We start from the raw sequence: 228274 nt of genomic DNA, 5'->3' as shown, positions 1-228274 counted from the left end.
CGACCGAACGTCATTACAGCGGCCCGACCAATTTGCACACGGCCCTGACCCAGCAAGCGGCCCTCAGCCCCAACGCCCCGGCGCTGGTGTTCGAAGGCCAGCGCCTGAGTTATGCCGAACTGGATCAACGCGCACAAACCGTCGCCAAAGCCTTGCGTGCGGCCGGTATTGGCAGCGGCGCCATCGTGCCGGTGTGCATGGAGCGCTCCGTGGAAATGGTCGTGGCCTTGCTCGGCATCGTGCATGCTGGCGCGGCGTGGTTGCCGCTGGATCCGGAATTGCCGGCTACGCGGTTGGCGTTTCTCATTGAAGACGCTGACGCTCAAGTTACGTTGACTCAAGCGCAGTGGCTGTCGCGTCTGCCGGTCGGGCACAACGCCTGGACGCTGGATGCTTTACCACAGACCGAAATCGGTGACCCGATCAGCGTCAGCCCGAGCGATCTGGCCTACGTGCTCTACACCTCCGGTTCCACCGGTCAACCGAAAGGCGTGATGAACGAACACGGCGCCTTGATGAACCGTCTGCACTGGATGCAGGACGCCTTCCCGATTGGCCCGAACGACCGCGTGTTGCAGAAAACCCCGTACAGCTTCGACGTGTCGGTGTGGGAATTCTTCTGGCCGTTGATCACCGGCGCCACGCTGGTGGTCGCTCGCCCGGACGGCCATCGTGACCCGGCGTACCTCAGCCAATTGATCCAGCAAGAGCAGGTCACCACCCTGCACTTCGTGCCGTCGATGCTGCGAGCCTTTGTCGAAGAACCGAGCCTGGTCAACTGCCACAGCCTGCGTCAGGTGTTCGCCAGCGGCGAAGCGCTGCCGGTGGATCTGGTGCGGCGCTTCATGAGCCAACACCCGGCGGCACTGGTCAACCTCTATGGCCCGACCGAAGCGGCCATCGACGTCTCGGTATGGCACTGTTCGGTGGACGACGTGATCGTGCCGATTGGCAAACCGATCGCCAACCTGCGTTTGTACATCCTCGACGAGGCGCAACAACCTCTGCCAATAGGCAGTATCGGCGAGCTGTACATCGGCGGGGTCGGCGTGGCTCGCGGTTACCTGAAACGTGCGGACCTGACCGAGGAACGTTTCCTCGCCAGCCCGTTCATCGACGGTGATCGCCTGTACCGCACCGGTGACCGTTGCCGTTTCCTCGCCGATGGCAACATCGAGTACCTCGGCCGTCTCGACCATCAGGTGAAGCTGCGCGGTCAGCGGATCGAACTGGGGGAAATCGATGCAGCGCTGTTGAACCAGCCTGGTATCACCGGAGCCTGCACCCTGGTGATCGACAACCGCTTGGTGGCGTTCTACAGCAGCAGCGCCGCGCAATCGGAGCTGAGCGCGCTGCTCACCGCCCAACTCAAAAACCAGCTGCCGGCGTACATGGTGCCGGCGGTGTGGGTCGAAGTGTCGGCCCTGCCCCTGACCACCAACGGCAAGATCGACCGCAAGGCCTTGGCCAACCGGCCACTGTCGCAGACTCAGGAAGACCACGTCGCACCGCGCAACGAACTGGAAGCCCTGCTCTGCCAGTTGTTCGGTGAACTGCTTGGCGAAGCCTTGACCGGTGGCCGTGAAGTCGGGACTTCGGACAGCTTCTTCGCCCTGGGCGGTGACTCGATTCTCGGTCTGAAACTGATCTCGCGACTGCGTGAACAGGGTTATTCGCTCACGCCAAAAGACCTGTTCCGCTCGCCGACCCCGGCGGCATTGGCTCAAGTGGCCAGTCCGTTGCTGACGCTGGCCGAACAAGGCGATGTGACCGGTGCGATGCCGCTGATGCCGTTGCATCAATGGTTCTTCGACCAACAACAACCGCAGGCCGCGCACTGGAACCAATCGGTGCTGGCCGACAGCGACCGGCGTCTACAGCCGGCCCTGGTGCAAGCAACGCTGGACCGAATGGTCGCCCACCACGACGCCTTGCGCCTGCGCTTCACCGAGGTTGACGGGCAATGGCAGGCGCACATCGCACAGGTATCGCCCGCTCAATTGAGCTGCTGCGAACACCCTGAGCAACTGCAGCAAGTCGCGCAAAGCCTGGATCTGCAACACGGTCCGCTGTTCGCCGCTGCGTTGCTCGAAGGCGAGCCGCAACGTTTGTATCTGGTCGCGCATCACTTGGTCGTCGACGCAGTGTCCTGGACGCCGCTACTGGAAGATTTCCAGCAGCTGTATCAAGGGCTGGAGCGTGGCGATAACCCGAGTCTGCCGGCGAAAACCACGTCCTACCGTCAATGGGCCGAGCATATGCAAGCTCATGGCGGCAAGGTCAGCACCGAACAGCGCTACTGGAGCGCCCAGACCACTGCGAACAGTGCGCCGGTGGCCACGGTTGCCGAGCGGCAGACGCTGTCCGCCCGTTGGGACACCGCACGCACTCATCAATGGCTGACCGAGTCCCACGCCGCCTACCGCACACAGCCGGAAGAACTGCTGATCGCCGCCCTCGCCGCCACCTTGGCGGAAGCCGAAAGCCGCGCCGACATCGTGGTCGATCTGGAGCGTCATGGTCGTGATGCGCCGTTCGAAGGCCTGGATGTCAGCCGCACCGTCGGTTGGTTCACCACCCTGTTCCCGCTGCGAGTGAACGCAAGCGGCCCCCCCGGCGATCGGGTGCGCAACGCCAAGGAAGCCTTGCGCGCCGTGCCGGGTCAGGGCCTCGGCCATGGGTTGCTGCGTCAGCGCGGCGAGTTGCCGTCGGGCCGTGGCGATGTGTTGTTCAACTACCTGGGGCATGAGCAAACGCCACAGGGCTGGTTGCGCGCCAGCACCTTGACCCCACCGCCGGAAGTGGCGTTGGCCAACCGGGTGACCCACGGCCGTGAAGTGGTGGCCTGGCTGGAAGACGGTGTGCTGCGTGTCGAATGGCACAGCGTCACCCCGGTCGCCGACAGCCGCTTGCCCGCTCGCCTGTTGGAACACCTGCAAGCACTGGTCGGGCATTGCCTCGACCCGCAGGCCGGGACGCTGATGCCGTCGGACTTCCCGCTGGCCAAAGGCATGAACCAGGCGACCCTCGACACCCTGCTCAAACGCCTGGGGCCGAAGAAGTGAGCCCCGACCTCGACCTGAATTTGACTTCGGAGTGCGCCGCTCACGGCGCACGTGCCTCTACGATTTTCTGGATTGAACACTGCTGCCATGCATGACCAAATCGAAAACATCTATTCGCTGACGCCGCTGCAAAAAGGCCTGCTGTACCACGAAGCCTATGCACCGGAATCCCGGGTTTATTACCAGCAAATGAACATCGGTCTGGCCGGTGAGCTCGACCTCGACGCATTCCGCCATGCCTGGATTGCGCTGATGCAGCGTCACGCGGTGTTGCGCACGGCGTTTCTCTGGGAAGAGCTGGACGACGCTTATCAGGTCATCCTCAAGGAAGTCGATCTGCCGTTGCGCGAAGTCGACTTGCGCGGCAACCCGCAAGGGCTGGCGGCCCTGGCGGCGGAAGATCACGCACAAGCATTCGAACTCGGGGCCGCGCCGCTGATGCGCTTGACCCTGGCGCGTCTGGACGATGTGAACGGACAAACGCAGTGGTCGCTGGTGTGGACGCACCATCACCTGTTGCTCGACGGCTGGAGCGTCGGTTCGCTGCTGGCGGACTGGCGCGATCTGTATCGCGCGGCCCGTCGCGGACAAAACGCGGCGCTGGAAGCGGTGCGACCGTTCCAGGATTACGTGGCCTACCTCAGCGAACGCCCATCCGCCGATGAGTTCTGGCGTAGTCGCCTGGCGGATTTCGCCAACACCACCCGCGTGCCCGAGTCAGACCCGCGTGGCCTGCTCGCCGACCCCGTGGACGCGCACCTGCCCTGCACCGAACACCAGCGCGTGCTGGATACCGCAACGACTGCGCGCCTGAGTAGCTTCGCCCGTGACAACAACCTGACCGTCAACACCCTGCTGCAAGCGGCATACGCTTATCTGCTGGGGCGCCATAACGGCAGCGACGAAGCCTTGATCGGCGTCACCGTGGCCGGGCGTCCACAGCGCCTGAGCGGTGTCGAGCGCATGGTCGGTTTGTTCATCAACACCTTGCCGTTGCGGGTGCGCTGGGACGAGGCGCCGACCGTTGGCCAATGGCTGGCGGGTATCCAGGACTGGAACGCCGAGATGCGCGAGCATGAACACACGCCGCTCGCCAGTCTGCGGGCCTTGACCGCGCTGCCGCCCGGTGGCGAGTTGTTCGAAGCGATCATGGTGTTCGAAAACTTCCCGTTCCCCCGGGAGCTGAATCAGATCGACGAGGGCCTCGTCGGGCTGCCGGACGCTGAACACACCGCGCCGTTGCGCCACACCGGCGGACGTAACAACTACCCGATGTCACTGATCGCTTCGATGGAAAGCGACAATTTGCACCTGCATTTGGTGCATCAGCGCAAACGCTTGTCCGATGCGGCCGGCACTCGCCTGATAGAGCAGTTGGTAACGCTGCTCGACGAACTGAGCCGCGACGCCAACCGGCCGCTGGCCGAGGTGCCGCTGTGTCCGACGCAGGAACTGAACCTGACTCACACCTGGGGCAATGGCGCGACCCTTGCAGTGCCGGATGCTCCGCTGCATGAACTGATCGCCGCTCAGGCCCGCCGCCATCCCGAGCGTGAAGCCGTGCGCGACACCCATGGCGCATTGAGCTACGGCGAGCTGCTTGAAGCCTCGACCGGACTGGCCAACGCCTTGCGCCAGAGCGGTGTGCAACACGGTGATCGCGTCGCGCTGGCCCTGCCCCGTTGCAACGACGCAGTGATCGCGCTATTGGCGGTAATGCAGGCCGGCGCTTGCTTCCTGCCGCTGGACTTGGGCCAACCGGCCTCGCGCCTGGGTGCGCTGATGGCCAGTGCCGATGTGGATTTCATCATCGGCACGCCGACTTTCGACATCGCCTCTGCGCAGGTGATCGAGGCCTCGGCCCGCGCCACCGGGATCGACCTGCCCGCGGTGGATCAACAGGCCTGCGCCTATGTGATCTACACCTCCGGTTCCACCGGTACACCGAAAGGTGTGCGCCTGTCCCATCGCGCCATCGTCGCTTATGTCAGCGGCATTCTGGCCGAACTGGGTTGTGCCGAGGCTGAACAACCGTGGCGCCATGCGCTGCTATCGACCTTCGCGGCGGACCTCGGTTACACCCAGTTGTTCGGTGCGCTGGTCAGTGGTGGCAGCTTGCTGCTGGTGGACGACGATACCCGCGCTGATCCGAACGCCCTGGCCCAGTGCTTTGCCGACTTCACCCCGGACCTGGTCAAGCTCACGCCCAACCACCTGCACGGTCTGCTCGCCGCGCATCCTGACGTGCGTCTGCTGCCGCGCCGCGCCTTGTTGCTCGGTGGCGAAGCGCTGCACGGCTCGCTGCTGGACACTGTCCGTGCGCTGCGCCCGGAACTCGCGGTCTACAACCACTACGGCCCAACCGAAAGCGCCGTCGGCATTTGCCTGTCGCGCATCGACCAGCCACTGGTCGGCGTACAACCGCTGGGCCATCCGCAACCGAACCGGCTCCTGCGGGTACTCGACAGCCACGGTCACACCGTGCCGGTCGGTGTGCCGGGTGAATTGTGGGTCGGTGGCGAAGGCCTGGCCATCGACTACCTGGGTGATCCGGTGCAAACCGCCGCACGCTTCACCGCCGTTGCCGACCTGCCCCGCGCCTACCGCACCGGCGACCGTGTGCGCTGGCTGGAATCCGGTGAACTGGCGTTCCTCGGGCGCGTCGACAACCAGGTCAAATTGCGCGGTTACCGCATTGAGCTGGGCGAAGTCGAAGCGCAAATCAAACGCCTGTCGAGCAACGTTCAGCAAGTGCTGGTCCGTGTCGTGCAACCGGCCAACGAGACGCCGCGCCTGATTGCCTGGCTGGTGGCCAGCACCTCAATGTCGGCGGACAAACTGCGTTATGACCTGGCCCTGCGCGTACCGGATTACATGGTGCCGGCAGACTTCATCGCCCTCGACGCCATCCCGTTGAACGCTAACGGCAAACCGGACATCGCTCGCCTGCCACTGCCCGATGCCCCTACCAGTCAGGACAATTACGAAGCCCCGCGTGACGCGGTGGAAATCGCCTTCGCCGAGATCTGGCAGGACGTATTGCGGGTCGAGCGCGTGGGGATTCACGACAACTTCTTCGCCTTGGGCGGTGACTCGATTCTCAACCTGCAAATAATTGCCCGCGCCCACCAGCGCGGCATGAAGCTGACGCCCAAGCAGTTGTTCGAAAACCGCACCATCGCTGAAATTTCGGCGGTGATCAGCCAAGGCGCGAACTACAGCCGCGACACCCGTACTGTTGCACTCAATGTTCCGTTGACGGCGGGACAGCACGCTCGTCTTGAAGCCGGCCCGTTAGCGGCAGACTGGCGTTGCGTGGCGCTGAATGCGCCGATCAGCCTCGAAGTGCTGAACCGCGCCGTGCAGGCTCTGCAACAGCAACACCGTGCACTGCAACTGGGCCTGACCCAACAGGCGGACAGAAGCTGGGCGCAAACCCTGCCGAGCACACCGAAACCGGTCAGTGCCAGCCGTCAGCCGTTCGACACTGACAACCTGAGCGCACTGGCCGAAAGCACTCTGGCCACACTGGATCACTCGGCAGGTGAAGGCTGGCACGCGTGCCTGTCGGAACAGGGCGACGCGGTGTTGTTGGTCGCCCATGCACTGCGCCTGGATGCTGCTTCCTGGGCATTGTTGATGACCGACTTGGCGCTGGCCGTGGCTCAAGCGCAATACGATCGTTCGATCGAGTTGCCGCGTCACGGTGGCAATCTGGATGAGTGGGCCGAGCATCAAAACAGCTGCGCCCGTGATGAAGACGAGCTGGAATCGGCCTGGGAATACTGGCTGCAATACGCCGGTGAAACCCTGCCGGCCGTCCCACAACCGGATGGCCTAGCCACTGAAAGCCGCGTACAGATTTCGCCGTCACTCAGCGTTCGTCTGAACCTGTTGCAACGCCGCAGCCACGCGCCTTGGGCATCGCTGGTGGCCACTGCTGTCGCGGCGGAACTGGCGCAGCAAAGTGCCGAACAAAACGTCTGGCTGACCCTGGATCGCGGTCGCTGCGAGCGGGCCCGTTTGCCGCTCAGCAGTGCCCTGAGCCGTACCGACTTCAACCCGGCGACGGTGATCGGTGCGCTGAGCCACGCCGTTCCGCTGCGTCTGAACGTGACACCCGGCGCCAACGCCGCGCAATTGCTTGCACAGGTCGACGCGCAACTGGCTGCCGCCCCGCACACCGGTGACGACTACGGCGTGCTGCGTTACCTGGCCGACAACGACTACTTGCGCGAACCGCTGCTGAGCCTGCCGCAGCCAACCGTGCATATTGTCATGGCCGGCGAATGGCAAGCCCTTGAAGGGCCGTTGGGCGAGGTCATCGCCGCCAGCGCGCCAATCGATGGCGCCGGGCTGACCCTGTCCGTCAGCCTGCAACACGGTCAACTGCAAATCGATTGCCGTGGCCAAGGCGCAGACCACTGGGCCGAGGCGCTGGAGCAGCGTCTGGCCCTGCTGGCTGCCGACGCCGAGCAAGCCATCCCGGGGGCCCACGCGTTCCCGTTGTGCCACGCCGCCGGTCACGACCTCACAGCCCTCGGTGCAAACTTCGACTGGGCCGGCATCGACGACTTGCTGCCCCTGTCGCCGATGCAGGAAGGCATGTTGCTGCACACCCTGCTACGTCCCAACAGCGGCATCTACCTGATGCAGCAACGTTATCGCTGGGACGGCGAACTGGACCGCAGCGCCATCGAATTCGCCTGGGCACAGCAACTGGCCCGGCACCCGATGCTGCGCACCGGTTTCTGGTGGCAGGACGGCAAGGCAGCGCTGCAATGTGTGTACCACGACACCGACCCGGCCTTCGCCTGGTACGACTGGCGGCACCTCGACGAAGCGAGCCGCCAGCGTCAACTGGACGCCGTGCTGGACGCCGAATGTCGGCAGGGTTTCGACATGCGTCGCCCGCCGCTGACCTTCCTTCGGGTATTCCAGGTGGCCGATCAGGAGTTCCTGATCGTGCGCAGCTTCCACCACATCCTGACCGATGCCTGGTGCTTCGGCCTGTTGATGGCCGACCTGTTCGCCCATTACCAGGCTCGCGTACTCGGCCAGCCTGTGGCGCGTCCGTTGCTGCCGTCGTTCAGCAATTACATCCATTGGCTGCAATGCCAGGACACGTCCATCACCGAACAATTCTGGACCCGCGAACTGGCTGGTTTCAACGCACCGACGCCGTTGGTGGTGGATCGTCCGGCCGTGACCGAGCAAGCGGTCGAAGCCGTGGCCAACCTGGACGTCACCCTGTCGATTGCCGACACCCGCGCCTTGACCGCGTTGTGCCAACAGCACCAGCTGACGCCCAACACCTGGATTCAGGGTGCCTGGGCCTTGCTGTTGTCTCGCTATAGCGGCAGCGATGACGTGCTGTTCGGCGTTACGGTGTCGGGACGTCCGACCGATTTGCCGGGCGTGGAAGACATCGTTGGGTTGTTCATTAACAGCCTGCCGCTGCGGGTCAAGGTTGACGACTCGCAAACCGTGGTGCCGTGGCTACAAGCGTTGTTCGCGCACAACTATGAGTTGCGCGCCTACGAACATGCACCGCTGGTGGACATTCAGCGCTGGAGTGAAATCGAGCACGGTCGCTCGCTGTTCGACAGCCTGGTGGTGTTCGAAAACGCGCCGTTCGACGCAGGTCTGTCGGATCGTCAGGTCGACTTCAACGTCGACATCTACGAAGACCGCGTACACACCAACTACCCGATGACCGTGGTGCTCTATCCTGGTGATCGTCTGGGCATTCGCCTGACTTACGACGCCGCGCGTTTCGACACCGACACCGTACAGCGCATGCTCGGCCATTTGCGTCAGTTGCTCACGCAAATGGTTGCCCAGCCTGACGCGCCACTGGCCTCGCTGTCGTTGTTGACGCCGGATGAACGCCAGACCCTGCTGGTGGACTGGAACCGTAGTGAACTGGACTTCCCGCTGGATCAAACCTACGCCGAACTGTTCGCCCGGCAAGTGGCGGAGTATCCGCAGCGCATTGCTGCCGTGTGTGGTGCCAACAGCTTGAGCTACGCCGAGCTGGATCAGCGCTCGAACCGCCTGGCTCGTGCGCTGATCGAAACCGGTGCCGGTCGCGACACGCTGGTGGCGCTGGCCGCTGAACGCGGCCTGCCATTGCTGAGCATGATGATCGCCGTGCTCAAGGCTGGCGCGGCCTACCTGCCGCTGGACATCAAGCATCCGCCTCAGCGCCTGAGCGAAATTCTCGAACTGTCCGGGGCGACGATTCTGTTGACCAGTGACAGTGCCGACTCGGTCATCGACCCGGCACTGGCCGCGAGCACCGCGACCCCGCGCCGCCTGCGCACCGAAGCCCTATGGCTGGCGGGCGATGCAACGCCACTGAACGTCACAGGCAGCCCTGATGATCTGGCCTACGTGATCTTCACCTCAGGCTCCACCGGCACGCCAAAAGGAGCCATGGTCGAGCAACGGGGCATGCTCAACAACATCTTCGGCAAGGTGCCGACCCTGGGTCTGTCGAGCGAAGACCGGATTGCCCAGACCGCCTCCCCGGCGTTCGACATTTCGGTCTGGCAGTTCCTCGCTGCACCGATTCTCGGCGCCACCGTGCACATTCTGCCGGACGTAATCGCCCACGATCCGGAGCGACTGCTGGAAGCGCTGGAGCACCAACAATTGTCAGTGCTCGAAGCCGTGCCGACGATGATCCGTGCCCTGCTCGACCTCGCCAGCACCGACACGCAACTGTCGGCGCTGCGCTGGTTGCTGCCGACCGGCGAAGCCCTGCCTCCAGCGCTGGCCCAGGCCTGGCTGAGCCGCTTTGCCCATGTGCCGCTGATGAACGCCTATGGTCCGGCGGAATGCTCGGACGACGTGGCGTTCCACCCGCTGACCGCTGTGCCTGAAGAAGGCGGCAACGCCATGCCGATTGGCCGGCCGACCGCCAACAATCATCTGTACCTGGTGGATGCCGCGTTGCGGCCAGTGCCAGTGGGTGTACCGGGGGAAATCTGCGTTGGTGGCATCGGCGTCGGTCGTGGTTACCTGAACGATCTGGAGAAAACCCAGGCGGCGTTCGTCGCACATCCATTCGAACCCGGCGCGCGTTTCTACCGCACCGGTGACCTGGGTCGCTGGCGTGCAGACGGAGTGATCGAGTTCCTCGGTCGCCGTGATCAGCAAGTGAAAATCCGCGGTCACCGCATCGAGTTGGGGGAAATCGAAGATCATCTGGGGCGTCATCCCGCCGTGCAAGCCGTGGCCGTGATCGTCAACGCCGACCAGCGTGGCGACTTGCAACTGGTCGCCTACTGGACCGGTGATGACACACCGGTCGCGGTACTGCGCGAATGGCTGAGCCAACGCCTGCCTTCGTACATGGTGCCGGCGCATTGGCAAAAACTGGACGCACTGCCGCAGAACGCCAACGGCAAGGTCGACCGCAAACGGCTGACCGCACGCGCGCTAGACAACAACGACTTGAGCGAGCAACGGCCGCTGCGCAGCGACACCGAACAGCGACTGGGCGCGATATGGGCGCAGATTCTCAACGTGTCGACGATTGGTGCTGACGACAACTTCTTCGCCCTCGGCGGACACTCGTTGCTGGCGACGCTGGTGGTCTCGCGGATTCGCAGCCAACTCGCGGTGGACCTGCCACTGCGTGCAGTCTTCGATCATCCGGTATTGGAAAACCTCGCACGCGCCATCGACAGCGCCCGCTTGCAGGGGGCGCCTTTGGCCCTGCCCGCAATCACTGCGGCAGACCGTTCGCAACCGCTGCCGTTGTCGTTTGCCCAACAGCGGCTGTGGTTCCTTGAGCAACTGAACCCTGGCTCCAGCGGTTTCAACATTCCGTTCGCCTTGACCTTGACCGGGGCACTGAATGTCGAAGCCTTGCGCCTGGCGTTCGAACAATTGATCGCCCGCCATGAAGTATTGCGCACCACCGTGCATAGCGATCACGGTGAACCCTGGCAGCGGATTGAAGCGGCGCAGGTGTTTGCCTTGCCGGTCACCGATCTGCAAGCGGTCTCGGCGCAGGAACAGGAGCCGGCCATCCAGGCGCAATTGGCCGAGGTCTTCGGCCAACCGTTCGACCTGACGCAGGCGCCATTGATTCGCGCGCGGTTGCTGAAACTGGACGCGCAGACTCAAGTGTTGGCCATTGCCATGCATCACATTGCGGTGGACGCCTGGTCCATTGCGCAATTGGTGGACCAACTGGCCAGCGACTACACCGGTTTCGGCACCACGGCTGCCCGAATCGAAACCCCGGCCCTGCAATACGCCGACTTCGCCGTGTGGCAACGCACGCACCTGCCGGGCCCGGTCTGGCAGCAACAGCTGGCCTACTGGCGCCAGCAGTTGCAAGCCAGCCCGGCGCCGCTGTTGTTGCCGGGCGCTCAAACTTGCGATCACGGCAAGTGCGCGCGTCATCGCCGTCGCTTGCCCGCGTCATTGGCTCAGGCCATCGGCGAGTTGGCCACGGCTCGCGAGGCTTCGCCGTTCATGGTGTTGCACAGCGCGCTGAACGTGTTGCTGCATCAGCAGACCGGACGCGAAGACCTGCTGGTCGGCACCGACATCGCCAACCGTCATCAGCAACAAACCGAAGACATGGTCGGCTTCTTCGTCAACCAGTTGGTGCTGCGTTGCCGCGTCGCGCCGCAGCAGACTTTCGATCAATTGCTGAGCGATGCCCGCCGCGTGGCACTGGATGCCTTTGCCCATCAGGATTTGCCGTTCGACGCCTTGGTGGCCGACCTGCTGCCACAGCGGGATGCGCGTTATACGCCGTTCTTCCAGGTCAAACTGGTGGTGCAGAACACCCGCCAGCAGGACCTGCATTTGCCAGGCTTGGCGATCAGCGAACGGGAACTTGAGCCGCAAGCTTCGGATGTCGACTTGCTGATCAACGTCGTGGATGACGGCGAAGGTCTGCTGGTGGTGTACGACTACGACACCGGGCGTTACGCCAGTGCCTACATCGAACTGCTCGACAGCCTGTTTGTCTGCCTGCTGGAGCAACTCGTGCTGAACGCTGACACCAGCATCGCTCAGCTGTTGGTGCCACTCAATCAACTGCAACGGACCCGCCGCGACCAGGCTCAAGCCGCACTGCGTGAAGCTGGCAGCGCGCGTCAGAGCACCCTGGGCCAGGCCCGTCGCCGCAGCGTCGTGAAGGATGCCGAACAATGATGGTCATTGGCCAATCGACGCTCATGTCCCACTTTTTTGCACAGGTCTCAGCATGACTCAGACTCACGAAGACACGCCGTTCGAAGGCTTCGAGCTGTCGCCGCAACAGGCGCACCTGTGGCGCCTGCAACAAACTCATCTGGCTCCGTCAGCGCAGCGGGCCACACTGCGCATTCGCAGCGAACAACCACTGGACAGCGCACGACTGAAAAACAGTTTGCTGGCGTTGATGCAACGCCACGAGATCCTGCGTACCCGTTATCAACAACTGCCGGGGCTGTCGTTGCCGATGCAGGTGATCGACGATTCAACCGCTGATTGGCAGGCGCTGGGAATCGCACTGCACGTGAACACCCAGTCAGCGACCTTGCACCTGCCGGCCTTGCATCTGGACAGCACCAGCCTGGGCTACCTCAGCGAAGAATGGGCGCTGGGTTACTTGGAAGCTGCGCCTCAGGAGCCGCCGCTGCAATACGCCGACTATGCGGCGTGGCGTCTGGAGTCGGTGGACGACCTGGGCCGACAGTTCTGGGATGAGCAGTTCAATGCAATGGTCGCGGATGTGCCTTTGCCTTGGCAGCGGCAGAATCCGGTTACCGGGATTGTCGAAATGGCGCGGATGCAACTGTCGTTCGACGACGCCACCCTGCAACGCCTCGATCAGCAAGCGACAAGCCTCGGCGTCAGCACCGGTACGGTCATGCTCGCCGCCTGGGTCACCTTGTGGCAACGCTACTGCGAAGCCGAACGCCTGACGCTGGCCTACGAAAACCAGACGCGTCCGGACGTGTTGGGTGATGCCCTCGGCCTGTTCTCCGAGCCGTTACCATTGACGCTCGACACCGCGCCCGAGCTGTCGTTTGCCGCGTTGTGCCAGCAACTGACCGAGCGCGTTGGCCTGCTCAACGATGCCCGGGACAGCTACCCGAGCCACTTGAGCAATGTGCCGTCGTTGTCCGGCGTGGGTTATCGCGAACTCGCGGTCTTGCCGCACAGTGCGCTGAACGATGTCGGTTGGCAGATCGAACAGGCTGACAGTGTCAGCGCTGATTGTGCGTTGCTGTTGCAATACCAGCCGCGTTCGGCCAGTGGTTTGTCCCTGCATTTTGATGCCGCGCTCTACTCACCGGCCCATGTCGAGCTCCTCGCCGAGCAGTTGCTGAGCGTGATCGAGCACAGCCTGCGTGAACCGGCCGCCAGCCTGAGCCAACTGACAACTTGCAGCGCCGCCGAGCAACAACGGGTGACCGGCGCATTGGCCACTTCGCCGACTTTGAGCCCGGCGCAAGAACAGCTTTATGCCGCCACTTTTGCCCTGCCGAACCTGGCTGCCTGTTTCGCCCAAGGCTCGGCCTCCAACGCTCAACGCCCGGCGGTCACTGGCTCAAGCGGGACTTTGAGCTATGCCGAGCTGGATCGGCGCGTCACGGCCCTCACCCAGCAATTGCTTGCCCAGGGCCTGGAACCCCGTGCGCGGATCGCGCACTTCCTGCCGCGCGACATCGATGCAGTGGTGGCTCTGGTCGCTATCCTGCGCGCCGGCGCCTGCTACGTACCGATCGACCCGGCCTACCCCACCGAGCGCATCGAGCATATTCTGCGCGACAGCCAGGCACGTCTGGTGCTGACCCATCACGCTCGCGTGCAAGACCTGCCGGCGGACTGGCAACCGAGCGCGATGGCGATTGATCAAGCGATGCCGGCGGTGCCGTTACGGGAGGAGCCGACCGTCTCGCGGGATCAGCCGGCCTACCTGATTTACACCTCTGGCAGTACTGGACAGCCCAAAGGCGTGGTCATCAGCCATGCCAACGCCCTGCATTCGCTGGCGGCGCGGCTGGCGGGGTATCCGCATCCGGTGGAACGATTCCTGCTGCTGTCGTCGTTCGCCTTCGACAGCTCCATCGCCGGACTGTTCTGGAGCCTCGCCCAGGGCGGTTGCCTACACCTGGCCAGCGAAACCGAACAGAAAGATCCGCTGCAACTGGCCCGTCTGATCCGCAGCCACGGCGTGTCGCACCTGCTGGCGCTGCCTTCGCTTTATGCATTACTGCTGGACGAACTAGGCGACAGCCCGAGTCCGTTGAACACCGCGATTGTCGCCGGTGAAAGCTGCCCGCCAGCGTTGGTCGACAGTCACTATCGGCGCCAACCCGACGCGCAGCTGTATAACGAATACGGTCCGACGGAGGCTTCGGTTTGGAGCACCGTCGCCCTCTGCCGGTCCAATCAGCACACGGGTTCCGTACCCATCGGCCGCGCAATTGCCCACACGCAGGTGTACTTGCTCGACAGCGACGGCACCCCCGTGGCCCGAGGGTTCAAAGGTGAAATTCACATTGCCGGACCGGGACTGTCCGAAGGTTATCTGGGCCTGCCGCAGATGACCGCCGAGAAATTCATCCAGGCCCGTCATCCATCCCTCGACGGCCAACGTCTGTATCGCACCGGCGATTTCGCGTGGCAGGACCTGGACGGACAACTACTGTTCCTCGGGCGCACCGACTCACAGATCAAACTGCGCGGTTACCGTATCGAGTTGGGCGAAATCGAAACCGCGCTATGCAACGTCAGCGCCGCCAAACTGGCGGTGGCCTTGTTGGACACCACTCAGACCGAACCGAGCTTGCGTGCGTTCATAGAATCGGCCACTCAACTTCAGGCCAGTGCCGTGCGCGAATCCCTCGGGGCGCTGTTACCGGCGCACATGATTCCCGCCGATATCCAGTGGTTGGCGCAGCTGCCGCGCACTGCCAACGGCAAGGTCGACCATCGTGCCTTGCTGGCCCGTGCGTCAAATCGCAGTCTCGCGGCTTACGCAGCGCCCGAAGGGCATGTCGAGCAAGTGCTCGCAGCGGTGTGGCAAGAGTTACTGGAGGCCGAAGTGATCGGTCGTCACGACGACTTTTTTGCCCTCGGCGGCCATTCGTTGCTGGTGGTGCGCATGACCGCCAGGTTGCGCGCCTCGCTCGGCATTGAGGTGCCGGTCAGTGTGATCTTCCAGCACCCGACGCTGATCGGTCTTGCTGAACAGATTACCCGGCCTCGCGACCATGCGGCGATCATTGCCTTGCAGACCGGCGAAACTGGACAGACACCGTTGTTCTGCCTGCACCAACCATCGGGCGGGGTTCACCATTACATGCCGATGGTCGCCGGGTTGCCGAAGGTGCTGCCGGTGTACGGCGTTCCGCTGCCCGAGTCGCTGCACAGTCAGGACCTCGTTGCATTAGCCCGCGAATACTTGCCGCAGATCCGCCAGATTCAGGCTCAGGGTCCGTATCGCCTGGCCGGTTGGTCGATGGGCGGCTTGCTCGCGCTGGAGTTGACCCGGCAGCTGGAGGCCCAAGGGCAAGCGGTTGAGTGGTTGGGGTTGTTCGACAGCACGTTCCACGCCGAGGATGAAACGCTGACGTGGGATGCGCTGCAGGCCATCGTTCAGCAAGAATTGAGCAGCGACAGCCGCCAGCGACTCACCGCGCAATGTCTGACGGAGCTGCGCACGGCAACTGCCGAACTGGGTCGCGTGGAGCAATTGCGTTTCGCCCTGCTGGAATGGGCCAGCGCCTACGGCCTGGAACTCAATGCGCCGCTGGCCTATGTCGAGCAGACCTTGAATGTGATGGCTGACGCGCGTCGTTGGGTCAGCGGCTATTCGGTGCCCATCGTGCAGGCCACGCTGCAACTCTGGTGGGCCGATCAGACGCTTGTCGAGCACCCGACTCTGCCGGCGCAATGGGACGCGATCAGTCAGCGAACCTGTCATCATCAGGTCGCCGCCGATCACGACACGATCCTCGGGCAGTCCGCCTTCCATGAACAACTCAACAAGTCGCTGGCCATGGCCTCGACGGAAACCGTCGCATGAACCTGATCCTCTATCTTTACCGCCAATCGGCACGCCTGCTGGCACTGGCCTCAATCACTGGCGCACTGGGCGGTCTGGCCAGTGCGGGGCTGGTGATTCTGATCAACCGTGGGTTGGCCAACCCGCAGCAATTGCCGGAACTGGCCCTGGGGTTTTTCGGGCTGTGTATCGGCATGCTGCTGAGCAAACTCTGTTCGGAACTGTCGCTGCTGCACCTGACCCAAAGCGCGATTTTCCAGATGCGTATCGACTTGTCGCGCAAGCTGCTCGCCACCCCGCTCAAACGCCTGCAAGGCATGGGCAAACACCGTTTGCTGGTGATCCTCACCGAAGACGTGCACACGTTTACCGCTGCGTTCGAGTGGGTTCCGTTGCTGTTCGTCAACGCTGTGGTGACCCTGGCATGCTTTGCCTATCTGGCTTGGCTGTCGTGGTCGTTGCTGGCGATTCTGGCCTTGTTTCTGATGGTCGGCCTGGTGGCGTTTCACCTGGCCGAACGTGGGCCGTTGAGCCATCTGGAACGAGTGCGCCAGCAAAAGGATGTGCTGTATCAGCACTTTCGTAGCCTGATCGAAGGCAGCAAGGAATTGCAGCTGAACAACGCCCGCGGTGAAGCCTTTGTCGAACGAGTCATCCGTCCGGGTGCCGACGAGTTTCGCGTGCGTTTCCTGCGCGGTATGGCCGGGTATTCGGTGGTGGCCAACCTCGGCACGTTGTTGTTTTACCTCAACCTCGGCGTGCTGCTGTTCATCGTGCCGTTCTGGCTGCCGCAACCGATTACCGTGCTGACCAGTTTCACCGTGACCTTGTTGTACCTGGTACGGCCGATCTCCGACCTGATGATCGCCCTGCCCTCGCTGCGTCAAGCCAGCATCGCCCTGAACCGCATTCGCCAACTGGACGCGGAGCTGAGCACCGAAGCCCAGATAGCTGCGCCGCTCGGCAATGTGTTCGCCAGTGAAGGCCCGATGCGCCTGTTGCTCAACGGCGTGTGCCACCGCTATCCCGGCGAGCACGAGGATCATCCCTTCATGCTCGGGCCGATAGACCTGACACTGGAACAGGGCGAACTGGTGTTTGTGGTGGGTGGCAATGGCAGTGGCAAGACCACGCTGTCCATGCTGATGCTCGGGCTGTACGCACCGGAAACCGGTTGCGTGGTGCTCAATGGTGTGGAAGTGGACGACGACAACCGCGAGCAATACCGTCAGCACTTTGCAGCGGTGTTCGCTGACTTCCACCTGTTCGAACATTTGTTGGGCGACGACGGACCGGACGCCGAATATCGCACCGCCGAAGCGACGCGTTATGTGAAAGCATTGGGGTTAGGACACAAAGTCAGCATTGTCGACGACCGTTTTTCCACCGTGGAACTGTCCACGGGTCAACGCAAGCGACTGGCGCTGGTGTCGGCGTATCTGGATGACAAACCGTTTTATTTGTTCGATGAATGGGCCGCCGACCAGGATCCGACCTTCAAGCGGGTGTTCTACATGGAGCTGTTGCCGGAACTAAAAGCCCGGGGCAAAACCGTGATCGTGATCACCCACGATGACGCTTACTTCCAGCAGGCCGACCGGGTGCTGAAAGTAGAGAACGGCCGTCTCACCCAGGTGGAAGCGCACGCGGCTTATGCCTGATGAGGTGGTGTGATGTCAGCGCCCGGCACCAGCGGACAGTTGTCGCAGTACGGGCGCGCGTCACCCAGTTGGTGGTGCAGGCAACACACCTTGCGCATCAGCAACGGTGCGCCGCTCGGGCCGGGGGCCAGTTGCAGGAAACCGTACAGCGGATTGCGCGTGCCGTCGGCCCAGTGTCGCTCCCGGAACAGCCGTTCGCGCCATTGCGGCGCGTGCGGCATCTGGAAGTAATCGAGCGCGACATCGATGGCGGCCGCCACGTTGTTCCACAGCAAGCGCTGGGCTACCCGCCCGGCGCTGGCCAGTGCCTGCACCAGCGGCGCCATTTCTTCGGTCAACAGGTGCTGCGCGAAGGCCAGCGGATTGTTCAATGGCAGCACCTCACCGGCAGCAAACACCTGAGCCACGGGCATTCCGTTTTCCAGCGCCACATGGGGATCATGCACGATACAACGCAGATGCTGCGCAGCGGCGGCCAGCGGTAAGGCCAGCGTCACGCAGATCAAGTCCATCGACCATTGCGACACCAGTGCAGCCCGAGGCGCAGCGGGATAATAGTGAGCGTAAAGACTCAACAGGTCAGTGCAGGTTTGCGGATCGCGAAACTCAATCAACCCACGGCCTTCGACGTGGCTGCTCAGTCGGCAGGTGCTGCGCAGAAAGGCGCCATCGAAACGAAACAACTGATCGAGCAGGGTTTCGTCGAGCATTCGGGCGGTGGTTTGAAGAGACGTCATGAGGCTTCGTAACTGAGTTTGAGAACTGTTAACCTACCACGTTTTTTGATTTCCGAAGACTCAACACGGCGGGTCAACCCCCGAGTTTGCCAGGCAGGACGCTCCGATGTTCATCCAAGATATGAAGTTGCTGGCCGCACCTTACTGGTCAGCTCAAGGCCGTCGTCGCGCGTGGCTGACACTCGCCCTGGCCATGCTGGCGGTGGCCGGGATCATTGCGATCCAGGTGCGCTGGAACGAGTGGAGCCTGGGCTTTTACAACTCGTTGCAAAGTCTGGACGCCGCCGCGTTCGGTTATCACGTCGTGGAGTTGCTGGTACTCGACGTCGCCTTCATCGCCTGCACCATGGCCAAGTTCCAAGTGCAGCAACGCTTGCTGATCAGCTGGCGAGAAAAACTCACCCAGGCCTTTCTCGGCAAGTGGCTCGACAGCCAACGCTACTACCGCAGCCGCTTTTACAGCGTGACCTACGACAACCCCGATCAGCGCATTGCCGAGGACTGCAAGATTTTCGTCGAGCAGACCCTGGACCTGGGCTTGAACCTGCTCCAGGCGATCATTCTGGTGGTGCTGTTCAGCATGATCATGTGGCGCATTTCCGGCACGCTGGAATTTGAAGTCGCCGGGCATGCCGTCGCCATCCCCGGCTATATGTTATGGCTCGCCTTGATCTACGCCGTGATCGGCAGCGGCATCGCGCACTGGATCGGTAAACCGCTGATCGGGCTCAATTTCCTGCAACAACGTCGTGAGGCGGATTTTCGTTTCGGCCTGACGCGTCTGCGTGAAGACGCCGAAAACGTCGCCCTTTCCCGTGGTCAGGGCTGGGAAAGCAAGCAGTTACTGGGACAACTGGGACTGCTGCTGAGCAACTACGGCAAGCTGGTTCGCTCGAAAAAACACCTGTTGGGCATTAATGCGGCGTATGAGCGATTTGCCTTTACCTTGCCGCTGCTGCTGGTGTCGCCGCGCTTCTTCTCGCGGGAAATCCAACTGGGGCAACTGACTCAGATCGCTTCGGCTTTCGGCGAAATTCAGGCTTCTCTCTCGTTTCTGATTCGCAGCTACCCGCAAATCGCCGAATGGCGTGCGACCAAGACTCGCTTATGCAGTTTCTGGCGTGAACTTGACGCACTACCTGCACCGGTTGACCCCGTCACCCGTCGTACAGCTGGCCTGCGGTTGCATAACTTTGCACCGCTGAACGAGCACGGTTTACCGCTGTTCGAACCGCTGACGCTGACCTTGGCTCCCGGCGAACGGCTGCTGCTGCGCGGCCCTTCCGGCGTGGGCAAGACCACCCTGCTCCGCTCGCTTGCCGGATTGTGGCCACGGCACCAGGGCAGCGTCGAACTGGACCGCGAGGGTCTACTTATCCTGCCGCAGAGGCCTTATCTGCCCAATGGTTCGTTGCATGAACTGTTGCATCAAACCGGCGAGACCGGTGCTATCGAAATCGATGAAGCACGCCTGGAAGCTGTGCTCAAACTGACAGAGTTGCAGCACTTGCCATTGCACAGCACCGATGACTGGAGCCGGCGATTGAGCCCCGGCGAGCAACAGCGCCTGGCCATGGCCCGCGCCTTGCTGATTCGGCCACCATTGCTGTTCCTCGACGAAGCCACCTCGGGCCTTGACGACAGTGCCGAACGTCGGTTGTACGAAGCGCTGGCGGCAACCGACATTACGCTGGTCAGCATCGGCCATCGCGAAAGCCTCGGTGCGTACCACACCTGCGTGATCGATGTGGTGCCAGTGGCCTTGCCCTCCGCGCCCAAGCCAATCCCCTCCACCACTCTGGAATTTTGAGATTATCGATATCGTTGCCAAAAAAGTGGCTGGCGTTTGCGAGCCTGACTGCATGCCTGCTCTGCGTTCAACACGCTCAGGCGAACGAGCCGCTGCTGTACACCGTCAAGATAATCAGGCTCAGAATCAATTGAAGGCGCACTGAAGCCTGTCCCCTTTCTTAGCTTCGCTTGTCTTTCAAGGTAAGCGAACGAAAATGAACGTTCTCGCTACAGAACGCCTTGACTGACGTCCTCCTGCATTGCCGATAAACCCCAAGTCGTGAAGATGATCAAGGACCAAGGGCTGACCGTTCCGCAGGTGCCGCGATCTGAATATTGGTGAGACTGCGGTCCGTCGCTGGGTTCAACAGTACGAGACTAAGCAATTGGGCCAGGCCGGGATCGGTAAACCGCTACAGGCTTTTGATCTTGATCTGCCTGCGGCCGAGCACAGGCGTTGCGCAGGGGGCTACCGCGGCAAGGGTGCCGCGGTAGCCGCCCCCGGCCATGGATGGCCGATGGCGGCGGGGCCCCGGAGCAATGCCGGAGTGAGGGCATGCCGAGCCTAAGCAAGACACCGAATGGAGGGGCAAAGCCTTTTGCTTACTTTTCGGCGTTTGGAAAAGTGAGTCGCTGCAAGAGCCAGCCCTTTCAAGGTCTTTGATAAAATCCTCAAAACTCCAGTCAGGACGGCGAGACGATGTGGGCAGAGGTTTTAGCGCGGTTCGAGAAAAAAGCACCGGCCAGTGTCATGGCCAAATTGGTTTTGGAGCAGGCCGTTGCGGCAGAGTGGGTTGATCAGGTGTTCGAAGAACATCGTCAGCGCCAGTACCCGCGCGAGCTTTTGTTTTCGACCATTATTGAGCTGATGTCCCTTGTTTCTCTGGGTTTGCGGCCCTCCCTACACGCCGCCGCGCGGCAGATGGAGGATCTTCCCGTCAGCCTGGCGGCGCTTTATGACAAGGTCAGCCGAATCGAACCTGCGCTGTTGCGCGCGTTGGTAACTGGTAGCGCGCAGCGCCTGGCTCCGACGATTCAAGAATTGGGTTGCTCGGCCATTTTGCCTGGCTGGCAATTACGCGTCGTCGACGGCAACCATCTGCCTTCCAGCGAAAAACGTCTGGGCGCTTTGCGCCGCCAACGAGGTGCTGCCCGCCCTGGTTTTTCGGTCGTGGTTTACGACCCTGATCTCGACCAAGTCGTCGACCTTCAGCCCTGTGAAGATGCCTATGCCAGCGAGCGCGTCAGCGTGCTGCCGTTGCTGGAAAAGGCCACGGCGGGCCAGCTATGGATGGCTGATCGGCTCTACTGCACGCTCCCGGTCATGGAGGCCTGCGAAGATGCCGGCGCTTCATTCATCATTCGCGAACAAAGCAAGCATCCACGCCTGCTTAAAGAAAGCGACTGGCAGGAGCCTGTCCCGGTCGCAACCGCCAGCGTGCGCGAGCAAACCATCGAAGTAAAAGGCGGACGCCAGTGGCGGCGTGTCGAACTGAACCTGCAAAACCCCACCGAATCCGGCGACACCACGCTGTCCTTCTGGAGCAACTTGCCCGACACCATCAGCGCAGAGCAGATCGCCGATTTGTACCGACGTCGCTGGAGTATTGAAGGGATGTTCCAGCGTCTGGAATCGGTGCTGGACAGTGAAATCGAAACCTTGGGCAACCCCAAAGCCGCCCTGCTGGGGTTCGCGTCCGCCGTGTTGGCTTACAACGTTTTGTCCGTGCTTAAACGCAGTGTCGAACAGGCTCATTGCCAGACCCAACCCGAGGGCTGGGAAGCGTCGATCTTTCACCTGACGGTACAGGTTCGCAGCGGTTATGAGGGTATGCAAATAGCCTTGCCGCCAGAGCACTTATCCCTCCCCATCCCCGCAGGAGGGCTGGCTCAGTACCTGCTGACGCTAGGCCGAAACGTCCAGCCCAAAGCGGTCGCCAAAAGCAAACGAGGTCCGAAGGTGCTCAAGTCCAAAGAATGGCTGGAGGGTAAGGCAGTGAATGCCCACGTGTCGACGGATCGGGTGCTCAAAGCCGCGAAAGTCAAAAGACCTTGAAAGGGCTGGCTGCAAGAGCGAAACCGTAATCAGCCATCACCGCAGAAACGGATATGTACCCCAACCTTAAGTGAACAGCATTTCGGCAAGTGGGCCGGGCTTTCTCGTTTCGGGGGTAAGCTCAATGGAGCTGGCGTTGTCTCTGTAGCTCTGTCTTCAGCCAGGTGCTCGTCGGTTGGACGCCTGCTGAGCAACGCACTTCGTAGGCGTTGCCATTCATGCTGCTTTTAGTGGCAGCGAGGTCGATGAAGTCTTCTGCGCTGCTCACCAGGTTCTTGCCTTCGAGATAATTCAGCTTCTTTTCGAGATGTGCCCGAGCCTGGGGTCCAGGGTATTCAGTGCCGTTGCGCACGAACTTACACTCACTGCGCTCCACAAAATCCAGTAAGCCCTTTATCTCCTGGTTTGCCTGTGGCGTAGTTTGGGCCTGTGCACCGCCCGCCACTGCAAAAAGACCAATAGAAGCCGTGATCAACCATTGGCGGAAAATGGGTCGAGTCACTGCTACTTTCAAAATCCCCATGATACTTCCTTGTCCTAAAAGGGGTGACTGTAGCGCGGCATCGCCCAAGCAACCAGCGCTGTTAGCCTTCAAGTTTGGGCCAGTCCGCATGCGCTCCCCTGCGCGCAATACCCAACGGCAACCAGCAGAACGCTGGGCGATGTGGTTCGTTCGAAAGGATCAACCTGCGAAAGGGGAAGGGGATCAATGAGCCCAATGCCTCTGTGCGCGAGCAGTTGGCCAAAGTCGCAGTTACTTATCCCTGTATCGGCATCAGACTCATTGATCGTTGCCCAGCTCAATGTTGGGCGATTTCCATCTAACCGAATGGAGATGCATTGGCGCGTCAATAGCAGCCATGCACTATTTTTTTAACAAAACAACTTCGGCACGTCTAATCACCTTTTTCCCCGGCCTTATAGGCTCAGGAAATATCGGCACCACCATTCGTCGCATCAAAAACGTTGCGCGAATTTTTTGACTATTCCTGGCTTAAGGTTTGCAGAAGACGCTCGTAGCAGCCCCAGAACGACGTAATTCTGACGCGGCAGCATTTTAATTAACGCTTAGGACGCCAGCGATGCGCTTGGTCAGTCACCGGGAGATGTAACGTGTCAACTCTCAACGAAATCGCAGCGAACCACGCGAGAATGGCTAAGGCTCTTGTCGAAGAGTCGACCGGGCTGAGTGAGCGCCACACCCAGATTGTGGATAGTTTCGAAGTTCCATCCATGGATGCGCAACACATTCCTCTGCACCTCATCGCAGGAGTGCAGGACAACCATTTCGCGCAAGCAACGGCCTACTTGCTCTGACGGTGTTTGATCTGGGCAGCCTGTCGGGCAGGCGGTAAAGGTCTGCCTGCCGGCGCGGTAAGGTCGAGTACCACTTCTTGGCCTAAACTGAACTGACTAGCCCGTTGGGGAGCAGCCGGAGTGGCATTCCCATGCTCGAAACTTTAGAGATGTCGCGCGTAAAGCGCTTCGCCACAAACGTTGCCGGCCGAGATTTCGCGGTCGGTGACATTCATGGCCATTTCACTCGGTTGCAGGACGCTTTGGATGCAGCCGGGTTCAACCACTTGGTAGATCGCCTGTTCAGTGTTGGCGATCTGATTGACCGTGGGCCCGAGTGCCATGATGCGCTCGATTGGCTGGACAAGGCATGGTTCCACCCGGTGCGAGGCAACCATGACGACTACGTGGTGTACTTCGATACCTGCGACGTCGACAGCTGGATCGACAACGGCGGCTCATGGTTCGTGGGGCTGTCGCTGTTCGAGAAGCAAGCATTCGCGGCGCAGTTCGCCAAGCTCCCTATCGCAATCGAAGTCGAAACAGCCTACGGCCTGATCGGCATCGTGCACGCCGATTGTCCATTTCCATCATGGCAGCAACTGCGAAAGGAACTGGAGTCGCCGGAAACCAACAGGCGTCTGCAGGAGCTGCAGCACTACTGCATGTGGTCACGAAGGCGAATCGATCAGCAAGAGACGCATGGCGTTGAAGGCCTGCGCGCACTGGTGGTAGGGCATACGCCGCTTTATATGCCCGTCAGCCTTGGCAATGTGATTCACATCGATACGGGTGGCTGGAGGCCGGACCGTGGTTACTTCACCCTGCTGGATCTCGAAACGCTCGAAACCATCCCCGCAAGCTGACTCGCCACGGATCGGCCAATGCCATTCACTCAAAAAAAAACCCGGCCTCATCAGCCGGGTTCTTTATTAGCTATTTAGGTGGCATCACTGCCACCCACCCTCAACAGCACTTCGGCCCAGCCTTGCTTCCGTAACGAGCTTCCTGGCGTTCCCGAAAGAACACCTCATAACTCATCACCGGTTTGTCCGGGTGCTTGGTTTGCATGTGCTCGACGTAGGTGTCGTAGTCGGGCATCCCGACCATCAGGCGCGCAGCCTGACCGAGGTATTTACCGAGGCGACTCAGGTCATTGAACATGCTGCAATCCTCGATCAAGCGTCCGGCAGTGCCTGGAATGGCGCTTCTTTATCCGTACGTTCTTTAGTGCCCCAGGCGGCGATACCAACCTTGAGTGCAAAGAACAGGATGCTGAAGACCACCAGCAAGAACAGCGCGGTCAGCGTTGCGTTGGTGTACGCGTTGTAGATCACGTGCTGCATCTGGTCGATGCTCTTCGCCGGGGCGAGGATCTGACCGTTGGCCAGGGCATCGCTGTACTTCTTGGCCAAGGCCAGGAAACCGATCGCCGGGTTGGCATCGAACAGCTTGATGAAGCCTGCGGTGGTGGTGCAGATCAGCAACCACACGGCGGGCAACATGGTGACCCAGACGTAGCGCTGGCGTTTCATTTTGATCAGCACAACGGTCGCCAACATCAGTGCGATACCGGCCAGCATCTGGTTGGAGATACCGAACAACGGCCACAAGGTGTTGATGCCTCCCAACGGATCGATCACGCCCTGGTACAACAGATACCCCCACATCGCCACACAACCGGCGGTTGCGATCAGGTTGGCGGTCCAGGATTCGGTGCGTTTCAGCGCCGGCACGAAGGAACCGAGCAAGTCTTGCAGCATGAAACGCCCGGCACGGGTACCGGCATCGACGGCCGTCAGGATGAACAGCGCTTCGAACAGGATCGCGAAGTGGTACCAGAACGCCATGGTGTTTTCACCCGGCAGAAGGTTGTGCAGGATCTGCGCGATACCGACTGCCAGGGTCGGTGCACCGCCGGCACGGGCCAGGATGGTGGTTTCACCGATGTCCTTGGCCACCGCTTGCAGTGCTTCCGGGGTAATTGCAAAGCCCCAGCTGCTGACGGTCTGAGCAACCGAAACAGCATCAGAGCCGACAAGCGCCGCCGGGCTGTTCATGGCGAAGTACACGCCTGGTTCGATCACCGACGCAGCCACCATCGCCATGATGGCCACGAAGGATTCCATCAGCATGCCGCCGTAACCGATGTAACGGGCATGGCCTTCACTGGCCAGCAACTTCGGCGTAGTGCCGGAAGCAATCAGCGCGTGGAAACCCGAGACCGCGCCACAGGCGATGGTGATAAACAGGAATGGGAACAGACCGCCCTTCCATACCGGCCCGGTGCCGTCGACGAACTGGGTCAGTGCCGGCATTTTCAGGTCGGGCATGGTGATCAGAATGCCGATCGCCAAGGCCACGATGGTGCCGATTTTCAGGAAGGTCGACAGGTAGTCCCGCGGCGCCAGAATCAGCCACACCGGCAATACCGCTGCGACAAAACCGTAGCCGATCAGCATCCAGGTGATCTGGATCCCGGTAAAGGTAAAGGCCTTGGCCCAGACCGGATCAGCGGCAATCTGCCCGCCCAGCCAGATCGAACCCAGCAGCAACGCCACGCCGATCACCGAGATTTCGCCGATGCGGCCCGGACGGATGTAGCGCATGTAAATGCCCATGAACATCGCGATCGGGATGGTCGCCATCACCGTGAACATACCCCACGGGCTTTCGGCCAGGGCCTTGACCACGATCAGCGCCAACACCGCGAGGATGATGACCATGATCAGGAAGCAGCCGAACAGCGCGATGGTCCCGGGGATGCGGCCCATTTCCTCACGAACCATGTCGCCGAGGGAACGACCGTTGCGGCGGGTGGACATGAACAGGACCATGAAGTCCTGAACGGCACCGGCCAGCACCACGCCGGCAATCAGCCACAGCGTACCGGGCAGGTAGCCCATCTGCGCCGCCAGGACCGGACCGACCAGCGGCCCTGCGCCAGCGATGGCGGCGAAGTGGTGACCGAAAAGTACGTGTTTGTTGGTCGGCACGTAGTCCAGACCGTCATTGTTAACGACAGCGGGCGTGGCACGATTGGGGTCGAGTTGCATCACCTTGGTGGCGATGAACAGGCTGTAGTAACGATAAGCGACGAGGTAGATAGCGACTGCTGCGACTACGATCCAGAGTGCGTTGATCGCTTCGCCGCGGCGCAGGGCCACGACACTTAGCGCAAACGCTCCCAGGACAGCCACGGCAAACCAGGCGAGGTGTTTAGCCAGACGGGGCATAGCGTGTCTCCTGCCGACAGCCAGTGGACTGCGGCGGTAATTTTTATAATTGTGTCCGCTGTGCGGAGCTGGCCCAATATCCCCGCATGCCGTCTACAAATAAATCCGCGTTACTACGTACGTCGAGCCTACGTAGTTCTACGTAGATGACGCCGCTCCCACAGGGGAATGAGTAATTGGTCGGCTGTCAGGCCGCCTTCGCGAGCAAGCTCGCTCCCACAGGGAATCGGTGTTCGCCTTTCGCCCCTCACCACTCAACAGGCCGAGCGTTAGCTCGCCTGCAGCTCTTGATCTTGATCCACCCGCCCCTTCGGGAGGCTGAGTGGAGGTGTTCATCCGGGGAGTGGCGCGCAGCGCCGTTCGACGCAGTCGAACACGCTGCATGTAGGTCGTCGCGAAGCAGACCGGAGGGCAGTGTCCCCGGATGGATACCGGAGCGAAGGAACGCCGAGCCTAGGCGAGGGGCCGGACGCTCGGGGCGAGACCTTTTGGTTCCTTTAGGGGCGTTTGCCAAAAGGGACTCGCCGTAAGGGCGAAACCCTAAGTGGCCGTTACCGCAGAAATGGATATGTACTCAGTCAACAACAGCATGGTCGGCCCTAAGGCCGCCATCGCAGCGATGCAGCGACCCGACAAGCCAGCCACAGGTCATTCCGTCCAGCACCGCTACTGGACGCGCGTATCTTTGGCATATGATGCCGGGCCTTCGCCTTCCCTCGATCCGGACAGGAGCAGAGATGCAGCTCAAACACAAAATCGTCGCGCTCGGGATTCTTCCGCTGGTGTTGGCCATCGCCGTCATCTGCGCGCTGGTGATTTCCATGAACCGCCAACTGGGTGAACAACAGGCGCAACTGATCGAAGACAGCATTCTGGCCAGCAAGCGAGCCGAACTTAAGAACTACGTCGAAATGGCGCAAAGCCTGATCGAGCCACTGTACGACGACGGCCACGGTGACGAACACGCACAGCAAAAAGTGCTGGAAGAACTGCGCAAGCTCAGCTTTGGCATCAATGGCTACTTCTTCGTCTACGACCACGAGGGTCGCAGCCTGATGCACGCGCGCCAGTCCGAGCTGGTGGGCAAATACCTGTGGGACATGAAGGACCCTCACGGTTTGCCGGTGATCCAAGCGTTGCTCAAAAGTGCGCAATCGGGCGAAGGCTTTCAACGCTACGCCTGGAACAAGCCCTCTTCCGGCCAGGTGACCGACAAGCTCGCCTATGTGGTGATGCTGGATCGTTGGGGCTGGATGCTCGGCACCGGCATCTACCTTGAAGACGTTGAGCGCGCCACCCAGCAGGCGCGTGACGAAGTGGCCCAGGGCATTCGTAAAACCATGCTGGCGATTGCCGCGGTGGCCCTCGTGGCGGTGCTGTTTGTCTTCGCCAGCGGCATGACACTAAACGTCAGCGAGCATCGTCTGGCCGACAAAAAACTTCAGCGCCTGACTCAGCGTATCGTCAGCTTGCAAGAGGAAGAGCGCTCACGGGTTTCTCGTGAACTGCACGACGGCATCAGTCAGCTACTGGTCTCCATCAAGTTTCAGTTCGAGCTGGCCAGCCATCTGCTCGATAATGGGCCAGCACACGACAAGGGTTTGAGTACGCTGAGAGACGCCACGGAACGCCTGGGGGAAGCGATTGGCGAGGTTCGCAGCCTCTCCCACGACCTGCGCTCCTCGCTGCTCGACACCCTGGGGCTGCCGGCGGCGATCGGTCAACTCGCCGCAGAATTCGAGCAACGCAGCGGCCTGGTGGTGACTTACAACGACAACGAATTCGACTGCCACTTGGTCGATGGGGCAGCGGTTTCGCTGTTTCGCATCGTGCAAGAAGGCCTGACTAATGTTGAACGACATGCCCAGGCTAAAAACGTCTCCATTACCTTGTACGGGTCCGAAGATTCCGTACGGTTGACAGTGGTCGATGACGGTATCGGTTTCAACGTCGCCCAGGTCGAACGTCGTCATACGGGCATTGGCCTGCGTAATATCCGTGAGCGTGTCGAGCATTTTGGTGGACGATTCGACCTGATCTCGATGCCGGGAAGAAGCGAGCTGGACGTTTGGCTGCCAATGAAAATGCCCGGTACAACACGCTGACTCACCCCCTGACAACAAGAGTGAATACCCGCGATGAACCTGCCCTACCCGATCCGCGTCGCCCTGGTCGACGATCACGCCCTGGTCCGCGACGGGATCAAAGCACTACTGGCGGTCATGGCCCCCCTGGAAGTGGTGGGCGAAGCCGAGAGTGGCGCGGATGCCATTGAAATGGTCGGACGCTGCCAGCCGGACCTGTTGCTGGTCGACATCAGCCTGCGGGACATGAACGGGCTCGAGCTGACCCGGGTGTTGCGCAGCCAGTACCCGTCGCTCAAGGTGCTGGTGCTCAGCATGTACGACAATAATGAATACGTGAGTGAGTCCGTTCGCGCGGGGGCCAGCGGCTATGTGCTGAAGAATTCACCGTCGCGGGAAATCATCGCGGCGATCGAAGCCATCGCCAGTGGCGGCACGTTCTACAGTGCCGAGATCGCCCAGCGGCTCATCGCCGATAAAAATACCGACAACGAGCTGACACCGCGCGAGAGCCAGGTGTTGTACAAGATGGCCCAGGGGTTGAACAACAAGGAGATGGCCCGCGAACTGGACATCAGCGTTCGCACGGTAGAAACCCATCGCTTGAGCATCCGTCGCAAACTCAACATCGACAAACCGGCGGCGCTGGTCAAATACGCGATCGATCACGGGATCATCTCGCGGTAGTGGATATGCATCATTTGCCGCTGTGATTGTGGTCTTGATGCACCGGGTCAGATTGTGCGCACCGGTCCGAATTTCAGGCAAAAAAAATCCCAGGCAGCTGATGGACGCCTGGGACTCAAAATGCATAAACCGTGGTGGTGAACGCGGGGCGAATATTACTTAATATTTCTGCCTGCAACAAGATATTTTGATTCACTATCCGGTTACTAAAACGTCTAACTCATTAAATATCCACACAATTTTTATGGGCGAGCGTCGAAAATTCCCCCTTTACAGGTACCAGCGATACTCCCGCGCACTGATGTCCTGCAGGAACGCCAAATGGTCCTGGCGCTTGTTTTCGCAGTAGACATCTACAAACTCTGCCCCCAAACCCTCGCGCAGCTGCACGTTGTTTTGCATCGAACGCACGGCCTCCAGCATCTCCAGCGGGAAGTCGATTCCGCTGCCACGATCTTCGTTGAGGGATGCAATCGGTTCACGCCCCACTTCCAGCCCTTGCTCCAGCCCGACCAGAATCGCCGCCAACACGAGATAAGGATTGGCATCCGCGCCTGCCAGGCGATGTTCGATGCGCAGATTTTTAGCGTCCGACTCAGGCACCCGCAGGCAGGCGTCACGATCTTCAAAGCCCCAACTGGCGCGCGTCGCGACATTCACCGTGCCGCTCAAGCGACGCATTGCATTGTGATTCGGTGCAAAGATCGGCATGCAATGCGGCAACACTTCAAGGCAACCGGCCACTGCATGGCGCAGCGCCTGCTGATCGTTAGCCGCCAACAGGTTGGTTCCCGCCTCGTCGTAAAGGCTCACATGCACATGCATGCCGCTACCGGGATGCTGCAAGTAGGGTTTGGCCATGAAGCTGGCGCGGTGGTTGTGCTTGAGGGCCACGCCCCGTGTGCTGCGGCAGAACAGGGCCGCCCAGTCGGCCGCACGCAGACCGTCGTCAAGGTGACCGAAATTGATCTCGAACTGGCCCGGGCCCAGCTCCGCAGTGATTACCGTGGCATCAATGCCTTGCGCCCGCGCCGTCTCGACCATGTCATCGAGTACCGGTGAAAATCTCGACAGCCGTTCGATGTGCATATTCGGCTGATCATCGGCATCGTCGGTCAGCTGATCGCGAGGGAACTGTGGCAAGCCGTCACGTAGCTGGCGATCGAACAGATAGAACTCCAATTCGAATGCGACCACGGGGAAAATCCCTTTTCGGCCGAGGCGCTCAAGCACCTGCGCCAACACTTCGCGCGGCTCGAAGACGATTGGCTTTTCAGTACCGTTTGAAGTAATCAGCATCTGCCCCAGTGGTTGCTTTTCCCAGCTCACTGGCTTGAGCGTACCGGGCACCAGGCGGCGTGGAGCATCCGGGTCGCCGTCGTTGAAACAGTAGTCGCCGATTTTGAACAGACCGCCCTGCGTACCCAGCAACACACAGTTTTGCGGCAGCTTGAGCACGCTGCCAGCGGCGACCTTCTCGAGCATGTCTATCGGGTAGCGTTTGCCGTAAAAATGCCCGGGAATGTCCAGGGAAATCAGGTCAACGTAACGCACCTGCGGGAAGCGCTGGCGAAACGCGCGAACCTCAGCAACCAGATCAGAGCAGACAGCATCCATCGTTAGTGTTCCTTGTTGTTTTTATCAGGTGTAAACCCAAAGCACCCGGGCGAGCTGATCCGAGAGGTTGCCGTAGCGACAATGCGTATGACTGGCCAGCTGAAAACTGTCGCCGGTGCGCAATGTCACCGGGTTATCGTCATCCAGCCACAGCGTCAGCTCACCCTCGAGGACATAGCCACCCTGCTCCGAGCTGTCGTTCATGTGCCGATCACCACTGCTGGCGCCGGGCTCCAGTTGGCTTTCAAGCATTGAAAAGGACGCCCTCATCTTCGGAGAGACAAGGATGTCGGTAATCCCGTCGGCGTAATACAGCGTGCGTCGCTCATCCGGACGGGTCACCCAAGGCAATGCCATGGGTTTGGGCAAGCTGTAGAAATAAGTGGTCGGCACGCCGAGGGTTTCGCTGATGGCGGTCAAGTCCGCCACCGTGGGACGTGACAACCCCCGTTCTACTTGCGAGAGAAACCCGACCGAACGACCGATTTTGTCCGCCAGCTCTTTCAGCGTGTATTTTTTGTGTTTGCGCAGGTCCTGGATCAGGATCGCCAGCGCCGAGATTTCTTCTTGCATGTCCATCTAGAGGCTTCCAGAAATTGATGCTTCAAAGGCTGTCGCGCAGCCGATACCAGGCCTTGCCGATGGCTTCCAGCGGTGCTGCCAAATACTTTCCACCGGGAAAACTGCCGTTGATCAAACCCTGGTACAACGCCAGCTCATCCGGCCGGCCAAGTATCGCGTCGGACACGGCACGCGCCCCGGCCAATGTCGGCAGCACGCCATGTCCGGAGTAACCCTGCAGCCAGTAGAGATCGCCACGTCGGCCGATGTCAGGCGTGCGTTTGAGGGTCAGATCGATGTGTCCTCCCCAGGCAAAGTCCAGTTCGACGCCCTTGAGCTGGGGAAACACGCGCTCCAGATAGGGTCGTGTCGCCGCGGCGATGTCCGTCGGCATGCCGCCCAAGTAAGTGCAACCACCACCGAACAGCAGGCGGTTGTCCGGCGTACGGCGGAAATAATCGAGAACAAACTGGTTGTCGGTGACGCACACATTGCTGGGTAGCAGCGCGGTCGCCTGTTGCTCTGAAAGTGGCGCGGTGGCCACCTGATAAGTGCCAACCGGTAACACGCAACTCGACAGCTGCGGATCAAGCCGATCAAGGTAGGCATTGCACGCCAGCACCAGCACGTCAGCGCGAATGCGACCGCGTTCAGTGGTGACCACGTAACGATCACCTTCTTCGCGATAATTCAACGCCTTGCTCTGCTCATGAATGCGTCCACCGGCCTGTTCAATCGCAGCGGCCAGACCGAGCGCCAGTTTCAGCGGATTCAAATGCCCACCTTCAGGATCGAACAGGCCCGCCTGGTAGCGCTCACTGGCGACCCAATCAGGCAACGCCTCGCGCGAAATGAACTGCAAACCATCGTGACCCCACTTGTGGCTGGCCTCGTGTTGCCATTCTGTCAGCAGACTCACCCGACGCAGCATCACCGACGTCCAGAGGTGGCCAGGCCGATAGTCACAATCAAAACCATGGCGCGCGGGCAAATCTCGCAACTCCCGGGCAGCCCAGCGCATGCTGTCCCATAACCGGCGCGCGCGCTCATAACCCAGCGCCGACTCCAACGGCGGCATGTCACACGACCAACCGAGAATGGCCTGACCACCATTGCGACCCGAGGCGGCCCAGGCCACCCGACTGGCTTCCAGCAACGTCACGCGCTTGCCGGTCAGGGCCAGACGCAACGCCGTATGCAACCCACTGAAGCCGGCCCCGATGATCAACACCTCAGTGTCCTGCTCGCCCTCCAACGCGGCTCGATCGAACAGACGATCGGCGCAGGTGTGGGCGTAATAGCTGGCGACGTGCTGGGTAGATTGCTGAAACATGCAGGCCTCGTGAATTTTTATACTTATATTTTCATGAAAAACTACACGTTAAATTTCACGGCCGCAACCGTTCAAGGCACAAAAAAAATCCCGCCCAAGAGAACCCAGGCGGGATTTTTTCTAAGCAGGCAGCGTTATCGAAGCAACGCTGCCGACGTTTCAGGCGACAGGGATCATCGGATCCGCTGAAGCCAGCGCAGTGACACGATCAGCCGCGGGCGGGTAGATCCACATCGTGTTGATCTGGGTCTTCAGCGCTTTGGCTTCCTCCTTGATCAACTTCACCTGGCGGTCCCAACCCTCGGTGTAGACCGCGCCCCAGGCGCCCAGATCCAGACAGGTCACGTATTTGGGCTGGCTGTACGGGGTCGGGTCCACGCCCAGAATCTGTGCGGCCACGTTGTTGCCGGCATGACGACCCAGCGAGATAGCGTGCTGGCAGGTCATCAATGCGAAGTTGCCGAAGTCATCGCTGGCGGCGTAGGCCACGTCGCCGGTGGCGAAGATGTCTTCCTGGCCAATGACTTTCAGGTGCGCGTCGACGTGCAGACGGCCCAGGTGATCGCGTTCGGCCGGAATCTGCTCGGTCAACGAACTGGCGCGCACACCGGTGGTCCAGACCACGGTTTTTGCATCGATACGCTGACCATCGGTCAGGGTCACGCCATTTTCATCGACGGCGACGACCGACGATTTCAAGCGCCATTTCACGCCCGTTTCAATACTGGCTTCAGCGATTGATTCGGCGATTTCGGCGCCCATGGACCCGCCAACTTTCTCGCCACGATCAACGATGATCACTTCTATGTCGGCACGATCACCCAGGATGGCGCGCAGCCGCGCAGGCATTTCAGTCGCAGTTTCAATCCCGGTGAAGCCACCGCCGGCCACCACTACGGTGTTGCGGGCGTTGCTTTCTGGCAGGTTGACCAGGGACTTGAGGTGATTTTCCAGGCGTACGGCCTGTTCGATCTGGTCGACGTCGAAGGCGTGTTCCGCCACACCTGGCGTGTTCGGCAGTGCCAGACGGCTGCCGGTCGCCAGAACAAGTTTGTCGTAGCTGCACACTTGCTGGTTGCCCGACGCATCGAGGTAGCCGACACGTTTTTGCGCAACGTCGATGGTCTCGGCAGACCCCTTGATGAAATTGACGCCGACCGCATCGAACAGTTCGCCGATCGGTGCAACCAGTTGGTGAGCATTGGGCTCGTAGAAGCGCGGACGGACTCGCAGCTCGGCCTGAGGGGCCAAAACGGTCACTTCAACGTCGTTGTGGCCATGAATGTCGAACAGACGCGTGGCGCTCAAAGCCGTCCACATGCCACCGAAACCTGCGCCGATAACCAGGATATGCTGTTTCATTTTTAACTCCGGGGAGAAGACCAAGTGATGAATTCGTTAAAGGTCACGCTCTTCGGTAGCGACTGCTTACCACTGCTGACCGGACAACGGCGACTATATTGATCCTAGTTACTTGGCACAAACGAAATTACTGATGGTTAGTATCGAAAGTTCTGACTTGTCCAAAAAAAGGCTGATTAACAGCCAAACACGCTGCACAACGAGTAGTGAATACGCGATCGGATGCGTTGCCACGCTCGCTTTCCGCTGTTAACATTTACGACAACTTTAGTCGGAGATTGACATGTCTCTTTACAGCGCAGGCGTTGAGTACGGCATTCATTGCCTGATTTTTTTGGTGGGCAATTGCGGCGACACCCGTGAGGCGAGCGTGCGTGACCTTGCCGAGCTGCAAGGCGTACCTCAGGACTATCTGGCAAAAATTTTCACCAAACTGGCCAAGGCAAAACTGGTGGTCGCCACTGAAGGCGTGCGCGGCGGGTTTAAGCTGGCCCGGCCTTCTGACGAAATCAGCATTCTGGATATCGTCAATGCCATCGACGGCCAGAAGCTCATCTTCGATTGCCGGGAGATTCGCGGACGTTGCGCCTTGTTCGAAGGTTCCGCGCCCGCGTGGGCGCTGGCGGATCAGTGCTCGGTGCATGCCGCCATGATGGTCGCGCAGAAACGCATGGAAGACGCCCTCGCCCAGCAGACCATTCTTGATCTCGCCAGGAAGGTCGGACGAAAAGCGCCGGCGCAATTCAATGATCAGGTGGACAACTGGATGAACGATCGTCGGGAAAAGAAAATCAGTGCGAGCACTCAGGCAAGCGACGACCCGATCATCCAGGTAACCGATATCACCGACTAAACCTTACAGACAATCACGCACTGCCTGCCGCAACGCCCCGGATTTCGCCCAAGGCGGCCCCTGATAAAGCGATACGTGGCTGCCATCCTTCGATTTCACGATATCCACAATCTCGTCGGCCGTGATGATGCTCGGTGCCGTGACCCTGTAGCCATTGGAAATCGCCGATTGGGTCGCGTTGGGTATCTCCCGCTGCCACGCCGGCAGCACGCACGCGGCATACTCTTTCGGCGCCTTGTCGCTGTACTTGCTGACATTGGGCTCACCTGGCACCAGGGACGCAGGCAACGAACAGCCCGCCAGCAACGCCAACCCTACTCCCCCAATCAATTTGCGCATGACGCTTCCTTTTCCCGAAAAAGGGGAATGTAGCGTGTCGCTGTCCAGACATCCATCCGTGGCACTGAACTCAGCAAGGGGCGTTGTGATCACCGGGATCCGGATACGACCTCTCGTTCAGATAAGTCATCCATCTTTCATACGCTTCATGCTGCCATTGAGTGACCCGCTCCCATTCCGGGCCGCTCAACTGATGTGCAGAAATCAGTTTCATCATTTCCGTGGTGGCCGCGTCCAGATCAACCATCAGCTCATGGGCATGAAATCTAAAGTCATCGGTAGCCGTCATTTGAAGTTGCCTCGCCCTAGCAAAAGTTCACTACCTCACTACGACATCGGATCTGCGGGTTCGCGTTCATTTTCCCGACAAAAGGCTGCACCAACGGTTCAGACGAACAAAACGCCCTGCCCCGGGAAATGGGACTAAAATTTCGTAGCAGAGATTGGCAGGAGATCATCATGTGGCTTAACGAATCTGAAAACGAACTTCGGCGTGACCTGCAAGGCGTTGCGTCGGATTTGAGATGGTCAGCGGTAGAGCTTTTGCGCATCGCAGAGCAGCTACGCCTGGCCGGCAATGATGTGGATGCGCAAGCAACCCTAAAGCTGTGCGAGTTGTTTCAGGGAGATGAAGACCGACTGAAGGGTTATGCCGAGGAAGTGAAAGCCAAGATTATCACTCGAACGAAAGCTCAATAGCAGGAGCACGGCCATGCACAAGCCTCTATGCGCGCTGGTCGTTGTACTGGCCGCGTCGGGTGGCTGCAGCACCGAATCGCGTGTCTATCGGGATCAGCCGTTGGTCGCAAAGGTCGAGACCGGCATGAGCAAGGATCAAGTCCAGCAGATTGGCGGCCAGCCTTTATCCATAAAAGCTTCATGACCTGCGCGGAATGGAGTCACGCGCAGCAAAAAGCCCGAGACCCTTCCCGCAGCACCGGCGGTGGCGGTTATTAGCCCAGGACCTCCGCGCCCAGCAAAGACAAGCCCCGGCGAACCGGGGCTGCAAGTGCGCTATTTATCTGATTTCTGGCTGCGCGCAGGCCGACTTGCTCTGGCCTTGTAGCCGGGAAGAGCGGCCGCAAAGGCCAATGCTTCCTCTCTACTGCCAAAGGCTCCAAGCCGGTCACCTTTGGTGCACACCCGCCATGGGCCGTTGTTCACGCTGAGTACGTCATAACCGTTCATGTGCATTTTGGTCAGCATCGGAACGCTCATAGTCACCTCCATTTCGGCAGTGATGATCCTGGATTCACTTGAATACCTTACACCCGAGCTTCCATGAAGTGCCGACCAGACGTCGCGCCAGGATTCCGACATCCGGTTGCACTTTGAACATCGTCCATCACTCCAAGCATTGAGACAGACACCCCGGCTCGAATATTGCATTTTTATGACTGATTTATGACAAAAGGCAATCAGGTAACACATGAAAGTACGCGCGACCGTCATTTGCGAGCAGGACCGGCATATTCTCCTGGTGCGCAAGCCAAGGAGTCGCTGGATGCTGCCCGGCGGAAAGGTTGAGCGTGGTGAAGCCATTCCCGACGCCGCCACGCGAGAGCTTCAGGAAGAGACAGGGCTTGGGGTCGACGGGTTGCTGTATCTGATGGAATTGCAAACGGCCAGCACCCGACACCATGTGTACGAGGCTTTTGTGACGAGCCCGGGTGAGGCCCGCCCGCAAAACGAAATTTTCGATTGCATCTGGTATCCGCTGGACGCGGTACAGAACCTGAACACCAGCGACGCCACGCTCAGAATCATCAAAGCGTTTCAGCGTCGCCTGTAAGTCCGTCAGCCCTGGTCGCCGCCACCGACCGGCATGATCATGCCGGTGATATAGGACGCTTCGTCGCTGGCCAGAAACAGAATAGCGCTTGCCTGCTCATCCAGCGTGCCATAGCGCTTCATCAAACTGCTGTCGAGCGTCTGGTCGACAATCTGCTGATACCAGACCTTCTCTTGCGCGCTCTGATCGGCGCTGTTGCGCGGAATGACCCGCGGCGGCGCTTCGGTGCCACCGGGCGCGGTTGCATTGACCCGAATCCCGCGACCGGCGGTTTCGAAGGCCAGGCAAGCGGTCAGCGCGTTGACCCCACCCTTCGCCGCACCGTACGGCGCGCGATTGACACTGCGCGTGGCGATGGACGAAACGTTGACGATGGCGCCACTCCCCTGCTCAAGCATGAACGGCAGCGCGGCATGACAGCACCACAGCGTCGGGAACAGCGAACGGCGCACTTCGGCCTCGATCTGCGACGCTTCGTAATGCTCAAAAGGCTTGGTCCAGATCGTCCCGCCCACATTATTGACCAGCACATCCAGACGCCCGAAACGTTCGACGGCGGTTTGCATCACGCGGCTGCATTCGCTGTATTGCTCAAGATCGGCGGTCAGCGCGAGCACCTGGCTGCCCTGCCCCAATTGCTGCTGAACCTCGAACACCAGCTCGGAGCGATCGACCAGAATCAACCGCGCCCCTTCCGCCGCCATGCGCTCGGCAACACGCCGACCGATGCCTTGGGCAGCGCCGGTAATCAGCGCGACTTTCTCTTTGAATCTGTTCATGTGTACCTCGTGACGACGGATGCCCGGTCAATGAAAACCACCGGACGAAACTTTGTCCTGTGGGAGCGAGCCTGCTCGCGAAAGCAACTTCACAGGCGACATCCAGTGTTGAATGTTCCGACGTCTTCGCGAGCAGGCTCGCTCCCACACTGGATTTATGTCTGGCTCGGTATCAGCGCGGGCTCAGGCCGCGCTGGCGGCAAATTTCTCGTAGTAAAAGTTTGTCGGCGCGATGCCTTTCTCACGGATGAACTGGCTGACGGCCTCGACCATCGGCGGCGGGCCGCACAGGTAGACATCGACGTCACCTTCGTTCAAATGCTGCGGCTCGATGTGCTGGGTCACGTAGCCCTTGAGCGGATGCTGACTGTCCGGGTTGGCGACGCAGGCACTGAAGCTGAAGTTCGGGATTCGCGCGGCGAAGGCTTCGAGTCGATCAAGTTCCACCAGATCGAAATCGTTGGTCACGCCGTAGATCAAATGCAGCGGATGCTCACTGCCCTGTTCGACGATTTTTTCCAGCATCGCCGTGAACGGTGCCAGCCCCGTACCGCCGGCCAGCAGCAACAACGGACGGCGAATGTCGCGCAGATAGAAACTGCCCAACGGCCCGGCCAGGCTCATGCTGTCGCCGGCCTTGGCCATGCCGGTAAGGAAGCTGCTCATCAAGCCGCCGGGCACGTTGCGAATCAGGAAGCTGACCTCGCCGTCACGCTGCAACGAGCTGAACGAATAAGCGCGGGTCTGCTCGCTGCCGGCAATGGCGAGGTTCACGTATTGCCCCGGCAGGAACGCCAGTTTGCTCAGGGCTTCGCCCTTGATTGACAGCGCGATGGTGCTGTCGGACAGCTGGCGCACGGCGCTGATGGTGGCGTCATAGCTGGCCTGACGGGTGCGGCAAACCTGAGAGGAGGTCGGCACGCGAATCACGCAATCGCTCTGGGCGCGCATCTGGCAGGTCAGGACGAAACCTTGCTCGGCTTCTTCCGCGCTGAGGGCGTCTTCGATGTACTCGTCGCCCAAATCATAACGGCCGGCCTCGGCGAAGCATTTGCAGGTACCGCAAGCGCCATCGCGGCAGTCCAGCGGAATATTGATGCCCTGGCGGTACGCGGCATCGGCCACGGTTTCGCCGGCGTTGGCGTCGATGAATCGGGTGACGCCGTCTTCGAAATTGAATGCAATGGAATGAGTCATGACGGCCGCCTCAGAGGTGGTAGACATCGATGACCTGACGAACGTAATCGTTCTTCAGGATCACTTTCTTGGCCTTGATCAGCGGGTTCTCACCGCGCACATCGAGGGTGTAGAAACTGCTGCCGAAATAGCTGTCGACGGTCTTGTAGCGAAAGCTCAGGGTGTGCCAGTTGAAGCGCACCTTGCAGAGCCCGTCGGCCTGCTCGAGCAGCTCGATGTTGCTGATGTTGTGCGAGGTGCGGGTGTCCGGAATGCTCGCACTGGAGCGTTCGGTCTTGATGCGGAAGACGCGGTCTTCCAGACCGGTGCGGTTGCCGTACCAGATCAGCGAGATTTCCCGCTGCGGGTCTTCGGTCAACTCGTCGTTGTCGTCCCAGGACGGCATCCAGAACGTCGCGTCCGGGGCGTACAGCTCCAGCCATTCGTCCCATTGCCGGTCATCGAGGTAGCGCGCTTCGCGGTAGAGAAAATCGCGCAGGTTGTCATAAGTGATGGTCATTGCACGGCCTCCACAGCAATCAGTTCGGACTGCTCGGCGGCCAAGGCCTTGAGCATGGTCTGCTGCCAATACTTGTGTTGCAGCACGAACAGGCCTTCGTCTTCGGTGCGCACGCCGCTGAGCAGCGGATGCAGGTCGATTTCCTTGGCCGCCTCATCGGCGCCTTCGATCCAGTGCTCGGCGCCACGGGACATGTCGTTCCAGGCGGTCACGCTGCCCTGATAACTGGTCTGGCAGGAACGAAACTCTTCCAGATCGTCCGGGGTGGCCATGCCGCTGACGTTGAAGAAGTCTTCGTACTGACGAATCCGGCTCGAACGGGCGTGGTCGCTTTCGCCTTTGGGGGCGATGCAGTAAATGGTGATTTCCGTGCGGTCGACCGAGATCGGTCGGGCGATACGAATCTGCGAGCTGAACTGGTCCATCAGGTACACGTTCGGGTACAGGCACAGGTTGCGCGAGTTCTCGATCATCCAGTCGGCGCGGGCCTTGCCGAAGTCCTGGGCCAGTTCATCGCGACGCTCGTACAGCGGACGGTCCTCGGGGTTGGCCCAACGGGTCCAAAGCAACATGTGGCCCTTGTCGAAGGAATAGAAACCACCGCCCTGCTTGGCCCAGCTGCCGGCGCTCATGGTCGGATTGCAATCGCCGGCCTCGCGCTGCTTGCGCTGGTTCTGGGTGGCGGCGTAGTTCCAATGCACGGAGCTGACGTGATAGCCGTCGGCACCGTTTTCGGCGGTGAGCTTCCAGTTGCCTTCGTAGATGTAGCTGGAGGAACCACGCAGCACTTCCAGGCCATCGGCGGACTGGTCGACGATCATGTCGATGATCTTCGCCGACTCGCCCAGGTGTTCGACCAACGGCACGACATCAGCCTTGAGGCTGCCGAACAGGAAGCCGCGATAAGACTCGAAACGCGCGACTTTGGTCAGGTCGTGGGAGCCTTCGCAGTTGAAGCTGGCCGGGTAGCCCGCCTCGGTCGGATCCTTGACCTTGAGCAGTTTGCCGGAGTTGTTGAAGGTCCAGCCGTGGAACGGGCAGGTGTACGAACTCTTGTTGCCAGACTTGTGCCGGCACAGCGTCGCGCCACGATGGCTGCAGGCGTTGAGGAACGCATTGAGCTCACCGTCCTTGTTGCGCGCGATGAAGATCGACTGGCGCCCCATGGTGGCGGTGTAGAAATCGTTTTTGTTGGGGATCTGGCTTTCATGGGCCAGGTACAGCCAGTTGCCTTCGAAGATGTGCTGCATCTCGAGATCGAACAGCCGCGGGTCGGTGAACATCTCGCGCTTACAGCGATAGATGCCCTGTTCTTTGTCATCTTCGAGCAGGGAGTGAAGGTATTCGGGTCGCAGGGACATGGCCGCCGCCTCCATTGTTTTTATTCAGGCAGGGCCATGCTAGGACGGGGGGATGTGGCGGACTATCCGCTGGGTGCAGACCTGTATCCGTTTACTGCAAACGGCCCACTTCCTGTAGCAGCTGTCGAGCCTGCGAGGCTGCGTTCGAGTGCGAAGCGCTCGCGAGTTAACTCACCCCGTGCTTCAGACAGACCACAGTGTTCCGATTGGCGAGCGCTTCGCACTCGAACGCAGCCTCGCAGGCTCGGCAGCTGCTACAGGTGATTTGCGGTGTTTCAGTGGCGGCGTTTGAGGGTGTCGGACGGCAACTCGCCAAACTGTTTGCGATAACTGTCGGAGAACCGTCCCAGGTGCAGAAAGCCGTAATCCATCGCCACTTCCGTGACGTTGCGCACGTTGCAGGTCGGGTCGCTCAGGCAGGCGTAGATGCGCTCAAGGCGTTTTTGCCGGATGTAGTTTTTCGGCGTGGTGCCGGCGTTGCGTTCAAACAATCCGTACAACGAGCGCAGACTCATCCGCGCCTGGCGCGCCAGTTCTTCGCTGTCGATGTCCTGTTTGAGGTGGCCCGCGATGTAGTCGGCAATCACCTCGAACGTAGCCGTCTGTGAGCCGAGACTGATCCGGCTGACATTGGTCTTCATCAGGCTGAGCATCTTGCTGACGATGATCTGTGCGTAGTGCTCCTGCACTTTGGGAATCTGCTCGATGGCCTCGGCTTCCTGGCAAATCATCGCCAGCAGACCGACAAAGCCTTCCAGCTCATCGAGCTGATAACGGTTCTCCAGAAACCGCACGCCCTGCCCCGGATACCGCCAGCGCTGCTGATCGCACACGGACTCCAATAACGGGGTGGGTACTTTGAGGATGAATTTTTCGCAATCGTCGGAATACGTCAGGTCCACCGGATCATCGGGATTGATCAGCAGCAACTCGCCGGGTGCGAAGTAGTGTTCCTGGCCGTGGCCGCGCCACAGGCAGTTGCCGCGCAGCAGCACTTGCAGGTGATAGATGCTTTCCAGCGCACCGGAAGTGACCCGTACGCTGCCGCCATAACTGATGCGGCACAGGTCGAGGCTGGCAAACTTGCGGTGATTGAGGCTGGCCAGCGGTCGCCCGGCCCGGGGCATCAGAATGCAATGGTTACCGACATGCTGATTGACGTAGCCCGACACCGCGTAAGGGTCGGCGTGGTCGAATACGGTGCTGCGCTGACTCAACAGTTGCGCTTGCATCATCGGGTCACTCTCATTGTTGTTATAGGTTGCGTCGGGCCGTTCCAGAAACGCCGAAGGCCACGAGATAAACGGTCGGTAATCTCGTGGCCCGGTTCCGCTGTTCGAGGATATCAGTCCTCGAGTGCGCGGACCCGCTCGTGGCGTTGCTGCTCGTCGGGTTGTGCGGAGGTCTGCAAGGTGAAATCGAAGTCGATTTCGGCAAAGCGACCGTTCACACCATGGGCCGCCGCACGCTGTTGATCATCACTGAAGGTGACTTTCGCGATCAGCTCATCCCGAGTGGCATAGGCGAAATCGTCGTGCAGGTACTGATCGCCATCGAGGTTGATCTGGGTGGTCAGGTGACGATGATCCGGCGCGGAGATGAAGAAGTGAATGTGCGCCGGCCGTTGCCCATGACGGCCCAGTTGATCGAGCAGTAGCTGGGTCGGACCGTCCGGCGGGCAGCCATAGCCCGACGGCACGATACTGCGAAAGCGATAACGACCGTCGGCATCGGTGACGATACGACGACGCAGGTTGAACTCCGATTGAGTGGTATCGAAGTAGGAGTAAGTGCCACCGGTGTTGGCGTGCCAGACATCCACCACCGCGCCGGCCAACGGTTCGCCGGCGGTGTTCTTGACCTGGCCCTGCATGAACAGCACCACACCCGGATCGACGCCGTCATCCAGTCGCGCTTCGCCTTCCGACAGCGGCGCACCCGCCACGTACAGCGGGCCTTCGATGGTCCGCGGTGTGCCTCCGGCCTTGCCCGCCTGTTCGTCTTCAGCATCCATCAGCAGGTCGAGGTAATGCTCCAGACCGAGCCCGGCCACCACCAACCCGGCCTCTTGACGCGCACCCAGCACGTTGAGGTAGTTGACGGCTTTCCAGAACTCTTCCGGGGTCACGGCCAGGTCTTCGATGATGTTCACCGAATCACGAAGGATGCGGTAGACCAGGGCCTTGACCCGCGGGTCGCCGGCGTCGTTGAGCAGACCGCTGGCCTCTTCGAGAAACTTCTGGACACTGGCAGTGTGGGAAATCTTGACGTTCATTTTGGTGGGTTCCTCATCTTGTAATTATTAGCGTAGCGAACTGAACAGGCTGGGTTCAGCGGTCATCCTCGCGGATGGAAGAAGGATGCCGGCACATCGCGTCGACCTCGATCGTCATGTACGGAAACAGCGGCAATTGCATGAGCAAGTCGTGCAGTTCCTGAACGCTGTCGACGTCGAAAACGCTGTAATTGGCATAGTGACCGGCGATGCGCCACAGGTGACGCCACTTGCCTTGCTCTTGCAGGCACTGGGCCAGGGCTTTTTCGTCAGCCTTCAATTTGGCGGCTGCTTGCGGATTCATGTCGACCGGCAGATTCACGGTCATTTTTACGTGGAACAGCATGTTGCTCTCCTCAGGCTTGATGAATGGCAGTCGACGTTTTGTCACGGCGGAAGAACGCCAGACGTTCTTCATCGAGGCTCAGGCCAAGCCCCGGTGTTTTCGGCACGTGCAGCTCAAAATCGCGATAGACCAGCGCCTCGCTGAGAATGTCTTCAGTCAGCAGCAATGGACCGAACAGCTCGGTATCCCACGCCAGCTTGTTCAGCGTGATAAAGGCATGGGCCGAGGCCAGGGTGCCGATGCCACCTTCGAGCATGGTGCCGCCATACAGGCCGATACCGGCGGCTTCGGCGATGGCAGCGGTTCGCAGCACGGCGCGCGGACCGCCGTTCTTGGCGATTTTCAGGGCGAACACCGACGCCGCGCCGTCCCGCGCCAGGTTGAACGCATCTTCCACGCACTCGATGGATTCATCGGCCATGATCGGCGCCGGGCTCATGGTGTTCAAACGCGCCATGCCGGCGCGGTTGTTGCGCGAGATCGGCTGTTCGATCAGGTCGATGCCGTTGGTTCCCAGGATCCGGCAGGCGCGCAGCGCGACCGCTTCATCCCAGGCCTGATTGACATCCACCCGCACGCTGGCGCGGTCTCCCAACGCTTTTTTGATCGCAATGACGTGGGCCAGGTCGCGGTTGACCTCACCCGCCCCGATTTTCAGTTTGAAGATCCGATGGCGGCGCAGGTCGAGCATTTTTTCCGCCTCGGCGATGTCCTTGTCGGTGTCGCCACTGGCCAGGGTCCATGCCACTGGCAGGGCATCGCGAACGCGGCCGCCCAGCAACTCGCTGACCGGCAGCCCAAGGCGTTTGCCCTGAGCGTCGAGCAACGCGGTTTCGATACCTGATTTAGCGAACGTGTTGCCACGGATACTGCGCTCCAGACGCAACATCGCGGCGTTCACGTTGGCGCTGTCCTGGCCCAGCAGCAGCGGCGCGAAGTGTTTGTCGATGTTGGTCTTGATGCTGTCAGGGCTTTCGTTGCCGTAGGCCAGGCCACCGATGGTGGTGGACTCACCAATACCTTCAATGCCGTCGGCGCAGCGCACGCGAATGATCACCAGGGTCTGGTTCTGCATGGTGTGCATCGCCAGCTTGTGCGGGCGGATGGTCGGCAGATCGACGATGATCGTCTCGATCGATTCAATGGCTGTTGCAAGCATGTCGATACCCGTCAGGTTCTTAAAGTTCTGGAACCGATTCTGGTACGGCTTTTTTCGGGAAGCCAATATAGAATTGGTCTGACTTGATACCTTTAAGGTATGCAAACGACTTGTGCTTGGAGGCCCCATGGAACTGCGTCACCTACGGTATTTTCAGGTGTTGGCTCAAACCCTCAATTTCACCCGCGCCGCCGAGCTTTTGCACATTGCCCAACCGCCGCTGAGCCGGCAGATGCAGCAACTGGAGGATGAACTCGGGGTGTTGTTGCTGGAACGCGGGCGACCGCTGAAGCTGACCGATGCCGGGCGGTTTTTCCATGAGCACTCCACCGCCCTGCTCGAGCAACTGAGCAAGGTGTGCGACAACACGCGACGGATCGGTCTGGGCGAAAAGACCTGGCTGGGTATCGGTTTCGCCCCGTCGACGCTTTACGGCGTGCTGCCGGAACTGATTCGCCGTTTGCGCAGCGGCGAGCCCCTGGAGCTTGAACTGGGGCTCTCGGAAATGACCACGTTGCAACAAGTGCAGGCGCTCAAGGCCGGGCGCATCGACATTGGTTTCGGCCGCATTCGCATCGATGACCCGGCGATCATCCAGACTGTGTTGACCGAAGATCGGCTGGTCGCCGCCCTGCCCGCTGGCCACCCATTACTGGCCGGGCCGATCAGCCTTCGCGAACTGGCGAAAGAACCTTTTGTGCTATACCCCGGCAACCCGCGCCCGAGCTACGCCGACCATGTGATCGCATTATTCGAATCCTATGGCGTGAGCATCCACGTGGCGCAATGGACCAACGAGCTGCAAACAGCTATCGGTCTGGTGGGAGCGGGAATCGGCGTCACCCTGGTGCCAGCCTCGGTGCAATTGCTGCACCGCGACGACATTGGCTTCACCCCGCTGCTGGAAGACAACGCGACCTCGCCGATTATTCTCAGCAGGCGCGTGGGCGACGTATCGCCGGGATTGAATCATTGCTTGCAGATGATTGATGAACTGCAGCCGCGGGCCTAGCCGGCAAACGCCCGACGACCGGCGCGCATCTCGATGCGCAACTCGCCAATCAGATTGGAGATATCACGAACGGTGGTCAGCCGTGCTGGCGATACTCTGGTGATCAACAAAAGAATTCGCCCGGTGGCGGGTTCGTAGACTTTGATCCGTAACGTTCCGTCGGGATTCACCGTGCAGGCACAAGAACGCGGTTGAAAACCGGACTCAACAATGCGGCAAAGCTCAGGAACTGAAACCATGACTGGCGCCTCCGTGGCCATTAATCGGATCCAACTTTCTCAGCATAGATGCGCTTTTCCAATTCTGCGCCCGCCAATGCTGAAAATAAGTGTTAGCTGTTTCTCACTTTGGCGACCTTTCAATGAGAATCCGCACCCCAGATCCAGTTCCAGAGCCCCGGTAATTTAACCGGCTGTGAACTGTCGCGAACGGTACGCGCCATGGCGGCCCGTTGCAGCGCTGCCGTGTCGTCGTAAAACGGCTTCTCTGCCAGCTTCACCCCAGTGGCGCGGGCACTGTCGAGGAGGATTTGCAGATATTCGCGAGCATGCCGGGCGGTGTAGCGATTGAGGTCGTGGAACGTCACCACCACCGGAATCACCCCGTCCACCACCGGTAACTCGCCAAGGGCGATGCGCTCGCGCACTTCGGACATTGTGCGCAAGAAGTGGGCCCGCCGCCGGGGGCTGGCGTTGAAACCCCAGATTTTGCCGTCATTGGCGCTCAGATCGGTGAGCAATACGTGCATGCCGTGCTGCTGATAGGCGGCGAAGACCCGTTTGTCATAGTTCCAGAATGGCGGGCGTACCAGGGTCGGCGGCGCGCCGGTGATCGCGGCGATGTCGGCGCTGCCTTTGCCCAGCGACTGCTCCAGTTCTTCCGGACTCAGGGAGCGATGATTGGTGTGCGAGTGGGTCGCCGTGTGGAAACCCAATATCTGCCCTTCTGCGTGTTCACGGCGCATGACCTCGCGACCGATGTCGCTGTTGCCGGCACGTGGTGCACGGGTCTGCACAAAGAACACCGCTTTGAGGTTCGGCTGCACCGGGTTAGTGGCCAAACTGTCGAGCACCGTCATCGTCGGATTCCAGAAACTCGATGCGCTGGGACCGTCGTCAAAGGTCAGCAGAAAACGGATCGGTGGTTGCGCGCTCAGACGCTGTTCGGTCTGAGGCGTCATTTCGATGGGAGAAGCGATACACCCAACCAGCCCTGTGGCGATGATGAGTGCAGAGAGAACCTTGAACAGCTGTTTCATGTTTTGCCTTGGGCCAGACCGTTACGGTCAACACGTCAAAGGGCAAAAATCCTTCGCCCATTTATCCTTCGTCGGCCCGCAGGTCGCAGCAGGCCGAGGTTGGATAAGGGTACACAGTGTTTGGTTCCAGTGCTGCCCGGCATCGTGGGTTACTGGGCAAACGCTTGCTGAAATGAGCTGTCGATAATCGGCGCAGTCGCCAGCGCAGCCGGCAGCGCTTTTACCTTGAACAGGAAGTCCGCCGTGCTTTGCAGATCCTTGGCTGCCTGCGCATCCACCGGGCCGACGGTCATGTGGGCCTGGCGCAACCAATGGCGTGAAACGTTCTGGTCAAGGTTGGCTTTCTTCGCCCAGAGATCGGCGTACTCGTCGGTGTGGTTGTCGACCCAGGCCCGGGCCTTTTTCAGGCGCACCAGAAAGTCGGCAATGGCTTCGCGTTTGCTGTCGATCGACGGCGTCGAGGCGTCGAGGCGGCGATGGCGCTCAGGCCGGGCATCAAGTTCTTGGCGGTGAGGATCGGCCGGGCGCCGGAGAACAGAATCTGCTGGGAGATGTAAGGTTCCCAGACCGGGAATGCGTCGATGCTGCCCTGAGGCAACGCGGCGGCGGCATCGATCGGCATCAGTTTGATGAAGTCGACGTAGTCTTCCGGCAGGTCGGCTTTTTCCAGGGCGCGCAGGGTCAATTGCTGGCTCCAGGCGCCGGGCCAATACGCGACTTTCTTACCCTTCAGATCGGCGATGGTTTTGACCGGCGAATCCTTGGGCACCAGCAAGGCGATGGTGTCGGGGTTCTGCCGCGACACGCCGATCAGTTTCACCGGCGCCTGCTTGGCGGCGAGGAACAGAAAGCCCGAATCGCCGAGAAAACCCAGATCCAGCGCACCGGTGTTCAGCGCTTCGGCCAGTGGCGCGGCGGCCTGAAAGTGCTTCCAGTCGACGGTATACGGCGCATCTTTCAGTACGCCTGACGCCTCCACCGAAGCGCGAACGTTGTAGTAGTTCTGATCACCGACGTGCAGGACGACGGGCTCGGCGGCGTAAGCCTGTGGTGCGGCGAACAGTGCGCTGGTCAGCAGACTGCGCACGAATCGGGGCAGGTTCATCGAGGGCTCCTTGAGGGTTATTGCGATAGACCATAACGCTCTTACAAGAAGCTTTTAAAATTCGATTAATGCATAAGCTCATGACCACCAGCGAACAGTGTTTGCCCAGCAACAGCGACTAAACAGACTGTTTTCCCTTGAACATCTCTCTGTCGCTGCTTCAGCGCCAAGGCCTTGAAAACACTCATCCCGTAAAACATGGCACAGAGCCTGCAATATTCCTTTTATGCAGGAAGCATTTATAAAAAATGATTTTTGGAAATAAGAACCTCGCCGCCTTGCCTGGAGCTGTCCCATGAAAACCACCTTCCGCTTTCCCCACGTCAGGTCTCTGCTCAGCGCCTGCGCCCTGGCACTGAGCCTGCAACCGCTTGCCCAGGCCGCTGAAGCGCCACCAGCCGAAGTGCATCTGGATTACGCCTACTACTCGCCCGTGAGCCTGGTGCTCAAACACTTCGGCTTTCTGGAAAAAGCCCTGCCACAGACCAAGGTCAGCTGGGTACTGAGCCAGGGCAGCAACCGCTCGCTGGAATACCTCAACAGCGGCGGCGTCGACTTCGCCTCCTCCGCCAGCCTCGCCGCCGTGCTGAGCCGCGCCAATGGCAGCCCGATCAAATCGGTTTACGTCTACAGCCGCGCCGAATGGACGGCGCTGGTGGTGCGCAAGGATTCGCCCTACAAGACCGTGGCCGATCTGAAAGGCAAAAAAATCGCCGCCACCAAAGGCACCGATCCGTACCTGTTTACCCTGCGCAGCCTGCAACAGGCAGGCCTCGGCAAAGACGATGTGGAACTGGTGCATTTGCAGCACCCGGACGGTCGCACCGCGCTGGAAAAAGGTGACGTCGACGCCTGGGCCGGACTCGATCCGCACATGGCCGCGAGCCAGGTTCAGGCCGGTTCGCGCCTGCTCTATCGCAACACCCATTTCAACAGCTACGGCGTGGTTAGCGTCACCGACAGCTATGCCAAAGAACACCCAAAAACCATCGACACCGTACTGAATGCCTACGAGCAAGCTCGCGAGTGGGCGGTAAAAAATCCCGAGGAACTGGCGAAGCTACTCGCTGGCGAATCCGGCCTGCCGCTGGAAGTTGCCAAGCTGCAATTGTCGCGCACCGACCTGAGCAGCCCGCAATTGACCGCCAAGGACGTGATCGCCTCCAAGGCTGCCGCACCGATTCTGGTTTCCGAAGAACTGGTTCGTCGTGGGGTGAATGTCGATCAAGTGATCGATCAGCTGATCGACACCGGCTTCAAAGAAACCGTGGCTCGTGTAGGTGCTGTCGAGTGAAACGAGGCTGCGATCTCTTGATCTTGATTCGTCGTGACCGGAGAACCCAATGACCAGCAAAAGCAAACACCTGTCCGCCCCGCTGGCATTGCCCGCACTCCGACGCCTCAACAACGCCTGGAAACTCCGCCTCAAGGCCCTCGCCCTACCGGTGCTGATCCTCCTCGTGCTGGAATTCGTCGTGCGTATCGGCTGGTTGCCGTCCTACCAAATGCCGGCCCCCAGCGAGATCGCGCTGACCTTGAGAGACCTCGCCGAAGGCGCGCTGTGGAAGCACATCAGCGCCAGTCTGTTGCGGGTGCTGCTGGGGTTCGCCATCGGCGCCGGTCTGGCCTTGGTATTTGCCGCGTGGGTCGGTTTGAGCCGCGAAGCCGAAGCCTGGCTGGAGCCGACGTTCGCCGGCCTGCGCTCGATTCCGAGCCTGGCCTGGGTGCCGCTGTTGCTGCTGTGGCTGGGCATCGACGAGACTTCGAAAATCGTCCTGATCGCCATCGGCGCCTTCTTCCCGGTGTACCTCAATGGCGTCGCGGCGATCCGCGACATCGACCGCAAACTGGTGGAAGTCGGGCAGATGTACGGTTTCAGCCGGCCCCGACTGGTGCGCCGCATTCTGCTGCCCGCCGCCCTGCCCGGTCTGTTCACCGGCTTGCGTAGCGGTATGAGCCTGGCCTGGATGTTTTTGGTGGCCGCCGAACTGATCGCCGCGACTAAAGGCCTGGGGTATCTGCTCAGCGACGGTCGCGAGACTTCACGCCCGGACATCGTGCTGGCGGCAATCATCGTGCTGGCGCTGCTGGGCAAACTCAGCGACGGCATTCTCGCCGGCCTGGAGAAACGTTTCCTCGCCTGGCGCGACACCTTCAACGGCCAAAGCGCAGAGGATTGAGCCATGACCGACCACCTGCTGGACATTCGCGTCGAGCGCAAAACCTTCGCCGCCACCACCGTGCTCAAGAACATTCATTTGCAATTGCAACCCCGGGAAGCCATCAGCCTGCTGGGGCCCAGCGGCTGCGGGAAAAGCACGTTGTTGCGGATCATCGCCGGACTGGAAAAGGACTTTGAGGGCGAAGTGCTCAGCAGCGCCGGGGAAGTCGCTTTTGTGTTCCAGGAGCCGCGACTGATGCCATGGCTGACGGTCGAACAGAACATCGGTTTCAGCGCCGACGACCATTACGACAAAGCCTGGGTCGTGCAACTGATCAACGAAGTCGGCCTCGACGGCTTTGCTCAAGCCCTGCCCAAAGCGCTGTCGGGCGGCATGGCGCAGCGGGTGGCGATCGCTCGCGGCCTCTACTCGCGACCGCACGTGCTGTTGCTCGACGAACCCTTCAGCGCGGTGGACGCCTTTACCCGAATGAAACTGCAGGACCTGCTGCTGCAATTGGCCGAACGTCACGCCATCGCCCTGCTGCTGGTGACCCACGACGTGGACGAAGCGCTGTACCTCAGTGATCGGGTGCTGGTAATGGACAATCGCCCCAGCAGCATTCGTCAGGAGCTGGCGGTGCAACTGGCCCATCCCCGTGACCGGCGGGACCCGCTGCTGGCTCGCCTCAAGGCCTTGTCGTTGACCGAGTTGCAGCGCGCCCATGTGATCTAAGCAACTAAGCTGAAATTTCCAGTCAGCGCTCTTCAATCGGAGCTCTTCAATCAGAGAATCAGCCTATGTGCGGACGCCTGTCGCAGTACCGTGGCATTCACGATTTTGTCGCGGCGCTGAGCATCCCCGACGCGTTGATCAACCACGTCGGGGATGAACTGTTGGCCCGCTACAACGCTGCGCCCACCACGCAACTCGCCCTCCTGCATCTGGAAAGCAACGGCCTGCACGCCGATTTTCAGCGCTGGGGATGGCGGCCGCACTGGGCGAAAGATCGGGCGGCACCGATCAACGCACGGGTCGAAAAAGTCGCCCACGGTCCGTTTTTCCGGGCGATCTGGCCGCACCGCGCAATCGTGCCGATCGACAACTGGTTCGAATGGGTCGACGCCGGGGATTCGACGAGGCAACCGTGGCTCATCCGCCGACGGGACCGGGCACCGATTTTATGCGCCGCAATCGGACAGTTTCCCCGCGCGGGTGATGAGCCGCGGGCCGACGACGGCTTTGTGATCATCACCGCCGACAGCGCGGGCGGCATGCTCGACATTCATGACCGGCGCCCCGTGGTGTTGTCTGCGCCGCTGGCGCGGGAATGGCTTGACCCGGCCACCCCCAAAGAACGCGCTGAGCAGATGGCGCTGTTGCAGGGCGAAGTCAGCGAGGTTTTCGAATGGTACAAGGTGGACAAAGCGGTGGGCAATTCAAGAAATCAAGGCGCGACACTGATTGATGAAACACCCTGAACGAATCAATACAGACATAAATGCAGGCATACGTAACGGATATATATACATATTGAACACTTGATCGTTACACATGTCGTTTCATCCAAGAAACACTTGCCTTTTTTTGGCGATTTAACTATTAACCGCCTGTCTGACACTTCGATACATTTAGAACAACTATGGATAGCATGCGCGCCGCATTCCCTCGGCACCCCGCAATTGACCAAAGAGTCAATAAACCAAGGAAATCCCTACAACAACAAGCCTTGCAGAGAATTAAATTGCGCGACGATTTCACAATTAATCAAGTCGATGGTCTGGCGTGTGTTTATCTTTCGAAGACAGAACACTACCCACTCGACTGTTTTATCGGGCAATACATAAAGACCCGCAACCTGGGTTCAACCCCCACTATCCGCAACCTCCTTCATTCAACCCTCGATCGCTATCCGGGCAAACCTCCGGTCATGGTTAACGAGCTAAACGCCTGGATCGACAAGACCTTGGGTTATAGGGCCTCCCACCCCGATTTTCTGCCGTTGGAAGAGGTTTGAGTTGATGGACCGGGTTCATTCAGCCAACGAACCGAACGAACCCGACATCAAACCACTCGGCTTGCGCCCATGCTTATCCCGACTCCGCTCGTCAAATCGCCGCACACGCCAACCTCGAAACTGCGCGCATCAAAGCGCAGCAATTGGGCATTACGCACATTCGCTGGAATGAAGCGATCTGATTTAATCATCGCCCAATGAAAAGCCCCGCTTTGATAGCGGGGCTTTTTTGTATGTGCAGCGCGGTCAAGGCTTCAGCGGAAGTTCCTGGTCGCGATCTGATAGCTCTTTACCGTCGTCGGGGTGCTTCCAGTCCGGCGTCGAACGCCTCTGCCGCTCAATCTCTTCTTCCGTGGGTTCGTCATCCACATCTTCATCCGGGTACGGACGCTTTGGATCATTAGCCATGTTCACCTCTCTTCCTGTAGGGGTCCCCTTTAAGCGTAGAACAGTTTCGACGGGAACGACTTAGAGCCACCAACGCAGCAAAAAGAAAAACCCCATGCTCAACAACATACTGAGCAAGGTATTGCGGGTGTAAAGCACCAGCCCCACCGCCACCAGCGAACTGATCAGGTACGGGTTATCCCACTGCAGATTCAGCTGCTTGTCCGGCATGAACACGATCGGCCCGCAGATCGCCGTCAGCATGCCCGGTACCGCAAAACCCAGGAACTGCCGCGCATTGCTGCTTAAGCGCACGGGCAGCCGCGGCTCCAGAAACACATAGCGGTTGAGGAACACCAATAGCCCCATGCCGACAATCACCGTCCAGACCATCATGTGCGTCCACCGTAAAATTTGTTGCAGATAAAGCCTGCAGTCATCCCCGCCAGCCCCGACAGCACCAGTGCCGAGCCCCATTGCCAGTAGCTGAACAGCACCGAGCAGAACAACGACACCGCCACACACACCACGGTCGGCACGTTCCGCACCACCGGGGTGATCAGGGCGATAAAGGTCGCCGCGATGGAGAAGTCCAGCCCCAGATGTTCCAGCCCCGGAATGCTGCTGCCCAGCACGATGCCGGCCAGGGTGAAGAGGTTCCAGGCGATGTAAAACGTCAGGCCGACACCCAACGCGTACCAACGGTTGAACTGTTGTTTGTCATGCGCACTGGTCAGGGCGAACAGCTCGTCGGTGAGCAAAAAACCGAGCCCCACACGCCAGCGTCCCGGCAATGGCGAAATCACCGAACGCATGCTCATCCCGTAGAGCAAATGCTGGGAGGTCAGCAGCAGCGTGGTCAGCAGAATCGAAAAGATCCCCGCACCGCCCTTGAGCATACCGATCGCCACCAGTTGCGCCGCCCCGGCAAATACGATGCTCGACAAACCCTGGCCTTGCAGGGGCGTGAGATTGGCCTCGATGGCCATGGAACCGGCCAGCAGCCCCCAGGGCGCGGTGGCCAGGGACAACGGCATGATCGCCACAGCGCCGCGAAGAAAGGCACTGCGCGGCATGAGTGAATTGGACATAACGCTCTACAACCAGGGAAAGACCTCAGACTGTGCCAGCAGTCATGGCCGAAGGCTTGAACAATCTTGCGCACTTGGTCCGCGGCCAAGCACAACGGCAGAATGCGTGCGGAGCTCGCTGATTTTCGCGATTGACAAAAATCGCGCTGGCTTTTAAAACTGAGCGCCTCATTCAGGGTGTAAGCAAGTATGTCCGCAACCTTCAATCTCAACACTGTCGTCCTGGGCTTGAATGCCAAGGCGCAAGGTTGCGTTGCGCACGCCCTCAAATCGAAGAAACAGTCGCTCATGTGACCGGGGCGCGCTGTCCCGTCAGATGAGCTGACAGGACATTGAGCGCGACGGACACCCTCCCCTTGCTTACTGCCTTCTACGCTTCTGACGGTGACGAAATCGGTCAACCTTCAGGAGTAAGTGCATGTCATCGTTTCAAGGTATCTGGGTCCCTCTCGTTACACCGTTTCGCAACGGTGCGATCGATTTCGTCGGCTTGCGCCGGCTGGTCAGTCATCTGCTGGAAAAAGGCGTGGATGGCGTTGTGGTCTGCGGCACCACGGCGGAAGCGGCGGCACTGAGCAAACACGAACAGCTGGCGGTGCTCGATGCGGTGCTGGCGCAGGTGCCGGCGGAACGGGTGGTCATGGGCCTGGCCGGCAACAATATGGCCGAGCTGCTGCAATTTCAGAGCGAAATCCTGAAACGTCCGCTGGCCGGCTTACTGGTACCGCCGCCGTATTACATCCGTCCGTCCCAGGCGGGCCTCGAAGCGTTTTACCAAACCGTCGCCGATGCCTCCAGCGTTCCGCTCATTCTTTACGACATCCCTTACCGCACCGGCGTGGCGTTCGAGCAGGCAACCCTGCTCAACATCGTCGCCCATGAGCGAATCGTCGCGGTCAAGGATTGCGGCGGCAATCAGGCCAACACCCTGGCACTGCTAGGCAGTGGCAAGGTCGACGTGCTGTGCGGCGAAGATAACCAGATCTTCAGCGCTTTGTGTCTGGGCGCCAAAGGCGGCATTGCCGCTTCCGCGCATGTTCATCCGGAGCTGTTCGTGGCGCTGTATCAACAGATCCGCGACAACCGGTTAGCGGCGGGTCGAGCGACATTTTTCCAACTGCTGCCGCTGATTCACAGCCTGTTCATCGAGCCCAATCCCGCCCCGGTGAAAACCGCCCTGGCCCTTGAAGGCTTGATCGACGACGAACTGCGCGCGCCGATGCAACGCAGCAGCGAAACCATGGCGGTGCGTCTGAAGGAAGTGCTGGCGGCGTTGAACAGCAACAATCGATAGAGCGCCAGCAACCAGCCCGAGTACCATGGAGCCATTCGCATAACGCGTCAGGGTGTCGACATGCTTTACCGAATCGCCGCCGACGGGCTGGTCTTGTTCCACCTATTGTTCATTCTGTTCGTGCTGTTCGGCGGGCTGCTGGTGCTCAAATGGCGCCCCCTGATCTGGTGGCACCTGCCTGCGGCTGTGTGGGGCGTGTCGGTGGAAGTCTTCCACCTGATCTGCCCGCTGACCGAGTGGGAAAACCTCATGCGCGACGCGGCCGGGCAAACAGGTTATGGCGGCGGTTTCATCGAACATTACGTGTGGCCGGTCATTTACCCGGCGGGCCTGACACCGGCGATTCAACTGGGACTGGGCAGCGTGGTGCTGGCGATCAACGTGCTGGTCTACTTTAGATTGTTCAGGCTGTGGAAGTTACGTCGGGCAACCTGAACCCGGTTCAAGGATTCCACCCATGTTGTCGATTGAAGATCTCACCTTGCTGGAAGCCATCCGGGAAACCGGCAGCCTGTCCCGGGCTGCGGCCCACTTGGGCAAGGCGCCCTCGACGGTGTCCTACGCGGCGCGGCAACTGGAGGAACGCTTTGACGCCTTGCTGTTCGACCGCCGTCGCTACCGCCTGCAACTGACCCCGGCGGGTGAGTTGCTGGTGAACGAGGCGGCGCGACTGATGCAGGACGTCTCGCGGCTGACTCAACGGGTGCAGCAAGTGGCCAATGGCTGGGAGAGCCGGCTATGGATCGTCACCGATGAGTTGCTCGAATTCGAAGCGTTGATCCCGGTGATTCACGAGTTCGATGCGCTGGCGACCGGCGTGCCGTTGCGCATCACTCAGGAAGTCCTCAAAGGTGTCAGGGCAGTGACCGGTTTGTTTGAATTCAGTTGGCAATGACGCTCATGTTCCGACCGCTGGCCTTGGCCACGTAGAGCGCCTTGTCGGCGGCCCCCACCAGGTCGTTGGGCTGAGCTTGTGACGCCGGGTCGTAAGCGGCGACCCCCAGGCTGACCGTCACCGTGCCGTCAGCCCCTTCACTGTGCTCGATGCCGGCCTGCTGAACCGCGCGACGAATTTTTTCCGCCACCAGAAACGCTCCCACGTAGTCGGTCCCGGGCAGTACCACCGCAAACTCTTCGCCGCCATAGCGGGCAGCCAGGTCGCCGGGACGCTTGATGTTGTCCCTGATGATCGTGCTGATGTTGCGTAAACACCCATCACCGGCCACATGGCCGTAAAGATCATTGAAGCTTTTGAAGTGATCGACATCGATCATCAACAGCGCGAGGTGGGTCTGGTTGCGCCTGGCGCGGCCCATTTCGGCGAGGATGAACAGATCGAACTGACGCCGGTTGGACAGCCCGGTCAGTGCATCCTCCAGCGCCAGCAACTCAAGACTGCGGTTAACCTCGATCAGTTTTTCCTGCGCATCCAGCAATACGCCCTGCACGTGGTTCTGCTGCTTCATGAGGCGAATGAGGCGATAACCGAGGACGCCCAGAAACCCCAGGAACAACGAGACGATCCCGGCACTCAGCAGTACTTCCTTACGCCAGGCGGCCAGGACTTCATCTTTATTCAGCGCCGCATAGATGATCAGCGGATACCCGTCGACCCTGCGAAATCCGACCACCCGCTCGACGCCATCCACATAGGACGGGACCATCGCCGTGCCTGAATTGCCCTTGGGCAACAGTTGCGTAAACAGCGGTCCCTTGGCGACGCTGATGCCGATTTCGGTTTCTTTAAATGGCCGGCGAACGATGATGGTGGCGTCGTCGGCGATCAGGTTGATCACGCCGTTATGACCCATGTCGATGCTGTCGTAGAGCTCGAGGAAATGGCTGAGATAAATCGTTGCCAACGCCACGCCGGCAAAACGGCCATCCGGATGATTGACGCGGCGGGACACCGTCATGATCCATTCACCGCTCGAGCGACTCTTGATCGACGGGCCGATGTGGGGTCCACGGTCGGGATGATTGCGATGGAAGATGAAATATTCACGATCGGCGTTGTTGGCATCAGCCACGACGGCGCCGTTGGAATTGGCAATCCAGCGCCCTTCTTCGTCATAAACAAACAATCCATGGAGCTGGCTCAACTCACTGCGCTGGGCGCTGAGCAAACGCTCCAGCCGGGGTACCCGGGCCTGGTCCATGCCGTCGTTTTCGAGACGATCCACCAGGGTCAACAGCAACGTATCGGCCTGCTTGATCGACGCCTGCGCTTGCGAGGCCAGGGTCTGGGCAAGGTTGGACATCGCCACTTCTTTGTCGTGCAGATGGTACTGGCGCGAGTTCCAGGCCTCCCAAATCACGATAGCCGTCATCGACAGGCACACCGCGACCAGCAGAATCACCGCAGAGCGAACCTTGAGTGTGGCCCCGACCTGCTCGGCTACCAAGGGTATGCCGTGGCGGGCCTGTTCAATTCGATCTTTAACGGACGGATGACCCATGACGCTCCCTGAATATTGATCACAGGGCGAATCTTCCCGTTCGCCCTTTTTATGACCCCTGACGGGTATGAGCCGCCTGGTGGCAGGCGACTATGCCTCATAAAACACCCGATAAGGTGATCTACGCGAGAAGTATTCGCACGGTTAAGCAAGAGCAGTCGCACGACCCGCCGCCTTCCACGACCAAAACGTGGGTGCGGATTTGACCCGCACCATTGTTTTTACTTCGAGGCCTGCTTCACGGCCTCGATCCAGGCCGGATTCAATTGCGTCTGATCAGTCTCGATGCCCAGCGCTTCCATCCGCGCCTTGTGCTGATCCATCTCGCGGGTCAGTTGGCTATGATCACTGGAGTTGCCGTCCAACTCGTGCATCTGGCTCAACCCCAGATGGTAGAAACGCAACAGCTTCATGGCCGTCGGATCCTCCTTCTCCACCGCCGCCGTCACCTGATGCATGACGTTGGTGATGCTCATCAGGCTGCGCTTGAGCTGCCAGCCGTAAACCGCCGGAGCCATCCACGGCTGGGTCCAGAACATGCCACGCATCAGCGCGGCCATCAGCAGCACCGACACAAACACGCCGCCGACGTTGAATCGCAGATTGTCGCCGCCGGGCTCACCGAACAGCGCCACCGCCGTGGTGGACAACACCATCGCCAGGGCCAGGAAAATCAAGGCTATGATTATCGTGCTGCGTCGCGTCTGGCTTCGATAGCGTTCGGGGTTCTGCGGCTGGATTTCGAACATCGCGACGGGGTTCCTTGAGGGCATGGGTAAAAAGGCTGCGGGGCATTATCGCCTCTGCAAGGTATTTAGCTATGCTGAGGCTCCTTTTCATCTTTTCATCGTCAAACGGGGAAATGGCGATACAGCGCAGTTCGTGCCATCTTCTTTCATGGATACATACTATTCGGATGCCATTTGCCTGTATGGATGGCATCGTTTTAAGGATCATTGAATGACCCAACGACAAGTAATCAACGCCTCGGTCAGCCCAAAAGGCAGCCTGGAAACCCTTTCACAACGTGAAGTACAGCAACTGAGCGAAGCCGGATCCGGCAGCACCTACACCTTATTCCGCCAGTGCGCCCTGGCCATCCTCAATACCGGCGCCCATGTCGATAACGCAAAAACCATCCTCGAAGCCTACAAGGACTTCGAAATCCGCATTCACCAGCAGGACCGCGGCGTACGCCTGGAACTGCTGAACGCCCCGGCCGACGCCTTCGTTGATGGCGAAATGATCGCCAGCACCCGCGAAATGCTCTTCAGCGCCCTGCGCGACATCGTCTACACCGAAAACGAACTCGACGCCCAACGCATCGACCTGAGCACCTCCCAGGGCATCAGCGACTACGTGTTCCACCTGCTGCGCAACGCCCGCACCCTGCGCCCCGGCGTCGAGCCGAAGATCGTGGTGTGCTGGGGCGGCCACTCGATCAACACCGAAGAATACAAATACACCAAGAAAGTCGGCCACGAACTGGGCCTGCGCAGCCTCGACATCTGCACCGGTTGCGGTCCTGGCGTGATGAAAGGCCCGATGAAAGGCGCGACCATCGCCCACGCCAAGCAGCGTATCCACGGCGGCCGCTACCTCGGCTTGACCGAGCCGGGCATTATCGCCGCCGAAGCGCCCAACCCGATCGTCAACGAACTGGTGATCCTGCCGGACATCGAAAAACGTCTGGAAGCCTTCGTCCGCGTCGGCCACGGCATCATCATTTTCCCGGGCGGTGCCGGCACGGCCGAAGAGTTCCTGTACCTGCTCGGCATCCTGATGCACCCGGACAACGCAGGCCTGCCCTTCCCCGTGGTCCTCACCGGGCCAAAACATGCCGCGCCGTATCTGGAGCAACTGGATGCATTTGTCGGCGCCACCTTGGGTGAAGCCGCGAAGCAACACTACGAGATCATCATCGACGACCCGGCCGAAGTCGCGCGTCAAATGACCCAAGGCCTCAAGGCGGTCAAACAGTTCCGCCGCGAGCGCAATGACGCGTTCCATTTCAACTGGCTGCTGAAGATCGACGAAGGCTTCCAGCGTCCGTTCGATCCAACCCACGAAAACATGGCCAACCTGAAACTGAGCCGCAACCTGCCGGCCCACGAACTGGCCGCCAACCTGCGCCGCGCGTTCTCCGGCATCGTCGCGGGCAACGTCAAGGACAAAGGCATCCGCCTGATCGAAGAACACGGGCCGTACCAGATTCGTGGCGATGCGGCGGTGATGCAACCGCTGGATCAACTGCTAAAGGCCTTCGTCGCCCAGCACCGGATGAAACTGCCGGGTGGCGCGGCGTATGTGCCGTGTTATCAAGTGGTTGCGTAACAAAGCTAATAAAGATCGTTCCCACGCTTCCGCGTGGGAACGATCAGCAACTTGAGCTGTAACGTCTATGGAAAGAGAGTTTTTGATGCGCCAACGTAACGCTGCACGACTCCTTGTGATCAATCCCGCCCGTCAGGTCTTGCTGTTTCGCTTCCAGCACAAGGGCGATGCTTTGGACGGACGCGACTATTGGGCTACGCCGGGCGGCGGTCTTGAGGAAGGTGAAACCTTTGAAGCCGCCGCCATACGCGAACTGCATGAAGAAACTGGACTGCACGTCGACACAGTGGACTCTAGCGTGGCAGAGCGCAGCTTTTCGATGATGTTGCCCAGCGGCGAAACCGTCTTGTCCGTGGAACGCTACTTCGTCGTCCGCGCCGACGGTGAACGACTGACGCGTGATGGCTGGACTGCCGATGAAGCCCGGGTGATGACTGAACACAAATGGTGGTCAGTCGCCGAGCTGAAAGATACCGCTGAAACAGTCTGGCCAGAAAACCTGATCCAAATGATGGAGCAGGCCTGACCAGTGCCAGATGAATAACAAAAATCTAGTAAAGATCGTTCCCACGCTCCCGCGTGGGAACGATCGGCATGCACACTATTTAGGCACTAATGCTCGAAGGTGATCCGCGTCGATCACTGCCTTGGCAAAGGCCTGTGGATCTTCCTGCGGCAAGTTGTGGCCGATGCCACCGCTGATAAGTCGGTACTCATATTTGCCGGTGAAGCGCTTGGCATAATCCTCGGCAGCCGGATGTGGCGCCCCGTTGGCGTCACCTTCCATGGTGATGGTCGGCACCGTAATGACCGGGGCCTTGGCCAGCCGCTGCTCCAGCGCTTCATATTGAGGTTCGCCCTGAATCATGCCCAACCGCCAGCGATAGTTGAAGATCGTAATAGCCACATGATCGGGGTTGTCCAGGGCCACCGCGCTGCGGTTGCAAGTCGCGTCGTCGAAAGTCCATTTCGGGGAGGCCAGCTCCCAGATCAACTTGGCGAAGTCGTGGCGATTTTTTTCGTAACCGGCCTGGCCGCGTTCGGTAGCGAAGTAGAACTGGTACCACCATTGCAACTCGGCCTTGGGCGGCAACGGATTCTTGCCGGCGGCCTGATTGCCGATGAGGTAGCCGCTCACCGAGACCAGCGCCTCCACCCGCTCCGGCCAGAGCGCCGAAACGATGTTCGCCGAGCGCGCACCCCAGTCGTAACCACCGAGTACCGCCTTCTTGATCTTGAGCGCATCCATAAAGTCGATGACATCACTGGCCAACGCGGCGGGCTGGCCGTTGCGAACAGTCTTGTCGGACAGGAAATGCGTGTCGCCGTAGCCCCGCGCATACGGGATCAGCACCCGGTAACCCTTGGCCGCCAACAAGGGCGCCACTTCGCTATAGCTGTGAATGTCGTAGGGCCAGCCGTGCAGAAGAATCACCACCGGACCATCGGCGGGGCCGACTTCGGCGTAAGCCACATTCAGCAAGCCTGCGTTGACATGCTTCAGCGGGCCGAACGAGTCCGACTTGAGGGCGCCGGCGCCGGCCACCACTGGCTCTGTCGTCGCGGCTTGCGCATTGGCAGAACCAAGGGCACCTAACTGCATCAGCGCGAAAGCGAGGACCGATGGGCCAAAGAAACGACGACGTGAGTCGTTTTTTTTGCTCAACACATTCATCTTCATGGTGATTTCCCTGGAAGCCATTGACCTGGTGTTCTGGACGACGTGAGTCAGCCATCGCGGGATGATGAGCAGACTGCGCGTTCGTCGGTTTCGACAGCGATGAGCGCAGTGGAAGAATTAGCCGCCCTGATTGCCGCAGTCTGCGAATTTGCTGTAATCGAGGACTTTCTGCGTGCCGCTGGAATCGAGGTAGGTCAGGCGGGCATCGACAATGCCGCAATTACCGCCGCCGTTGTCGACGACGGAAACCACTTTCTTGATATCCAGGTGGGTGCCGTGAGAAGTTGTCTGCGACGGAGCTTGAACATCGGCATGGGCCGAAAACGCTGCAACGTTCAGGACCGCAAAGAAGCTGGCGGCAATCAGTTTGTTCCAGTTCATGGTGATTTCCTCAGGGTTGCAATGGGCGGTGGTTGTGAGGCAAGTCGTCTTGTCTCGATGGAGCCCATTTAATCTTCGCGAGGTATCTGCCATGTGTCGTAAACCGGAATTAACAAGGCGTAAGGTGTCTCCGGGGGCGCCAGATACAGGGCGATACAAGTGCCTGGGACAATCCTTGGAATGCGCAACGGGCGAATGACAAGAGGGCTAAGCGATGGACCATGTGAACCACATCCTGATCGTCGACGACGACCGGGAGATTCGCGAGTTGGTCGGCAATTACCTGAAAAAGAACGGCCTGCGCACCACCGTTGTCGCCGATGGCCGGCAGATGCGCAGTTTTCTGGAAACCAATCAGGTAGACCTGATCGTGCTGGACATCATGATGCCCGGCGATGACGGCCTGCTGCTGTGCCGCGAATTGCGCTCAGGCAAACACAAAGCCACGCCGATCCTGATGCTCACCGCACGCAACGACGAAACCGATCGCATCCTCGGCCTGGAAATGGGTGCCGACGATTACCTGACCAAGCCCTTCGCCGCCCGCGAACTGCTGGCGCGCATCAATGCCGTGTTGCGCCGCACCCGGATGCTGCCGCCCAACCTGCTGATCACCGAAAGCGGCCGGCTGCTGGGCTTCGGCCGCTGGCGCCTGGACACCACCGCCCGGCACTTGCTCGACGAAGACGGCACGATGGTGGCCCTCAGTGGCGCCGAATACCGTCTGCTGCGGGTGTTCCTCGATCACCCGCAACGGGTGCTCAGCCGGGACCAGCTGCTTAACCTGACCCAGGGCCGCGACGCCGACCTGTTCGACCGCTCGATTGATTTGCTGGTGAGCCGTCTGCGCCAGCGATTGATGGATGACTCGCGGGACTCGACCTACATCAAAACCGTGCGCAGCGAAGGCTACGTGTTCTCCTACCCGGTGGAATTGCTCGGCGCAGAATCATGAAGCTCCCCCCAGCAGAACCTGAGGAGCGTTTTCATAGGGTTTTGTATCCGTCTGTATAAGAACCCGCGACAGATACGCAGACACCGATTTCGGCTTGTTCGAGCACACATCACCGATACACCCGAGCGTTTAACTGTGATCACCGGATAGCAGCAGCTACCGACCCACTCAAACTAAACGCACGGAGAATCACCATGATCAACTTCTCGAAAGTCTCGTCCCTGGCACTCGGTCTGGTGCTGGTCGGTGGTCTCGGCCTGTCGAACCTGGCGTCGGCCCACACCGGCAGTGCTGCGTCCCCTGGCCAGGTTCAACAACTGCTTGTGGAAGGCGGCTCCGATCGTCTGATCGAGAATCGCGTGACCGAAGGCGGTGCCGACCGTCTGCAAGAGCTGCGCGAACGTGTTGCATCGGTCAGCCCGAGCAATGCGGTACGCGGCGGTGTGGTCGTGGCGGAAAACCGCGCTGAATTCGGTTCGAAATATCAGCGGTATTGATCGCGGTCCACAGCACAACAAAGATCAATTGTGGGAGCGGGCTTGCTCGCGAAAGCGGTATGACAATCAACATCAATGTTGACTGACACGGCCTCTTCGCGAGCAAGCCCGCTTGTGTCTTGGGCAGGAATTAGACTGAGGGTGAGAGCGGTGAGTGGCAAGCTGAATGCCCGGAGTGCTTAAAGCACGTGTGGGAGCCCATGCTGCCATTCACCTCTCCGCTCTGGTTATTGAGCCCGAACAGTTGAACGAGCCGACCTCGAACATTACAAGCGTGGTGCCCAGCCAGAGTGCTCTCACCTTTGAGTGTAAGAGGGATCGGCTATGTTTTCCTGCGCAGGCATCGATGTTTCCAAAGATACCCTTGAAGTTCGGATTAACCCGCAATACGTTGGCGCGAGTCACCTCAATACCGCCAGTGATTTCCTTGCGCTGATTGACTGGTTAAAGCGCTATCAGGTCAGCCGCGTATTGCTGGAAGCCACCGGCGGCTATGAGCGAGAGGTCATGAAAGCGCTTCAGGCTGCCGGCTTCGAAGTCTTGCGGATCAACCCTCGCCGAGCCAGGGATTTTGCCAAGGCCATGGGGCAGCGCGCTAAAACCGACCCGATAGATGCGCGGCTGCTCGCGCAGTTTGCCGAAGTCATAAAGTCGCCAAGCAACCGAATCACCAGCCCTGAACAGGACAATTTGCGTGCGCTGGTACAGCAGCGCGAAAATTTTGTTCAGCAGCAAGGCGACGATATACGGCGCCTTAAAACAGCCTCTGCTGACACGGTAAAACCCTGTCTGCGAAGTCATATCGACTATTTATGCCAAGCCATAAAGTCGATAGAAAAGCTGATCCGTCAAACTGCTAAAGACCTGGACAGTGATAAAACGGCCCGTTTGTGCTCGGTCAAGGGTATAGGGCTCGTGACGGCAGCCAGCTTGATGGCCTACTTACCCGAGCTGGGCGAGGTTGGACGGCACGAGATTGCAGCGCTGGCAGGCATAGCCCCCTACAACGACGACAGTGGCAAGCATGAAGGCCCCCGCCACATTAGCGGCGGCAGGTTTGCTGCGCGTCGGGCAATGTACATGGCGTGCTGGGTGGTGATTCAGCGACAGCCTGAGTTCAAAGCGCGGTATGACGCACTGCGTCATAAGGGTAAATGCGCAAAAGTAGCGCTCATCGCCTGTATGCGTGTGTTGTTGATACGGCTGAACGCCATGATCCGAGACCGAACCGAGTGGAAAGAACCCTTGGCCTAAACGGGTCGCGGTGTTCCTGTAGGGCATCGCATGGCCTAAAGCTGTGGGAGTTCAGCTGTCTATCAATATGCTTTCAAAATAAAGGTCATCAAGACAGTTGCTCCCACATTTAATTGTGTTTCGTCGGTCAGGGCCACAATGGCAGGCCGTACCCATAAGTCCTGAGATCTGACGCAAAAGCCCGGACAATTTCTCGGGACAGTTGCACCTCGCCCGTACTAAGATTTGCGCTTCATTTCATCAAGGACGATTCATGAAGCGCATTGCCGGTTGCCTGTTGTCTTTCCTGACCTTTACGGCGGTCGCGGCTGATCTGAACCTGCTCACCGACAACCATCCGCCCCTGCATTTTCAGCAAGGTAATCAACTGGTGGGGTTTGGCGTGGACATGGTGCAGGCACTGGCCGAACGCACCGGCGACCAGGTGCACTTGCAACAAGTCCCTTTGCTGCGCGCCCTGCATGTCGCCACGACCGAGCCCGCCACCGGGGTGTTTACCGTGTTGCGCACCACCGAACGCGAAGGCTTGTACCAGTGGGTCGGTCCGCTGATGGACGTGGAGACGGCGCTTTATTCCGCTAACACCCAGCAACCGGTGCGCAGTTTGCAGGACGCCAGCACCCAGGGCCGTATCGCCGTCCCGCGAAAATGGCTGGCTTACGATTACTTGCGCAAGCTGGGTCTGAACAATCTGTACGGTGTGGAAACGCCCGAACAAATGATGCGTCTGGCACGTCTGGGGCGCATTGAGTTTGTGGTGGCCGACACCCTCTCCATCGCGACCCTGGCCCGGGAAGAAGGCTTGGCGCCCAGCCTGTTGCACTATCAGATGCCGCTGATGAAGCAAGGCACCTACATCGCGTTTTCCCCGCAAACCGATGCGCGCCAGGTCGCGCGCTGGCAACAGGCGCTCGACGAGATGAACCGCGATGGGCGCCTGGAACAACTCAAGCAGCGCTGGCTCAGCGACAACACACCCCGCTGACAATGGATCAACGCTCTCGATAACAACTATGCGTCAGGGTGTTTTTTCATCGCGATGCTCCAGCACTACAGTGGCCCCATCTTCTCCCCACGCTCTGGAGCGCCCTCATGAAAAGCATCATCGGTCTTGGTTTCGCCCTTTCGGTTCTTGGCGCTACCTCCGCCATCGCCGCCCCACACACCACCTCGCCAGTCGTTGCCGCGGCCAAAGTCAGCCAACCGGCCACACTGAACGTGAACACCGTCGGCGTTGATCACAAAGACAGCCAGGCGAGCAAACTCTACGTCGCTGAAAACCGCCCTGAGTTCGGTTCGAAGTATCAGCGTTATTGATCAACGGCGTTGCGCCGCTTCAAACAAGAAACCCCGGGTAGATCCGATCTACCCGGGGTTTCTTCGTAATAGCAGATCACCGATATCCGTAGCAGCTGCCGAGCCTGCGAGGCTGCTGCTACAGGGGCGGAGTTGTTGTCAGGCGAGCGGCAAGAGCCTTGGCCTGGCTCGCGACGTCGGTCACTGCGGTGCTTTCCCACCACATGCCGCGCAACGGTGGACCCATGGCGAACAGACGGCTGGCGACGTGTTCATCTGCGTCCAGCACCGCGCCATCCAACGCTGCCGCAATCCCCAGCGCCAACGGCCCCGGTCGGACAAGTCCGCGTGCCAGCAGTTGCTGTGGCAGTGGTCGGGCGACCCGCCGCCAGTCGTATTCGATGCCGCTGGAATTGATCAATGCCGCGCCGCTGACAACGGTGGTTTCTGATTCACCACGACGCCGAACACGGATGCTCACTGCGCCGTCCGCTGAAGGCTCCAGCCCTTTGAACGACGCCGCGTGAATCCGCAAGCGCCCTTCCTTGTGCAACCGCTCTACCAGTTCGGCACTCATCGGCGGCGAGCGGTGGTGATGGCATTCCCACCACGGCCGCACATGTCGCACAAACTGTCGACGCTGCACGTCCGTCGCCTGATTCCACAACCGGCCAATATGCGCCCGTACAGTGTCGAGCGGCGCCTGCCAGTCGATGCCTTGAGCGATGGCGTCCCGGCAATGCCGACGCAGTTCGCGCACCAGCTGTCGCGGTGTGCGAATGCTCTGATCCTCGGCGAGAAAATCCACCCAGACCGGAGGTTGCCGACGCACGTGAGGCAGCAAGCCATGCCGGGAAAACACTTCGATCGGCCCGCGATGCCCGGCCTGTTCCAGCGACACCACGGCATCGACCATGGTCAGGCCCGAACCGATGATCAGCACCGTCGACTGCGGATCGAGTTGCTGCATGGCCGCGACGTCCCACGGATCAAGCGCGGCGGCGTTCAAGCCGCTGGACTCGGTCTGTGGCGTACGCGCAGCGGGGAACATCCCCGTGGCCAACACCGCAAAAGCACCCTGCAAGTGTTGCCCGTCACTCAACGTCAGCAACGCAGAATCGTCCCGGGTTTGCAGATCAATCACCTCGGCCCGCACATGCTCGACCGTTGAACCGTTCAACACCCCCACCGCTTGCGCTTCCGCCAGGCGCTGCTGCACGTACAAACCGAAAATTCCCCGTGGCGGGAACAATTCGCTGACCGGCACATGTTGCTTGTCAGACTCCGGCCAGCCGCCGGCCGCGATGTACTCGGTCAACCATTGGGTCAGGTCGTCGGCGTTGTCCGGGTCGACGCTCATCCGCGCCGCATTGCCGTTGAGCGTGTGGCCCAACTCGACCGCGCTGTACGCCTCGCCCCGTCCCAGTTCGGCGCGGGGTTCGATCACCAGCACCTGGCGTTTGCCCGGCAGGCGCAGCAACTGCGCCGCCAGCATTGCGCCGCTGAGGCCGCCGCCGACGATCAGGATGTCCGCGTGGCGGATGGCGTCGGTGGCCTGTCCGCTTTGGGTTTCAGTCATGGCGTTCTCACTGATCAATGTTTCATCTCGAAAATCTCCTGGACGATAATAGGCGCCAAACCCATGGAAGGTTCATCAAGCAGTACCAAAGTAGGACAGAGAAATACCGCTGACTTGCAGTGAGCGTCGGGAACGATCATGAATAGGAACCGACTTTCTTTTCCTGCTGCCGCAACGCCGCCAGGTCTCGATAACCCGCGCCCGGATGAATCTCCGGCAATCGCGGCCCTTCCCCGAACAACTTCTCGCGCAAGGTCCCCGGCGCGTATTCGGTTTTGTAGACCCCACGTTTCTGCAACTCCGGCACCAGCAATTCCACGGCGTCGATGAAGGTTTCGTGAGTCAATGCATAGGCCAGGTTAAAGCCGTCCACATCGGTCTCCTCGACCCACTCCTGCAGCAAGTCGGCGACGGTCTCCGGGCTGCCGACAAACAACGGACCAAAACCGCCGATGCCCACCCAGTCAGCCAGTTCGTTGGGGGTCCAGACCTTGTTCGGGTCCGCCGTGGAGAACGCTTCCACCGCCGATTGAATCGCGTTGGTGTGCACGTGCTTGAGCGGTTCATCCGGTTTGAACTGGCTGAAATCAATCCCGGTCCAGCCAGAGATCAACGCCATCGCGCCTTCATAGCTGACCCAGGTTTTGTATTCCTCGAACTTGGCTTTAGCCTTCGCGTCGGTCTCGCCGAGGATCACGGTTTGCAGGTTGAAAATCAGGATCTTCGACGGATCGCGCCCGGCCTCGGCAGCACGACGCCGGATGTCGGCAACGGTTTTCTTCAGCAGCACTTTCGACGGTGCAGCAACGAACACACACTCAGCATGCTCGGCGGCAAACTGCTTGCCGCGACTCGATGCGCCAGCCTGATACAACACGGGCGTGCGTTGTGGCGAAGGTTCGCAGAGGTGAATGCCCGGCACCTGGAAGTGCTTACCGACGTGCCGGATTTCGTGGATTTTGCTCGGGTCACTGAAGATCCGCCGCTCACGATCGCGCAGGATGGCGCCCTCTTCCCAACTGCCCTCCCAAAGTTTGTAGCAAACCTCCAAATACTCTTCGGCGAAGTCGTAACGGGCGTCGTGTTCGGTCTGGTTTTTCTGGCCGAGGTTCTTCGCACCGCTTTCCAGATAAGAGGTGACGATGTTCCAGCCGGCACGGCCCTTGGTCAGATGGTCGAGCGTCGACAGGCGTCGGGCGAACGGATACGGGTGTTCGAACGACAGCGAAGCGGTCAGGCCGAACCCCAAATGCTCGGTGACCAGCGCCATCGGCGGAATCAATTGCAGCGGATCGTTGACCGGCACCTGCGCCGCCTGACGGATCGCCGCGTCACCATTGCCGTTGTAAACGTCGTAGATGCCCAGCACATCGGCAATGAACAAACCGTCGAACTTGCCGCGTTCGAGGATTTTCGCCAGATCGGTCCAGTACTCCAGATCCTTGTATTGCCAGGAGCGATCCCGCGGATGCGCCCACAAACCGGGCGACTGGTGACCAACGCAGTTCATGTCGAAGGCGTTGAGACGAATTTCGCGGCCCATCAAACAGCACTCCTGAAGCTTGGGGGATGGATGCCGTTGAGGCGGAAGTTGCCGATGAGGTGGAGTTTCCAGCGCAACGGGTCATGCAGTGATCCGGGCAACACGGTGCGTTGGCCGGTGAGTTCGAATTCAGCGTCGCTGACGGCATTTAGCGCGTCGGCGCTGGCCAGGTGCGACTCGGCGATGGCGACGCTGATTTCCGTGTTGTCATCAACGCTGTTCAGAAAATCTTCGGCGCGTTCGAGCAGCGCGGCGGCGACTTCAATGCGGATGTGCAAATCGCCGAAGCGGCTGATGACGTAAGGATCATCCGTGGCTTGGGCCTGCTGGCGGACGAAACGCAACGTTGCATCAAGCAAGCTGCGAGCGTTGTGCAAATCATGCTGACTTTTGGCCAAGGGCTGCCCGGCAACAATCGGTTGGGTCAAAGCGTTCATGGTGGGCTCCTCAGTTCCAGGCGTGGCGCGCAGGCTTCACGCCGTTGAGCAGGTAGTTGCCGATCAGGTGGTATTTCCAGCGTGCCGGATCGTGCAGGGTGTGCGTCCGGGCATTGCGCCAGTGGCGGTCGAGGTTGTATTTGCCGAGCACAGAGCGAGTACCGGCCAGTTCGAAGAGTTTGCTGCTGGCAAGCAAGGCGATCTCGGCGGACAGCACTTTCGCCTGGGCAACCACCACCGAAGCGCGGGCCACCGTTTCTTCGTTGGGGTTGAGCAAGGCATGGTCAATGGCGCGACCGGCCTTTTTGAGGATCGCTTCGGTGCCGTGGACCCGCCATTCGAGGTCGCCGATCGCAGCGATACTGAACGGGTCCTGCCAGCCGTGATCCTGCTGGCTATCGATCCATGGCCGGGCTTCGCGGGCGTAGCGTTTGGTTTCTTCCAGGGCGCCGACGGCAATGCCGGTGTCCACGGCCGCCTGGATGATTTGTGAAATCGGGCCGTCGGCCGTGGGTTCGTCAAAGGCCTTGTGGGCCGGGATCACAGCACTGAGAGGGACCTTCACCGCATTCAGGGTGACACCGCCGCTGGCCGTGGTGCGCTGGCCAAAACCGTCCCAGCTGTCGATGACGGTCAAGCCGGGAGTGTCACGCTCGATGAAGGCGATGAAGGCCTTGTTCTCTTCATTGACCGCCACCGCTGGCACGATGTGCGCGAACAAGGCGCCGGTGCAGTAGAACTTTTCGCCATCGATTTGCGCGGTGTCTTTATCGAAACGGATACGGGTCTCAAAGGCACCGGCATTCTTGCTTTTGGATTCGGAGAAGGCGTTGCCGAAACGGTAGCCCTGCAGGACTTTGCCAAAGTAGTAACGCTTCTGCTCCTCGGTGGCGGTTTGCAGCAGGATGTCGAGCACGCCGAGGTGGTTTTGCGGGATCTGGCCGAGGGACGAGTCGGCGGTGGAAATGATCTTGATCACCTCCGCGACGGTCACGTAGGAAACGCCGGCGCCACCGTATTCCTTGGGAACGGTGATGCCCCAGAGACCGCTGGCGGAAAACTCGTCGAGCTCGGCGACCGGCAGGCGTCGCTCGCGATCCCGCACGCTGGCCTCGATGGCAAAGCGTGCCGCGAGTTTGTGGGCGACGGCGATGGCTTCGGCGTCCGAGCGGATGACGTGGGCGGTGCGAGGGGGTTGGGTTGAGGCTATCATGGGCCGACTCCGGGATCTGGTGAATGCACCAGAGCTTTTGCAGGAGTCGTGCCTGAAACTAAATCACTTTATTTTCAATAGGTTAAAGAATTATCCGAGAAAGGCTCGCAGCTTTAAAACAGCAAAGTGTCTATCCAGTGTTGATCCGCAAACAGTTAGATCACCACATTTCGCACAAACCGCGCCGCCACCGGTCCATCGTTGCGATAGGCGTGGGGCTGGTTGCTGGCGAACATGTAGAACTCGCCGGCAGCGATCTCATGTGGCGTGTTGCCCAGCATCAGGGTCAGGCAGCCTTCAAACACATAAATCTGTTCACTCCAACCCTCAGCATCCGGTTGCGACGGATAAATCTCTCCCGGTTGCAGGCACCATTCCCACTGTTCTACCTCGCGGGTAGCCGTGGCTTTGGACAGTAAAACGGCTTTGCTGCCAGGAATCGTCCCGGCCCAGGCCACTTCGTTGATACGACTCGGATCGCGTGCGTCCGGGGCCTGGATCAGGTCGCTGAATGCGACGTTCAGCGCTTCGGCCACACGGTCGAGGGTGGTCAGGCTGACGTTCTTTTCGCCAGCCTCGATCGCCACCAGCATCCGGCGGCTGACCCCGGATTTTTCCGCCAACGTCGCCTGGCTCATGTCGGCGGCGTGGCGCAAGCGTCGAACGTTCTGGCTGACGTGCTGGAGGACCGAAGCCCGATGCGTGGAATCTTTGTGCACTATATTGCTCACTTGATGGGGTTGGGCAGTATACTGCGCAACATTCGGCGCATTGTGCGTCGCCCTCAGGTAGCGCGCAAGGTCATGACGTCGGTGAATACCCCTCACACTTCCTCCCGTTTCTCGCGGTTCAGCAAGGCCGAGTGCGTGCTGGTGCTGATCACCATGGTCTGGGGCGGGACCTTCTTACTGGTGCAGCATGCGATGACCGTCAGCGGGCCGATGTTCTTCGTCGGTCTGCGCTTTGCCGCGGCGGCGATCATTGTTGCGCTGTTTTCCTGGCGTCATCTGCGGGAGCTGACGCTGTTCGAACTCAAGGCCGGGGCCTTTATCGGCGTGGCGATCATGCTCGGTTATGGGTTGCAGACAGTCGGGTTGCAGAGCATTCCCAGCAGTCAGTCGGCGTTTATTACCGCGTTGTACGTGCCCTTCGTGCCGTTGCTGCAATGGCTGGTGCTGGGGCGGCGTCCGGGGTTGATGCCGAGCATCGGGATCATGTTGGCGTTCACCGGGTTGATGTTGCTGTCGGGACCGGCCGGCGCTTCATTCAATTTCAGCCCTGGTGAAATCGCGACGTTGATCAGCGCTGTGGCGATTGCGGCGGAGATCATTCTGATCAGCACGTATGCCGGCCAGGTCGATGTGCGACGGGTGACGGTGGTGCAATTGGCGGTCACCTCGGCGCTGGCGTTTTTGATGGTGGTGCCGACTCAGGAAAGGATTCCGGACTTCTCCTGGCTGCTGTTATGCAGCGCGTTGGGCTTGGGCGCGGCCAGTGCGGCGATTCAAGTGGCGATGAACTGGGCGCAGAAGAGCGTTTCGCCGACCCGGGCGACGTTGATTTATGCGGGCGAGCCGGTTTGGGCCGGGATTGTCGGAAGGATTGCCGGGGAGCGGTTGCCGGCCATTGCGCTGGTCGGTGCGGGGTTGATTGTGGCGGCGGTGATTGTCAGTGAGTTGAAGACCAAGGGTAAGACAGTGCCCGAGGTCGACCCGGAAGGCGAAACCGAGCATTGATCGTTCCCACACGTGGGAACGATCAATGACGGGATTATTCCGGTAGCGAGCGGATGATGTCGGCCAAGTCATCCCTGGTGATCTCGTTGGATTTTATGGCTGCGGCGACATCCTCCCTGGACAGAGGAAAGCGCTTGAACATGTTCTTTAGCGCATCGGCATCAACATTTGACATCCAAAGAGGAGAAATGAAATTGCCCTTATATTCAGGCTTCATGGGGACTTCTTCGTGCGCTATCGCGCCTTTGTGATTCAAATAAACAACGTAGCGATCATGCCCTTCGGCAAAGCTTTTATCGTGATAGAGAGTGGTGCCGGTCGGTAACACATAAGCCTGTTCATCGCCCTGCGGCCCCTCGATAAGCAAAGGCTCTTGGGTCCTCATCATCGTCCGGTCAGGCACCCACGGTGCGGTGCCGACCACAACCCATCCCAGCACCAACGCATTGATGAATAGTACGCCGGCCAGCAAAAGCGGCGTCTTGTGACGGGTAAACAGTGTATTTGTCATCGGGTGCCCAGGTATTCCATTCCGGCTTGGCCTGCTTCAGAGGCAAAGACTCCATTTGCCGCCTACTGTAAGGTCATTCGCTATTTTTTGTAGGATTCTGCGACAGCTTGGCGTTTGGTGATCCGGGAGCTGGCACGTATGATGCTTCACAAACTTCCGCAGATTAGAAGCCTATGTCCCTGATAGTTCTACTGCTTCTGCCTTTTATCGGCAGCTGTCTGGCAGCCTTGCTGCCGCACAACGCGCGTAACACCGAATCTTTGTTGGCGGGTCTGGTTGCCTTGATAGGCACTGTTCAGGTCGCCCTCTTGTACCCGCAAATCGCCGATGGCGGCATGATCCGCGAAGAGTTTTTCTGGTTGCCCAGCCTGGGCCTGAACTTCGTCCTGCGCATGGACGGTTTCGCCTGGCTGTTCTCGATGCTCGTGCTGGGCATCGGCACCCTGGTTTCGTTGTACGCCCGCTATTACATGTCGCCGGACGATCCGGTGCCGCGGTTCTTCGCGTTTTTCCTGGCGTTCATGGGCGCCATGCTCGGGCTGGTGATCTCCGGCAACCTGATCCAGATCGTGTTTTTCTGGGAGCTGACCAGCCTCTTTTCATTCCTGTTGATCGGCTACTGGCACCACCGCGCTGATGCGCGACGCGGCGCTTATATGGCGCTGATGGTCACCGGCGCAGGCGGTTTGTGCTTGCTGGCGGGGGTCATGCTGCTCGGCCATGTGGTCGGCAGCTATGACCTGGACAAGGTCCTGGCCGCCGGCGATCTGATTCGCGCGCACGCCCTCTACCCTGTTCTGCTCCCCCTGATCCTGATCGGCGCCTTGAGCAAAAGCGCGCAATTCCCCTTCCACTTCTGGCTGCCCCACGCCATGGCGGCGCCGACACCGGTTTCGGCCTATCTGCACTCGGCGACCATGGTCAAGGCCGGGGTGTTTCTCCTCGCACGACTGTGGCCGTCGCTGTCCGGCAGTGAAGAATGGTTCTACATCGTCAGCGGTGCCGGCGCTTGCACCCTGTTGCTCGGTGCGTATTGCGCGATGTTCCAGAACGACCTCAAGGGACTGCTGGCCTATTCGACCATCAGTCACCTGGGCCTGATCACCCTGCTGCTGGGCCTAAACAGTCCGCTGGCCGCCGTGGCCGCGGTGTTTCACATTCTCAACCACGCCACGTTCAAGGCTTCGCTGTTCATGGCCGCCGGGATCATCGACCACGAAAGCGGCACCCGCGACATTCGCAAGCTCAGCGGCTTGATCAAGCTGATCCCGTTCACCGCCACCCTGGCCATGGTCGCCAGCGCCTCGATGGCCGGCGTGCCGTTGCTCAACGGTTTCCTCTCCAAAGAGATGTTCTTCGCCGAAACCGTGTTCATCAATGCCACGGCCTGGATCGAGATGACGCTGCCCATCGTCGCGACCATCGCCGGCACTTTCAGCGTCGCCTACTCGCTGCGCTTTACCGTCGACGTGTTCTTCGGCCCGACCGCCACCGACCTGCCGCACACCCCACACGAGCCGCCACGCTGGATGCGCGCGCCGGTGGAATTGCTGGTATTCGCCTGCCTGGTCGTGGGGATTTTCCCGGCGCAGGTGGTCGGCCCGTTGCTGGCTGCGGCTGCCCAGCCGGTGGTGGGCGGCACCTTGCCCGAATACAGCCTGGCGATCTGGCACGGCTGGAACGCGCCGATGATCATGAGCCTGATCGCCATGTCCTGCGGCATCGTGCTTTATCTGCTGTTGCGCAATCAGCTCAAACACGGGCGTTTCAAGTACCCGCCGATCATTGGCCGATTCAACGGCAAGCGCCTGTTCGAACGCAGCCTGGTGATCATGATGCGCCTGGCCCGTCGTCTCGAGCGGCGGATCAGCACCAAGCGCCTGCAAACCCAATTGTTCCTGGTGGTACTCGCAGCAGTGCTGGCCGGGTTGATCCCGATGCTCCACAGCAGCCTGAGCTGGGGCGACCGCCCGAAGATTCCGGGTTCGATCGTATTCGTGACCCTCTGGCTGCTGGCGATTGCCTGCGCCCTCGGCGCGGCGTGGCAGGCCAAGTATCACCGGCTCGCGGCCCTGACCATGGTCAGCGTCTGTGGCCTGATGACGTGCGTGACCTTCGTCTGGTTCTCGGCGCCGGACCTGGCGCTGACGCAATTGGCAGTGGAAGTGGTGACGACAGTGTTGATCCTCCTCGGTCTGCGCTGGCTACCTCGACGGATCGAAGAGGTGTCGCCGTTGCCGAGCAGCCTGCGCAAGGCACGCATCCGCCGTATTCGCGACTTGCTGTTATCGACCGTGGTCGGCGGCGGCATGGCGTTGCTGGCCTACGCGATGCTGACGCGCCAGACACCGAACCACATTTCATCGTTCTACCTCAGCCGTGCCCTGCCCGAAGGCGGCGGCAGCAATGTGGTCAACGTGATGCTGGTGGACTTCCGCGGCTTCGACACCCTCGGTGAAATTACCGTGCTGGTGGCCGTGGCCCTGACCGTATTCGCCCTGCTGCGACGCTTCCGTCCGCCAAAAGAAAGCCTGCAGTTGCCGGCCCAGCAGCGTCTGCTGGCACCGGACGTGGTGACCGATCTGGTCAATCCGCGTCACGCCAGCGATACCGCGCTCGGTTTCATGATGGTGCCGGCGGTGCTGGTTCGCCTGCTGTTGCCGATCGCCTTTGTGGTGTCGGTCTACCTGTTCATGCGCGGCCACAATCAACCGGGCGGCGGTTTTGTCGCAGGCCTGGTGATGTCCGTAGCGTTCATCCTGCAATACATGGTCGCCGGCACCCAGTGGGTCGAAGCGCAAATGAGCCTGCGACCGCTGCGCTGGATGGGCACCGGCCTGCTGTTCGCCACGGTCACCGGACTCGGGGCGATGGCGGTCGGGTATCCGTTCCTGACCACCCACACCTGGCATTTCGGACTGCCGGTGTTCGGTGACATTCACATCGCCAGTGCGCTGTTCTTCGACATTGGCGTGTACGCCGTGGTGGTCGGTTCGACCCTGTTGATCCTCACCGCCCTCGCTCACCAATCGGTACGGGGTCACAAAACCGCCGCCCTGCCCAGATCCGTCGCCACGCAAGGAACCGTCTGATGGAAGAAGTCATCGCAATCGCCATCGGCGTGCTGGCCGCGTCCGGCGTCTGGCTGATCCTGCGGCCACGGACGTTTCAGGTGGTGATGGGCCTGTGCCTGCTGTCCTACGGCGTCAATCTGTTCATCTTCAGCATGGGCAGCCTGTTTATCGGCAAGGAGCCGATCATCAAGGACGGCGTGCCGCAGGACCTGTTGCACTACACCGACCCGCTGCCGCAAGCGCTGGTGCTGACCGCCATCGTGATCAGCTTCGCCATGACCGCGTTGTTTCTGGTGGTGCTGCTGGCTTCCCGGGGCCTGACCGGTACCGACCATGTGGATGGCCGGGAGCCTAAAGAATGAATCTGATGCCGCACCTGATCGCTGCACCGATTCTGCTGCCGCTGCTGACCGCCGCCGTGATGCTGTTGCTGGGGGAGAAACACCGTCCGCTGAAGGCCAAGATCAACCTGTTTTCCAGCCTGGTGGGGTTGGGCATTGCCGTGCTGTTGCTGCAATGGACCCAGGAGACGGGCGTCCCCGGCTCCATCGGCGTGTACCTGCCGGGCAACTGGCAGGTGCCGTTCGGTATCGTGCTGGTGGTCGATCGACTGTCGGCGCTGATGCTGGTGCTGACCGGGATCATCGGCGTCAGCGCCCTGCTGTTCGCCATGGCCCGTTGGGACGGTGCCGGTTCGAGTTTCCACGCGCTGTTCCAGATTCAGATGATGGGGCTTTACGGCGCGTTCCTGACGGCGGACCTGTTCAACCTGTTTGTGTTTTTTGAAGTGTTGCTGGCGGCCTCTTATGGCCTGATGCTCCACGGTTCGGGTCGGTCGCGGGTGTCGTCGGGGCTGCATTACATCTCGATCAACCTGCTGGCGTCGTCGCTGTTTCTGATCGGCGCGGCGCTGATCTACGGCGTCACCGGCACCCTGAACATGGCCGACCTGGCGCTGAAAATTCCGCTGGTGCCGGAAGCCGATCGCGGCCTGCTGCATGCCGGCGCGGGGATTCTCGCAGTAGCGTTCCTGGCCAAGGCCGGGATGTGGCCGCTGAACTTCTGGTTGGTGCCGGCCTACTCCGCGGCGAGCGCGCCGGTGGCGGCGATGTTCGCGATCATGACCAAGGTCGGCGTCTACACCTTGTTGCGTTTGTGGACCTTGCTCTTCTCTGGCCAGGCCGGCGCCTCGGCGTACTTTGGCGGCGACTGGCTGATCTACGGTGGCATGGCGACCATCGTCTGCGCCGCCGTGGCGATTCTCGCCGCACAACGACTGGAGCGCCTGGCCAGCCTGAGCATTCTGGTGTCGGCCGGGATTCTGCTGTCGGCCATCGGTTTCGCCCAGCCCAACCTGATCGGCGCGGCCCTGTTCTATCTGGTCAGCTCGACCCTGGCATTGAGCGCGTTGTTCCTGTTGGCCGAGTTGATCGAGCGTTCGCGTTCGGCCAATGAAATGCCGTTGTTCGATGACGGCGATCTGCCGCGACCGATGGAATCCTTGCAACCACCCAAAGGCATCAACCTCGATGACGAGCAAAAAGCCGTGGTCGGCCAGGTGATTCCCTGGACCATGGCGTTCATCGGGTTGAGCTTCATTGCCTGCTCACTGCTGATCATCGGCATGCCGCCGCTCTCGGGATTCATTGGCAAACTCGGCTTGCTCAGCGCCCTGCTCAATCCGTTGGGCCTGGGCAATAGCAGCGATGAGCCGGTTTCCAATGCCGCGTGGGGCTTGCTGGCGTTGCTGATCCTGTCCGGGCTGGCATCGTTGATCGCGTTCTCGCGCTTGGGCATCCAGCGCTTCTGGACACCCGAGGAGCGGCCGTCGCCGTTGCTGCGACGTTTCGAATGCGTGCCGATCATTGCGCTGCTGGGCTTGAGCATTGCGCTGACCTTCAAGGCCGAACCGCTGCTGCGCTACACCCAGGCGGCCGCCCAAACCTTGAACAACCCGCAGCAATACGTGATGGCGGTGCTCGGCACCCGTGCGATTCCGAGTCCGGAAGCCAAAGCCGCGGTAGCGGAGGTCACACCATGAAGCGTCTGTTTCCTGCTCCCTGGTTGTCGCTGGCCCTGTGGTTGCTGTGGCTGGTGCTGAACCTGTCGATGAGTCCCGGCAATCTGCTGCTGGGCGCGGTGCTGGGGTTCTGCGCGCCTTTGATGATGCGCAAGCTGCGACCGCTGCCGATCCGCATTCGTCGGCCGGGCGTGATGGTGCGTTTGTTCTTTCTTATCGGTCGCGATGTGGTGGTGTCCAACCTCGCCGTGGCCTGGGGCGTGCTCAACGCCGGTCGCCATCCACCGCGCTCGCGCTTCATCAAGGTGCCGCTGGACTTGCGTGACGCCAACGGCCTGGCCGCGTTGTCGATGATCTGCACGGTGGTTCCCGGCACCGTGTGGTCGGAACTGGCGCTGGACCGCAGCATTCTGTTGCTGCACGTATTCGATCTGGATGACGAAGCACTGTTCATCCAGCACTTCAAGGCGACCTATGAGCGCCCCTTGATGGAGATCTTCGAATGAGCGCCTTGCTGTCAAACGCGATCCTGCTGAGCCTGTTCATCTTTTCCCTGGCGATGATTCTGACCCTGATCCGGCTGTTCAAGGGGCCGTCGGCCCAAGACCGGGTTCTGGCGCTGGATTACCTGTACATCATCGCGATGCTGATGATGCTGACGCTGGGCATTCGCTATTCCAGTGACACTTACTTCGAGGCGGCGCTGCTGATTGCGCTGTTCGGTTTCGTCGGCTCGTTTGCCCTGGCGAAATTCCTCCTGCGTGGCGAGGTGATCGAATGAGCGCAGAACTGTCTCTGTGGGTTGAAATTCCGGTGGCGATCCTGCTGGTGCTCAGCAGTCTGTTTACACTGATCGGCGCCGTTGGCCTGGTGCGGATGAAAGATTACTTCCAGCGCATGCACCCGCCGGCGCTGGCGTCGACATTGGGCGCCTGGTGCGTGGCGTTGGCCTCGATCATTTACTTTTCGGCACTCAAGTCCGGGCCGGTGTTGCATGCCTGGCTGATTCCGATCTTGTTGTCGATTACGGTGCCGGTGACCACGTTGCTGCTGGCGCGGGCGGCGCTGTTTCGCAAGCGCATGGCGGGGGATGATGTGCCGGCTGAGGTGAGTAGTCGGCGCACGGAAAGCGGGAGTTAAGTTCGCAGATTTGTATTGATTGTGAGGGCCTCTTCGCGAGCAAGCCCGCTTGTGTCTTGGGCAGGAATTAGACTGAGGGTGAGAGCGGTGAGTGGCAAGCTGAATGCCCGGAGTGCTTAAAGCACGTGTGGGAGCCCATGCTGCCATTCACCTCTCCGCTCTGGTTATTGAGCCCGAACAGTTGAACGAGCCGACCTCGAACATTACAAGCGTGGTGCCCAGCCAGAGCGCTCTCACCTTTGAGTGTAAGAGGGATCGGCTATGTTTTCCTGCGCAGGCATCGATGTTTCCAAAGATACCCTTGAAGTTCGGATTAACCCGCAAGACGTTGGCGCGAGTCACCTCAATACCGCCAGTGATTTCCTTGCGCTGATTGACTGGTTAAAGCGCTATCAGGTCAGCCGCGTATTGCTGGAAGCCACCGGCGGCTATGAGCGAGAGGTCATGAAAGCGCTTCAGGCTGCCGGCTTCGAAGTCTTGCGGATCAACCCTCGCCGAGCCAGGGATTTTGCCAAGGCCATGGGGCAGCGCGCTAAAACCGACCCGATAGATGCGCGGCTGCTCGCGCAGTTTGCCGAAGTCATAAAGTCGCCAAGCAACCGAATCACCAGCCCTGAACAGGACAATTTGCGTGCGCTGGTACAGCAGCGCGAAAATTTTGTTCAGCAGCAAGGCGACGATATACGGCGCCTTAAAACAGCCTCTGCTGACACGGTAAAACCCTGTCTGCGAAGTCATATCGACTATTTATGCCAAGCCATAAAGTCGATAGAAAAGCTGATCCGTCAAACTGCTAAAGACCTGGACAGTGATAAAACGGCCCGTTTGTGCTCGGTCAAGGGTATAGGGCTCGTGACGGCAGCCAGCTTGATGGCCTACTTACCCGAGCTGGGCGAGGTTGGACGGCACGAGATTGCAGCGCTGGCAGGCATAGCCCCCTACAACGACGACAGTGGCAAGCATGAAGGCCCCCGCCACATTAGCGGCGGCAGGTTTGCTGCGCGTCGGGCAATGTACATGGCGTGCTGGGTGGTGATTCAGCGACAGCCTGAGTTCAAAGCGCGGTATGACGCACTGCGTCATAAGGGTAAATGCGCAAAAGTAGCGCTCATCGCCTGTATGCGTGTGTTGTTGATACGGCTGAACGCCATGATCCGAGACCGAACCGAGTGGAAAGAACCCTTGGCCTAAACGGGTCGCGGTGTTCCTGTAGGGCATCGCATGGCGTAAAGCTGTGGGAATTCAGCTGTCTATCAATATGCCTTCAGAATAAAGATCATCAAGACAGTTGCTCCCACAGTTGATCTCTGTCAGACACAAAATCTGTGTTCACTGAAAATCCAATGTGGGAGCGAGCCTGCTCGCGAAGAGGCCGGCCCTGGCAACTCAGATCCAGGCAACGGCCAACAACCCCGCCCCCAACACCACGCACAACGGCGAATACGCCCAGGTGTCGAGCCGGGCAAACTTCGAATCCTTCACCTGCTTGAAGAACCCTATCAAATTCGAATCGCCGATCGCCCTGGCGAACATCAGCATCGCAATCGCGCTGATCACCCATTGCAGCGACCAGTGATGCACCGTCGGCAGATACAGGCCGACCCGCATGCACACCAGCATCGCTATCAGCAGCAACCCGACTGCCACCAGCAAAGTGGTAAAGCCTGAAGGCTTGAAGGCCGGCCTGGGTTCTGCGCCGTCCTCCGCGGACATTCGCGGGACCGCCGCCTCGCTACCCAACTTGCCACCTGCCGCCCAGTACAGGTGGATCAGGCTGATCAACAGGAAGATGGCAGCCATCCATTGCGCGATCAATAGGCTCATGTTCGGACTTCCAGCGTGAAATGTCGCAGCAGGATGAACTTCCTTGAACGATTTTGTAAGGGTATTCGTCATCGGCGATGATAAAGTGCCGCTCCATGAAACTTGCTCGAACTGATCGCATGCGGCGGTGCGCGATCCGACTTGCTCGCGAAGGCGCCATCAAACTCACCGCATCACTTCAACTCGGCAGAGACTTTATCCGCCACATCCTTGGGCACCCAGGCCTGCCACACGTCCGGGTGCGCCTTCATGAACGCCTCTGCCGCCTGCCGTGGCGGGGTGTGTTTTTCGCTCATCTCGGCCAGCGCCTTGTTCAGCGGACCGATTGGCAAGTCGACCTTGCTGAAGAACTCGGCAATCTGCGGATACTGTTTCTGGAATGGCGTGGACACGCCGATGGACAATTTCGAGGCCAGTGAGCGCGTCGGTTTCGGATTCGGGTGGTCGGCGTCGGTGAGGGTCTTCCAGGCTTCGGCGTCGAACGGCGGCTCTTCGAGCTGAATCAGTTTGAAGCGGCCGAGCAATGGCGTAGGCGACCAGTAATAGAACAACACCGGTTTGCCGCGACGAATCGAAGAACTGATCTCCGCATCCAGTGCCGCCCCCGAACCACTGCGGAAATTCACATAGCTGTCGTCCAGCCCATACGCCTTGAGTTTCTGTTTGTTGACCACCTCCGACGTCCAGCCGATCGGGCTGTTGAGGAAGCGCCCCTTGCCCGGGGATTCCGGATCACTGAATACCCCCTTGTAGCGCGGCAGGTCGCTGACACTGCGCAAATCCGGCGCCAGCGGCTTGATGCCTTTCGCAGGATCGCCCTTGATCACATATTCGGGCACCCACCAGCCTTCGGTGGCGCCCTTGACCGTATCGCCGAGGCTCACGACTTTACCTTCGGCCTCGGCCTTGACCCAAACCGGACTGCGACCGGCCCACTCTTCGCCAATCACCTGAATGTCATTGTTGGCCAGTGCGGTCTCCAGGGTGATGGTCGTCCCCGGCAAGGTATCGGTCGGCAGCCCGTAGCCCTTCTCGACGATGATCCGCAGGATATCGGTGATCAGGCTGCCGCTTTCCCAGTTCAGGTCGGCGAAGTGGATCGGCGCCTGGGCAGCGAACACCGGAACGGGTGAAGCCAACAATCCGAAAGTGGCCAGGGTAGCGGCCAGCAACCGTCGAAATCCGTTCATGCTTTTGCACCTCGTGCTGTTCACAGCAATAGCAGGATGGCCTGGCAGAAGACCGCAAAGCCTCTGAATACTCAGTCAACTGACTGTAGTAGAGGTTCCTGCTTTCGAGGGAGGTCAATCAGTTTTCGGGAGGTTCCTGCAAGCGCGCCAGCGCTCTTCGTACCATGCTGGCGTATTCCGCCGGACGCAACGTATAGATCTGTGACGCCACCCAACCCAGCCATGCACCTTGCAAAACAGCCTTCTGGTCGAACAGCCGCTGGGCTTCGGCTTGCGCACTGGCCTGGTTCTGTTCGTGGAAGTCGGCGCGGGTCAGGGGCATTATTCGCTGGCCTTGAAGGTGACCAGTTCCCCTTTGCGCCACTTGGCAGCCTTGGCGGTCACGGCTTTCAGGGTTTTGGTCAGGCCTTCCTGCAACTGTTGGTGAGCGGCGAACACCATCACCGCGCTATGACCTTCCTTGAACACGATCCCGTGGCCATCAGCGGTGGTGACGAACGCGTAATCACCCAGGCCGTAAACCGTCAGTTTGATTTCGCGGAACTTGATGTCCAGCTTGCCGCCTTCGCGACTGGGTAATACAGAGGCGCTGAAATGATCGCCGACCTTGAGTTTAAGCCCGGGTTTGTCATCAACCACCAGCGCCTCTTCGGTGTCGATCTCGGCAATGTAAATGCCTTCAGCGTTCTGTTCGGTGATGTAAACAAAACGTGACTGGAACTGTTTAACCAGCTTTGCGCGCAAATCACCCAGCACGAACAAAGCATGCATATCGAGATTACTTACTGCCAAGGAAACATCCCCACATCTGAAAATGATGCTGCACGCAGGAAAACAGCGCACAGCAGAAAAAAGCGGCAATGCCGAAGGTGTCGCAAAAAAGACCCGGGTTGAAATCCTGAAACGAGCAGAGGGCTCATCCATCGCGAGGTTTGAGAAGACTACTGGAACAACACTCACGTCGTCTTGCCTGGCGTTCGTCAGAGGTTGAAGGAAAAAGCCCTCCCGACGGCCAGAAAAACGGGACTACCAACTTTAGGGAAAATGCTCTTTAAAAAAAGCACTTTTCCGACATATCGCCAGCAAAAAATTGCTTTAGATGAACGTCGATCGCCAAACACTGACGGTGATTCTAGAGCAGCGATGCTCATCGAGACTACCCAAAACCACGTACACACGTCGGTAAAACAACGAAAAGGACTTCATATGTGCACGCTGACACATTTTGCTCACCCTCAGGCGCCCAATACGAACAGCTCGGGGACACTGCCCCCAGGGATGTTTCAACCGCATGAATACTACCCTGAAGAGCTCGCCCGGCCACGCTTTCAGGTCATTTTGGCCGGCAATGCCTTTTTTCATATCAAGGAAATTTCCACCGGCCGCGTCAGAGGTTTCCGCGGCAATCATAACGAAGCCTGCGCCCTTGCCCGCTGGCTCGAGTTACGCGGTTGACGGTCCCGCCAAATTCATTTCCATAGACGCTTCGTCATGCCGGCGACTTAACTCAGCCGCCGGCATGCAACTACTGCCATACTGCCCGACCAATGAAACCCGTCCCCAGGGTGGGCGGCGTTCAAAACAACAGAATATTTCAAGGGAAGGCTGCTACGTGACGGAATTTGATATCGGTGAATTTTTTATCCGGGGCGAAGCCAGAGAAGTCGAAGGCGAATTCCAGGCAGTCATCATCATGCGTGCCAAACCACCGCTGACCACCGTGACCTATCACCAGGTCGAGAAGGATCGCTGGTTCAAGACCTCGGACGCTGCCGCCGTTGCCGCCCTGGATGCCGCCAAGGCGCTGAAGGTTGCCGTCGATGAAGGTGCATTGAAAGCCTGAGATGGGGTGGACGAACCCGGGAACCGGCAATGAACAGCGCGTTTTTCATGTCCATCAGCGCGCTGTATCAGGCTAAAACCTGCCTCGCCGGCAGGGTCGGCACCTCGACCCGAGAGATGCCTGCGGCGTGCCAACCTTGCACAGGTTGCACGCCTTCCTATCGATAACCAATCAGATCAGCTTGCGCTTGACCGCTTCATCCAGCGTGCTTTGGGTCAAGTGCTTGAGCAGCACGTCCCCTCGTTCATTGAACGGCAACCCAACAATCAGCAGGATCTGCAACCAGGTGCGAGTGCTCTCCTGTTTGACGATTTTGCCCAGCACGTTGCCTTCCTGATCCTTGAACACCGTTTCCAGCGTGAAGGTATTGCTGAATGTCGTCGGGATCACGAAGAACGTGAACCCCGTCAGCCAGGCACTGGCGATATTGCCCTGCTCGTTGTTGGTCAAGGTACTCGTGACGTACAGGTTCGAGTCGACTTTGTCGGTGGTCACGTTTTTGAACTGTCCGGATTCCTTAAAGGTTTCCAGCATGTTCTTCTCCACCAGCGCCGCATTGCCCACGCCACCCGAGAGTTCGCCGTTGAACTGCTGCTGAGTGGTCACGTGCAGATAAGCACTGGGCTTGTCTTGTCTGGCCTGGGCCGGCGGCCACTGATCCACCGGTGGCAAGTCATGCTGGGAGTAGGAAATGCAGCCGGTCAGGGTGCTGCTGACCAACACCAGTACAACTAAAAAGTATTTATTCATGTGCTGCCAATTCCTTTGACGGTGTACGCAGTTGAGGGGTGGCACCGGCCAGCAATTGAGCGATCAACTCGCGCAACTGGCTACCGCCCAGGCGGGGATTGAGATAATCGGCGTTCCACAGTCCGACATTCTTGTCGAGCTTGACCTGCTCGACAGACCTGGCCAGTTGCTTGCCCTGACGGTCTTCGATGATCAGTTCGCCCGCGAGGTCGTATTTGTCGACGTAAATCGGACCGTCGACCCAAATCCAGAGGGTCAAGGTCACTAGCGCACCGGGAATGTAAGCCGGGTGCATGGTGCGTTTGCCTGCGAGCGAGGTCAGGTTGAATTTGAGCACCACGTCATCCTCACCGGCCTTGGCTGGGAACACCACGATTCGCTTGAAGTAATCGCTTTTGTCGACGTAGGTGCTGATCTGCTCGGTCAACTGCCGGCTACCGGCGACACGTACCTTATCGTCCAGCTCCGGGGCGGAGATCACCACGTCACTGATCTCGGCACTGCGATCAAGGGTGGATGGCGCGGGGTTCAAGGGTTCGCCGATGGGACCCAGCGGGGTGAAAGACACACAGCCAGTCAATGACAGGCCAAGCGCAATGGCCATCAGATAAACAAGACGCTTCACTGCATACATCCTTTTAATGCGGGATCGGGGATGCGTCGGTTCGAAAGAAAATCGTGCGAGGGATGGGCAATTCAGCACTGAACGGCAGTAAACCTGGGGGACCGAGTGTCGCCTACATCCTTGTTCGAACTCTTTGAATGGCGGCTCAGTGACGCCAAAAACGCGACGGCATCGTAATCGTTGAAACCCCGACAGGCAATAGCCTAGTGCCACCATGGTGGCGAATCCGCAGAAAGCTGCTAAACCCCTATCGAACTCTTGGCGCGCGGTTCCCTCAGATGCAATGACACTGCACTGCCGATTGCGCACTCGATGCGACTGAATACTCTCAAGGAGATGAAGATGGATTCAACTACACACGACTTGAAAGGTTTGTTCGACCAACTCGGTCTGGACTCCAGCGAGAAGGCCATCGACGATTTCATTGCCAGCCATTCACCCCTGGCCGACGACAAGAAACTCATCGATGCCGAGTTCTGGACCCCGCAGCAAGCAGGCTTCCTGAAAGAACAATTGCGTGAAGACGCGGATTGGGCGCGGGTAGTCGACGACCTGAACCTGCGCATGCATCAGATTCACTAGCCTGCATCGCGACTAGTGCACGCATTCCCCTGTAGGAGGGGCCTCAACGAGGGCTTTCCGGCTTATAACCCAACCGTAGACCACCCCAATGCCGGCCCTTGAGCATGATCGGCACCGAAAGGTCGTGCATCAGTTCACCGGTGTCGCGGGTGTAGGTTTGCAGCAGTACGGCCTGCTGGTGACTGCCGCAGCGGATTCCGGTGCGGTCGGCGAACTTGCGTTTGGTGCGGTTCTGCAAGGTATCGACCTGCGCATCACCGGTCAGGGGTTGGCTAAAGACCTTGTTGTGGGTCGGCACATAGCCCTGCTGCGTACAGGCGATGGCAAACACCAGGCCTTCATGACGCGGCAACAAGGGTTCCTGGATCGCCGGCAAGACCTGATCGGCGTAGCGATCGAAGCGGGTCTGGTACTTGGCCGGGCTGGTGTTGGGAATCGTTTGGTAATTGCGGTCAAACAGATCTTCGAGGCTCACGCGGCCCTCGTCGATATCCGCTTCAAAGCGCGCCGCGATCTGACTCGCGCCTTCGCGGGCCAGGTCATAAATCCGTTGGTGGTAGTCATCCAGCCCGACTTCGGCGAGGCGTTCGCTGATGGTTTCCGCCTGACCTTCCATTTGCACGGCGGCCTGGGCCAGGCGCTGGGTCTGTTGGTCGCTGATCGCCAGGTCGCTGCGCATCTGTTCGATGGCGTGAAACAAGCTATCGAGTTGTTCGCGGTTGGTGTCGGCGCCCCTGGCGATTTCCCCGACCTGGCTTTCGACGCCGGCAGCCAGACGCGCAATGTTCTCCAGGTGCTGACCGGTGTGCTCGACCTGCTCGACACCAGTGTCGAGGTCGCTGGACAGTTGACGGATCTGCTCCACCACTTGCGCGGTGCGTCGCTGAATATCAGCGACCATTTCCCCGACTTCGCCAGTGGCCGTCGCGGTGCGCGCGGCCAGACCGCGAACCTCATCGGCCACCACCGCAAATCCGCGACCATGCTCGCCGGCCCGCGCCGCCTCGATAGCCGCGTTCAATGCCAGCAGATTGGTCTGGCTGGCGATGGACTGGATCACCAGGGTGACCCGTTGGATATCATCACTGCGCAGGCTCAGGGCTTCGATCAGTTCACGGCTGTTACTGGCGCGCTGACTGAGTTGATGCATACGGGCGATGGACTCGATCAGCTCCGTACGTCCTGCCGCGCTGCTCCGATGGGCCTCGCTGGCCGCACTGAGGGCTTCCCGGCTGAGTGTCGAGGTGGCTTGTTCGGTCGCGATCATCACTTCGGCGTTGCTGACAATCTGCGCCGCGGCACCGAGCTGCGATTGCAGTTTGTCGGCCAGTTGCTTGACCGAAAAGGCCACACCGGCGGCAGACAACGCGTTATGACTGGTGGTGTAGGAAAGATCGCGAGTCAACTCGGCAATCGCGCTGGCGCTGTCGACGGGGAATGCCTGCGGGATGGCGCGCGAGCGCAAGCGAGGTAGCCAGATAATCAGCACGGCCAGTGGCAGGCCAAGGTAAAGCGACCAGCCGCCCAGCGTCATGCCGCACAACAAGAGCATCAGGGCGATGCTTTGCAGAGTCGGCGTCAGCCAAAGGTTTTTCGGCAAAAGTACGGGTGCAGACACTGCTGCAACCACAGATCCGTCACGCGTCATCTTCGTCATCCCCCGAGTCATTCTAATTGTTGTATCGGCATTAAACGCCACCACAAGGCCATTATCTATGGTCCATTAGTAGTGGGCATTGCAGCAGATCAATAGAAGTACGCGGGTTTTTCGCAGACGAAAAAAAGCATCGCGGGCAAGCCTTGCTCCTGACAGGAGTGAGGCTTGCCCGCGATGCGGGGCGTTACGAAATCAGGCCTGACGCTGGTGCTTGTCGATCTGTTCGTGACGCTCTTGAGCTTCGATGCAGTATTTGGTGGTCGGGCTGATCAGCAGGCGCTTCAGGCCAATGGCCTCGCCGCTGTCGTCGCACCAGCCAAAGCTGTCTTCCTTGATGCGTTCCAGAGCCTGTTCCAACTGAGGCAGCATGCGTTGGTCGCGATCGATCGCGTTCACCAGCCAGGTGCGCTCTTCTTCAACAGAAGCCGCGTCGGCCGGATCGGCCGGGGTGTCCAGGCTTTCGATGGCGATGCGGTTCTGTTCGATGCGCTCATGGGTTTCGACTTTCATGTTCTGCAACAGCTCAGAGAAAAAAGCATGTTGCTCGGCATTCATGTAGTCATCCGCCGGCATGGCCAGCAACTTGTCCTTTGTCATTGATATCTCTATAAAAAAACGTGCATTAAGGCGAATTAGGGAGCGTTCCGGCTGACCTGGGTTGGTCATCGGAACGGCGCCGTTTAATTCCAAGCGCCACCCGGCACTCAATTTACGAGGGGCGGCAGTCTAAGGCCGACTTGAGGCCTCAGCAACTGAAAAGACAGCGAATTTGTCCGACAAAGCCCTGAAAGTGCTCTACGGCAGTCTTTGCGATGGTTATCGGAGTGCGTTTATAGCAAGAAATTCAATCGAGCGGCTGTATATAGAAGACAAACGGCTGCGCCACGCGGGTCAGGCGTGGCGCATTGGCTGCTTTATCTGAGGCTCAGCGCTTGAGTTTGCGCTTGTTGCGGTACTGATCGATGACCACTGCCACCACAATGATCAGGCCTTTGATGATGTCCTGGATGTAAGCATCGACGCCGACGAAGGTGAAACCGCTGGCCATGACCCCGAGGATCAGTGCGCCGATGACCGTGCCGGTGATGCGCCCTACTCCGCCGGCCAGGCTGGTGCCGCCGATCACTGCTGCGGCAATTGCGTCCAGCTCATAAGACATGCCCATCCCGGCTTGCCCGGTCGCGGCCCGTGCCGACGCCACCACACCCGCCAGACCTGCCAGCAACCCCGCGATGCTGTAGACGATCACCAGATGCCGCTTGACGTTGATCCCCGAAGTACGCGCCGCCTGCATGTTGCCGCCGATGGCGTAGGTGTACTTGCCGTACTTGGTGTAACGCAGGGCGATGTGAAAAATCACCGCGACCACCAGGAAAATGATCACCGGCATCGCGCCGTGTCCGATAGCCGTGTAGGAATCCGAGAGCATGCTCACCGGTTGGCCTTCGGTGTAGTAACGCGCGAGGCCACGAGCCGAGACCATCATACCGAGGGTGGCAATGAACGGCGGGATACCGGTAATGGCAATGATGCTGCCGTTGATGGCCCCCGCCAGCAGTCCCACCCCAAGCCCGGCAATCACTGGAATCCACACTGGCAAGTCAGTCAGCGACGGGAATACCGCCCGAGCGAAGTCCGACGTCTGGGCCAGACTGGCAGCGATCATCGCCGACAGCGCCAGCACCGAGCCGGAAGACAGGTCAATGCCGGTGGTGATGATGACCTGGGTCACGCCGATCGCCAGCAGCCCGATGATCGACACCTGCAGGATCATCAGCACCAGACGCTGGGAGTTCATCAGGAAGCTCTGGTCGCGCACGATCCAGCCAAACACTTCAAAGACCAGGCCGATGCCAATCAGCACCAGAAAAATACTCAATTCGGTCGGAAAGCGCCGGCGGCTCTTGACCGGTGCGGTTGCTGGCTTGTTTTCCAGTATCGCGTTCATAAACACTCACCCTTCTATCGCGTCGCCGACGCTGGCCACAACCAGCGCCGGCATCCATTAGTGAACCGCGGACATGCCCGAGGCCAATTGCATCACTCGTTCCTGGGTCGCTTCGCTGCGGTCGAGGGTGCCCATCAGGTCACCCTCGTGCATGACCATCACCCGGTCGCTCATGCCGAGCACTTCCGGCAGCTCCGAGGAAATCATGATCACCGCCATGCCTTCGCTGGCGAGGTAGGAGATGAGTCGGTAGATCTCGGCCTTGGCGCCGACATCGATACCGCGGGTCGGCTCGTCGAGAATCAGGATTCGTGGATTGGTCATCAGCCAGCGTGCCAGCAAGGCCTTCTGCTGATTACCGCCGGACAAGGTGTCGATGCACTGCTCCAGCGACGGTGTTTTCACCCGCAGCTTCTTGCACATGTCTTCGCACAAGGCGCGCAGGGCTTTTTGCTGGATGAAACCGTGGCCGGCGTAATGCGGCAACACCGCCATTTCCATGTTCTCCAGCACCGACAGGCACGGGAACAGGCCGCTGAGCTTGCGATCTTCGGTCAGTAACGCGAAGCCCTTCTCGATCGCCATGTGCGGATCGCTGATGCGCACCACTTCGCCGTCAAGACGAATTTCGCCACCGTCGCTCGGGGTGATACCGAAAATCGCTTCGGCAACGTTGGTCCGCCCCGAGCCCATCAACCCGGCGATGCCGAGGATCTCGCCGGCGTGCAGGTCGAAGGAAACATCCTTGAAAATGCCGTCCAGTTTCAGGTCACGCACCGACAGCAACAGATCGCCGATCGGCTTTTCACGCACCGGAAACAACTGACTCAGCTCGCGGCCGACCATCATCGAAATCAGGCTGTCGCCGTCCATGCTGTCGGCTCGCTGCAAACCGATGTAGGCACCGTCACGGAACACCGCCACTTCATCGGCGATGCTGAACACTTCATTCATTTTGTGGGTGATGTAGATGATGCCTTTGCCCTGACGCTTGAGGTCGGCAATGATCGAGAACAGATGCGCAACTTCCTTGTCGGTGATGGCCGAGGTCGGTTCATCCATGATCAGGATGTCGGAATCGTAGGACACGGCTTTGGCGATCTCGACCATCTGCCGTTCGGCGATGCTCAGGTTGCCGACCTGCTCTTCCGGATCGAGGTTGATCCGCAGGCGTTCCAGCAGTTTCGCGGTGCAGCGATGCATTTCACGGTGGTCGATCATGTGGAAACCGTTGAGCTGCTCACGGCCGATCCAGATGTTCTCGGCGATGCTCATGTGCGGCATCAGGTTGAGCTCCTGGTGGATCATCGCGATCCCGGCCTGGAGCGCTGCCAATGGCGTTTCGAAAACCACCGGTTTGCCTCTCAGGCGCAGTTCACCGGCGTCCGGCTGATAGATGCCGGCAATGATTTTCATCAGGGTGGATTTGCCTGCACCGTTTTCGCCCATCAGGGCCAGCACGGAACCGGGGCGTACCCGAAGCTGCACATCGGACAAGGCCACCACACCGGGAAATCCCTTGCTGACGTTGATGATCTCCAGCAGGTACGGCTCATCGACAGGTGTTGCAGCTGGCTGGATACCCACCAACGGGGTGCTCGAAGCAGTCGCTGAAGCGAACATGATCAGGTACTCCATCAGCAAGGTCGCGGTCGCAACCTTGCGTATTTATTGTTGTTATTGAACGGACGGGCTATTTGAACGTGTCGACGTTTTGCGGGGTGATCAAGCGGTATGGCACCCACACGGCCTGTTCAACCGGCTCGTTCTTGGCCATTTTCACAGCGGTGTCGATCGAACCGTCGGCCTGACCCTTGGCGTCCTGAAACACCGAGACGGCCAGGGAGCCCTTCTTCACCGCGTTCAAACCGTCGGGCGTACCGTCGACACCGGCGATCAGCACGCTACCCTTTTCGACACCCGCCTGTTGCAGGGCCATGGCCGCGCCAATCGCCATCTCGTCGTTGTTGGACACGATCGCGTCGAACTTGCGGCCCTGGGTCAGCCAGTCGTTGACCAGGGTCATGCCCTTGTCCCGCGACCAGATGCCGGTCTGCTCTTGCTCGATCTTGATGTTCGGGTATTTGGCCAGAACGTCCTTGACGCCCTTGGTGCGGTTGGTGGTGGAGTTGTTCGCGAGGTCGCCCAGCAGAATCACGATGTCGCCCTTGCCGCCCATTTTGTCGGCCAGGTACTGCATCTGCATTTCACCGGCCTCCAGATCGTTGGAGGCGACAGTGACTACGCCTTTGGGCAGCTTCAGGTCATCGGGGCGGCGATTGACGTAGACCAGCGGGATGCCGGCCTTGACGGCGGCTTCAGTGATTTTCCTGGTGGCGGCGGTATCCACCGGGTTGACCACGATGGCATCGACCTTCTGGCTGATGAAGCTTTCGACCTGGCTCAACTGCTTGACCACGTCGCTGCGGGCGTCTTCGAATTGCAGCTGCACGCCCTCGGGATAGGACTTGGCTTTCTTGTCCATGGATTCGCGCAGGTAGGTCAGCCAGGTGTCATCGAATTGGGACATGCTGACGCCGATCTTCATATCGGCGAGCGCCGCGCCACTGGCGAACATCAGGGACAAGGCAAGTGAGGCGAAGCGGGTCTTGGTCTTCATGAAAAGTCTTTCTCCACATTCTTGTTGGTTTTATGGATGAGGCGTGACGATTTCAGTAAGCAGGCAAGCGGGAAAAGGGTTGAAACAGGTTGCGAGGCAGGTCGCTGAAAATGACTTTATTGGAAAATAATTTCTATATCAACTCATTTTAGAATTTTATTCTGATTTTATTCCATGGCTCTTGAACGGGCTCAATTCCACCACTTGATGCCGCTCGGCGCTCAGTCGCGCAGCGTCTAGCACGCGGGTGGTCGCCAGTGCATCACGGGCATCCACAGGCAGTGGGCCACCGCTCTGCAACGCGGCTTGTAGCTGTAAATAGAACTGATTCCAGCAACCGCGCTCGGAGGGAACCCGCTCGCGCACCTCACCCTGTTCGAACCAACCCCAGCGGCGATGTTCTTCAACACCCCAGCGCTCACCTTCGGATTTCGGCGAGAGCCCGGCGAGTGCCGATGCTTCTTGCCCGTCCAGACCATCGACGCTGTAACAACCTTGGCAGCCGGTCACCCGAAAGCGCGGGCCGGGGGTGTTTTGCAGGCAACTGCCGCCCAGTTGGGAGGTGACGCCACTGGCATGGGTCAGGGCCACAAAGAAGCCGTTATCGAAGACCTGGCCTTTTTCCAGGTAATCCAGTTCGGCGTAGACCCGTGTCACCGGGCCGAACAACAGCAACGCCTGATCCACCAGGTGGCTACCGAGATCGCGCAGGAAGCCACCGCCACTGCCGTTGTTCACCGCCTGCGGTGAATAACGCTCGATCCGCGATTCGAAACGGGTGACCTGACCCAACGCACCGGATTCGATGAGTTTGCGCACGGTCAGGAAGTCCGAATCCCAGCGACGGTTCTGGTAGACGCTGAGCTGCACACCCTGGCGCTCGGCCATGGTGATCAGGGTTTGGGCTTGCTGCGCGTCAGCGGCGAACGGTTTATCGCTGACCACCGCCACACCGTGTTCGATGCCATCGAGCACCAGTGCCGGACGGCCCTTGAGCGGAGTGGACACCACCAGCACATCGATCCCGGCCTCCACCAGTTGGCCGATGCTGTCGAACGCTGGCACCCCTGGGTGCTCGGTCGCCAGCAACTGTCGGCGCTCAGGCGAACGGGTGACCACACCGACGAACGTCGCCGCCGGCAAACTGCTGATCAGCGGAGCATGGAAAAACCGGCCACCATGGCCGTAACCGACAAGTCCGATACGCATGAATCAACTCCTTTTTATTGTTATGTAAACCACTCACTGGACACACACGGCCCTTGTGGGAGCGAGCCTGCTCGCGAAGGTGGCAGCACAGTCAATATTGATGTCGCCTGACACGCCGCTTTCGCGAGCAGGCTCACTCCCACAGGGTTTTGTGTAGGTCTTAGCGACAGAGTTCGCTTTTGACCCGTTCAAGCATCATCCGGTTGGACTCATCCGGCCGGTCTTCCCAGGCAAACACCGAGACCGTAGCGATGCCGTCGAACTGAATCTCGCGCAAGGTGCCGAAAAACGCATCCCAATCGACCTCACCCTGACCGATGTCCAGATGCTGGTGCACGGTGGCAACGACACCCGGCGGGTTGACGATGTAGCGCAACCCGGAAGAAGCCTTGTGGTTGTAGGTATCGGCGATGATCAGGTGGCTCAGCTTCGACCCGGCATACTTGAGCATCGAGGCGATATCGCCTTTGCCGTCGTCATAGAAGAAGGTGTGCGGCGCCGCGTAAAGGTAGTTGATCCACTCGCGATCCAGACCGCGAATGATGTCCACCGATTCGTTGTTACGCTCGCAGAAGTCGTAAGGATGAGCCTGAATATCAAGCTTGATACCTTCGCGCTCGAACTCCGGAATCAGCTCGTCCATGGAGCGCATGAACTGGTTCTCACAGACCAGCGAGTTGTCTGACTGGCCGGTGAACTCGGTGTTGACCAGCTCGCAGTCCATCTCCACGGCAATCTGGATCGCCCGTTTCCAGTTGCGTACGGCGGCAACACGCAGGCCTTCGTCGGCAGCGGCCCAGTGGTACATCGGTAACAAGGAAGAGAGCTTGACGCCGTTGTCGCTCAGGGCTTTGCGAAATTCCTTGATTCGCGCTTTGTCGACCCGCGGAGCTTTGTAGAACGGCAGGAAATCTTCCCGGGGCGAGAGTTCGATGTGTTCGTAACCGAGCTCGGCGACCTTATCGACCATCTTGCCCAGGGACAGGGTGCGGTACATGTAGGGGTCTAGTGCGATGCGCATGTTCTTGTTCTCCTTCACCAATGCCTCTGCCACAACACTCCCCTTGTGGGAGCGAGCTTGCTCGCGATGGCGTCAGCACAGTCAACATCGATGCTGACTGATCCACCGCTATCGCGAGCAAGCTCGCTCCCACAGGGGATCGGGGTTAGCCGTAGAAGTGTGGGCGGTCAGGGAGAGCAACTTTGACGATCTGGCCGCTGTTTTGCGCCTCGATGCACGCGTCTGCTGCGACGGCCGCGGCGAAGCCATCCCACGCCGACGGCCCACCGACCTGCCCGGCCCGAACGCCATCGATGAACGCTTGCAACTCAACGTCGTACGCCGCGATGAAGCGATCCTTCCAGTCCATCAGAATCGCGTTGGACAACTTCGCCCCGCTGCGCAACTGAACCTGCGACGGCTCGGGGAGTTTGGCGATGCCGGTCTCCCCCACCACTTCGCACTGGATGTCGTAGCCGTATTGGCAGTTAACGAACACTTCCACGTCGATGCGCGTGCCCTTGGCGGTTTCCAGCAGCACGATCTGCGGGTCTTTCAAATGCGCAAGGGCCTTGCTGCTCTTGCGCGGAAACACCACTTGCACCGACACGTAATCGTCGTCGAGCAACCAGCGCAACACGTCCAGCTCATGGATCAGCGTGTCGGTGATCGCCATGTCGGTCTTGTAGTTTTCACCCACGGTCGGGTTGCGGTGCGCGCAGTGCAACATCAAGGGCTCACCAATCTGACCGCTGTCGATCACGGCTTTCAGTGCCCGATAACCTTCGTCATACGGGCGCATGAAACCGACCTGGACCAAGCGTTTGCCGTGGGCCACTTCGGCCTCGACGATTTTGCGGCAGCCTTCAGCAGTGACCGCCAGCGGCTTCTCGCAGAACACCGGCTTACCCGCCGCAATCGCCGCCAGCACGAACTCTTCGTGACTCGGGCCCCAGGAGGTGACGAGGATCGCTTCGACCTCCGGCGCCTTGATCAGCGCGTGGCCGTCGGGATAAACCTCGGCGGTCAGCTTCAGGTCAGAAACGACCTTCGCGGCTTGCTGCAAGTTGATGTCGGTCACAGCAACTACCTGGCTATTGAGCAAGGTCTGACTGCAACGACGGATATGGTCCTGGCCGATGGCCCCGGTGCCGATGACGCCGATCCGCAGTGAATTAGAGAGCAATGACATGAAGATTCTCCTGTGAAAATTTGTTGTTGGTATCAGGGGCAATCAGTACTGACGGGCCTTGACCAGTCGTTCATTCAGGGTCTTGGCCACTGCATCGGTGCGGGCGCTGGTGGAGACTTGCGCCACGCCGACCCGCCACCACGACAGGTATTTGTGAATCATGGTTTTGGGCAAGACCTTGATGTCGATCAGCGTCGACACGGTCTGCAATCGCGCATCGGCCAATGCCGCGTTCAGTTCTTCGACCGTGTTCACTTTGTAGGTTTTGCAACCATAGGCCGCCGCGCTCATGGCGAAATCCACCGGCACGAAACCGCCGTCGAGCTTGCCGGTTTCCAGATTGCGGAAGCGGAACTCGGTGCCGAAGCTGTCCATGCCGTGTTCCATCTGCAGGTTGTTGATGCAACCGAAAGTCATGTTGTCGAGCAACACCACGTTGATCTTGCGTCGCTCCTGAATCGAGGTCGCCAGCTCCGAGTGCAGCATCATGTAGGAGCCGTCGCCAACCAGCGCGTAGACCTCGCGATCCGGCTCGGCGAGTTTCACGCCCAGTGCGGCGTTGATCTCGTAACCCATGCAGGAATAGCCGTACTCGACGTGATAGGTGTTCACGCCCTTGCTGCGCCAGCTGCGCTGCAAGTCACCGGGCAAGCTGCCGGCGGCGGCGACGATCACGGCGTCATCAGCGAGGGTTTCATTGAGCACGCCAAGCACGCGGCTCTGGGTCAGGCAGGAACCGGTCAGCTCGATGAATTCGCGCAGCACCGCCGGGTCCATGTGGTCGTTGATTTCCGGGATGAAGTCTTTGCTCTGGTATTCAACCTGATAGATGCGGTCGACTTCCTTGTCCAGTTGCGCCTTGGCTTGACGCGGTTGATCACCCCACGCAGAACGGTAATCGCCCAAGGTTTCAGCCAAGGCTTGCAGCCCGACTTTGGCGTCCGCCAACAGTTGCACACCGTCGAGCTTCAGGGCATCGCACGGGCTGATATTGAGGTTGAGGAATTGCACGTCCGGATGCTGGAACAGGGATTTCGACGCTGTGGTGAAATCGCTGTAGCGGGTGCCGACACCGATGATCAGATCCGCATCCCTGGCCAACAGATTCGCCGCCAGGCAGCCGGTTTCACCGATCCCGCCAACGTTCAGTGGGTGACTGGACACCACCGCACTCTTGCCTGCCTGGGTTTCGGCGAAGGGAATATCGAAGCGCTCGGCAAACGCTTGCAACGCGGCATTGGCGCCAGAGTATCTGACCCCGCCACCGCAAATGATCAGCGGCTTGCGCTTGCCTTTGAACAGCGCCAAGGCATCGCCGAGCATCGCTTCGGTAGCCGGACGGCGCTCGATGCGGTGCACGCGTTTTTGCAGGAAGTAATCAGGATAGTCATAGGCCTCGGCTTGCACGTCTTGCGGCAAGGCCAGGGTCACCGCGCCGGTTTCGGCGGGGTCGGTGAGCACACGCATGGCGTGGATTGCAGCCGTCATGAGTTGCTCGGGACGGTTGATGCGGTCCCAGTATTTGCTCACGGCCTTGAATGCGTCGTTGGTGCTGATGCTCAAGTCGTGGAACTGCTCGATCTGTTGCAACACCGGGTCTGGCTGGCGACAGGCATAGACATCGCCGGGCAACAGCAGCAAGGGAATGCGGTTGGCGGTCGCCGTCGCGGCGGCGGTCAGCATGTTCGCCGCGCCCGGCCCTACCGATGAGGAGCAGGCGTAGATCTTGCGCCGCAGGTGTTGCTTGGCGAAACCGATGGCCGCGTGGGCCATGCCTTGCTCGTTGCGCCCCTGATGGACGATCAGGTCACCGCTGTCCTGCTCCAGGGCCTGGCCCAGGCCCAGCACGTTGCCGTGGCCGAAAATGGTAAAGATCCCGGCGACGAATTTGCTTTGAACCCCATCGACCTCGATGTACTGGTTATCGAGGAATTTCACCAGGGCCTGGGCCATGGTCAGTCGTGTCGTAGTCATAACCGATCCTTCAATACACGAAGAAACCTTTGTGGGAGCGAGCCTGCTCGCGATTGCGGTGTGTCAGGCGCTATCAATGTTGAATGTGCCGCCATCATCGCGAGCAGGCTCGCTCCCACAGTTGATTTCCATCAGCCCGAAAGTGTTGTCAGGCCAGAGATTTTTGCAGGTGTTCCATGCTCGCGCCGATCGCCTGCTGGATATCCGCCAGGCCATGGACGCTGTCGGCAAACGGTTCGAACGACAGGTAGCCGCTGTAACCACTGCTGAGCAAGGTGTCGATTTGCGCCGCGTTGCCAAGGATGTCGCCCTCGCCCACCAGCACCCGGTGGCCGTCGCGAATGGTCGCCAGCGGTGCCTCGGCATCCTCGACACCGGAGATGTGCACCAACCCGGTCAGCTCGGGGAAGAACTCATGCTCGCTGGCCAGGTGATGGTGAAAGGTGTCGTGAACCAGACAGAACACATCCAGCCCGCCGATGTCCTTGATCGCGTCCACCGCCGTGCGTTTACGGCGCAGCGAGCACTCTTCGAAACCCAGCGGTTCGATGAAACCGAGAATGCCGTGTTCACGCAGGATCGGCGCCAGCTCAGTCAACGCCGTGCGCAAACCTGAAGCACGTGCGGCCTCGTTCCGCGGATCGGCACGGTCGTTGAGCGGACACATGACCAACCCCTGTGCGCCGCAATCACGGGCATAAGCAGCCAGCTTCAAGGCGTGTGTGCGGCGCTCGTCATTCCACACATCAAACGGATACAGCGCGTTGATCGACAGCACCGTAATGCCTTTGGCGGCACACAACTCACGGACGCGCTCGGGTGCGGTGCCGTCTTCGATCTCGACGCCTTTAAGGTCGTTGCGAATTTCGATGGCGTCGGCCTTGAGGGTCACCGCCAGCTCGATGAACGCGGGCAGGGACAAACGTGGGGCGACCATACGGTTCAGGGCGAAACGCAGGGGTTTGCTCATTATTGTTGTTCTCCGCACAGGTGAATTAGTTGGCCGTTGGCATGCTGAATTCAGGGCCTTTGGCAATGCTGTCGGGCCAGCGCTGCATCACGCTTTTGTAGCGGCTATAGAAGCGGATGCCTTCTTCGCCGTAAGCGTGGTGATCACCGAACAGCGAGCGTTTCCAGCCGCCGAAAGAGTGCCAGGCCATCGGCACCGGAATCGGCACGTTGATGCCGACCATGCCGACCTTGATCGTGCTGGCGAAGGCTCGGGCGATGCCGCCATCGCGGGTGAAACAGGACACGCCGTTGCCGAACTCGTGGGCGTTGATCAACGCGACGGCACTGGCGAAGTCCGGCACGCGAACGATGCCCAGTACCGGGCCGAAGATCTCCTGCTGGTAGATGCTCATCTCAGTCGTCACGTTATCAAACAGCGTCGCGCCGACGAAGAAGCCGTTCTCGGCGCCGGGCACCTTGAACCCACGACCGTCGACAATTAGCTGGGCGCCCTGGGCCACGCCTTCGTCGATGAAACCTTCGACTTTGGCCTTGTGCTCGGCGGTCACCAATGGCCCCATATCGCTGTCGCCCTTCAGGCCGTTGCCGACTTTCAGTTGATCGATACGCGGCAGCAGTTTGGCAATCAGCTGGTCGCCGACATCGCCCACCGCCACGGCAATCGAAATCGCCATGCAGCGCTCGCCGGCCGAGCCGTAAGCCGCGCCAATCAAGGCATCCGCCGCTTGATCCAGATCCGCGTCAGGCATGACGATCATGTGATTCTTCGCCCCGCCCAACGCCTGCACGCGCTTGCCGCGGGAGGTGGCTTGCTGGTGGATGTACTCGGCAATCGGCGTCGAGCCGACAAAGGAAATCGCCTCGATGTCCGGGTGTTGCAGCAAGGCGTCGACCGCGGTTTTGTCACCCTGAACCACGTTGAACACGCCGTCGGGCAAACCGGCTTCGCTCAACAGACGGGCCATCAGCACACTGGCGGACGGATCGCGCTCGGACGGTTTGAGGATGAAGCAGTTACCGGTGACCAGCGCCAGCGGGATCATCCACAGCGGCACCATCACTGGGAAGTTGAACGGTGTGACGCCGGCGCACACGCCCAGCGGCTGACGCAGATTCCAGTTATCAATGCCGCCGCCGATGTTGTCGCTGAACTCGGTTTTCAGCAGGTTCGGCGCACCGCAGGCGTACTCGACGATTTCGATGCCCCGGGTGACTTCGCCCTTGGCGTCCGAAAACACCTTGCCGTGTTCGCGACTGATGATTTCTGCCAGTTCATCGTGATGTTGGTCGAGCAATTCCTTGAACTTGAACATCACCCGCGAACGGCGCAGGGACGATTGTTCGGACCAGGCCGGAAAGGCTTTCAGGGCCGAGGCGACGGCTTCGTCGACGGTCTTCTGGCTGGCCAGCCCGACGCGCGCCTGAACGCTGCCGGTGGCCGGATTAAAGACGTTGCTGAATCGTTCGCTGCTGCTGTCTTGCACTTGACCGTGGATGTAATGGCCGATGACCGGGGCGTCGCTCATTGATCGTGTTCTCCGTGCAGAGGTTGGAATTCAGGCTTTTCAGTTCAGAGATCCAGCAGCCAGCTGTGCTGCGGATCGTTATGGAACTGCCAGACCCGTTTCGGGCCGGCCATCACGTTCAAGTAGTACGACTCGTAGCCGTACGGCACGCTGACCGGGTGATAGCCCTTGGGCACGACCACGAGGTCGCTGTTTTCCACGGCCATGGCCTGATCGATACTGCGATCGTCGGTGTAGACCCGCTGGAACACGAAGCCCTGGGGCGGGTTGATCTGGTGGTAGTAGGTTTCCTCAAGAAAACTCTGGTGCGGCAAATCCTCGGTGTCGTGCTTGTGCGGCGGGTAGCTCGACGAGTGACCCGACGGCGTGCGCACTTCGACCACCAGCAGCGAATGGGCCGGCTCGGTGTCCGGCAGAATGTCGCAGACGTAACGGGTGTTGGCGCCTTTGCCGCGCACGCTGCGTTTCATGGTGTCGGGTTTGATCAGCCGTGGGCCGAGGCCGTTGGTGGTCGAGCAGGGGGCGGCGCACACGGCGATTTGCACATCGCTGAGCGCGACCACTTGCGCCTGACTGCCGGGTGGCAAGTACGCGGCGAACGGGGATTTGTCTTCGAACACTGACTGACGATCGCCGATGTTGTCCCAGTCGAACGCGCCCTGCCCCGGCGCTTCGCCCTTGATGCTGACTCGACCGCTGAGCAGCACCAGGCACAGTTCTTTTTCACCGGCCGACACCGGCAAGGTCTCGCCCAGGCTCAAGCGGTAAGCGGCGAAGCCGACGTATTCCAGCTCACCTTTACCCAGCTCGACCATGGTCCGGCCATGGGCGTTGCTTTTGACCAGCAGGCTCATAATGCAATCCTCTCGTCGAGCAGCGCACGCAAGGTGTCGTAGCCTTTTTTGGCGTAGACGTAACTTGGCGCCACCGCGGGATCCTGCTCGGCTTCGACCACCAGCCAGCCGTGGTAACCGGCCGCCAGCAGCACGTCGAGCAAGGCGCCGAAATCGATATCGCCATCGCCGGGCACGGTGAACGTGCCGTTGATGATGCAGTCCGGGAAGCTCCACAGGTTGTTGCGTGCCAGTTGCACCACCGGTTTGCGCACGTCCTTGAAATGCACGTGGCAGATACGTTCGATGTGTTTGCGCAGCACCTGCAACGGCTCGCCGCCACCCATGTAGCAATGGCCCGAATCGAACAGCAGACCGACTTCACTGCCAGTCAACGCCATCAACTTGTCGATGTCTGCCGGGGATTCGACGTAGGCACCCATGTGATGGTGGTAGGCCAGACGGACGCCTTGGGACAGGGTGAAGCGCGCCAGTTCGGTGAGCTTGTCGGCGTATTCCTCCCAGGCGTGTTCGGTGTGGAATCGCGGGCGTTCAACCAGAGGAATGCGCTGGCCTTGAATGGAGTCAGCGACTTCACCGTACACCAGCACTTTGGCGCCGTTCTTCGCCAACAGCTCGACATGGCTGCCGATGGCGTCGATTTCTTCGGCCACCGAGCGGCGGGCCAGACGGCTGGAATACCAACCGGACACCAGCGCCAGGTCATAGGGGCGCAGTACATCGCCGACACCTTTGGCGTCCTTGGGGAATTTGCCGTTGAGTTCGAAACCTTCGTAGCCGATTTCCTTGCCTTCGCTCAGGGCGGTGCTCAGCGGCGTCTCGCCACCGAGGGACGGCAGGTCGTCGTTGCTCCAGGAGATCGGGTTGATGCCAATTCGAATAGCGGGCATGGCTGCACCTTTTATTGTTTTACACACATCAGTAAGAGCGATACAAAACCCCTTGTGGGAGCGAGCCTGCTCGCGATAGCGGTGTATCAGGCGCCTTCAATGTTGACTGTCAGTCAGCTATCGCGAGCAGGCTCACTCCCACAGGTATTGCGGTGTTCCATCAAGCGCGCGCCGTGCGCCAGGCATCGATCAATTCAACGAACGTGCCCTGCACTTGACGGATCAGCGCTTCATCGTCGATTTCACCGGCCATCCACGCGCGGCTCGGCTCCTGGAAAATCGTCCGACCGACTGCAAACCCGCGGCAAGTCTGGCTCTGTCTGGCCTGTTGAAACCCTTCGGCCAGTGCCGATGCCGGTGCATTCAGCCCCAGCAACACCACGCCTCGGCAGTACGGATCACGCTCCTGAATCAGTTTGTCGAGTTGCTTCCACTCCTCGGCGCTCTGCGCTTCGATCTTCCACCACGCCGGGTAAATGCCCAGGTTGTAGAGGCGTTTCAGGGCGCGATACAGAACGTCCGGATGGGTCGATGGATGATCCTTGGGCGGGATGATTTCCAGCAGCAGCTCATGACCGCTGACTTGGGATGCCTGGTACAAACCCTTGATCTGCGCTTCCTGTTCCAGACGCAGCAACGGCTCGTCGTCGGGGTGGAATTGCACCAGGCACTTGATGATTTGTTCCTGCGGCCAGGCGATCAGGTTGCTGCCGATGGAGCGCCCATGTTCGAACGCCAATGGTCGCGAACCCTGCACTTCCACCGGACGCGCCACCCACCAGCCGCGACCGGTGGCGGCGTTCAGCGAGTCCTGGCCGAAGCGTTGATCGGCCAGCAGCCCGACATCGGCCTCGATGCCCTGCTCGCGCAAATCGGCTTCGACCCGTTCCACAGCCTTGATAAACAGTTGCTTGAGTTCGCCGATGGCGTTCAGGTCGCGACCGCCCTTTTGGGCCAGTTCCACCAGTTGCCCGCGATGGTCGAAGGCAAAAATGAACAGCTGCTTCCACTGTTTGCGCGGCACGCTGACCTGATGCAGACGCTGCAACACCGCGTCCTGATCCGGCCGGGTAATCGGCACCGGACTGTTAAACAGATAATCGAGTTCGGCACGGGTCGGCATGGCCGGTGCGCAGGCGTGGCGCGACACCACCAGACCGCCGCAGGCATTGGCCAACTGGCAGCAGCGCTCGTCGCTCGCATCCTCGAGCCAGCCGCTCAAGAAACCGGACATGAATGCATCGCCGGCGCCCAGCACATTCAACACTTCCACCCGCACGCCGGGGTAAATGGCGCCGTCTTCAAGACGTACCGGAATCACCCCGTGAATCACCGTGCAGCCCTGCGGGCCGAGCTTGACCACCAGGGTCGCCGCGCTCAGGCGCCGCACATTGCGCAGCGCGGTGAGCAAGTCCTCGGAACCGCCGGCAATCAGGAATTCTTCTTCCGTGCCGACGATCAGGTCGAAACGCGGGAGGATTTTCTGCACATGCTGGCTGACGTTCTGGTCGGCGACGAAACGGGTTTCGCCGTCGGCCTTGCCGGCCAGGCCCCAGAGTACTGGGCGATAGTCGATGTCCAGCACCCGTTTGACGTTGTGCTTCTCGGCGTAATCCAGCGCCTGGATGCTCGCCTTGTAGACGCCATCGGTGGAGAAATGGGTGCCGGTGATCAGCAAGGCTTTGCTGGAAGCAATGAAGGCTTCGCTGATGTCTTCGGCCCGCAGCGCCATGTCGGCGCAGTTTTCGCGGTAGAAGACCAAAGGAAAGGTTTCGCGATCCTTGAGGCCCAGCAGGACCATGGCGGTCAGGCGCTCCGGATCGACCTTGATCCCGCTGACGTCGCAACCTTCGCGGGCCAGGGATTCCACCAGGAAGCGGCCCATGTGGTCGTCCCCTACCCGGCTCAGCATCGCCGACTTCAGGCCCAGCCGAGCCGTGCCGAAGGCGATGTTGGCGGACGATCCACCGAGGTATTTGGCGAAGCTTGAAACATCTTCCAACCGCGCCCCGACTTGCTGCGCATAGAGGTCGACGCCCAGGCGCCCCAGGCAAATCAGATCCAATTGACGCCCACTGGCAAAACGAGTCTGGCCCATGCTGGCTCCTGTTATTTTTATCATCCTGCGTTCGGGGCGATGGCCGCGCCGAACACTCTTGGTGGATGCAGACTAAAACGTACGGGACCGAACAATCAATAATTATTCTAAATATTTTTTACGTGGAATATTTTTTCCAATAAACTTTGATACAGGCGTTTCAGCGGCAGTGCATCGTTTCAGCACACCTCGTACTGACCGCAAGCTCAAGATTTTATTCCGGCCTACCCTGTAGACTGCGCACAGCCAACCTATTGTCAGGGGATGACGCCATCCGTCCTCCCTATAAGAACAAGCCAGAAGGATTCCTTATGACCCGCACCGATCAGCCGGCGACGACCGAGAGCACGCCCGACAGCGATCTCGCCAGCCCCCCGATCAATGCCGAGCGTCTGCTGCAACTGATCACCCACGAATACGAAAGCCTGCCGCGTCAGCTCAAGCGCATCGCCAGTTACATGAGCCAGCAGAGCGACCGGATCATGGTCGACCGCATCAGCGACATCGCCCGCGAGTGCGAAGTGCACCCCTCGGCGATCGTGCGGTTTTCCCAGCGTTTCGGGTTCAGCGGCTTCAGCGAAATGCAGGCGCTGTTCCGCGAGGCCTATACCCACAAGACCACGCCGGTTCAGAACTACCAGCAGCGCATTCGCAGCATGATCGCCAACAAGTCGCAGAAGGCCAGCGGCGGCGACCTGGCGCGCGAGTGCATCAATGCGACCCTCTCAGGCATCGAACGGCTGGGGCTGGAACTCGATGATCAGGCCTTCGACAAGGCCGTCGACCTGGTGGTGAACGCCGACAACATCTACGTGGTCGGGGTGCGTCGTTCGTTCGCGGTAGCCGACTACCTGGTCTACAACCTGCAACACACCAACAAGCGTATCCATCTGGTCTCGGGGCTCGGCGGCAGCTACCGCGAGCAGATGCGCAGCGTGCGCGCCAATGACCTGGTGATCGCCATCAGCTTCACGCCCTACGGCAAGGAAACCCAGCATTGCCTGCGAATCGCCCAGCATAATCAGGCAAAAACCCTGATCATTACCGACAGCAACCTCTCGCCTCTGGCAAAACGCGCCAACACCGTGCTGCTGGTCAACGAAGGCAGTTCGTTTGCCTTCCGTTCGTTGAGTGCGACGCTGTGCCTGTGCCAGGCGCTGTTTATCGCCGTGGCCTATCGGCTGGAATTGAAGGTCGATGAGATTCACGAACAGGTCGGCTTCGAAGATTAGCAGCACGCCGTTTCCAGCTCGCTGAACCTCAGCTAAGGTAGTCCAAAATGGACATCTGAAGGAGCGGTTCTATGAAGCTGATCGGCATGCTGGATTCGCCGTACGTGCGGCGCGTCGCCATCTCCGCCAAACGCCTTGGCATCCCACTGGAACACCAGTCGGTTTCGGTGTTTCGGCATTTCGAGCAATTCCAGCAGATCAACCCGGTGGTCAAGGCGCCCACCCTGGTGCTCGACGACGGTGAGGTGTTGATCGACTCGACGCTGATCATCGATTACCTGGAAGCCTTGGCCGGTCCTGGCAACAGCCTGATGCCCGACGATCTCGATCAACGCCTGCGCTCATTGCGCCTGATCGGCCTGGCACTGGCAGCGTGCGAAAAGTCCGTGCAGCTCTACTACGAACGCAACCTGCGGCCAGCGGAGATTCAGTTTGAACCGTGGGTGGAGCGGGTTGAAGGGCAATTGGCGGCCGCCTATTCGGCGCTGGAGCGGGAGCTGGAAATGCAGCCGCTGAAGACTGACGGGACGATTGCTCAAGACGGGATTACGTTGGCAGTGGCCTGGAGTTTCACCAATCTGGTGGTGCCGGATCAGGTGGATGTGAATCGGTTTCCACAGATCAGTGCGTTTACCGAATATGCCGAAGGGCTTGAGGATTTTGTCAGTACACCGATTGAGTAGACAGGTTTGTTGTGCCTGCTCGCGATATGGCGGACTACCAGTCAACATCATTGTAAATATCATTCACACAAAAACGCCGCTTCCACCAGAGGCAGAAGCGGCAGATGAGCCCCAGGGGTATCAGGTAAACAGAGCGATCAGGATGATGATCGGGATGGGTATGCCAAGAAAGAACAGCAGTAGTGAGCGCATGAGAGTTCTCCTGGGTTAACGAACAGGTACTGAAGTGGTGGATACATAAGCGTCGGTTTCGAGGTACTCGACCGCATCCCGACGACGGCCACCGAAAGTTGCAGCAAGGCTGGCGAAAAACGCACCGATCAGCAGCGCGATGAACATCCACAGCGAAGTCCAGGCAGCGACTTTGGCGGCGGTGTCCGCCGCTTGTTTGGCGGCGAGTTTGGCGTCGGCCACGGCTTTTTGCGTGCGGGCATACACTTCATCAACGCGACGTTCAGCGTCCGCTTGAGTGAGGTTGGTCCGTTGAGCCACCAGTTGCGCCAGATAGGTGCGATCTTCGGCAGCCAGTTGACCGTCATTGCTCAGACTGCGCACGAAGATGCGCGTCACGGTGCCATGAACGGCGTCATCACTGACCGCAGTCGGGCGATCATCGCGGAACAGGCTGTCGACGAAGTAACCATACTGGTCACTGTCAGTGTTGCCGGCAGCCGCGCCAGCGGCTTGAGTCGCGGCACTCGCGGCGCCACCGAACACACTAGCCCCAGCCTGCACGCCACCGCTGACAATGCTGCTGACCGAGCCGACCACCAGCGTCGCCGTCACCAGCGTCGCCACGCACCAGGCGAGAAAACCATGGGCGGTGTCACGGAAGTAAACCTCATCACCGTGCATGTACGCCCATCTCACCCGCAGACGACCGGCGATATAACCGCCAAGCCCGGAAGCCACGATTTGCGTCGCTGCCAGCCAGACAATCGTTGAAATACCCAGGCCCTTGGCGCTCACCCCTTCATGGGCCCACGGCGACACCGCCGAAAAACCCAGGCCAAAGCCGAGCAACACGAGGATCAGCGACAACGCTGCCGCCGCTGCGGCCCCTGCGAATATCGCCCCCCAGGACACGCCAGAAAGCGTGCTCGTTTCTTCGAAGGCAGGAGAGAAACCATCAGAGGATCTATTCATTGTTATATCGCTCCAGGCAGGAAAGATGGTGTTACAACTCTTCAAAGGAGGAATTGCAGTCACCGTGCCAGTCGCCAACTTTAAATAAATCTCAAGATTTCAATGATTTAGAAAGTTTGAACTTCCTATATCCATGCAATTTGCAAGGAACTGTCTGTAGCGGCGGGTTTTATGCATTGACCAGGAGCGGCGTTTTCAATGGAAAAATCAAAAGATCGCATGAAGTTTTATTTAAAAAGCCTGCCCTCATTTCTTGGCAAAATGCCGCTCAACGTTGAGTACTCCTAATCAGGCCCGCCCTATGACCCGCATCTTGACCATCGAAGACGACGCCGTGACCGCCCGGGAAATCGTCGCCGAACTGAGCAGCCACGGCCTCGACGTGGATTGGGTCGACAACGGCCGCGAAGGTCTGGCGCGCGCAGTCAGCGGCAACTACGACCTGATCACCCTCGACCGCATGCTGCCTGAGCTCGATGGTCTGGCGATTGTCACCACGTTGCGGACCATGGGCGTGGCCACGCCGATTCTGATGATCAGCGCCCTCTCCGACGTCGATGAGCGTGTGCGCGGCTTGCGCGCGGGCGGTGACGATTACCTGACCAAACCGTTCGCCACCGATGAAATGGCCGCCCGGGTCGAAGTCCTGCTGCGCCGGCAGAACACCGTGACCGCCCAGGCCACCACATTGCGGTTGGCGGATCTGGAGCTGAACCTGATCAGCCATGAAGCCAGCCGCGACGGTCAGTTGCTGACGCTGTTGCCCACCGAGTACAAGCTGCTGGAATTCCTGATGCGCAACACCGGGCAGATTCTGTCGCGGATGATGATTTTCGAAGAGGTCTGGGGTTACCACTTCGACCCCGGCACCAACCTGATCGACGTGCACATCGGCCGGCTGCGCAAGAAAATCGACCCGCCAGGCAATGCCCCACTGATTCGAACCGTGCGAGGCTCGGGTTATGTCATTGCTGAACCCCTCTAACGGCTGGCGTTCATCCAGCAGCCGTTTGCTGGCGCTCTACAGTTCGCTGTTCGTGCTCTGGAGCGGGATTCTCATGGGGGTCATGTACTACGAGGTTTCCGCCTACCTGGACAACCTGGCCAAACACTCGCTGATGCAACGTCAGCATCTGTTTTCGCACTTTCAAGGCGAACAATTGGCAGACGCCCTCGCCGTCAGCATGACCTTCGACATTCGCGGCATCGACGCTTATGGCCTGTTCGATACTCAGCACCGCTACCTCAGCGGTGCGCTGCGCCACATGCCCGAAGGCCTGCCGCTGGATGGCAAGATTCACATGCTTGGCGACTGCGCCGATTCTGACGACCCAAGCCTGCCCGCCGACAGCTGCGACGCGATAGCGACCCAGACGAAGGATGGTCGCTGGCTCGTGCTGGTGCGGGATAACGGTTCATTGTTTGCCGTGACCCGGATCATTCTTCACGCATTGTTCTGGGGTGTGACGCTGACCATCTTGCCCGGTATCGCTGGTTGGCACCTGTTGCGGCGGCGTCCGTTGCGGCGGATTCGTGCTATCCAGGCCAGCGCCGAAGCCATCGTCGCCGGCGACCTGACCCGCCGCCTGCCACTGTCCAATCGCCGCGATGAGCTGGACATGCTCGCCGCCATCGTCAACGCCATGCTCGAACGTATTGAACGCTTGATGAACGAGGTCAAGGGCGTCTGCGACAACATCGCCCACGACCTGCGCACGCCGCTGACGCGCCTGCGGGCGCAGCTGTACCGGATTCAGCAACAGGCTGATGAGGGTTCGACGCTGGCGGTGCAACTGGACTCAGTGCTCGGTGAAGCGGACACCTTAATGGCGCGCTTTCGAGGGTTGTTGCGGATTTCCGAGCTGGAAGATCGTCAGCGGCGTTCCGGATTTGTGCAGCTGGATCCGGTGCCGTTGTTGCAGGAACTGCACGAGTTTTATCTGCCGTTGGCGGAAGAAGACGAACTGGTTTTCAAGCTGCAACTGCCTGAGTCGTTGCCTTCGCTGAACGGTGATCGAGCGTTGTTGTTTGAGGCGGTGGCGAACCTGCTGAGCAACTCGATCAAGTTCACGCCGCCGGGTGGCGAGGTGATTTTGCGGGGGATCAATGAAGGGGGACATACGCGGATTGAAGTGCTCGACTCGGGGTCCGGGATTCCGGAGGCAGAGCGGGAGGCAGTGTTCCAGCGCTTTTATCGTGCCGACGGCGGCAACCAGAAAAGCGGGTTCGGGCTAGGGCTGTCGATCGTTGCGGCGATTGTGAGCTTGCATGGGTTTGCGCTTGAGGTGGGCACCAGTGAACTTGGAGGGGCGCGGCTAGTGCTCGACTGCCGGCAAAGCTTGATTCCCCCCGATTGATCATGCTAAGCCCACCACGCCTTCTTCCTGCATCTGCCGCAACAACACTGCCCCACTTTCCATAAACTCGGGCGACCCAGCCATCCCCGCCTCCACCGCCAATCCTTCCAGTTGCTCACGACCGTCCAGTTGTGGAAATTCCTCAATCCGCTGCAACAGCCGCCAGGCCAACGGGCTCAGTGCAGAAAACTTCACACTCCAGTCCTCAGCCCGACGCACCAGCAACAATGTCGGCTGAGTGGGCGCTGTCTCCGGTTGATAATCCGGCCCCACCAACTGCACCGGCCAGGCATACGCCAACGACCAGGCCAGCGGCGAAACCTGCAACGGTCGGTCCAGCAACAATCCGGCATCGCTCAGCGGCAACGGTTCGGCCTCGGACTGCTGCAACGCCATCTCGATCCACTCGTAATGCGCCAGTTCCACCATGAACGGCGGCCACGCCCCTTCGGCCAACGCTTGCGGTTCCGAGGCCAGGAACTCGACAAACTCCTGGGCGATCTCGCCGAATTTCGGCGTGTGCGCGCGGTAGTCGCGCAGGAAAACCCGTACCAGTGAACGCCAGTGTTCATCACCGAGAATCTTGATCAGCACCGGAAAAGTCCCACTGAGCAACGACGACAGGTTCGCGAAAATCAGGTCGCGGTAAACTTGCGCCCGTGTCACGTCCATCCCGGCCGGTGGCGCGCAATGATCGGGATCGCGCAGGTAAAGGCCCAGGGTGTTTTGCTGCTGAAATAGACTCGGCTTATCCACGGTTCACCCCCTCGGTTTGCAGGCGTCGAATGGTCTGCAACTCGGCCAGCAGTTCGGAAAATGCCGGAAAGTTGAAATCCCGTTCCAGCAGCGTCGGCTGCGCTCCGAAGCGAGCGTAAGCCTCAGCCAGCAACGACCAGACCACCGGTTTGACCGAAGCGCCGTGGGTGTCGATTTTCAAGGTGTCGGACTCATCGAAATGCCCAGCGACGTGCATGGCCACCACCCGGCCAGAATCGATGCCGGCCAGAAAGGTCTGCGGATCGAAACCGTGATTGATTGAGTTGACGTAGACGTTGTTGACGTCCAGCAGCAGGTCGCAATCGGCTTCGCGCAGCACCGCGTTGATGAAGGTCAGCTCGTCCATATCCTGTTGTGGCGCGGCGTAGTAGGAGACGTTTTCCACCGCCAGACGCCGACCAAGAATGTCCTGAGCCTGGCGAATTCGCGCGGCGACGTGATGCACTGCTTCTTCGGTAAAGGGCAACGGCAGCAAGTCGTAAAGGTGACCGTCATCGCTGCAGTAGCTCAAGTGTTCGCTGTACAGCGGCACATTGTATTGATCGAGGAAAACCCGGACCTCCTGCAGAAACTCGACGTCCAACGGTGCCGGGCCGCCCAATGACAGTGACAAGCCATGACAGGACAACGGATAACGCTCGGCCAAGGCACGTAACGCATGGCCATGAGCGCCACCGATGCCGATCCAGTTTTCCGGTGCAACTTCCAGAAAATCGAAATCGCCCACACGGGCTGCTTGAAGGTCCTTCATTAAACCGCGACGCAAACCGAGCCCGACGGTCGCCTTCGCTGAGAGGGTGGGAGTTTGCATGATGTCGATCTCAATGATTGTCAGAGCGGAATCACAGTTAACCGAAAGGGTGTATCGGGTCTGTGTTCCGCTCCGGCAGAAAATCGCGGCGGTTGTATCGCCGGCGGGTCTGTACACACTGTGGTACAGGTAATGGTCGACGCGCAGGCGATTGACGGGGGTAGATTTCAGGTCGGTTTCAGCCAGGAGCGTGGTCATTGTTGTCCCCTTCACGGTGTATAGGGTGCCAAATGGCCTACGCAGTTCATCGCAGGTTTGTATCTCGCCTGTGTTCGGCAGTGCCACGGTATTGGGGGAAACTGTATCGGGAAGCCTGTTAGATACAGTGAAATAGACGCCACAAATCCCTTGTAGGAGCGAGGCTTGCCCGCGAAGGCGGCGTGTCAGGCAACATCCTCGTCGACTGACACGCCGCCTTCGCGGGCAAGTCGGATCGCCGCACCGCTCGCTCCTACAGAGGGGTAGGCAAGGTAACTTTCGTCGCTCAAGGCAGCGGTGCACGGCCCCCGGACTAAACTTAGTGCACGCAGGGCGTGCTTATCGTCCTGTTCATTCCCACGACCACCGTCCAGAGGTGAACGCCTCGAAAAACAAGGCCCCTGGACTGTGATCCTGCTGAAGGAGCACACGTGATGGACGAGGCCAGACTCAATGATTTCATGGGCAAACTGGTGAACGACATGGGCGGCGCGGCGATGCTCGCCAACGTCATCCTCGGCGAAGAGCTCGGACTGTACCGGGCCATGGCCGACAGTCAGCCAGTCACCCCGGAAGCCCTCGCTGACAAAACCGGCTGCAACACCCGCCTGCTGCGCGAATGGCTCAGCGCCCACGCCGCTTCCGGTTACATGGAACACCGCGACGGCCAGTTCCGGCTGCCCGAAGAGCAGGCCCTGGCATTGGCAATCGAAGACTCCCCGGTCTATATCGCGGGTGGCGTCGGGGTGGTTGCATCGTTTTTCCATGACAAGGACAAACTGGTCAACGCCATGCGCGGCGACGGTGCCCTCGCCTGGGGCGATCACCATCCGTGCATGTTCAGCGGCACGGAGCGGTTCTTCCGACCAGGTTATAAAGCGCACTTGGTCGCCGAATGGCTACCGGCGCTCGAAGGCGTGGTCGCCAAACTGGAGGCTGGCGCCAAAGTGGCGGATATCGGCTGCGGCCACGGCGCATCCACCGTGATCATGGCCCAGTCGTTTCCGGATTCGCGGTTCGTCGGTTTCGACTACCACGCGCCCTCCGTCACCGTCGCCACCCAGCGCGCTGAAGCCGGTGGCGTGTCCGGGCGTGCGCGGTTCTTCCAGGGCACGGCAAAAAGCTTCCCCGGTGACGACTATGACCTGGTCTGCTACTTCGACTGCCTGCACGACATGGGCGATCCAGTCGGCGCGGCGCGGCACGCTTATGACGCGCTAAAACCGGACGGCACGGTGCTGCTGGTAGAACCGTTCGCCAACGACTCGCTCGACGACAACGTCACCCCGGTTGGCCGCTTGTTCTACGCCGCCTCGACCTTCATCTGCACCCCGAACTCGCTGTCCCAGGAGGTCGGCCTCGGCCTCGGCGCCCAGGCTGGCGAGGCGCGGCTGCGCAAGGTCTTCACCGAGGCGGGGTTCAAGACGTTCCGACGGGCCACGGAAACGCCGTTCAACCTGATTCTGGAGGCGCGTAAGTAACCATCGCACATGTAGGAGCACGGCTTGCCGGCGATGGCGTCCTTAAGATCGCCATCGCCGGCAAGCCGTGCTCCTACAGGGTGATTGGCAAATGCTACCCTGCAAATACTCATGGTCCACCGGAGTGTTGAACATGCTCGACAGCCTCATCCGCGAACAACTCGACCACCTTCAGCAGTTAATGGCCGAGCAGCCGTTTGTGGTCCTGACCGGCGCCGGCATCAGCACTCCGTCGGGCATTCCGGACTACCGCGACAACCAGGGAGTGCGGCGTGGGCGGCAACCGATGATGTATCAGGAATTCCTCTCCGCCCCCGAATCCCGGCGGCGCTATTGGGCGCGAGCGATGCTCGGTTGGCCGCGTGTGCGCCAGGCCCAGCCGAACGTGGCCCACGAGGCCTTGGCCAGTTTGCAAAGTTCGCAGCAGATCAGCGGGCTGATCACTCAAAACGTCGACACCCTGCACGACCAGGCCGGCAGCCATGACGTCATCGAACTTCACGGCAGCCTGCACCGGGTGTTGTGCCTGGACTGCGGGACGCGCAGCGAACGGGATTCGATCCAGCAACTGATGGAAGCGCAGAATCCGTATCTGGCCGGCGTGGATGCGGTGCAAGCCCCGGATGGCGACACGCTGCTGGATGCGGCGTTTGAGGCGCGGTTTCAGGTACCGCATTGCCCGCACTGCGCAGGTGAACGGATGAAGCCGGACGTGGTGTTTTTTGGCGAGAATGTGGCGCAGGTCACGGCGACCAAAGCAATGGCGGCGGTCGAAAAGGCTGCGGGGTTGCTCGTGGTCGGGTCTTCGTTGATGGCGTATTCGGCGTTTCGATTGTGCCGGGCGGTGGCGGATCAGGGGAAACCGTTGATTGCAATTAATTTGGGGAAGACTCGGGCGGATGACCTCCTTGATTTGAAAATAGAGGCTTCATGCGAGCAGCTTTTGCCCTTACTGGCCCAGCACCGCTCGTCCTGATCAACCTAAAACCCTGTGGGAGCGAGCCTGCTCGCGATAGCGGAGTATCAGTCAACACTGATGTCGGATGTGCCGGCCTCTTCGCGAGCAGGCTCGCTCCCACAGGTGACCGTGATCAGGGCAGAGAAACTCGTTGGCCCAGGTTTTCGGCTTTCAGGATATCGAACAACGCCTGAGCCGCTGCCGACAGCTCAATCCCTGGCTTGGTCAACACCCCGATCGCCCGCTCCACCACCGGGTCGCGCAAGGTAATGCACCGCGCGCCCAGTTCCAGCATCTGCCCGACACACAACGCCGGCACCGCGCTCACTCCCAACCCGCTGGCCACCATCCGTCCAACTGTCGCCAACTGATGGCTTTCAAACTCCACCGGCAATTTCATCCCACGCGCCTGCAAGTGTTCTTCGAGCATCACCCGAACCGTCGACGGACGCTGCAAGGTGATGAACGGTTCCTTGAGCAGGGTCTGCCAATCGATGTCTTCCCGTTCGGCAAAAGGAGAATCTTTTGGCACCACCGCAACGAAACGGTCCATGTACAACGGCGTGAATGCCAGCGACGAACTCTGAGTCGGTTCAAACGCCACCCCCAGCTCAACCTGCCGGTCACGCACCATCTCCAGCACCTGCTCGTTGATCACGTCATTCACCGTGACATTGACCTTGGGATAGCGCGCGCGGAAGGTTTTCAGGATCGGCGGCAGCAGGTTACCGGCAAATGAGGGCATCGCCGCCAGCGTCACGCGCCCGCGCTGGAGGGTAAAGCGTTGGCGCAACTCATCCTCGGCATTGTCCCAGTCAGCGATAAGGCGACGTGCCAGTGGCACCAGCGATTCTCCCTCTGCGGTCAGCGCCACGTTGCGCGTGTTGCGGGTGAACAGCCGCCCGCCCAGCCCCTCCTCCAGCGCCTTGATGGTCAGGCTCAAGGCCGATTGCGACAGGTGCAACCGCTCGCAGGCCACGGCAAAACTCAAACTCTGGGCCACGGCCAAAAATGCCCTGATCTGCTTGACTGTCATGTTCGAATTGCTCCAGTAATGAGCGCAGGCGCTCCATTCGCGAGCAGGCTCGCTCCCACAGGATTAATTGGTGAGTTTTATCTATCAATCAACCTTAAAAATCAACTTAACAAATGAATACTGCGGCGAGACACTCCATCCCCATACGGCTAGCCAGCCGCCCACAAAGAATAAAAGAGGTGCATATGGCAGGTTTCGACAAGCGCGTGAGTTCCTACGAGGAAGCCCTTGCAGGTCTTGAAGACGGCATGACCGTGATCGCCGGCGGCTTCGGTCTGTGCGGGATCCCGGAAAACCTCATCGCCGAGATCAAGCGCAAAGGCACCCGGGACCTCACCGTCGTCTCCAACAACTGCGGCGTCGACGGTTTCGGCCTCGGCGTGCTGCTGGAAGACCGGCAGATCCGCAAGGTGGTGGCCTCCTACGTCGGTGAGAACAAACTGTTCGAAGACCAGCTGCTGAAAGGCGAAATCGAAGTCGTCCTGACCCCCCAGGGCACCCTCGCCGAAAAAATGCGCGCAGGCGGCGCCGGCATCCCCGCTTTCTTCACCGCCACCGGCGTTGGCACCCCAGTGGCCGAAGGCAAGGAAGTCCGCGAATTCCATGGCCGCCAGTACCTGATGGAAGAATCCATCACCGGTGACTTCGCCATCGTCAAAGGCTGGAAAGCCGACCATTTCGGCAACGTCATCTATCGCCACACCGCCCAGAACTTCAATCCGCTGGCCGCCACTGCCGGCAAGATCACCGTGGTCGAAGTCGAAGAAATCGTCGAACCCGGCGAGCTGGACCCGTCGCAGATCCACACCCCTGGCATCTACGTCGACCGGGTCATTTGCGGCACGTTCGAGAAGCGCATCGAACAGCGCACCGTGCGTAAGTGATCTCCTGCCCCCGGACCGAATGAAGGAATAACAACAATGGCACTTTCCCGCGAACAAATGGCTCAACGCGTCGCCCGCGAAATGCAGGACGGCTTCTACGTGAACCTGGGCATCGGCATTCCGACCCTGGTCGCCAACTACATCCCAGAAGGCATGGAAGTCATGCTGCAGTCGGAAAACGGCCTGCTGGGCATGGGCCCCTTTCCTACTGAAGAAACCATCGATGCCGACATGATCAACGCCGGCAAACAAACCGTGACCGCACGTATCGGCGCGTCGATCTTTTCCTCGGCCGAGTCCTTCGCGATGATCCGCGGTGGTCATGTCGACCTGACCGTGCTGGGCGCCTTTGAAGTAGACGTCCAAGGCAATATCGCCTCGTGGATGATTCCCGGCAAACTGGTCAAGGGCATGGGCGGCGCCATGGACCTGGTGGCCGGTGCAGACAACATCATCGTTATCATGACCCACGCGTCCAAGGACGGTGAGTCCAAGCTGTTGTCCAAATGCAGCCTGCCGCTGACCGGTGCCGGCTGCATCAAGCGTGTGCTGACCGACCTGGCTTACCTGGAAATCGAAAACGGCGCGTTCATTCTCAAGGAACGCGCACCGGGCGTCAGCGTCGAGGAGATTGTCGCCAAGACCGCCGGTAAACTGATCGTGCCGGATCACGTTCCGGAAATGCAGTTCGCTGCCCAGTGAGGAATCATTCCATGCAAGAAGTCGTCATTGTCGCCGCCACCCGCACCGCCATCGGCAGTTTCCAGGGTGCCTTGGCGAATGTTTCCGCCGTTGACCTCGGCGCTGCGGTGATCCGCCAGTTGCTGGCGCAAACCGGTCTGGACGTAGCTGAAGTCGATGAAGTGATCATGGGCCAGGTGTTGACCGCCGGCGCCGGGCAAAACCCTGCGCGCCAGTCCGCGATCAAGGCCGGCCTGCCCTTCACCGTGCCTGCGATGACCCTGAACAAGGTCTGCGGCTCGGGCCTCAAAGCGCTGCATCTGGCCACTCAGGCAATTCGCTGCGGCGATGCCGACGTGATCATTGCCGGCGGCCAGGAAAACATGAGCCTGTCCAATTACGTCATGCCCGGTGCGCGCACCGGTCTGCGCATGGGTCATGCCCAGATTGTCGACACCATGATCAGCGACGGCCTGTGGGATGCGTTCAACGATTACCACATGGGCATCACCGCCGAGAACCTGGCTGACAAGTACAACCTGACCCGCGAACAGCAAGATGCCTTCGCCGCGGCCTCGCAGCAGAAAGCCACGGCCGCCATCGAAGCCGGGCGTTTTGCCGACGAGATCACGCCGATCCTGATTCCTCAGCGCAAGGGCGATCCGGTCGCCTTCCAGGTTGACGAACAACCACGGGCCGGGACCACCGCCGACTCCCTGGGCAAACTGAAAGCCGCCTTCAAAAAGGACGGTTCGGTGACCGCCGGTAACGCCTCGTCCCTGAACGACGGTGCCGCCGCCGTAATCCTGATGAGCGCGGAAAAAGCCAAGGCCCTCGGCCTGCCCGTGCTGGCGAAAATCGCGGCTTACGCCAATGCGGGCGTAGACCCGGCGATCATGGGCATCGGCCCGGTCAGCGCGACTCGTCGTTGCCTGGACAAGGCCGGCTGGTCCATCGACCAGTTGGACCTGATCGAAGCCAACGAAGCCTTCGCTGCGCAATCTTTGGCGGTGGCCAAGGACCTGGAATGGGACCTGAACAAGGTCAACGTCAACGGCGGCGCCATCGCCCTGGGCCACCCGATCGGTGCGTCGGGTTGCCGAGTACTGGTGACTCTGCTGCATGAGATGATCAAGCGTGACGCCAAGAAAGGCCTCGCCACCCTGTGCATCGGTGGTGGTCAGGGCGTGGCACTGGCGATCGAACGGGCGTAAAGCGTTCAACAGACGGCGCGGGGACCCACGAATATCCGTTCGCCGTCTGGCAAAACACCCGGTGCGACTCACGTCGCACCGGGCTATCCACATCTCTGAAACCAATTTCTGTCACAACGCTCACTTTGTAGCAGCTGGCGAAGCCTGCGTTCGGCTGCGAAGCAGTCGTGAAATCAGACGATAGGGTGTTTCAGGCAGACCGCGTGCTCAGGTTTGACGACTGCTTCGCAGCCGAACGCAGGCTTCGCCAGCTGCTACGCCGAGTGCGGGGAATGAAGAGTCAGGCAAATTTCACCAGATTCAGCACCGGCAGCGGACCGCCTGGAAACTGCACCCGCCGCCCGCCCTCCGCCGCCGGATCGCTTTCCAGAAAACGCGCCTGAAGGTGATTGAACGCCTTCACCACCCGCGCACCCCTTAAGTCTAAACATACAAGCGAGCCTGCTCGCGAAGAGGCTCGGCCAGGCAACACAGCTTCAGGCTCAGGCTACGAACTGTAAGATCAACCCGCTGTTCGCCCCGCTCCGCGTCCTGCTTACTGTGCAGGTCCTTGCCGATCATCCGGGTCTGCACGATGGAGGCATGCAGGTACACGTTATGCGGCATCACGGTGGCCCCAAGAATACCGATGGCCAGGTGCAACCGCGCCAACACGCTCGGTAGCAGCAACTTTGTATACAAAACGCAGCAATCCATAGAGCAATCAACCGTCCGCAATGCTAACGTTGCCGCCTCACTCAGGTCGGAGGTGCGTGCGTGCTGATACTCAAACTGCTGGTCATCCCAGGATTTCTCTTGCTGATTTCCCTGGCCGGTAAACGCTGGGGACCGAGTGTCGCCGGCTGGCTGTCGGGGTTGCCGGTGGTGGTCGGGCCGATTCTGTTCTTTCTCGCCGTCGAACAGGGTCCGGAGTTCGCTGCTCAATCGGCGACGGCAGCGCTGTCGGCGATGTTCGCGATGATTGCCTTTTGCGTGACCTACGCTCAGGTTGCACAACGCGCGAAGTGGCCGTGGGCGCTGGTGATTTCGCTGTTGGTCTGGGCCACCACGGCCGTTGTGCTGTCGTTGATTCCCCCGTCCCTCGTGTTCTCGGTGATCGCCGCCGCAACCGCCCTGCTGGCGGCGCCGTTTCTGTTTCCCTCGGTACAGCCAATCGTTTCAGGCCCGGCGCCGAAGTCCGACAAATTGCTGTTGCGCATGATTGCCGGCGCCCTGCTCACCCTCGCAGTCACGTTGTTGGCCAGCACCGTCGGCGAACGCTGGAGCGGTCTGCTCGCGGTGTTCCCGGTGCTGGGCAGCGTGATGGCGGTGTTCTCCCAGCAAACTCGCGGTCCGGCCTTTACCGCTGCGTTGTTGCGGGCCACTGCTACGGGGATGTATTCGTTCGCCGCGTTTTGCCTGGTGTTGGCGTTGGCCTTGCCAGGCATGGGGCTGACCGCGTTCGCCCTGGGCGTCGCGGTGTCAGTGGGTATGCTCGGGGTGACCAAGCGCTTGTTGGCCAAACCGGTGAGCGCGGCACCGGACGCTGGACGTACGGCGATCAAACGCTAAGCTGCTTGATGTCATCGGGCCAGGATTTCGCCCGCTCATCGCGCTGAAGGAACAGACATGACTCCGCTTCGAAACAGCCACAGCGCGACGGCCGTCGGCGTGATTGCGATAGTGCTCTGGTCCTCCCTGGCTTTGCTGACCACCCTCACCGAAGGCATTCCACCGTTTGAACTGCTGACACTGGGTTTCGGCGCGGCGTTCGCGGCGAGCCTGGTGATTCTGGGCCGACGCGGGCTCGCCGGGTTCACCAGTTGGCGCCAGCCCTGGGCCGTGTGGGCGACCGGGTTCGTCGGAATTTTCGTTTATCACGCGCTGTACTTTTTCGCGCTCAAAGCCGCCCCGGCGGCCGAAGCCAGTCTGATCAACTACCTTTGGCCGCTGTTGCTGGTGTTGCTGTCGGCGTTCTCGGCCGGAGAAAAGCTGCACAAACGGCAATTGCTCGGCGCACTGCTGGGCCTGGCCGGCACGGCCTTCATCATGCAGCAGCGTGCCCCGAATGCTGATGTCGCGATGCCCATCGCCGGTTATCTCGCGGCGTTCGGTTGTGCGCTGATCTGGTCGGTTTACTCGGTGATCAACCGCCGGTTCAGCGAAGTACCGAGCAGCATCATTGGCGGCATCTGCGGCTTGGTCGCCGTGGCCGGACTGGTCTGCCACCTGGCGTTCGAAACCACGGTAAAGCCCGACTTCAGCCAATGGACCGCAATTGTCGTCCTCGGGCTTGGACCGGTCGGACTGGCGTTTTTTGCCTGGGACCACGCCACCAAACACGGCAGTCTGGCGACGCTGGGGGCGCTTTCCTACCTGGCGCCGTTGATTTCCACGTTGTTGCTGATCACCGTGGGGCGCAGCCATGCCAGCCCGATTCTGATCGTCCCCGCGCTGCTGATTATCGCCGGTGCAGTCATCGCCACGTCGCGATCAACCGCCAAAGTGCCGATAACACGTTCGATAGTTTCGAACGAGTAAAGCAAATAGCTCGCACGTCATTCGAACGGGTTTACTTCAACATCAGCCTCAGTTCAAAACCAACCACTGACTGAGGCCTACACCATGAAGTTTTTTTTCCACCCTTCGCCCAACCCGATGAAAGTCGCCCTGCTGCTTGAAGAACTGCAAACGCCCTACGAATTGATCGGCGTCGACACCTTCAAGGGTGAGCAACACCTGCCGGCCTTTTTGGCGATCAACCCGAACGCCAAGGTGCCGGCCTTGGTCGATGGCGACGCGACCGTCTTCGACTCCCAGGCGATCCTGCTGCACCTGGCGCAAAAACATCAGCGCTTCCTGCCGACCTCGGTGGCCGGGCAAGCCGAGCTACTGTCCTGGCTGATGTTCATCGCCACCGGCCTGTCGCCATTTTCCGGCCAGGCGGTGCATTTCCTGCACCACGCGCCGGAAGACCTGGCGTATGCGAAAAACCGCTACCTCAAAGAAGTCGAACGTCACTACCGCGTGCTCGATCAGCGACTGGCCGACCATCAGTACCTGGCCGGCGACTCCTACAGCATCGCCGACATGGCGCTCTGGGGCTGGGCCAATTAGGCACCGTACATCCTCGGCGAGAACGGCCTGGCGGCGTACCCGAACGTCAAGCGCCTATTCGATGAAATCAGCGCCCGTCCGGCCGCCCAACGTGCCCACGGTCTTAAAGAGAAACTGGTGCTGAAGACAGAGTTCGACGAAGAAACCCGTCGCAACCTGTTCCCGCAGAACCAGGCGCAGTAACCCAATCCCAGCGTGCGAAGGTGATGAAATGAGTGATCAAGTCGCGTTTATTGTTTACCTGCCGGCCAAACCGGAACGTTTCGCCGAAATGAAAGAACGGCTGCTGGACGTGGTGCACCAGATGTCGGCCGAGCCGGACTTCGTCAACACCTGGGTCCACCAACTCCAGGACGACCCGAACACCCTGGTGCTCTACGAAACCTGGACCTGCAGCAAGGACGACTTCATCACGCGTCACCTGAGCAAGCCGTATCGACAGGCGTATGAACTGCTGCTCCCGCAGCTGCTGGTCAGCGAACGTCGCATTGAGTTTCTGGATGTGATCAAGAGCTATCCGGTGCGACGTGGGGGCTGAACGGACCTTCCAGCGTGACCACGAGCAACAGAACTGCGTGGCCTGAGCGCAGAGAGCGCCGCGCGCCCGCATCTGCGGTTCTACGTCGGTGGCATTACCAAAAAACAATAAGGAAGCGCGTCGCGGTTGCGACCTTTGAATGCTGCTAAACAGCGAGGGCGCAAGCGCCCTCGCTACCCGCCTGGCGACTACCCAGGCTTGTGGTTATCCAGTACGCGATTGACCGCTAACTCACCCAACATGATGACCCGTTGCAGCACCAGCATCGTTTGGCGTCGTGGGCCGTCCGTCAAGTCGGTGAGGGGGCGGTATCTGCGTTTTCGACGCCCCGGGGTTGAGGTAGAAACTGAGGGCGCGGTCGGCCGCCTCTGTCATTTTCTTGGGGTCAAGATCACGAAAGACGTCGTAGGGTACCGGACCGGTATTCGGGGGGTTGGGCGTAACTTTGAACATAGATGGAACTCCGATGCTGATTAATTGGAGCCATCACCATCTCGCTACCAAACGGAGGGTGGCGGCCATACGGAGGTTGGTAGACCGGGCATCGGAACCGGCGCCCCCGGAGGAGCCCTACGCATGGCCACCATGAAACCGCAGCCCTGGGAAAGGACCGCCAAAGGTGACGCTATGCGTCGATGCTACGGGTCTACCAAACCCGGTCACTGTTTTTCAGTGACAGGGAAACGATATAGCCCGCACCACAGGCGCACAAGCCAGCGGATTCTGGCGCACGCGTAGGTAACGACGCAAGGCGTTGTAGCCGTTAGGACGTAACACCGAGTGTCTTTAAACGCGCTCCCTGAAACGTGTTTATGCGCATCAAAAGCCGAGAATTTCTTCGCCCGTTTTTTGGCTGGGTGATTACACATACTTGCCCACCCATTTGCATTCGACCTGACCAGCTATTTGCGTCGGATTCTACCAGGACGCTTCGTGGACAAAACCGGCAGAGAACGACCCAATGCGGACGCTGACCAGCATTTGGTTAAGGGGCGGGCTTTAGCCCGTCCCAGTGAGCGAAGCGAACGGTTTGAACCAGTTGTTATGCATGTTTTACTAGCCGTTTCTTTAAATGATACAAGTTAGTCCCGATTGGTCGATCCTCAAGAACACCATAAATCTCATACCCATGCTGCTCATAGAACTGTTTAGCATCAACGGTTTTTAAGAATGCAACTACTGCCCCATTGTTGGCGCCAATCGTTTCTGCTTTTTCCAATAGCATAGAACCGATTTTTCTACCGCGATGAGATTCCTTAACCCAAAAGGTATCAATTTCTAAGCCATCCCAGTAACAATTACAGCTTATTGCACCGATGTAGTCGCCTACTTCATCGTGTGCAACCACCATAAATATTTTATCTTCCGATTCTGGCGGTAGATTTGGATATTGAATTCGAAGATATTCTGAGAACCTATTATTCAGAACTCCCTGATCTTTTTCTGTTGGAGAATCCAATATATCAATCTTGATTTCCACTTTATTGCTCCGACCATTCAACTTTGAGGTGCCGTACGGCTTTTGGCATAACAATTAATTTTGCGGCATGCGATGTCGCATAACACTCCATGTCCATGTGTAATCCCTTGAACAATCAAAAAATCGAGTCTGTAAACGCGACATCAAGAAGGGGGAAAGCGGCATATTTTTTGCACACTACTGAAGTATTAGCTGCGTGTCCATGGTCTGCTTTTGGCCGTTCTCTGCCGATCATGGTTACAAAGCGTGCTGGCCAAATCCGATGCAATCGGTGATCAGAACGAATGCAAATGACTGGTCAGGCCGAATGCAAACGGGTGGGCAAGTGGAATGCAACTTCGCATTGGTGGGTTATTGCAAATATGGTGTTTAGCAGGACGTTGATATCTGGTCCCTAACGCTGACCAAAGGAACATGACCGTCCGTTAGACTGCGCTGGAATGCGCCGCAACCTCCATGGGATGATCGCCCCCCACCGCGAGACCGACCATCCCCTGGAGTTTCTGAATGTCATTGTTAAGTAAAAAAGCCGCTGTCCTGTTGTTGACGGCGGTTGCCAGTCTGGGAGCGCTGAATGCGCAGGCCGCCAAGGCCACTGCCAGCGATACCGCGCCAGCACAGAAAGTCTCGATGCTTGGCGGCAAGTTCACGTTCACCCTGCCAAAAGGCTTCGTCGCCAACCCGTTGCCCGCCGGCGACGCGGCCACCGGCACCGCCGGGGCAACGGGCACCATGTACACCAATCAGGCGACTAAAACCGTCGTGATCGCCGCTGAAAACACCATCCCCGGCGGCCTCAACGTCAAAGACAACGACGGTCAGTTCCTCGACTCCGCGGCGTCCGACTTCGCCACCGAACAAGCCGCGGCGCTGCCAGACTTCACCAAGCTCAGTGAAAAAAGCCTGACCCAGAAAGGCACCGGCCTGGGGTTGCGGCAGATTGACAGCACCGCCACCCAGGGCGGCGGCAAAACCCTCGACACCACACTGATGGCCGCGTCCAACACGCGCATGGCGATCGTTCAGGTGATTTCCCGCCTCAGTGACAATGCTGGCCACGAGACACTGGTCAAACAGATCGTCACCGGCAAGTAAGCATCAGGGATTGAGACGCTGCAACCAGGCGCTCAAGTCCTGCAATTCGACAGCACTGATGCTGTGACCGACGCCAGGGTAGGCATGAAATTCAGGCTTGAGTGACAGGCTCTGCAACAGGCTGTCGGCGTCCGTACCGTCAATGTACGGAAGGCGTTTGTCCGCCGTGCCATGACCGATGAAAATCGCCAGCTTCTGGCGCTTTTCATCCGGTTTCAGTTCGGACTGGAGCACCGGCAGAATCCGCCCGCTCAACGCCGCAATCCCGCCCACCGCCTCGGGGTGACGCAGGGCCACCTCGTAGGACATGATCGCGCCCTGGCTGAAACCCACCAGGAATACCTTGTTCGGTTCGGTGTGATATTTCTTCGCCGCCTGTGCGACGAAATCCTGCAGCACCTGGCCGCTGGACTTCAGATCATCTGTCTCACCGTTGTAGGCAGCGTTACCTTTCTCGCGAAACCACTTGTAACTGCCCTCCTCCATCACCATCGGTGCGCGTACCGACAGGTAGTTGTATGACGCGGGCAGTTCATCCTTGATGTCGAACAAATCCTGTTCGTTACTGCCGTAACCGTGGAGGAAAATCACCAAGGGCTGATTGCGCGATTCGGGGTTGGCCTGCTCCAGGTACTTGAGCGGCAGATCGGTTTGCAGCGGGGTTTGAGCGTGGACGGCGGCGGACGCCAGGAGTGTCAGCAGAGCGAGATACTTCAACATAAACCTTCCTTCACAAGTGCAGGATTCGGGGGAAGAGCCTAACACTGTGAAGCTTGCCGGGGGATTTCAGGTGTGGCTAATGCCGCTTCGCGAGCAGGCTCGCTCCCACATTTGAAATGCATTCCCCTGTGGGAGCGAGCCTGCTCGCGAAGCGGCCCGATGCGACACCGACGATTCCGAGATTAGTCGTTGATGAGTTTCCCGACCCGAATCGGCTCACGCCCCGCGACCTTCGCCTGCCAGGTGCCCGGCTGCGTATAGCGCCCACGATCGATGGCAAACAACACGCCACTGGTCCCGGCGCAAACCGTGGTAACTCGATCATTCAGCGGATCGACCACTTCAAACAGCGCATCACCCTTCTCCACCCATTCACCCGAATCACGCAGGAAACTGACGACCCCGTGATGCGGCGCGAACAGGTATTGGGTGCCTTCGAACGGCATGCCTTCACAGCATCCGCTCGGTGCCGCAGGCCAAGTGCCTTTGATGAAACCCTGCTCGGCGAGGAAGCCGAGAATCGCCTCGCAATTGGCCTGAGCCTGATCGACTCGCGTATCACCCATGCTGCCCAACTCCAGCGTCGTCGCCAGGTTGGCCGGCGGGATCGCGGCCTCAGGGAAAGCCCTTGCCAGACGCATCCACGGCGTTGAACACGATTCATCGAATGAGCTGCCGCCGGAATCTTCACAGAGCAACGCCACCCCAGCCTTCAAACGCGCCGCCAGGGATTGCCACTGCGGCCAGTGTTGCGGCAAGGCATACAGATGAATCGCCGCGTCAAAATCACAATGCAGATCGAGGGTGATATCGGCATCACAGGCGTGACGCAGCAGCAAGCGGTGCATGGCTTCAAGCTGCGAGGTCGGTGCCGGCAAATCGTCGAGTACCTGGCCCATGGTCTGGCGAATCAACGTAATGTTGGCAGCCGCATCACTGCCCAAGCGATCACCAATCAACTCGGCCACCGGTGCGCTGAGTTCGACGAAGGAGCGGTTGAAGTTCTTGCCGCTGCCCAGCTCGAAGCGGCCCATGTGGCTGCCTTGCAGGTGCTGATCGAGGCCAATGGGATTGGCCACCGGGACCAGTTCGATCACGCCCTGCAACTGACCTTGGGCTTCGAGTTCGCTCAGACGCTTTTTCAGTTCCCACGCCGTGCGCATGCCCGGCAGTTCATCAGCGTGCAGGCTGGCCTGGATGTAGACCTTGCGAGTGCCCGCGCCATAACGAAACACGCTGAGGGTGCGTTCGGTGCCCAGGTGGCTCCAGGGCAGTGAATGATCGATGCGTTGCATGGAAACTCCTGAGTATCTGAACGGCGACAATCACCTGTGGGAGCGAGCCTGCTCGCGAATGCGATTTTCCAGTGGAAAGTTTTTTGCCTGACACACCGCTTTCGCGAGCAGGCTCGCTCCCACAGGGATCTCATTTCAACAGAAAGAACATAAAAAAAGTGGCAACCGCGTCAACGGTTGCCACTTTTTTGAACGGCGTGATTACTGGCCGTAAACGTCAAAGTCGAAGTACTTGTCTTGCACTTGCTTGTACTTGCCATTGGCGCGGATTTCGGTGATGGCGGTGTTGAATTTCTCTGCCAGGGCAGTATCGCCCTTGCGCACAGCAATACCGGCGCCGCCGCCGAAGTACTTGGCGTCTTCGTAGGTCGGGCCAACGAAAGCAAAGCCTTTACCGGCGTCGGTTTTCAGGAAACCGTCGTCCAGGTTGACCGAGTCGGCCAGCATCGCGTCGAGACGACCGGCGACTATGTCCAGGTTGGCTTCCTGCTGCGAGCCGTAGCGAACCAGATTGATACCGGCCGGCACCAGCACTTCAGTAGCGAAGCGGTCGTGGGTACTGGCGCGCAGCACACCGACTTTCTTGCCTTTGAGTTCGGTCAGCGGGTCTTTGATGTCGGTGCCTGCCTTCATCACGAAGCGCGCCGGAGTGTGGTAGTACTTGATGGTGAAGTCGACGTTCTTTTTGCGATCGTCGGTGATGGTCATGGACGACAGGATCGCGTCGATTTTCTTGACCTTCAGCGCCGGGATCAGGCCGTCGAACTCTTGCTCGACCCAGGTGCACTTCACTTTCATCTGCTCGCACAGCGCGTCGCCGATGTCCACGTCGAAACCGGTGAGTTTGCCGTCAGGGGTTTTCATCGAGAATGGCGGGTAACCGGCTTCGATACCCAGGCGGATCGGCTTGGCGTCTTCGGCCACAGCCGTCAGGGACAACATCGACAGTGCCAGGGCACCGAACATCACTAGCTTCTTCATTTATAACTCCTGTGTGCGGAGACTTTTATTGGCAGCTTTCGATTGGCATTCGGTTGCGCCTTCCGATTGGAGAGCACCGAAGTGGTCGGCAGTCTAGAGCGGCTCAAAGAGGGTAAATTGTGTTTAAGCGACAAATAGTTATAGAAAAGTGGCCGACGGATTGCGCTGTTTGCACGCGTGCGCCAAGGCGGTACAAGGACTGTCAGACAATCACTGGTTTGAGACAAAACCTACAGGGTTCAGGTGCTAATCCGACTGAATAGTCTGACTGGCGATGAACCGGTATTTACGGCACATTGACCGCCAACCTGTCCCACGAGAGAAGCGTGATGCCCACGTTGAACCTGATCCAGCACCACCCCGCCGAAGGTCCCGGCGCCATTGCCACGTGGGCTGCGTCCCGAGGTTTGACCCTGAACGTGTTTCGCGCCGACCTCGGCCAGTTGCCGCCAGTGAGTGCAGTACCCGTGATCCTGTTGGGCGGGCCTTATGAGTCCAACGCCGGGCCAGCGTGGCTGGAAGCTGAACGTCGGTGGTTGGCGGGCAGCCTAGATCAAGGCGCGCCGGTGTTTGCGATTTGTCTGGGGGCGCAGTTGCTGGCGCTGAGTCTGGGCGGGAATGTGCGGCGGATGGATCGAACCGAAACCGGTTGGACCCGCGTGACGTTCGTCGATGGTCAGCATCTGAACGTGCTGGAATGGCACGAAGACGCCATCGACCTTCCGCCAAACACGCAGTTGCTGGCCAGCAGTGACCAGTGCGAGCAGCAGATGTATTGCGCCGGGCCGACGCGGGTGGGTTTGCAGTTTCATCCGGAGTGGACGGCTGAATCGGTGGCCACGCTCAATGAACACTTTGCCGACGAGTCACCGCTGCCCCGGGGTCAACAGGACAGCGCCGCCTATGCAACCGTGTTCGAGTGGTTGCAGGCGACGCTGGATGCTTGGTGGTCAGCGCAGGTCTCGGCCCGATCAGCACTCACAACCGATCACGGCACTCACTGACTGTTGCACCCTCACACTCAACTCAAACCCTTCATCCAGCCACCCGGTCACTCCGCCGATCATTTCCTTCACCGGGTAACCCAGCGCCGCCAGTTTCACGGCAGCCTTGTTGGCACCGTTGCAGTGGGGCCCGGCGCAATACACCACGAACACGCTGGTTTTCGGGTAGGCCGCCAGACTTTCAGCAGTCAGCAATCGCCCCGGAATGTTGATCGCCCCCGGCACATGGCCACGTTCGAACGCGAGCGGGCCGCGCACGTCCACCAGGACAAAATCCACTTCACCGGCCTGTTGGCTGCCGTGGACGTCGGAACAGTCGGTTTCGAAGGTCAGACGGTTGCTGAAATGCATCAGGGCGATGGCCGATGGGGCGGCGGGAATCTCGCGGACCAGGCTGGTCATGGGCTGTACTCCAAAGTCTCGGTGGGTGTGAGAAGACTTTATCCGCCCGACGCTTGCGGCTACAGTGGCGCACAAGACACTCACCGGGAACTTTCCGCCAAATGCAGCCCACCCCTGGATTGGTCGCGATTCTGGCCTACGACGGCCTTTGTACGTTCGAGTTCGGCATCGCCGTGGAGATCTTCGGCCTGGCTCGTCCGGAGTTCGACTTCCCTTGGTACGAGCACCGAATCGCCGCCGTGGATCAAGGCCCGATGCGCGCCATGGGCGGCATTCAGGTGCTGGTCGATGGCGGCATGGAGCTGCTCGAGGACGCCCGGACCATCATCATTCCCGGCTGGCGTGATCGCAGCGCCCCGGTTCCTGAGGCATTGATCGCGGCCCTGCGCCAAGCCCATGCACGGGGTGCGAGGTTGTTATCGATCTGCTCGGGTGTGTTCGTGCTGGCGGCCACTGGTTTGCTCGACGGTCGCGGCGCCACCACGCACTGGCGCTACACCGCTGAGTTGGCCGAGCGTTTTCCGAACATTCTGATGGACCCGGACGTGCTCTATGTCGATTCAGGTCAGCTGATCACCTCGGCCGGCAGTGCTGCCGGTATCGATGCCTGCCTGCATTTGGTGGCGCGGGACTTCGGTACGCAGGTGGCCAACTCGGTGGCGCGGCGGCTGGTGATGTCGCCGCAACGCACCGGCGGTCAGGCGCAGTTCATTCCGACACCGGTCAGTCCTACGCCGCGTAGCGATTTGTCGCGCGTCATGCAGTGGGCACGCGAGCGTTTGCATGAACCGCTTGAGGTGCGCGAGCTGGCGAGTGAGGCGGCGATGAGTGAACGGACGTTTCTGCGCCGCTTCACTGAAGCCACTGGTATGCCGCCCAAAGCCTGGTTGCAACATGAACGCCTGGGACGGGCTCGCGAGCTGCTTGAGAGTACGAGCCAGAACACCGACCAGATTGCCCAGCGCTGTGGGTATCGCTCGGTGGAGAGTTTTCGGGTGGCGTTTCGCAGCGTGGTCGGCGTGCCGCCGTCGGTGTATCGCGAGCGGTTTGGCCGAGAGGTAAAAGCGATTTCTTGAGGTGTTCTTTAGGGCCTCTTCGCGAGCAAGCCCGCTCCCACAGTTGATCTCTGTCGGTCACAAGATTTGTGTACACAGGAGATTCAATGTGGAGCGGGCTTGCTCGCGAAGGCGTCAGCCCAGACACCGCTGCACTCAAGTTTTGCGCAGCAGATACGTATCCATAATCCACCCATTGGCCAACCGGGCCGCCTTGCGCACCCGTTCGATCTCATCCGCCACCTCCTTGAGCTTGCCGCTGATCAGGATTTCATCCGGCGTCCCCAGGTAGGCCCCCCAGTAAATCTCTGTCTCCTGATCTGCCACCTGATGGTAGGAATCTTCTGCATCCAGCATCACCACCAGGCTGTCGGCATCGCTCACCTGCCCCGCCGCCAGCCGCCGGCCGGTAGTGATTTCAATCGAGCGGCCAATGCGGTTCAGCGGCATCTTATGCTGCGCCGCCAGCGCCTGGACACTGGTGATGCCGGGGATCACTTCAAATTCGAAGACGCAGCGGCCCGAGGCCAGAATCGCCTGCAAGATCCGGATCGTACTGTCGTACAACGCCGGATCGCCCCACACCAGAAAACCGGCGCACTGGTCGTCAGTCATTTCCTCGCTGATCAACCGTTCGAAGGTCTGCTGCTTGGCCTGGTTCAGGTCTTCCACACTGGCCTTGTAGTCCACATCACCGCGCTCGCGCTCCGGGCTGTGGGCTTCGACGAAGCGGTAGTCGCGATCGGTGATGTAGCGCTCGCAGATCTCGCGGCGCAGGTCGATCAGTTTGTCTTTGCTCTGGCCCTTGTCCATGAGGAAAAACACGTCGACGAGGTTCAGCGCCTTCACGGCTTGCATCGTGATGTAGTCGGGGTTGCCGGCGCCGATGCCGATGACCAGAAGTTTTTTCATCAATGTGCTCCTTCAGGGTCAGTGCCCAGCAAGCGTAAGCGCCAGCGGCCATTGAACCGCAACTCGATGGCCGACAGCGGTTCAACGTCGATCAGGTTGAAGGCTGCGCCTTGCAGCACCTGCGTCAGCGCGGCGCGAATGACAAACGGATGGGTGATGGCAACGATGTGTCCCGGTGTGGCCTCCAGCGTTTTCAGCCAAGCGGCCACCCGCTCACCGAGTTGCACCACCGACTCGCCACCGTGGGGCGCCGAATTCGGATCATCGAGCCAGATCTGCAGCGCTTCGGCTGCGGATTTTTGCAGATCGTCGATCCGCGCGCCGTTCCAGTGCCCGAAATCGCAATCCCTCAGTGCCTCGACAATCTCCATGTCGCTGCCGAACAACTCGGCGGTTTGCCGGGTTCGCAGTTCAGGTCCACACACCAGTCGCCGCGTCCCTTTGAACTGAGCACGACGCGATCCCTTTGCCGATTGCCAATCCATCTCTATTGGCTCATTCGTAGGAAAACACGCCAATTTTTGTGCGACGGTTCGAGCGTGGCACATCAAGGTCAAACGGGTCGCCTGCACGAAGGATCACTCTGTCGATGGAAATTGAAAACGGCGTCACGCCACGAATAACTGCCCAATTGTGCCGCAAGAAGCGCGATCCAGGGCGTTTCGTTTGCTCCGGCCATGCAGGTTCGAAAACTTGATACACCTGAAAAAATCGGCGATATCCGACACCACTATGGGCGATGGCCTACAAGCTCTGTCGACTTCCGTGTAGCCCAAGCCCCACGGGCTTTTCGCCCCATTTTGGGGTTTTAAAAAAACCAGGGAAAAATTCACTAGACATGTTGAGTCCGCTACATAAATACTGTTTTAGCAATTTATGAAACGAAACCGACACATCCATCCAGCAGGAGCCCGGATGCCTTCTCTCAGAGACCTGTTCACCGATCCCGGCCTGGAACTGACGCCGTCGGAACGCAAAGTCATCCGTGCCTTGCTGGACCAGTACCCGCGTAACGGACTGGGCCCGATGTCACGTTTGGCCGAACATGCCGGTGTCAGCGATCCCACCATCGTGCGACTGGTCAAAAAACTGGGTTTCAGCGGTTATGCCGATTTCCAGGATGCCCTGCTCAGCGACATGGACCACCGCCTCCGTTCTCCCAGCGCCCTGTTGCAACCTCGTGCTCATCTTCAGAAAGGCGACGCCTGGAGCCAATATCTGGCGCACAGCCATCGAGCGCTGGTGGACACCCATGCGCTGACCCAACCCGAAGATGTGCGGATTCTGGTGGAATGGCTGCTCGACACCCGCCATCAGGTGCATTGCTTCGGGGGGCGCTTCAGCAGTTTCCTCGCCAGTTATTTACTCAATCACCTGCGCTTGCTGCGTCCGGGCTGTTTCGCCCTGGAAGACAATGCACAACTGCCCGACCGTTTGTTCGACGTGCAGCGTCAGGACGTTGTGCTGGTGTTCGACTATCGCCGCTACCAGTCACAGGCCCTACGCGTGGCCAATGCGGCGAAAAGTCGCTATGCACGCGTGGTGTTGTTCACCGACATCTATGCTTCACCGTTGCGGGAAATGGCCGACCTGATTATCAGTGCGCCGGTGGAATCGGTGTCGGCCTTCGACTCCCTGGTTCCGGCGCTGGCTCAGGTCGAGGCACTGATTGCCTGCCTGACCCTGCGCAGTCCGGATCTGGCCGATCGCCTGGAAGGCATCGACGCCCTGCGGACCGACTTCGACACCCACCTGCTGGAGGATAAATAAGGATGTTCACGCTCCCCCACCACTCGCCTCGGGATTTGCCATTCGTCACCGATCACACCGCGCTGTTGCTGGTGGACATGCAACGCGCCTGGCTTGAACCGCAGTTTGACCCGCACCTCAACGGGCCGGACGCCGAGTACTTCCTGACCCGCACCCACATGCAAGTGGTGCCCAATCAACGCCGGTTGCTCAGCGCCTTTCGCAGCGCCCGGCAAAACGTGCTGCACACGATCATCGAAAGCCTCACCGCCGACGGCCGCGACCGCTCGCTGGACCACAAGCTCTCGGACATGCACTTGCCCAAGGGCAGCCCGCAAGCGCGGATCATCGACGACCTGACCCCGGCAGAAAACGAAATCGTGCTGCCCAAGACCTCGTCCGGAGTCTTCAACTCCACTCACATCGACTACGTGCTGCGCAACCTCGGAACCCGGCACTTGATCATCGCCGGCATCGTCACCGACCAGTGCGTGGACATGGCCGTGCGTGACGCCGCCGACCGCGGTTATCTGGTGACGCTGGTGGAAGATGCCTGCGCAACCTACACAGCCGAGCGGCATCAGGCCTGCCTGAATGCAATCAAGGGTTACTGCTGGATCACCGACACCCAGACTGTGCTCGGCCGGTTGCAGGAGATGCAACCATGAGCGAGCGCCTGTTGCCACTGCCCATGACCACCCTCGTCACCACCGACCTGATCGGCGTGACACGCGGGCGCTCCTTTCCCACGGACGAACTCGAGCACTATCAAAGGACCGGTTGTGGCTGGGTGCCGGCCAACAGCGCGCTGACCCCGCAAGACATCATCGCCTACGCCAACCCGTGGGGCGCTTATGGCGATTTGCGGCTGATGCCCGATCCGGTCAGCCGAGTGACGGTCAGTAACGGCCCGGACGCCAACGCTCCGGCGCTGGATTTTATTCACAGCGACATTCGCGAAACCGATGGCCGCCCGTGGGGTGCCTGCCCGCGTACGATGTTGCGCGACGAGGTAGAGCGTTATCGCGCCGAGTTGGGCTTGCAGATCAATGCGGCGTTTGAGCACGAATTCAACTTGAACACCGGTGAAGTTGAACACCTGGCGTTTTCTCTGCAAGCCCAGCGTCAGGGTGCCGAGTTTGGCGGGTGGCTGCTCAGCGCCCTGCGTGCCGGGGGCGTCGAGCCGGAAATGTTCCTGCCCGAGTACGGCAAGCATCAATACGAAATCACCTGTCGCCCGACCCTGGGTGTGGCCGCTGCCGACCGCGCGGTGAACGTGCGTGAAATCACCCGCGAGATCGCCCGGCAAATGGGCCTGGCGTTGAGCTTCGCGCCCAAGACCTCGGAGCACGCGGTGTGCAACGGCGTGCACCTGCACGTCAGCCTGCTGGACCTGGCCGGCCAACCGGTGATGTACGACGCTGGCACCACCAATGGCTTGTCGACTCTCGGCCAGCACTGGGCCGCCGGCATCCTGCATCACCTGCCCGCACTCTGTGCGTTTACCGCGCCGACGCCGGTGTCCTACGAACGTTTGCAGCCTCATCACTGGAGCGCGTCCTACGCGTGCCTCGGCCAACGCAACCGCGAAGCGGCACTGCGAATCTGCCCGACAATAAGCCTGGGCGGCAAATCGGTGGCGTCGCAATACAATCTGGAATTTCGCGCCATGGACGCCACGTCCTCACCGCATCTGGCCATGGCAGCGCTGCTGATTGCCGGCCGCCTGGGCATCGAGCAACGCCTGGCCTTGAACGCAGTCACCGATGAAGTCCCCGACTCCCTGAACGAAGAACAACGCCAGGCGCGCGGCATCGTCGCCCTGCCCGCTTCCCTTGCCCAGGCCCTGGACTGCCTGCGTAACAGCGAGGCCCTGATTGAAGCCCTGCCGAGCGCGTTGCTGGACACCTACTTCGCCCTAAAAACCGAGGAACTGACGCTGACGGAACAGCTGTCGCCCGCCGAACGCTGTGAACACTATGCGCGCCTGTACTGAATCTGCTGAGCTCGGTCTTTACACCGGGCCCGCGTACGCCCTGAGCCGGGAAAACTCCGGCCACCCGCTGATTCTGGTCTGCGAGCACGCCAGCCGCTTTATTCCGGCCGGGTTAAATGACCTGGGCCTCAGTCACGAGGCGGCCCGTGAGCACATCGCCTGGGACATCGGCGCCCTGGCGCTGGCCGAGGGCTTGTCCCGAGCATTGGGCGCAACCCTGTTGGCGGCCAATTATTCGCGACTGTTGGTTGACCTCAACCGACCGCGCCAAGCCCCGGACAGCATTCCGGCGCAGAGCGAAATTTATCAGGTGCCGGGCAACCGGGACCTGGACGAAGCCACCCGCGAGTACCGTCGGCAATCCCTGTTCGAGCCGTTTCACTCGCGTCTGACAGACTTGATCGACGAACGTGTCGCTCAAGGACGACCGGTGCGGGTGGTGGGGATTCACAGCTTCACGCCGGTCTATCACGGCCAGCCCCGCGTGCTTGAAGTTGGCGTGTTGTATAGAGAGGCCAAGGAATATGCCCAGCGCTTGATCGACGGCTTGAGTCAGCAGCCATTGAAGGTTGCCGGTAATGAGCCGTACAAAATCAACCCGCTGGGCGACATGACCGTGCCGGTCCACGGCGATGCACGAGGCCTGGAATCGGTGTTGATCGAGGTGCGCAACGACCTGCTGCGCACGCCTGAAGACGTCAGTCGCTTTACCGACTACCTGGCACCGCTGTTGTAAAACAATCGCTTCAAACTCGCAGCTTGCAGCTGCTTTCATCCCAAGGAGAAGGGCTTCATGGAAATAGAAGAATTCGGCTACAAGCAAGAGTTGAAACGCAGCCTGTCGCTGACCGACCTGGTGGTGTACGGGATGATCTTCATGATCCCCATCGCACCGTTCGGTGTTTATGGCTACGTCAACGCCGAGGCCCCGGGGCTGGTACCGCTGGCCTACATCATCGGCATGGTGGCGATGCTCTTCACTGCCCTGAGTTACGGCAGCATGGCTCGGGCCTTTCCGATTGCCGGTTCGGTTTATTCCTACGCGCAACGGGGCCTGAACCAACACGTAGGGTTTATCGCCGGCTGGCTGATGCTCCTCGATTACCTGCTGATTCCGCCGCTGCTGTATGTGTACGCGGCGATGGCCCTGAATCATTTGTACCCGGACATTCCGAAGGTCGGTTTCATCCTGGCCTTCCTGGTCAGCGCGACCTTTGTCAACTTGCGGGGCATCACCTTCACCGCGCGGATGAACATCATCTTTCTGCTGGCGCAACTGGTGGTGCTGGGGATCTTCCTGTTTTACGCCTGGAACGCGCTGCACAGTGGAGGCGGTAACGGTCAGCTGACACTGGCGCCGTTGTACAACCCCGAGACGTTCAATTTCGCCCTGCTGATGCAAGCGGTGTCGATTGCGGTGCTGTCATTCCTCGGTTTCGATGCGATTTCCACCCTCGCCGAAGAGATCAAGGGTGACGCGGGCCGCAGTGTCGGCAAGGCCGCGCTGATTACGCTGGTGGTCATGGGCGTGATCTTCGTTGTGCAGACCTGGATTGCGACGGATCTGGCGGCCGGCATGGGTTTCAAATCGGCTGACACGGCTTTTTATGAAATCGCTGAACTCGCGGCCGGCAGCTGGCTAGCCACCCTGACCGCCGTGGCGACAGCGCTGGCCTGGGGTGTTGCGGTGGCAATCACCTCCCAAGCGGCAGTATCTCGTCTGCTGTTCGGCATGGCCCGAGACGGCAAGCTGCCAAAGGTACTGGCCAAAGTTCACCCCAAACACAACACGCCGTACGTGAGCATCTATCTGGTAGCCGTGCTGTCGCTGGTGATCTGCTACCTGTTCATCAACTCGGTGGACACCCTCACCTCACTGGTGAACTTCGGCGCACTGAGCGGTTTCATGTTGCTGCACCTGACGGTCATCAACTACTACTGGCGTCGGCAGAAATCCGGCCAGGTGATCCGTCACCTGATCTGCCCGGTGATCGGCTTCATCATCGTCGCGGCAATCATGTACAACATGGGCGTCGATGCACAGAAACTCGGCCTGATCTGGATTGCCCTGGGCCTGGTCTACCTGTTTGTACTCAACAAGCTGGGCACCCGTACGGTACTGCCCGACCCAAGCAACGTCTGACAAGAAAAAGAGCGGCGTCTGACAAAAAATCAGGCGACCGCCGATTTAACGCGTGGAAACCGACAGTGATAGTCAGGTTCGGTGCCAACCGCCGAACCCTTTGATACAGGAGTACATCCATGCTGGTCTTACGCCCAGTCGAGTTAACCGACCTGCCCCAGTTGCAACAACTGGCGCGCGACAGTCTGGTAGGCGTCACGTCTTTGCCGGACGACACCGAATGCCTGCGCGAGAAGATTCTCGACTCCTGCGCCTCATTCGAAAAAGACGTTGCGGGTCGCGGTCCGGAGAATTATTTCTTCGTGCTGGAAGATCTGACCCGAGAGCGTTTGGTGGGCTGCTCGGAGATCCTTGCCACCGCCGGTTTCAGCGAGCCGTTCTACAGCCTGCGCAACCGGCACTTCACCAGCGCCTCGCGGGAACTGAACATCGAGCACGGCGTGCCCGCGTTGTCGTTGTGTCATGACCTCAGTGGCCATACCTTGCTCCGGGGTTTTCACATTGATGCAGCGCTGGTGCGAACACGGTTCTCTGAACTGCTGTCCCGGGCGCGGCTATTGTTCATCGCCGCCCATTCGCAGCGCTTTTCCGAAGCCGTCATCACCGAGATCGTCGGCTTCAGCAGCGATGAAGGGCACTCGCCGTTCTGGGATGCGGTGGGCAAGCACTTTTTCGACCTGCCCTACGCCGAGGCCGAGCGACTTTGCGGCCTGGAAAGCCGAACCTTCCTCGCCGAACTGATGCCGCAATACCCGATCTACGTGCCGATGCTGCCCAAGGCGGCGCAGGACTGCATCGGCCGCATCCACCCCGATGGCCAGGAGGCCTTCGATATCCTCGAGCGCGAAGGCTTCGAAACCAACAGCTACATCGACCTGTTCGACGGCGGTCCGACGTTGTATGCGCGCACTCCTGGCATCCGCTCCATCGCCCAGAGCCAGACCGGCACGGCGAAACCGGGTGCGTCCATTGATGCCCTTGGCAGTTATCTGGTGAGCAACGATTCGCTGAAGGACTATCGCGCCATCGTCGCCGATCTGGATTACCAGGCCGGCCAACCTGTGAGGTTGAGCGCCGAGATGTGCGCCGCCCTGAACGTGACCGAAGGCAGCCCGATCCGGCTGATCGCCCTGTGAGCGTCACCCGGCCCTGCGCCCAACGACAGCGCCCGAGCGGGCGTGCAGAAGGAGTTGCATCATGATTGTCCGCCCGGTTCACGTCACCGACCTGCCCGCCTTGCTGAACCTGGTGCACCAGGCTGGCCCCGGCTTCACCACCCTGCCGGCCAACGAGGAACGCCTGACCCACCGGGTGCGCTGGGCCCAACGAACCTTCGCCGAACAGGTCGAACGCGCCGATGCCGATTACCTCTTCGTACTCGAAGACGACGATCAGCAACTGGTGGGCGTCAGTGCCCTGGTGGGCGCCGTGGGCCTGCGCGAGCCCTGGTACAACTACCGGGTCGGGCTCACGGTCAGTTCGTCACCGGACCTGGGCATCCGGCGACAGATTCCGACGTTGTTCCTGAACAATGAAATGACCGGCCAATCGGAGATTTGCTCGCTGTTTCTGCGACCCGATCAACGCCAGGGCAGTAACGGTCGATTGCTGTCGTTGGGGCGTTTGTTGTTTGTCGCCGAGTTTCCGCACCTGTTCGGCGACAAACTCATCGCCGAATTGCGTGGCAGCGCCGACGAACAGGGCTGTTCACCGTTCTGGGACAGCCTGGGCCGGCACTTCTTCAAGATGGATTTCAGCCACGCCGATCACTTGTCGGGCCTGGGCAGCAAGTCGTTCATCGCTGAACTGATGCCACGCCAACCGCTCTACACCTGCCTGCTCACCGAACAGGCCCAGGCCGTGATCGGCAAAGCGCACCCGAACACGGAACCGGCGCTGAAAATCCTCACTGCCGAAGGCTTTGCCCATAAGGGTTACATCGACATCTTCGACGCCGGCCCGGTGATCGAAGCCCCGGTCTCGAATATCCGCACCGTGCGCGACAGCCAACCGCTGCTGCTGGCCATCGGCACACCCGACGAGCAGGCCCCGGTGTGGCTGATCCACAACCGTCGCCTGGAAAACTGCCGCATCACCGCCGCCCAGGCCAGGCAGGTGGGCAACAGCCTGATCGTCGACCGCCTCACCGCCAAACGCCTGCAACTGCAACCCGGCAACTCGGTACGCGCCGTGCCGCTGCTCAATCAACAACAGCAGTCGGTGGCGGCGTGACCGACGGTGGTCCGTCCGCCTCTGCAAATTCGTCATCATCCTTCCCCCGCTCGCGTGATAGCCTTTTGTTCCTTCGGCGTTGACACTTTTGCTCAAGCCCTTCCATTCCCATTGCAGTGGTGGAACTCATATGTCCAGGCTTTCTCATCAAGATTTGCGCCGCAACTTTCGCGAGCTGTTCGCTTCCAACGCCTGCTACCACACGGCGTCGGTCTTCGACCCGATGTCGGCCCGCATTGCCGCTGACCTGGGTTTTGAAGTGGGGATCCTGGGCGGTTCGGTCGCATCGTTGCAGGTACTGGGTGCGCCTGACTTCGCCCTGATCACCCTCAGCGAGTTTGCCGAGCAGGCCACTCGTATTGGCCGCGTGGCCCAATTGCCGGTCATCGCCGACGCCGACCACGGCTACGGCAACGCGCTCAACGTCATGCGCACCATCGTCGAACTCGAACGTGCCGGTGTGGCCGCCCTGACCATCGAAGACACGTTGCTGCCAGCCCAGTTCGGCCGCAAATCCACCGACCTGATCGGGGTGGCGGAAGGCGTCGGCAAGATTCGTGCGGCACTGGAAGCCCGGGTCGATTCGGAAATGGCAATCATCGCCCGCACCAACGCCGGGATTCTGCCGGTGCAGGAGGTCATCAGCCGTACCTGTCATTACCAGCAGGCCGGTGCGGACGGGATTTGCATGGTGGGCGTGCGGGACTTTGACCACCTCGAGCAAATCTCCGAGCACCTGAGCGTACCGCTGATGCTGGTCACCTATGGCAACCCGTTGCTGCGCGACGACAAACGCCTGGCCGAACTGGGCGTGCGGGTCACGATTGATGGTCACGGCGCCTACTTCGCCGCAATCAAGGCCACGTATGACAGCCTGCGGGAACAACGGCAGATCTTTACTCAAGCGTCGGACCTGAATGCGACCGAATTGACCCACACCTATACGCAGCCTGAGGAATACATCCGTTGGGCGGAAGAGTTTATGAGTGTTAAGGAATAGCGGTTTAGCAGACGTCAAAGTAGCGACTGCAATGGCCCCTTCGCGAGCAGGCTCGCTCCCACATTGGATTGGCGGTGTTCACGAATCTTGTGTTCACCCAAAATCCCTGTGGGAGCGAGCCTGCTCGCGATAGCGTCAGATGCCACACCACTAAACTGCGGCTTTGAACCCCTTTTCCCGCTGCAACGCCCACGCCTGAACCACATTCAGCATCGCGCAGCCTTCGCGCATCAACAGATGAACCGCCCGGGTAACGCGCGTCAGATCGCAATCGGAAATGTCTTTGAGGTTCAGGCTGGACAAGGTGTCCGCCAGATCGCGAACCACGGTGAAGCGATGCGCAGCGCAAGCGGCGATGTCGCTGAGTTCTTTGTGGGTGTTGATGAAGAGCACCGGGGTTTCGGCGTCGTAGGTGTCGATGGGGAGGTAACGAGGCATGACTTGGTCGAACATATTGGTAGCTCCTTACTAATGAGTTTTCCTGGTGTTCGACCGGCCAAGATCGTCGCGCAGAGTTGCCGCGAGACGCAACTATAAGGGTCGATGCCGAAACGCGGCAACAGGGTACGTCGTAGGAAACGTCTTGGAAAGTTGTGGGGTGGTTTTGACGGAGGTGTCTGGCTTGAGAAACACCCCTCACCCTAACCCTCTCCCCATGTTTGTACCGGACACATGGTGGACACATGGTGGACACATGTTCGGGGACATGGTGGACGTCTTCAAAGCCGCTTTCCTGATACAACGGTCTGCAAGCTCAAGTCAATTTTGGCAATGCGATGTCTGCTCCAATAGATGTCGTAGATGCCATCCTCGGTCGTTTCTCTGATGGCTATGTGCTCGCCGATGAAGGCCTTTCCAATCGCATACTTGCGGCTTTTCCAGTACATCTCGCCATTGGCCTGAACCTTTCTGATCAAATCCCCTTCGGCGTACTCCAGTGCTTGCCGATGCTCCTGGTATTCACGAGGACTACAGCTGTAGCGAGTCGCTGGAACCTCCATTTCCAATGCTTGATGGGGGCGTTTCTGGTTGTAGATATCGCGCCAGATATCGAAGGCGTTCTGTGCCCCAAGCAGGTCGATGAAGCACTGACCTTGCAAAACTTCAGCCTTGAGGCTGCGGTGAAAACGCTCAAGCTTGCCCTGAGTCTGCGGGTGATAAGGCCTGGAGTGGCCCACTCGGATGCCCTGGCTCATCAGCCAGACCTCTAACGCGGTATAAACCCCGCTCTGATCGCCCCACGGTGCACCGTTATCCATGGTCATGCGCATCGGCAAGCCGTAGCGCCGAAACACGTGGATAAGCTGCTCCTGCACGGTCTGACGCTGCTCGTTGCCACAGGCCGCGATGCACAGCGAGAACCGCGAATGGTCGTCCAATACCGTCAAGGGATGGCAGCGACCATGGCGCATGCCGACATGTCCCTTGAAGTCCATCTGCCAAAGATCGTTGGGGGCTTCATGCTCAAATCGGATAAAGGGTTTGGTATTTGCCGCCTGCGGGTCGATTCGCGAATTACGCTGCAAAATCGCATGCACCGTGCTGACGGCGGGCATCAAATACCCCTCATCCTCCAGATTGCGTTTGAGCTTGCGGGCGCCCCAGGCCGTGTGCTCCACCCCCAAGGCCAGAATCTGCTTTTCAACCGTATCAGCGCAGCGTTTGGGTGAATGTTTTGGGCGCCGAGACTGGTCGTGCAAGCCGTCTGCACCAGAGGTTTCGAACCGGCCAAGCCATTTGTATCCGGTGCTTGGGCTGATATGAAAGCGTCGGCAGAGTTGTCGGATATTGGCCCCTTCTTGCCGAGCTAACAGTACAAATTCGGAACGAAGCTGCATGGTGGACACCTCTTCCCAAGACACAAACCATCTCCTTTCAGATGAGCAATGTGTCTATTTAAAAGTGTCCACCATGTCTCCGAACACCTGTCCACCATGTGTCCGGTACAAACACCCCAGAGGGGCGAGGGGACTGACCGTGGGTTTCTTGAAGGATACGGCGACATGAACGACCGAGTTAAACTCAAACTGCAAAACGCTTTGTTATTAACCAAATGTGCGTTCGACACGCACTTTCAGGTCGCAGTAAATAGCAATAACAACTCGGTCAGTCCCCTCGCCCCTCTGGGGCGGTCCGACGTTTCGGGAGGGTTAGGGGTGAGGGGCGGATCCAGCTGACCCACCACAGCCCCCAAACCGCACGCAATTCAGTGAGCCTTGGCCAACTCCATAATCATCCGCGACAACAGATAAATCCGCGGCGCCACACTCTCAACCTCCGCGTATTCCTCCGGCGTATGAATATTCCCGCCAACGATCCCGAACCCATCCAGCGTCGGCGTACCCACACCCGCTGACAGGCTGGCATCCGCCGCCCCACCACTACCCTCTTCCGTCAACTTGCGGCCAATCTCCCCGTAAATCCCCTGAGCCATGGCCATCAACCGATCCGATTCTGGCGTTTGCGGCATCGGCGGCAATCCACGCTGAAGTGTGGTGGTGACTTCTGTGTCAGCAATCAGCTTGTCTTTCGAAACCCGCGCCAGGCCCCCGGTGTCAGGATAGTTGTCGCCTCTCCGAATTTTCCTAAAAAAGCACATCGGGGGCGGAAAGAGACTGGTCGTGCCGTATTATTCATCTGAACGCAGAGCCGCATTACTCAAGATGCTGCTTCCCCCGCTGAACCTGTCGATGGCCGAGGTTTCCCGGCGCGAAGGGGTCAGCGAAATGTCTTTGTCCAACTGGCGCAAGCAGCTCAGTTCTGAAGGAAGTGCAGTGTCCGAAAACAAGCAATCGACTCAGAACTGGTCAGCCGAAACCAAGTTTGCTGTCGTCCTTGAAGCCGCCGGTTTGTCCGAGATCGACCTGGGCGAGTATTGCCGCCGCAAAGGCCTTTACCCCGAGCAAATCACGGCCTGGCGACAAGCCTTCATCACCGGCCAGAAATCGGAAAAGGCCCAGCAAAAAGACGATCGGGAGCAGTCTCGCAAAGATAAGAAACGCATCCAGGAACTTGAGCGCGAACTGCGTCGCAAAGACAAGGCGCTCGCTGAAACAGCCGCGTTGTTGGTGCTGCGAAAAAAGCTCAACGACTACTGGGGGACGAACGACAACGAGGACAACTAACGTCTTTGCCAGAGCGCCAGTTGCTCGTTGCCTGGCTAGGTAGCGCGGTCGCGGCAGGCGCCAGAAAAATCAGAGCCTGCCGGGAAATCGGTCTATCGCTGCGGACTTTGCAGCGATGGACTGAAACAGACGTTATCCAGGCCGATGCCCGAACGACTGTCACACGGCCAACGCCGCGCAATGCGCTGACCGAGGCTGAGCGACAAACGATCGTGGCGCTGTGCAACAGCCCTGCGTATGCCCACCTGCCGCCGAGCCAGATCGTGCCGCGCCTGGCCGATCAAGGGCGCTATCTGGCGTCGGAGGCGACGCTTTATCGCGTCTTGCGAGCAACGGGTCAACAGCAACATCGAGGCCGTAGTCAGCGCCCCAAGCGGTACGCAGCACCGACAACGCATGCGGCCAAAGCGCCCAATCAGGTGTGGTCCTGGGACATCACGTACCTGCCGTCGCCGATACGCGGCAAGTATTACTACCTCTATCTGATCGAGGATATTTACAGCCGCAAGGCCGTGGGCTGGGAGGTCTACGACGCGGAAAGCGGCGAGAAAGCCGCCGCGCTGCTGCAACGCAGCGTGATCGGCGAGCAGTGTTTACATGAACCGCTGGTGCTGCACTCGGACAACGGAGCGCCGATGAAATCGGTGACGCTGTTGAGCAAGATGTACGAACTGGGCATCACGCCCTCGCGGGGCCGACCGCGGGTCAGCAACGACAATCCCTACTCGGAGTCGCTGTTTAGAACACTGAAATACTGCCCGCAATGGCCGCAAGATGGCTTTGCCAGTTTGGACGCTGCACGAGCGTGGGTGAGGGATTTCATGCGCTGGTACAACAACGAGCACCGGCATAGCCGTATCCGGTTCGTCACGCCGGCTGAGCGGCATCGAGGACTGGACCATCAGGTCTTGGCCCGGCGACATGAGCTGTACGAACAAGCCAAGGAGCAAAAGCCGGAACGGTGGTCGGGTCGAACACGTAACTGGGAACCGATCGGCACCGTGCTGTTGAACCCGGATCGAGAGCAGCAGGTCGAGAAAAGAGCGGCATAGTTAGACGGTTGACGCGACAACTACCTTGAAAAACGCCGCAGGTCCTTCTCGATCCGGTCAAACTCCTCCGGCACCGCCGCCCGCACATCGGCCTTGGCGGTGGCTTGATCCGGAATGACGTTGGTGCGGTCGCCGGCCTTGAGCACGGTGAAGTTGATGGTGGTTTTCTTCTCCGCGTCGCCCAGTTTGCCGAGCTGCAAAATCTGGTGCGCCGCTTCCATGGCGGCGTTGCGTCCCAGCTCTGGCGCGACACCGGCATGAGCCGCCTTGCCCTTGACCTCGACCACGGCGGTGGCACTGCCTTTGCGCCACACCACCAGACCATCCGCCGGGCGGCCGGGTTCGAGGTTGAGGGTGACGTCGTGGGCCTTGGCGGTTTTCTTGATCAGGTCGGTGGCGATGTCCGAGCCGGTTTCTTCGCTGGCATCGAGCAGGAAGGTTATTTGCGCGTAGTCCTTGAAGTCGAGGTTTTTCAGGACTTTCAGCGCGTAGATCCCGGCAACGATGCCGCCCTTGTCATCCATCACGCCCGGCCCGTAGGCGCGGCCTTCCTTGATGTGGAACGGACGCTCGGCGGCCGAACCTTCCTTGAAGACGGTGTCCATGTGCGCCATCAGCAGGATTTTTGCCTTGCCGGTGCCTTTCAGGGTCGCGATCACATGGCTGCTTTTGTCCGGGGTATTGGGCACAAGCTCGATGGCCGCACCGAGTTTTTTCAGTTCGTCGATGGCGATGTCGCTGACTTTCGTCAGGCCCGGCTCATAGCCGGAACCGGAGTCGATGTTCACCAAACGCTCCAGTAACTTCAGGGCTTCGCCCTTGTACTGTTCGGAATCGGCGAGGACTTGTTTGTGCGGTTCGGCGGAAACTGCGGGAGCGAAAACGCCGAGGACGAGGGTCAGGCCAAGGCTGGTGGCCAGCAGGGAGCGAGGGAGATTGAACGTCATGAATCGATCCTTGTTTCGTGTCGGGGGGTGAAAAACACCCTACCTGACTACGGCGCAAGGCTCTAGACCGAATGCGACACTTGCAACGCGAAGAGCGGACGCGGAGCGCCCATGGTTGCATTCCCACGCAGGAGCGTGGGAACGATCACGTTTCACACCGAATCGAGCAATTCGTGATGCGGTTCGTCCTCGCCGCAACAGATGACGCGGTTGCGACCGGTGGCTTTGGCTTCGTAGAGCGCCAGGTCGGCGTCGTTGAGCCACAGGGTCGCGTCGGTGTGGGCCGGGTTGAAGGCAGCCAGGCCGATGCTCAGGCTGACTGTCAGCGCCGGGCTCTGCTCATAGCCCAAGGTGGCGAAGCGATCACGCAGGGCATCCATCACGGCCGCAGCGCTTGTGAGCGGAAGGTCCGGGAGGATCACGCAGAACTCGTCGCCACCGTAGCGCCCGGCAACATCCGCCGCGCGCAGGTTCTGCTTGAGCATTTTGCTCAACTGACGCAGGACGATGTCTCCGGCAACGTGGCCGTAGGTATCGTTTATGGATTTGAAATGGTCGATGTCGATCAGCGCAATCGCCCCGCCCTGCTGCTGACGTTTGCAACGCTGGAATTCGACTTCGAGCTGATCTTTCCAGGCGCCGTGGTTCAACAGGCCGGTGAGGCTATCGGTGCGGCTCAGGGCCAGAAATTCACGCTTTTGTCGACCGAGGGTGTGGGCCTGGCGAAAGCAGATCCAGCCCAATGCCAGCGGATACAAACACATCAAGGGCAAACAGGCATACATCTGCAGTTGGCTGGTTTGCGGGATGAAGGCGGGGGAGAAAATCAGCAGTCCGACGCCCATCCCGAGAATCTGCGCCACGGTTCCCGCCAACAGGAAACGTAAACCGCCAATGGCCACATTGTTCATCGCCATCATGGCCAGGGTCGTCGCGCCGGGCAGCGGATTGAAGTGCATGGCAGCGACCCAAAAGCCGCCGAGAAAGGCGTCCACCAGCAGGTTGCGGTGTTCGGCGTGATAAGGCACTGGCGCGCGGCGCGCCCATTGATAAGCCAGGTGCGGCCAGAGTAAGCCGTTGAGCAGCATCGCCACCCAGACCCACGGTGCAGGGTTGAGTGGATACATCGCCGCGCTCACGAGCAACAGCCCCAAAGCCAAACCCAGGGTTCGCGATGTATAGAGCCTCCTGGCCAGTGAAAGTCCTTTTCCTCCCGTTTTTCCCATAGAGGCCTCTGCGCCACTGAACGGAACCTGAAAACACAAGGGTTTCAAGTGTGGTGAGAGTCTATCAGGGCAACGGCAAATAGCCATCACCGGCTGGCGGCCTGAATACCAGGGCATAGCCATGAGGCGAGCGCCCAATGTTTGGCTATACATGAAAGGAGGGTTCGATCAACAACGATAAAAAAGGAGGCCCATGCAAACCTTTCAAGTGTTGATCATCGGCAGCGGTTTTGGCGGCCAGTGCGCGGCGATCAATTTGCTCAAGGCAGGCATCACCGATTTCCGCCTGCTGGAACGACGGGACTTTTTCGGCGGCACCTGGTGCCAAAACACCTACCCCGGTGCCGCGGTCGACGTGCCCTCGCCGCTCTATTCGCTGTCCTTCGCGCCCTACCGCTGGACGCAAATGTTCGCCGAACAGGCTGAACTGCACCACTACACCCAGTACGTGGTGGAGCACTTCGGCCTGCGAGACAAGGTGGAACTGCAGGCCAATGTCGAGCGCATCGAATGGGACGACGACGGCAAACACTGGGCGGTGCACACCGCCAGCAAAGGTACGTTCCATGCGCAGTTCCTGATCAACGCCACCGGGCCGCTGAGCCAACCCGTGATTCCGCACTTCGAGGGCCAGGAGCGGTTTCAGGGCAAGACCTTTCACACCAACAACTGGGATCACGCCTACGATTACCGGAAAAAACGCGTGGCCATCGTTGGCAGCGGCGCCAGCGCGGCCCAGGTGATTCCGACGATTGCCCCGGACGTCGAGCATCTGCATGTGTTCCAGCGCACGCCTCACTGGGTATTGCCTCGGGCCGACCGCGCCTTTGGGCCTTTCCAGCGTTGGTTGCTGGGGCTAAAACCGGCCTACAAACTGTTGCGCTGGATGATCTACTGGCAGTTCGAAACCCGGGTGATTGCCTTCAAGTATTCGAAACCAGCGATCCGCTTGGTCCAGCAACACGCCCTGCGCTTCCTCAAACGGCAAGTGCCCGACCCACAATTGCGAAAAAAACTGACGCCCGACTATGCCATCGGCTGCAAACGGATAATCATCTCAAGCACCCTGTATCCGGCGCTGGGTCGCAGTAATGTAAGCCTGCACAGCCGCGAGCAAGGCATCGCCTCCATCGATGAAACCGGCATCGTCACCCAGGACGGCCAACACATAGACCTGGACCTGATCGTTTGGTCCACCGGTTACGACGCCACTGACGGGGTGATTTCCTACCCGGTCACCGGCAAGAACGGAACACAACTCAAAGATTTCTGGGCCCAGTATCCGCGGGCCTATCTCGGCACCAGCCTGCCGGACTTCCCCAACCTGTTTATCGTCACCGGGCCCAACACGGGCATAGGCCACACCTCGGCGCTGTTCATCATCGAGTCCCAGATGAACTACATTCTCGATTGCATCCGTACGTTAAAAGAACACGGTTTGCGCAGCATCGAGGTACGCCCCGAAGCAGAACGTACCTACACTGAAATGATCCACCGGGAGATGGAACGCACGGTATGGAAGTCCGGGGGCTGCCACAGTTGGTATCAAAGCAAGAGCGGTCATGTGATTGCTATGTTTCCGGGCTTCAGTTTCAGCTATCACCGGTTGACCAGGGCGCTGAAACCCGCTGATCACATTCTGTCCTGATCACGTAAAAGGAAGATGCCTGATGCTTTTGTTGGTTGTCGCAATCGCAGTTTTCGTGGCCTGGAGCTGGTTGAGTTACCCGGCCATCGGTCATTGGCTCTATGACTTGAACATGTCGATAGAGGCCAAGCTGTATGGACTGCACAAAATTGTCGTGCCGATCGCCGAAATGACCGTCTCGACCTGGCAAGGCGGGCCGTACGAAGCGTCGAGCAGCGTGCTGATGCTCCACGGTTTCAGCGCCGACAAAAACATCTGGCTGCGCTTTGCCCGGCACTTTGTCGGCAACTATCGGGTGATCATCCCCGACATCGCCGGCCATGGCGAAACCGGCTTCAAGGCGGGCGGTGGCTACGACATTCCCTTGCAGGCCAAGCGGATGATCCAGTTGCTCGATGTCTGCGGCGTCGAGAAAGTCCATGTGATCGGCAACTCGATGGGCGGTTACATGGCAGCGTGGCTGGCGGCCACGTACCCGGATCGCATTGTTTCGGTGGCCCTGATCGACCCGGCAGGTGTCACCGCCCCCGAAGCCAGCGACCTGGAGCGCCATTTGGCCAAGGGCCACAACCCGTTCCTGATTCATTCACGCGAAGAATTCCAGCGCTTCTACGCCATGACCATGGCCGAACCGCCGTGGGTACCCAAGGTGATGCTGGACGCCATCGCGCAACGCTATGAACAGCAATGCGAGGAGCTGGAAGAAATCTTCAAGGACTTGCGCGCCAGCCCGCCGATGGAGCCGAAACTGCCCGACATCAAGTGCCAGGCACTTTTGCTGTGGGGACACAAGGACCGCTTGATCGATGTCAGCAGCGTGGCGATCTGGAGCAAAGGCATCGCCGATCTGCGAGTGGAAGTCTGGGACCACACCGGCCATATGCCGATGGTGGAACAACCGACGAACACGGCGCGGCTGTATCGGGAATTTTTGGCATCGCTACGTTCGGAACTTCCTGTGTAGCAGCTGCCAAACACCGCGTCCCTGTAGCAGCTGCCGAGCCTGCGAGGCTGCGTTCGGCTGCGAAGCAGTCGCAAGTCCAGCACGCACGTTCCTCCTGACACACCACAGTGGCTGATTTCACGACTGCTTCGCAGCCGAACGCAGCCTCGCGGGCTCGGCAGCTGCTACAAGCTGCTACAACCAGCAGTCCTTTGCAGAATGAAGTCCGTAAGATTCTTCGTTTGTCGGCACCGCGCAAGGCTGCGATCTTTTTCCGCATCCTTTACGTCACTGCACCAGGAATTCTTTCATGAGTCACCCGAACTTCGTCAGCCCTGACCTGATCCGCCAACGCTTCTCCAAAGCGATGTCCGACATGTACCGCGAAGAAGTGCCGCTGTACGGCGCGCTGATGGAATTGGTGGAGCAGACCAACAACCACGTGCTGGACGGCGATCCACAGATCGCCCGACAGTTGAACAGCACCGGTGAAATCCAGCGCCTGGACCTGGAGCGGCATGGCGCGATCCGTGTTGGCACCGCCGATGAACTGGCCACCCTCGCCCGGCTGTTTGCGGTGATGGGCATGCAGCCGGTGGGTTATTACGACCTGTCCCCGGCCGGTGTGCCGGTGCACTCCACCGCTTTTCGCGCGGTGCATGAAGCGGCGTTGGAGGTCAGCCCATTCCGGGTATTCACCTCCCTGCTGCGCCTGGAACTGATCGAAGACCTGGAACTGCGAGCGTTCGCCCAGTCGGTGCTGGATAAGCGTTCGATCTTCACGCCCACTGCGCTGATTCTCATCGAGCGCGCCGAAACCCGGGGAGGCCTCACCGAACAGGAGGCCCAGGACTTCGTCGAGCAGGCGCTGGAAACGTTCCGCTGGCATCACACCGCCACCGTTACCGCCGAGCAGTACCGCAAACTCAGCGCCCAGCATCGCCTGATCGCCGACGTGGTGGCGTTCAGCGGCCCCCATATCAACCACTTGACGCCGCGCACCCTGGACATCGACATCGTCCAGGCGCAAATGCCTGCCCACGGCATCACCCCCAAAGCAGTGATCGAAGGCCCGCCCCGCCGTCAGTGCCCGATCCTGCTGCGCCAGACCAGTTTCAAGGCCCTGGACGAGCCTGTCGCCTTCACCGATCAAGCCGAGAATCGTGGCAGCCACAGCGCCCGTTTCGGCGAAATCGAACAACGCGGCGCCGCGCTCACCCCCAAAGGCCGGGCGCTTTACGACCGTTTGCTCAACGCTGCCCGGGATGAATTGAAAGACTTCCCCAATGAGGGCAATGCCGCACGTTACAACGCGCTGATGGCGCAGCACTTTGCAGAATTCCCTGACACCGTTGAGGGCATGCGCCAACAGGAACTGGCGTACTTTCGCTACTTCGTCACGGAAAAAGGGTTGGGAGCCGACGAGTTGAAATCGTGGTCGCTGGAAGATCTGCTCAGCGGCGGGTACTTGCGGGTTGAACCGTTGGTGTACGAAGATTTCCTGCCAGTCAGCGCTGCGGGGATTTTTCAGTCAAACCTGGGGGATGCGGCGCAAACCCACTATGGCGTGCAGTCGAACCGGCAAGTGTTCGAGAAGGCGCTGGGGCGATCGACGATTGATGAATTGGCGTTGTATGCCGAGACACAGCGGCGCTCGATCGAGGAATGTTTCGCAACGTCGAGCCTCGCTGTCTGAGGCGTGGCACGAACATAGCAGCTGGCGCAGCCTGCGTTCGGCTGCGCAGCAGTCGTAAAACCGGCAAACACGGTTTGTCTGGAAGACCACGGCGGCGGATACAACGACTGCTTCGCAGCCGAACGCAGGCTCCGCCAGCTGCTATGTATGGACTCGCCCCCACTGTCTACCCGCTTTTAAAAAAACTGCCGCCCCGTTGCATCTATGTATTAGGCCTACTCGAGGAAGCCGTCGTCGGCTTCTGGCCAAAATTGGAAGAGCTCGTGGCATGCCGATTACAGTCAGGCCTCGAAGGCCACTAGCAGCTTAGGCATCTATCCACGCCGGTCTTACCAGGGGTCAATGTTTTTTCAGCAACAGGTTGGTCAGTAGGTACCTCGGTGGCAGAACTCGGTGGATCAGTGGCTCATCGTCGCTTGCTGGCCGTCGGCGGGCTGGCGACGATAAGTCTGGTCATTCTGTAAAAGCACCCAGACGATGCGCAGGTTGCGATTGGCCAACCTGACCGCTGCGTCCTTGCGGCCCAATCGGCTCATCCAGCGCAACAAACGGCGGTCGTCGGGCTGTTGGGAATCAGGTCGCAACTGCTGCAATACCGCGTGGGCACCCTGGATCATCAGGCTGCGCAAATAGCTATCGCCTCGCTTGGTCATGTCCCCCAGTTGAATCGTCTTCCCGCTGCTGTGCTGATCAGGGACCATGCCGAAGTACGCGGCGAACATGCGAGCATTGGGAAAACGCTCAGGCTTGGTTTCCTTGGCCACCAGCGCCGTAGCGGTGATTGGGCCGATACCGCGCACAGTCATCAACCGTTTGGCTGTCTTGTCGGCGTTCGCGGCCACTTCCAGGCGTCCCGTCAGGACGTTGATGCGCTCGCCCAAATGGCGCCACTCGGCCAACAGTTCGTCGATCAGTTCGCGCAACATGGCAGGCACCGGCTGAGTGGCATCCTCCAATATCCGCGGGATTCTCTGGCTGATCGCGACGTCGCCCTGTGCCAGCGCAATCCCGTGCTCAAGCAGCAGGCCGCGCATCTGATTACTCACGGCGGTGCGGCGACGCACGTAACCTTGACGAGCGCGATGCAGTGCCTGCATGGCCAGCGCTGCGACACTTTTGACCGGCACTGCGCAGATCTTTTCGTCGCGACCGGCACGCAGGATTGCCAGCGCATCGTTACGATCATTTTTAGGGCCGCTGCGATGCTTGGCCACCAGACCGGCAGGAAGGATCCGCGCCAGGTTGCCTTGATCCTGCAACTGCCGGGCCCAAGCTTGAGCGCCCGGGCCGGTCTCCATCAGGACCACGACATGAGGCGGCAGCTGGCGGAGAAACTCGTAGAACGCCTCGCGCGACTTGATCCGCTGCTCATAATGCACCTTGCCGAGGGCGTCTTCGCCGGCGAGCTGGAAAACATGCTTGGCCAGGTCGACCGCCACGGTAGTGCAGGCCGATAAATCGGCAGAAGACAAAGATTGATCAATCGAAGTATGCTTTTTCATGGACTCGCCCTCGCTGTCGTTGGCTGTTTAGACTGCCACCGTGGCGCATTGACGCCTCGGCGTGGGCGAGTCCATTCAATTACACGTCAGACTTAGCGGAGCTTCGCCAACAGTTCTTGTGCCGCTGCTTCAGAGGAAGCCGGATTCTGACCGGTAATCAGCAAACCATCAGTGAGCACATAACTCGCCCAGTCAGCACCTTTGGAATAGACACCACCCTTCTCCTTAAGCATGTCCTCCACCAAAAACGGCACGACATTCGTCAGTTGCACAGCCTCCTCCTCAGAATTGGTAAACCCCGTCACGCGCTTGCCTTTGACCAGCGGCTGACCGTCCGCGCCCTTGACGTGACGCAACACACCCGGTGCGTGGCAGACGGCCGCGACCGGTTTGCCCGCCTGGGAAAACGCCTCGATCAGAGCAATCGAAATTTTGTCTTCGACCAAATCCCACAGCGGGCCATGGCCGCCCGGGTAGAAAATAGCGTCGTAATCTTCAGCTCTCGCGCTGCTCAGCAGAGCGGTAGACGCCAATGCGGACTGGGCGGCGGGGTCTTTGCGAAAGCGCTCGGTGGCTGCGGTTTGCGCGTCGGGCTCGTCGCTTTTTGGGTCCAGCGGTGGTTGACCACCCTTGGGCGAGGCCAGGGTCAACTGGGCGCCGGCGTCCTTGAAGGCGAAATACGGTGCGGCGAATTCCTCCAGCCAAAAGCCGGTTTTCTTACCCGTGTCACCCAATTGATCGTGTGACGTTAGAACCATCAGGATTTTCATGTCGTTCTCCTTGAGTTCGCAGATGTTCATTCATCTCGGCGCTGAGTTTGACCTTCAGGCTGCAGCATTCGTTGCACCTGTCACCCTAGCGGTTCTGCTGCCGGTTTTCGGCAAATCAGACGATGGGGCACCGAATGATGGCTAACCGCCTTGATGCGCAAGAAGTTGCGCACTCAACGCTGCGAAAGCCCTTCCCGGGGCGCTGATCGCCCGGCCTGGCAGGCGCTCCAGCCAAGTGCGCAAGAAGTTGCGCAGTACTGCGCAACTTCTTGCGCACATTCACAGGCGATCACTGCCGAACATTCTTCGCGAGCGCTGAAAATCCTCCCAACCTACTGATTTATATAGTCTTAACCGTTTATGGCACGGTCCTTGATAACAGTCAGGCACCCACCGGGCGATACCGCCTCCCGGGCACCCTAACTTTTAGCAAGGAGCACATCCATGGCTACACCAGCGTACATGTCCGTCACTGGCGAAAAACAAGGTCTGATCACTGCCGGCGCCTTCACCGCCGACTCGGTTGGCAACACCTACCAGGAAGGTCACGAAGACCAGGTCATGGTTCAGGCTTTCAGCCACGACGTGATCATCCCGCGTGACCCGCAGTCCGGCCAACCGACCGGTCAGCGCGTCCACAAGCCAGTCGTGATCACCAAGGTCTACGACAAGGCTTCGCCACTGCTGCAGGCGGCTCTGACCTCCGGCGAGCGCATGAGCGAAATCGTTATCCAGTGGTACCGCACTTCGGCTCAAGGTACCCAAGAGCACTACTACACCACCAAACTGGAAGACGCGATCATCGTCGCCATCAACAACAAAATGCACAACTGCCAGGACCCGTCGAACTCGCACTTCACTCACCTGGAAGAAGTGCAATTCACCTACCGCAAAATCACCTGGACCCACGAAGTATCCGGTACTTCGGGTTCCGATGACTGGCGTCAGCCGGTCGCCTAACTCAGGCCGACCGTCTCAAGCATCGGCCAGCTCTGCTGGTCGATGTTGTTTTCGCCCTTCCAGAATTTTCGCGTCCGCAAGCTCCCTGCACGGGGGCCGGCGAGCGCCGCTGCACTGCACGAGGAACAAGGGATGTTCGCGCCGGCCAATCAAACTCACTTTGCCCTGACCATCGAAGGTCTTTCCAGCGACTTCCAGGTTTTCTCCCTGCAAGGTCGGGAAGCCATCAGCCAGCCTTTTGTGTTTGAGGTGGAGCTGGTCAGTGAACAGCCGTCCCTGGACCTCGAGACCCTGCTGCACAAACCAGCCTTTTTGCAGCTCTCGCCTGACGGCAGCGGCATCCATGGCCAGATCTACCGCGCCGCCCAGGGTGATTCCGGCAAGCGCCTGACCCGCTACGCGGTGACCCTGCGCCCGCAACTGTCTTACCTGGCGCACCGCATCAACCAACGCATCTTCCAGAACCTCAGCGTGCCGAAAATCATCGGCAGCGTCCTCGAAGAGCACGGCATCCAAAGCAACGCCTACGAATTCAAAGTCGGGGCGATTTATCCCGAGCGCATCTACTGCGTTCAGTACGATGAATCGGACCTGCAGTTCGTCCAGCGTCTGTGCGAGGAAGAAGGTATCCACTACCACTTTCAGCACAGCGCCACGGCCCACAAACTGGTGTTCGGCGATGACCAGACGGTGTTCCCGAAACTCGCCCCTGTGGCCTACCAGCAAGACTCCGGCATGGTCGCCAACGACCCGGTGATCAAGCGCTTCGACCTGCGCCTGGAAACCCGCACCAGCCGCACCACCCGCCGCGACTACGACTTCGAAAAACCGCGCCTGACGCTGGAAAGCGAAAACCGTGGCGACGCCCTGCCCGACCTCGAAGACTACGACTACCCCGGCCGCTTCATCGACCGCGAACGCGGCAAGCACCTGGCCAAACGCGCCCTCGAACGCCACCGCAGTGACTTCCGGCTCGCCGAAGGCAAAAGCGATCAGCCGTTGCTGGTCAGCGGCCACTTCCTGGCCCTGACCCAACACCCGAAAGCCAAATGGAACGACCTGTGGCTGCTGACCGAAATCCTCCACGAAGGCAAACAGCCGCAAGTGCTGGAAGAGTCGGTCACCAGCGACACCACCAATCTGAAAGATGATTTCCACCAGGGCTACCGCAACCGCTTCCAGGCCACCCCGTGGGATGTGCCGAACCGTCCGCCCCTGACGCAAAAGAAACCGCGCATCCTCGGCAGCCAAAGCGCCGTGGTCACCGGGCCCAAGGGTGAAGAGATCCACTGCGACCAATACGGTCGCGTCAAAGTGCAATTCCACTGGGACCGCGAAGGTCAGGCCGACGACAAGACCAGCTGCTGGCTGCGCGTCTCCTCCGCCTGGGCCGGCGCCCATTACGGCGGCATCGCCATCCCGCGCATCGGCATGGAAGTGCTCGTCACCTTCCTCGAAGGCGACCCCGACCAACCGCTGATCAGCGGCTGCCTGTACCACAAGGAAAACGTCGTCCCGTACGCCCTGCCGGCGAACAAAACCCGCAGCACCTTCAAAACCCTGAGCTCCCCCGGTGGCGGCGGTTACAACGAACTGCGCATCGAAGACAAAAAGGGCCAGGAACAAATCTTCCTGCACGCCCAGCGCGACTGGGACGAAAACGTCGAACACGACCAGAAAATCCGCGTCGGCAACGAACGCCACGACACCGTCGAGAAGAACAGCTACAGCGAATTCAAAGCCGAAGAACACCACACCGTCTACGCCGACCGCAAAGTCGAAACCCGCGCCAACGACCACCTCACCGTGGGCGTCAACCAGCACATCAAAGTCGGCACCGGCCAGTTCATCGAAGCCGGCCAGGAAATCCACCTGAGCAGCGGCATGAAAGTCGTGCTCGAAGCCGGCAGCGAACTGACCCTCAAGGGCGGCGGCAGCTTCATCAAGATTGATGGCAGCGGTGTGACGTTGAGCGGGCCGGTGATCAACATGAACTCCGGCGGGAGTCCGGGAAATGGGACGGGGGCGGCGCCATTGTTGCCGGGGCCGTTGAAGCAGGCGGATGCGGATAAGGCCGGCCAATTGTTGGTGCCCGCTCAGCGGCAAGCGTTGATGCAGAAGAAGCCAATCTGCGCGATCTGCGAGAAGGCCAAACTGGAGGCGCAAAATGCTTAAGTCAGATTGGCCGCTGGAAAATGGGTTGCCTCAAGGCCTGCCGTGGAATGGCACCGTCGGTTTGCTACTGGATGGCGTCAGCGTCGAGAAACTGCCTCAACACCTTTATCAATGGTCGGATAATCCGGTTTTCGAGCCACTCTACCTTGGCACCCCGTGGGCTGAACTGGGTGACGTTTCGCCGTGCCTTGTCCAGATAAACACCCAGAACAATCCCATTCTCGCGAAGTTTCTGGCTGAGCCCCGCCAGGAGTGGGGCTACCTGGTGTTCAGCGATCAACCCTGGGCACAAATGGTCGAGCACTTCCGCTGGCTGACCAGCGTCATGCACCCTCAGGGTGAAGAAGTCCTGCTGCGCGTCGCCGACCCTGCCGTGGCCCACGCATTGCTCAGCCACGCCGAGAGCATCAAGGACCCTACCCTGTTCGGCCCGTGCTCGCAGATGGTCACCGCCGACGCGGCTCTGGGCTGCTGGCACATCAACCAGCGACCGGGCAAAGCTCCCGAGCCCAACCACAGCAAACGCTACCGCTTGAGCGACGAACAACTCAGCCAACTGGACGAAGTGAATTTCCGCAGCATCGTCCTGCGCCTCGACCAACACATGCACGAATACTTTCCGTCCTATCAGGTACAAGCGACCCCTCTGCAACGCTGGGAACACCTGCATGCATTGGCTTCGACTTCATATGATCGAGGCTTCAACACCGAGCTAGACATCACCCTCTACGCCAACATTCACGGGTTTCTCGGTGAGCGAGCGCTGGAGGAGCATCCGGACCTGGATGCAATACTGAAGACCCCTTCGGAACAAACGCCCGCGCAGCGACTCGAACAGGTCGCTGATATTGCCCAGGAACGGGCTGAAACCCTGCTAAGGAGCCAAGGATGACAACGCCCACATCGACCGGCAAAAGCCCGAACAACGTTGCAAAAAGCCGGGACGACGGCAAGTGTGCCCTGAGCGGCTGCTCGCTGATGAAGGCCAAAATCCAGCTCATCCCTCTCCGTTATGGCCTGGTTGAACGACTCGACCCATCCAGTGCACTGGCCATGCCGTACAAAACCACCTCACGTCCTCTGGGAATTCGCTTGATCCGCGACGGCTGGCTCTACGTCATCGTCGACAAGAAACCTCAAGCCGTCATGCACGAATACCGAATCCAGAACGGCATCGTGACCCAACTGCTGTGGGAAAAATGCGAAATCACCGCCAACAAACGCGAAAGCAACGTGGGCGAAGCCGTGCTGGTCTTCCCGCGTTTGAGCAAGCTCTACGTCAACTACTCCGAAGTGCAATGGACCGCCGCCAAATGCGCGCAGGTCATCAAGCACAAATCCGAGCGTGAATACTTCATGCAGGCAGTGGACCTGACCAACACTGATCCGGAGAAAGGCGCGGCTAATCTGTTGACGCCAAGTCAGGCGGAAAAATGGATTGCGGAGGTTGCGGAGCAGCCGAGTAAAGAGCCGGCGGTTACGGGTGCCAAGCCTGAGGAAAGCCAGGACTATCTCTGGGAGCAAGCGTCGCACTTCAAGAAAACTCAGTTGGGCGCGCTCAAAAAGCAAGTCAAGGCAGAAAATGAGCGTGACCATCTGTACTTGGTCATACAGGATGACCTGGGCGTGCTGCGCGATCTCGCAGAGCATCAGGATTTGGTCACTGGCTGGATCAGTAACTGGAGTGACGCTGAAGCCAATCAAAAGAAGTATGTGTTTGGTTGCTACATCGAATCGTTGTACACCGTAACCGGCGAAACCATTCTGAATGCCGCCCAAGGCGACCCTCGTTTTGCCAAACTCAAGGACGAAACAAGCGAGGACCAGCGGCAATCGATCGTCGATTACGTCAACGTTAAAAATCAAACCCAATATTCCGGTGCAGGTACGCATCGTGGGGCTATTGCAGCTTCAAAGTCGCGAATGCGTACGAGTCTTGGACCTTTGCATTCCAAGTATGAAGACCTGATCGAGACCATCGAAGACAACGCGGATGACGCGCTCGACGGCGCGAAAATGGGACAACAGGGCATCAACGATCTGATCGATCGGCCCGCTATGGAAGCCTTCCTGAAACAGCAACGCGCTCAACTCAGTCGTTGGAACAAACGTCTAGATCTGATCAGTGACGATCGCGCGAATCTGATCAGTGAAGAACGCTTCCAACGCTCAGCCTGGTATTTCGACCCCAAATTTGGCGATCAACTCAACACAACTCTCGCTACTGAATACGCCTGTATGAGAGACATTTGCCGGACAGATAAAGCGACTGAAAAGCTTGCCGATCTGATGGAGAAACAGCCGGGTTTTACCGTACCTACCTTCTTCACATTGAGCTTGACTGATCAGAAGGACATGCACGCCAAGGTCACATCTTTCATCAAGTCCCTGCGCGATACCTATATGGTCAAGGACGACTACCAGGGTGCCCAGGCACTCAGCGGAAAATTTGGCAATTTGCTCACTCAGAATCTCGCAGCAGCAATGCAATTGAGTGAAAACGGCATTGTGCTCGGTCAGTTGCGCGACACGGCATATGAGCCGGCAAAGCAATTGCGCCTGGCAGGAGCGCTGGATGAGGCCATGCAAGCGCTACGTAGTGGCCAGCCGCTAGATCCAGCAAAAGTATTGCGCCGAATTCCTGGCTCGGCCTGGATAGATGTTCTGCGTGCCTTTGGTAAGGGGGGTATTACGTTGGAGTTTGCCTCTGCAAATCAAATTGCCGCGTTCAAAGCTGATATGGCCAAACTGACAGATCTGCGCCAGCAAATGACTTCGCTGAAAAAACAGATTCGGCAAACCCTGGCTGATGAACGTAAAGGCCGGTCACCTAAAGGCGGTTACAAAACCTTGGTATCTCGCCGCAAAGCCATTCAACAAACTGTCGCTCCACTTGAAGGGCGGGTAGCTCAGGCCATGAGTCCTGTTGGTGACGGACCGGGTAAGGCTGCCTTCAAGATCAAAGGGCTTAACAATGCTCAGGTGCTTGAGTTTGAGCGGATGGCCGATGACTATCGGCTCAAGCGTCCTTCCAAAGGAATAAGCAAGGCGGTTTTCGCATCAGCTGGAGGGGATTTGTTTTCTTCAGCTGCAGCGATTCTGCAAATTATCAGCTTTACAGCTGTTTATAGTGAATTTGCTAGAAAAAAAGAGGCGGATTTCTCCGATAAATTAGCTGTAGCAAATGCTCTTTTTTCAATGATTGGGGGGACTATTGCCGCTGCCCAAGGAATTGCCATTACCGGCCTTTCTGTCGCAATTGAAAACTATGCGAGTGCTGCAGCTAAAATCGGATTAGCCGCCAAGTTAGGCAAAATTACAGGCGTATTGGGGCCGTTTTCATACCTTTTTGGCGCTATTGCCGCAGGCACCGGTTTGTACGGTGAAAAAGGGTCTGCTGCTAGGTGGACCGAAGCTTTACGGTCAGGCGATGGCGCCAAGCTAGCTGGGGCTAGCATGACGCTAGCTGGAGACTCCGGCCAACTAGTTGTCAATGGCTGGGCGACCGCACGAACAGTTCAATATACGTTTGAAGCTATGACGAATGTAAGCCAGGCGCGCGCTCTTGCGTGGGTTACGGCTGGTGGTAAGTTGCTCAGCGTCGCCGCACGGGCCAACCTGATTGGCCTAGTCCTGACAGGACTCCAATTGGGTGGTGAATGGCTATACAACCGTAATAACAAGACCGAACTGGATAAATGGTTGCTTAAAGGTCCTTGGGGCAAGCAGAGCGCAAACCGAAGTCTTGCGGAGGAGCGTTTGATGCTAGCAAATATTACTGCCGCTCCGCAGATAGCCCTACAACAAATAAACAGCAAGCCCATGGCCGTCTTGAGCGTGCCGGGGATGACAGCCAATGATCTGGAGGATGTCAGTCTCGGCCTCAGTGCTTACTGGCTAACTAACCATCAGCGCAATGACTGGGAAGCGTGGAGCGAACCGTTGCTGTATCAACTCAATCTGCTAGGTGCCCCGGGCGAACCTCTCAAGCTTGGCTTGGAAATATTCCAACACGAAGCTAACGCCCAGCATGGCCTTGCCGTCGTTTTACGCTACCACCCCGTAGCCGGTGATAAATCTTTCCGAGAGAAGCGATTCGAAACCACGACCCTAAACGCGCAGAATGGCAAGCTGCTTCAATCAGTATCTGTGTTAAGAACGCGTACCACGGATGCCCCTTGGTTGCTAGTAACTAGCGACTCCCTGTAGTTGCCTAACCCGCCTACATTTTTTCGGTTGAATTGCATGCCATCCAAACCTGAACAGCAAGTCGAACTTGACCTCAAAAATCACCGCCCCACGGCGGGTGAAACACGTCGTTTTGCCACAGGTGAAGCATTATTCTTGTCACCGTTGCCAGTTCCTACCGGGCAAATCCCAATGGATCTCGGCGGAAGTTTTGTTGAAGTCAACGACACCTACCTGGACCTGGGTAGCAGCAATCTCACCAAGTCTTTCCAAGCACGATTAGCTGTGTCACTCCCTACAGTCGTAGTTATCGTTTGTCTATTTGTTCTCCCAACCTTGATGGGCTTCGCAGCATTCATAAATCCATTCGGCAGAAGCTTTTGGTTTTACTTCAACGATTTTTTTGAGTTCGGAATATCACTAGCGCTCTGGTGTGGAGGGGGAGCAGCGCTGATCGGCCTGTACGCGATTATCAGCACCACAAGAAGCAAAGCCCGCGCCCGCCCCATCCGATTTAACCGTCAACGCCGTGAGGTCTGTTACTTCCCGAATGGCTCCGACGAACCCGTGATCCAGCCTTGGGAAGACACGGTTGCGTGGATCTCAGTCAGCACCGGATTCACCGGAGTAGGCGTAATCAGTAGCTACACCTTTGGCATGGCCATAGATAATCCCGAGGCCGATACGGTGCACTTTCTTACACAGGAGGTCATGACTCCTTTTCATGGACTAGGCAAATGGGAAGCCATACGTGTCTACATGGAAAAAGGACCGGAGTTTTGCCCTGGTAAAGCACCCTACGAGGGTCGCCACACTTTCGATCAAGAACGACAGGACATGCACGAGGAATACCAGCACAACGAACGTTCCGCTTTAGGAGTTGGTTGGTGGTACCTGACACACCTGATCACTTGGTGGCGTTTTCCGTACTGGGTAGCGGAATGGGACCACCGTTTCAGCATGAAATCTCTACCTGAATCCATTGCTGAGTGGTCCAAACCTTTACCCTCGGAACAATGGGCCAAACCAAGCGCCGCTCTGAAAGAGCAAAGCATGAAGATCGAAAAAGCCTTTACTCAGGGACAGGATTTCATGACGTACTTTAAGGCCAACCTAAACGAAACCAAGGCAGAAGAATCAACAAATGATTGAATGGAACTGATCAGCCGTGTCCACGATACGTGAATACAGTCGACTACCCCGTGCGGGAGACTTTGTGGAAAAAAGGGGAGTGATTTGAATGGCACTTACTTAACATGTTTTGCGTGCCCATTTTTCCTGACATCTGCCCTTGCTGACCGACGCGGTTTGGTCAGTAAGGGGTAGGCTTGAGGTCTTCGTTTTATGGCTCGCGGCTCGATACGACCAGGCCGATTCCCGACGCGCCTCTGAGCAATCAACATCAATAAATTCGACAGGCCATCCTCGTCTTCGGGGCTGCCATATTGTCGCAAAGCCAGCCATAGCTGAAGGCTGTGTTTGAAGCTCAGTTCGCGAGGCAAGCAATCCGCTAACAGAGCCGATTGCGCCATGAGCATTCGGATCAGATTGTGTGCCAACAGATAGACCCATAACTCCTTGACTGCCATGCCTGGGGTTTTGCAGCTTAACTTTCCAAGTCCTAGCGTAGCTTTGAGATTGCGCAGATCCAACTCGACATGCCATCGACCCTTGTACAGCGATTTGAGAGCTGTTTTGGGTGTCTGCTTCGGGCAATGCAACGTGGTGACCAAAGTCTTTCCACCCGCCTTCAGCTCTCGCACTGTCAGTCTTTCAGGCGCCTGTTCGTAATGCGTTTGACTCATCCACGGCGGTCTTCTTGCAGGCTTTTTCAATTCGATCAGGTGATCTTCCGAACCCAGACTTTGCCCTAGGCGAAAGTCCGTGCTGCGCCGTCGAGCACCGTATTGTTCGAACACGCCATCGACACCTCTTCGTTGCAACTCACACAGCAAGAAGTAGGTAGCGTAGTAAGCGTCGCCCAATAAAATGTCGCCTGTTTTCAGCGTGTCGAGCATTGATCTGAGCAGCGTTTGCTCATCGCCGCCTTTGCCTCGGAAGCGCCCAAGGGCGGCATCCAAGACGGCGCCGCTGGAAAGGCAAACGATGCCAACCACGCGACACAGGGGAAAACCAAGACCGACTTTCTGGCCGCGTGACTGCGGATAGGCACCCTGATTGGCCGCAGTGTCGGGCATGCTGACCGTCGTGCCGTCCACCAACCGTACAGGCCGTCCCATCCAGCGCCACGACGAGGGTGCGTTATCACTTATCGAAGCACCGGTGTGCCTGACCAGCGTAGAAACCATTTCCACAGGTAGGCGTTTTCTGGCTTTGCAGTAGGCGCCCGTGCGAGTGCTACTGGGCTTCATGCCGCCACATGACCGTTTAATCGACAAGTCGTTGACGGCGTTCTGGCAGGAACGGTCGGCACTCATTGCTTGAGCCAGAAACATGGACAGCGTTTCAGTCGGCGGAAACAGACGCTCCCGATATTCCGGCAGTGCAGACTCGACGCGCTGTAAGAGCTCGGGAGACGTGAGGAGATTGAAAAACGCATAGGCATCACAGTCCGAAGCGTGTCGATGAAAACGTTGCTGTTGATGCTGGAGAATTTCACGTCTACGATTCATTTGGGGCTGTGTCCTTGGTTCGTCGGGGTGTGTTCGCAACTATCACCGTAGACCAAGACCAGCCCTTCTTCATTTTTTGCTTTCAGCTCAAGTGGTTAGCAGCTAAGTAAGTGCCATTCGGGAGTGATTTATTTTTTTGTCGGAAGTGATCGCGTTTCGAGCGCAAAAAGCAGATGCACCTTGGGTCATAGTATCAAGCGACATTTTAAGCCTTGCGGAAACCGCTGCCACCACTGGTAAAATTTGATGTTCTCCAAGAGCAAACACAATGATCTCGACATAAATAGCCAGCGTCCAAAAGCTGGAGCCAAGAGGGTAATGCCCACGGGAGAGGCACTTTTTCTTTCGCCACTGCCAGTCCCCACAGGTCAATTGTCGGTGGATTTAGGCGGAAAATTTATCGAAGTCAATGACACCTATCTTGACATCGGAACCAGTAATTCCGGAAAAGCGTTTCAAGCGCGAATCATGATAGCCAACACCATGTTCATTGCATTTTTCTTTTTTATATTTGCGCCGTTTATAGCGGGTACAACAGCGTGGGGAAACCCCTACGGAGTGACCTTCTGGTCTAGAGCAGAAGTCGTATTTGATTATGTTTTTTTATCTAGCACTTGGATTAACAGGAGCCACCGCTTTAATTGCGATTTACGTAGTAGCGGGCACAACCCTTAAAAAATCCAAAACAAGGCCAGTTCGATTTAATCGTCAACGACGTGAAGTTTGCTACTTTCTTGAAAAATCAGACACACCGATAACTCGTCCTTGGGAAGAAACAATAGCCTGGCTATCAGCAGGAACAGGCACAACCGGGGTTGGAGTCCTTAAAACCTTTACCCTTGGAATCGCCATAGAAGATAAAGCCAATGGAATAGCCTACTACCTTAACGATACTGTTCCGTCTCCGTTTCATGGGCTAGGACAGTGGGAGGCCATACGAAGCTACATGGAAAATGGCGTTGAGCATTGCCCGGCAAAAGCAGTCCATGAAGGCCGACATACTTTCGAAAAAGAACGCGCCGGCATGCAAGAAGAAGTCGATGCAGGGGAAAGAAGTTTAATTGGAAAATATTGGTGGGTGCTCACACACATTGTTTCTTGGTGGAAGATCCCGTACTGGATAGCAGAGTGGGATCATAAATACAGTATGAAGGCTATGCCGGAAAGTATTACTGAATGGTCTACGCCGCTGCCAGCCGAACATTGGTCGAAACCTAGTTTAGAACTAAAAGAACAAAGTTTGAAAATTCAAAAAGCTTTCTCCAACGGGCAAGACTTCATGTCGTACTTCAAAGCAAACGTTTCAATGTGAAATTTACAGAACCAAAATAGGGGACAGATTTGAATGGCACTTACTTAGCTGCTAACCACTTGAGCTGAAAGCAAAAAATGAAGAAGGGCTGGTCTTGGTCTACGGTGATAGTTGCGAACACACCCCGACGAACCAAGGACACAGCCCCAAATGAATCGTAGACGTGAAATTCTCCAGCATCAACAGCAACGTTTTCATCGACACGCTTCGGACTGTGATGCCTATGCGTTTTTCAATCTCCTCACGTCTCCCGAGCTCTTACAGCGCGTCGAGTCTGCACTGCCGGAATATCGGGAGCGTCTGTTTCCGCCGACTGAAACGCTGTCCATGTTTCTGGCTCAAGCAATGAGTGCCGACCGTTCCTGCCAGAACGCCGTCAACGACTTGTCGATTAAACGGTCATGTGGCGGCATGAAGCCCAGTAGCACTCGCACGGGCGCCTACTGCAAAGCCAGAAAACGCCTACCTGTGGAAATGGTTTCTACGCTGGTCAGGCACACCGGTGCTTCGATAAGTGATAACGCACCCTCGTCGTGGCGCTGGATGGGACGGCCTGTACGGTTGGTGGACGGCACGACGGTCAGCATGCCCGACACTGCGGCCAATCAGGGTGCCTATCCGCAGTCACGCGGCCAGAAAGTCGGTCTTGGTTTTCCCCTGTGTCGCGTGGTTGGCATCGTTTGCCTTTCCAGCGGCGCCGTCTTGGATGCCGCCCTTGGGCGCTTCCGAGGCAAAGGCGGCGATGAGCAAACGCTGCTCAGATCAATGCTCGACACGCTGAAAACAGGCGACATTTTATTGGGCGACGCTTACTACGCTACCTACTTCTTGCTGTGTGAGTTGCAACGAAGAGGTGTCGATGGCGTGTTCGAACAATACGGTGCTCGACGGCGCAGCACGGACTTTCGCCTAGGGCAAAGTCTGGGTTCGGAAGATCACCTGATCGAATTGAAAAAGCCTGCAAGAAGACCGCCGTGGATGAGTCAAACGCATTACGAACAGGCGCCTGAAAGACTGACAGTGCGAGAGCTGAAGGCGGGTGGAAAGACTTTGGTCACCACGTTGCATTGCCCGAAGCAGACACCCAAAACAGCTCTCAAATCGCTGTACAAGGGTCGATGGCATGTCGAGTTGGATCTGCGCAATCTCAAAGCTACGCTAGGACTTGGAAAGTTAAGCTGCAAAACCCCAGGCATGGCAGTCAAGGAGTTATGGGTCTATCTGTTGGCACACAATCTGATCCGAATGCTCATGGCGCAATCGGCTCTGTTAGCGGATTGCTTGCCTCGCGAACTGAGCTTCAAACACAGCCTTCAGCTATGGCTGGCTTTGCGACAATATGGCAGCCCCGAAGACGAGGATGGCCTGTCGAATTTATTGATGTTGATTGCTCAGAGGCGCGTCGGGAATCGGCCTGGTCGTATCGAGCCGCGAGCCATAAAACGAAGACCTCAAGCCTACCCCTTACTGACCAAACCGCGTCGGTCAGCAAGGGCAGATGTCAGGAAAAATGGGCACGCAAAACATGTTAAGTAAGTGCCATTCAAATCTGTCCCCTTTTTGCTTTAAAGGGGGCAGATCTACTTCTGAGGGAAAATCGTGACAGGCAAGCATATTTATCTGACGTTCCCATTCACCAAGGATGAGGATTTCCCCAAGGTCTGGGAGGAATACCTGCTGATTCGGAGACGACAACTGGATGAACTTTATTTCAGGAATTGAACCGTCAATATTGTTGCAATACTGCCGCTGCAATCTCAGCGATCAGTTTTGACAGACCGAGCACGATCAAGGCATGCAAATGCCGCCTTGCGGTTCCGTTGATTCAAGAGCTTCACCATGAAAAATTTTCCACCCGCCGCCCCCCCAAAAAAACGGGCAATCCAATGATCGCCCGTTTTATGCATTTCAAGTCAGCACACTTTCCTCAACCTCATACTTAACCACCACCTGATTCTTATAAAGCCGCTCACTCTTCAGCACCTGACTCTCCTGCCCCTTGCTCCTGACCTCCCGCCATATCTCGTTCTCCCGAAAAACCCGTCCACCGTCTCGCACAAACCGATACCCAAGTTGATAAACGTGATACCGAAACCCTCTCGCCTGATCGCATAACAACTCCCCTTCCAACTGTTGCTCGACGACATTGAGCTTCAACTGAAAATAACGATCGGTAGGGTTATGCAGCACCAGGTCAATGTAGTTGTAAAAGATCGCTGCACCCGAGCCGAATGGCAGTACCCGCCCCTCGTCAGGAAAGGGATCGAAGCTGTGGTTCGACCGCTCAACCACGACCAATGGCGAGTGAATCGCCATCCAGTGAATCAGGTTGCTCAGTTGGCAGATCCCGCCACCAATGCCGCTGCGGGCTTCACCAATTGACAGCTCCATGCCTTCGACATAACCGCGTTTGCGGGTGGGTCGACCCACGAGGCGGCAGAATGAAAAATACTCGCCAGGGCCGATGACGACGCCGTCCATCGAAGCGACGGCCAGTTTCAGGTTGATGACTTTGTTGTGTTGCAGGGCAAGATCGGAGTTGCCGAGTTTGCGGATCAGTTTGGAGGTGTGCTTGAGGTAGCGGAATGGCAGTCGGGATACGACGTCCACCGAAACAGCATATTGCTTGCGGGAGAAGCGCCAGGCCATTTGCCGGAACAGTCTTTTTTGCCACACTCGCAGCCAGTAGAGCACCGGGTGGTAGAGGGAGAGTAGTTTCATCCGTGTCAGAACGGCGGCAGCCGTTTTCTTCCTTGGTCTGCAAAATGCCGCGCATCTTAACGTGTTGCTTCAGGTGTGTATCGCACGTCGAGAAGGTGTTCGCCCAGTGTAATGGCCTGGCAATCCATGCACCGGTAAAGAGCCCTGACACTGGGCGAACGGGAAGTATTTTAATAGAAAGTTTCGAATATGTCCGCGTATATGAACATGAAATTTATCGAAACAACATTGATTAAATGTCGGCCCAAATACTATTTTACAGACCAGAAAACTCACCAGTTAGACCATTAAAACTGATTGTTCTTATACATAAAAGTTGTACAAGAACAATCAACATATAGAGCTAATACTCAACTTGAGTGTTTGCTGGTCACTTTCAATGTGTCGGTATAGGTCACAATGACACTCTGTCCAACTTTCAGGTCTTTCAATTTCGCTTGAACTTCGGGTCTTACGACGTCAACAGTCTTGGACTCGCCGGCGGGGTTTTCGAAGGTTACCTGGTTTTTCTTCACGTCGATTTTGGTGATTTTCAGTTGGACCTGCACCTGACGGTAGGCTTCGCCGCCCGGGTTGTCGCTGCCGGGGGCTGCGCGGACTTCGCCAGCGCGTTCGACGGTGCCTGGCAGGCCTTTGTCGACATCGGTGTCGAGGTAGGCGGCGACAGAACTGGTTACCGTGATGTCAACTTGGTCGCCGACTTTCAAGTTGCCGAGGTTTTTCGCCTTGTCGGTCAATTGCACATGGACCTGACGACCTTCCGGCCCCTCCAGGACGACCTGATGTTTGGCAGCATCGACCGAGACAACTTTGGTGGTGACCTGATCCGCCTCCACAACGGCAGACAGCGGGATATCCGCAGCCATGGCGCTAAGGCTGGCGGCAGACAGCAGGGTTGCAAGGGTGATGGCTTTAGTCAGTGCGTGAAGTTTCATAAGCGGTACATTCCCTGTGAATTGGAGGCAGCAACGAGCGCTGAACCACCGTCCAGCGCCCTCTGCGCATCTGAGCATAGACGCTGATCAGGGAGTGTTCGCAGTTTCTTGGAGCGCTCCTCAAGCCTCGGGATCGTCAACCTCCTGGGCCACGTTCACGGCTGGCGAATATTTATGGGATTGATCGGCCTTGACCTTCAAGGCTTGCCATTGTTCCAGGTCGATGGCGCCCTGCCCCAGCAAGTCGTCGGCCACCCGCAGCAGTTCGGCGTAATGGGCGTCGGGGGATTGTTGCCAGTAGGCCTTGTCTTCGAACAGGCGCTGCCACGAATCAAGGTCAGGCGGTTTCAGGTCTTCACTCATGGCGGGCTCCTGTGAACGGGCTTCTAGAATTAGGAGGCCATCGCTCTGCCGAGAGTTCCGACTCAATACCCGGTCATTTCCAGATAACCCTGCCCACCATGGCTGCCGCTCAATTGCACCGGCCCTTCCCAATAGGGAATGCGCAAAGCCATCCACGCATTGGGATTGAGCGCGCTGATCGTGATGTCGAGGTGTTTGTCGGGGATTTTGATCGACCAGCGCACCGGCATCGAACGTCCGGCGACTTCAGCGGTGTCTTGCGGTGTGAGGCTGATGTTGGCGGCATGCAATAGCTGCGTCTGGCCCTGAGCGTCGACCCAGGTGCCGGTGAGATAAGGCGCGCCGTCCTTCTGCCGCATGCGGTAGAGCATCACCTGTTCGCCGCTGTCCAGGTGCAGAGAAAACCAATCCCAGCCCGTCTGGTTGGCGGTCAGGGGTTGGCTGCTCCATTCGCGGTCGAGCCAGGCCGGGCCCCTGACTTGATACGTCTTTCCGTCGATTTCCAGCGTGCCTCTGGCCTGAAAAAACGGCTGGCTGTAGTAGTACGACGCCTGTCCTTGTTCGGATTTCTGACTGAAGCCTTTGTCTCCCTGAAGCACCAAAGGACGTGTGGAGGTCAGCCGCAGTTGATAGCCAAAATCCTTGTCCCGGGCGCTGAGTTGAAGATCCGCCATAGGGTCGGAACCCTGACTGCTGAAACGCCAATCATCGATCCACGCGTTGAACGGCGTGTGGCTCACACCTGCCTGGCCAACGCCACCACGGGCGTAACGCTCGGCGGCGTGATGCACTGTCGCCGATGTCACCGCCGCGTGGCCAAGCCAGATAAGTTGATTACCCCAGCCCGTGATCTCGGGCGTCGCTTTCAAGGCGCTGCGAAACAACGTCCATTGCGCACCAAACTCGCGCCCCTGATCGTCCTTGAGGTTGGCGGTGACATACCACCACTCAATGCGAAAACCGTCATGCGGACCGTGATCCGCCGGAAAGCTGAACACCCGACCGGGCACCACCGGGGTGAACGCGGAGGCCTGATGACCCAGCCCCGCGAAGCCTTTCTCAACAGGCGCCGACTTATCGCACCCGCTCAATAACGCCAATAGCAACACGCCGACCTTAATCTTCATGAGCAAACGTCCTCAGCAGATCCGCCGGTTGCGTGCGATACAGCGAATACAGCGGCCACGCCGACGCCAGTAACGTCGCCAGCAGCGCCAGCCCCATCAACTGCAACAGCTGCATCGGAAACACCCGCAGCGGCAAGCGCCAGCCGAAGGCCTGGACGTTGATCACCGTGTCCAGGCACCACGCCAACGCGATCCCCAACGGCAACGCCAGCACCAGGGTCAGCACCGCCAGCAACCAGGTCTGCCCGAGATTGAGCAGCATCAGTTGCCGGCGAGTCACGCCGAGCGCCCACAGAGGGGCGAGTTGCCCGAGGCGGCTCTGGCTTTGGGTCAACAGGCTGATGAACAGCGCCACGCCCGCCACACAGAGGGTCAGGCTGTTGAGCGCGGCCGTCGCGGCAAAGGTGCGTTCGAACACTTGCGTGGACCAACCCTTGAGCCGGGCCTGGTCGACGATGCGGCTGTCCTCCAGCGTGAAGCGGGTTTGCAGCGCGGTCTGGAAGGCAGGGATCAACGTCGGGTCGATGCGCAGGTTGAAACGGCTTGGTGTCAGCTGCGGCCAGCCGCGCAGAAGATGGTTGACGTTGACCAGAATGTGGCCCTTGGGGTTGCCGTAATCGGCGTAGATGCCGACGATCCGTGGTGACCAGGCGCCGTTCGGTGTGGGAATCGTCAAGTGATCGCCAAGACGCACCTTCAGCCGACGGGCCAGTTGTTCGCTGAGCATCAGTGCATCGTCCTTGGCCAGTCGGTCCCAAGGGTTGTCGCCCAAGCTTTCCAACAGTGGCCAATGCTGGCGATACGTCGGGTGATCGATCACGCCGAAGACTTCCGCAGGCCAGCCTTGCAACTGGATCGACACTTGCCAGTTGGGCAGCACTGCTGTGAGTTCGGGTTGCTGATTGAGCCAGGTTTTCAGCTCTCTGGCCTGGGCCGGATTTCGCGGATTAACGTACAGTTCGGCGGTCAGGCGTTGTTCGAGCCAATCGCTGAAGGTCTGACGAAAACCGGCTGTCATGCTGCCCGCTCCAATGTTCGCCGCCAGTGCCAACAACAGCGCCATCAGCGCCAGGCTCAGGGCTGGCAGTTGCTGACGACAGTCGGCGAGAAACCATTGGCCGAGCACCGAGCGACTGCGATGCAGCACCCGGTTCAACACCCAGTTGAGCACCACCGGCAACGCCAGCGCAGCGCCGATCAACAGTGCCGCCATCAGCACGAAGCCACTGCTCAGGCTGTCGCCAAAGATCAACGCCAGCAATGCGATCACCGCGGCAATCACGGCAACCCAACCCTGGCGCCGCAACCAGCGGGCGTGAGCCTGATGCCAGGCTTGCGGGTGGGCCAGGGCCAGCAAAGGCAGGCGCGCGGCCCGCAACAAACTGTTGGCCCCGGCCAGTAACGCACCGAGCAGGCTCAGGCCGACGCCACTGAGCCACCACCACGGACTGAGACTCAACTGCCCCGCCACTTCGGCGCCGTACAACCCGCGCAGACTCGCGGCGACATCCGCCAACAGCACGCTGGCCAGCAGGTAGCCGCTGGCGACGCCGACCAGTCCGCCGATCAACGCCAGACCGCCCAGTTCAACCGCCAGACAGGCAATCAACATCCGGGCACTGACACCGCAGGCGCGCAGGGTTCTGAGCAAGCCACGGCGTTGTTCCAGCGCCAGACCGATCGCGGCGTGGACGATGAACAGGCCTACCACGAATGAAAGAAAACCCAGCGCATCGAGGTTCAGGTGAAAGCTTTCGGTCAGGCGCGACAAATTGTTCTCTTCGCCACTGGTCTTGAGCTGCAGTTGACCCTTGAATTGATCAGGCAGGGTCGCGGTGAAATCCTTCGGCAGCAACAGGCGTGACAGCTGATCCGGCAGGCCGAGAATCTGCTGGGCGAAGCCGATGTCTACCAGCAACATTCCCGGGGCCATATCGGGCTGGGCATGCAACGGCGGCAAGGCCTGACCACTCAAAGTCACCGGGCGCTCGCCCTCGTTCAGACCCAGTGCCTGCAACGTCTGCGGCGAAATCCAGGTACTGCCTGGAGGGCTGAAAAACTCGACAACCTGTTCAATCGCCAACGCCTGCCCGGCCACTGAGGAACCGGCGGGCAGCGACACCGGCTCGATCCCCATCAGTTGCAAGCGCTGGTCTTCATGGCCCTTGAGCGTCACCCGGCCTTGCAGGACCGGCGACACCGGCCAACCCAAACGGCGCAGGTCGACAAACACGTGTTGGGAGAAGGTTGCACCACTGGGTGAACGGAGGCTGGCCTGGGGTTCGCCGCCAATCAACTGACTGGCCCGGGCATAGCTTTCACGCGCCTGGCTATTCAGCGCCTGCACGCCGGTCAGCAGGCTGGTGGCGAGCCAGAGCCCGGTCAGTACACTGAAAAACTGCACCGGATGTTGCCGCCAATGACTGAGCAGCGCCCGCAGCGTCTCGCAAAAGACCCGCACCTCAGCGCTCGTCCGCGCCAGCCAGACGACCACCGTGGAGCACCACTTTCTCTGCCAACCGCGCGGCAACCCGCGGGCTGTGGGTGACCATCAACAAGGTGGTGGGACTGTCGTCGAGCAACTCCAGCAACAACTTCAAGACCTCATCGCTGGCGGCTTCATCGAGGCTGCCGGTGGGCTCGTCGGCCAGCAGCAGTTTCGGCTGCGACGCCAGGGCACGGCCCAGCGCGACCCGTTGCTGTTGGCCACCGGACAGCTGTTCCGGATAACGCCGCAGCAAATCACCCAAGCCCAAACGTTGCACCAGATGCGCCTGCCAGCGCGGATCGTGGCGCCCCGCCAATCGCGCCTGGAATGCCAGATTGTCCTCCACGCGCAAACTGCCGATCAGGTTGAACTGCTGAAACACCAGGCCGATTTCGGTCCGCCGCCAGTTTGCCAGTTGCCCTTCGCTCATCTGCTCCAGCCGATGTTCGCCGCTGCGGATGCTGCCGCGATCGACCTTGTCCAGCCCGGCAATCAGGTGCAGCAAGGTGCTTTTGCCACTGCCCGACTCCCCCATCAACGCCAGGCTGCTGCCGGGTTTCAAGGTGAGGTCGACACCTTGCAGAACCGGCAGTGGGCCCTGGGGAGTGGCGTAGCTTTTGAAGACGCCTTGGACCGAAAGCATGGGGGAAACCGTTCAATGTGCATGGAGCAAGGATAGCGGACGGTAGCGGCACCGCGAATAGGTCCGCTCAGACAGCCCATAGCCCACACACTTCAGGGAAAAAACATACACAACCAAGGAATTGCCTGACTGCTCATTCGTATCCATATGGATACATTTGAGCAATGAATTATCTTATTCAACAAACTATGATCTTCGCGACATGGCATGCCTCAGTTCGTGACTTGCGGGCGAAGTTAGCCATCGCTCGTCGCATTGATCGTGCCTCTGCGGGTAATCTGGGCGATATCAAACCGGTGGGTGATGGTGTTTCCGAAATGCGCGTGGACGTCGGTGCAGGCTATCGGGTCTACTTCACTATGCGAAATTGCGTCGTCATTGTGCTGTTGGCAGGTGGTGACAAATCTTCGCAAACCGCCGACATCAGGCGGGCGAAAAAATTGGCGAAGGAGGTTTAAATATGAGCCAGACTTTGACTACTTTCGATATGGCGGCTCTGCTGGACAGTGACGAAGCCATCAGCGAGTATCTTTCGCAAGTGCTCGCAGACGGCGACAACGAAGAATTTCTTCGCGCTATCGGCTATGTGGTGAAAGCGCGTGGAATGACACAGATAGCCAAGGATTCGGGTATGGGCCGCGAAAGCCTGTACAAGGCCTTCGCACCAGGTGCAAAACCACGTTTCGATACGGTTTTAAAGGTCATTCACGCCCTTGGCATTGATCTCTGCGCGCAGCCGGGTCATTCGGTCAATCACTCGACTCTCTGAGAGACTCTTCTGACTAGACTGCTCGCTTCACCGCCACCCACGTAAAACACAACGGCAGCTGCGCCGTTTGCTGCTCATACCGATCATAGAGTTCCTCGCGGTTGGAATGCGGGTACTCCTTGAAGTGGCTGATCTGCAATCCGGCGTCGATGGCGCCGGTGAAGATGGCGCCCAGGGTGTGGACGAACCAGTAGGACAGAGCCGCCTGCTGGTCGACTTTGCCTTCGTAGACGATCGGTTGGTCCTGCACGAAAGGTTCGCTGCGAAAGTACGAGCTGTCCGGCCGATACGGATCGGCGGACTCGGGGTCGAACATTTCCAGGTAGGGATGGGTTTCGTACACCACCAGGCTGCCACCGGGCTTGAGGGTTTTCGCGACGTGGCGGAAGAATTCGGCGATGTCCGGCATCCAGTTCAATACGCCGATGGTGATCAGGGCCACGTCGAAGCGGCCATGAAGTTCAGTCGGCAAGTGATGGATGTCTGCCTCGATGAACTCAGGCGCATGGGGCGAGCGTGACGCCAGTTCCCGCGCCTGATCGAGGAAAGCCTCGGACTGGTCGACGCCTACGACGCTGCGGGCACCCAGCGCAAACAACGAAAGGCTTTCGCGGCCGTTGTTGCAGCCCAGTTGCACCACGTCTTTGCCGTCAACACCCACTTGTTCCAGCAAACCTCGGAGGGTGTCGTCCATGCAGCAAAAATCCCTATCACCAACAGCCGTCAAACGGGCCTGCCATTCGGGGGTGTCTTTGTGGTGTCGGGCGGAGTCATTCCAGGCATCGCGGTTGCTGGTGATGGCTTTTTCTTTTGTCGGCATTTCCATTGCGCGCTCCAGACGGGGGTCTTGATTGACCGGCACGAGTCTAGATCAGGGTTTCGAAAAACCCCATTCAGTCTTTGTTCAAATCTTGTAATCCGGGCATCGCGAACACGCGCTCGTACGGGAGCTATAGTTAATGACCTTGGGGAAATGCGGGAAAAACCGATTTCGCAGGTGCTGCCATGAAAACAACCGATCTGAGGCTACTGCTCGCCCTCTGCCTGATCACCACAACCGGTGCTCACGCGGACGACAGCCTGACACCCACTAGCGATTACAGCAGTGAGTTCAACTATTACGGGGCCGACCAACCCTTCGCTCACCCCGTGCCACCGTCACTGAGCACGGTGCCGCCAGGGTCGTACATCCCGACAGCGCCTCAGGACTTCATCCCCATTTCGAGCCAGCATGAGTTCTACGACTCAAGATTGCCGACGGTAGCGGATGCCACGGTTCGAGTGTTCATCCGCTCCTACGATCAGCAACGCGGTGTCTACGTGAACGAAGAAGCCCTCGACCCCACGTGCCTGCTCGCGTGCCTCAGCCGTCAGGGGCCATTGATGCAATAAGGCCTACCACTGGCGTTTGTCCGGGCGCGCGAGGCCGAGTTTTTCGATCCGGTAACGCAGCATGTCGCGGCTCAGGCCAAGCAGCCGTGCGGATTTGGTGACGTTCCAGTCGGTCTTGTCGAGCATCTTGCGCACCATGTCGCGCTCCACTTCCGGCAGGTTCATGGACTCGGTGCCGTTGTAGACCGGACGTGGCTCGCTGTGTTGCGGCTCTTGCTGGAACAACAGCGGCTCATCCACCAGGCTCAGGCACACGTTCAATTGATGGGCGGCGATGGTGTCGGTCTGGGCCAGCAACACGGTTTGCTCAAGCATGTTGCGCAACTCGCGCACGTTGCCCGGCCAGCTGTAGCTGAGGAGCAATTCCTCGGCCTGATCGCTGAAATACAGGTTCGGTTTGCCATAGCGTTTGCCGTGGACCGCCAGGAAGTGCCGAGCCAGCAGCAGGATGTCTGCGCCACGGGCATACAGGCGCGGCACCTTGATCGAGATAATCCGCAAACGGAAGAACAGGTCGCGGCGGAACTTGCCCTGCTGGACCATTTGTTCAAGGTTGCAGTTGGTGGCGCTGATCACCCGCAAATCGACCTTGCGCTCCTTCACCGAGCCGACCCGGCGGATCGTCCGGTCCTCCAGCAGCTTCAGCAGTTTGGCTTGCAGCAACAGGTCCATCTCGCCGACCTCATCGAGAAACAGCGTCCCGCCGTCGGCCGCTTCCACCAGCCCGACGCGGCGGTCCTTGGCGTCGGTGAAGGCGCCCTTCTCGTGACCGAACAGCTCTGACTCCACCAGGTTGGAAGGAATCGAGGCACAGTTGAATTCAATGAACGGACCTTTGCTGCGCGGGCCGTCGAAGTGCAACGCACGGGCCACCAGTTCCTTGCCGGTGCCGGTCTCGCCTTCCACCAACACCGGTGGCAGATCGGTATTGGCCATGCGCCGCTCGGCGTCGATTAACTGGCCAATGGTGCTTTTCAAGTACTGCATCGGTGCCGATACGCCGATCAATGCCTGCACCCCTGACTTCTGCGCTTCGCGCTCCTGATAGAACGACAGTGTGCGTTCCATTCGGTCGGTAGCCAGGGCCTTGTCCAGCAGCAGCTTGAGCTCCGGCAGCGCCACCGGTTTGGTGACGTAATGGAAAGCGCCCTCTTTCATCGCCACCACGGCGTCTTCGACGTTGCCGTAGCCGGTCATCATGATCACTTTCAGATCCGGCGCGCTGATGCGCAGCTTCTGGATCAGGTCGTGACCACTCATGCCCGGCAGCGAGTTATCGGTCAGCACCACGTCCGGGACGAAAGTGCCCAATTGGTCCAGCGCGTCCTCAGCCGAGTGGCAGACCGTCACCTCGAAGTCCTTGCGCTCCAGGTAGGTCTGAATATTCTCGGCGAGGAGTTCATCATCCTCGACCAGCAGAATGCTGTGCTCCATATACCCCTCCCGTTGCCACTTTAAAATTGAGACAAACGCGGGTTCCTTCCTGCTCTCGGCTGGTCAATTCGACCGAGCCTTCGAAACGCTCCATTATTCTTTTGACCAGGGCCAGGCCCACGCCCAACCCTCCTTGTTTGGTGGTGAAAAACGGCTTGAAGGCCATTTGTTCTTGCTGTGTGGTCATGCCCTTGCCGGTATCGCTCAGGGTCATGCGCACGAGTCCGGGCTGCGGCGTTTCGATATCGATACTCAGCACGCCGCCCTTGGGCATGGCTTCCAGGGCATTGGCAAACAGGCTATTAAGAATTTGCGTGAGCAACACCTGTTGGCTGACGACCGGCGGACAACTCTGAGGGATGAAACGCACGTCGATGCTGGAGCGTTTAATCAGCGCGTCAAACGCACTCAACGTGTCGTCGATGACCAGCACCAGGTCTACCGTTTCGTAGTCGTCGTTCATGGGTCGCAATGACACCAGCAACTCCCGAACCCAGCGCGACATGCGGTCGACCTGACTGATGATGTCGCCGATGTTCTTCTGCGCGTTCTGGCTGGCGATTTCCTGAGCCAGTTCGGCGCTGGAACGAATGTTGGCCAACGGATTGCGCAAGCTGTGGGCCACTGCCGAGGACATTTCCCCCAGCGCGACGAAGGTCTCGTTGCTGATCAGTTGTTTCTGCTGGCTCTGCAGCAGCATGGCCGCATGCCGCACAATCCAGAACAGCCCGAGGTAGATGGCCAGGCCGCCGAGCAGGGTTGCCAGCCAGATCGACTTGAAGCCGCGCTGGATGCGTTCCACCAGGTCCACAGGTTCCTTGTAGATCTCCACCATGGCGATCACTTTGCTTTTGTCGGCATTGAACATCGGGATGTAGTTCTCGATGAACAGATATTCAGGCTCGCGCAGCAGTTGCTGCTCGGGACGTTCCTCATCGATTTCGTGGTAGCTGGTGGACACGGGCTCCTTCATTTCGAAAGACTCGTCCAGTTCCTCATCACCTTCGACGCGCATGCCAATCATTTGCGCATTGGTCGACCAGACCACGGTGCGATCCAGGGCGTACACCACCGCCAACAGCGTGTCCGGCAGGTGTGCGACATGATCGAGAAACTCTATGCGGGCAGCGGCACGGGCCGCCGGATCTACGTCGGGATAGGCAATGTCATCGCGCGGATCGAGCATTTCACCCATGGTTCTTTGCAGGGTGATGCCGGCATGGCGAATTTCTGCATCACCAATGGCCTGAATGAACTGTGCAGTCAGCATGGAATCACGCTCGATGCTCTCATCGACGACGAAACGCGTGGACACGTAGCCCAACCCCAGCGCTACGGCGGCGATGATGAAAAAGCTGCCCAGGGAAAACCAGCGCAGCAAGTTGAACTGTCCTCGCCAGCCCTTGCTTTCTGCTGCCGACATAGCCGGCGCAGGTATTTTTTGTTGTTCTGGTATCTGCATAGGACCTTCCCGGATGCCTTGCATCCAGCCTTTTCAGCCGCGTTTCGGATCAGTGTAGGTGGCATTGATCGAGACTGACGGCCCCACTGATAGTATTTAGCCGCTATTGCGTTTGCGCCGCCTGTAGCGGTTGCTGACGATCGGTTTCTTCCTGCAAAAAAACCACGATGGACTGCACCGCGCTCTCATCCAGGCGCAGGTTGGGCATGGGGATTTTGTCGAAACGCTCAAACAGCTCCAGCGCGATCGGGTCTTTTTCCGCCAGCATGCGGTCCGGCTCGCGAATCCAGCGACTCAGCCAGGCCGGATCACGCAGGCGAGTGACGCCGATCAGGTCTGGGCCGATGCTGCGCATGCCGATGCCCTGCCCGTCCATCGGACCCAGGCTGTGGCACGACGCGCAACGGGTGCGAAACAGTTCTTCGCCGTTGCTCGGCGGGCGAATCTCGGGCGCATTCGCGTAGTTTTCTTCAACGCTGGGCTGCTTCCAGTTCTGCAGCGTGTTGGCCAACTGATCGGCCAAGATCCACGGGTTTTCGAAAGGTGAAGCTTTCATCCACCGGCCTGTCGTCTGGTTGCCGACGATCAGGCTCAGGTTGTGGTCCTTGCTGCGGCCGTTGTCGACGCCTTCGATGAATAGCCCGAGTTTTTTGCGCAGGTCAGTGACGGCCTCAAATTCCCCGGTGAGAAATTGCCAGCCCGGCCCGACTTTGAAACGCTGCGCATAGGCTTTGAGCACTTGCGGTGTATCGCTCAACGGGTCGATGCTGATCGAGTAGAAAAAGATGTCGTGGCCGACCCGGTCCCCCAGCAACTGTTGCACCTGGCGCAGGCGCGCGGTTTCCAGCGGGCAGGAGTCGCTGCACGTAGTGAAGATGAAATTGATCACCACCACTTTGTCCTTGATCAAATCATCGAAGAAACGCACCTGCCGACCGTCCTGATCGGTCAGCAAGGTGTTGGGGAAGTAATCGCCGCCCCAGGGTGTCGCCGACTCCGTCGGCGACGGTGTACTTTCATGAGCGAGCAGCACCCAAGCGGCCAGCCCACAGGTGACCACCAGCAAAATCAGGTACATGCCCAGGGCGCGGGAGCGCGACGTATGCATTTTCATGTTGTCTCCCTCGCGGTTCATGGTTTGACCACCACTTGGGGGCCGACGCCGTCACCCGTGCGGAAGGTTGGCAGTGCCGCGGAGTTCACGTAGCGCACGCCATCCCAGCTCGGCAACGGAGTCGGCATCAACTTCACTTGCCCCGGTTTCTCAAGGTCCCACCGCAGCAACATGGAGTTGTCCTCATGTTGCGTGTTGTGGCAGTGCTCCATGTAGGTGCCGGCGAATTCGCGAAACTGGATCGCAATCTCGACATTGTCCGTACCATCCTTTTCCGAACCGACGCGATACACGTCCTTGCGTGCCCATTTTTCCCATTCCGGTGGTGGCTTGCCGCCACGACTGAGGATGATCCCTTCCTCGAAGTGCACGTGCACCGGGTGGCCCCAGCCCGTGTCATTGCCCTTGATGAGCCACACTTCCAGCGTGCCGAAACCCGTGACGCCGGCGTCGGTCGGACCGCTGGCCAGTTTGATCGCGGTGTTCAGCCGGCGCGGGTCCATGCGAAACCCGTAGCCTCCGTCGGTCTTGATCGTCCAGGGCGCTTCATCGGTGCCGTCGGAACGGCCGAAGGTGTAGGTGCGGTGACGGGCTTTGGCCAGCAGCGCCTTGTCAGCAGCATTGTCGTAGTGAATCTTCAGCGGGATCATAAACAGGCCTTCAGCCTTGCCCGGTTTGGCCGGTTCATAAGCGGCCGGGTCCATGGCCAGGTCCTGACCGGTGTAAGCCTTGACGTTGAGTTGCAACACCTTGCCTACCGCCGGATCACCGTCCTCCCACTTTGGCCCCTTGCTGGTTTGCTTGAGGATCGCCCGGTATTTCTCGGACAGCACGTCAGCCAGGGCGACGGGTTCTGCCGGACCCTTGCCGTCTTCGTGCACCAGCAGGTTGACGAAGAACAGCTTGTCGCCTGGTTTGATCCCGTTTTTCGAGAAGTTAACGATGATGTCGTGACGCTCGGCGATGCCCAGGGTTGGCAGAATCGCGTTGTGGTTCTGTTTATCACCGTCGGCATCCAGGTCCATGCTGCCGTCGAACGGCACGCTGTGTTCCATGATATTGCCGTCGTTGGCAATCATGTGGAACGGCACCTGGGCATACGACACACCCGACCCGGCAGGCCCTTGGAACTCGCCGCTGGTGCCCTTGATCTCGCGCACCAGCGCCATTTTGAAGTAGCGCGACACTGAGCCATTGAGCATGCGCAAGCGATAGCTGCGGGCGCGCACGTCCAGGGTCGGTTTCCACTTCCAGTTGACCAACACCTGGTCACCGAGGAAGCCGTTAGTGTTGAAGGGGTTGAACCACAGTTGACCGTTCTTATCCCACGCCTTGTCGGCAAACATCAGGTTGACGTCGTAGTCGCGGTTACCCCAGGGCAAGGCGCTGCCGCTGGGGAGGCGCAGGTTGACGCCGTCATTCACCGATTCATTGCCGCGGTCGAGGGCACTGTAGTAGTTCATCATCGCCGCGTTGCCCTTGTAGACGTTCTGCGCGGTGAAATCGAGCATGTGGTCGTGGAACCAGTGAGTGCTCATGGTTTCGCGCCAGTCGCCGCGGATCTTGATCATGCCGTTGTCGCAGGTTTTGCGGCTGGGGGTGAGGTCGTTGGTCCACAGGGTTTCGCCCGGCGAGCAAGGAAACGCCGCACGCGGGTCTTCAGCCTTGGTGTTGATGCTGTCGTAGCCGGCCAACTGGATCGGCCAGCGATAGTCGTAAAACTGCCCGGGGAAGAAAAACGCGCTGGCAAAACCGTCGCTTTCCGCCGGTACGTGACCGTTGTGTTCGTGGGTAGTGATGGTGTGCAGACCAAAACCCATGTTCGCCGACGGGTCGATCGGCAAGCCGTTGTAATGGCGCATCAACACGGGTTGCCCGTAACGCACCATGAGCAATTTGGGCGGAAAGGTGCCGTCGAAGGTCCACACCGAGTTATGTTTCTGCACCGGCATTTTCGGGTGAAACCGCGGTTCAAAGCCTTTGGAGGTACCTGCGGTCGCCGGCACGCCAGCCACATTGTAATAGAGGCCACTGGGGCCAAACTCGCCCACGGCATAGCGGTGCATCTGGCGACTGTCACGCAAGCCGGTATTCAACCGTGCGCCGGTTTGCACGGTCTTGTAGGCGACTTGCGGGTAAAACTCGTTCCAGCGCTGGTGCGACCAGCCTTTTCCTGGCGGACGGCCTTCAGCCGACGAGCCGATACGGCGGTTGAGGAAAAATTCAATCTGCTTCTGCCAAGGGTTGCGGTCGACCACGTTGGAATAATGGCTGGGGAACGGCGTCAAGCCCGGTTGACGCAAGAACGCGTCGAGCGCCGCACTCGGCGGGGCGCTGCGTGCGACGCTGGTGGGATCTTGTTGCGGCAGCGGGCCGATGGTGGCGGGTGGAAAGGGCAACTGCGCCGCCGGGGTAGTGGGGTCGAGTTTTTCCAGACCGAACTCTTCGAACAGCGCCAGTGGCTGAGTGAACGGCAGTGCACCGTACAGTGGGCTGGGCTTTCCGTTGGAAGGGTAATTGAAACTGGTCTGCAGCGCTGGCGGCAGGATGTTTTCCACCCGCGTGGTGTCTTTGCTGCCTTTGACGCCACCGGGTAAATCGAAGGAATCTTTATTGGCCGGGGGCATGGTCAAAATGGCGTTCAACGCCGCCGCTTTGTCAGCCGCTTCATCGTGGTAAGCCGAGGGGTCGGAAGGTTCGGGCTGTCGCTCGTCGTCGATGGGGCTGGCGCGCAGAGTCGTTGTGCCCAGCGTCATTGTCAGAAGAACACTCAGAGGCGTCAGGAGGCCGAACCATTTGAAGGAGTACCGCGCATTTCTGTCCATCACCAGCCGCCTCGAAGTCATGAGTCATGAAGGGGGTAATGGGGGTTGTGCAAGGACCTCGCCAGCTGCAACCGTTTTTTTCGAAAGCATTAATAGCCATCAAAACAATGGCTTATCAACATCAATGCGCCATTTCTGGGGGATGACACCCGCTAACGGGGAAAGTTCACACCCGTTTTCAGGGGACTAATTTGAACGACAGACGGACACTCGTGCCCTCGCCTTCACGGCTTTCCAGGGTCACCGCACCGCCAAACCGTTCCATGATCCGCTTGACCAGCACCAGCCCGACACCCAGCCCACCTTGTTTGGTGGTGAAAAACGGCCGGAAGGCCATGCTGCGCTGTTCTTCGCTCATGCCTTTGCCGGTGTCGCTCACCACCACGCTGAGGCCACGGGAATCGGTCGGCTCCAACGTGATGGTTAACGTGCCGCTCTTGTCCATGGCTTCCAGTGCATTGGCCAGCAAACTGTTGAGGATCTGCGTCAACTGCACCTGCTGGCTCAGGACCATGGGCGTCAGCTTCGGGTCGAACACCACGTGGACCGAGGCTTTGGTGATTTGATGCTCGAAGGCCATCAGGCTGTCATGCAGCGCCGCCACCAGATTGACAGGCTCGGCGTCATCGTTGAGCGGACGCAAGGATTGCAGCAGCTCCCTCACCCACTTCGACATGCGATCCACTTGGCCGATGATGTCATTGATGTTCTTGTGGGCCGGGCCGCTGTCGAATTCCAGCGACAGTTCGGCGCTTGAACGGATGGTCGCCAGCGGATTACGCAAACTGTGGGCGACCGCCGACGACATCTCGCCCAGGACGACAAAGGTTTCGTTGGTGATCAGTTGCTTTTGTTGCGCGGCCAGCAAAATCGCCGCCCGGCGCACGATCCAGTACAGCCCCAGGTAAATCAGCCCACCGCCCAGCGCAGTGGCCAGCCAGATCAGCACCAGGCCGCGCTCCATGCGGCTGATCAGGTCCTTGGGTTCCTTGTAGATCTCGACCATCGCCGTGACTTTGTCGCCGTCGGCATCGAACAGCGGAATGTAGTTCTCGATGAAGATGTATTCCGGGGGCGTCACGAACTTCTGTTCCATGCGGCTCTTGTCCACATCGTGATAGCTGGCCGACACAGGAATTCTGGAAGTAAAGGCTTGCTCCAGGTCTTCGTCGGCGTGGATCGTGGTGCCCATTAACGCCGGGTTGGTCGACCAGATCACCATGCGGTCGGGGGCATAGATGTTGGCCAGAATCACGTCCGGCAAGTGCCCGATATGGTCGAGGAATTCGCCCCGGGCAATGGCGCGGGCCAGCGGGTCGACGTCGGAGAAGTCTTTGTCGTTACGCGGATCGAGCAGTTCGCCCATGGTCCGCACGTTGGGAATCGATACGTGGCGCACCTCGACCAAGGCAATCGCCTGAATGAACTGGGATGTCAACAACGCATCGCGTTGCACGCTTTCGGTAATCACGAACCGGGTGGACACCGCCCCCAACGCCACCGCCACCGTGCCAATCACCGCCATGCTGATGAGCGAAAACCAGCGCAGTAGATTGAACGGCTGCTTGCGCGAGCTCAGGCGAATATCACCCCCCTCGGACTGGAGCGTTTGAGTAGGCATGTCCATGAACGTGTTCCCGACGATTCCCCTATAGGGTTATAGCCCACTCATGGCCGATTGCCCGACGTTGGGTCTCGTCCCCCCACTTCTTCCTTATGCCCATCTACCCCCAATCATGGGGACAGTGGCCCGCGCCCAAAAACCGCACTCCGATGCCGTTTGTGAGTGACACGCCCGTGACTCGGGCCTCTGCCGACCGTTTTCGCCGGTTGGTATGGAAGTTGCCGAACCCCTCTCAACTGGCCCGTCTCCATGGGGCAGGCATTCCGATATATAGAGGGCTTAACTCATGCACCCTTTACTGTCCAAAACCGCGGCCGCCCTGGTCGTTAGCGCACTGGCCCAAGGCGTCGCCCAGGCGGCGCTGTTTGCCGTCGACCCCGGCCCCTACGTGCCAGCCAACGGCTCGTTCGCTGCCTGGTATCAGGACACTCACGGTCGGACCCTTGAGCTTTGCCTGTCCAAGGCTGTCAGCTCCAGGGTTGCCAGTGCACCCGGTGCGCCGGCCTACATGTGCCTGTTGAATCCGACCCCCGGCGTTTTCGACGACACGCAGCCCGTCGTTTTCCCGAGCAACTTTCCCGATGAGGCGTTCTGGTTCACCGGCGACGGCTCAATCGTCGATGCCGCACGGGGCATCGACCTGAACTATGTCAGCGCCGTGGAAGCAGCCTTCGCCGCTGAAGAACCGGTAGAAGGCGACCAGGTCAGTTTTGGCCGCATCCGCATTCGGGTGGACGTGCCCACCGCCGGCGTCTACACCATCACCCACCCCTACGGCGTCGACATATTTGACGTTCCCGCAGGCGGACGCCGCGCAATCAACATGACCCGCGACATCGGTATCGGCACGCCGAAAACCTACGACGGCGCACTCAAGAGTGACATCGGCCCGTTCCTGCGCAGCGTCAACGGCCCCTACACCGAGACTAACCCGGTCACCGGGTCGGCCGAGCATTTCGTTGGCGATCCGAATCTGGAAGAGGCCTTCACCGGCAGCCCTTTCAATACCAACTACATCCGCATCGAAGGGCCTAACGGTCTGGACTTGCGCACGACGGTAATGGCCATTTCCGGCAAGTTGGCGACCGTGGTCCGGCCCACCCCGATGATCACCAACCGCAGCACTTACTCGCGTAAGGCCGGTGAAAGCGCACCGGTGGCACAGCAGGATGTGTTCGTCATGGCCCCACCGCCACCGGCCACCGTGACCCTGGACAGCAACAGCCCGGTGCTGAACCTGACCGAGGCTGATACCTCTGGCCACTGGTACGCCCAGTCCGCAACCAACCCGACGTTGCCAGGCAACCTGGTGGTGACCGCCGACAACCACCTGGCCATTCCCAGCAGCACGCCGACCACGCTGTCGATGCCACTGACGGACCTGGTGGTGATCCAGACCGCCCAATACAGCTTGAGCACCGCGCAAATCACGGTAGTGGCTTCGACCAGCGACGAAACCTCGCCGCCGGTACTCACCGCCACCACCGGCACCGGTATCGCCATAGGAGCCCTGAGTGGCGATGGCGCAGTGAAATCCCTGGCGACCGGCATCTCGCCAATTCCACCGGCCAACGTTCGAGTGACGTCATCCAATGGCGGCAGCGACACCGAAGAAGTGGTCATCGTGCAATGAACGCACACATGCCCAGATCCTCATCAGGAGGCATCATGAATAAATTGCCACGCCTGGCACTCAACGCACTGGGACTGACTCTATCGCTGTCCGGCAGTGCTTTCGCGCAACTCGCTGCCGTCGACCCCGGCCCCTACACCTTTGCCACCGGGAAATTCCCGATGTGGTATCAGGACAACACTCTGCTGTCGCTGGAACTGTGCCAGTCGCGGGCTACCAGCTCGCGGTCGCCTGGCGCACCTGGCGCGCCCTCCTACATGTGCATCCTGAATCCGGAACCTGGGGTTTTCGACGACACCCAGCCGATGGTGTTTCCGGATAACTGGCCACCGGAAGCGTTCTGGTTCCTCGCCGAGACCAGCATCAATGATGTCGCAGGCTATGGCGTGGATGCCTACGTGGCCGGGATCGAAGCAGCTTTCGCTGCGGAAAACCCTGTCGACGGCGATCAGGCAAGCTTCGCGCGGATTCGTCTGCGGGTGAACGTGCCTGTCGCCGGGACCTACACCATCACCCACCCGTACGGCGAAGAAACGGTCAACGTCACTACTCCGGGCCGTCGGGCGATCAACATCACCCGCGACATCGGCATCGGCGCGCCGGGCAACTTCTCCGGCGCCCTCAACGGGCAGGTCGGGCCATTCCTGCGCAGCGTCAATGGGCCGTACACCGAGGTGAACCCGGACACCGGTTCCATCGAGACTTACGTCGGCGATCCGAACCTCACCGAAGCGGTCACCGGCAGCCCGTTCAATAACAACTTTCTGCGTGTGCAGGGGCCTGCCGGGACCCTCCAGACCACCCTCTTTACCGTGTCTGGCAAAGTCCTCGACAACCGTGCGCAAACCCCGGTGGAAATTGGCCGCGCCACTTACCGCCGCACCTCTTCAGGCCCGGGCAACAGCAGTACGCGGGTAGAAGTGTTTGGCAAATCGGCCAACGGTTCGAGCGTGTGCTTCCGCGAAACCGTGGCCCTTGTGCCCGGACCACCGCAGACGCCATGCCTGACCAACATGCTTGGCGACAACAATGGTCAGTTCTTCGGCCATCGACTGACGGGTGCCACCGTGCCTGCGGTGGTGGTGGTCACCGCTACCGACCCGAGTGCCACCACCCGGCCGACGGCAGTGTCGAGCAAGCTCGTTGACCTGGTGAAAATCCAGACTGCTCGCTACAACTGGAGCAATCACAGCCTGCTGATCGAGGCCACGTCCACTGACGAAGTGGCGGTGCCAGACATGGTCGCGCAGGGTTACGGACGTCTGTCGAAAACCGGCACCTTGCAACGCCTGACCGTCGCCGACCTGACTCAGCCGCCGGCAACCGTTACGGTCAAATCCGCCGCGGGCGGCAGTGACACCGAGCTTGTCGTCGTAGTGGGCTCCGCGCCAGATACCGGCGAGAACCAGGCGCCGCTGAGCGTTGCCGACACCGGCAGCACCAGCTTCGGCGTGCCGATCACCCTCAACCTACTGGCCAACGACAGTGACCCGGACGGCAACACGCCGCTGAGCATCACCGCACTGACCCAACCGGCCGCAGGCCAAGGCACCGTGGCGTTGAGTGGCACCACTGCGGTGGTGTACACCCCGCCAGCCGTGGTCAATGCACCGTTGACCACGACCTTCACCTACAAGGCTCAAGACATCAAAGGCCTGGCCTCGACCGCTGCGGCGACCGTGACCATCACCGTTGCGCCTAACCGGCCACCGGTGGCGGTCGCCGACAGCATCGCGACCCTGGGCGTGGCGGTTCCGATCAACGTGTTGGCCAACGACACCGATCCGGAAGGCAACGTGCCTTTGGCTGTCGCCAGCCTGACCCAACCTGCAGCCGGCCGTGGCACGGTCAGCAGCAACGGCACGGTGATCACCTACACCCCACCGGCCACGGTCACGACGGCCTTCACCACGACCTTCACCTACATTGCCCGGGACAGCTTCGGCGCCCTGTCGACACCGGCCACGGTAACGGTGCAAGTCTCGCCACGGCCTGCTGCGGAAACCTTCACGGTGACCACGGCTACGGTGTCGGCTCGCTCCAACAACCGCTTCACCTGGGACTTTGCGGGCACCTCATCGGTGATTACTGGCAACACCATCACCGTGCAGGTCAGCACCCCGACAGGGCTCGTAACCCTGGGCACCACCACGGTGCCGGTGACCGGTCGCTGGCGGTTGACGGTGAGCAACAGCACCACGGTGATCCCGTCGGCTAACCCGACTGCGACCATCACCTCGTCCCAAGGCACCGTGCGCACGGTGTCGGTGATCTCCAACTGAGCCCTCGCCCCTCCCGCCGATTCGGTGGGTGGGGCCGGCCTCTTCACAAAGGACGCAGCCATGAAAACCTCGACCGCCGCCCTGCTCTGCCTGCTTCTGCTTTGCAGCAGTGCGGGCGCGCGCGCCGACGATTTGATGGAGAACGACGACCTGGCCCCCGGCGCCGACCTCGGCGAGTTACCACCACCGATTGGCCAGCAAGCACTGATCGATCAGAACGGACAGGCCAACGTTGCGCTGCTGCAACAGAACGGCCAGTCGCTGCTCGGTCGCATCGTCCAGTCGGGCAGTCATCAGGAAGCCTACATCCTGCAACAAGGCAGCGACCTGATGGCAATGATCACTCAGCAAGGCAGTGGCAACGCCGCCTCAATCACACAAAACGGCAGCCACAACCGCGCGCAGATTTCCCAGAACGGCAACAACAACGACGCCAGCATCGACCAGGCCGGCACGGGGCTTTCAAGCGCCGTGACCCAGTCGGGAAACGGCATGAGCGTTTCGGTCAAACAATACCGCTAAAGCACTGCAACACTTGGAGGTTTCATCATGTTCAAACTGACGCCCCTCACCGCCGCCATCCTGGTCCTAGTCAGTGCCCAGGCGATGGCCGACGACAGCGTTTCCACCCAGGACCAGGTCGGTACCGCCAACATCGCCGACGTGAAACAGACCGCGGCCCCGTTCAGTACCGCCACCCAACAACAATACGGCGAGAGCAACGATGCCGCAGCGGTGCAAGACAACGCCACCAGCACCATCACCCAGGATCAACTCGGCGACTACAACGCCGGTTACGCCGAGCAACTGTTCGAAAACGGCAGCACCATCACCCAGCAACAGGTCGGCAGCTCCAACACCAGCCACGCCAGCCAGTCGATAGGCGTGGGCGGCAACGAAGCGCTGCAACAACAGCAAGGCACCGGCAACTTCTCGTTCATTTATCAGGACACTCAGGAAGGCACCCAAGCTCAAACCTTCCAGTTTGGTGACGGCAACGAGGCCAATATCGAACAGATCCAACTGGGCACTGCCAACAACGCAGTGATCATCCAGTACGGCACCGCCAACTACGCCACCGCCGAACAAATCGCCCACATGGGCGGCCAGATCAATCTCAACCAGGCGGGCGAAGGCAACTACGCCTATGGCGACCAGCGCGATGGCAACGGCGGCACCGTGACCATCAACCAGTTCGGCGACTTCAACGGCGCCGAAGTCTGGCAAGGCGGGCAAACCGCCAGCGAGGCCACCGTCAACCAGTACGGGAAAACCAACGAGACTGTGGTCGACCAGAGCTTCGGCGAAAACAACGTCGCCCAGGTGCTGCAAGTCGGCGACCTCAACGCGATCTACACCGACCAGTTCGAATCCGTCGGCTCGACCCTGGCGCTGTACCAACAAGGTACCGGCAACGTGCACTTCACCTACCAGAAGGGCGATAGCCATGTGCTGAACGCCACCTCCGTGGGCACTGAAAACAAGGTCTACGCCAGCGACTGGAAAGGCCCGGAAAAGGGTGGCCAGTTCGGCAGCAACCAACGTGCAACCGTCAACCAGAACGGCACCAACAACACCGCCAACTTCACCCAGAACGGCATCGGCCACCTCATGACCACCAGCCAGACGGGTACCGGCAACAAAACCACCGTTAAACAGGCTGAAAACTACAACGAGCTGTACTTCGACCAGAACGGCAGCGACAACATCCTCATCGCCGACCAGCGCGGCACCACCAACCTGGCCCAGGGCAGCAGCACCGGTATCGGCAACACCACCAACTTCGACCAGTCCGGCACCATGAACGTGGCCTACGTCACTCAGGGCGGCACCGGCAACATTGCCACTGTCACTCAGAGTGGCATGACCCAGACTGCGACCGTGCAGCAGTTGGGCAGCGACAACCGGGCAACCGTGCTTCAGCAATAATCGCGCGGCATAAAAAAAACGCGACCCGTGGAGGGTCGCGTTTTTTTTGTCTGTCCCGGTCAATCGTTCTCACGCTCTGCGTGGGAACGATCGATGGTACGGCTTACGCCTGCGGATCGATATTATCCAGCGCCCGATTTACCGCCAGGTCGGCCAGCATGATGACCTGCTGGATGCCCAATAACATGCTGCGCTGCGGCCCCTCCAGAAACACCGCGAAATCAGTGGCCATGACACTGGCGGAAGCCAGCGATTCACAGGCGTGGGCCAACAGGCTTTCGGTGTCGATGTCCGGGGCGATGACGAACATCGTCCTGACCTTGCGTTTGGGCGTGTCTTTTTGGGAATTGAGGTAATGGTCGAAGGCGCGGTCGGCGGCTTCGTGGAGTTTTTTTGAATCGGGTGACTCGTAAGGGGAAACGGTGTCGTTTTCTGGGGGATTGGGTGTGGCTTTGAACATGGTGAAGCTCCTTTGGAAAATAGCGCCACCAGAACCTGTCGCTAAACAAGTAAGGGTGGCGACTGTATGCAGGTTAGCGAACCGGTCAAAGGCACCCGGTAGACCCGAAGATCTCCCGCATACAGCCACCATAACGTAAATGCAGACATCAAAAGTCTGCAAGAAAGTCTGGAGCACTGATGCACTTTGGATAGCCCGGGTCGCTAAACCCGGCCGCTGAATTCAACGGCCCGGAAACGATAAAGACCAGGTACAAAGCGCACAAGCCGGCGGATTCTGGCGCAGTCGTAGGCAACGGCGCAAGGATCTGTAGCTTTCAGGAAGTAACGCTAAACGCCATTAAACACGCCCCTCGAATCAGCACATATTCCCTGTGGGACTGGGTACATCTGCAAGAGACTGGTCGGCTGTCAGGCCGCAATCGCAGGCAAGCCAATAACCTACTGACAAACCACCCTCCCCCAAACACCGAGAAAAATTCGGACTTCCCCTACATGCCAAACCGAATCCCCCGGCATCCACCATTGAGCCCTATCGCCAAAGTGCCCCGTTTCCAAGGACCGGGCACAAAGCGTGACCAAACTCATCTCCCAACACCAACTCGCCGGCCAGAGCGGCCAAGTACTCGACAGCCATCAAGCTGCCGATGCTCTTCGTCAGGCCCTGAACTACCCATACGACTTACAAGGCTTCGACGACCTGCTGAATGCCGTGGGCGCCAACCGCTCCAACTACATGCAAACCGCCCACCAGCAAAAACTGATTCAGGCCGTGAGCAACGGCGATTGGGTGATGGTCACGCCTCGCGTCAATCTGGATAACAGTGGCGGTTCATGGAATGGTTTCAAGCCCAAACCCGAACCACCACCGGCGCAACATCTGGTCGAAGATCACGCCTTCACACAGCCCAAACCGGCGGAGTCCGGATTTCACATAATTGAAAAGCCCATGAGCCTTGAGGCACTGGAACGCTCGCTATACGAGAGTTCGCCAAGCGATGCATTACGTCGCGAATTTCGTTCGCTCAATCGCCATCTGGGTGAACACGTGAAACCGGGGCAAATGGTGATCTTCAGCGATTCACGGCACTACATGTGCCGGCGTGAAGAGGCGCAGATGATGATTGCTGCCGAGAAGGTCAACGAGGCGCTCAAGGATCTGAGTGATGAAGAGGCTTCGTTTATGGTTGAACACCATGAAGTGATTGAGCCGTTTCTGGAGGTGTCGGCGGGATCGTTGGGTGTGGCGTCGTTCATGATTGGGCAGCATCTGGAGAGTCTTAAAAACAATCTGAAAAATCTGGAAGAGCTGCATCAGCAGCAATACCGACAGTACGGTCACCTGAACTCCACGGAATTTTTTGCCAAGCGCAAACGCATCATGGCGAATCTGGATGCCGGGCTGGGACCGCTGGTGCGTAAAGGCACCGGAATGGCTGATCATCCAAAGCTCAAACGAGCGCTGGGGTTGTCCACTCGACGAACAATTCACCGCTGGGATAAGGCCGGGGCACCGATGCAGCTTCCGGGCTATGCCACAAATATTGATGGAGTGGCCCGAGCGGCAAAATATATGCAAGCAGGTGGTTATGTCGGCATTGGCTTGGCGACCGCAGCCGCCAGCATGCGGATCAATGAAGTCTGTCGGGCAGGCGCTGAAGAGCCCTGTCGGAAGGTGAAATATATCGAAGGAGCAAAACTGGCGGGCAACGTTGGTGGGGCTGCCATTGCAACGACCTACACAGCACCGATAACGATGGAGTATTGCGCAGGTGTGGCGTTGAAAACGCGCGGTATCGGTGGAGTGATTTGCGTCTTGGTCATAAGCGGTGCGGCAGCGTCGGCAGGTGGAAATGCAGGTTCGAAAGCCGTCGAATCAGCAGCTGAAGTCATATATGAAGCTACTGTCCATGATTGAAATAAAATTGCTTTACGCCGCGATCGTGATTGCGTTGTTCTTCTTGATGGCTCTCAACCTGGCGGTGATGGTTTATGTAAGCTTTTTCAAACTCAGCGAAATGGAGACTCACCTCACTCACTGTTACCTCATTCAGGCTAACAACACGGGGGGTAATGGCTTGTACAGTCGCAGGCATCGGCTCAACTTGATCACCGCCATAATCCGCAAACGCCGCTCTAGGCTCTTGCTGGATGATCCCCTTGCACTGGAAGACATACAGCGTTTTCCTTTGCACCTGCGGCGCTGGATAGAAATTCCGTATCGAATCAATGCATGTTCTGTCTTCGGCATATTTGTTCTCTGGGGATGGACTGAATACCTCGGATTGGTGAAGTAAATGAGGCAATGTTGAATTACGGTGATTCGATAGTTTTAGTCACCGCCTTCGCTTGCTAGCTCTGCTCCTACAATCGAGTACGGCACCCAGCCGCACTCACGACTCCACCACTCAACAGGCCGAGCGTTAGCTCGCCTGCCGCTTTTGATCTTGATCTGGCTTTTGATGTTGATCTGCCCGCCCTATATCGGGAGGCTGAGTGGAGGCGTTCATCTGGGGGGTAGGCGCGCAGCGCCGTTCGACGAAGTCGAACACATCGAGAGGAGGTTGAAGCGAAGCCAACCGGAGGCGATGCCCCCAGATGAATGCCGGAGCGAAGGAACGCCGAGCCTAGGCGAGGGGCCGGACGCTTGGGGCGAAGCCTTTTGGTTCCTTTTTGGCGTTTGAAAAAGGGATGGCCGTAAGGGCGAAACCATAAGCGGCCGTTACCGCAGGAATGGATATGTACACCTGAAAGAAATAGGTCGGCTATCAGGCCGCCTTCGCGAGCAGGCTCGCTCCCACAGTTGGACTGGGTACATCTGGGGGAGACTGGTCGGCTGTCAGGCCGCCATCGCAGCGATGCGGCGACCCGACAAGCCAGCTCCCACAAGGGTTTCCGAGTACATCTGATGAAACCAGGTCGGCCCGAAGGCCGCCTCGGTTCACTCTTCCTCACCTTCAGGAACAACCTTGTTCTGAGTCAAATAGCGGTCGAGCGTCGCATTGTTGTCAGGCGAAGAATTATCCCCGGCCACCTGCCACAACCGCCGCTCAATCCCCTGCGCCAGCAAATGCCCAACGGCCGCCTCGATCGCCGACAACACACACAACTGCGCCGGCTCGTTCGTGGTGTACCCGACCTCTGCCTCCAGCAACTTCTTGAACTCGATAAACTTGAACACCCCCGCACTGCGGCCCACGGAGTAAATCGTCTTACTCGTCATCACATTGGCCAACACCTGCCCACTGCGCACATCGACAGCACGAAGGTTCACCGACACCTGATCCACCCGATACTCCCGGGAAATATCGATCCCCAAATACCGCGCCCCTTCCCCGCCACTGCGCACGTTGGTGTCATAGGCAATAATCCCGCCCTCAAGCATCAAATTGGCCGCCTGCAACGGTGGCAACTCACCCTGGATATTCAGCGGCGTATTCGGCTTTTTCTGCGAGGCGCGAATGATCTTGCGCTCGGTCAACAGGTTCTGCAGCCCCTCACGTTCCAGCACCACAAACCAGCCACTGGCCTGTAACGCATCCATCAACATGCTCGCCGCGCCCTGGGTCACGCTGGTGGAAAACGAACTGGCCGGGGTCGGTTTGTACTGCCCGGTCTGATCCCGGAAGCCATACACCACCGCCATCAACCGCCCCTTGGGTCGTGGCATGTTCAGCAAGTCGTAATAGGTCGACGCCCGAGGTGTCAGGGTCGGTGATTCGGTGTCCTGCTCGGCCCCCATCGGCTCGCGCAAACTGCACCCTTGTAATGCCGCCAACATCAGCCCTAGCGCTATTATTTTTTTCATGTCCTTAACTCCCCATCGATCCAAGTCCCCATCAAGGGGCCAGGCCATTCACCTGGATTTCGGAAACTTCACCGGTCGCTCGGTCGGTCACTTCAATAGTCAGTGCACCGGAGTCGTCGATGACGTTCACAACAAAAGCGTCGGTGGTCAGGCTCCCGGCATTGCCCGCGGAGATGTTGTCCATCAACTGCCCTAGCAGCCGTGATTGCAGCTGACTGGTGAAGCGCTCCAGGGCCGACGTGCCGGCCGCGCTGGTACGGTTCTTCAAGTCAGGGTCGTCGTAATCGTTCTGCGCCTGGGCGTTGTTGAGCAACCAGGTCCCGTTCAACGGGTTGCCGCCAAACGACGGGTTGATAGGCGTGTAGACCAGCTCCGTGGCCTGGACCAGCCCACAACTGCCCAGCCCCAATAACCACATGCCCGTGCGTTTCGAGAAAGTTCCAGTGTTCATAGTTCGTCCCTCTCAAGGTCGGTGGTGTCCTGCAACAAGGCTTCCAGCTTGCGCTGGACGATCTGCACGCGGACCAGATCGGCAGCCTCATAGGCCTCGTCCTTCAACTCCACGGTGTTCGGCGGCAGGAAGCGCCGATAAACCAATCGTTGCTGATATTCCACGGTCACCAGGCTGCCCCAGCGTGCCGAAGGTCGTTCACGCACTACCAGGTTGAAGTCCATCGGACTGGTGGCACGCAGGCGTTCACTGAACGAGTAGTAAAAGTCGTGGCCGATGTGCGAGATCGTGTCGTCGACGATAAAACCCATCATTTCGTCTTCTTCGGCAGCCGACACGAAGGACGTCATCAGCATCAGGACCAGGGCCGGTAGCCAGTGTCTGTTCATGGCATCACCGCCCCAACACCCGAGTCGTTTTTGGATTGGTCTTTGGGCGCGGACGCGCCATCGAGGAAGGCTTTCTCGGCCACGAACTGCCAGTCCTTGTAGCTCGCCATGCCGGTGAAGTCCGACCATTGAGTGGGAAAATCCGCCTGCTTGAGCGGCGTGTCCGTGGAGGGGCTGCTGAGGCCGGTGATGCGCCCGTCGAACCCGCGCATCAACGTCCATTCGCCGCCACCAATCGGGTCCGGGTACAGGTTGCGCAAGTGGTGTTTGGGCGACGGAAAACGCTCGTCCTTCAACAGGTCCGCCAACTCTTTCGGGTACTGGGCCAGGCCAGGCGAACTGCGGTAATAACTGCGTAATGCCTGGGCGTATTGAGTGCCGACCCAGAGCAACTGGCGTTCACGATCACGGCGCGACGCGGTGGACCACAACTCGCCAGCGCTGGCCAGGCCCAGGCCCATCAACATGATCAGAAACAGCACGCCCAGGTAAGTGAAACCCGCCTCGTTAGAGGGTTTACCACTCGGAATAAAGGCTGCCATCACGCGCCCTCCCTGTGGCCCCGCTTTTGATATCGGCGACCCCGCCCGGGACGCCGTCAGGCGGCGCCACCAGCACCCAAAGATCTTTGCGTTCGGCAATCGGGTCCATCGGCGGGTTGCGCAGGTAACGCTGCTCGACCAGCTGTTCGATGGAGTCGGGATAACGCCCGGTGTCGCCGTAGTAGTGATCCAGTGCTTCGCGCATGGCCGACAGGCTCTGGCGCAGCGTGGTCTCTTTCGAGACCTCGAGGCTGTTGAAATAGCGTGGCAAGGCGATGGTCATCAAGGTGGCGATGATTGCCATGACCACCATCAGTTCCAGCAGGGTAAAACCCTTTTCCCGACGCATAATCTCACCACTCCCGGTAGGCGATGCCGTTGAGACCCTTGCCGCGCGCCTTGGAGTAAACGTCAAAAACGTCCTCGCCTTCGCGCGGGTTTTGAGCCGTGCTGTCGTAGGAGCGCACGCCCCAGCCGCCTTCGTCGTCACGCTTGACCGGCGCCAGCGGGTCATGGGGCACGCGCCGCAAAAAGAAGAACTTGGCGCCCTTGGCGCTGCGCACATCGCGCACACCGTCCACCAGCACTTGCAGGTTCGGCGGGTAGCCGCTGCTGTTCAGGGATTTCTCGATGTAGCCGGCGTCGAACGCACGTTTGTAGGCGTCGATGGCATCGCGAATCTGATACAGCGCCGTGCGCAGTTCCTGCTCCTTGCCCCGGCGCACCACGGTCTCGGTCAGCGGCGCGGACATGCCGGCCAGCAGGCCGATCAGGGCCAGCGTCACAACGACTTCGATCAGGGTAAAACCGCGTTGCGAGGCGTTCATGATCAAGGCTTCTCGACGACAACGCGGGTGGAAGCAACCGGAGCGCTCTGGGCCTCTGTGCGAATCGCCGAGTCCATCCCACGGTCCGGTGCCTGAATGTGCATGCTGGTTTCGGTACCGGTGGTGAACTCCATGTCCGACGGGCTCTGGTACGGCAGGTTGCGCACGATCCGCGGCGTGATCGACAGCACCAACTCCGACTTGCCGACGGTGTCCTTGTTGCTGCCGAACAAGCGGCCAAGACCTGGAATGTCGCCAAGGCCGGGGATTTTGTTGCCGGTGGCGCCATGGTCGTTGCGCATCAGGCCGGCGAGGATCTGGGTTTCGCCGTCATGCAGACGCAGGGTGGTCTGGGCGTTGCGGGTATCGACCTGAACCGGAATCGTGCCCTGGCGGGTCGGCTCCAGTGGCGTGGCGTTACTCACTTCCAGGGCGATTTTGATCGCCACTTCGTTGTTCAGGTGCACGGTGGGCTGCACTTCGAGTTTAAGACCTACATCGAGGTAGGTGACGCTTTCAGTGATCACCGGGCCTTGAGTCGAGGGCACCGAGGTGGCGCTGATGATTGGCACGCGCTGACCAATGTGGATGCGCGCCTGTTCGCGGTTGCTGACGCGAATCACCGGGCTGGCCAGGGTGTTGATGTCGTTGTCCTGGGCGTTGATCTTGGCCTGCGGCGACGGCGAGATGGAGATCCGGCTGGAGTTGATGCCTTTGAGTTGATCGAGCAGGGTCACGGCCGAGCCGTCGCTGTTGACCACGCCGAAGGTGTTCGGCCATTGCAGGCCAAGGTCGAGAATCCGCTGAGTGGCGACTTCCATCACCTCCACTTCCAGCACCACTTCAGGGTTGGACTGGTCCTGCGATTGCAGGAGTTTTTCAGCCATGCGGACAGCGTCTTCAGAGTCGCGCATGGTCAGGGTATTGAGGCGTTCGTCGACGAACACGTCGCGGGTCTTGAGCATGGTTTTGATCATGTTCAGCGCGGTGTTGGCATCGATGCTGGTCAGGTAGAAAGTGCGCATCACCAACTCTTGGTAATCCTTGAGCTTCTGTGGTGAGTCCGGGTAGATCAGCAAGGTGTTTTCGTTCACCACTTTCTGGTGCAGCTGGTTCTGTTGCAGCAGCAGTTCCACCGCGTCTTCGATGCGCACGTCACGCACGAAGATGGTGGCTTTCATGTCCGGGCGCAGGTCTTTGTCGAAGATGAAGTTCAAACCGGCGACCTGCGACAGCACTTCGAAGATGGTTTTCAAGTTGGCGTCGCGAAATTCCAGGGTCACCGGACGGTCGAGACGGGTCCGCAGTTGTGGATACGCAATCACGTTACGGCTTTGCACCAGGCGGACGTTGCTTTGCAGCTCCAGCGCCCCTTCATTCTTCGGGTCCAGTTCGAGGATCTGTTTCACCTGGCGGTCGGCGCCGTAGATGTCGCCACGACGCAGGTCACCACGGGCCAGTTCGAGTTTTTCATCCAGGCTGCGCATGTGATCGAGCTGGCGCAGCGAGTCCTGGGCACGGCGGTTGTTCGGTTCGATGGTCAACACCCGGCTGTAAGCCTGGCGGGCAGACGCGAAATCACGCTGGGCGCGATCCATGTCGCCCTGGGTCAACAGCGCCGTCACTGCACGAGCACGGCTGCTGTTCAGGGCCAGGTGCAGCTCGGTGTTGCGAGGGTTTTCCTTCAGCCCTTCTTCGATGCGGGCCAGGCCGGCTTCATATTGTCCCGACTCCATCAGGTCGGTCGCCTCTTGCTTGGCAACCTGCGCCGAACTGCACGCGGCCAGTCCTGCACAAAGGCAAAGGTTCATCAGCAAACGGGATCTGTTCATTGCGTGCTCCCCACAGACAAAGTCTGAGACAAATGCAGAGGCAGGTAGACAAAGCTGAGTTCCACGTCGGAAATCCCCTCGATCCGCCAGGTGTCGTCGATCACATCCCCCTTGCGCACGACGTATATTTTTTCGCCGCTCTGCAAAAACACTTGCAGGTCGGAACGGTCATTCAGCTTGCCAATGAACTGGAAAGGCATCGGTGGTGCCGTGGGGACTTGCACCTCCGGGGTCAGGTTGACGGGTTGTTCGGTGACGGTGGCGAGCTGCGGCGCAGCCTTCCAGCTGCGGGCGGCGAACAGGTCGCCAGCCGGGCTCAGGTCCTTGACCGCTGCCGATGTTTTGCCGGCGGATGCGGCGGGCAGCACACCCCGGGTTTTGCTGTTGGTCGGGGTGGCCACGGCAGCAACCGACGCATCGCCTTCCTCTGACGACGTGAAGTATTCAGGCAACCAGGTCAGCGCCGCCGCCACACCGAAGAACGCCGCCCAACCCACTGCGCGTTTGGTATTCATCATGACCTCGACAGGTAAAGGGTCATGCGGATCCGCCCGGTCAGGTCGGTGTCGGCGATTTTTTTACGCTGGAACTCCACGTCCTCCACCACCACCGCCGGCAACTGGCCAAGCAAGGCATGCAGGAAGCGCCGCAGTTGCGGGTAGCTGCCGCGCACCGGCAGCAGAATCTGATAACGGGCCAGGTGAGTCTTGGGGTCGATGCCCAGGGAATATTCGCCACGGGCCAGGGTGATGTGCTCCTGAGCCGCCAGTGCGTAAATCTTGTCGATGGCCACGGTGGCCTGCGGCTGGGACGGCAACTTGCTGCGGAAATCGTCGAGCTGACGTTGCGGCACCACCGGCGCGGCAACACTGCCGTCTTCGACTTTGGCCAGGTACTCGCCGGCTTCGCGCGTCTGCTGGCTGAGCGTTTGCAGCGACTGCCAGTCAGGCATCAGGCCGACCAGGCCATACCCAAGCGCCAGCAGCAACATCGCCAGCCCTGCCAGGCCGGGAGTGCCCAAGTCTTGCAAGTATTCGTGGACGATCAATCTAGGGATTTGCATCGCCAATCTCCCAGGTAGCCGACAGGTTGAATTGCACCGGGTGTTCCGGCACGTTCGCGACGATTTCGTGGCTGAGCAGCGACACATCGGACAGCTCGTCGCTGGCTTCGAGGCTGCGGTGGAAGTCGAGCATGGCTTCCAGATCTCGCGCTTCGGCGCTGATTCGCACCTGGCCTTTGCGGGCATCCGGGGTCAGGGTCAGCAAGGCAATGTCGTCCCGGGGCATGGCTTCGAGCATGGCGAACAGACGCTCCCATGGCCGGCGCAATTGCTGGGACACCTTGCGCATCTCGGCCAGGTTGTGCGCCTGTTCGCGGGTTTCGGCCGGGGTCAGGCTGACTTTGCCGCCGGTGTCGCCGGTGAGTCCGCGCTGGGCGGTTTGCAAATGGCCTTGTTGTTGCGCGGCCTGTTCACTGAGGTGTTGCTGAACCAGCAAGCAGGTCAGCGTCAGCACCACGCCACCAGCCAGCAGGCTCCAGCCCAAAGGGCCCGAGCGGCGAGGCGGCTGGAAATCGAGCATCAGGGCGCGCATGTCAGGCCACCGCCCGGGACATGACGTACAAGCCATCGCGTACGGATGTGCGGTGTTCTTCGAGGGTTCGCAGGTGCACGCCGGGCACCTCGGGATGCGAGTCAATGCGTGCCGGCGCGTGCAGGTAAACGTTCAGCGGCCGCTCGCTGGTGGACGCCTGCAATTGGCTTTCACGACCGATCAACGCGGTCAGCGCGACGTCGCTGTCGCTGCTGCCGACCGAACGTACCGCCGCCCAGCGCCCTTCCCGCGCCAGCAGCAACACACTGCGCACCGGTTCGGCGACGACGAACAGGAAGTCGCCGGCGTCGAAGCTTTTATCGAAGTGATTGAACGCCGCCATCAGGTACGGCTGCACCGAACGCAGGCGCAGGCCGCGACCCGTGACCAGCGTGCGCAGATGCGTCAGCAAGTCCTGCGGCAGCGCGGTGGCGACCCGGTCATAACCCGCCGGTTCAGCCGACAACACCATGCTCCAGAGTTGCGTCGGCACACCGTAAAGGTCTTCGAAACACAGTTGGGCAAACCCGAGCAATTCGGCAGGGCTGCTGATCTGTTCGCTCCAGGGCACCAGACAGAAACGGCTGAAGTGCCCGGAGATCACCACACTCAATTCGGCACCGGGACGGGTGTGTTCGCCCAGCAGACGGTCGAGGGTTTCCAACGCCACGGCCCAGGCATGGAAACCTTCGTCGATAAAGCCGACGCTGCCCAGCCACAGGGTTTCACTGCCACGGCGCTGGCCCAGACCGACACCACTGGCGCCGAGCACGGCGACAAAACGATCACGAGATAAAAGTGACACGATTGATCTCCTCGAGCGTGGTCCGCCCCTCTGCAACCAGCTCCAGTGCCGACTCGCGCAACAGGCGCAAGCCACGGCTGCACGCCAGGGCCTTGATTTTCGAAATGGGTTGGCGCTCAACGATCATCTGCCGCAGCTCGTCGTCCAGGTGCAGCAGTTCGGCAATCGCCGTACGCCCGCGGTAACCGGTGCCCCGGCAATGACCGCAGCCCTTGCCGTGGACGAAGTGGTAGTGATCGACTTGTTGCGGATCGAGGCCCGAGAGGCGCAATTCTTCATCGGTCGGGTAGGCCGGCGCGCTGCAACTGGCGCAGACCAGTCGGATCAAGCGCTGGGCCAGCACGGCATTGAGTGCCGACACGAGGCTGTAAGGGTCGATTTCCATTTGGGTGAACCGTCCGATCACGTCGAACACGTTGTTGGCGTGAATGGTGGTGAACACCAGGTGCCCGGTGAGCGCCGATTGCACGGCGATCTGGGCGGTGTCGGGGTCGCGGATTTCACCGACCATGATCTTGTCCGGATCATGGCGCAGGATCGAGCGCAAACCACGGGCGAAGGTCAGGCCTTTCTTTTCGTTGACCGGGATTTGCAGCACGCCCGGCAGTTGGTATTCCACCGGGTCTTCAATGGTGATGATCTTTTCAACGCCGTGGTTGATCTCGGTGATCATCGCGTACAGCGTGGTGGTTTTGCCGCTACCGGTGGGGCCGGTCACCAGCACCATGCCGTAAGGTTCGGCCGCCAGCCGACGCAGATGACGCAGGGTTTCTTCTTCGAAGCCCAAGGCTTGCAACTGCACGCCGCAGACCTTGTCGGCCAGGTCCTGTTTGTCGAGGACCCGCAGCACCGCGTCTTCGCCGAAAATGCTCGGCATGATCGACACCCGAAAGTCGATCTGCCGGCCGCTGATGCCGATCTTGAAGCGACCGTCCTGGGGCACGCGTTTTTCGCCGATGTCCAGTTCGGCCATGACCTTGACCCGGGAAATCACTTGCTCGGCGAATTCGCTGCCCTGGATTTTGCTGATGTTGTTCAACACGCCATCGATCCGGTACTTGATCACCAGGCCGCTGCCGGTAGTGCCCAGATGGATATCGCTGGCGTGCATTTTCAGCGCGTCGTAGAGGGTCGAGTTGACCAGTTTGACGACGACGCTGGCGTCTTCGCTGATGCTGGTCAGGGACAGGCTTTGCAGGGTATCGATTTCGACATTGGCGTCGGCCTGGGCGTTGAGCGATTCCACGGCGTGGAAGCTCTCTTCGTGGCGTGCCAGGTAGGCTTTCAGGTCGTCGGCATGCACCAGGTACAGCGGCGCGCCGTGCAGGCAGTCGTCGATCCAGGCCAGGCGTGAGGTATCGAAGGGGTCGGCAAACACACCGATAACCGCATCGTCGTGACGCAGCAGGATGAATTCACGTTTGAGGCATTGGGCCAGGGTGACCCGGTCGAACACCGGAGTGGCTTTGAACAGGCTGTCGGTGTCGAGCACCGGATAATGCAGGGTCGCGCCGAGGCACTGGATGAAAGGCATGGGGGCCAGTTCGCACAACCCCCCGAGGGATTCCAGTACCCGCTCGCCGGAACTGGCGGCCAGGGAGCGTGCCTGGGCCAGTTGCTCACTGGAAAAGCGAGACGGTACACAGTCCAACAGCGCCGGTTCGACGACAAGGGATAGACGGTCCATGGCATGCTCTCCAACGCCGGGGGCTTTGAGCCCTGTCGACGCGGCAGGCCATTGCGGCGGATGCCGGAACGTCTTGTCGCGCCACTACTCCCCGGTGAGCAATTGTTCGTCGTCTGGTGCCTTGGAGGTCGATGTGTTTCGTCGACGATCTACCAGCACCCAACTGCCGTCGTACAACTGCAGCGGGAAACTCTCGGACCTGCTCTGGCGTCGTTCGACAAAACCTTGCGAATTGCTCATGCCTGCTTTGGGTTCGCGCTCCATCCCCAGAAGGTCGCAGACTGCTCGGGCCAATTCCGCCAATGGAAACGGTTTGAACAGGATATGGCTGACTCCCAGTTGCCGGGCCCGCTCACAGACTTCAGCGGTTGGGTGCCCGGTAATCAGCACAAAATGGCACTTCCTGTTCTGGCGGACGGCATCGAGCACCTCAAAGCCTTCCATGTCGGGCAAGCGGTAATCGAACACCATCACATCGGGTGAAAAACGCTCGGCCTCGCCGATTGCCATCGCACCGTCGTGAGCTATCCGGACGTCCAGCGCTTGCGCCTGAAGGTAATCCTTGAGGTTTTCGGCAAGCAGCTGTTCGTCTTCGACAACCAGTATTTTGTTTAACAAGGTCGACTCCTTGAAGCCGCAGGTCCGATGTTCCAGCCCTGGGAGTACGCGCCTTCACTGAGGCTAACGCACACTTCATGCCAGGCTGAGCGTCGGTTTTCTACCGTTGCACGTCTTTGATTTTCATGAAAAAACCATTTCGTCCAGAAACTCCATCCCCCAATGGCGGGGAAGCACTCGAATGTACCTTGAAGCATTTCCCCACTATTGGGGGGGGGAACCTTCAATCATCGTCAACCCGTTCGATTCGATTGCTTGATCGCAGTTGCGCGAGAACCTGTAGACGAGCCTGAGCTTGTTGCTGTCGGGCAAGGTAAGCCCGGACCATTTCAAGCCCTTGCACCTCTGAGACATCGGTCGCCTCCAAGTGGTTCTGCAGGTAGATCAAATGCCAGCCCAGCGGTGTACGCACCGGTGTACTGACAGCCCCCGGTGCCAGGGCAAAAGCCGCCGCTTCGAATTCAGGCATCATCCGCCCACGAGGAAAATAGCCCAGATCACCGCCCTCGCTGGCGGAAACGTCTTCGGAACCAGCCCGGGCCACGCTGGCAAAATCCTCACCCTGACTGATTTTCACCTGCATCTCCTCTAAGCGTAGCCGGGCTGCTTCAACTGTGGCGGCATCCGCGCCTTCAGGCACTTTGATCAGGATGTGCCGTGCCTGGATGTGTTCCGGCCGGCTCATTTCGGCGCGATGCTCTTCATAGAACGCACGGACCTGTTTTTCGTCAGGCCCGGCGACCTGCGTGAGGTCGGCAAACACTTGCTGGGCCGCGAGCTCACGGCGGGTGTACTCGGTGTAACCGACTTCGTTGAAACCGGCGTCTTCCAGGCGCCGGGCGAACACGTCGGCACCGCCCATGGCCTGCCGGGTCTGATCGACCTGGCGTTGCACCACCGCGTCACTGACCAGCACCCCGCGCTTGACGGCTTCTTGCCACAGCAATTCTTTGTCAATCAAGGCTGTCAGTGCCGCCTGACGTAATTGTTTGTAGGCCTTGGGGTTGCGAATGCTGCCCAGCGCCCGGCCCTGATCCTCCAGGTACTCGGCGAAATAGCGCTCCAGGCGAAATTCGGAAATTTCCTCACCATTGACCCGCGCGGCGGCCGGGCCATTGCTGCAGAACGCCACGGGAACCCACAGCGTGAGCAGGAGCAACAGAGTCTTGAGCGGCATGATCGAGACCTCCAGTCAGGGCGTAGCGGCAATGGGTTTATAGGGCGCTACCAGATAAAAGCGCTGATCGGGCAGGTCCACGGTGACGATATGCGCGCCACGCAAGCCGAGGCGGCGGCGAGGACCGAAGCTGATCAGCGGGGTCAGCCCGGTATCGAAGTCATGCAGGCCTTCCAGCGCACTGATGAGTTTCTCGCGGCTGGCGTCGCGCCCGGCCTGTTTCATGCCTTCGCTGAGTAGCAACATCGAACTGAACGCGCCGACTTGAAGCATCGCATGCTGACCGCCGAGCCCCTGGCGTTCGCGCAGTTGGGTCAGGGCCAGGCGTCCGGCCAGCGTCCAGTCACTGGGCACGAACGGATAAGCCAGAAACACCCGCCGGGAAAAATCACTGGGCACCTGCAACAGATCACCCGCCACCTGGTTCGACGCAGCGAACAGATAAGGCACCTGCCCCGCCGCCTGCAAGCGCTCGGCGAGGCGACTGAAACCGCCGCCGCTGCCCAGGTAAAACAACGACCGCGAGCCCAGTGGCAGTTCGTCTTGCGCCGAGTCGTAGACTTTCAGACTGACCTTTTGCCAGGCGTGATCCTGCAAGTACTGGCCGAGGCTCTGCGCCGCCAGCCGTTGACTGGGCTCGTCCGGATAGAGGATCAGCGTCGGTCCCTCGAGCACCCGCAAATTGCGGGTGGCGTAATCGGCCAGGGCGATCAGTTGCTCGCGCAACCCCGGCAGTGGTTCGAAAATCTGTCGACTGGCCTGCGCCGTACCCAACAACGACAGCGGTCCGATCAGCGGAATGCCGGCCCGTTCCAGACGCGCGGCCAGGTCCAGTGCCGGTGCCAGCGGCGCGATCAGGGTGAACACCTGTTCTTGCTCGATCAATCGATCCAGCGCCTGCTCGGCACTGGCGCGGTCCGGCCCCGGATCGACGATGGTCAGGCGCAACTGCCGGCCATGAATCCCGCCCGCTTCGTTGATTCGCGCCACGCTGCCCTGGAGCACCGCCGCCACCGTGGCGCCCTCCTCGCTCAACGGTCCGTGGCGTGGCAACAAGGTGCCCAGGTGCAGACTGTCGGGGGTCAGGCCGGGGTCGCGGTCCTCGGCCACGCGTTTGAGGTAAGCCGTGAGGTTGCGCTGATCATTCATCGACAGGACGAAGCGCGGCATCGCCGGGTCGAGCCGATTGTTGCCCGGATCACGCCCTTCCTGAATGGCACGCGCCAACGTGCCTTCGGTATACGCCGGGTACGCACGGCCATTGATGTGCTGCTGGCCGTAGGTGCTGGTGAGTCGCGACCAGCTGAGATCCGGCGGTCGCACCCCGCCTTCGGGCCGCCCGAGGCCATCGGCGCCGTGGCAGTTGGCGCACGGCAAGCTGGTGGCCGGCAACAGTATGTCCGCCGCCCCGACCCGCGCCATAATCGGCTCGCCACTCCCGGACACACCCTCGCGATACAGCCGTTTACCGGCGCTTTCGTTAGGGCTCAGCGGCAACGCATCAGCGGCGAAATGCAGGCCGCCAAGCAGTAGCAGGCCGAGAGCGAGTGAAGTTCTCATGGCGCGGGCTCAACGACCGGCCACGGGCATTGTCAGCAACTGCAAGCGCTGGGCAATGGCGGCGGCCGGGGCATCGGGACGGATTTTGCTCCAGCGTTTGTTGGCCACGTCACCCACGATCAGTTGTGTTGAATGCTGCTCGGGGGTCGGCACGATCTGGCCGATGCGCCCCAATACAAGGTCCATCTGTGCCTTGTCGCCGGTAAGAAAAAGCCAGTGGGGGCCATCGACGCCCTGCTTCAAGGTGTAAGCCTTGAGTACCGCTGGCGTGTCCCGCAGCGGATCACTGGTAAGGGAGATAAAAGTGATGCCGTCCGCCTTGTCGCCCAGCAACTCACGCACTTCCTTGAGCTTGCGGGTGATCAGCGGGCAGGCATCGTTGCAGCGGGTGAAAATCACATTGAGCAGCACCACGCGGTTCTGCAGCGCGTCGCTGTAGAACCGCAGGGTCTCGCCGTTCTGGTCCTGCAACGGTGTGTCGGTGAACCAGGTTCTCGCATCGCGGGTGCCAGTGCCCGTAACCAAGCCGGGCGGTGCGGCAACGGCGGCCACCGCCGGTGCCGGCTCTTCGTGCCCTTCGTGGGCGGACGCCAGCGAACTGAACAGGCAAAAGCAAACCGTCAGGGTGATCCAGTCGAGGGCTCTCATGGCTTCTGCTCCATCGCGATGGCCGTGTGCTTGGCGTGAACGTTGCGCTGACCGCTGAGTTTCTCCACTTCACGGGCCAGCACCGTCGGGTCGGTGAAGCCGTAGTAGCGGGTCCAGTGGCGGCTGTTGCCATCCCCCACCAGAATCAATGGCTGATGGCTTTTGAAGTCCCCGCTAAAGGTGCCCAGTCCCTTGAGGGTTTCGTTGATCGACTGCGAGCTGCCGGTCAGCCAGCTCCAGCCGGGACCGTTCTGGAAGTTGCGGGCGTAGTCGTTCAGGCGTTTGGCGTCGTCGCGCTGCGGGTCGATGCTGATCGACACCAGTTGCACCTCGCCGCCGACCCGGGCACCCAGCTGTTTTTGCACCTTGCCCATGATCGACGACACCACCGGGCAAACCGTGGTGCAACTGGTGTAGATGAAGCTCATGAGCACAATCTTGTTGGTCACCAGGTCTTTTTCCAGGCGCACCGCTTTGCCGTTCTGGTCCACCAGCGCCACGTCGGCGAACTTGACCTGAGCGCTTTCCGAACGGGCGCTTTTGGCCGGCATTTCGTGACCGGCGTGTTCATCCGCCGAGTGGGCCAGGGCCTGGCCGATACCGGCGGCCAGCAGGCAGAACGTCAGCAGTCCACGGTGTGCGAATCGGTTCATGTCGAACTCCTTTTAGTGGGCATCGCCGGGCAGGACCCGAACGCTGGCAAAATTCTTGTCGTCGAAACTCGCGCCCAGCGACGCTGCGCGTACGTGCAGGTACCAGGCGCCGTGCTGGTCGAGGGTCACCGGAGCTTCATAAACACCGTCGCCCACTTCCAGCGCGGCGACTTGCTGGACCCGGGACGTCGGGGCCCGGAAGTAACGCACCTGAACGTCCTTGATCCCGCTGCGCTGTGCCTTCTGCTTGCCCTGAACGATGCGAAAACGCACCACGTAAGGACTGCCGAGGGCTGCCGTGGCTTTGTCGAGCATGAATTCCACCTTCGGCACACCCGGGCGCCGGGTGAGGGTTTTATCCGGCTCAACCAAAGCCGTGAAGCAATGGATGATGTTCGGCTGGTTCAGCAGGAAGGCCACGTCGAAACGCCCGGCGGCGGGCAGTTTGATCCGGGCGCTGTACAGCCCCGGCTCGACTTCGCGCAGACTGCGGTCGATGACCATCGCCGCCCGCGCCACTTGCCCACGATTGGGGTAGCCGGACATCGGCGCGTTCATGCCTTCGGCGTAGAAGTAGGTGGTGTTGTCCACCGGGTTGACCACAAACACCGCGTTGTCATCCCGCGACACCGCCAGGCTCGATGCCAACGGCAAATCACCCGCCAACCGTGGCGCCTGAGGCCCGGCTTCAAAACCCTGGCTGATGGGCGTGCGGCCCTCGCCGAGGGATGACAGGTTGATCATCGTGACCTTGGCCGAGGCCAGTCCGCGAATGTAGGCATAGGCCTTGGTGAACACCACTTGATAGGGTTCGGTGGACACGTTCAGTTCATGGATCAACGAGTCGGTGGCCGCGTCGATCACCGAGGCCTGGTTCTCCAGGGTGTTGAGCACGATGCCGAAACGACCGTCAGCGCTAAAACCCATCGGGCCCAGGCCCTGTTTCATCTTGATCACCCGCCGGACTGCGAGGCTGGCGGTGTCGATCACGGTCACCGTACCGTCCTTGCCATCGGCGACATAGACCGCCTGGGACAGCGACGAGTAAGCCACGGACAACGGGTGCGAGCCGGTCTTGAGTTGCTTGCTGATGGTCAGGCTGGCGATGTCGATGAGGCTCACCGTCCCGTCATCGCGGTTGGTGACGAAGGCAAAACGACTGTCCTTGCTGAAGGCGATTTCGTGATGCCCGGCACCGGTGGCCAGGTATTTGAGCGTCTTGAGGCTGCGCGTGTCGATCACCGTCACCCCGGACGCCTCGGCCGATTTCGCGTTGTTGCCGACCCACAGCAGACGCTCATCCGGTTGTAATGCCAGCCGAACCGGATTGCTGCCGGCAGCCACCGAGTCGATCAACTTGAATTGCTCGCTGTCGATCACCGCAATTTCATCGGCGGTCGGCATGGAGACGAACACCCGCTTGTTGTCACGGGGCGTCACCCAGTCCATTGGCGGCTGCTTGATATCAATCCGCGCCATCGTGCTGGTGATCCCGCCGACCGACACCGACGGATCGACCACCGAGACGCTGGCATCGCGGTTCATCACCAGCAGGAAGTAGCTGTTCAGATCGAGCATCGGCCGCGCGCCGATGCTCGATTTCAGAAACACCCCGACCCGGGATTTGCAGCTGTGTTCGCGGCCCTGGGCCTGGTCGGCGGCGACGGTTTCCGGATCGAGCCAGGCACCGGGTGCGACACCCGACAGTGGCTGGCCCGAAGCGCTGTCAGTGACCCGAAAGCGCACGTCGGCGAACTCGCCCTCGCGCAGCACGCCGTCCTGCGCCAGCGGCCGTACCTCGATCGCCACCGACACCCCGTCACGCTCAAGCGTCTGGCCGCCCCAGGTGTTCGGCAGCGCGACCTCGCTCAGCATGGCCGGGGGCGTCGTGCGCCACACTCCCAGCCAGATCAGCGCCAACCCTACAACCAGCGCACATACGGCGATTTTGATGGTCCTGTTCATAATGCTTCTCCCCTTCAGATCTGTGTCTGCTATGGCTCAAGGTGCCGGAGCCGGTTCAGGTTCGTTGGTCACCCGCAACAATCCCCAAAGCCCGGCGGTGTTGCCGTACGCGCCGTAGTCACGGAACAGGTAGTCGCCCGGTATCGCGTTGCTGCCCCCGGCGCTCGGGTGCATGAAGCTGAAGTGCGCCGCAGGCAGGATGCTTTCGCGGGCACCGATGTACATCGACATCGGGTTGTAGCCGAACCGCACCGAACCCACCCCTGGTGTATTCGTCGGATAACCGCGGGTATCGCTCTTCTCCGACTGGAACGGGTTGACCGACCAGACGTGACCGTCAAGCTGGAAGGTCGTACCGCGGCTGCCACCGGTGGGCATCATGATGTGGGTGCGGAACGGTTGCCCCGGCTTCACATACAGCACCGGTGTTTGCGGATCGCCTCCCACCAGCGCGTTGCTGTAAGCCATGTGCGCATTGGGCACGTCACCATAACCATGGCCGTTGGCACGGCCGAACGGCGCATCCGGTGCCAGCCCGAAGCGGAACCACAGCGGCTCGGCCCTGTAGTTGATGGCCATGCTCGAGTTGTCCTGCGGATCGGTCGGCACACCCAGGCCTTCGGCGGCAATGCCTTCGACCGGCCGGCCGTTGGCCCAGCGGATGTTCAGGGCTTTTTGCCAGACCATCGCAAAGTCGCGGTAGGTGGTTTGCCCCGCAGCGGTGACAGTCGCCGTCACTTTGCGCGCATCGTCAACCCAGGTCGCCCCGATCGGCAGGATGCTCATCGCCCCGCCCAGGCCTTTCTGCGGCTGTTTGATGACGTCCGCCGGGGTGAAATTCAACCCGCCGAACTCCACCGCCGTGGCGTTGATGTTGTCGACACTGCGGCCCAGTTGCGTGACCGGTTTGCCTTCACGCTCCAGGTGCCCGGCGTAGTACTGATAGGTACGCGTCGGGTACGCGCCGACGGTGCCAACACGTGGCGGCACGGTCTGGATCGGGTTGGCGCCGACGTTGGTGCCATCGGATTTGGTGATGTCATACGCCAGCAGTTGCGCGTGCAGGCCCACATGGCTGGACGGCCGCATCAGGTTATTGCTGAAGGTGGTCGCCCCCAGGCCGCTGTTGCGATCACGTTTGACCATGCCCTGCATCACCGCTGTCTGGGTCAGGTCCGGCATGATCATGGGCAGACGGTTTTCCAGGGTGATTTTGATGCAATCACCGGCCGCCGCGCGCAGCACCAGCGGTTCGACAGGCACACCGGGTTTGAGCTTGCCGGTGATCGGGTCGAGATCGCCCTTGCGCACATAAAGGATCGCCGTCGGGTCATGCAGCGGCCCGCTTTGCCCGCCGATGGTGAAGGTCTCACCGTCTTCGGGATCAGTCACGGTGACCTGCGCAATGCTCACGGGGCGCGAGTTGAACACCAGGGTCCCGCCCGCCGGATTCAATGACCCGCCGACATGATGACCCATCCCCGCCGGATCACCGATGGACAGGTTCAACGGGTTGCCGAGGATGTCGTTGGCCAGTGCCGCGACCACTTCATAGTTGCGTTGCACGGTCGGTCGGGTACCGATGCCATTGGGGTTGGCGCCGATCCGTGGACAGATGCCATCGAACGCCACAGTGTTGCGCATCCCCATCGGTTTCGCGTTGTTCGGCAGCGCGAACAGGTCGCTGCGTTGGGCCGTGTAGTTGCGCATCACGCCCCAGATCCCGCTCCAGTATCCTTCCAGGGAGGCGTCCATCGAGTACAGGTAGTCACCCGTGGTCGCGGCCGAGCTGGAGACCATCGACACCGGTGCATTGAAGCCCAATTGCTCGGAGATCCCGACCATCTGCGACGAACGCCAGCCCGAGTTGGAGCTGTTGCCGAACCCGGAACCGCTTTGCAGCCATTTCACGCCATGCAGGGTCACGTTGTGCTCTTCTTCGTGACCGCCGGCATGCACCCGCAGCCGCACGTTGTCACCGGTATAGGTACGCAGCATCGGGGTGAACGGGTCACCCGGTTCTGCGCCGCCACGGTTGATGTGCGGCGGGAACAGCGTAGTGCCGCCGGTTGGACCGGTGGCCGCGGTCACCAGGTTCGGCGCCAGGTTCATCGCCGGGATGGCGCGGTCGGTGCGGCTTTGCATGGCGTACGCCAGGTCGCCGCCGAGGCCGTCGGCCTGCATGCCGCGCTTGCCGTCCGGGCCGACCTTGTTCGGGTCGTACACCCGCAGGGCCAGCGGTTCGTTGCGGTAATTGACCACGAACATGCCTGGATCATCGACCGAGATCGCTTGTGGGCATGGCCGGCTTGGGCAACCGGGCACTTGCCCGCCTTGCACTTCGACGATCCCTTCCAGCAGGTTGCTGGCGTTATTGCGCACCGGTGGATTGATCGCGTAGCGGAAGCTGTCGGCGGTGGCCGGGAAGGCTTGCGGATCGGGCACGCCATTGGGGCCGGCGCCTACATACACACCCGCTTCATAGGCGTGCTGGAAGTCGCTGTACTCAAGGAAGAACTCACGGAAGCTGTCGTTCTTGCCATCACCATCGATGTCACCGGTGGAAATCACCGCTTGCCATGAAGTCGGCCCGCCATCCTGCCGCGCGCCGCTGTACAACGGCTCGCCGGTTTCGGCGTGGAACCAGGTGGAACCAGCCGGTTCCGCCAGCACAGTGGCGTACAGACCGACCTGTTGGTGAGTCGATGGGCCTAAGTGGTCGTGGGTAAAAATGGTCCCCAGCCCACGATCGACACCTTTGGCGTTCACCACCGGATCGACAAACCAGCGCTGCATCGCCGTGCGCGCGCCGACCCAGTCAGCACGGCCAAATTGACCGAAGTACGGGTGATTTTTGGCTTTCGGACAGGCCGGCGTGCCGTCACGCGGGTCGGTGCCTTCGCACTGGTTGAACTCGCGAATCGCGCGGACGCGTTCTTGCACTGCCCCCGGGGAAAGGACGCCGTCTTCATAGTTCCAGCCGTTGGCCGAACCATCGGCGGCCGTCAGGTCCCATTTCGGCAGGTGAATGTGCTGACCGATCACGTCGGTTGGCGTGCGCACCTGATAGTCGTCCATTTCATAGGTGGCTGGCACCAGGTTGGTTTGCTGGTATTGCACGCAGTCGAAGGTGTTCATGCGCATCACCAAAGGCTCTGGCGGACGCTGCTTGGTAATCACCGGCCAGGCGTCTTCCCACAGCGCGAGAATGCGCGCTTGCGGGAAGTGGTAACCAACTTTGTTGTAGACCGCATCGAACTGGATGTTTGCGGCTTTGTAGACGCGTGGACGGTCAGCGGTGAACGTCGACGTACCGGTGAAGGACATGCCGTCGATCCGTTCGCCACTGGCAAACTCGCCGGTGCCGGCGCTGCTGGTCAGGCGTTTTTGCCGATCATCCATGCACGGTTCGTAATACGGTGCGCCCGCTATCGGCAAGGCACCGTTGGTGCGAAAGTTGCGCGCCACGACTTGATTGCCGGGTAGCACGGCGAAGCTCGGATGGTCTTTTTTTGCGTGGAACGCCATGGCCGCCTGTTCGACTTCGGTGCCCTCTTCCGGCATGTAAATGGGTTTGGCGCGGGTCACTTTCTTGGAGAAATCCAGGGACGTGGTAATGGTTTGCGCCTGGCCACCGGAGGAGAAGCCGTCCAGAGTATGGCGCCCCAGACCGCCGTCCCAGCCACCGGACTGAGCCGGGTCGAGGTTGGCCCACAAGGCGTTGCCGCTGGTTTTCAAGGACTGCGCCTTGGCAGCGTCGAGCATGTCCAGCGGTGGGGTCGGTGGGCGCTGACCGACCGAGCTTTCCATGCCGCCGATCCAGAACGGATAGCCAGGGTTTTTCAGGCTGCCGTCGGCATTGCGGTTGGCTTCACTGCGATCCACCAGGGCCAGCGAACCGATGGCTTGAGCGCCGCCGTTACCGCCGTCACGTTCGCCGTCGTCATCCTCTTCGTCATCGTCATCACCACCGGCCACCAGGGTTTCGCCGATTTTCGGTACGACCGCGACTTTGCCCGGCATCGGCGCCATGGCTTTGCCTGGCAGCGGCACGACGGCTGGAATCGGCGTACCGGCGACGATCTCGCCATCGGGCAAGGCCCGGGCGCCAGCAGCCGGTTTACCGCTGCGCAGCGCATAAGGTTCGCTGTGATAACCGTCGGTGCCCTGCTGGGAAACCTCGAGTTTGGTGCCCTCTTCGAATACGTCATGCACCCGCCACATGCTCCACATGCCTTGGGCAAAGTGCGGATAGAAGTGGCAGTGATAGATCGCATCGCCCGCGACCCGGTTGCGGTTGCCCGAACCCCCGTTGGCGATTTCGTAGGTGTAACCGGCGCCCGGACCGATGCCTTGGGCGTCCACATAGTCGGAGTTGTCGTCGTTGGGGTTGAACAACCACTGGTGCCCGTGCAGGTGGAAAATGTGCTGCTCGTGGCCGTTGTGGGTGTTGCGAAATTTGATGAAGTCACCGATGTAGCTGTGGTTGACGTTGGACGGCTCGGACGGATACAGCGCCATGGTCGCCTTGACCCCGATCTGATCGGCGCTCGGCGTTTCACCGGGACGAATATTTTCCAGGCCTGCGTTGGCCGGCACGTCCACCAGCATCGCCACATCGCCGACGGTGTGCGAGCTGAGGAAGAATTCTTCATAGGCGCAGGACAGGCAATCGTGCATCGGCCCGACGCCCAAACGGTTGGCAACCACTTCGGCGCCCATGCCGCCGGAGCCATAGTTGATCATGAACGAGTCGCGCGTCGGCTCCAGCACGTGAGCCATCACCGGGTCTGCCCAGTAAGCGGGGAACGCCTGAGTCGCGGCGGTTTCATCCTGGAACTGCGAGGCGAAATCGCGGAACGGCTCCAGACGATTCGGGATCGCCGGGTTGCGTTTGCCGATGGCTTCCAGCGGATAGGTCGACGGCGGGAAGCTGCCGTCGGCGTTGCTGCCCATCACGATCGCGTCGGCCTCGCTGGAAATGATTTCATTGCCGTCGACCATGTTGATGATCGGCGTGCCGGCCTTGCCTTCACGTATCCACGGTTCACGCTGCGGATAGCGCGCCTGGTAATCGACAATCGGTTGACCGGCCGGGGTGCGGTCGACGCTGGCCAGGCGCATTTCTTCTTCGGTCACGGTGTTGCGATAGGTGCGGCCGCCCTTGGGCACCACGACCACTTGGCCGAACAGTCCGTTGGCCACGTTGCCTGCATCCCCTTCCCCCCCGAAGGTCGCGCCGCGGCTGCTGGCGGCAAACGCTCCTTCGCGCTCGGCGTACAAGGTGTAGGAACGGGTGGCGCCGGGGGCAATCAAGGTATTGGCGTTGCGCCCGGTATAGGACGCAATGTCGTCGATGCTGTTGACCGCTTGCATGCCATTGACCTGGAAGCCGACGTGGCGGTCGGCGACCTGTTCATCGACCTTGAATTCGTCTTCGTTGCCGATGGCGGCTTCGCCCTCAATCTCACCCTCTTCCTCCTCCCCGTCTTCGTGGCTGCCGGGGTTGGCCTGGTAGGCGAGCAGGTTCTGCAAGTTGATGGTCAGGCAGTCACCGGCAGCGACGCGCAATACCAGTGGACGCGGACGCTTGTCGGGCCGCAGCGACACTTTTCCCGGCACCGCCGCTCCGCCCTGGGCCAGGGACATCTCGTGATCATCGACCACATCGCGGCGCAGGGCGAACATCATGCCGTTGACGTTCTGTGCACCGAGTCGGTTGAACATCAGCGGCTGATCCAAGGCCACGACGTTGGCCACCAGATTGCGCTCGCAGCGCACGGCCGCTTCGGCCAGCTCGATGCCCAGCATCGACGTCACCAACAGCAGCAATTTGAACAGGGACGGGGCGTAGGGTTTGCCGGTCATGATCACGGGCCTCGCTGTGGATGCTCACAGGGAACAATTCTCGACAAATCCCCTTGAGCAATCCGCATGCCATAAATAATTTAGTTATTTTTCAATCGGTTAGATAAACGACTTAACAACTCGGGGGATATTCCCCACTTATTCCCCCACTATTCGGGCTGAAGATAACTTCCCCCAAAACGCAAATTTCGTAACAACCGTCGAAGTCGGCGTTCGGCTCTGTAGCAGCTGTCGAGCTTGCGAGGCTGCGTTCGGCGGCGCAGCCGTCGTGAGATCCGGCAACGCGGTGTTTCAGGAAAACCTCACGATCAGGTTTTACGACGGCTGCGCCGCCGAACGCAGCCTCGCAAGCTCGACAGCTGCTACAGGACGATTGCGGTCTTCGGTCGGCGGTACGGATCGGGTGCCCCACAAATGGGGGGAAACCCCCAATCACAACGGCGCATCCACGGCCAGGCCCTGCAAGCGTCGGTATTGGCGCAAGACACTGGGCACGTAACGCTGGGTTTCGGCGAACGGCGGGATCACCCCGCCACGGCTGAGCACCGCTTGCGGCCCGGCGTTGTAGGCCGCCACGGCGAGGCTGATGTCGTTATCGAACAGGGTCATCAGGTGCTTCAGGTACTTGGCGCCACCCTGAATGTTGGCTTTCGGGTCGTAGACATTCTTCACCCCCAACTCCCGGGCGGTGTCAGGCATCAATTGCATCAACCCGCCCGCGCCCTTGGGTGACCGCGCACGGGAGTCATACGCGGACTCGGCCTGGATCACCGCATGCAACAGCGCTGCCGGTAATTCATTGGCCGTGGCCGCCGCCGAAACCAGATCGGCATAGGGCTGCCGGGCAATCATCTGGGGTTGCTGATCCATGCTGACCCGGGCGGATTCTGGCTCGTGAATCACCCGTTCATAGGTGCGGCCGGGACGGTGGACATTGGACAAAACGTAGCTGCCCTTGGCGTCCACGGAAACGAACACATCGGCCTGTACGACGCCGGTCAACACGAGCAGACCGAGCAATCCTGTGGTGAGTGTTTTCATTTTTTTGCCTCCCCTGCCCGGCCCCGAAAAATGGGGCTAATGCCCCAATGGCCGGTAGTAAACCGTTCATACGCAAGCACTGTGCCGGATGCGCGCAGGCCCGTAATTCAGGGGCTGCAGAAGAATGGCCAGCATGTGCATGGCAATTGCATAAGCCTTCATGGCGACCCTTCTGCCAACTGTGTGAGGTCATCATGAATCAGCGTTTGCGTTCCACCCCGCGTGCTCAAAGCGGGTTCACCCTGCTCGAACTGTTGGTGGTGTTGGTGGTGCTGGGGCTGCTGGCTGGCATCGTCGCGCCGAAGTATTTCGCCCAACTGGGCCGCTCCGAAGTGAAGGTGGCTAAGGCGCAAATAGAAGGCCTGGGCAAAGCACTGGACCTGTACCGTCTGGAGGTCGGTCATTACCCGTCGACCGAACAGGGTTTGCAGGCGCTGGTCACCGCGCCCAGCGATGAAACCCGCTGGACCGGCCCTTACTTGCAGAAAAAACTCCCGCAGGATCCGTGGGGCCGTAACTACACCTATCGCCACCCCGGCGAAAACGGCGAATACGACTTGTTGTCCATGGGCAAGGACGGACAACCCGGCGGCGAAGGCGAAAACGCCGAAGTCACCAGCTGGCAATAACGGGAGTGGCGACTATGCGATTTCATCTCAAAGCCGTTGGCAAGGCCGGCGTCGTCTCGATGACCGTCGAGGCGCTCGGCCACAGCGAAGCCCGGCGTATCGTTGAAGACCAGGGCTACCGGGTGATCAGCCTGTACGCCGAGCGTCACTGGCGTGCGCTGCGCTTACGACAGCGAGAGACCTTCAACCTGGTGCTGTTCAGCCAGGAACTAACCACGTTGCTCAATGCGGGCCTGCCGCTGATCGATGCGCTGGAAAGCCTCGCGGAAAAAGAGAACGCGCCCCAGGCCCGCAAGACCTTGAGCGAACTGGTGCGCCTGCTTTATGAAGGCAAATCGTTCTCCCAGGCACTTGGCCAGTTGTCAGCGGTTTTTCCCCCTCTCTATGTTGCGCTAGTACAGTCCAGCGAGAAGACCGGCGCCGTGGGCGATGCCCTGGGCCGCTATGTCAGCTATCGCCAGCGCATGGACGAGGTTCGGCAAAAAATCGTCAGCGCTTCGATCTACCCCCTGCTGTTGCTGGTGGTGGGCGGTGGCGTGGTGTTGTTTCTGATGGGCTACGTGGTGCCGCGCTTCAGCCTGGTGTTCGAAGGGCTGGGCTCGAACCTGCCGTGGCTGTCGCAGATCCTGATGAGCAGCGGGATGTTCCTGCACGCCCATCAGGGCGAATTCTTCGGCGCATTGCTGGCGATCATCGTCGCCCTCACCTTCCTCCAGCGCCAACCGGCCTTTCGTCGGGGCCTGGACCGCGTGGTTGAAAAACTCCCGGCGGTCCATCAACGCATTTTCATGTACGAACTGGCGCGCTTCTACCGCTCGCTGGGGATTCTGCTGCAAGGCGGCATTCCCCTCGTCACCGCCATGGGCATGGTTCGCGGCCTGCTCACCGTCGCCTCCCGCGCGCGCCTGGACCAGGCCTGCGAACGGGTGCGCGAGGGCCAGTCGCTGTCGACCGCCCTGGAACTCAATCACCTCGTGACTCCAGTGTCCCTGCGCTTGCTGCGCGCCGGCGAGCAGTCCGGCAACCTCGGGCAAATGATGGAGCGCAGCGCCGACTTCTACGACGAAGAAATCAGCCGCTGGATCGAATGGTTCGTGCGGCTGTTCGAACCCTTGCTCATGACCTTCATCGGCCTGCTGATCGGGGTGATCGTGATCCTGATGTACATCCCGATTTTCGAGCTGGCCTCGAGTATTCACTGACCCCTGGAACGGGATCGAGCGGTACGTTGCATTGTTCTTCCACTTACAAATGAATAAATCAGTGCGTTGAAGTGTTTATCAACTGAATCAAGCAGCACGTTGCATTGTTCATCAACGTTCCAACCCGAATTAGAAGACGGAGAACGACATGCACATCAACAAGCTTTTACTGGCAGTAGCGATTGGCGCAGTTCTGTCGGCGTCTACCGTATTGATTCCGGACAGCCTGTCCGGTGTATCGAGCGCACAGGCCAAGGATGGCGGGAGTGGTGGAGGTGGTGGCGGCTCTGGTGGCGGTGGGGGTGGCGGCTCCGGGGGTGGCGGGGGCTCTGGCGGCGGTGGTGGAAGCGGTGGCGGCGGCAGTGGCGGTGGCGGTGGCGGTGGCGGTGGCGGTGGTCACGGTGGAAGCGGCAGTGGAGGCAACAGCGGCGGTCACGGGGGAAGCGGTAGTGGCGGCAATAGCGGCAATAGCGGCAATAGCGGCAATAGCGGCAGCGGTCACAGTGGCAGCGACCATGGCTCGGGCCATTCCGGCAACTCGGCCTCATCCTCTTCCGGGCGTAGCGGCACTCACGCCGAACCTGGGGATGATCACGGCGTTCATCGCTCCGGTGAAGTGGGCGACGATCATGGGGTGCATCGCTCGGGTGAAGTCGGCGACGACCACGGCGTGCATCGTGCGAGCGAAGTCGGCGATGACCACGGCGTGCATGTCGGCGGTGAGCCAGGTGATGACAAAAGGTCCTGACAACCGCTGATGCCCCAACAACACAATTCCCTGTAGGAGCCGCCCGGAGCAAGCTCGGCTCCCACAGTGGATCGTGTTAACCGCCGATAACGTCAGCGGCTCGGGCCGGAATGGGACAGCCAAGGCGCGAACAATCGCGTCGCCATCGGCATGAACAGGTACACCACCGACAGCACGATGGTCAGGGTGATCAGGAAGGTGGCAATGATGTAATTGGAGAGGAGAGTGTTGAGCTGCAACAACGGTCCCCAGATCAGCGGCACCAGCAAAGTGTGCGGCGGAATCACCAACAACGTCACCACGGCCTGCTTCCAGCGCGGCGGTGGCGATCCCGCTTCGGTCTGCGGGGCGAACCAGAATTCATTTACCGGGTTGACCTCAGTCTGATCACCGTCCGCCAGCATCGGCGTGGCTTCGTCGACCAGTGCTTGCCGTTGCGGCGAATCGAGCCAGCGCTGCATCGCCTCGGTGGAGCAAAAACGCAGCACGCAGGTGAACATATCCAGGCCGCTGCTCTTGCCGTGAATCACGTCCACGCCCAGATGCCCTTCGCTCTGCCCCGCCACACCCACGATGTGTCGAAGCCAGGCTTCGTAAGGCACTTCAAAGCCGGCCTTGACCCGGTGTTTGACGATCAGGGTCACGACTTCCTCGAAACGATCAGGCATCACGCAAGGCTCCGGTGAAACGGACATTAAGCGCCGGCCGTTTCGGACCGGCGATGAAGAGGCTGCTGAACAGAATCCACAGCAGCGAGCCGAACAGCCCTTCGGCCACGCTGACGTTAAGCAGCTTCCCCTGACCATCCGCTTTCTTCCAGGCAAAAAAAAACGGCTTCATAAGAGACCGCTCTTCTTTCCCACGACGGTATAGATACGCGCCGGAAAACTTACAGCCGTCGCCAGATTCGCCACCCCATCCATATTCACCCGAAAGAGAATGGACAATTTACTGCCATCCCCGAGTTCCTTCAGGTAATCGTAAAGAACATGGGCGTCGAAGCTGCCAGTCGAGCCCCATCCTCGAGTGACCGCGTTGCGCCCCCCCGTCCAGATCGTAAGATTATGAGCGTTACCCTCTGCATTATGGCCTTCCAGGTTCAGCCATATCCGCTGGGCGACGGCAATATGCGGCCAGCTGCCAAATCGAAGGGTCCCACCATTCAACACGTCTTTGAGGTCCAGCACCGACGTACCGGTCGCCTGGGTAATCACCGACGCAATTAACTCATCTGCCGGGATTGTCAGCACATTCAGGAGACGCGGTAGTGAGGTCTGCGGAGTCGATGCCCCACGGGTGTAGGTGAAAGTCACCGTCACCGGTTTGCTCAGATTGAAACGCACCAGTGAAATGGGCAGCGGTATTTCTCTGGGACCGGTACTGGCAGCCTCGACGAAACCCATGGTGTAGGAACCCTCGGCCGGGGTGCCCGCCGCGCCTGTCCAGGTCACGCTGATTCTGTCATCGGGTTCCATGACGTAATCCACGATGACTGTAAGGGTGTCTTTGACCGCAACCGGGTTCAGGTTGGTGTTGTCGGGATTTTCCTTGATCGACGGTGGCGGCAGGTCGATGACACTTTCTACGGCAGACGGGATGTTCATCATTCTTTCCTTGAGCGTGATTGAACTTGCCCCCTTGGGACGCAGGCTCATCACACTCCGGATTCGCAACATGCGCTACTGTCAGAAATAACAGGTCAACGGCTATAACGGACGAATGGTAGGGAGTTACAGGTAATGATCGAGGGCGCGGTCGGCGGCTTCGTGGAGTTTTTTGGAGTCGAGGGAATGTCGTCGGTTTCTGGTGGGTCGGGTGTGATCTTGAACCTATGAAGCGCCTAAAGTTGTGGAGCCGCGACACATCGCTGCTAAACGAAAGTGACGCGCGCTTCTCAGGAGTCTTGAGCGCTATCGGTAACCGCGGGCCTGCAAATCAAACAACTGCGCATAGCGCCCGCCCGCGGCCACCAGACTATCGTGATCACCCCGCTCAAGGATCGCTCCCTGGTCCAGCACGATGATGTGGTCCGCATTGCGCACACTGGAAAACCGGTGAGAGATCAGCAACGTCATCCGGCCTTCGGTGTGCTCACTGAAATGCTCGAACACCGCTGCTTCCGCCGCCGGGTCAAGTGCAGAGGTCGGCTCATCCAGAATCAGAATATCGGCGTTGCGCCGCATGTAGGCGCGCGACAACGCGATCTTCTGCCATTGCCCGCCGGACAGCTCCTGCCCCCCGGCGAACCACCGTCCCAATTGCGTGGCATACCCTCGATCCAGCCCCTCGATAAAGGGGGCGGCCATCCCCTCGGCGGCAGCCTCCTGCCAGCGCTGTTCATCGTTGAACGCCAGCGTGTCACCGACGCCGATGTTCTCGCCGACGGAGAATTGGTAGCGGATGTAATCCTGAAAAATCACCCCGATGCGCCGCCGCAGCGCGTCTTCTTCCCACGCGTGCAGATCACTGCCGTCCAGCAGGATACGGCCCTGATCAGGACGGTACAGCCGCGTCAGTAATTTGATCAGCGTGGTCTTGCCCGAACCGTTCTCCCCCACCAGCGCCACACTGTGGCCGGGCACAAGGTGAAGATCGATGCCTTCCAGCGCGGCGCGACTGGCGCCCGGATAGCGGAAACCGACGTTCTCGAAACGCAGGCCATCGCCGGGGACCGCACCCACGGTAAGGCTGCCGGTATCGGCGACAACAGGCTCGGCCAGGTATTCATAAAGGCTGGAGAGGTACAGGCCATCTTCGTAGAGACCGCTGATGGCACTCAGGCTGCTGCTCACCGCCGTCTGCCCTTGCTTGAACAACACCAGGTACATGGTCATCTGACCGAGGCTGATGTTGCCGTGGACGGTATCGACCACCACCCAGGCATAGGCCAGATAAAACGCGCCGGTGCCCAGTAGACCGAGGACAAATCCCCAGCCATCTCGACGTAGCGTCAGGCGCCGGTCTTCGGCATAGAGCCGCGCGAACGTCTCGCGATAACGCTTCAACAGCAGCGGCGCGAAACCGAACAGTTTGACCTCTTTGATGTAGCCCTCGTGAGAGAGGAGCGTTTCGATGTAACTCTGTTGCCGACTCTCCGGCGCGCGGCGAGTGAACAGTCTGAAAGCATCACCGGAAAAATGCGCTTCGGCGAAGAATACCGGTAGTGCACCGACCACCAGCAGCACCAGCGCCCAAGGCGAAAAATGCACCAGCAACACACCGAAGCTGATCAACACGATCAGGTTCTGGATCAACCCCAACGACTTCATCACCAGCGCCAACGGCCGGGTCGAAGCCTCGCGGCGCACCCGAACCAGTTTGTCGTAGAACTCCGAATTCTCGAACTGCACCAGCGATAACGTCTGGGCCTTCTCCAGAATCATCGTATTGACCTTCTGCCCCAACTGCACCCGCAGCAGCGATTGCTGGACCGACAGCGCCCGCTGAGCTCCGGACAGCAATGCGAGCACGCCCGCTTCAAACAGCACATAACGCACGACCGGCCACAACGGCGCACTGCCCTGTTGCGCGTGCAACTGCATGGCGGTGACGACCGCATCGACGATGCGTTGGCCTAACCACGCCGCCAGTGCTGGAAGTACGCCGGCGATCAGGGTAGCCAGCACCAATCCCAGAAACAGTCCGCGAGACGTTGCCCAGACCAGCAGCAAGGCGCGTCTCGCCTGGTCGAGTAACGAGGTGAAACGATCAAGAACAGGGTTCACTCCGTGAGCTCCCCCTGATACCTCGCCCGATATCGCCCCGGACTTTCTCCCGTCCACTTTTTGAAAGCCCGATGGAACGCACTCGGCTCCTGAAAGCCAAGCTGCTCGGCAATGTCACTGATGCTCGCTCGGCTCTGGCGCAGCTGTTCGAAGGCAACACCACGCCGCACCTCGTCCTTGATCTCCTGATACGAACACCCTTCACGCTCCAGCTTTCGGCGGAAAGTGCTGGGGCTCAGGTGCTGTTCCAGGGCGAAGGCCTGCAAGGTGGGCCATTGGCTGTAATGGCTGTTACGCAGGCGCTGGTGGACCTGCGACGCCAGGCCGTGTTGATTGCGAAAACGGATCACCAGCCATTGCGGAGCGGTGCGCAAAAACACTTTCAGTGATGCCAGATCCTGAACCACCGGCAGACGCAGATAGTGGCTGGCGAATTCGATTTCGGTGCGCTCCGCGCCAAAGGTCAGGTTCGGTCCCCAGAGCAAACGGTCATCGCTGAGCGACACACGTTCGTGGCGAAAATCTGCGCGGTCGATAGGGATGCGCCGCCCACCCAGCCAGCAGAGCAGGCTGATCATCAACACCAGAAACGTCTCCTCGCCCAAACGACTGACGTCGCTGTTTGGCGAGTGGTTCTGCAGGCTGATCACCGCACGTTTTCCGCGCACCGTCAGCGTGCCGCGAAAGTCGTGGAGGAATAGCGCGAAATTGGCCAGGCACTGGCGCATGGCTTTGTGCAGGTCAGGTTCCTGAATCAATGCCCGGCAGATCAGGGCGAACCCCCCCGGCGGCATGCCATGGGAGTCGAGCCCGAAGAACTCATCGTTGAGCTCGCGGATCTGAATCAACCACAACGCGGCAAACGCACTCGCCGGTACACGTGCGGTGGGCTGCTCCATCAACGCCGGATCGATGCCGGCCTGTTCAAGCGCAGCCCTCTGACGTTGCGGATTGTTTCCCAGCCCATGGATCATTGCCTGCACGAAGTAGGCAGAAACCGAGTCCTTTTCCCGCATGTGAACGCTTCTCTCCCCATCACCCGAATGGCAAAAAACACCAGTGCCGTTGAACAGTTTCGGCATAGGACAACCGCCCTGCCGGCTCTAGACTCGCGGCCAATAGTACGCCTTCGGCCACTACGGCGGCCAAGGTATCGCGGGATTTGATCGGAAGGACAGAACATGAATCTGCAAAACATTGGCGTGATCGGCGCAGGCACCATGGGCAATGGCATTGCGCAAGTCTGCGCCTTGGCCGGTTTTAACGTGACCTTGCTCGACATCTCCGAGAGCGCTCTGCAAAAGGCCCTCGCAACCGTCAGTAAAAACCTCGATCGACAGGTTGCCAAGGAAACGCTGACGCAAGAGCAAAAGCTCGCCGCCCTCGACAAGATCCGCACCAGCACCGACTACAGCAACCTGCAGAACGTGCAACTGGTGATCGAAGCCGCGACCGAAAACCTCGAGCTGAAACTGCGCGTGCTGCAACAGATCGCCGCGCAGGTCAGCGACGATTGCGTGATTGCCTCCAACACGTCTTCGCTGTCCATCACCCAACTCGCTGCCAGCGTGAGCCAGCCTGAGCGCTTCATCGGCCTGCACTTCTTCAACCCGGTGCCGGTGATGGGCCTGATCGAGGTGATTCGCGGTTTGCAAACCAGCGACGCCACCCACGCCCTGGCGCTGGACATGGCGACCACTCTCGGCAAAACCGCGATCACCGCCGGCAACCGTCCGGGCTTCGTGGTCAACCGGATTCTAGTGCCGATGATCAACGAAGCGATCCTGGTGTTTCAGGAAGGCCTGGCCAGCGCCGAAGACATCGACGCCGGCATGCGCCTGGGCTGCAATCAGCCGATCGGGCCGCTGGCGTTGGCGGACCTGATCGGTTTGGACACCGTGCTGGCCATTCTCGAAGCCTTCTACGACGGCTTCAACGACAGCAAATACCGCCCTGCTCCACTGCTCAAGGAAATGGTCGCCGCCGGTTACCTGGGGCGCAAAACGGGGCGTGGCTTCCATGCCTATGCCTGAGCGCTGCTCGCGCTTTGCCGAGTACCGGGACAAGGTGCTGGAGCTGTTCGCCTGCAAAGGTTTCGGACAGGTCGGCATGCGTGAGCTCGCGACCTGTCTGGGGCTCGCCCCCGGCTCGTTGTATCACCATTACCCCAGCAAACAGCACTTGCTGCTCGACCTGATCGAAGAGTTCTACGAAGAGCTGTTGGCAACCTTGGGGCGGATCGAGCAAAAGGCGTCGGCAAAACGTGACAAACTCCATGCCCTTATCCGAGCGCATTTGAACCTGCATCAGGAAATGCCTTGGCATTTCCGTCTGGCAGAGCGTGACAGCGGCTGCCTGAATGAAGAGCAACAGGAACGGGTTAGGCAGCTGCGCGAGCAATACGAGCGCAAATTGCTGCTGATGCTCGGGGCTCGATCCCGCTTCAGTGAACAGGGTTTGCTGGCCGCCGGACATGCAATCGCAAACTTACTCAACAGCGCACCCGGCTGGTTGGTGCAACATTCGCTGGATGAGCGGGAGCGCGTTGAGCTGTTGGAGAGTCTGGTGAGTGGAGCCATCGAACGTTTGCTGCGCCCCTCGGTTCCACGCGCAGCAGCTTGAGGACCCAGGACGATATCCCCGCGACCGTGGATCGACACCTAGGCGCCGGAAGCCATAAGCCGCGCCGCTTCAATAGAAAAAACATCTAAACAATTCCCGCCAATCACGACATCTAACGCTTTGCTAAAGGGAGCCCAATCACTGCGGAGCCTGAGGTGAATTCGGCCTCTCTTCGCCTCTTCGTAACCGGGAGCAAAGCATGAAAATCAATCCCTACCTGATCTTCAACGGCGATTGCAAAGCCGCCTTCACCTTCTATGCCCAAAGCCTGCCAGGCCAGATCGAAGTCATGATGACCTTCGGCGAAAGCCCCGCGCGCGAGCACTTTCCGGCGGACTACCACAACCTGATCATCCACACCCGCCTGCTGGTGGGCGATCAGGCGATCATGGGCTCGGACACAACACCTGATCGCCCTACTGACGAAATGAGCGGCTGTTCGGTTTCACTGAATGTCGACAGCATTGCGGAGGCTGAACGGGTGTTTTCTGCGTTGTCGGACGGCGGCAAGGTTGAAATGCCACTGGAAACCACGTTCTGGGCGGCTCGCTTCGGCATGTTGGTTGATCGGTTTGGTGTTTCGTGGATGGTGAATTGCGAAAAGGATCAATGAAACTCAACTTTCTCAAGGCATCAGGTTGCGTGCCCTCGTCGAGGGCTGCTTCCATTGGCGCCAGATGACGCAGCGAAGTTTATGCCGCACCCACCCGTCCAGTTCCTCAATCGGTCGCTTGCTCTGACTGAGTTTGAAGTAGCCAGCCCAGCCGCGCAGTACAGGGCTAATCCGCTCGATGACGTTCGCCATCTTGTGGCCCCCTGCTCCGTGCAGCAGGTCTCTGAGTCGGTCGCGTAAGCGACCCAGACTCATTGTCGCTACTCTCAGCCTTGGCTGTTGATGCCAGCTCATCCCATAACCCAGATAGTCGCAGACCCAAGGCCGTGCCACATGGGCCATCAATACATCGTGGTTGACCCGATCGAAGAACTTCTCCAGATCGAGTTCCACGCACCAGCAGTGACCCGCCACCACATGGGCGCGGGCTGTTTCGATGGCTTGGTGGGCGCTTCTGCCCGGACGGAAGCCGTAGCTGTAGTCCGAGAACAGCGGATCGAAGATCGGCGTGAGCTGTTGCAGCAGTGCCTGTTGGATCAGGCGATCCACGACGCTGGGGATACCCAGCTGTCTTGTGCCGCCTTTGGGTTTGGGGATTTCGACGGCGCGTACACCTTGCGGGTGATACTCGCCGGCCAGCAACCTGGCCTTGAGGGTTGGCCAATACTGTTCCACGTAGCCCGCCAACTCGTCGACCGTCATGCCATCGGCCCCCGGCGCACCCTTGTTGCTGACCACGCGCTGATACGCACGCTTGAGGTTGGCCGGTGCAAGCACCCGCGCCATCAGCGTGCCCGGCTCCGCGTTCGTCCACGCCACAGACGTCGCCGATGCCTGCGCACTGCCAGCCGTGGCCCGCGGATTCTGTCCGGAACTAGGGGTCACAGTTCTCCCTCGGAGAAATTTCTGCTTTTCGACATTCGACGAGACTCTGACGCCTACTGGCGGCATAACCTGTTCGGCCCTTGGTGGCAGGGTTATTTGCCACTTACTACGGCCTCGGCTGACTTCTGCACGCTCATCCCGTCGCCTCTCGACGCTCGGTAGCACAGTGGCAAACGTGCAGATCTCCCAGGGTAATTCGCGCGACCTTCCTGCTTATGCCTGTCGGATATACGTCGTAGCGTTCCGTGCAAGTATTGGGCTTTGACGATTATGGCCGTCTTACCCCCGCTACGCCGCCTCATCCGCTTCCTGTTCGTCAGGCCAGCATTTTGCCTCGGGCTTCCTTCAGATTCGCAGTCACCCGCGACACCCTTGCCTTTGGCTAACACTTCCCCTTGCCGGGTGTGTAGAGGACTTGCACCTCCAAGTCACCAGCGTGGCCACCCAGCCAAGCTGGTTGCGCTTGCGCGCAACGCGCCATGCCTGGCGCACCATGAAAAGGTTGGGCTTCTGGCAACTGCCGAACGGTCTGACCGTCAACACACTACCTCGTACAGCAGCAGATTGTTCGGAGGAACCCCACTATGCCTGCCCATGACGTGCCTTGGTCCACTCGTTTCAAACTGTCACTGCTGGCTGGAGGGCTCACTGCCACTCTGCTCGCGCTGAGTGGGTGCGCACCGTCGACGCCCAGACAACCGCCTATGTGGGCGTGGAGCATCCCGCACCGAGCCTCTTCGCCCTCACGTCCGATTGGGTGAGGTTGTCATCGACGCGAGCGTCGAGCCTGCTCCTCCCATCACTCAGGTAGAAGAAAAACTACGCGAAGAGTCCGCCAAGCTCGGCGGCGATGCCGTGGTGGTGGTCTACGACCATATCCAACCGGTGGGCGCCTATGTCAACGGTCCACTGTTGGCTCGCGACGTAAAAACCATCGAAGGTCGGAAACTCAAAGGGATTGTGATCAAGTACCGGTAATGTCCGTTCGCACTTTCCTGCAGACAAAACAAAACCCCTACCTGCATACGCAGATAGGGGTTTCGGAATTTAATCTTGACGATGACCTACTCTCACATGGGGAAACCCCACACTACCATCGGCGATGCATCGTTTCACTGCTGAGTTCGGGATGGGATCAGGTGGTTCCAATGCTCTATGGTCGTCAAGAAATTCGGTAGCCAGGTCGTTCTCCTTGCGGATCACGCTCCAGCGAATGGGCAGGTGATAGATTTGTGTGTTGCGTTGCGAATTTTCGACTTGTGTCGTCTTCACACACCGCAATCTGGTGCCTCTTCAGGTCAGCAAATTGCTTGGGTGTTATATGGTCAAGCCTCACGGGCAATTAGTATTGGTTAGCTCAACGCCTCACAGCGCTTACACACCCAACCTATCAACGTCGTAGTCTTCGACGGCCCTTCAGGGGACTCAAGGTCCCAGTGAGATCTCATCTTGAGGCTAGTTTCCCGCTTAGATGCTTTCAGCGGTTATCTATTCCGAACATAGCTACCCGGCAATGCCACTGGCGTGACAACCGGAACACCAGAGGTTCGTCCACTCCGGTCCTCTCGTACTAGGAGCAGCCCCTCTCAAATCTCAAACGTCCACGGCAGATAGGGACCGAACTGTCTCACGACGTTCTAAACCCAGCTCGCGTACCACTTTAAATGGCGAACAGCCATACCCTTGGGACCGGCTTCAGCCCCAGGATGTGATGAGCCGACATCGAGGTGCCAAACACCGCCGTCGATATGAACTCTTGGGCGGTATCAGCCTGTTATCCCCGGAGTACCTTTTATCCGTTGAGCGATGGCCCTTCCATACAGAACCACCGGATCACTAAGACCTACTTTCGTACCTGCTCGACGTGTCTGTCTCGCAGTCAAGCGCGCTTTTGCCTTTATACTCTACGACCGATTTCCGACCGGTCTGAGCGCACCTTCGTACTCCTCCGTTACTCTTTAGGAGGAGACCGCCCCAGTCAAACTACCCACCATACACTGTCCTCGATCCGGATAACGGACCTGAGTTAGAACCTCAAAGTTGCCAGGGTGGTATTTCAAGGTTGGCTCCACGCGAACTGGCGTCCACGCTTCAAAGCCTCCCACCTATCCTACACAAGCAAATTCAAAGTCCAGTGCAAAGCTATAGTAAAGGTTCACGGGGTCTTTCCGTCTAGCCGCGGATACACTGCATCTTCACAGCGATTTCAATTTCACTGAGTCTCGGGTGGAGACAGCGCCGCCATCGTTACGCCATTCGTGCAGGTCGGAACTTACCCGACAAGGAATTTCGCTACCTTAGGACCGTTATAGTTACGGCCGCCGTTTACCGGGGCTTCGATCAAGAGCTTCGCGTTAGCTAACCCCATCAATTAACCTTCCGGCACCGGGCAGGCGTCACACCCTATACGTCCACTTTCGTGTTTGCAGAGTGCTGTGTTTTTAATAAACAGTCGCAGCGGCCTGGTATCTTCGACCGGCATGGGCTTACGCAGTAAATGCTTCACCCTCACCGGCGCACCTTCTCCCGAAGTTACGGTGCCATTTTGCCTAGTTCCTTCACCCGAGTTCTCTCAAGCGCCTTGGTATTCTCTACCCAACCACCTGTGTCGGTTTGGGGTACGGTTCCTGGTTACCTGAAGCTTAGAAGCTTTTCTTGGAAGCATGGCATCAACCACTTCGTCACCCAAAGGGTAACTCGTCATCAGCTCTCGGCCTTAGAATCCCGGATTTACCTAAGATTCCAGCCTACCACCTTAAACTTGGACAACCAACGCCAAGCTGGCCTAGCCTTCTCCGTCCCTCCATCGCAATAACCAGAAGTACAGGAATATTAACCTGTTTTCCATCGACTACGCTTTTCAGCCTCGCCTTAGGGACCGACTAACCCTGCGTCGATTAACGTTGCGCAGGAAACCTTGGTCTTTCGGCGTGGGTGTTTTTCACACCCATTGTCGTTACTCATGTCAGCATTCGCACTTCTGATACCTCCAGCAAGCTTCTCAACTCACCTTCACAGGCTTACAGAACGCTCCTCTACCGCATCACCTAAGTGATACCCGTAGCTTCGGTGTATGGTTTGAGCCCCGTTACATCTTCCGCGCAGGCCGACTCGACTAGTGAGCTATTACGCTTTCTTTAAAGGGTGGCTGCTTCTAAGCCAACCTCCTAGCTGTCTAAGCCTTCCCACATCGTTTCCCACTTAACCATAACTTTGGGACCTTAGCTGACGGTCTGGGTTGTTTCCCTTTTCACGACGGACGTTAGCACCCGCCGTGTGTCTCCCATGCTCGGCACTTGTAGGTATTCGGAGTTTGCATCGGTTTGGTAAGTCGGGATGACCCCCTAGCCGAAACAGTGCTCTACCCCCTACAGTGATACATGAGGCGCTACCTAAATAGCTTTCGAGGAGAACCAGCTATCTCCGAGCTTGATTAGCCTTTCACTCCGATCCACAGGTCATCCGCTAACTTTTCAACGGTAGTCGGTTCGGTCCTCCAGTTAGTGTTACCCAACCTTCAACCTGCCCATGGATAGATCGCCCGG

200 protein-coding genes, 2 rRNA genes and 13 pseudogenes (2 of these 215 only partly in view) are annotated in these 228274 nt (G+C 59.6%); 95 read left to right on the top strand and 120 right to left on the bottom strand.

The annotated features are described in order from the left end of the window. From QFX16_RS11910 to QFX16_RS11895, 4 genes are all read left to right on the top strand, one after another. Positions 1–3065: the end of a non-ribosomal peptide synthase/polyketide synthase gene (locus QFX16_RS11910; RefSeq protein ID WP_283184057.1), read on the top strand. Its footprint begins 10882 nt before the window's first position; the window shows 3065 of its 13947 coding nt (coding positions 10883–13947); its start codon lies beyond the left edge, outside the window; it ends in the stop codon at positions 3063–3065. Positions 3066–3152: 87 nt separating this feature from the next. Then, complete coding sequence (locus QFX16_RS11905; protein ID WP_283184056.1) at positions 3153–12248, top strand: non-ribosomal peptide synthetase; 9096 nt, start codon at positions 3153–3155, stop codon at positions 12246–12248. Between the two features lie 52 nt (positions 12249–12300). Continuing rightward, positions 12301–16116 (top strand): non-ribosomal peptide synthetase, encoded by a 3816-nt coding sequence (locus tag QFX16_RS11900; RefSeq protein ID WP_283184055.1) that lies wholly within the window; start codon positions 12301–12303, stop codon positions 16114–16116. Further along, the gene (locus QFX16_RS11895; protein ID WP_283184054.1) at positions 16113–17756 is read left to right on the top strand and encodes a cyclic peptide export ABC transporter; all 1644 of its coding nucleotides are present in this window, start codon (positions 16113–16115) and stop codon (positions 17754–17756) included. The genes QFX16_RS11900 and QFX16_RS11895 overlap by 4 nt, the downstream gene beginning before the upstream one ends. On the opposite strand, the gene fhuF is transcribed toward QFX16_RS11895, so the two are convergent. Then, positions 17747–18493: a siderophore-iron reductase FhuF gene (gene fhuF / locus QFX16_RS11890; RefSeq protein ID WP_283184053.1), complete on the bottom strand. Its 747-nt coding sequence runs from the start codon at positions 18491–18493 to the stop codon at positions 17747–17749. The genes QFX16_RS11895 and fhuF overlap by 10 nt on opposite strands. A gap of 106 nt (positions 18494–18599) precedes the next feature. On the opposite strand from fhuF, the gene QFX16_RS11885 reads away from it, so the two are divergent. Next, positions 18600–20303, top strand: coding sequence for an ABC transporter ATP-binding protein/permease (locus QFX16_RS11885; protein WP_283184052.1), 1704 nt, complete (start codon positions 18600–18602; stop codon positions 20301–20303). A gap of 732 nt (positions 20304–21035) precedes the next feature. Beyond that, positions 21036–22340, top strand: coding sequence for an IS4 family transposase (locus QFX16_RS11880; protein ID WP_283184051.1), 1305 nt, complete (start codon positions 21036–21038; stop codon positions 22338–22340). A gap of 121 nt (positions 22341–22461) precedes the next feature. Here QFX16_RS11880 and QFX16_RS11875 read toward each other — a convergent pair whose 3' ends face one another. Next, on the bottom strand, positions 22462–22863 hold the full coding sequence (locus QFX16_RS11875; protein WP_283184050.1) for a YfeK family protein: 402 nt from the start codon (positions 22861–22863) through the stop codon (positions 22462–22464). Positions 22864–23453: 590 nt separating this feature from the next. On the opposite strand from QFX16_RS11875, the gene QFX16_RS11870 reads away from it, so the two are divergent. Both QFX16_RS11870 and QFX16_RS11865 read left to right on the top strand, forming a co-directional pair. Next, positions 23454–23657, top strand: coding sequence for a hypothetical protein (locus tag QFX16_RS11870; protein WP_283184049.1), 204 nt, complete (start codon positions 23454–23456; stop codon positions 23655–23657). Positions 23658–23788: 131 nt separating this feature from the next. Further along, the gene (locus tag QFX16_RS11865; RefSeq protein ID WP_283184048.1) at positions 23789–24502 is read left to right on the top strand and encodes a metallophosphoesterase; all 714 of its coding nucleotides are present in this window, start codon (positions 23789–23791) and stop codon (positions 24500–24502) included. Positions 24503–24602: 100 nt separating this feature from the next. On the opposite strand, the gene QFX16_RS11860 is transcribed toward QFX16_RS11865, so the two are convergent. Next, complete coding sequence (locus tag QFX16_RS11860; protein WP_007900300.1) at positions 24603–24800, bottom strand: YbdD/YjiX family protein; 198 nt, start codon at positions 24798–24800, stop codon at positions 24603–24605. 14 nt (positions 24801–24814) lie between these two features. Next, on the bottom strand, positions 24815–26872 hold the full coding sequence (locus QFX16_RS11855; protein WP_283184047.1) for a carbon starvation CstA family protein: 2058 nt from the start codon (positions 26870–26872) through the stop codon (positions 24815–24817). 737 nt (positions 26873–27609) lie between these two features. On the opposite strand from QFX16_RS11855, the gene QFX16_RS11850 reads away from it, so the two are divergent. Together QFX16_RS11850 and QFX16_RS11845 are read left to right on the top strand one after the other, a co-directional pair. After that, positions 27610–28977, top strand: a complete 1368-nt coding sequence (locus tag QFX16_RS11850; protein WP_283184046.1) for a cache domain-containing protein — start codon at positions 27610–27612, stop codon at positions 28975–28977. A gap of 33 nt (positions 28978–29010) precedes the next feature. Further along, positions 29011–29643, top strand: coding sequence for a response regulator (locus QFX16_RS11845; RefSeq protein ID WP_033057767.1), 633 nt, complete (start codon positions 29011–29013; stop codon positions 29641–29643). Between the two features lie 270 nt (positions 29644–29913). On the opposite strand, the gene QFX16_RS11840 is transcribed toward QFX16_RS11845, so the two are convergent. Genes QFX16_RS11840 through QFX16_RS11830 form a run of 3 tightly spaced genes read right to left on the bottom strand, consistent with a single transcriptional unit; the run spans position 29914 to position 33154 of the window. Continuing rightward, positions 29914–31260 carry a glutamine synthetase family protein gene (locus tag QFX16_RS11840; protein WP_283184045.1) on the bottom strand — a complete coding sequence of 449 codons (1347 nt, stop codon included), beginning with the start codon at positions 31258–31260 and terminating at the stop codon, positions 29914–29916. A gap of 24 nt (positions 31261–31284) precedes the next feature. Continuing rightward, positions 31285–31839, bottom strand: a complete 555-nt coding sequence (locus tag QFX16_RS11835; protein ID WP_283184044.1) for a helix-turn-helix domain-containing protein — start codon at positions 31837–31839, stop codon at positions 31285–31287. Between the two features lie 25 nt (positions 31840–31864). After that, positions 31865–33154, bottom strand: coding sequence for an NAD(P)/FAD-dependent oxidoreductase (locus tag QFX16_RS11830; protein WP_283184043.1), 1290 nt, complete (start codon positions 33152–33154; stop codon positions 31865–31867). Here QFX16_RS11830 and QFX16_RS29585 point away from each other — a divergent pair. After that, positions 33110–33343 carry a hypothetical protein gene (locus QFX16_RS29585; protein ID WP_369698815.1) on the top strand — a complete coding sequence of 78 codons (234 nt, stop codon included), beginning with the start codon at positions 33110–33112 and terminating at the stop codon, positions 33341–33343. The two genes, QFX16_RS11830 and QFX16_RS29585, sit on opposite strands and share 45 nt — an antisense overlap. On the opposite strand, the gene QFX16_RS11825 is transcribed toward QFX16_RS29585, so the two are convergent. Then, positions 33314–34516 (bottom strand): NAD(P)/FAD-dependent oxidoreductase, encoded by a 1203-nt coding sequence (locus QFX16_RS11825; RefSeq protein WP_283184042.1) that lies wholly within the window; start codon positions 34514–34516, stop codon positions 33314–33316. The genes QFX16_RS29585 and QFX16_RS11825 overlap by 30 nt on opposite strands. Positions 34517–34799: 283 nt before the next feature. Here QFX16_RS11825 and QFX16_RS11820 point away from each other — a divergent pair, with 283 nt between their 5' ends. Continuing rightward, a complete protein-coding gene (locus tag QFX16_RS11820) occupies positions 34800–35369 on the top strand; it encodes an RrF2 family transcriptional regulator (RefSeq protein ID WP_283184041.1) in 570 nt (189 codons plus the stop codon). A gap of 3 nt (positions 35370–35372) precedes the next feature. Here QFX16_RS11820 and QFX16_RS11815 read toward each other — a convergent pair whose 3' ends face one another. Next, positions 35373–35708 carry a hypothetical protein gene (locus QFX16_RS11815; RefSeq protein WP_283184040.1) on the bottom strand — a complete coding sequence of 112 codons (336 nt, stop codon included), beginning with the start codon at positions 35706–35708 and terminating at the stop codon, positions 35373–35375. Between the two features lie 70 nt (positions 35709–35778). Further along, positions 35779–35997 carry a hypothetical protein gene (locus tag QFX16_RS11810; protein WP_129443501.1) on the bottom strand — a complete coding sequence of 73 codons (219 nt, stop codon included), beginning with the start codon at positions 35995–35997 and terminating at the stop codon, positions 35779–35781. 170 nt (positions 35998–36167) lie between these two features. Between QFX16_RS11810 and QFX16_RS11805 the strand changes: the two genes are divergently transcribed. After that, complete coding sequence (locus tag QFX16_RS11805; protein ID WP_283184039.1) at positions 36168–36407, top strand: hypothetical protein; 240 nt, start codon at positions 36168–36170, stop codon at positions 36405–36407. 13 nt (positions 36408–36420) lie between these two features. Further along, positions 36421–36665 (top strand): annotated as a pseudogene (bamE, locus tag QFX16_RS11800) (outer membrane protein assembly factor BamE domain-containing protein). Between the two features lie 57 nt (positions 36666–36722). Here the strand turns inward: bamE and QFX16_RS11795 are convergent. Further along, a complete protein-coding gene (locus tag QFX16_RS11795) occupies positions 36723–36926 on the bottom strand; it encodes a DUF2188 domain-containing protein (protein WP_111452175.1) in 204 nt (67 codons plus the stop codon). A gap of 211 nt (positions 36927–37137) precedes the next feature. Here QFX16_RS11795 and QFX16_RS11790 point away from each other — a divergent pair, with 211 nt between their 5' ends. Then, positions 37138–37500, top strand: a complete 363-nt coding sequence (locus QFX16_RS11790; RefSeq protein ID WP_283184038.1) for an NUDIX hydrolase — start codon at positions 37138–37140, stop codon at positions 37498–37500. Positions 37501–37505: 5 nt separating this feature from the next. Here QFX16_RS11790 and QFX16_RS11785 read toward each other — a convergent pair whose 3' ends face one another. The 8 genes from QFX16_RS11785 to QFX16_RS11750 form a co-directional block, all read right to left on the bottom strand. Continuing rightward, entirely contained in the window at positions 37506–38279 is a 774-nt protein-coding gene (locus QFX16_RS11785; RefSeq protein WP_283184037.1) for a 1,6-dihydroxycyclohexa-2,4-diene-1-carboxylate dehydrogenase, read from the bottom strand. Between the two features lie 183 nt (positions 38280–38462). Then, positions 38463–39476 (bottom strand): benzoate 1,2-dioxygenase electron transfer component BenC, encoded by a 1014-nt coding sequence (gene benC, locus QFX16_RS11780; protein ID WP_283184036.1) that lies wholly within the window; start codon positions 39474–39476, stop codon positions 38463–38465. A 10-nt stretch (positions 39477–39486) separates the two neighbouring features. Then, positions 39487–39975, bottom strand: coding sequence for a benzoate 1,2-dioxygenase small subunit (gene benB, locus QFX16_RS11775; protein WP_283184035.1), 489 nt, complete (start codon positions 39973–39975; stop codon positions 39487–39489). After that, positions 39972–41336, bottom strand: coding sequence for a benzoate 1,2-dioxygenase large subunit (gene benA / locus QFX16_RS11770; protein ID WP_283184034.1), 1365 nt, complete (start codon positions 41334–41336; stop codon positions 39972–39974). Before benA ends, benB begins: the two co-directional genes overlap by 4 nt. Before the next feature lie 275 nt (positions 41337–41611). Further along, positions 41612–42571 carry an AraC family transcriptional regulator gene (locus QFX16_RS11765; protein ID WP_283184033.1) on the bottom strand — a complete coding sequence of 320 codons (960 nt, stop codon included), beginning with the start codon at positions 42569–42571 and terminating at the stop codon, positions 41612–41614. A 110-nt stretch (positions 42572–42681) separates the two neighbouring features. Beyond that, the gene (gene catA, locus QFX16_RS11760; RefSeq protein ID WP_283184032.1) at positions 42682–43611 is read right to left on the bottom strand and encodes a catechol 1,2-dioxygenase; all 930 of its coding nucleotides are present in this window, start codon (positions 43609–43611) and stop codon (positions 42682–42684) included. 55 nt (positions 43612–43666) lie between these two features. Continuing rightward, positions 43667–43957 carry a muconolactone Delta-isomerase gene (gene catC / locus QFX16_RS11755; RefSeq protein ID WP_283184031.1) on the bottom strand — a complete coding sequence of 97 codons (291 nt, stop codon included), beginning with the start codon at positions 43955–43957 and terminating at the stop codon, positions 43667–43669. A gap of 10 nt (positions 43958–43967) precedes the next feature. Next, positions 43968–45116, bottom strand: coding sequence for a muconate cycloisomerase family protein (locus tag QFX16_RS11750; protein WP_283184030.1), 1149 nt, complete (start codon positions 45114–45116; stop codon positions 43968–43970). Between the two features lie 127 nt (positions 45117–45243). Here QFX16_RS11750 and QFX16_RS11745 point away from each other — a divergent pair, with 127 nt between their 5' ends. Then, the gene (locus QFX16_RS11745) at positions 45244–46128 is read left to right on the top strand and encodes a LysR family transcriptional regulator (RefSeq protein WP_008154539.1); all 885 of its coding nucleotides are present in this window, start codon (positions 45244–45246) and stop codon (positions 46126–46128) included. On the opposite strand, the gene QFX16_RS11740 is transcribed toward QFX16_RS11745, so the two are convergent. From QFX16_RS11740 to QFX16_RS11730, 3 genes and pseudogenes are all read right to left on the bottom strand, one after another. Next, on the bottom strand, positions 46125–46367 hold the full coding sequence (locus QFX16_RS11740) for a DUF1652 domain-containing protein (protein ID WP_046047441.1): 243 nt from the start codon (positions 46365–46367) through the stop codon (positions 46125–46127). The two genes, QFX16_RS11745 and QFX16_RS11740, sit on opposite strands and share 4 nt — an antisense overlap. A 119-nt stretch (positions 46368–46486) precedes the next feature. Further along, positions 46487–47386, bottom strand: coding sequence for a polysaccharide deacetylase family protein (locus tag QFX16_RS11735; protein WP_283184029.1), 900 nt, complete (start codon positions 47384–47386; stop codon positions 46487–46489). 149 nt (positions 47387–47535) lie between these two features. After that, positions 47536–48491: pseudogene (locus tag QFX16_RS11730) on the bottom strand (ABC transporter substrate-binding protein). A gap of 295 nt (positions 48492–48786) precedes the next feature. Here QFX16_RS11730 and QFX16_RS11725 point away from each other — a divergent pair. The 5 genes from QFX16_RS11725 (at position 48787) to QFX16_RS11705 (ending at position 52670) form a co-directional block, all read left to right on the top strand. Continuing rightward, positions 48787–49785, top strand: a complete 999-nt coding sequence (locus QFX16_RS11725) for an aliphatic sulfonate ABC transporter substrate-binding protein (RefSeq protein WP_283184028.1) — start codon at positions 48787–48789, stop codon at positions 49783–49785. 49 nt (positions 49786–49834) lie between these two features. Beyond that, on the top strand, positions 49835–50671 hold the full coding sequence (locus QFX16_RS11720) for an ABC transporter permease (RefSeq protein ID WP_283184027.1): 837 nt from the start codon (positions 49835–49837) through the stop codon (positions 50669–50671). Between the two features lie 3 nt (positions 50672–50674). Continuing rightward, positions 50675–51388, top strand: a complete 714-nt coding sequence (locus tag QFX16_RS11715; RefSeq protein ID WP_283184026.1) for an ABC transporter ATP-binding protein — start codon at positions 50675–50677, stop codon at positions 51386–51388. A gap of 65 nt (positions 51389–51453) precedes the next feature. Continuing rightward, the gene (locus QFX16_RS11710) at positions 51454–52134 is read left to right on the top strand and encodes an SOS response-associated peptidase (protein WP_283184025.1); all 681 of its coding nucleotides are present in this window, start codon (positions 51454–51456) and stop codon (positions 52132–52134) included. 263 nt (positions 52135–52397) lie between these two features. Next, entirely contained in the window at positions 52398–52670 is a 273-nt protein-coding gene (locus tag QFX16_RS11705) for a hypothetical protein (protein WP_283184556.1), read from the top strand. Positions 52671–52916: 246 nt separating this feature from the next. Here QFX16_RS11705 and QFX16_RS11700 read toward each other — a convergent pair whose 3' ends face one another. Genes QFX16_RS11700 through QFX16_RS11690 form a run of 3 tightly spaced genes read right to left on the bottom strand, consistent with a single transcriptional unit; the run spans position 52917 to position 54148 of the window. Beyond that, complete coding sequence (locus QFX16_RS11700; RefSeq protein ID WP_283184024.1) at positions 52917–53078, bottom strand: hypothetical protein; 162 nt, start codon at positions 53076–53078, stop codon at positions 52917–52919. 60 nt (positions 53079–53138) lie between these two features. Further along, complete coding sequence (locus tag QFX16_RS11695; protein WP_283184555.1) at positions 53139–53450, bottom strand: AzlD domain-containing protein; 312 nt, start codon at positions 53448–53450, stop codon at positions 53139–53141. Beyond that, positions 53450–54148 (bottom strand): AzlC family ABC transporter permease, encoded by a 699-nt coding sequence (locus tag QFX16_RS11690; RefSeq protein ID WP_283184023.1) that lies wholly within the window; start codon positions 54146–54148, stop codon positions 53450–53452. The genes QFX16_RS11695 and QFX16_RS11690 overlap by 1 nt, the downstream gene beginning before the upstream one ends. Positions 54149–54566: 418 nt before the next feature. Here QFX16_RS11690 and dapA point away from each other — a divergent pair, with 418 nt between their 5' ends. The 3 genes and pseudogenes from dapA to QFX16_RS11675 all read left to right on the top strand — a co-directional run. After that, positions 54567–55442, top strand: coding sequence for a 4-hydroxy-tetrahydrodipicolinate synthase (dapA, locus tag QFX16_RS11685; protein WP_283184022.1), 876 nt, complete (start codon positions 54567–54569; stop codon positions 55440–55442). Between the two features lie 60 nt (positions 55443–55502). Then, on the top strand, positions 55503–55877 hold the full coding sequence (locus QFX16_RS11680) for a DUF2784 domain-containing protein (RefSeq protein WP_283184021.1): 375 nt from the start codon (positions 55503–55505) through the stop codon (positions 55875–55877). Positions 55878–55899: 22 nt separating this feature from the next. Continuing rightward, positions 55900–56298, top strand: a pseudogene (locus QFX16_RS11675) (LysR family transcriptional regulator); the annotation flags it as partial. A 25-nt stretch (positions 56299–56323) separates the two neighbouring features. Here the strand turns inward: QFX16_RS11675 and QFX16_RS11670 are convergent. Further along, positions 56324–57901, bottom strand: coding sequence for a sensor domain-containing diguanylate cyclase (locus QFX16_RS11670; RefSeq protein ID WP_283184019.1), 1578 nt, complete (start codon positions 57899–57901; stop codon positions 56324–56326). 221 nt (positions 57902–58122) lie between these two features. Beyond that, entirely contained in the window at positions 58123–58650 is a 528-nt protein-coding gene (locus tag QFX16_RS11665; protein ID WP_283184018.1) for a DUF3087 domain-containing protein, read from the bottom strand. A 211-nt stretch (positions 58651–58861) separates the two neighbouring features. On the opposite strand from QFX16_RS11665, the gene ppnN reads away from it, so the two are divergent. Then, the gene (gene ppnN, locus QFX16_RS11660; protein WP_008151729.1) at positions 58862–60235 is read left to right on the top strand and encodes a nucleotide 5'-monophosphate nucleosidase PpnN; all 1374 of its coding nucleotides are present in this window, start codon (positions 58862–58864) and stop codon (positions 60233–60235) included. Positions 60236–60320: 85 nt separating this feature from the next. Further along, positions 60321–60761 carry an NUDIX hydrolase gene (locus QFX16_RS11655; protein ID WP_283184017.1) on the top strand — a complete coding sequence of 147 codons (441 nt, stop codon included), beginning with the start codon at positions 60321–60323 and terminating at the stop codon, positions 60759–60761. Positions 60762–60836: 75 nt separating this feature from the next. On the opposite strand, the gene QFX16_RS11650 is transcribed toward QFX16_RS11655, so the two are convergent. After that, positions 60837–61916: an alpha/beta fold hydrolase gene (locus QFX16_RS11650; RefSeq protein ID WP_283184016.1), complete on the bottom strand. Its 1080-nt coding sequence runs from the start codon at positions 61914–61916 to the stop codon at positions 60837–60839. Between the two features lie 117 nt (positions 61917–62033). Then, positions 62034–62297 carry a DUF2790 domain-containing protein gene (locus QFX16_RS11645; protein WP_283184015.1) on the bottom strand — a complete coding sequence of 88 codons (264 nt, stop codon included), beginning with the start codon at positions 62295–62297 and terminating at the stop codon, positions 62034–62036. A gap of 214 nt (positions 62298–62511) precedes the next feature. Between QFX16_RS11645 and QFX16_RS11640 the strand changes: the two genes are divergently transcribed. The 5 genes from QFX16_RS11640 to QFX16_RS11620 all read left to right on the top strand — a co-directional run bounded on the left by QFX16_RS11640 (position 62512) and on the right by QFX16_RS11620 (position 66320). Beyond that, positions 62512–63252, top strand: coding sequence for a response regulator (locus QFX16_RS11640; protein ID WP_283184014.1), 741 nt, complete (start codon positions 62512–62514; stop codon positions 63250–63252). Positions 63253–63446: 194 nt separating this feature from the next. Next, positions 63447–63749: a phage infection protein gene (locus tag QFX16_RS11635; RefSeq protein WP_283184013.1), complete on the top strand. Its 303-nt coding sequence runs from the start codon at positions 63447–63449 to the stop codon at positions 63747–63749. Between the two features lie 324 nt (positions 63750–64073). Continuing rightward, the gene (locus tag QFX16_RS11630; RefSeq protein WP_283184012.1) at positions 64074–65003 is read left to right on the top strand and encodes an IS110 family transposase; all 930 of its coding nucleotides are present in this window, start codon (positions 64074–64076) and stop codon (positions 65001–65003) included. Positions 65004–65256: 253 nt separating this feature from the next. Further along, positions 65257–65988, top strand: coding sequence for a substrate-binding periplasmic protein (locus QFX16_RS11625; protein WP_283184011.1), 732 nt, complete (start codon positions 65257–65259; stop codon positions 65986–65988). 107 nt (positions 65989–66095) lie between these two features. Next, the gene (locus tag QFX16_RS11620) at positions 66096–66320 is read left to right on the top strand and encodes a hypothetical protein (RefSeq protein WP_283184010.1); all 225 of its coding nucleotides are present in this window, start codon (positions 66096–66098) and stop codon (positions 66318–66320) included. Between the two features lie 118 nt (positions 66321–66438). Here the strand turns inward: QFX16_RS11620 and QFX16_RS11615 are convergent, their stop codons facing one another. The 6 genes and pseudogenes from QFX16_RS11615 to QFX16_RS11595 all read right to left on the bottom strand — a co-directional run bounded on the left by QFX16_RS11615 (position 66439) and on the right by QFX16_RS11595 (position 71790). After that, complete coding sequence (locus tag QFX16_RS11615; RefSeq protein ID WP_283184009.1) at positions 66439–67878, bottom strand: FAD/NAD(P)-binding protein; 1440 nt, start codon at positions 67876–67878, stop codon at positions 66439–66441. A gap of 23 nt (positions 67879–67901) precedes the next feature. Beyond that, positions 67902–67988 (bottom strand): annotated as a pseudogene (locus QFX16_RS29695) (ABC transporter ATP-binding protein); the annotation flags it as partial. 26 nt (positions 67989–68014) lie between these two features. Continuing rightward, complete coding sequence (locus QFX16_RS11610) at positions 68015–69421, bottom strand: LLM class flavin-dependent oxidoreductase (RefSeq protein ID WP_283184008.1); 1407 nt, start codon at positions 69419–69421, stop codon at positions 68015–68017. Further along, positions 69421–69858 carry an acyl-CoA dehydrogenase gene (locus tag QFX16_RS11605; protein ID WP_283184007.1) on the bottom strand — a complete coding sequence of 146 codons (438 nt, stop codon included), beginning with the start codon at positions 69856–69858 and terminating at the stop codon, positions 69421–69423. The genes QFX16_RS11610 and QFX16_RS11605 overlap by 1 nt, the downstream gene beginning before the upstream one ends. A gap of 10 nt (positions 69859–69868) precedes the next feature. Further along, a complete protein-coding gene (locus tag QFX16_RS11600; protein WP_283184006.1) occupies positions 69869–71071 on the bottom strand; it encodes an SfnB family sulfur acquisition oxidoreductase in 1203 nt (400 codons plus the stop codon). Positions 71072–71226: 155 nt separating this feature from the next. Further along, positions 71227–71790, bottom strand: a complete 564-nt coding sequence (locus QFX16_RS11595) for a helix-turn-helix domain-containing protein (RefSeq protein ID WP_283184005.1) — start codon at positions 71788–71790, stop codon at positions 71227–71229. A 15-nt stretch (positions 71791–71805) separates the two neighbouring features. Here QFX16_RS11595 and QFX16_RS11590 point away from each other — a divergent pair, with 15 nt between their 5' ends. After that, the gene (locus QFX16_RS11590) at positions 71806–72807 is read left to right on the top strand and encodes a DMT family transporter (protein ID WP_283184004.1); all 1002 of its coding nucleotides are present in this window, start codon (positions 71806–71808) and stop codon (positions 72805–72807) included. A 34-nt stretch (positions 72808–72841) separates the two neighbouring features. Here QFX16_RS11590 and QFX16_RS11585 read toward each other — a convergent pair whose 3' ends face one another. Next, positions 72842–73318 (bottom strand): hypothetical protein, encoded by a 477-nt coding sequence (locus QFX16_RS11585; protein ID WP_283184003.1) that lies wholly within the window; start codon positions 73316–73318, stop codon positions 72842–72844. A 173-nt stretch (positions 73319–73491) separates the two neighbouring features. Between QFX16_RS11585 and QFX16_RS11580 the strand changes: the two genes are divergently transcribed. The 7 genes from QFX16_RS11580 (at position 73492) to QFX16_RS11550 (ending at position 80743) form a co-directional block, all read left to right on the top strand. Next, positions 73492–76410 carry a monovalent cation/H+ antiporter subunit A gene (locus QFX16_RS11580; RefSeq protein ID WP_283184002.1) on the top strand — a complete coding sequence of 973 codons (2919 nt, stop codon included), beginning with the start codon at positions 73492–73494 and terminating at the stop codon, positions 76408–76410. Continuing rightward, the gene (locus QFX16_RS11575; RefSeq protein WP_007986256.1) at positions 76410–76754 is read left to right on the top strand and encodes a Na+/H+ antiporter subunit C; all 345 of its coding nucleotides are present in this window, start codon (positions 76410–76412) and stop codon (positions 76752–76754) included. The genes QFX16_RS11580 and QFX16_RS11575 overlap by 1 nt, the downstream gene beginning before the upstream one ends. Then, positions 76751–78433 carry a monovalent cation/H+ antiporter subunit D gene (locus QFX16_RS11570; RefSeq protein WP_283184001.1) on the top strand — a complete coding sequence of 561 codons (1683 nt, stop codon included), beginning with the start codon at positions 76751–76753 and terminating at the stop codon, positions 78431–78433. The genes QFX16_RS11575 and QFX16_RS11570 overlap by 4 nt, the downstream gene beginning before the upstream one ends. Then, positions 78430–78918: a Na+/H+ antiporter subunit E gene (locus tag QFX16_RS11565; RefSeq protein WP_283184000.1), complete on the top strand. Its 489-nt coding sequence runs from the start codon at positions 78430–78432 to the stop codon at positions 78916–78918. Before QFX16_RS11570 ends, QFX16_RS11565 begins: the two co-directional genes overlap by 4 nt. Then, the gene (locus QFX16_RS11560; protein ID WP_283183999.1) at positions 78915–79193 is read left to right on the top strand and encodes a K+/H+ antiporter subunit F; all 279 of its coding nucleotides are present in this window, start codon (positions 78915–78917) and stop codon (positions 79191–79193) included. Before QFX16_RS11565 ends, QFX16_RS11560 begins: the two co-directional genes overlap by 4 nt. Beyond that, the gene (locus QFX16_RS11555; protein ID WP_283183998.1) at positions 79190–79552 is read left to right on the top strand and encodes a Na+/H+ antiporter subunit G; all 363 of its coding nucleotides are present in this window, start codon (positions 79190–79192) and stop codon (positions 79550–79552) included. The genes QFX16_RS11560 and QFX16_RS11555 overlap by 4 nt, the downstream gene beginning before the upstream one ends. Positions 79553–79813: 261 nt before the next feature. Continuing rightward, entirely contained in the window at positions 79814–80743 is a 930-nt protein-coding gene (locus tag QFX16_RS11550) for an IS110 family transposase (protein ID WP_283180508.1), read from the top strand. A gap of 195 nt (positions 80744–80938) precedes the next feature. Here QFX16_RS11550 and QFX16_RS11545 read toward each other — a convergent pair whose 3' ends face one another. The 4 genes from QFX16_RS11545 to QFX16_RS11530 all read right to left on the bottom strand — a co-directional run bounded on the left by QFX16_RS11545 (position 80939) and on the right by QFX16_RS11530 (position 83358). Beyond that, entirely contained in the window at positions 80939–81376 is a 438-nt protein-coding gene (locus QFX16_RS11545; protein WP_283183997.1) for a DUF3995 domain-containing protein, read from the bottom strand. Positions 81377–81549: 173 nt separating this feature from the next. Continuing rightward, a complete protein-coding gene (locus tag QFX16_RS11540; RefSeq protein WP_283183996.1) occupies positions 81550–82566 on the bottom strand; it encodes an ABC transporter substrate-binding protein in 1017 nt (338 codons plus the stop codon). Between the two features lie 118 nt (positions 82567–82684). Further along, entirely contained in the window at positions 82685–82888 is a 204-nt protein-coding gene (locus QFX16_RS11535; RefSeq protein ID WP_283183995.1) for a hypothetical protein, read from the bottom strand. Further along, entirely contained in the window at positions 82888–83358 is a 471-nt protein-coding gene (locus tag QFX16_RS11530) for a hypothetical protein (protein ID WP_283183994.1), read from the bottom strand. Before QFX16_RS11530 ends, QFX16_RS11535 begins: the two co-directional genes overlap by 1 nt. 414 nt (positions 83359–83772) lie before the next feature. Here QFX16_RS11530 and QFX16_RS11525 point away from each other — a divergent pair, with 414 nt between their 5' ends. Both QFX16_RS11525 and QFX16_RS11520 read left to right on the top strand, forming a co-directional pair. After that, positions 83773–84021: a hypothetical protein gene (locus QFX16_RS11525; protein WP_283184554.1), complete on the top strand. Its 249-nt coding sequence runs from the start codon at positions 83773–83775 to the stop codon at positions 84019–84021. Between the two features lie 157 nt (positions 84022–84178). Then, positions 84179–84409, top strand: a complete 231-nt coding sequence (locus QFX16_RS11520) for a hypothetical protein (RefSeq protein ID WP_283183993.1) — start codon at positions 84179–84181, stop codon at positions 84407–84409. Between the two features lie 171 nt (positions 84410–84580). On the opposite strand, the gene QFX16_RS11515 is transcribed toward QFX16_RS11520, so the two are convergent. Both QFX16_RS11515 and QFX16_RS11510 read right to left on the bottom strand, forming a co-directional pair. After that, entirely contained in the window at positions 84581–85159 is a 579-nt protein-coding gene (locus tag QFX16_RS11515; protein WP_283183992.1) for a hypothetical protein, read from the bottom strand. Further along, entirely contained in the window at positions 85152–85784 is a 633-nt protein-coding gene (locus tag QFX16_RS11510; protein ID WP_095133458.1) for a hypothetical protein, read from the bottom strand. The genes QFX16_RS11515 and QFX16_RS11510 overlap by 8 nt, the downstream gene beginning before the upstream one ends. A 342-nt stretch (positions 85785–86126) precedes the next feature. Between QFX16_RS11510 and QFX16_RS11505 the strand changes: the two genes are divergently transcribed. After that, positions 86127–86366 (top strand): DUF2789 domain-containing protein, encoded by a 240-nt coding sequence (locus QFX16_RS11505; protein WP_283183991.1) that lies wholly within the window; start codon positions 86127–86129, stop codon positions 86364–86366. Positions 86367–86409: 43 nt separating this feature from the next. Here the strand turns inward: QFX16_RS11505 and QFX16_RS11500 are convergent, their stop codons facing one another. From QFX16_RS11500 to QFX16_RS11435, 14 genes are all read right to left on the bottom strand, one after another. Next, positions 86410–88014, bottom strand: coding sequence for a methyl-accepting chemotaxis protein (locus QFX16_RS11500; RefSeq protein WP_283184553.1), 1605 nt, complete (start codon positions 88012–88014; stop codon positions 86410–86412). A 201-nt stretch (positions 88015–88215) separates the two neighbouring features. After that, positions 88216–88620 carry a TraR/DksA family transcriptional regulator gene (locus QFX16_RS11495; RefSeq protein WP_007907888.1) on the bottom strand — a complete coding sequence of 135 codons (405 nt, stop codon included), beginning with the start codon at positions 88618–88620 and terminating at the stop codon, positions 88216–88218. A 328-nt stretch (positions 88621–88948) separates the two neighbouring features. Further along, positions 88949–89971 carry an ABC transporter permease gene (locus tag QFX16_RS11490; protein ID WP_008153855.1) on the bottom strand — a complete coding sequence of 341 codons (1023 nt, stop codon included), beginning with the start codon at positions 89969–89971 and terminating at the stop codon, positions 88949–88951. Positions 89972–90028: 57 nt separating this feature from the next. Then, positions 90029–91594, bottom strand: a complete 1566-nt coding sequence (locus tag QFX16_RS11485; RefSeq protein WP_283183990.1) for a sugar ABC transporter ATP-binding protein — start codon at positions 91592–91594, stop codon at positions 90029–90031. 70 nt (positions 91595–91664) lie between these two features. Further along, positions 91665–92591: a sugar ABC transporter substrate-binding protein gene (locus QFX16_RS11480; protein ID WP_283183989.1), complete on the bottom strand. Its 927-nt coding sequence runs from the start codon at positions 92589–92591 to the stop codon at positions 91665–91667. 156 nt (positions 92592–92747) lie between these two features. After that, complete coding sequence (locus QFX16_RS11475; RefSeq protein WP_283183988.1) at positions 92748–93800, bottom strand: Gfo/Idh/MocA family protein; 1053 nt, start codon at positions 93798–93800, stop codon at positions 92748–92750. 160 nt (positions 93801–93960) lie between these two features. Next, complete coding sequence (locus QFX16_RS11470) at positions 93961–94821, bottom strand: sugar phosphate isomerase/epimerase family protein (RefSeq protein ID WP_283183987.1); 861 nt, start codon at positions 94819–94821, stop codon at positions 93961–93963. A gap of 145 nt (positions 94822–94966) precedes the next feature. Next, the gene (iolG, locus tag QFX16_RS11465; protein WP_129443397.1) at positions 94967–95992 is read right to left on the bottom strand and encodes a bifunctional inositol 2-dehydrogenase/D-chiro-inositol 1-dehydrogenase; all 1026 of its coding nucleotides are present in this window, start codon (positions 95990–95992) and stop codon (positions 94967–94969) included. 42 nt (positions 95993–96034) lie between these two features. Continuing rightward, complete coding sequence (gene iolD / locus QFX16_RS11460; protein WP_283183986.1) at positions 96035–97966, bottom strand: 3D-(3,5/4)-trihydroxycyclohexane-1,2-dione acylhydrolase (decyclizing); 1932 nt, start codon at positions 97964–97966, stop codon at positions 96035–96037. Positions 97967–98114: 148 nt separating this feature from the next. Continuing rightward, positions 98115–98936 carry a TIM barrel protein gene (locus QFX16_RS11455; protein ID WP_283183985.1) on the bottom strand — a complete coding sequence of 274 codons (822 nt, stop codon included), beginning with the start codon at positions 98934–98936 and terminating at the stop codon, positions 98115–98117. 25 nt (positions 98937–98961) lie between these two features. Further along, positions 98962–100464, bottom strand: a complete 1503-nt coding sequence (locus tag QFX16_RS11450; RefSeq protein ID WP_283183984.1) for a CoA-acylating methylmalonate-semialdehyde dehydrogenase — start codon at positions 100462–100464, stop codon at positions 98962–98964. A 44-nt stretch (positions 100465–100508) separates the two neighbouring features. After that, on the bottom strand, positions 100509–101318 hold the full coding sequence (gene iolB / locus QFX16_RS11445) for a 5-deoxy-glucuronate isomerase (RefSeq protein ID WP_283183983.1): 810 nt from the start codon (positions 101316–101318) through the stop codon (positions 100509–100511). Further along, on the bottom strand, positions 101315–102208 hold the full coding sequence (gene iolE, locus QFX16_RS11440) for a myo-inosose-2 dehydratase (RefSeq protein ID WP_283183982.1): 894 nt from the start codon (positions 102206–102208) through the stop codon (positions 101315–101317). The genes iolB and iolE overlap by 4 nt, the downstream gene beginning before the upstream one ends. 160 nt (positions 102209–102368) lie before the next feature. Next, positions 102369–104306 (bottom strand): bifunctional 5-dehydro-2-deoxygluconokinase/5-dehydro-2-deoxyphosphogluconate aldolase, encoded by a 1938-nt coding sequence (locus QFX16_RS11435; RefSeq protein WP_283183981.1) that lies wholly within the window; start codon positions 104304–104306, stop codon positions 102369–102371. A 311-nt stretch (positions 104307–104617) separates the two neighbouring features. On the opposite strand from QFX16_RS11435, the gene QFX16_RS11430 reads away from it, so the two are divergent. Further along, positions 104618–105538: a MurR/RpiR family transcriptional regulator gene (locus QFX16_RS11430; RefSeq protein ID WP_283183980.1), complete on the top strand. Its 921-nt coding sequence runs from the start codon at positions 104618–104620 to the stop codon at positions 105536–105538. Positions 105539–105609: 71 nt separating this feature from the next. Beyond that, positions 105610–106221, top strand: a complete 612-nt coding sequence (locus QFX16_RS11425; RefSeq protein ID WP_283183979.1) for a glutathione S-transferase — start codon at positions 105610–105612, stop codon at positions 106219–106221. 207 nt (positions 106222–106428) lie between these two features. Here QFX16_RS11425 and QFX16_RS11420 read toward each other — a convergent pair whose 3' ends face one another. Beyond that, entirely contained in the window at positions 106429–107367 is a 939-nt protein-coding gene (locus QFX16_RS11420; protein ID WP_283183978.1) for a hypothetical protein, read from the bottom strand. 301 nt (positions 107368–107668) lie between these two features. Here QFX16_RS11420 and QFX16_RS11415 point away from each other — a divergent pair, with 301 nt between their 5' ends. Beyond that, entirely contained in the window at positions 107669–108352 is a 684-nt protein-coding gene (locus QFX16_RS11415) for a response regulator transcription factor (protein ID WP_283183977.1), read from the top strand. Further along, positions 108330–109724: a sensor histidine kinase gene (locus tag QFX16_RS11410; RefSeq protein ID WP_283183976.1), complete on the top strand. Its 1395-nt coding sequence runs from the start codon at positions 108330–108332 to the stop codon at positions 109722–109724. Before QFX16_RS11415 ends, QFX16_RS11410 begins: the two co-directional genes overlap by 23 nt. Here QFX16_RS11410 and QFX16_RS11405 read toward each other — a convergent pair whose 3' ends face one another. Together QFX16_RS11405 and QFX16_RS11400 are read right to left on the bottom strand one after the other, a co-directional pair. Beyond that, positions 109725–110480, bottom strand: a complete 756-nt coding sequence (locus tag QFX16_RS11405) for an HvfC family RiPP maturation protein (protein ID WP_283183975.1) — start codon at positions 110478–110480, stop codon at positions 109725–109727. After that, positions 110473–111312 carry an HvfB family MNIO-type RiPP peptide maturase gene (locus tag QFX16_RS11400; RefSeq protein WP_283183974.1) on the bottom strand — a complete coding sequence of 280 codons (840 nt, stop codon included), beginning with the start codon at positions 111310–111312 and terminating at the stop codon, positions 110473–110475. Before QFX16_RS11400 ends, QFX16_RS11405 begins: the two co-directional genes overlap by 8 nt. A 632-nt stretch (positions 111313–111944) precedes the next feature. Between QFX16_RS11400 and QFX16_RS11395 the strand changes: the two genes are divergently transcribed. Together QFX16_RS11395 and QFX16_RS11390 are read left to right on the top strand one after the other, a co-directional pair. Beyond that, positions 111945–112991 carry a class I SAM-dependent methyltransferase gene (locus QFX16_RS11395; protein ID WP_283183973.1) on the top strand — a complete coding sequence of 349 codons (1047 nt, stop codon included), beginning with the start codon at positions 111945–111947 and terminating at the stop codon, positions 112989–112991. 133 nt (positions 112992–113124) lie between these two features. Continuing rightward, on the top strand, positions 113125–113967 hold the full coding sequence (locus QFX16_RS11390; protein WP_283183972.1) for an NAD-dependent protein deacetylase: 843 nt from the start codon (positions 113125–113127) through the stop codon (positions 113965–113967). A gap of 115 nt (positions 113968–114082) precedes the next feature. On the opposite strand, the gene QFX16_RS11385 is transcribed toward QFX16_RS11390, so the two are convergent. Continuing rightward, the gene (locus tag QFX16_RS11385) at positions 114083–114985 is read right to left on the bottom strand and encodes a LysR family transcriptional regulator (protein WP_283183971.1); all 903 of its coding nucleotides are present in this window, start codon (positions 114983–114985) and stop codon (positions 114083–114085) included. 185 nt (positions 114986–115170) lie between these two features. Here QFX16_RS11385 and QFX16_RS11380 point away from each other — a divergent pair, with 185 nt between their 5' ends. Genes QFX16_RS11380 through QFX16_RS11370 form a run of 3 tightly spaced genes read left to right on the top strand, consistent with a single transcriptional unit; the run spans position 115171 to position 117764 of the window. Beyond that, a complete protein-coding gene (locus QFX16_RS11380; RefSeq protein ID WP_283183970.1) occupies positions 115171–115869 on the top strand; it encodes a CoA transferase subunit A in 699 nt (232 codons plus the stop codon). A 36-nt stretch (positions 115870–115905) separates the two neighbouring features. Further along, complete coding sequence (locus QFX16_RS11375) at positions 115906–116571, top strand: CoA transferase subunit B (protein ID WP_010455523.1); 666 nt, start codon at positions 115906–115908, stop codon at positions 116569–116571. A gap of 11 nt (positions 116572–116582) precedes the next feature. Next, a complete protein-coding gene (locus QFX16_RS11370) occupies positions 116583–117764 on the top strand; it encodes an acetyl-CoA C-acetyltransferase (protein ID WP_283183969.1) in 1182 nt (393 codons plus the stop codon). A gap of 280 nt (positions 117765–118044) precedes the next feature. Here QFX16_RS11370 and QFX16_RS11365 read toward each other — a convergent pair. Both QFX16_RS11365 and QFX16_RS11360 read right to left on the bottom strand, forming a co-directional pair. Beyond that, positions 118045–118179, bottom strand: a pseudogene (locus QFX16_RS11365) (NADP oxidoreductase); the annotation flags it as partial. 56 nt (positions 118180–118235) lie between these two features. Continuing rightward, positions 118236–118460, bottom strand: a pseudogene (locus QFX16_RS11360) (divalent metal cation transporter); the annotation flags it as partial. A 60-nt stretch (positions 118461–118520) separates the two neighbouring features. Between QFX16_RS11360 and QFX16_RS11355 the strand changes: the two are divergent. From QFX16_RS11355 to QFX16_RS11340, 4 genes and pseudogenes are all read left to right on the top strand, one after another. After that, the gene (locus tag QFX16_RS11355; protein ID WP_283183968.1) at positions 118521–119315 is read left to right on the top strand and encodes a hypothetical protein; all 795 of its coding nucleotides are present in this window, start codon (positions 118521–118523) and stop codon (positions 119313–119315) included. A gap of 57 nt (positions 119316–119372) precedes the next feature. Then, on the top strand, positions 119373–120284 hold the full coding sequence (yddG, locus tag QFX16_RS11350) for an aromatic amino acid exporter YddG (RefSeq protein WP_283183967.1): 912 nt from the start codon (positions 119373–119375) through the stop codon (positions 120282–120284). 84 nt (positions 120285–120368) lie between these two features. Beyond that, positions 120369–121043, top strand: a pseudogene (locus QFX16_RS11345) (glutathione S-transferase family protein). A 28-nt stretch (positions 121044–121071) separates the two neighbouring features. Then, on the top strand, positions 121072–121398 hold the full coding sequence (locus QFX16_RS11340; RefSeq protein ID WP_283183966.1) for a putative quinol monooxygenase: 327 nt from the start codon (positions 121072–121074) through the stop codon (positions 121396–121398). Positions 121399–121586: 188 nt separating this feature from the next. On the opposite strand, the pseudogene QFX16_RS11335 reads toward QFX16_RS11340, so the two are convergent. Both QFX16_RS11335 and QFX16_RS11330 read right to left on the bottom strand, forming a co-directional pair. Beyond that, positions 121587–121851, bottom strand: a pseudogene (locus tag QFX16_RS11335) (DUF6124 family protein). A gap of 589 nt (positions 121852–122440) precedes the next feature. Continuing rightward, positions 122441–122878, bottom strand: coding sequence for a GNAT family N-acetyltransferase (locus QFX16_RS11330; RefSeq protein WP_283183965.1), 438 nt, complete (start codon positions 122876–122878; stop codon positions 122441–122443). Positions 122879–123385: 507 nt separating this feature from the next. Between QFX16_RS11330 and QFX16_RS11325 the strand changes: the two genes are divergently transcribed. Then, on the top strand, positions 123386–123973 hold the full coding sequence (locus QFX16_RS11325) for a DcrB/PsbP domain-containing protein (protein ID WP_283183964.1): 588 nt from the start codon (positions 123386–123388) through the stop codon (positions 123971–123973). Positions 123974–123976: 3 nt separating this feature from the next. Here the strand turns inward: QFX16_RS11325 and QFX16_RS11320 are convergent, their stop codons facing one another. The 3 genes from QFX16_RS11320 to QFX16_RS11310 form a co-directional block, all read right to left on the bottom strand. Further along, positions 123977–124693 (bottom strand): alpha/beta hydrolase, encoded by a 717-nt coding sequence (locus QFX16_RS11320; RefSeq protein WP_283183963.1) that lies wholly within the window; start codon positions 124691–124693, stop codon positions 123977–123979. 182 nt (positions 124694–124875) lie between these two features. Further along, positions 124876–125988 carry a succinylglutamate desuccinylase/aspartoacylase family protein gene (locus tag QFX16_RS11315; RefSeq protein WP_283183962.1) on the bottom strand — a complete coding sequence of 371 codons (1113 nt, stop codon included), beginning with the start codon at positions 125986–125988 and terminating at the stop codon, positions 124876–124878. Between the two features lie 201 nt (positions 125989–126189). Further along, a complete protein-coding gene (locus QFX16_RS11310) occupies positions 126190–126969 on the bottom strand; it encodes an ABC transporter substrate-binding protein (RefSeq protein ID WP_283183961.1) in 780 nt (259 codons plus the stop codon). 329 nt (positions 126970–127298) lie between these two features. On the opposite strand from QFX16_RS11310, the gene QFX16_RS11305 reads away from it, so the two are divergent. After that, positions 127299–127973, top strand: coding sequence for a type 1 glutamine amidotransferase (locus QFX16_RS11305; RefSeq protein ID WP_283183960.1), 675 nt, complete (start codon positions 127299–127301; stop codon positions 127971–127973). Here QFX16_RS11305 and QFX16_RS11300 read toward each other — a convergent pair. Next, positions 127941–128375: a rhodanese-like domain-containing protein gene (locus QFX16_RS11300; RefSeq protein WP_150655460.1), complete on the bottom strand. Its 435-nt coding sequence runs from the start codon at positions 128373–128375 to the stop codon at positions 127941–127943. The genes QFX16_RS11305 and QFX16_RS11300 overlap by 33 nt on opposite strands. Before the next feature lie 101 nt (positions 128376–128476). Here QFX16_RS11300 and ftrA point away from each other — a divergent pair, with 101 nt between their 5' ends. After that, on the top strand, positions 128477–129451 hold the full coding sequence (gene ftrA, locus QFX16_RS11295) for a transcriptional regulator FtrA (protein ID WP_283183959.1): 975 nt from the start codon (positions 128477–128479) through the stop codon (positions 129449–129451). Between the two features lie 135 nt (positions 129452–129586). On the opposite strand, the gene cobF is transcribed toward ftrA, so the two are convergent. Together cobF and QFX16_RS11285 are read right to left on the bottom strand one after the other, a co-directional pair. Continuing rightward, positions 129587–130342: a precorrin-6A synthase (deacetylating) gene (gene cobF, locus QFX16_RS11290; protein WP_283183958.1), complete on the bottom strand. Its 756-nt coding sequence runs from the start codon at positions 130340–130342 to the stop codon at positions 129587–129589. Continuing rightward, entirely contained in the window at positions 130342–130914 is a 573-nt protein-coding gene (locus tag QFX16_RS11285; protein WP_283183957.1) for a histidine phosphatase family protein, read from the bottom strand. The genes cobF and QFX16_RS11285 overlap by 1 nt, the downstream gene beginning before the upstream one ends. Positions 130915–131257: 343 nt before the next feature. Here QFX16_RS11285 and QFX16_RS11280 point away from each other — a divergent pair, with 343 nt between their 5' ends. The 8 genes from QFX16_RS11280 to QFX16_RS11245 all read left to right on the top strand — a co-directional run bounded on the left by QFX16_RS11280 (position 131258) and on the right by QFX16_RS11245 (position 139462). Next, entirely contained in the window at positions 131258–132112 is an 855-nt protein-coding gene (locus QFX16_RS11280) for a MurR/RpiR family transcriptional regulator (RefSeq protein ID WP_283183956.1), read from the top strand. 2 nt (positions 132113–132114) lie between these two features. Then, positions 132115–132759, top strand: a complete 645-nt coding sequence (locus QFX16_RS11275) for a cysteine hydrolase family protein (protein ID WP_283183955.1) — start codon at positions 132115–132117, stop codon at positions 132757–132759. Next, complete coding sequence (locus QFX16_RS11270) at positions 132756–134087, top strand: glutamine synthetase family protein (RefSeq protein ID WP_283183954.1); 1332 nt, start codon at positions 132756–132758, stop codon at positions 134085–134087. The genes QFX16_RS11275 and QFX16_RS11270 overlap by 4 nt, the downstream gene beginning before the upstream one ends. After that, positions 134071–134823 (top strand): N-formylglutamate amidohydrolase, encoded by a 753-nt coding sequence (locus tag QFX16_RS11265; RefSeq protein ID WP_283183953.1) that lies wholly within the window; start codon positions 134071–134073, stop codon positions 134821–134823. The genes QFX16_RS11270 and QFX16_RS11265 overlap by 17 nt, the downstream gene beginning before the upstream one ends. 57 nt (positions 134824–134880) lie before the next feature. Beyond that, positions 134881–136230, top strand: a complete 1350-nt coding sequence (locus QFX16_RS11260) for an APC family permease (protein WP_283183952.1) — start codon at positions 134881–134883, stop codon at positions 136228–136230. Between the two features lie 119 nt (positions 136231–136349). Further along, the gene (locus QFX16_RS11255) at positions 136350–137366 is read left to right on the top strand and encodes an arginine N-succinyltransferase (protein ID WP_283183951.1); all 1017 of its coding nucleotides are present in this window, start codon (positions 136350–136352) and stop codon (positions 137364–137366) included. 61 nt (positions 137367–137427) lie between these two features. Further along, positions 137428–138462: an arginine N-succinyltransferase gene (gene astA / locus QFX16_RS11250; RefSeq protein ID WP_283183950.1), complete on the top strand. Its 1035-nt coding sequence runs from the start codon at positions 137428–137430 to the stop codon at positions 138460–138462. Positions 138463–138592: 130 nt separating this feature from the next. Then, complete coding sequence (locus QFX16_RS11245) at positions 138593–139462, top strand: isocitrate lyase/PEP mutase family protein (RefSeq protein ID WP_283183949.1); 870 nt, start codon at positions 138593–138595, stop codon at positions 139460–139462. A gap of 150 nt (positions 139463–139612) precedes the next feature. On the opposite strand, the gene QFX16_RS11240 is transcribed toward QFX16_RS11245, so the two are convergent. From QFX16_RS11240 to QFX16_RS11230, 3 genes and pseudogenes are all read right to left on the bottom strand, one after another. Continuing rightward, on the bottom strand, positions 139613–139915 hold the full coding sequence (locus tag QFX16_RS11240) for a hypothetical protein (protein WP_283183948.1): 303 nt from the start codon (positions 139913–139915) through the stop codon (positions 139613–139615). Positions 139916–140181: 266 nt separating this feature from the next. Then, positions 140182–141324 (bottom strand): IS481 family transposase, encoded by a 1143-nt coding sequence (locus tag QFX16_RS11235; protein ID WP_439900100.1) that lies wholly within the window; start codon positions 141322–141324, stop codon positions 140182–140184. Positions 141325–141668: 344 nt separating this feature from the next. Continuing rightward, positions 141669–142007, bottom strand: a pseudogene (locus QFX16_RS11230) (M20/M25/M40 family metallo-hydrolase); the annotation flags it as partial. A gap of 76 nt (positions 142008–142083) precedes the next feature. On the opposite strand from QFX16_RS11230, the gene QFX16_RS11225 reads away from it, so the two are divergent. Beyond that, positions 142084–143639 (top strand): IS3 family transposase gene (locus QFX16_RS11225; protein WP_283184552.1). Its coding sequence is split into 2 segments (ribosomal slippage): positions 142084–142546 and positions 142546–143639, totalling 1557 coding nucleotides; the frame shifts between segments, so codons are not numbered across the junction. 23 nt (positions 143640–143662) lie between these two features. On the opposite strand, the pseudogene QFX16_RS11220 reads toward QFX16_RS11225, so the two are convergent. Both QFX16_RS11220 and QFX16_RS11215 read right to left on the bottom strand, forming a co-directional pair. Beyond that, a pseudogene (locus QFX16_RS11220) lies at positions 143663–144586 on the bottom strand (glutamate carboxypeptidase); the annotation flags it as partial. Between the two features lie 152 nt (positions 144587–144738). Next, positions 144739–145812, bottom strand: coding sequence for a diguanylate cyclase (locus QFX16_RS11215; RefSeq protein WP_283183947.1), 1074 nt, complete (start codon positions 145810–145812; stop codon positions 144739–144741). Between the two features lie 193 nt (positions 145813–146005). On the opposite strand from QFX16_RS11215, the gene QFX16_RS11210 reads away from it, so the two are divergent. The 3 genes from QFX16_RS11210 (at position 146006) to hglS (ending at position 150099) form a co-directional block, all read left to right on the top strand. Beyond that, complete coding sequence (locus QFX16_RS11210) at positions 146006–147460, top strand: flavin-containing monooxygenase (RefSeq protein WP_283183946.1); 1455 nt, start codon at positions 146006–146008, stop codon at positions 147458–147460. A gap of 22 nt (positions 147461–147482) precedes the next feature. Further along, positions 147483–148424 carry an alpha/beta fold hydrolase gene (locus tag QFX16_RS11205; protein ID WP_283183945.1) on the top strand — a complete coding sequence of 314 codons (942 nt, stop codon included), beginning with the start codon at positions 147483–147485 and terminating at the stop codon, positions 148422–148424. A gap of 289 nt (positions 148425–148713) precedes the next feature. Then, a complete protein-coding gene (gene hglS / locus QFX16_RS11200; RefSeq protein WP_283183944.1) occupies positions 148714–150099 on the top strand; it encodes a 2-oxoadipate dioxygenase/decarboxylase HglS in 1386 nt (461 codons plus the stop codon). 398 nt (positions 150100–150497) lie between these two features. Here hglS and QFX16_RS11195 read toward each other — a convergent pair whose 3' ends face one another. Then, positions 150498–151601: an IS110 family RNA-guided transposase gene (locus QFX16_RS11195; RefSeq protein ID WP_283180771.1), complete on the bottom strand. Its 1104-nt coding sequence runs from the start codon at positions 151599–151601 to the stop codon at positions 150498–150500. A gap of 92 nt (positions 151602–151693) precedes the next feature. Beyond that, on the bottom strand, positions 151694–152371 hold the full coding sequence (locus tag QFX16_RS11190) for a type 1 glutamine amidotransferase domain-containing protein (protein WP_283183943.1): 678 nt from the start codon (positions 152369–152371) through the stop codon (positions 151694–151696). Between QFX16_RS11190 and QFX16_RS11185 the strand changes: the two genes are divergently transcribed. From QFX16_RS11185 to QFX16_RS11160, 6 genes are all read left to right on the top strand, one after another. Further along, complete coding sequence (locus tag QFX16_RS11185; protein ID WP_283183942.1) at positions 152370–152516, top strand: hypothetical protein; 147 nt, start codon at positions 152370–152372, stop codon at positions 152514–152516. The genes QFX16_RS11190 and QFX16_RS11185 overlap by 2 nt on opposite strands. 299 nt (positions 152517–152815) lie before the next feature. After that, the gene (locus tag QFX16_RS11180; protein ID WP_054051032.1) at positions 152816–153331 is read left to right on the top strand and encodes an Hcp family type VI secretion system effector; all 516 of its coding nucleotides are present in this window, start codon (positions 152816–152818) and stop codon (positions 153329–153331) included. Positions 153332–153463: 132 nt separating this feature from the next. Beyond that, positions 153464–155506 carry a type VI secretion system Vgr family protein gene (locus QFX16_RS11175; RefSeq protein WP_283183941.1) on the top strand — a complete coding sequence of 681 codons (2043 nt, stop codon included), beginning with the start codon at positions 153464–153466 and terminating at the stop codon, positions 155504–155506. Next, complete coding sequence (locus tag QFX16_RS11170) at positions 155499–156398, top strand: DUF4123 domain-containing protein (RefSeq protein WP_283183940.1); 900 nt, start codon at positions 155499–155501, stop codon at positions 156396–156398. Before QFX16_RS11175 ends, QFX16_RS11170 begins: the two co-directional genes overlap by 8 nt. Further along, positions 156395–159715, top strand: coding sequence for a toxin VasX (locus tag QFX16_RS11165; protein WP_283183939.1), 3321 nt, complete (start codon positions 156395–156397; stop codon positions 159713–159715). The genes QFX16_RS11170 and QFX16_RS11165 overlap by 4 nt, the downstream gene beginning before the upstream one ends. A gap of 36 nt (positions 159716–159751) precedes the next feature. After that, the gene (locus QFX16_RS11160) at positions 159752–160846 is read left to right on the top strand and encodes a DUF6708 domain-containing protein (RefSeq protein WP_349294093.1); all 1095 of its coding nucleotides are present in this window, start codon (positions 159752–159754) and stop codon (positions 160844–160846) included. A 95-nt stretch (positions 160847–160941) separates the two neighbouring features. Here QFX16_RS11160 and QFX16_RS11155 read toward each other — a convergent pair whose 3' ends face one another. Continuing rightward, on the bottom strand, positions 160942–162327 hold the full coding sequence (locus tag QFX16_RS11155; protein ID WP_283181230.1) for an IS4 family transposase: 1386 nt from the start codon (positions 162325–162327) through the stop codon (positions 160942–160944). A 246-nt stretch (positions 162328–162573) separates the two neighbouring features. Here QFX16_RS11155 and QFX16_RS11150 point away from each other — a divergent pair, with 246 nt between their 5' ends. The 3 genes from QFX16_RS11150 (at position 162574) to QFX16_RS11140 (ending at position 165175) form a co-directional block, all read left to right on the top strand. Continuing rightward, positions 162574–163002 (top strand): hypothetical protein, encoded by a 429-nt coding sequence (locus QFX16_RS11150; RefSeq protein WP_283183938.1) that lies wholly within the window; start codon positions 162574–162576, stop codon positions 163000–163002. Continuing rightward, on the top strand, positions 162917–163639 hold the full coding sequence (locus QFX16_RS11145) for a DUF6708 domain-containing protein (protein ID WP_283183937.1): 723 nt from the start codon (positions 162917–162919) through the stop codon (positions 163637–163639). The genes QFX16_RS11150 and QFX16_RS11145 overlap by 86 nt, the downstream gene beginning before the upstream one ends. 150 nt (positions 163640–163789) lie before the next feature. Next, positions 163790–165175, top strand: a complete 1386-nt coding sequence (locus tag QFX16_RS11140) for an IS4 family transposase (protein ID WP_283181230.1) — start codon at positions 163790–163792, stop codon at positions 165173–165175. 372 nt (positions 165176–165547) lie between these two features. Here QFX16_RS11140 and QFX16_RS11135 read toward each other — a convergent pair whose 3' ends face one another. From QFX16_RS11135 to QFX16_RS11110, 6 genes are all read right to left on the bottom strand, one after another. After that, the gene (locus QFX16_RS11135) at positions 165548–166360 is read right to left on the bottom strand and encodes a VanW family protein (RefSeq protein ID WP_283183936.1); all 813 of its coding nucleotides are present in this window, start codon (positions 166358–166360) and stop codon (positions 165548–165550) included. Between the two features lie 350 nt (positions 166361–166710). Further along, positions 166711–167295, bottom strand: coding sequence for a hypothetical protein (locus QFX16_RS11130; protein WP_283183935.1), 585 nt, complete (start codon positions 167293–167295; stop codon positions 166711–166713). A 120-nt stretch (positions 167296–167415) separates the two neighbouring features. Beyond that, the gene (locus QFX16_RS11125; RefSeq protein WP_283183934.1) at positions 167416–167658 is read right to left on the bottom strand and encodes a hypothetical protein; all 243 of its coding nucleotides are present in this window, start codon (positions 167656–167658) and stop codon (positions 167416–167418) included. Between the two features lie 62 nt (positions 167659–167720). Continuing rightward, a complete protein-coding gene (locus QFX16_RS11120; RefSeq protein WP_283183933.1) occupies positions 167721–168785 on the bottom strand; it encodes a lipocalin-like domain-containing protein in 1065 nt (354 codons plus the stop codon). Next, complete coding sequence (locus QFX16_RS11115) at positions 168775–171246, bottom strand: FtsX-like permease family protein (protein WP_283184550.1); 2472 nt, start codon at positions 171244–171246, stop codon at positions 168775–168777. Before QFX16_RS11115 ends, QFX16_RS11120 begins: the two co-directional genes overlap by 11 nt. Position 171247: 1 nt before the next feature. Continuing rightward, entirely contained in the window at positions 171248–171916 is a 669-nt protein-coding gene (locus tag QFX16_RS11110) for an ABC transporter ATP-binding protein (RefSeq protein WP_283183932.1), read from the bottom strand. 164 nt (positions 171917–172080) lie between these two features. On the opposite strand from QFX16_RS11110, the gene QFX16_RS11105 reads away from it, so the two are divergent. Continuing rightward, on the top strand, positions 172081–172374 hold the full coding sequence (locus tag QFX16_RS11105) for a type II toxin-antitoxin system RelE/ParE family toxin (RefSeq protein ID WP_283183931.1): 294 nt from the start codon (positions 172081–172083) through the stop codon (positions 172372–172374). 2 nt (positions 172375–172376) lie between these two features. Then, positions 172377–172685 carry an addiction module antidote protein gene (locus QFX16_RS11100; protein WP_008153842.1) on the top strand — a complete coding sequence of 103 codons (309 nt, stop codon included), beginning with the start codon at positions 172377–172379 and terminating at the stop codon, positions 172683–172685. Between the two features lie 13 nt (positions 172686–172698). Here QFX16_RS11100 and QFX16_RS11095 read toward each other — a convergent pair whose 3' ends face one another. Beyond that, a complete protein-coding gene (locus QFX16_RS11095; protein ID WP_283183930.1) occupies positions 172699–173511 on the bottom strand; it encodes a class I SAM-dependent methyltransferase in 813 nt (270 codons plus the stop codon). Between the two features lie 179 nt (positions 173512–173690). Between QFX16_RS11095 and QFX16_RS11090 the strand changes: the two genes are divergently transcribed. Beyond that, positions 173691–174077 carry a hypothetical protein gene (locus QFX16_RS11090; protein ID WP_283183929.1) on the top strand — a complete coding sequence of 129 codons (387 nt, stop codon included), beginning with the start codon at positions 173691–173693 and terminating at the stop codon, positions 174075–174077. 3 nt (positions 174078–174080) lie between these two features. On the opposite strand, the gene QFX16_RS11085 is transcribed toward QFX16_RS11090, so the two are convergent. The 5 genes from QFX16_RS11085 to QFX16_RS11065 form a co-directional block, all read right to left on the bottom strand. After that, positions 174081–175511: a sigma-54-dependent transcriptional regulator gene (locus tag QFX16_RS11085; RefSeq protein ID WP_283183928.1), complete on the bottom strand. Its 1431-nt coding sequence runs from the start codon at positions 175509–175511 to the stop codon at positions 174081–174083. Beyond that, a complete protein-coding gene (locus tag QFX16_RS11080) occupies positions 175480–176973 on the bottom strand; it encodes an ATP-binding protein (protein ID WP_283183927.1) in 1494 nt (497 codons plus the stop codon). Before QFX16_RS11080 ends, QFX16_RS11085 begins: the two co-directional genes overlap by 32 nt. Before the next feature lie 103 nt (positions 176974–177076). Continuing rightward, positions 177077–178087, bottom strand: coding sequence for an SCO family protein (locus QFX16_RS11075; RefSeq protein WP_439900115.1), 1011 nt, complete (start codon positions 178085–178087; stop codon positions 177077–177079). Positions 178088–178104: 17 nt separating this feature from the next. Further along, positions 178105–180912 carry a multicopper oxidase domain-containing protein gene (locus tag QFX16_RS11070; protein ID WP_283183925.1) on the bottom strand — a complete coding sequence of 936 codons (2808 nt, stop codon included), beginning with the start codon at positions 180910–180912 and terminating at the stop codon, positions 178105–178107. Positions 180913–181090: 178 nt separating this feature from the next. Further along, positions 181091–182539 carry a sensor histidine kinase gene (locus QFX16_RS11065; RefSeq protein WP_283183924.1) on the bottom strand — a complete coding sequence of 483 codons (1449 nt, stop codon included), beginning with the start codon at positions 182537–182539 and terminating at the stop codon, positions 181091–181093. Between the two features lie 283 nt (positions 182540–182822). Here QFX16_RS11065 and QFX16_RS11060 point away from each other — a divergent pair, with 283 nt between their 5' ends. The 4 genes from QFX16_RS11060 to QFX16_RS11045 are packed head-to-tail and all read left to right on the top strand — an operon-like array spanning position 182823 to position 188380. Then, entirely contained in the window at positions 182823–184169 is a 1347-nt protein-coding gene (locus QFX16_RS11060) for a hypothetical protein (RefSeq protein ID WP_283183923.1), read from the top strand. A 35-nt stretch (positions 184170–184204) separates the two neighbouring features. Continuing rightward, complete coding sequence (locus QFX16_RS11055) at positions 184205–186451, top strand: Ig-like domain-containing protein (protein WP_283183922.1); 2247 nt, start codon at positions 184205–184207, stop codon at positions 186449–186451. Between the two features lie 60 nt (positions 186452–186511). Next, entirely contained in the window at positions 186512–186973 is a 462-nt protein-coding gene (locus tag QFX16_RS11050) for a curlin (protein WP_283183921.1), read from the top strand. A 27-nt stretch (positions 186974–187000) separates the two neighbouring features. Further along, a complete protein-coding gene (locus QFX16_RS11045) occupies positions 187001–188380 on the top strand; it encodes a curlin (protein WP_283183920.1) in 1380 nt (459 codons plus the stop codon). A 103-nt stretch (positions 188381–188483) separates the two neighbouring features. On the opposite strand, the gene QFX16_RS11040 is transcribed toward QFX16_RS11045, so the two are convergent. After that, entirely contained in the window at positions 188484–188840 is a 357-nt protein-coding gene (locus QFX16_RS11040; RefSeq protein ID WP_283183919.1) for a DUF6124 family protein, read from the bottom strand. Between the two features lie 573 nt (positions 188841–189413). On the opposite strand from QFX16_RS11040, the gene QFX16_RS11035 reads away from it, so the two are divergent. Beyond that, positions 189414–190757, top strand: coding sequence for a hypothetical protein (locus QFX16_RS11035; protein ID WP_283183918.1), 1344 nt, complete (start codon positions 189414–189416; stop codon positions 190755–190757). Then, positions 190735–191136 (top strand): hypothetical protein, encoded by a 402-nt coding sequence (locus tag QFX16_RS11030; protein WP_283183917.1) that lies wholly within the window; start codon positions 190735–190737, stop codon positions 191134–191136. The genes QFX16_RS11035 and QFX16_RS11030 overlap by 23 nt, the downstream gene beginning before the upstream one ends. A 644-nt stretch (positions 191137–191780) precedes the next feature. Here QFX16_RS11030 and QFX16_RS11025 read toward each other — a convergent pair. The 20 genes from QFX16_RS11025 to QFX16_RS10930 form a co-directional block, all read right to left on the bottom strand. Then, on the bottom strand, positions 191781–192647 hold the full coding sequence (locus QFX16_RS11025) for a CsgG/HfaB family protein (RefSeq protein ID WP_283183916.1): 867 nt from the start codon (positions 192645–192647) through the stop codon (positions 191781–191783). A 31-nt stretch (positions 192648–192678) separates the two neighbouring features. After that, positions 192679–193098, bottom strand: a complete 420-nt coding sequence (locus QFX16_RS11020; RefSeq protein WP_056746587.1) for a curli assembly protein CsgF — start codon at positions 193096–193098, stop codon at positions 192679–192681. Next, on the bottom strand, positions 193095–193487 hold the full coding sequence (csgE, locus tag QFX16_RS11015) for a curli production assembly/transport protein CsgE (RefSeq protein WP_283183915.1): 393 nt from the start codon (positions 193485–193487) through the stop codon (positions 193095–193097). Before csgE ends, QFX16_RS11020 begins: the two co-directional genes overlap by 4 nt. Then, positions 193484–194029: a type II secretion system protein gene (locus QFX16_RS11010; RefSeq protein WP_283183914.1), complete on the bottom strand. Its 546-nt coding sequence runs from the start codon at positions 194027–194029 to the stop codon at positions 193484–193486. The genes csgE and QFX16_RS11010 overlap by 4 nt, the downstream gene beginning before the upstream one ends. After that, positions 194004–194378 carry a type II secretion system protein gene (locus QFX16_RS11005; protein WP_056746582.1) on the bottom strand — a complete coding sequence of 125 codons (375 nt, stop codon included), beginning with the start codon at positions 194376–194378 and terminating at the stop codon, positions 194004–194006. The genes QFX16_RS11010 and QFX16_RS11005 overlap by 26 nt, the downstream gene beginning before the upstream one ends. Positions 194379–194382: 4 nt before the next feature. Next, positions 194383–194856: a type II secretion system protein gene (locus QFX16_RS11000; RefSeq protein ID WP_283183913.1), complete on the bottom strand. Its 474-nt coding sequence runs from the start codon at positions 194854–194856 to the stop codon at positions 194383–194385. Positions 194857–194858: 2 nt separating this feature from the next. Then, positions 194859–196688 (bottom strand): secretin GspD/PilQ domain-containing protein, encoded by a 1830-nt coding sequence (locus QFX16_RS10995; RefSeq protein WP_283183912.1) that lies wholly within the window; start codon positions 196686–196688, stop codon positions 194859–194861. Beyond that, a complete protein-coding gene (locus tag QFX16_RS10990) occupies positions 196685–197203 on the bottom strand; it encodes a hypothetical protein (protein WP_283183911.1) in 519 nt (172 codons plus the stop codon). The genes QFX16_RS10995 and QFX16_RS10990 overlap by 4 nt, the downstream gene beginning before the upstream one ends. After that, a complete protein-coding gene (locus QFX16_RS10985) occupies positions 197203–197751 on the bottom strand; it encodes a GspMb/PilO family protein (RefSeq protein WP_283183910.1) in 549 nt (182 codons plus the stop codon). Before QFX16_RS10985 ends, QFX16_RS10990 begins: the two co-directional genes overlap by 1 nt. Beyond that, positions 197738–198283, bottom strand: a complete 546-nt coding sequence (locus QFX16_RS10980) for a PilN domain-containing protein (RefSeq protein ID WP_283183909.1) — start codon at positions 198281–198283, stop codon at positions 197738–197740. Before QFX16_RS10980 ends, QFX16_RS10985 begins: the two co-directional genes overlap by 14 nt. A gap of 1 nt (position 198284) precedes the next feature. Further along, on the bottom strand, positions 198285–199088 hold the full coding sequence (locus QFX16_RS10975; RefSeq protein WP_283183908.1) for a hypothetical protein: 804 nt from the start codon (positions 199086–199088) through the stop codon (positions 198285–198287). Then, complete coding sequence (locus tag QFX16_RS10970) at positions 199069–200775, bottom strand: GspE/PulE family protein (protein WP_283183907.1); 1707 nt, start codon at positions 200773–200775, stop codon at positions 199069–199071. The genes QFX16_RS10975 and QFX16_RS10970 overlap by 20 nt, the downstream gene beginning before the upstream one ends. 84 nt (positions 200776–200859) lie before the next feature. Further along, on the bottom strand, positions 200860–201393 hold the full coding sequence (locus tag QFX16_RS10965; protein WP_283183906.1) for a response regulator: 534 nt from the start codon (positions 201391–201393) through the stop codon (positions 200860–200862). Between the two features lie 223 nt (positions 201394–201616). Then, positions 201617–202570, bottom strand: a complete 954-nt coding sequence (locus QFX16_RS10960; RefSeq protein ID WP_283183905.1) for a peptidylprolyl isomerase — start codon at positions 202568–202570, stop codon at positions 201617–201619. 15 nt (positions 202571–202585) lie between these two features. Next, positions 202586–204130, bottom strand: a complete 1545-nt coding sequence (locus QFX16_RS10955) for a cytochrome c/ABC transporter substrate-binding protein (protein ID WP_283183904.1) — start codon at positions 204128–204130, stop codon at positions 202586–202588. A 9-nt stretch (positions 204131–204139) separates the two neighbouring features. After that, entirely contained in the window at positions 204140–204778 is a 639-nt protein-coding gene (locus QFX16_RS10950) for an SCO family protein (RefSeq protein WP_283183903.1), read from the bottom strand. After that, positions 204775–205431, bottom strand: coding sequence for an SCO family protein (locus QFX16_RS10945; protein WP_283183902.1), 657 nt, complete (start codon positions 205429–205431; stop codon positions 204775–204777). Before QFX16_RS10945 ends, QFX16_RS10950 begins: the two co-directional genes overlap by 4 nt. A 12-nt stretch (positions 205432–205443) precedes the next feature. After that, positions 205444–207396 carry a YncE family protein gene (locus QFX16_RS10940; protein ID WP_283183901.1) on the bottom strand — a complete coding sequence of 651 codons (1953 nt, stop codon included), beginning with the start codon at positions 207394–207396 and terminating at the stop codon, positions 205444–205446. Positions 207397–207432: 36 nt separating this feature from the next. Continuing rightward, positions 207433–213264: a manganese-oxidizing multicopper oxidase MnxG gene (gene mnxG / locus QFX16_RS10935; RefSeq protein WP_283183900.1), complete on the bottom strand. Its 5832-nt coding sequence runs from the start codon at positions 213262–213264 to the stop codon at positions 207433–207435. A gap of 432 nt (positions 213265–213696) precedes the next feature. Then, the gene (locus QFX16_RS10930; RefSeq protein ID WP_283183899.1) at positions 213697–214305 is read right to left on the bottom strand and encodes a lytic transglycosylase domain-containing protein; all 609 of its coding nucleotides are present in this window, start codon (positions 214303–214305) and stop codon (positions 213697–213699) included. Positions 214306–214499: 194 nt separating this feature from the next. On the opposite strand from QFX16_RS10930, the gene gspG reads away from it, so the two are divergent. The 3 genes from gspG to QFX16_RS10915 all read left to right on the top strand — a co-directional run bounded on the left by gspG (position 214500) and on the right by QFX16_RS10915 (position 216884). Then, positions 214500–214934 (top strand): type II secretion system major pseudopilin GspG, encoded by a 435-nt coding sequence (gene gspG / locus QFX16_RS10925; protein WP_283183898.1) that lies wholly within the window; start codon positions 214500–214502, stop codon positions 214932–214934. 14 nt (positions 214935–214948) lie between these two features. Continuing rightward, positions 214949–216136: a type II secretion system F family protein gene (locus QFX16_RS10920; protein ID WP_283183897.1), complete on the top strand. Its 1188-nt coding sequence runs from the start codon at positions 214949–214951 to the stop codon at positions 216134–216136. A 148-nt stretch (positions 216137–216284) separates the two neighbouring features. Further along, positions 216285–216884, top strand: a complete 600-nt coding sequence (locus QFX16_RS10915) for a hypothetical protein (protein ID WP_283183896.1) — start codon at positions 216285–216287, stop codon at positions 216882–216884. Positions 216885–216976: 92 nt separating this feature from the next. Here QFX16_RS10915 and QFX16_RS10910 read toward each other — a convergent pair whose 3' ends face one another. The 6 genes and pseudogenes from QFX16_RS10910 to QFX16_RS10890 all read right to left on the bottom strand — a co-directional run bounded on the left by QFX16_RS10910 (position 216977) and on the right by QFX16_RS10890 (position 221625). After that, positions 216977–217552: an antibiotic biosynthesis monooxygenase gene (locus QFX16_RS10910; RefSeq protein ID WP_283183895.1), complete on the bottom strand. Its 576-nt coding sequence runs from the start codon at positions 217550–217552 to the stop codon at positions 216977–216979. Next, a complete protein-coding gene (locus tag QFX16_RS10905; protein WP_439900114.1) occupies positions 217545–217724 on the bottom strand; it encodes a hypothetical protein in 180 nt (59 codons plus the stop codon). The genes QFX16_RS10910 and QFX16_RS10905 overlap by 8 nt, the downstream gene beginning before the upstream one ends. Next, a complete protein-coding gene (locus QFX16_RS10900; protein ID WP_283183894.1) occupies positions 217721–218539 on the bottom strand; it encodes a hypothetical protein in 819 nt (272 codons plus the stop codon). Before QFX16_RS10900 ends, QFX16_RS10905 begins: the two co-directional genes overlap by 4 nt. A gap of 78 nt (positions 218540–218617) precedes the next feature. Then, a pseudogene (locus tag QFX16_RS29690) lies at positions 218618–218706 on the bottom strand (DUF6124 family protein); the annotation flags it as partial. 88 nt (positions 218707–218794) lie between these two features. Beyond that, positions 218795–220609, bottom strand: coding sequence for an ABC transporter ATP-binding protein (locus tag QFX16_RS10895; protein ID WP_283183893.1), 1815 nt, complete (start codon positions 220607–220609; stop codon positions 218795–218797). Further along, on the bottom strand, positions 220606–221625 hold the full coding sequence (locus tag QFX16_RS10890) for an AraC family transcriptional regulator (RefSeq protein ID WP_046048348.1): 1020 nt from the start codon (positions 221623–221625) through the stop codon (positions 220606–220608). Before QFX16_RS10890 ends, QFX16_RS10895 begins: the two co-directional genes overlap by 4 nt. 165 nt (positions 221626–221790) lie before the next feature. On the opposite strand from QFX16_RS10890, the gene QFX16_RS10885 reads away from it, so the two are divergent. The 3 genes from QFX16_RS10885 to QFX16_RS10875 all read left to right on the top strand — a co-directional run bounded on the left by QFX16_RS10885 (position 221791) and on the right by QFX16_RS10875 (position 223844). Next, positions 221791–222642, top strand: coding sequence for a 3-hydroxybutyryl-CoA dehydrogenase (locus QFX16_RS10885; RefSeq protein WP_283183892.1), 852 nt, complete (start codon positions 221791–221793; stop codon positions 222640–222642). Next, positions 222629–223231 (top strand): TetR/AcrR family transcriptional regulator, encoded by a 603-nt coding sequence (locus tag QFX16_RS10880; RefSeq protein ID WP_283183891.1) that lies wholly within the window; start codon positions 222629–222631, stop codon positions 223229–223231. The genes QFX16_RS10885 and QFX16_RS10880 overlap by 14 nt, the downstream gene beginning before the upstream one ends. 199 nt (positions 223232–223430) lie before the next feature. Beyond that, a complete protein-coding gene (locus QFX16_RS10875) occupies positions 223431–223844 on the top strand; it encodes a VOC family protein (protein WP_123367371.1) in 414 nt (137 codons plus the stop codon). An 18-nt stretch (positions 223845–223862) separates the two neighbouring features. Here QFX16_RS10875 and QFX16_RS10870 read toward each other — a convergent pair. Further along, positions 223863–224795: pseudogene (locus QFX16_RS10870) on the bottom strand (group II intron maturase-specific domain-containing protein); the annotation flags it as partial. Between the two features lie 518 nt (positions 224796–225313). Between QFX16_RS10870 and QFX16_RS10865 the strand changes: the two are divergent. Then, positions 225314–225707 (top strand): annotated as a pseudogene (locus tag QFX16_RS10865) (hypothetical protein). A 73-nt stretch (positions 225708–225780) separates the two neighbouring features. On the opposite strand, the gene rrf reads toward QFX16_RS10865, so the two are convergent. Both rrf and QFX16_RS10855 read right to left on the bottom strand, forming a co-directional pair. Next, positions 225781–225896 (bottom strand): 5S ribosomal RNA (rrf, locus tag QFX16_RS10860). 154 nt (positions 225897–226050) lie between these two features. Then, positions 226051–228274 (bottom strand): 23S ribosomal RNA (locus QFX16_RS10855); it runs 668 nt beyond the window's last position.

This window comes from Pseudomonas svalbardensis (assembly GCF_030053115.1).
Taxonomy (GTDB): domain Bacteria; phylum Pseudomonadota; class Gammaproteobacteria; order Pseudomonadales; family Pseudomonadaceae; genus Aquipseudomonas; species Aquipseudomonas svalbardensis.
This window is presented reverse-complemented; position numbering and strand designations above follow the sequence as displayed.

What these genes read in the sequence shown, in the direction of transcription:
- QFX16_RS11135 (WP_283183936.1), bottom strand. Translation starts at nt 166,360, where the DNA reads ATGAAACTACTCTCCCTCTACCACCCGGTGCTCTACTGGCTGCGAGTG.
- QFX16_RS11320 (WP_283183963.1), bottom strand. Translation starts at nt 124,693, where the DNA reads ATGTTGAAGTATCTCGCTCTGCTGACACTCCTGGCGTCCGCCGCCGTC.
- QFX16_RS11615 (WP_283184009.1), bottom strand. Translation starts at nt 67,878, where the DNA reads ATGACTGAAACCCAAAGCGGACAGGCCACCGACGCCATCCGCCACGCG.
- QFX16_RS11485 (WP_283183990.1), bottom strand. Translation starts at nt 91,594, where the DNA reads ATGTTCGCTTCAGCGACTGCTTCGAGCACCCCGTTGGTGGGTATCCAG.
- QFX16_RS11590 (WP_283184004.1), top strand. Translation starts at nt 71,806, where the DNA reads ATGGGGTTGGGCAGTATACTGCGCAACATTCGGCGCATTGTGCGTCGC.
- iolB (WP_283183983.1), bottom strand. Translation starts at nt 101,318, where the DNA reads ATGAGCCTGCTGGTCAAAAGCAACGCCCATGGCCGGACCATGGTCGAG.
- QFX16_RS11805 (WP_283184039.1), top strand. Translation starts at nt 36,168, where the DNA reads ATGTGGCTTAACGAATCTGAAAACGAACTTCGGCGTGACCTGCAAGGC.
- QFX16_RS11310 (WP_283183961.1), bottom strand. Translation starts at nt 126,969, where the DNA reads ATGAAGAAGCTAGTGATGTTCGGTGCCCTGGCACTGTCGATGTTGTCC.
- QFX16_RS10885 (WP_283183892.1), top strand. Translation starts at nt 221,791, where the DNA reads ATGAATCTGCAAAACATTGGCGTGATCGGCGCAGGCACCATGGGCAAT.
- QFX16_RS11425 (WP_283183979.1), top strand. Translation starts at nt 105,610, where the DNA reads ATGAAGCTGATCGGCATGCTGGATTCGCCGTACGTGCGGCGCGTCGCC.
- QFX16_RS11380 (WP_283183970.1), top strand. Translation starts at nt 115,171, where the DNA reads ATGGCAGGTTTCGACAAGCGCGTGAGTTCCTACGAGGAAGCCCTTGCA.
- QFX16_RS10920 (WP_283183897.1), top strand. Translation starts at nt 214,949, where the DNA reads ATGCGATTTCATCTCAAAGCCGTTGGCAAGGCCGGCGTCGTCTCGATG.
- QFX16_RS10990 (WP_283183911.1), bottom strand. Translation starts at nt 197,203, where the DNA reads ATGAATACCAAACGCGCAGTGGGTTGGGCGGCGTTCTTCGGTGTGGCG.
- QFX16_RS11650 (WP_283184016.1), bottom strand. Translation starts at nt 61,916, where the DNA reads ATGAAGATGAATGTGTTGAGCAAAAAAAACGACTCACGTCGTCGTTTC.
- QFX16_RS11420 (WP_283183978.1), bottom strand. Translation starts at nt 107,367, where the DNA reads ATGAATAGATCCTCTGATGGTTTCTCTCCTGCCTTCGAAGAAACGAGC.
- mnxG (WP_283183900.1), bottom strand. Translation starts at nt 213,264, where the DNA reads ATGACCGGCAAACCCTACGCCCCGTCCCTGTTCAAATTGCTGCTGTTG.
- QFX16_RS11785 (WP_283184037.1), bottom strand. Translation starts at nt 38,279, where the DNA reads ATGAACAGATTCAAAGAGAAAGTCGCGCTGATTACCGGCGCTGCCCAA.
- QFX16_RS11795 (WP_111452175.1), bottom strand. Translation starts at nt 36,926, where the DNA reads ATGAGCGTTCCGATGCTGACCAAAATGCACATGAACGGTTATGACGTA.
- QFX16_RS11515 (WP_283183992.1), bottom strand. Translation starts at nt 85,159, where the DNA reads ATGAATAAATACTTTTTAGTTGTACTGGTGTTGGTCAGCAGCACCCTG.
- QFX16_RS11625 (WP_283184011.1), top strand. Translation starts at nt 65,257, where the DNA reads ATGAAGCGCATTGCCGGTTGCCTGTTGTCTTTCCTGACCTTTACGGCG.
- QFX16_RS11745 (WP_008154539.1), top strand. Translation starts at nt 45,244, where the DNA reads ATGGAACTGCGTCACCTACGGTATTTTCAGGTGTTGGCTCAAACCCTC.
- gspG (WP_283183898.1), top strand. Translation starts at nt 214,500, where the DNA reads ATGAATCAGCGTTTGCGTTCCACCCCGCGTGCTCAAAGCGGGTTCACC.
- QFX16_RS11455 (WP_283183985.1), bottom strand. Translation starts at nt 98,936, where the DNA reads ATGAGCAAACCCCTGCGTTTCGCCCTGAACCGTATGGTCGCCCCACGT.
- cobF (WP_283183958.1), bottom strand. Translation starts at nt 130,342, where the DNA reads ATGAAAAAACTTCTGGTCATCGGCATCGGCGCCGGCAACCCCGACTAC.
- QFX16_RS11700 (WP_283184024.1), bottom strand. Translation starts at nt 53,078, where the DNA reads ATGGCTAATGATCCAAAGCGTCCGTACCCGGATGAAGATGTGGATGAC.
- QFX16_RS11025 (WP_283183916.1), bottom strand. Translation starts at nt 192,647, where the DNA reads ATGAAAAAAATAATAGCGCTAGGGCTGATGTTGGCGGCATTACAAGGG.
- QFX16_RS11860 (WP_007900300.1), bottom strand. Translation starts at nt 24,800, where the DNA reads ATGTTCAATGACCTGAGTCGCCTCGGTAAATACCTCGGTCAGGCTGCG.
- QFX16_RS11635 (WP_283184013.1), top strand. Translation starts at nt 63,447, where the DNA reads ATGATCAACTTCTCGAAAGTCTCGTCCCTGGCACTCGGTCTGGTGCTG.
- QFX16_RS11885 (WP_283184052.1), top strand. Translation starts at nt 18,600, where the DNA reads ATGTTCATCCAAGATATGAAGTTGCTGGCCGCACCTTACTGGTCAGCT.
- QFX16_RS11060 (WP_283183923.1), top strand. Translation starts at nt 182,823, where the DNA reads ATGCACCCTTTACTGTCCAAAACCGCGGCCGCCCTGGTCGTTAGCGCA.
- QFX16_RS11340 (WP_283183966.1), top strand. Translation starts at nt 121,072, where the DNA reads ATGAGTGATCAAGTCGCGTTTATTGTTTACCTGCCGGCCAAACCGGAA.
- QFX16_RS11875 (WP_283184050.1), bottom strand. Translation starts at nt 22,863, where the DNA reads ATGGGGATTTTGAAAGTAGCAGTGACTCGACCCATTTTCCGCCAATGG.
- QFX16_RS11155 (WP_283181230.1), bottom strand. Translation starts at nt 162,327, where the DNA reads ATGAATCGTAGACGTGAAATTCTCCAGCATCAACAGCAACGTTTTCAT.
- QFX16_RS11670 (WP_283184019.1), bottom strand. Translation starts at nt 57,901, where the DNA reads ATGGGTCATCCGTCCGTTAAAGATCGAATTGAACAGGCCCGCCACGGC.
- QFX16_RS11545 (WP_283183997.1), bottom strand. Translation starts at nt 81,376, where the DNA reads ATGAGCCTATTGATCGCGCAATGGATGGCTGCCATCTTCCTGTTGATC.
- QFX16_RS10910 (WP_283183895.1), bottom strand. Translation starts at nt 217,552, where the DNA reads ATGCCTGATCGTTTCGAGGAAGTCGTGACCCTGATCGTCAAACACCGG.
- QFX16_RS11475 (WP_283183988.1), bottom strand. Translation starts at nt 93,800, where the DNA reads ATGCGTATCGGACTTGTCGGTTACGGCCATGGTGGCCGGTTTTTCCAT.
- QFX16_RS11840 (WP_283184045.1), bottom strand. Translation starts at nt 31,260, where the DNA reads ATGGATGCTGTCTGCTCTGATCTGGTTGCTGAGGTTCGCGCGTTTCGC.
- QFX16_RS11690 (WP_283184023.1), bottom strand. Translation starts at nt 54,148, where the DNA reads ATGTCCAATTCACTCATGCCGCGCAGTGCCTTTCTTCGCGGCGCTGTG.
- QFX16_RS11655 (WP_283184017.1), top strand. Translation starts at nt 60,321, where the DNA reads ATGCGCCAACGTAACGCTGCACGACTCCTTGTGATCAATCCCGCCCGT.
- QFX16_RS10995 (WP_283183912.1), bottom strand. Translation starts at nt 196,688, where the DNA reads ATGAACAGATCCCGTTTGCTGATGAACCTTTGCCTTTGTGCAGGACTG.
- QFX16_RS11410 (WP_283183976.1), top strand. Translation starts at nt 108,330, where the DNA reads ATGTCATTGCTGAACCCCTCTAACGGCTGGCGTTCATCCAGCAGCCGT.
- QFX16_RS11865 (WP_283184048.1), top strand. Translation starts at nt 23,789, where the DNA reads ATGCTCGAAACTTTAGAGATGTCGCGCGTAAAGCGCTTCGCCACAAAC.
- QFX16_RS11470 (WP_283183987.1), bottom strand. Translation starts at nt 94,821, where the DNA reads ATGCGCATCGCACTAGACCCCTACATGTACCGCACCCTGTCCCTGGGC.
- QFX16_RS11540 (WP_283183996.1), bottom strand. Translation starts at nt 82,566, where the DNA reads ATGAACGGATTTCGACGGTTGCTGGCCGCTACCCTGGCCACTTTCGGA.
- QFX16_RS11075 (WP_439900115.1), bottom strand. Translation starts at nt 178,087, where the DNA reads ATGAAAATGCATACGTCGCGCTCCCGCGCCCTGGGCATGTACCTGATT.
- QFX16_RS11255 (WP_283183951.1), top strand. Translation starts at nt 136,350, where the DNA reads ATGCTGGTCTTACGCCCAGTCGAGTTAACCGACCTGCCCCAGTTGCAA.
- QFX16_RS11415 (WP_283183977.1), top strand. Translation starts at nt 107,669, where the DNA reads ATGACCCGCATCTTGACCATCGAAGACGACGCCGTGACCGCCCGGGAA.
- QFX16_RS11400 (WP_283183974.1), bottom strand. Translation starts at nt 111,312, where the DNA reads ATGCAAACTCCCACCCTCTCAGCGAAGGCGACCGTCGGGCTCGGTTTG.
- QFX16_RS11095 (WP_283183930.1), bottom strand. Translation starts at nt 173,511, where the DNA reads ATGGAAATGCCGACAAAAGAAAAAGCCATCACCAGCAACCGCGATGCC.
- QFX16_RS11740 (WP_046047441.1), bottom strand. Translation starts at nt 46,367, where the DNA reads ATGGTTTCAGTTCCTGAGCTTTGCCGCATTGTTGAGTCCGGTTTTCAA.
- ppnN (WP_008151729.1), top strand. Translation starts at nt 58,862, where the DNA reads ATGACCCAACGACAAGTAATCAACGCCTCGGTCAGCCCAAAAGGCAGC.
- QFX16_RS11270 (WP_283183954.1), top strand. Translation starts at nt 132,756, where the DNA reads ATGAGCGAGCGCCTGTTGCCACTGCCCATGACCACCCTCGTCACCACC.
- QFX16_RS11535 (WP_283183995.1), bottom strand. Translation starts at nt 82,888, where the DNA reads ATGCCCCTGACCCGCGCCGACTTCCACGAACAGAACCAGGCCAGTGCG.
- QFX16_RS11210 (WP_283183946.1), top strand. Translation starts at nt 146,006, where the DNA reads ATGCAAACCTTTCAAGTGTTGATCATCGGCAGCGGTTTTGGCGGCCAG.
- benA (WP_283184034.1), bottom strand. Translation starts at nt 41,336, where the DNA reads ATGTCCCTGCGACCCGAATACCTTCACTCCCTGCTCGAAGATGACAAA.
- QFX16_RS11180 (WP_054051032.1), top strand. Translation starts at nt 152,816, where the DNA reads ATGGCTACACCAGCGTACATGTCCGTCACTGGCGAAAAACAAGGTCTG.
- QFX16_RS10940 (WP_283183901.1), bottom strand. Translation starts at nt 207,396, where the DNA reads ATGAACAGGACCATCAAAATCGCCGTATGTGCGCTGGTTGTAGGGTTG.
- csgE (WP_283183915.1), bottom strand. Translation starts at nt 193,487, where the DNA reads ATGAACAGACACTGGCTACCGGCCCTGGTCCTGATGCTGATGACGTCC.
- catC (WP_283184031.1), bottom strand. Translation starts at nt 43,957, where the DNA reads ATGCTGTTCCACGTAAAAATGACCGTGAATCTGCCGGTCGACATGAAT.
- QFX16_RS11080 (WP_283183927.1), bottom strand. Translation starts at nt 176,973, where the DNA reads ATGCAGATACCAGAACAACAAAAAATACCTGCGCCGGCTATGTCGGCA.
- QFX16_RS11045 (WP_283183920.1), top strand. Translation starts at nt 187,001, where the DNA reads ATGTTCAAACTGACGCCCCTCACCGCCGCCATCCTGGTCCTAGTCAGT.
- QFX16_RS11055 (WP_283183922.1), top strand. Translation starts at nt 184,205, where the DNA reads ATGAATAAATTGCCACGCCTGGCACTCAACGCACTGGGACTGACTCTA.
- QFX16_RS11265 (WP_283183953.1), top strand. Translation starts at nt 134,071, where the DNA reads ATGCGCGCCTGTACTGAATCTGCTGAGCTCGGTCTTTACACCGGGCCC.
- QFX16_RS11570 (WP_283184001.1), top strand. Translation starts at nt 76,751, where the DNA reads ATGAATCTGATGCCGCACCTGATCGCTGCACCGATTCTGCTGCCGCTG.
- QFX16_RS11160 (WP_349294093.1), top strand. Translation starts at nt 159,752, where the DNA reads ATGCCATCCAAACCTGAACAGCAAGTCGAACTTGACCTCAAAAATCAC.
- QFX16_RS11010 (WP_283183914.1), bottom strand. Translation starts at nt 194,029, where the DNA reads ATGGCAGCCTTTATTCCGAGTGGTAAACCCTCTAACGAGGCGGGTTTC.
- QFX16_RS11490 (WP_008153855.1), bottom strand. Translation starts at nt 89,971, where the DNA reads ATGAACGCGATACTGGAAAACAAGCCAGCAACCGCACCGGTCAAGAGC.
- QFX16_RS10980 (WP_283183909.1), bottom strand. Translation starts at nt 198,283, where the DNA reads ATGCGCGCCCTGATGCTCGATTTCCAGCCGCCTCGCCGCTCGGGCCCT.
- QFX16_RS11050 (WP_283183921.1), top strand. Translation starts at nt 186,512, where the DNA reads ATGAAAACCTCGACCGCCGCCCTGCTCTGCCTGCTTCTGCTTTGCAGC.
- ftrA (WP_283183959.1), top strand. Translation starts at nt 128,477, where the DNA reads ATGCAGCCCACCCCTGGATTGGTCGCGATTCTGGCCTACGACGGCCTT.
- QFX16_RS11640 (WP_283184014.1), top strand. Translation starts at nt 62,512, where the DNA reads ATGGACCATGTGAACCACATCCTGATCGTCGACGACGACCGGGAGATT.
- QFX16_RS11845 (WP_033057767.1), top strand. Translation starts at nt 29,011, where the DNA reads ATGAACCTGCCCTACCCGATCCGCGTCGCCCTGGTCGACGATCACGCC.
- QFX16_RS11495 (WP_007907888.1), bottom strand. Translation starts at nt 88,620, where the DNA reads ATGACAAAGGACAAGTTGCTGGCCATGCCGGCGGATGACTACATGAAT.
- QFX16_RS11790 (WP_283184038.1), top strand. Translation starts at nt 37,138, where the DNA reads ATGAAAGTACGCGCGACCGTCATTTGCGAGCAGGACCGGCATATTCTC.
- QFX16_RS11430 (WP_283183980.1), top strand. Translation starts at nt 104,618, where the DNA reads ATGACCCGCACCGATCAGCCGGCGACGACCGAGAGCACGCCCGACAGC.
- QFX16_RS11130 (WP_283183935.1), bottom strand. Translation starts at nt 167,295, where the DNA reads ATGAAACTTCACGCACTGACTAAAGCCATCACCCTTGCAACCCTGCTG.
- QFX16_RS11565 (WP_283184000.1), top strand. Translation starts at nt 78,430, where the DNA reads ATGAAGCGTCTGTTTCCTGCTCCCTGGTTGTCGCTGGCCCTGTGGTTG.
- QFX16_RS11205 (WP_283183945.1), top strand. Translation starts at nt 147,483, where the DNA reads ATGCTTTTGTTGGTTGTCGCAATCGCAGTTTTCGTGGCCTGGAGCTGG.
- QFX16_RS11020 (WP_056746587.1), bottom strand. Translation starts at nt 193,098, where the DNA reads ATGAACACTGGAACTTTCTCGAAACGCACGGGCATGTGGTTATTGGGG.
- QFX16_RS11825 (WP_283184042.1), bottom strand. Translation starts at nt 34,516, where the DNA reads ATGAAACAGCATATCCTGGTTATCGGCGCAGGTTTCGGTGGCATGTGG.
- QFX16_RS11525 (WP_283184554.1), top strand. Translation starts at nt 83,773, where the DNA reads ATGTGCACGCTGACACATTTTGCTCACCCTCAGGCGCCCAATACGAAC.
- QFX16_RS11090 (WP_283183929.1), top strand. Translation starts at nt 173,691, where the DNA reads ATGAAAACAACCGATCTGAGGCTACTGCTCGCCCTCTGCCTGATCACC.
- QFX16_RS11030 (WP_283183917.1), top strand. Translation starts at nt 190,735, where the DNA reads ATGAAGCTACTGTCCATGATTGAAATAAAATTGCTTTACGCCGCGATC.
- QFX16_RS11725 (WP_283184028.1), top strand. Translation starts at nt 48,787, where the DNA reads ATGAAAACCACCTTCCGCTTTCCCCACGTCAGGTCTCTGCTCAGCGCC.
- QFX16_RS10970 (WP_283183907.1), bottom strand. Translation starts at nt 200,775, where the DNA reads ATGGACCGTCTATCCCTTGTCGTCGAACCGGCGCTGTTGGACTGTGTA.
- QFX16_RS11370 (WP_283183969.1), top strand. Translation starts at nt 116,583, where the DNA reads ATGCAAGAAGTCGTCATTGTCGCCGCCACCCGCACCGCCATCGGCAGT.
- QFX16_RS11560 (WP_283183999.1), top strand. Translation starts at nt 78,915, where the DNA reads ATGAGCGCCTTGCTGTCAAACGCGATCCTGCTGAGCCTGTTCATCTTT.
- QFX16_RS11175 (WP_283183941.1), top strand. Translation starts at nt 153,464, where the DNA reads ATGTTCGCGCCGGCCAATCAAACTCACTTTGCCCTGACCATCGAAGGT.
- QFX16_RS11895 (WP_283184054.1), top strand. Translation starts at nt 16,113, where the DNA reads ATGAACCTGATCCTCTATCTTTACCGCCAATCGGCACGCCTGCTGGCA.
- QFX16_RS10960 (WP_283183905.1), bottom strand. Translation starts at nt 202,570, where the DNA reads ATGCCGCTCAAGACTCTGTTGCTCCTGCTCACGCTGTGGGTTCCCGTG.
- iolE (WP_283183982.1), bottom strand. Translation starts at nt 102,208, where the DNA reads ATGCCCGCTATTCGAATTGGCATCAACCCGATCTCCTGGAGCAACGAC.
- QFX16_RS11575 (WP_007986256.1), top strand. Translation starts at nt 76,410, where the DNA reads ATGGAAGAAGTCATCGCAATCGCCATCGGCGTGCTGGCCGCGTCCGGC.
- QFX16_RS11325 (WP_283183964.1), top strand. Translation starts at nt 123,386, where the DNA reads ATGTCATTGTTAAGTAAAAAAGCCGCTGTCCTGTTGTTGACGGCGGTT.
- QFX16_RS11280 (WP_283183956.1), top strand. Translation starts at nt 131,258, where the DNA reads ATGCCTTCTCTCAGAGACCTGTTCACCGATCCCGGCCTGGAACTGACG.
- iolD (WP_283183986.1), bottom strand. Translation starts at nt 97,966, where the DNA reads ATGACTACGACACGACTGACCATGGCCCAGGCCCTGGTGAAATTCCTC.
- QFX16_RS11065 (WP_283183924.1), bottom strand. Translation starts at nt 182,539, where the DNA reads ATGGACATGCCTACTCAAACGCTCCAGTCCGAGGGGGGTGATATTCGC.
- QFX16_RS11305 (WP_283183960.1), top strand. Translation starts at nt 127,299, where the DNA reads ATGCCCACGTTGAACCTGATCCAGCACCACCCCGCCGAAGGTCCCGGC.
- QFX16_RS11165 (WP_283183939.1), top strand. Translation starts at nt 156,395, where the DNA reads ATGACAACGCCCACATCGACCGGCAAAAGCCCGAACAACGTTGCAAAA.
- QFX16_RS11375 (WP_010455523.1), top strand. Translation starts at nt 115,906, where the DNA reads ATGGCACTTTCCCGCGAACAAATGGCTCAACGCGTCGCCCGCGAAATG.
- QFX16_RS10915 (WP_283183896.1), top strand. Translation starts at nt 216,285, where the DNA reads ATGCACATCAACAAGCTTTTACTGGCAGTAGCGATTGGCGCAGTTCTG.
- QFX16_RS11605 (WP_283184007.1), bottom strand. Translation starts at nt 69,858, where the DNA reads ATGAACGCTTTGACCCAACCGATTGTTGCCGGGCAGCCCTTGGCCAAA.
- QFX16_RS11765 (WP_283184033.1), bottom strand. Translation starts at nt 42,571, where the DNA reads ATGATGCAAGCGCAACTGTTGAGTCAGCGCAGCACCGTATTCGACCAC.
- astA (WP_283183950.1), top strand. Translation starts at nt 137,428, where the DNA reads ATGATTGTCCGCCCGGTTCACGTCACCGACCTGCCCGCCTTGCTGAAC.
- QFX16_RS11240 (WP_283183948.1), bottom strand. Translation starts at nt 139,915, where the DNA reads ATGTTCGACCAAGTCATGCCTCGTTACCTCCCCATCGACACCTACGAC.
- QFX16_RS11245 (WP_283183949.1), top strand. Translation starts at nt 138,593, where the DNA reads ATGTCCAGGCTTTCTCATCAAGATTTGCGCCGCAACTTTCGCGAGCTG.
- QFX16_RS10930 (WP_283183899.1), bottom strand. Translation starts at nt 214,305, where the DNA reads ATGAAAACACTCACCACAGGATTGCTCGGTCTGCTCGTGTTGACCGGC.
- QFX16_RS11480 (WP_283183989.1), bottom strand. Translation starts at nt 92,591, where the DNA reads ATGAAGACCAAGACCCGCTTCGCCTCACTTGCCTTGTCCCTGATGTTC.
- QFX16_RS11630 (WP_283184012.1), top strand. Translation starts at nt 64,074, where the DNA reads ATGTTTTCCTGCGCAGGCATCGATGTTTCCAAAGATACCCTTGAAGTT.
- QFX16_RS11300 (WP_150655460.1), bottom strand. Translation starts at nt 128,375, where the DNA reads ATGACCAGCCTGGTCCGCGAGATTCCCGCCGCCCCATCGGCCATCGCC.
- QFX16_RS11195 (WP_283180771.1), bottom strand. Translation starts at nt 151,601, where the DNA reads ATGAAAAAGCATACTTCGATTGATCAATCTTTGTCTTCTGCCGATTTA.
- QFX16_RS10905 (WP_439900114.1), bottom strand. Translation starts at nt 217,724, where the DNA reads ATGAAGCCGTTTTTTTTTGCCTGGAAGAAAGCGGATGGTCAGGGGAAG.
- QFX16_RS10880 (WP_283183891.1), top strand. Translation starts at nt 222,629, where the DNA reads ATGCCTATGCCTGAGCGCTGCTCGCGCTTTGCCGAGTACCGGGACAAG.
- QFX16_RS10890 (WP_046048348.1), bottom strand. Translation starts at nt 221,625, where the DNA reads ATGCGGGAAAAGGACTCGGTTTCTGCCTACTTCGTGCAGGCAATGATC.
- QFX16_RS11665 (WP_283184018.1), bottom strand. Translation starts at nt 58,650, where the DNA reads ATGTTCGAAATCCAGCCGCAGAACCCCGAACGCTATCGAAGCCAGACG.
- QFX16_RS11610 (WP_283184008.1), bottom strand. Translation starts at nt 69,421, where the DNA reads ATGGGCCGCGAAATTCGTCTCAACGCCTTCGACATGAACTGCGTTGGT.
- QFX16_RS11850 (WP_283184046.1), top strand. Translation starts at nt 27,610, where the DNA reads ATGCAGCTCAAACACAAAATCGTCGCGCTCGGGATTCTTCCGCTGGTG.
- QFX16_RS11720 (WP_283184027.1), top strand. Translation starts at nt 49,835, where the DNA reads ATGACCAGCAAAAGCAAACACCTGTCCGCCCCGCTGGCATTGCCCGCA.
- QFX16_RS11645 (WP_283184015.1), bottom strand. Translation starts at nt 62,297, where the DNA reads ATGAACTGGAACAAACTGATTGCCGCCAGCTTCTTTGCGGTCCTGAAC.
- QFX16_RS11835 (WP_283184044.1), bottom strand. Translation starts at nt 31,839, where the DNA reads ATGGACATGCAAGAAGAAATCTCGGCGCTGGCGATCCTGATCCAGGAC.
- catA (WP_283184032.1), bottom strand. Translation starts at nt 43,611, where the DNA reads ATGAACGTCAAGATTTCCCACACTGCCAGTGTCCAGAAGTTTCTCGAA.
- QFX16_RS11815 (WP_283184040.1), bottom strand. Translation starts at nt 35,708, where the DNA reads ATGCGCAAATTGATTGGGGGAGTAGGGTTGGCGTTGCTGGCGGGCTGT.
- QFX16_RS11170 (WP_283183940.1), top strand. Translation starts at nt 155,499, where the DNA reads ATGCTTAAGTCAGATTGGCCGCTGGAAAATGGGTTGCCTCAAGGCCTG.
- QFX16_RS11695 (WP_283184555.1), bottom strand. Translation starts at nt 53,450, where the DNA reads ATGGTCTGGACGGTGATTGTCGGCATGGGGCTATTGGTGTTCCTCAAC.
- QFX16_RS10875 (WP_123367371.1), top strand. Translation starts at nt 223,431, where the DNA reads ATGAAAATCAATCCCTACCTGATCTTCAACGGCGATTGCAAAGCCGCC.
- QFX16_RS11070 (WP_283183925.1), bottom strand. Translation starts at nt 180,912, where the DNA reads ATGGACAGAAATGCGCGGTACTCCTTCAAATGGTTCGGCCTCCTGACG.
- QFX16_RS11450 (WP_283183984.1), bottom strand. Translation starts at nt 100,464, where the DNA reads ATGAGCGACGCCCCGGTCATCGGCCATTACATCCACGGTCAAGTGCAA.
- QFX16_RS11040 (WP_283183919.1), bottom strand. Translation starts at nt 188,840, where the DNA reads ATGTTCAAAGCCACACCCAATCCCCCAGAAAACGACACCGTTTCCCCT.
- QFX16_RS11190 (WP_283183943.1), bottom strand. Translation starts at nt 152,371, where the DNA reads ATGAAAATCCTGATGGTTCTAACGTCACACGATCAATTGGGTGACACG.
- QFX16_RS11555 (WP_283183998.1), top strand. Translation starts at nt 79,190, where the DNA reads ATGAGCGCAGAACTGTCTCTGTGGGTTGAAATTCCGGTGGCGATCCTG.
- QFX16_RS11585 (WP_283184003.1), bottom strand. Translation starts at nt 73,318, where the DNA reads ATGACAAATACACTGTTTACCCGTCACAAGACGCCGCTTTTGCTGGCC.
- QFX16_RS10950 (WP_283183903.1), bottom strand. Translation starts at nt 204,778, where the DNA reads ATGAGAGCCCTCGACTGGATCACCCTGACGGTTTGCTTTTGCCTGTTC.
- QFX16_RS11820 (WP_283184041.1), top strand. Translation starts at nt 34,800, where the DNA reads ATGTCTCTTTACAGCGCAGGCGTTGAGTACGGCATTCATTGCCTGATT.
- QFX16_RS11005 (WP_056746582.1), bottom strand. Translation starts at nt 194,378, where the DNA reads ATGCGTCGGGAAAAGGGTTTTACCCTGCTGGAACTGATGGTGGTCATG.
- QFX16_RS11905 (WP_283184056.1), top strand. Translation starts at nt 3,153, where the DNA reads ATGCATGACCAAATCGAAAACATCTATTCGCTGACGCCGCTGCAAAAA.
- iolG (WP_129443397.1), bottom strand. Translation starts at nt 95,992, where the DNA reads ATGTCATTGCTCTCTAATTCACTGCGGATCGGCGTCATCGGCACCGGG.
- QFX16_RS11735 (WP_283184029.1), bottom strand. Translation starts at nt 47,386, where the DNA reads ATGAAACAGCTGTTCAAGGTTCTCTCTGCACTCATCATCGCCACAGGG.
- QFX16_RS10985 (WP_283183910.1), bottom strand. Translation starts at nt 197,751, where the DNA reads ATGCAAATCCCTAGATTGATCGTCCACGAATACTTGCAAGACTTGGGC.
- benB (WP_283184035.1), bottom strand. Translation starts at nt 39,975, where the DNA reads ATGACCATCACTTATGACAACCTGCGCGATTTTCTCTACCGCGAAGCG.
- QFX16_RS11830 (WP_283184043.1), bottom strand. Translation starts at nt 33,154, where the DNA reads ATGTTTCAGCAATCTACCCAGCACGTCGCCAGCTATTACGCCCACACC.
- QFX16_RS11580 (WP_283184002.1), top strand. Translation starts at nt 73,492, where the DNA reads ATGTCCCTGATAGTTCTACTGCTTCTGCCTTTTATCGGCAGCTGTCTG.
- QFX16_RS11150 (WP_283183938.1), top strand. Translation starts at nt 162,574, where the DNA reads ATGTTCTCCAAGAGCAAACACAATGATCTCGACATAAATAGCCAGCGT.
- QFX16_RS11185 (WP_283183942.1), top strand. Translation starts at nt 152,370, where the DNA reads ATGTCGTTCTCCTTGAGTTCGCAGATGTTCATTCATCTCGGCGCTGAG.
- QFX16_RS11260 (WP_283183952.1), top strand. Translation starts at nt 134,881, where the DNA reads ATGGAAATAGAAGAATTCGGCTACAAGCAAGAGTTGAAACGCAGCCTG.
- dapA (WP_283184022.1), top strand. Translation starts at nt 54,567, where the DNA reads ATGTCATCGTTTCAAGGTATCTGGGTCCCTCTCGTTACACCGTTTCGC.
- QFX16_RS11500 (WP_283184553.1), bottom strand. Translation starts at nt 88,014, where the DNA reads ATGACGCGTGACGGATCTGTGGTTGCAGCAGTGTCTGCACCCGTACTT.
- QFX16_RS11855 (WP_283184047.1), bottom strand. Translation starts at nt 26,872, where the DNA reads ATGCCCCGTCTGGCTAAACACCTCGCCTGGTTTGCCGTGGCTGTCCTG.
- hglS (WP_283183944.1), top strand. Translation starts at nt 148,714, where the DNA reads ATGAGTCACCCGAACTTCGTCAGCCCTGACCTGATCCGCCAACGCTTC.
- QFX16_RS11105 (WP_283183931.1), top strand. Translation starts at nt 172,081, where the DNA reads ATGAATTATCTTATTCAACAAACTATGATCTTCGCGACATGGCATGCC.
- QFX16_RS11395 (WP_283183973.1), top strand. Translation starts at nt 111,945, where the DNA reads ATGGACGAGGCCAGACTCAATGATTTCATGGGCAAACTGGTGAACGAC.
- QFX16_RS11505 (WP_283183991.1), top strand. Translation starts at nt 86,127, where the DNA reads ATGGATTCAACTACACACGACTTGAAAGGTTTGTTCGACCAACTCGGT.
- QFX16_RS11680 (WP_283184021.1), top strand. Translation starts at nt 55,503, where the DNA reads ATGCTTTACCGAATCGCCGCCGACGGGCTGGTCTTGTTCCACCTATTG.
- QFX16_RS11275 (WP_283183955.1), top strand. Translation starts at nt 132,115, where the DNA reads ATGTTCACGCTCCCCCACCACTCGCCTCGGGATTTGCCATTCGTCACC.
- fhuF (WP_283184053.1), bottom strand. Translation starts at nt 18,493, where the DNA reads ATGACGTCTCTTCAAACCACCGCCCGAATGCTCGACGAAACCCTGCTC.
- QFX16_RS10955 (WP_283183904.1), bottom strand. Translation starts at nt 204,130, where the DNA reads ATGAGAACTTCACTCGCTCTCGGCCTGCTACTGCTTGGCGGCCTGCAT.
- QFX16_RS11215 (WP_283183947.1), bottom strand. Translation starts at nt 145,812, where the DNA reads ATGGGAAAAACGGGAGGAAAAGGACTTTCACTGGCCAGGAGGCTCTAT.
- QFX16_RS11125 (WP_283183934.1), bottom strand. Translation starts at nt 167,658, where the DNA reads ATGAGTGAAGACCTGAAACCGCCTGACCTTGATTCGTGGCAGCGCCTG.
- QFX16_RS11900 (WP_283184055.1), top strand. Translation starts at nt 12,301, where the DNA reads ATGACTCAGACTCACGAAGACACGCCGTTCGAAGGCTTCGAGCTGTCG.
- QFX16_RS10900 (WP_283183894.1), bottom strand. Translation starts at nt 218,539, where the DNA reads ATGAGCCTGCGTCCCAAGGGGGCAAGTTCAATCACGCTCAAGGAAAGA.
- yddG (WP_283183967.1), top strand. Translation starts at nt 119,373, where the DNA reads ATGACTCCGCTTCGAAACAGCCACAGCGCGACGGCCGTCGGCGTGATT.
- QFX16_RS11385 (WP_283183971.1), bottom strand. Translation starts at nt 114,985, where the DNA reads ATGACAGTCAAGCAGATCAGGGCATTTTTGGCCGTGGCCCAGAGTTTG.
- QFX16_RS11085 (WP_283183928.1), bottom strand. Translation starts at nt 175,511, where the DNA reads ATGGAGCACAGCATTCTGCTGGTCGAGGATGATGAACTCCTCGCCGAG.
- QFX16_RS10945 (WP_283183902.1), bottom strand. Translation starts at nt 205,431, where the DNA reads ATGAACCGATTCGCACACCGTGGACTGCTGACGTTCTGCCTGCTGGCC.
- QFX16_RS11140 (WP_283181230.1), top strand. Translation starts at nt 163,790, where the DNA reads ATGAATCGTAGACGTGAAATTCTCCAGCATCAACAGCAACGTTTTCAT.
- benC (WP_283184036.1), bottom strand. Translation starts at nt 39,476, where the DNA reads ATGACTCATTCCATTGCATTCAATTTCGAAGACGGCGTCACCCGATTC.
- QFX16_RS11710 (WP_283184025.1), top strand. Translation starts at nt 51,454, where the DNA reads ATGTGCGGACGCCTGTCGCAGTACCGTGGCATTCACGATTTTGTCGCG.
- QFX16_RS11120 (WP_283183933.1), bottom strand. Translation starts at nt 168,785, where the DNA reads ATGAAGATTAAGGTCGGCGTGTTGCTATTGGCGTTATTGAGCGGGTGC.
- QFX16_RS11315 (WP_283183962.1), bottom strand. Translation starts at nt 125,988, where the DNA reads ATGCAACGCATCGATCATTCACTGCCCTGGAGCCACCTGGGCACCGAA.
- QFX16_RS11110 (WP_283183932.1), bottom strand. Translation starts at nt 171,916, where the DNA reads ATGCTTTCGGTCCAAGGCGTCTTCAAAAGCTACGCCACTCCCCAGGGC.
- QFX16_RS11750 (WP_283184030.1), bottom strand. Translation starts at nt 45,116, where the DNA reads ATGCTTGCAACAGCCATTGAATCGATCGAGACGATCATCGTCGATCTG.
- QFX16_RS11100 (WP_008153842.1), top strand. Translation starts at nt 172,377, where the DNA reads ATGAGCCAGACTTTGACTACTTTCGATATGGCGGCTCTGCTGGACAGT.
- QFX16_RS11550 (WP_283180508.1), top strand. Translation starts at nt 79,814, where the DNA reads ATGTTTTCCTGCGCAGGCATCGATGTTTCCAAAGATACCCTTGAAGTT.
- QFX16_RS11810 (WP_129443501.1), bottom strand. Translation starts at nt 35,997, where the DNA reads ATGACGGCTACCGATGACTTTAGATTTCATGCCCATGAGCTGATGGTT.
- QFX16_RS11000 (WP_283183913.1), bottom strand. Translation starts at nt 194,856, where the DNA reads ATGAACGCCTCGCAACGCGGTTTTACCCTGATCGAAGTCGTTGTGACG.
- QFX16_RS11715 (WP_283184026.1), top strand. Translation starts at nt 50,675, where the DNA reads ATGACCGACCACCTGCTGGACATTCGCGTCGAGCGCAAAACCTTCGCC.
- QFX16_RS11600 (WP_283184006.1), bottom strand. Translation starts at nt 71,071, where the DNA reads ATGATAGCCTCAACCCAACCCCCTCGCACCGCCCACGTCATCCGCTCG.
- QFX16_RS11620 (WP_283184010.1), top strand. Translation starts at nt 66,096, where the DNA reads ATGAAAAGCATCATCGGTCTTGGTTTCGCCCTTTCGGTTCTTGGCGCT.
- QFX16_RS11435 (WP_283183981.1), bottom strand. Translation starts at nt 104,306, where the DNA reads ATGGGCCAGACTCGTTTTGCCAGTGGGCGTCAATTGGATCTGATTTGC.
- QFX16_RS11390 (WP_283183972.1), top strand. Translation starts at nt 113,125, where the DNA reads ATGCTCGACAGCCTCATCCGCGAACAACTCGACCACCTTCAGCAGTTA.
- QFX16_RS11880 (WP_283184051.1), top strand. Translation starts at nt 21,036, where the DNA reads ATGGCCAAATTGGTTTTGGAGCAGGCCGTTGCGGCAGAGTGGGTTGAT.